We start from the raw sequence: 228,641 nt of genomic DNA, 5'->3' as shown, positions 1-228,641 counted from the left end.
TCTCGTTGAGTTGGCGCAGGGCATTGTTGCGGATGTCCATCGCCTGGTTGATCTGGTGCGCATCGGAGGCCAGTCGCGCCTTGTCGCTGCCGCCACGGAACAGGTTGTAGTTCATCACTACGCCGACCCGCCATTCGTTGTCGTGGCCTTCGTCACCCTGCACGTTGTTGTTGGCGCCGACGGCGGCTTCGGCATCGAAGCGTGGGTAGAACGGCGACTTGGCGACTTCGTACTGACTCTCGGCCGATTGCACGTCGGCCTGGGCAGATTTCAGGTACGGGTTGTTCTCGACCATGCTCTGCTGGGCTTCAGGCAAGGTGGCGGGCAATTCGCCGCGGGTAGAGGCCGGGGTTTCCAGCTCATCGGGCATACGCCCGACCACGCTGTAGAAGTTCGATTCGGCATCCGCCAGATCGACTTCGGCGGTGTCGAGGTTGTTCTGCGCCAGCGCCTTACGGGCGACCGATTGATCGGAGTCGGCGGTGCTGCCCACGCCACGCTCGGTGCGCAGGCCGATCTGATCGTTGACGCGCAAGTGCGCCTGCAGGTTGTTCTTGGCCAGGGTCACCAGTTCACGGCGCTTGAGCACTTCGAGGTAGACCTCGATGGCGCGCAGGGCCAAATCCTGGGCGGTGCCTTGCGCGTAATAGGCGCGCGAGTTGGAAACGCCCTTGGTGCGTTCGACTTCGTTGGCGGTGTTGAAACCGTCGAACAGCATCTGCCGCAGCCGCAGCTCGGACTGGGTGTAGTTGAGGATTTCGGTGTGGTGGTTACCGAAGGCCCGGGTGTTGGTGTTGTCGCTGTAGCCGCGCCCGTAAGCAGCGTTCAGATCCACCGACGGATAGAAGCCGCCCTTGGCGACCTTCACCTGTTCATCAGCTGACAGGCGCGCGTCCACGCGCGAGGCCAGTTCCGGGTGGGTGGCGATGGTGCTCTGGATCGCTTCGGTGAGGTTCATGGCCTGGGCTTGAGAAGTGCAAGCCATGGCCAGCAAAACCGCGCTGCAGAGGGGGGTTAGTACGCGCATGGGTGCATCTCCCTGAGTCCTGATGGTGTTTCGCTGTCGCCAATTTATTGACGATATTTTTAGTAAAAAGCGTTTCATGCCTGTAACAACAGAGCTAAGAACATCCTGAAGCGTAGCTAAGAAAAAATTTTCATAAGGGTTATGCCAAAAAAAACTTATGCGGTTCGCCAAATCCAGCACATTGTTCCACTCGAAAGCCTTTGTTTTATGCGCTTTAGGGAGTGCAGAAAGGCTTGAGGAAAGTTCCACTCACTTTGCGACATACGGCGAAGTACTGCTAAAGGGGAGGGACGCGTAGCGGCTGATGAGCGACAGTTTTTTGTCACTCGGGTGATTCACCACCGTTACGTAGCGCTAGTGGGCGTGCTGCATCGAACAGAGATTCCAAGTGCCTGATGGCGCTGGCGTTTCTGGATTTGCGCAACCTGCGAAACGAACTGTCGAGGTGCGAGCGTCGCCCCGACAACCCGCTTGAGCCATGGGCTGCTTCGCGAACCAGCGCCGACGGTGGTCGGCAGCGGAGGAATGCACATGGCAACGCTCATCGGGATCGTCACTAAAGTCATTGGTCAGGTTTTCGCTCAGTCGGCGGACGGCACTCGTCGCGCACTGGTCGAAGGCGATCGGCTGTTTGCAGGGGATCAATTGATCACCGGGGCGGAGGGGGCGGTTGCCGTTCATCTGCAAAATGGCCAGGAACTGACCCTCGGCCGCGACAGCAGCCTGACCATGACCGGCCAGTTGCTCGCCGATCAGGCGGCTCACGTCAATGCACCGGAAGCGGTGACCCCGAGCGAGTCGCAACTGACCGACGTCGAACAGATCCAGAAAGCCATTGCCGCCGGCGATGACCCGACCCAATCCGCCGAAGCGACCGCGGCCGGCCCCGGAGCCACCGGTGGCGCGCCGGGCGCACTGGGTGGCGGTCACAGTTTCGTGTTGTTGACTGAAGTGGCGGGCCGGGTCGATCCGGTCATCGGTTTCCCCACCGCCGGTTTCAATGGCATTCCCGAGTTTCCCGAAGAACGCCACAACGCGGTGATCGACAACGGTGACGACACCGCGCCGACCGCTCCACCACCACCGCCAGTCAACAATCCGGTAACACTCACCGGGCTGTCTGTTGCCGGTGGTGAATTGAATCTCAACGAAGCCAATCTGCCCGACGGTTCCGCCGCCAACCCTGGCGCGCTGACCCAGACCGGCAGCTTCACGGTGTCGGCACCGGACGGCCTGAGCAGCCTGAGCATCGGCGGCATCAACGTGATTGTCGGCGGCGTGCCGATCGGTTTCCCGCAATCGATCACCACACAACTGGGCAATACCCTGACCATCACCGGCTACAACCCGGCCACCGGTACGGTCAGCTACAGCTACACCCTCAACGGCAACGAAACCCACGCGGCGGGCGACGGTGCCAATAACCTCAGCGAACAATTCACCGTGATCGCCGGCGACAGCAATGGCGACACCGCCACCGGCACGCTGGACGTCAACATCACCGACGACGTGCCGAAAGCGTTCGATGACAACAACGGTACGGCGACGGAGACTCAACTGACGCTGACCGGCAACGTGCTGACCAACGATGTGCAGGGCGCCGACCGCGTACCCGTCGGCGAAAATGCCGGCCCGATCACCCCCGGTACATTCGTCGGGACTTACGGCACCTTGGTGCTGAATGCCAACGGCACCTACACCTACACGCTGAATACCAGTGATGCGGACTTCAAAAATCTGCATGGCGGTGGCAATGGCACCGAGACTTTCACTTACACCCTGACCGATGCCGACGGCGACACCAGCACCGCCAACCTCGTGCTGCAGATCCACAACAACGACGATCCAGTGATCATCAACGGGTTGAACGTCGAGGGCGGTGAACTCACCGTTTACGAGAAAAACCTCGGCGACGGTAGCGCCCCGGATTCTGGAGCACTGACCCAGAGCGGCACCTTCACCATCACCGCGCTGGACGGCGTTACCACGCTGACCATCGGCGGCATTGCCGTGGTCACCAACGGCGTGGCAGCAGGCTTCCCGCAATCCACCGTCACCCCATTGGGCAGCACGCTGACCATTACCGGCTTCAACGCTGCAACCGGCGTCGTCAGCTACAGCTACTCCCTGGTCGACAACGAGGCGCACCCGACTGCCAATGGCGCCAACGTGCTCAACGAGCAATTCGCCGTGACCGTGGTCGACGACAACGGCACCACCGCCAACGCCACGCTGGACGTGAACATCGTCGACGACCTGCCGAAAGGCGTGGACGACAGCAACGCCGGGACTGCCTCGGAAACCAATCTCACCTTGAGTGGCAACGTCCTGACCAACGACGTGCAAGGCGCCGACCGCGTACCGACCGGCCCGAATGCCGGCCCGATCACGGCGGGCACTTTCACCGGGACTTACGGGACTCTGGTGCTGAACGCCAACGGCACGTACACCTACACGCTGAACACCAGCGACGCCGATTTCAAAGCACTGCACGGCGGCGGCAACGGCACCGAGACCTTCACCTACACCATCACCGATGCCGACGGCGACTCCAGCACCGCAAACCTCGTGCTGCAGATCCACAACAACGACGACCCGGTAATCATCAACGGCCTCGACGTGAATGGCGGAGAACTCACCGTCTACGAGAAAAACCTCGGCGACGGCAGCAGCCCCGATGCGCCAGCCCTGACCCAAAGCGGCACCTTCACCATCACCGCGCTGGACGGCGTCACCACACTGACCATCGGCGGCATCGCTGTAGTCACCAATGGCGTGGCAGCAGGTTTCCCGCAATCTACCGTCACTCCCTTGGGCAGCACACTGACTATCACCGGTTTCAACGCTGCAACCGGCGTCGTCAGCTACAGCTACACCCTGGTCGACAACGAAGCGCACCCGACTGCCAATGGTGCCAACGTGCTCAACGAGCAATTCGCCGTGACCGTGGTCGACGACAACGGCACCACCGCCAACGCCACGCTGGACGTGAACATCGTCGACGACCTGCCAAAAGGCGTGGACGACAGCAACGCCGGCACTGCTTCGGAAACCAACCTCACATTGAGCGGCAACGTCCTGACCAACGACGTGCAAGGCGCTGACCGTGTACCAACCGGGCCGAATGCCGGCCCGATCACGGCGGGCACGTTCACCGGGACTTACGGCACCCTGGTGCTGAACGCCAACGGCACGTACACCTACACGCTGAACACCAGCGACGCCGATTTCAAAGCGCTGCACGGCGGCGGCAACGGCACCGAGACCTTCACCTACACCATCACCGATGCCGACGGCGATACCAGCACCGCGAACCTCGTGCTGCAGATCCACAACAACGACGACCCGGTAATCATCAACGGCCTCGACGTGAATGGCGGAGAACTCACCGTCTACGAGAAAAACCTCGGCGACGGCAGCAGCCCCGATGCGCCAGCCCTGACCCAAAGCGGCACCTTCACCATCACCGCGCTGGACGGCGTCACCACGCTGACCATCGGCGGCATCGCCGTGGTCACCAACGGTGTGGCGGCAGGCTTCCCGCAATCGGTGACCACGCCACTGGGCAGCACGCTGACCATCACTGGTTTCAACGCGGCGACTGGCGTTGTCAGCTACAGCTACACCCTGGTCGACAACGAAGCGCATCCGAACGCCAACGGCGCCAACGTGCTCAATGAGCAGTTCGCCGTGACCGTGGTCGACGACAACGGCACCACCGCCAACGCCACTCTGGACGTGAACATCGTCGACGACCTGCCAAAAGGTGTGGATGACAGCAACGCCGGCACTGCTTCGGAATCCAGCCTCACCTTGAGCGGCAACGTCCTCACCAACGACGTACAGGGTGCCGACCGCGTGCCAACCGGCCAGAATGCCGGCCCGATCACCGCAGGCACTTTCACCGGGACTTACGGCACCTTGGTGCTGAATGCCAACGGCACTTACACCTACACGCTGAACACCAACGATGCAGACTTCAAAAACCTGTACGGCGGCGGAAACGGCACTGAAACCTTCACCTACACCATCACTGATGCCGACGGCGACACCAGCACCGCCAACCTGGTGCTGAACATCCACAACAACGACGATCAGGTGTACCTCAACGGCCTCGACGTCAACGGTGGCGAACTCACCGTCTACGAGAAAAACCTCAGCGACGGCACCAGCCCCAACACCCCGGCACTGACCCAGAGCGGCACCTTCACCGTCACTGCCCTCGACGGTCTGCAAACCCTGACCGTGGGCGGCATCGCCGTGATCACCAACGGTGTCGCGGCAGGCTTCCCGCAATCGGCGGTCACCCCGCTGGGCAGCACGCTGACCATCACCGGATACGATCCGGCCACTGGCGTTGTCAGTTACAGCTACACCCTGGTGGATAACGAAACCCATCCGACCGCCAACGGCGCCAACAGCATCACCGAGAACTTCAACGTGGTGGCGACCGACACCGATGGCAGCTCCGCCACCGGGCAGATCAACGTCAACATCATCGACGACCTGCCGACCGCCAAACCCGACGCGACGTCGGTGCAGGAGGGCGGCACCGTCAGCGGCAACGTGCTGGACAACGATATCGGCGGCGCCGACGGCCCGGCTGCCAGTGGCGCGGTAGTGGGCGTGCGCGCCGGTTCCGACACCTCGACCTCGGCCATCGGCGGCCTCAACAGCAACATCAACGGCACCTACGGCTACCTGACCCTCGACGCCAACGGCAACGCGGTCTATCACAGCAACCCGAATGCCGTGAGTGGCCCGGGTGCGGTGGATGTGTTCGTGTACACCGTGCGCGATTCCGACGGCGATGAAAGCACCACCACCATCACCATCGACGTCTACAACAGCAAACTGTGCGCGGTCAGCGACACCGATGTCACCGTCTACGAAAAAGCCCTCGATCTGACCAAGGACGGCCAGGATCTGGCTCCTGGCACGGTCACCGGCAGCGATCCGACCAGCACCGGGGAAACCGCGTCCGGCACGCTGGTCGGCTCGGTCACCGGCGCGGTCGGTGCGATCAGCTACGCGCTGGTCGGCAGTGCCACCGGCAACTACGGGCAGATCGTGCTCAACCCCAACGGCACGTACACCTACACCCTGACCTCACCGGCCAGTACCACCCCGCACGCCGACGACGGCGCCAACACCCTGACCGAAACCTTCACCTACCAGGCCACCGATTCGCTGGGCAACGTCGTCACCAGCACCCTCGTGGTCAGCATCGTCGATGACGTGCCGAAGGCGATCAACGACAGCAACGCCGGCACCGCGTCGGAAACCCAGTTGACCCTCAACGGCAACGTGCTGACCAACGACGTGCAAGGCGCCGACGTGGTGGCGACCGGGCCGAATGCCGGCCCGATCACTCCCGGCACCTTCACCGGCACTTACGGCACCCTGGTGCTGAACGCCAACGGCACGTACACCTACACGCTGAACACCAACGATGCAGACTTCAAAAACCTGCACGGCGGTGGCAACGGCACCGAGACCTTCACCTACACCCTGACCGATGCCGACGGCGACACCAGCACCGCCAACCTGGTGCTGAACATCCACAACAACGACGATCCGGTGATTCTCAACGGCCTCGACGTGAATGGCGGCGAACTCACCGTCTACGAGAAAAACCTCAGCGATGGCACCAGTCCCAACACCCCGGCACTGACCCAGAGCGGCACCTTCACGGTGACAGCCCTCGACGGTCTGCAAACCCTGACCGTGGGCGGCATCGCCGTGATGACCAACGGCGTGGCCGCAGGCTTCCCGCAATCGACCGTCACCCCGCTGGGCAGCACGCTGACCATCACCGGTTACAACCCGGCAACCGGCGTGGTGAGTTACAGCTACACCCTGGTCGATAACGAAACCCACCCGAACGCCAACGGCGCCAACAGCATCACCGAGAACTTCAACGTGGTGGCGACGGACACCGATGGCAGCACTGCGACCGGGCAGATCAACGTCAACATCATCGATGACCTGCCGACCGCCAAGGCCGACACCGGCTCGGTGGCGGAGGGCGGCACAGTCAACATCAGCGTGCTGGGCAATGACGTCAGTGGCGCGGATGGCGCGGCAATCGTGGTCGGCGTGCGCGCCGGCAGCAACACCGCGACCTCGGCCATCGGCGGCCTCAACAGCAACATCAACGGCAACTACGGTTACCTGACCCTCGATGCGGCCGGCAACGCGGTCTATCACAGCAACCCGAACTCGGTGAGCCCGCCGGGCGCTACCGATACTTTCACCTACACCATCCGCGACAGTGACGGCGACGAAAGCACCACCACCATCACCGTCAACGTCGCCGACAGCAAACTCGTGGCCTCGACCGATCAGGACGTGACCGTCTACGAAAAAGCCCTCGACCTGACCAAGGACGGACAAGACCTGGCCCCCGGCACAGTCATCGGCAGCGACCCGGGCAGCACCGGCGAAACCTCGACCGGCACGCTGGTCGGTTCGGTCAGCGGCGGCAGCGGGGCGATCACCTACACCCTGGTCGGCAGCGCCACCGGGACTTACGGGCAGATCCAGCTCAACGCCGACGGCACCTACACCTACACCCTGACCTCGGCGCCGAAAACCACGCCGAATGCCAACGACGGGCCGAACACCCTGAGCGAAAGCTTCACCTACAAAGCCACCGATGCGCTGGGCAACAGCACCACCAGCACTATTGTGGTCAACATCGTCGACGACGTGCCAAAAGCGGTGGCGTCAGATCGTTCGGTGGCGGCGGTGGAGATCGACTCCAACATCCTCATCGTCCTCGACATCTCTGGCAGCATGGCTGACGCCTCCGGCGTACCGGGTCTGTCGCGGCTGGAACTGGCGAAGCAGGCGATCAGCGCCTTGCTCGACAAGTACGATGATCTGGGCGATGTGAAAGTGCAGCTCGTCACCTTCAGCAGCAACGCTACCGACCGCACTTCGGTGTGGGTCGATGTCGCCACGGCCAAGACCCTTCTGGCCGGCCTCAGCGCGGGCGGCGGCACCAACTACGATGCGGCCGTGGCGACCATGTACAACGCGTTCAATACCTCGGGCAAACTCACCGGTGCGCAGAACGTCGGCTACTTCTTCTCCGACGGCAAACCTAACGAGGGCGACATCGGCACCGCCGACGAAGCGACGCTCAAGGCGTTTCTCGATGCCAACAACATCAAGAACTACGCGATCGGCCTGGGCAGCGGCGTGAGCAACGCCAACCTCGATCCGCTGGCGTACGACGGCATCACCCACACCAACACCAACGCGGTGGTGGTCACCGACCTCAACCAGCTCAACTCGGTGCTGTCCGGCACCGTCGAAGGAGCGCCGGTCACCGGTTCGTTGATCGGCGAGGGCGGCACGTTCGGCGCCGATGGCGGGTTCATCAAATCCATCGTGGTCGACGGCACCACCTACACCTATGACCCGAAAGCCAACGGCGGTCAGGGTTCGCTGGTCGCCAGCGGCGGCGCCAGCCACGGCACGTTCAACACGGTGAACAACACCCTGAGCATCGCCACCAATAACAGCGGCACCCTGGTGGTCAACCTCGACACCGGCGACTACAGCTACACCTCGCAGAAAACCACCGCCGTAGTGATCACTGAAAATATCGGCTTCACCCTCAGCGACAACGATGGTGACCTCGCCAGCTCGACCCTGACCGTGAAAGTGATCCCCAACGCGCCTCCGGTGGCGGCGGACGACCACATCATCACCAACGTGCTGTCGGGCAACATCGTGGTGCCGGGCGAACTGCTGCTGGCCAACGACACCGACCCGAACGGCGACACCCTCAACGCCACGCCAACCTCGTTCAACACCGGCTGGATCTCCAAATCGGCAGACTTCACCGGCACCGGCGCGATCAGCTTCACCGGCACCAACGCCAACACCGCCGCCAACCAGAACCTGGCCAACGTGCGTAACTCGTTCAGCGCCAACGCTGCGACCATGACCGCCGTGCTGGTGGTCAGCGGCTACCTCGGCGCGGTGACCAACACAAACGCCAACGATGAAGACCGCATCACCGTCAACCTGCGCCAGGGCGAAACCCTCAACCTGGACCACAACCTGGCGGCCGGTCACATCACCATGGAGTACTCGATCAACGGCGGCGCCTGGATCGCCCTCGCGGACGGCCAGACCCTGACCGCATCGTCCGACGGCGTCTACCAGATTCACATCACCAACATCAGCAACACCACGGGCAACAACGTCAACGCGGCGGAAAACTACCAGCTGACCATGACCCTCAACTACGCTGGGGCCCACGACATCACCCCGGATTACCACGGCACCTACACCGCCAACGACAACCACGGCGGCAGTGACACGGCGAAAGTGACCATCAGCTATCAAGATGGCCACACCCTCACTGGCACCTCGGGCGATGACGTACTGGTGGCCGGCACCGGCGACAACATTATCAACGCCGGCGACGGCAACGATGTGTTGACCGCAGGCTCCGGCAACAACGAACTGCACGGCGGCGCCGGCAACGACTTGCTCTACAGCGGCCCGGGCAACGACCTGCTCGACGGTGGCACTGGCATCGACACCGCCAGCTATGCCCACGCGACTGCCGGGGTGACGGTCAACCTCGGCCTGCTCGGTGCGCAAAACACCATTGGCGCCGGGACAGACACCCTGACCGGTATCGAAAACCTCGTCGGCTCGAACTTCAACGACACCCTCACCGGCGACAACAATAACAACGTGATCAACGGCGGCCTGGGCAACGACATCCTCAACGGCGGCGGGGGCGATGACCTGCTGATCGGCGGGATGGGCAACAACACCCTGACCGGTGGGCCGGGTGCCGACACCTTTCAGTGGCTCAAGGGCAACAGCGGTCACGACCTCGTCACCGACTTCACTCCAGGCACCGACAAGCTCGACCTGTCGCAACTGCTGCAAGGTGAAAACGGCACGTCGGCGTCACTGGATGACTACCTGCACTTCACCGTCACCGGCAGCGGCGCCTCGGTCATGACCAGCATCGACGTCAGCGCCATGGCCGGCGCCACGCCGAACCAGACCATCGACCTGGCCGGCGTCAACCTGGCCAGCCACTACGGTGTGACGCCGGGGGCGGGTGGTTTGATTGCCAGTGGGCACGACACGGCGACCATCATCAACGGTATGTTGAATGATCATTCGTTGAAGGTGGATACGGTGTAAGCCGGAGCTGAAACGACAAAACCCGCCGCCCCGAGTAATCGGGACGGCGGGTTTTGTCTTGAATTGATCGTTCCCACGCTCCGCGTGGGAATGCCTCAATGGACGCTCTGCGTCCGCTCTTTGGGACGCGGAGCGTCCCGGGCTGCATTCCCACGCAGAGCGTGGGAACGATCAGGTGAGCAGTCGATCAGTCGATCAAGCTACAGCGGACGCCTCAGCCTTCAACTCCAGATTATCCAGTACCCGATTCACCGCCAGCTCACCCAGCATGATCAACTGCGCAATCCCCAACAACACATGCCGATGCGACCCATCCACCAACCCGGCAAAGTCATTGGCCATGACCTTAGCCGAAGTCAGGGTTTCGCAGGCGTCGGCCAGCAGCTCTTCGCTGTCGATGCCGGGGGCGATGAGGTAGCGGGTATTGGGTTTGAGTAGCGGTTTTCGGGAGAGGAGGGGATTGAGATAGTGATCGAGGGCGCGCTCGGCGGCTTCGTGGAATTTCTTGGAATCGAGGGTTTCGTAGGGGGAAGTCGGGTCGGCTTCAGGAGGGTTTGGCGTTGGTTTGATCATGGCGAATCTCCGTGATTGGATTTAGCCGCCACGACTCATCGCTAAACAAGTAAAGGTGGCGGCTGTACGCAGGTTAGCGATCCGGGTCACAGAAACCCCGGGTAGACCCGAAGGTCTCCCACGCACAGCCACCATTACGCCAAGTGCAGAGAAGAGACTGCAATCGGGATTGGGTGTTGTTGCGTCTGTCTGGAGCCGGATCGCTAAACCCGATCGCTGTTTTTCAGCGACCGCCAAACAATAGAACCCGCCCCCAAGGCGCACAAGCCGGCGGATTCTGGCGGATGCGTAGGCAAAGGCGCAAGGTGGCGTGGCTTTGCGGACATAACCTTAAACACTCTTCAACAAGGTTTTGCTAAGGCGCGAAGACGACAAACCCTCGCTCCCGGATTACCGGAAGCGCGGGCTTGGAGGGAACTATGCACTCCCTTTTCTCTTTTCCTCGCTCAATACCGTCTCAGACACCATGGCCAATAACGAGCATTCACGTCAGTGGTACATACATGTCCGCCACCTCCATGTACATAATATCCGACGGTGCCTGCGGGGCACGCCGTGGTATGGCACATCCACGTAACCCATCCTGCTGACAGTGGCCAGTTATACCCATAAACCACGTAGAAGGAGGGCCAGGTAAGTGTCAAGGGAATCGAACCTGGAACACTATTCATCCAGTTCACGGCTTCATAATGCGTCATAGGTGCAGCATAAATATCCAATCTGTAAATATTGATTGAGTCCACATAGATCGCATGGGTGGTGAATTTGTCCTGAACATAAATGTAGGCAGCCCCGCAGCGAAGGCCGATTACAACGCCATTGGCGTCAACGGAAACAACAGAGGGATTGCTTGAACTGAAGGTACGCTGGCCCACACCATATTGCGGGATTAGTTGTAGCCAGTTACGCGGCCATCTGGCACCAGTTTCCGGCCAACCGGTATAGACCCGATATCCGTCTAGAAGTCGGCGCGTCGTATCGATTTGCAGAGGTCGGCGAAGGATAACGTTGCGTGTCGGGGAGGAAAGGTTGTTGCCATATTTCGCTCGGGCAACAATCGGGTTGTAGGCGTCATAGTTGCTCACCGTCACTGAAGCACTGGGAGCGTTGCCAGCGCTATCGGTAGTGACGACTTTCTGCGGTGAACCGTTGACCAGGATTTCAATTTGCTCATTGACGCTACCACGACAGTGAATGGTCAGGGCCGTGGATATCGTTTCGGTGTTCTGAGGAACTTCCCCTTGAGGGGCTTGTACTGCTGTGATGACCGGTTGCAGTTCGACCAGCGATTCGACCTTGTACCTTTGCATCGGAAACAGCAGGGGCTTTTGACCCAGACCGAGAATGACCGAGAAAAAAATGTCCAGGTCGGTTTCGTCTTTCAGATCACGAAACCAGGCGAGTATCAATGCCGTTATCGAGCCCTGTTCGGTTCCCGTCACCTCTCCGTTGAGCGCTTGATAGCTCACTTTCGTGCCGTTTTTATGGGTGCCTTCAAACCTTAGAAACCTGGCTTGTCCCGGTGCCTGTCCCGGCCAAGGTGCCACTCGCAGCAAGTTGGCTGCCGTCAGTTTCTTCACCTCTACAATCCCTTGTACTCCGTCGATCGTCGGAGTGGGAAAGTCTTTGCTGTAGTTCGGGATGGGGGCCACCGAGATTTCCGTGGTTTGCGATGAAGCGACCCGTTCCCCTTTGAACCGTAGGTTCCAGTGCATCTCGAATGTCGTGCCGTGGTTTCTGATCAGGAAGTTACGATCCAGTTTCCAGGTGGCACGTTTGTCTTTGTCGAAGGGCTTGATTCCGAGATCTGGCGAGTTTGCTGGTGCATCTGTTTGTACCAGTCTCGCCCGATGTTCTGCCGTTGCGCCGGGGAATTCGGCTTCCACAGTAGCCTCGGCTCCGAGTGGATTCAGCGGCTGGGATTCCAACAGTTTTGGCGGCGTGAGAGCGGCGTCTTTGTAAAGACCAATTTTCAATTCACTCAGATCGGAAACAACCGTCGGCTTGCCCGGGTTGGTAATTGAGCATTGCAGTAACAGTTTGGAGTCGGGGAACTGGGCAAAGTATTTTGGCGCTACGTCAAAGACGATCTCACGTGTCGGATATTTGATCTTTTGCCGGAATACAAACAGTGTCGGGACACCTCCCTTATCCTCGGTCTGCCAGCTGAGCTCGGCTCCTGCGCCTTCTACAAGAGGCCAATAATCGGCACAGCGTACTTTCACCAAAGCAGCGTCCACGGGAATGACGCCTTCTTTCTGCGGTGTCGCGGTCGGTTCACCCAAAGGCTGGGCGACGCCAGAAACAGTGGCAAAGGCTGGCTTCGAATGTTGGGTGACGCCCCCCTTTATCAATTCGTAGCCGGCCTCGAAGTTGCCACCGATCAAGTTCTTAACTCGGTAGTTTTCCATCTCGAAAACTTCGGTCCTGCTGGCACGTTCGACTTTCCGACTATAGGTATGGCTGACGGCTTCGCCTGTCTTTGTAAAACCCTTGATTGATAAATTGATGATGTTACCGATTGCAAATATCCCGGTGACAAGAATCGTCAGGAAACTACCGTTCAGTTGATCGTGATGGACTACGTCTTTTTCATCGGCCAATTCAATGATTGGAGCCGGCACCAGTTTCTCTAAAGGCTTGAAGATAATGCTGAGCGCACCCGACCACCCGCTGAAGTTGTGAACCCGGTCGCGCACCATCCAGCGTGCGTGTAGCTTGTCGGTCGCAGGGATGGTTGCGAGTTCTTCAGGGGTTACGTCAATGTCGGTAGTGCCACCGGGTGTGGTGATGACAATCTCCCAGCGCAAGGGACCGAGCGTGACGGTCACAAGGTCACCTTTGTTTGAGTTGTAATACTTGGGCGCGGTCAGCGTCAGCCCTTCTTCAACCACCGTCTTGTCGATTATTGTTTCTGAACATTCAACCAGCCCCAGGCCCTGATTGTGTGGTTCGGCGTGGTCCGTGTCCTGTTCGCCCGGTTCGGGGTTCAGAAAACAGAGATCGGCTTTGGGCGACTCCTCTTCATTGCCACTCAGTCTGAAAATGTGAAACCAGCATTTTTCGTTCTTGGGTTCGAGAGGGGGGAAGTTGGAATACATATTATCAATCGGGATGTAGAACGCGATGGGTTTCGCGTTTCCTTTGTCATCGAAATGCTCGTCTTTGACATCGATAGTTGTGACAATTTCATTCCCAAGATGAACATTACTCCTGTCGCCACTGGCCATGTTCAGATAGGGCAGCAGGTAAGCCAACAGGCCTCTGTAATCACTTTTCACCATGCTTATATTGATACCTTGTGCGCCATCATTCTGAAGCTTGTGGCCGATGACCAAGGGGGGGATCTATTGCATTAACACGTATGCCGCCGGTATCAGGTGGAAATACAACCTCCTGCACGGGGGAATCAGGATCGGGCGTATTGACGGGACTGTTCATGAGTGGGCACCTTCGCAAGGGGGTGCCCGAATGTTTGAATGCCGGCACCGTTGACGAAGGATTAGAGCGCTGACACGTTTAACTGCCTACTGTCAGATCTGACAGGGGAATGAGGGTTTTCGACGAGCGGTTGCAGGGCAGGGTGGATCAGGACTTGCGCAACGTCTTCTGCCGCAAGATATAAACCGTCACCAACACCGCACTGGTCAGCATGAACCCCCGCGCCCACACCAGCGGCACCAGGTAGCACGAGAACAGAATGCTCGCCCACATCAGCCCGATCGCGTAGACCTTGCCCTTGAGCGGTATGCCGTTGCCATCGAGGTAGTCGCGGATCCATGGCCCGAGCCGGGGATGCTCGACCAGCCATTGATAGAAACGCGGAGAGCTGCGGGCGAAGCAGGCGGCTGCCAGCAGCAGGAAGGGGGTAGTGGGGAGAACAGGCAGGAAAATCCCGATCACCCCCAGTGCCACGCTGAGCCAGCCGATGGCCAGCAGGATGTAGCGCAACATCAGGGGGCGGTTGCCTATGGGGTTGTCCATAGGCCGGATCTTAGTGGTGACGTGGCTTGAGGATCGCCGGTTTTTCGTCGGGCGCCTGGCACAGCAGGTACAGCGCGGTCAGGGCTTCCGGGATCTGCACGATCATGTCGTCCATCAGGTTGGCGTCCTTGGCGATGTCTTCGAACTCTGGCTGTTCGTCGAACAGGCCCGAACCGACCATGATCGGCAGGAGCATTTCGCTGACTTCTTCTTCGGCGGTTTCGAACCAGGCCGCTTCACGCAGGAACACGCCTTCCATGAAGCCGATGCACCAGCCGCGCAGTTCGGAATCGTCCGGGTCGTCGCCCAGGTCCAGTTCGCATGGCAGCTCGAATTCTTCATCGGAGGCCAGTTGGCGGGCGATGTGGGCTTTCAGGCCGATCAGCGTGGCTTCGATCTCTTCGCGCTGGGCTTCGCTGCTGTAATGCGGCTCTTCGGCGAACAGGGCGTCGATCCACTCACGATCCGGCACCACGTCGGCGCAGATCGACAGCGCCGTCAGGTAACCGTGAGCGGCCACGTAGTCCAGCGCCTCTTCATGCAGCTCGTCGGCGTCGAGGAAGACTTGCAGGCGGGTTAGTTGCTCGGCGAAGGACATTAAAGGGCTACCTTGGGGGAATAAACAATGCGGGAATTCTAGGCCTTCTTGAGCCCTCAAGCCAGCCGCACGGCAGATTTGCCTGCACAAGCTTCTTATCGGCGGTGCCCTTTGCCGGGGAGGGCTCGGGTATACTGCCGCGCTTTGCGATCCCTGCCGGTGTCGCGGCTGATTTTGTGGGCGCGATGCAATGCGCGCTTACGTTTTGTTTAAAGCAGCCTCGGCTGTCTTGAACCAGCCTGTGCAGGGATGTTTCGGTGGATTTTTGGAGTTTCTATGCTCGAACAGGCTCAACGCGTCCTCAAGGACATCTTCGGCTACGACAGTTTCCGTGGCCGTCAGGGTGCAATCATTGAGCGCGTGGCCAGTGGCGGTGATGCCCTTGTCCTGATGCCGACCGGCGGCGGCAAGTCCCTGTGCTTCCAGGTGCCGGCGCTGCTGCGCGATGGCCTGGCGGTGGTGGTGTCGCCGCTGATCGCGCTGATGGACGATCAGGTCGCCACCCTCGAAGAGCTGGGCGTGGCAGCCGCCGCGTTGAACTCCACACTGAGCGCCGAACAGCAGCGCGACCTCGCCAACCGGATCAAGCGCGGTGAAGTGAAAATGCTGTATCTGGCGCCGGAGCGCCTGGTGCAGCCGCGCATGCTGTCGTTCCTGCAAGGTTTGAACATCGCGCTATTCGCCATCGACGAAGCGCACTGCGTGTCGCAGTGGGGCCATGACTTCCGCCCCGAATACCTGCAACTGGGGCAGTTGGCGGAAATGTTCCCCGACGTGCCGCGCATCGCCCTGACCGCCACCGCCGACAAGCGCACCCGCGAAGAAATCGTCACTCGCCTGCATTTGCAGAATGCCGAGCGTTTCCTGTCGAGCTTCGACCGGCCGAACATCTTCTACCGCATCGTGCCCAAGGAGCAGCCGCGTAAGCAGTTGCTGGCGTTCCTCGCCGAGCGGCGCAGCGATGCCGGCATCGTTTACTGCCTGTCGCGCAAGAAGGTGGAAGAGGTGGCCGCGTTTCTCACCGAGCAGGGCTTCCCGGCGCTGCCGTATCACGCCGGTCTGCCCAACGATCTGCGCGCCTATCACCAGAAGCGCTTCCTCAACGAGGAAGGCCTGATCATGGTCGCCACCGTGGCGTTTGGCATGGGCATCGACAAACCCAACGTGCGCTTTGTCGCTCATCTCGACCTGCCGAAATCCCTTGAAGCCTATTACCAGGAAACCGGACGCGGCGGCCGCGACGGTCTGCCGGCGGACGCGTGGATGGCCTACGGTCTGCAAGACGTGGTGATGCTCAAGCAGATGCTGCAGAACTCCGAGGGCGACGAGCGCCACAAGCGTCTGGAGCAGCACAAGCTCGACGCGATGCTCTCGCTCTGCGAAGAAACCCGCTGCCGCCGTCAGGCGCTGCTGGCGTACTTCGACGAAGACATGCCCGAGCCTTGCGGGCACTGCGACAACTGCACCGACGGCGTGCAGACCTGGGACGCCACCGAGCCTGCGCGCCAGGCGCTGTCGGCGATCTATCGCACCGGCCAGCGTTATGGCGTCGGCCATCTGGTGGACGTGCTGCTGGGCAAGGATAACGAAAAGGTCCGCAGCTTCGGCCATCAGCACCTGTCGGTGTACGGCGTCGGCAAGGCGCTGAGCGAGAGCGAATGGCGCTCGCTGTTCCGTCAACTGGTTGCTCGCGGCCTGGCCGATGTCGATCACGAAGGTTATGGCGGGCTGCGCCTGAGCGACACCTGCCGGCCGCTGCTCAAGGGTGAAGTGAGTCTGGAGCTGCGCCGCGACCTCAAGCCGCAAGTCAGCGCCAAGAGCGGCAGCAAGAGCCCGGCCAGTCAACTGGTGCGCGGCGAAGAGCGCGAACAGTGGGAAGCATTGCGTGCCCTGCGGCGCAAACTGGCGGAAGAACACGGCGTGCCGCCGTATGTCATCTTCCCCGACTCGACCCTGCTGGAAATGCTCCGCAGCCAGCCGACCTCGCTGGCGGACATGGCCCGGGTCAGCGGCGTCGGCGCGCGCAAGCTGGAGCGCTACGGCGAGGCCTTCCTCGAAGTGCTCGGCGGCGAGGCCGAGGCGCCGAAAGTGGTGGCCGACGTGCGCCACGAACTGATCACCCTGGCCCGCGCCGGTATGACGCCGTTGCAGATCTCCGGCCAATTGCAGTGCTCGGAAAAGAACGTCTACACCATGCTCGCCGAAGCCATCGGCAAGCAGCAGCTGTCGCTGGAACAGGCGCTGGATTTGCCGGAAGACCTGATGGGGGAAGTCCAGGATGCGTTCCTCGACGGCGAAGGCGAGTTGCCGTCTGTCGCCGAAGTGGCCGAGCTGTTTGCCGGTCGCGTACCGGAAGGCGTGCTTTATTGCGTGCGGGCTGCGCTGCAATCTGAATTCGAGATGTAACTCGACCCTTTCCCCTCACCCCAGCCCTCTCCCCCAGGAGAGGGGGCCGACCGAGTTGTCTTGCGCTATACGTCGACCTGAAATACCGGGTCGATTGTGGATTCAACATAGAGCATTCAGGTCGGCGTATTTCCTGAATATTCCCCAATCGGTTCCCTCTCCCTCCGGGAGAGGGTTAGGGTGAGGGCTTTTCAGATGTAACGATTCAGTACAAGTCCCCTCTTGCCTATAGGCAAATGTCATGCTTAGCTGACTAATAATTAGTTTTTCTCTATTTGTTCAGTCTAATCATGAGTGTTTTATGCCGTTAACCGATCAACACCGTTTTGGCATGCAATTGGCCCAGATGTCTCGTGGCTGGCGTGCCGAACTGGATCGCCGGCTGGCCGGTCTGGGCTTGTCCCAGGCACGCTGGCTGGTGCTGCTGCATCTGGCGCGTTTCGAAGAGGCGCCGACCCAGCGGGAGCTGGCGCAAAGCGTCGGCGTCGAAGGGCCGACCCTGGCCCGTCTGCTCGACAGCCTGGAAAGCCAGGGCCTGGTGCAACGCCAGTCCGTGATGGAAGACCGCCGGGCGAAAAAAATCGTGCTGTGCTCACCGGCGCTGCCGCTGATCGAACAGATCGAAACCATCGCTACACAACTGCGCAAGGAATTGTTTGAAGGCGTCGACGAGGCGGATCTGAAGGTGTGCATGCGGGTTCACGGGCACATTCTGGCCAACCTGGAAAAGTCTTGAGGCATAACCGCGTGCCGTTTTTTTGAGAGATCGCGCTGGGCGGACTATAAGAACTACTGGGCAATATCGTGTTCGTACCGGATGTGCGAACGCATAGAAGTCGGTTTTGCTTATTTAAGGGATGCTCATGCTCGGAAGTCGGCACGTGGTACTGCGTTGCGCCAACTCGCTGTTGGTGGCCGGTGTTCTCACCTGGTCCACCGCGTCATTGGCGCTGGGGCTCGGTGACATCACCGTGCATTCAGCCCTCAATCAGCCGCTCAAGGCTGACATCGCCCTGGTGGATGTCGGGGGCGTCAGCGAAAACGAACTGACGGTTCGTCTGGCCTCGGCGGACGAGTTTGGCCGCGCCGGCATCGAGCGCGTGTTCTTTCTCAATGACCTCAAGTTCACCCCGATCCTGCGTGGCAATCGCAACATGATCCGGGTGACGTCCAGCAAACCGGTCAACGAACCCTTTCTGAATTTCCTGGTGCAGCTCGATCAGCCCAATGGCCACCTGCTGCGCGAATACACCGTGCTGATCGACCCGCCGGGCTCACCGGGAATTGTCCCGGCCACCGATGAGCCAACTGCGCGTGCGCAATCGTCGGAATTCCCGACCCCCGAGACTCCGTCTGCAACCACGCCGGCCAAACCTGCTGCGCCTGTTCAGCCACCGACACCGGTCGCCGACGCGCAGGCCGAGCAACTGGCGGCGAGCCTTGTGCAGAATCAGCAACTGCAAAAAACCATCGATGAATTGAACGTGAAGCTTCAGGCCCAGGAAGTGCTGATCGCTGACGGCAAGAAACAGCTCGGTGATTTGCAGGCCCGTCTGATTGAAGTGCAACAGGCGCCGCCGGCACCTGTCCCACCCGTTGCACCTGCGCCTGCGCCGGTCATTGCCCCGGTCGAGTCTCAGGAGGATTCACTCAACTGGCCGCTGCTCGGCGGACTGCTACTGGTACTGGGATTGCTGGTGGCAGGGCTGTATGTGCGTCGGCACCGCCAGCAAGCGCAAGGGGCTGAGGCGCCGACACCGTTCCTGCCGGTACGAAACGACCCCCCGGTCGACGACGCCGAACCGATGCAGCCGAGTTCCGTTCACAGTGCGGTCGAACATCGTGAGGAACACGCCAATGGCGATGTGCTGGAAGCGGTCGGCATTTATCTGGCCTACGGACGCATGGGCGAGGCTGCCGGTTTGTTGCGTGATGCGTTGCAGCGGGAACCGGAGCGCATCGACCTTGGCGTGCAGTTGCTTGAAGTGCTGGGGCGGCAGGGTGACACGCCGGCCTATGACGAGCAGGAAAGCCGTCTGCGCCAGCTCGGGGTCGAGGATCAGCGCTTGCAGGAGATTCGCGCCCGCTACCCGAAACTGGTCAGCGCGGCACCTCTGGTTGCGGCGGCCCCGGTGATCGCCGCGCTGCCGATCGAACCCACCACGCCTGTGGAACCGGTGGCCGAAGACAATTTCGAACTGAACCTGGATCAGCTCTCGATGGCTTCCAGTTGGGATCTTGAGGAAACTCGCCCGACTGCTGCCGCACCTGAACAGGCGCCATCAACGCTCGGCTCCGATCTGCAGGTACTGCCACAGGATTTCGAGTTGCCGGAAACCCTGCCCGACGACGCCGAAACTGCCGAGCTGGAATGGATCGTCGAACCGGAAGCACAGCCGCTGGACGAGGATTTTCTCAACGAGTTTGGTGATCCCGGCACATCGCTCTCACTGGAGCCACTGGAACTGCAAGCTCTGGAACCCGAACCCTCGGACGCCGCCAACGCCGGCAAACTCGAACAGGCCCAGACCTGCATCGACGACGGCGATATCGACAGCGCCATTGCCTTGCTCAACGAACTGCTCAAGGAAGCCGACGAACCCCTCAGGCAAACGGCGCGCACGCTGTTGGCGGGGATTCGCTGACCGTTGTCAGAAGGTCTGGCCGAGGTTCAGGTACACCGCCTGTTCATCCGCATCGTTCAGTCCATAGCTGAAGTTCAGCGGCCCCAGCGGCGTATCGAAGCCGATGAACACACTGGCGGCGTTGATATAGCCGCTGTCAAATACATTGTCGTTGTTCCAGGCCCGGCCGCGTTCCAGCGAGGCGCCGGCGTACAGCGGGAAGTCCAGCGGCAGGTACGAACGCGGGGTGAGGCGGCGGTAATACACCGCACGCATCAGACTGACGTTCTGCCCGGAGATCGCGTCTTCGCGGAAACCGGACAATTGCCGGGCGCCGCCGAGCTGGAAACTGGAGGTCACCACGTTGGCATCGTCCAGCGTGCGACCATAACGACCGCCGAGAATCAGCGTATTCGGGCCACTGCTCATGGCCTTGTCCAGTTTGAACTCCCACTGCCGGTAGCGCGTGTCGGAGCCCAGGCTCGGTTCGAACTGCACCAGCGTCAGGCCGATGTCTTCGCCTTCGTGGGGGTAGTAGACGTTGTCCAGCGAGTCGAAGGAATACTTCAACGCATAGAACCCTTCGTTGAAGTTTTCGCTTGGCAGGTCCTGATCGCCGATCCGCACATCAGCCTTGCCCCAGGCCTCGCCAACCCCGAAGCGCACTTCGCCGCTGTTGCCGATCTGCCGGCCAACATTGAGGCCGAAGCCGTAGCGCTCGACGCGATACTGGGCGATCGGATCGTTGTCCAGAACCGAGTCGACGTTCTGTGCGGCAAACGAAGCATAAGGCGCCAGGAAGTAGCGAGAGCCGACGTCCAGCGGCTGATAGAACTCGCTGTACAGCTCTTGTTTATCGCCGATCTGCGCCCTGGTCAGCCATTCCGCACCCAGTCGGTTGATGCCGTTCACGCGGTAACTGGCACCGAGGTTGAAGGCGCTGTCGCCGCGCATGTCGTCCGACAGGCTGAGGCCGACCCGCAGGTAATCGGTGCCGGTGCGTTTGCCGCGCGCGCTGATTACCAGCGTGTGATCCGTGCCCTTGTGCACCACGCGGTATTGCACCTGCTCGAAGTAATCGAGGCCGTACAGGGTGCCCATGTCGGTTTGCAGACGACCCAGGTCCAGCGGTTCGCCGATGTGCTGGCGGATGTAGTAGCGGATCACGTCATCGCCGACTTTCGAGTCGTTCTCGACCTTGATCGCGGTGATGATCGGCGTGCGCTGGCCCGGCGCGCGGGCGGCGTTGAGTTCGGCGTCTTGCGACTGCAGGGGTTTGAGGCGTGCGAGGCGCACGTTCAGGGCCTGGGTCGCGCGGTAGCCGGCGTCGATCATTTCCTGGCCGCGACCGAAGTCGGTGGCGCCGAAACTGGCCAGCGGCGGCTGGATCAGCACGTCATCGGGATGCAGGGTCGCCAGTTGCTCTTCGGAGTTGCGCCGGGTCATCAGGGTGATCGACTGGTTCAGCACATCGACCACGGTCAGCAGTTGCTTGCGGTTGCGCAGCGGGGTGCCGATGTCGACCACGATGGCCACGTCGACGCCCATTTCACGGGCCACATCGAGTGGAATGTTGTCGGTCATGCCGCCATCCACCAGCAATCGGCCGTCGAGTTCGACCGGAGCGAACACTGCCGGGATCGACATGCTGGCGCGGATCACCTGGGGCAGGTGGCCCTTGCGGAACACCACTTTTTCGCCGTTGGCGATGTCGGTGGTCACGGCGCGGAACGGGATCGGCAGCTTGTCGAAATCCCGGGTGTCGCTGGTGTGGGCCAGCAGGCTTTCCAGCAGCAGCGCAAGGTTCTGGCCCTGAATCACGCCCAGTGGCAGGCCGAGGCTGCCGTCATCGCGAAAGCTCAGCTTCTGTTTCACCAGAAAGTCGCGGTCGTCCTGTTTCCGCCGGAACGGTACGTCTTCGCGGGGCGGGGCGTCGGACAGCGCCTGCTGCCAGTCGATGGTCAGGGCGAGTTTTTCCAGCTCGTCGATCTTGTAGCCCGAGGCGTACAGCCCGCCGACCACCGCGCCCATGCTGGTGCCGGCAATCGCATCGATCTTGATGCCTTGTTCTTCCAGAGCCTTGAGCACACCGATGTGCGCCAGCCCTCGGGCCGCACCGCCGGACAAAACAAGGCCGACTTTGGGGCGCGTTGCCTCACTGGCATGAACGAACAGCGGTAGGAAACCAAGCAACAGGCAGATCAGAAGACGACGCATCGTGAGTCTCGGGGCGAGCGATAAAGCCGGCTATTATAGCGGCGCCCTCTGGCTCAGGAGTTTCAGCGATCATGACCGTCACAAAACCGGAAATCGTCATTACCTATTGCACGCAATGCCAGTGGATGTTGCGCGCCGCATGGCTGGCGCAAGAGCTGCTCAGCACCTTCGGCGACGATTTAGGCAAAGTGTCACTGGTGCCGGGCACCGGCGGGATATTCCACATCACCTGCAACGACGTGCAGATCTGGGAACGCAAGGCCGACGGCGGTTTCCCGGAGGCCAAGGTGCTCAAGCAGCGGGTGCGCGACCAGATCGACCCTGACCGCGACCTCGGCCACAACGACCGTACTCAGTGAGAGGCTGCCTCGGCCGCGACGGTTTTCTTGTCGTTGCTGCCTGACATCCGGCTCGACACCACGATCGCAACAATGATCAGCGCGCCGCCGATCAACATGCGCAGGGTCGGATCTTCATCGAACAGCAGCCAGGCCACGGTAATCCCGTACACCGGCTCCATGGCGAACACCACCGCGGCGGTGCGCGCCTTGATTACCGCGAGGCTGGCGACGAACAGGCTGTGGGCGACGCCGGTGCAGAACACCCCGAGCAGACCGATCCACAACCAGTCGATGGCACGCACTTCGCTCAGCTGCGGCGCCGCCACCGGCAGCAGACACAACGCCACCACCACGTTCTGACACAGCGCCGCCTGCACCGCCGGGATGCGCCCGGAGCTGGCGCGGTTGGTCAGGGACAACAGGGAAAACAGCAGGCCGGACAGAATCGCCCAGAGCAGGCCGGTGGTCGCGCCGCTGGCCAGATCGAAGGCGGGGGTCACCAGCACCAGTCCGACACTGACCAGCGCCACGAGGACGATTTCATTGATGCGGATGCGTTCGCGGAAGATCAGCCCTTCGAGGATCACCGTGAAGGCCGGGAAACTGGCGAAACCCAAGGTCGCAATGGCGACGCCCGCGACCTTGACCGCAATGAAGAAACTCACCCAGTGTCCGGCCAGCAGCACGCCGCTCAGGGCCAGTCGCCGCCAGTCCACGGCCTGCAGTTTCTGCCAACCGCCCTGTTGGGCGAAGCGGGCGAAAAACGCCAGGGCCAGCACGGCAAACGCGGCGCGTCCGAACACGATGACGGCAGGCGTTGCGGCCGCGAGTTTGCCGAAAACGCCGGTCAGGCCGAACATCAGTGCGCCGATATGCAGGGCGCCGAGGGCGGTACGGGGAGTCATTGCAGTCCTTTTTCCAAACACCATTACAGACACACATTGAAGCGTGTCACGACGCAAAAGTCTGTCGGCAGGCTATCGACTTTTGTCGTCAGCCTCGCGTCGCAATTGTGTAGGAGAGGTGCCGAACTCACGCAGGACGGCGGCCGAAAATGCGCTTTGCGAGTTGTAGCCGACACGGCTGGCCACTTCACCGATGGGCAGCGTGGTGTTGCGCAACAGCGTGACGGCTTTGTGCAGCCGGCGACTGCGAATGTAGTCCATCGGTGTCTGCCCGCATTCGGTGACGAACCGCGCATGCAACCGGGCGCTGGACAATCCGGCGACGCGCGCCAGATCCGCGACTTGCAGCGGATAGGCCGCGTACTGCTCGATGTGCGCGTCGAGTGCCGCGTAGGGCAGGCGGCGCGCGACGATTTCGGCGGGTGGCACGTGGTTCAGGCTCGCCAGCAGCAACACCGCGCCCTGTTGCGCAATCAGCGGATCGTCAACCGGACTGTTCGCCAGCCAGCTGACCAATTGACCTTGCCCGGCATCCAGCGACAACCGCGCGGCGTTATCCAGCAGACGGCGGCTGGCATCGGCGTGATTACCCAACGAGCGCGTCAGCCATTGCTCGTCGGGCACATCCAGCACCAGACAGCGGCTGCCCTTGGGACTGCCGCACGCGTGATGCGCGCCGGCGGGGATCACCACGAAGCTCTGCTGCAATACCTGGCTGCCACGCCCTTCGACTTCGAAATCCAGCGCGCCGGACAGGCCGAACACCAGTTGCGCGTGGTCGTGGCTGTGGGCGATCAGGTCGTGGCTGTAATGGCGCAGGGTCAGGATCGGTTGCATGGCGGTCTCCGGGCGAGCCGCCAGTCTACACCGGCGCAGGGGCGACGCGTTTGTCACACGACTGACGCATACCTGTCATGGTCGATTAACCGGGCGCGCGCAGAGTGGCGAAAACATCGCAGAGGGTTGCCCATGACCAGCGCCGAGCTCGCCAGACCCAGCCGTAAACAACGGGTTCGCACCCTGTGGATCTCCGACGTGCACCTGGGCACGCGGGATTGCCAGGCCGAGCATCTGTCGCAATTTCTCAAGGGCTATCACGCCGACAAGATCTACCTGGTCGGCGACATCATCGACGGCTGGAAACTGCGCGGCGGCATGTACTGGCCGCAGGCGCACACCAACGTGATCCGCCGTTTGCTGACCATGAGCAAGCGCGGCACCGAGGTGATCTACGTCACCGGTAACCATGACGAATTCCTGCGCCGCTATTCAAAACTGATTCTGGGCAATATCCAGCTGGTCGACGAGGCGGTGCACGTCACCGCCGATGGCCGGCATCTGCTGGTGATTCACGGTGACCAGTTCGACGTGATCACCCGCTATCACCGCTGGCTCGCGTTCCTTGGCGATTCAGCCTACGAGTTCACCCTGACCCTCAACCGCTGGCTCAATCACTGGCGGGCGAAATACGGTTATGGCTACTGGTCGCTGTCGGCCTATCTCAAGCACAAGGTGAAGACGGCGGTCAGCTTCATCAGCGACTTCGAAGAAGCCATCGCCCATGAATGCGTGAAGCGCGAGTTGCACGGTGTGGTCTGCGGGCACATCCACCACGCCGAGATCCGCAAGGTCGGCGAGGTGGATTACCTCAACTGCGGCGACTGGGTGGAGTCATGCACGGCGCTGATCGAGCACTGGGACGGCACGATCGAGCTGTATCGCCTGGCCGATGCGCAGGCGCGGGAAGCGGAATTGAAAGCGGCGAAGGTGGCCGAGCTGGCCTGAGTTTTCAAGTCAACTCAGGCCGGGCTGTGCTCTTCCATCGCCGCTTTGTAGATCGAGTTCTTCGGCTGGGCGAACAGCCTTTCCATCATCGGCTCGAAGAAGCTCAGCGGCAGGGTGTCGTACTCGGGGTCGAACGCTGCCGCGTCATATTTGGCGCAGAACTCCGCGGTCGCCAGAAACTGCGGGTGGTCGCTGAATTGCTCGCGCAGGTGCCGATCCATGCCCAGGTGATGGAAGAAGTAGTAGCCCTGGAAGATCCCGTGCTTTTCCACCATCCACAGGTTCTCGGCGCTGACGAACGGCTTGAGGATGGCGGCGGCGATGTCCGGGTGATTGTAGGAACCGAGGGTGTCGCCGATGTCGTGGAGCAGGGCGCAGACCACGTATTCCTCGTCGCGGCCGTCGCGAAAGGCGCGGGTGGCGGTTTGCAGCGAGTGGGTCAGGCGATCCACCGGGAAACCGCCGAAATCGCCTTCGAGCAGTTTCAGGTGGGCCATGATCCGGCCCGGCAACTGACGGGCGTAGGCGCTGAAATCCGCCGCAATGATCGCCCAGTCGTCCTGTGTGCCGTCCTTCATGTGGGTGAAACGGGCAGTGGCATTCATCGGCAGTCCTCTTGTCGGAATTTCTAGAACGGCACGCGGCCCAGGATCATGTCGCGGTACATGACGAAGTCGCCGAGCAGGCTGTAGAACGGGTGCTGGAAGGTGGCCGGGCGGTTTTTCTCGAAAAAGAAATGACCGACCCAGGCAAAGCTGTAGCCCGCCAGCGGCAACGCAAGTAAAAGCAGCCAGGCGCCCTTGGCGATGGTCAGGGCGAGAATGAAGATCACCAGCGTCGTGCCGATGAAATGCAGGCGACGGCAGGTGCTGTTGCCGTGCTCGCTGAGGTAATACGGATAGAACTCGGCGAAGCTGTTGAAATGCTTGATGGTTTCCACGACTGCGATCTCTGTGGTTATTGTTCTGATTGCAAGTTGTTCGGCGGGTAGCTTATTTGAGTCTAGAGTGATCAATGGCGTCGGCCAGTGACAATCGGCGCCACTTTACTATCCTTGGGAAATCGGCCGTAGTATGCGGCTCACCATGTCATCCAAGAAAAAACGCCATGAGCGAACGAACGACTTCTGCAAGCTGGGCGATGGGGATTGTCAAAGCACTGGAAATGGACGGCCTGGATTGCCGGGTTTTGTTCAGACAGCTGGGGCTCGACTACGCGGCGCTGGAGGACCCGGACGCACGCTTCCCGCAGGATTCCATGACCCGACTCTGGCAACGGGCGGTCGAGCTGTCCGGCAATCCGGCGATCGGCCTGAATATGGGCAAGGTGGTGCGGCCGGCTTCGTTTCATGTAGCGGGCTATGCGCTGATGTCAAGCAATACGCTGGCGGAAGGTTTTCAGCGACTGGTGCGTTATCAGCGGATCATCGCCGAAAGTGCCGACCTGAGTTTTCGCCTGCTCGACGAAGGTTATGCGCTGATTCTGACGGTACACGGCGATCATCTGCCGCCGACCCGGCAAAGTGCCGAAGCCTCGCTGGCCTGCGCGCTCGCGTTGTGCGGCTGGCTGACCGGACGCACGCTGCACCCGCGCAAAGTGCTGGTGCAGGGCGACCAGCCGGATGATCTTGAACCCTATAAACGAGCCTTTCATGCACCGCTGGTGTTCAACGCGCCGTATGACGCGCTGATCTTCGAGCGGGCCGACATGGAAGCGCCACTGCCCACCGCCAACGAGGCGATGGCGCTGCTGCATGACCGGTTTGCCGGGGAATATCTGGCGCGGTTTTCCGAAAGCCGCGTGACCCACAAGGCGCGTCAGGTGTTGTGCCGCCTGCTGCCGCAGGGCGAACCCAAACGCGATACGGTGGCGCAGACCCTGCACCTGTCCCAGCGCACCTTGCAACGACGCTTGCAGGAGGAGGGCACCAGTTTTCAGCAGTTGCTCGACGACACCCGCCGCGAACTCGCCGAGCAATATCTGGCGCAGCCGAGCATGACCTTGCTGGAGATTGCCTATCTGCTGGGCTTTGCCGACCCGAGCAATTTCTTCCGCGCCTTCCGCCGCTGGTTCGACACCACGCCCGGCGATTACCGGGCGCGGTTGCTCGAGGCGCCGAAGGCGATCAGTGACGCCAGAACGCCGGAATACACAGTACAAACACCGTAATGATCTCCAGTCGGCCGAGCAGCATGCCGAACGACAGAATCCACTTGGCCGCATCCGGCAGGCTGGCGAAGTTGCCGGCCGGGCCGATGGTCTCGCCCAGGCCCGGGCCGACGCCGGAGACGGTGCTGGCGGCACCGGTCAACGCCGTCATCCAGTCCACGCCCAACAGCGACAGCAGCAGGGCGATCACGCAAATGGTGATCGCGAAGAAGAACGAGAACGTCAGAATCGACCGGACGATCTCTTCGTCGAGGCGATGACCGTTGTACTTCTGCTTGATCACCGCGCGAGGGTGAATCAGCTGGTTAAGGTTGGCCTTGAGCAGGATGTAGGCGACCTGGAAACGGAAGATCTTGATCCCGCCCGCCGTCGAGCCGGAGCAGCCGCCGACGAAGCCCAGATAGAAGAATAGCATCAGCGAGAAGTTGCCCCAAAGGCTGTAGTCCCCCAGTGCAAATCCCGTCGTCGTTACTACTGATGTCACGTTCAGCGCCACATGACGCAACGCGTCCAGCCAATGCAGGTTGGTGGTCCACCAGTACCAGGTGCCGAGCACCAGCCAGGTCACCAGCAACATGCCGAGCAAACCCTGAACCTGTTGATCCTTGATCAGCGCCCGGCGGTTGCCGCGCAGTGTCGCCACGTACAGGGTGAACGGCAGGCTGCCGAGAATCATCACCACCACCGCGACCCAGTGCACCGCCGGTTGCGTCCACTTGGCCAGGGACTGGTCGGAGGTCGAGAACCCGCCGGTGGAAATCGCCGACATCGCGTGGTTGATCGCATCGAACGGGCTCATCCCGGCCCACCAGAACGCCAGGCTGCCGAGAATCGTGATGCCGACGTACGCCGCCACGATCAGCCGCGCCACCATGTGCGAGCGGGGCATGACCTTTTCCGAGCGGTCCGAGGATTCCGTCTGGAACAGCCGCATGCCACCGATGCGCAGCAGCGGCAGGATCGCCACCGCCATGCCGATGAAGCCGATGCCGCCGATCCAGTGCAGCAGCGAGCGCCACATCAGGATGCCGGGGGACATGTCGTCCAGATGGTTGAGCACGGTCGAGCCGGTGGCTGTGATGCCGGACATGCTTTCGAAGAACGAGTCGGTGTAACTGATGTGCTGGGTCAGCAAAAACGGCAGTGCGGCGAAAATGCACACCACCAGCCAGCTGCTGACGGTCAGCAGGTACATGTCCCGGGGGCGCAGGTGGATGTGCTCCGGACGACCGGGAATCACCAGCGCGAGGCCGGCGACGAAGGTGATCATGCTCGCCCAGAGGAACGACGGCAGATCGCCGGTGCGCTCGAAAATCACCAGGGTGGCCATGGGCACGACCATGGCGATGGCCAGGGTGATCAGGAAGATGCCGATGATGAAACCAATGATCCGTAAGGTCGGCAACGCCATGAAGTCCGCTCGGGCTGATGTGGGAAGGGCGCCATTCTACCTGCGGTGCAAGGCATGTAAACCGACGCGTCTGGATCACTTGCAGCTAGAATAGCCGGACATTTTTTTCAGGAGGTGGCCGATGCAGGCTCTCGACGCTTTGCTCAACCGTGTTTCCGTTCCACGACTGATCGATCCGGCCCCCACCGCCGAACAGCGCGAAGTGCTGTTCGCCGCCGCGACCCGCGCACCGGATCACGGCCATTTGCAGCCGTATCGCTTCCTGACCGTCGAAGGCACGGCGCGTGAGCAGATGGGCGAGTTGCTGGCCGAAGCTGCAAAAATGCAGGAAGGCGAAGTCACCGAAGCGATGATCGACAAGGCCCGCAACGGCCCGCTGCGGGCGCCGCTGGTGGTCGTGGTCATCGCCAAATTGCAGGAACACGTCAAATACCCGAAGGCCGAGCAGTTGCTGGCGGCGGGCTGTGCGGCTCACGGCATTCTGCTGGCGGCTTACGCGCAGGGGATTGGCGCGGTGTGGCGCACGGGTGATCTGGCTTATTCGAAACATGTCGCCAAGGGTTTGGGCCTGACGGATGACGAAGAGGTGATTGCCTTCCTTTACCTCGGCACGCCGCAGAAAGAACCGCGGGTGGCCGAGAAGGTTGATCTGGCGGAGTTTGTCAGTGCCTGGCCGGGTAAGGCTTAAAGGGCCTTAAAAGCTTAAAAAGCGCCCTCACCCTAACCCTCTCCCGGGGGGAGAGGGGACTGATTGGGGGATGCTTCAGAGGTTCACCGACCTGGAAGAGCTTTGCCGAATCCGGAATTGACTCGGTTCACGTGCTTCGGCCGAATCCGGAATTGACTCGGTTCACGTGCTTGGCAGATCCATAATCGACTCGATTTTTCAGGTTGATGTATGACGCAAGACACCTCGGTCGGCTCCCTCTCCCTCCGGGAGAGGGCTGGGCGGGCGGCGTTCCGATGAGGGGGCTTTTCAGGGTTGCACCACAATCCCAGGCACCAGCGGCAACTCAAGACTGGCCACAAACCCGCCCTGCGGGTGATTGGCCAGCACCAGTGTCCCGCCATGCCGCTCCGCTGCCCGCCGGGCAATCGCCAGCCCCAGGCCATGACCCGCAGCGGTCTGCCCCGGCGCCCGATAAAACGGTTCGCCCAACTGGCTCAGATGCTCGGCCAGCACCCCCGGCCCATGGTCACGCACGCTGACCACGATCCGCTCGCCCTGACGTGACGCCTGCATTTCAATCGACTGCCCCACCGGGTTGAAGCGCTGGGCATTGCGCAGCAGGTTGTCCACGGCGCGCTCGATCATGGTCGGCCAGCCTGTCAGATTGAGTGCCGGCTCGGCCTCCAGACGCACGGTCTGCTCTGGCGAGCCAAGTTGCGCGTCCTTTTGCAGGGTGGCGAGCAAGGCATTCAGATCCACGTCTTCGGCGCTGGCGTTGTCGGCATCGACCCGCGCCAGCACCAGAATTTCACTGATCAGCGCTTCCAGCCGATCACACTCGCGGGTCAGGCGCGGCCAGAGTTTTTCCCGTTCTTCCGGGCTGGCCCGTTCGGCCAGTGCCAGGGCGATGCGCAGGCGTGCCAGCGGCGAGCGCAATTCGTGGGAGACATCACGCAGCAACTGACGCTGACTGCCGATCAGGCTTTGCAGACGGGCACCCATGCGGTTGAAGTCATTGGCCAGCACACCGAATTCATCCCGACGGTTGGCCAGTTGCGCCAGGCTGTTCTGTTGATAGGTGGTCTGGCCGAGGTCATGCACTGCACCGCGCAGGCGACTGAGCGGGCGAGTGATGGAAAACGTCACCAGCAGGCTGAACAGGGTCAGCACCACCAACGCAATGCCCAGCGCACTCAATGGCCAGAGCAGGCTTTCGCGGTGCCAGGCGTCGAGTTCGGGGTGCGGGATGCGGTAGATGAAGAGGTAGGTGTCGCCGCTTTTGTCGCTGGTGAATTCGTCGGTCAGACGGCGCCATGGCAGGCGACGGTCATCGTTGTTCTGCCGCGCCTCGAAGGCGGCCGCGCGCCGGGGGAAGGTGCCGCGCACCACCGGGTCGCCGGTTTCGTTCAGCACTTGCACGTCGATGTGGTACTGGCGCTTGCGCTGTTCGAGGATGTCCTGGGCGGCGTTTTCGCCCTGGGCTTCGTAAGTCTGCGTCCATTCGGCGGCCAGAGTGTTGAGGCCCGGATGGCGGCTGAGGATCCACGCGTCCTGGTTGAGCATGTGCCCCAGCAGAATGGAAAGCCCTGCAACCAGAGCGATGGCCAGCCAGAAGCTGGCGAGAATACGCCAGAACAATGAACGCACAGAAAATCCTCAAACAAAGAAAACCCAACGGCGGTGAGCCGTTGGGTCGGGGCGTGACGCTAGAACATTATTGCGCCTTTTGCGGCTGTTGCGCTTTCCAGGCTTTGAACTCGGCCCATTCGGCGCGACGCTCGGCCTGTTTCTTCTGGATCTCGTCGAATTTCTTCTGTTGATCCGGTTTCAACACGGCGCGGACATCGGACTCGGCTTTCTTGTGGTTGGCCGCCATCTCGTCCTTCATGGCTTTCTGGTCGGCTGGCGAGAGTTTCTCCAGGTATTTTTCGACCGTCTGCTTACGCTCGTGCATCTGCTCGCCCATGATCTTGCGGATCTGCTCGCGCTGTTCGCGGGACAGGTCCAGCTGGCTGTACGGGCCTTTGCCGTGCATGCCGTGCATCTGACCGCCATGGCGCGGGCCGTCCAGCGGGCCACCTATCGGGCCGCCATCCTGCGGCATGGCCATGGCGACGGTCGGCAGGGCAGCGGCAAACATCAGAGCGATAAGAGTCTTGCGCATGGTGAATCTCCTTTGTCTCGTTCCCGGTACGTTCCGGATGAGTACAGATTACGGAGATCAAGGTCAGCGGCGGTCAGCGCTGTGTAAAGCTTGGGTAAACACGTTTTCGCGCCGACCTGACAAAACTTACAGACGGTTAGAGGCTGTAGTAGTAGCCACGGCTGCGCAGGGCGACGATGCGCGGGCGGCCGTCGGGGTGCGGGCCGATCTTTTTGCGCAGGTTGCTGACGTGCATGTCGAGGCTGCGGTCGTACAGGGTCAGCTTGCGACCGAGGGCGATCTGCGCCAGTTCCTGTTTGTCCAGCGGCTCGCCCGGTTGCTTGAGCAGGGCTTCGAGCAGGCGACTTTCGGACACGGTGAGGGTGAATTCCTTTTCGTCGATACTGACCACGCCGCGCACCGGGCTGAAGCTCAGGTCGCCCAGTTCGAGCTGGGTCGACACGGCGGCCGGATGACTGCGGCGCAGCACGGCGCGCAGGCGGGCGGTCAGTTCGCGCGGATCGCAGGGTTTGGCCAGGTAATCGTCGGCGCCCAGTTCCAGGCCGAGGATCCGGTCCAGCGGCTCGCCCCGGGCCGAGAGCATCAGCACCGGCAGGTCGGCGTGATCGCTGCGAAGTTGCTTGAGCAGTTCCAGACCGCTGCCGTCGGGCAGCATCACGTCCAGCACCACGGCCGCCGGCGCGGTTTCGGCCAGCGCCTTGCGGGCGCTCTGACCATCGTGGCAGGCCCGGACCTGAAAGCCTTCCTGGCTCAGCCAGCTACTCAGGAGTTCGCACAACTCCTGGTCATCATCAATCAGTAACAGCTCGCTCATGACTCACTCAATTTAGCCATTGCCGACGTTTTCGGCTTGCTCCACTGGCAAAGATACCGCAGAGCAGCGCCAATAGCGCTACCCCGGCCCCGGTGACGAACCATTGCTGCTGTTCGGTCAGCAGGCGCGGCAGCGGGCTGGCCTGGGCTTCCTTGAGTTGCAGCTTCAGACGCTGGTTCTCCTGGCGCAACCGGGCAAGCTGGGCGCTTTCGCGGGTGTTGTCGGCATTTTGCAGTTGTTTGCTCAGTTCTTCCCGTTGCTGCTCGCTGGCCTTCAGGCGCTGCTGCAACTCGGTGATCTGGCTGCCGGCGCTCAACGAAAGCGGTGTGGAGCTGCCGCCTTCGGTGCTTTCTTCACCATGGGCGGGCGCCACGATCGACAACGTGACCAACATCAGACACAACGGACCCTTGCGCATCGCGACTCCTGTTTCCAAATGGATATTGGGCAGGTTGTCGGCCGGCAAACGAGAATAATGAGCGATTGAGAACGCGATGAACCGACAAGGTTCATCGCGTGGGGGGATCAGCGGGGGAGGTTACGGCAGGACTTGCTTGAACGGCTTGACGATCACGTTGGCGTAAACGCCGGCGGCGATGTACGGGTCGGCATCGGCCCAGGCTTGCGCCGCGCTCAGGGAATCGAATTCGGCAACGATCAGGCTGCCGCTGAAACCTGCTGCGCCCGGATCATTGCTGTCGACCGCCGGGTGCGGGCCGGCCAGCACGATGCGGCCTTCGCCCTTGAGCACTTGCAGGCGTTCAAGGTGTGCCGGGCGCGCAGCGAGGCGGGCTTCCAGGGAGTTGGCGACGTCGGTGGCAATGATGGCGTAGAGCATGTCAGTCCTCGGTTTTTGGCGTTGTGGTATCGGCGTCGTGCAGGTGACGGGACAGGTAGATGCCTTGAGCGACCAGGAACAGCACGGTCAAGCCCAGGCTGCCGAACACCTTGAAGTCCACCCAGTAGTCCTGGAAGGTGAAGGCGACGAACAGGTTGGCGGCACCGCAGAACAGGAAGAAACCGATCCAGGCGATGTTCAAACGGGTCCAGACCGGATCCGGCAGGGTCAACGCGTGGCCCATGATGCGCTTGATCAGCAGGCGGTCACCGATGAAATGGCTGCCGATGAAGGCCAGGGCGAACAGCCAGTTGACCACCGGGGCTTTCCATTTCAGGAAGGTTTCGCTGTGAAAGGCCAGGGTCAGGCTGCCGAACACGAGGCAGGCGACCAGCGTCAGCCACTGGCTCTTCTCCAGCTTGCGCTGCTTGATGAAGATCGCGCCGTACACCACCAGGGAGCTGATGATAAGCACGGCGGTTGCACTGTAAATGCCGCCTACCGTCAGTTCATGGCCGGCAACGTCGACGGTGCGTGGATCGAGTTTGTAGACGATGAAGAACAGCAGAAGCGGGATGAAATCGATGAATTGTTTCACAGTGAGAGCCAGAAGCTGGATGTGGCGGCATAATAACAAACATATGGGCGCGCGATAGCGCCAGCTGATTTGAGGTTACACATCCCCGTGAATGTTGATTTGCACTGCCACAGCACGGCCTCCGACGGCGCCCTGGCGCCTGCGGCACTGGTTGCGCGTGCGTTCGAGAACGGCGTGCGAGTCCTGGCCCTGACCGATCACGACACCCTAGAAGGCCTCGCCGAAGCGCGCACGGCCGCCGAGGCGCTGGGCATGCAACTGGTCAACGGCGTCGAGTTGTCCTGCACCTGGGGCGGGGCGACCATTCACGTACTCGGCTACGGTTTCGACGTCAACGCCGCGCCGCTGGTCGAGGCGATTGCCCAGTTGCACGACGGCCGCTGGCTGCGGTCTGAGGAAATAAGCCGCAAGCTCGCCCTCAAGGGCATGCCGAATGCGCTCGACGGCGCGCGGCAGATCCAGCAGGAACTGGGCGACAGCGGTAACGCGCCGGCCCGCCCGCATTTCGCCGACTGGATGGTGCGTGAAGGTTTTGTAAAGGATCGCGCCGAGGCGTTTCGCAAATGGCTCGGCGCCGGCAAGCTTGGGGACGTCAAGCAGCATTGGCCGACCCTCGAAGACACCGTCGGCACGCTGCGAGCCGCCGGCGCCTGGGTCAGCCTGGCGCATCCGTGGCACTACGATTTCACCCGCAGCAAGCGCCGAAAGCTGATTGCCGACTATATTCAAGCAGGCGGGCATGCGATCGAAGTGGTCAACGGTCATCAGCCTGCGGAACAGGTGGGCAGCCTGGCAATCCTTGCCCGTGAGTTCGGTCTGCTGGTCAGCGCCGGCAGTGATTTCCATGGCCCTGGTGGCTGGTCCGAGATCGGCCAGTACCGGCCGGTGCCGGAGGACCTTCCACCCCTGTGGTGTCGGTTCAAACATGACACAGTTATTGCCGCCGTCTGAACAGGTAGAGAATGTGAGTCAATTTTTCCAGATTCATCCGGAAAACCCGCAAGCGCGCCTGATCAAACAGGCGGTCGAGATCATCCGCAAGGGCGGAGTGGTGGTCTATCCCACGGACTCCTCCTACGCAATCGGCTGCCAGATCGGCGACAAGAACGGCATCGAGCGCGTTCGACGCCTGCGTCAGCTTGACGAAAAGCACAACTTCGCACTGATCTGCAGCGACCTTTCGCAACTGGGCAATTACGCCAAGATCGACACCGGGACGTTTCGAATCCTCAAAGCCCACTTGCCAGGGCCGTACACCTTCATCCTCAACGCCACCCGCGAAGTGCCGCGCCTGCTGCTGCATCCGAAGAAACGCACCATCGGTCTGCGGGTGCCGAGCCATCCGATCGCGCTGGCGCTGCTGGCCGAACTGGGAGAGCCGTTGATGAGCGTGACCCTGATCATGCCGGGCGATGAAGACCCGTTGAGCGATCCGTACGAAATGCGCCAGTTGCTCGAGCATCAGGTCGACCTGATCATCGACGGCGGTTCCGGCGGTATCAAGGCCTCCACCGTGATCGACCTCACGGGCGATGATCCGGAAGTGATCCGCGTCGGTTGCGGCGATCCTGCCCCATTCATGGTCGAGGCCTGAATGTCCGCAGTGGAAACCGTTGATCCCCAGGCCGGTGCCCAGCAGGAACTGCCGTTTGCCATGGTCTATGGCCAGGCCGTCACGGAAATGCCGCTGGACCTGTACATCCCGCCCGACGCGCTGGAAGTCTTCCTCGAAGCCTTCGAAGGCCCGCTCGATCTGCTGCTGTACCTGATCCGCAAACAGAATATCAACATCCTCGACATCCCGGTGGCGGAAATCACCCGCCAGTACATGGGTTATGTCGAGCTTATGCAGTCGGTGCGTCTGGAACTGGCCGCCGAATACCTGGTGATGGCCGCGATGCTGGCCGAGATCAAGTCGCGGATGCTGTTGCCCCGGGCCGAAACCGTCGAGGACGAAGAGGACGACCCGCGCGCCGAGCTGATTCGTCGCCTGCAGGAGTACGAACGGTTCAAGGCTGCCGCCGAAGGCATCGATGGCCTGAGCCGGGTCGGTCGCGACGTGATCGTGCCCAAGCTCGACGCCCCGGAAGCCCGCGCGCGCAAACTCTTGCCCGACGTGGCGCTGGAAGAAATCCTGATGTCCATGGCCGAGGTGCTGCGCCGGGGCGACATGTTCGAAAGCCATCAGGTCAGCCGCGAGGCGCTGTCCACCCGCGAGCGCATGAGCGATGTGCTGGAGCGGCTCAAGGGCGGTGGGTTTGTGCCGTTCGTCGAGCTGTTCACCGCCGAGGAGGGCAAGCTCGGCGTGGTGGTGACCTTCATGGCGATCCTTGAACTGGTCAAGGAATCCCTGATCGAGCTGGTGCAGAATGAGCCGTTCGCCGCGATCCACGTGCGAGCCCGAGTCGAATAACGAGTCCCGATATGAACCTGACTGAACCCCGCGAGCTGGCGTCCCTGCTTGAAGCCTTTCTGTTGGCCTCGGGAAAGCCGCAATCCCTCGAGCGCCTATATGAACTGTTCGAAGAAGGCGAGCGCCCGGAACCGCCGGTCTTCAAGAAAGCCCTGACCCTGCTCGGCAAATCCTGCGAAGGCCGGGCGTTCGAGCTCAAGGAAGTCGCGTCGGGCTATCGCCTGCAAATCCGCGAGAAGTTCGCGCCGTGGGTCGGCCGGTTGTGGGAAGAACGTCCGCAACGTTATTCCCGAGCATTGCTGGAAACCATGGCGCTGATCGCCTATCGCCAGCCGATCACCCGGGGCGAAATCGAGGACGTGCGGGGCGTGGCGGTCAACACCAACATCGTCAAGACGCTGATCGAGCGCGAGTGGATTCGCATCGTCGGTTACCGCGACGTGCCGGGCAAACCGGCGATGTTCGCCACCACCAAGGCGTTTCTCGATCACTTCAACCTGAAGAACCTTGACGACCTGCCGCCGCTGGCCGAGTTGCGCGAAATCGAGGCGGATCCGGTGCTCGACTTCGACGACGCTCCCGTGCCACCGGGCTTGCAGGAGCAGGCCGACGCCAGTGCCGAGCCGGAAGAGCCGAAGGAAGAAACCAGTTTCCACACCCTTCTGCTGGAACTGGACAGCATGGAGGAGGGGATCAAGACCGACTTTGACGACTTGCTGCGTGACGGGGCGGGCGGTGAATCGATGCCGACCGGGGTTGAGTTCGATCCGGTCGAGCCGCCGGTTGAGGATGAGTTCGAAACTGAATTTGAGCATGAGCCTGAATTCGAGCCCGAGCCTGAGCAGGAAGACGATGTGCTCGGCGTGGCCGAAGCCCGGGAAAAGCTGCTGGCCGCCGTCGCCCGGCTTGAACAGCCCAAACCGGAACCCGCCGCCGAGGAAGAGTTGAGCGAAGAAGAAGCCGAGGCCCGCGCCCTGGCCGAAGCCATCGAAGCCGAACGTCGCGAGTTCGAGGATTGAGCATGAGCTCGACCAAAGACCCGTGCATCAGCGTCTGCAAGTTCAGCGACGACATCTGTCTGGGCTGCGGCCGCAGCAAGCGCGAGATACGGGCCTGGAAGAAACTCGACAAGGACGACAAGCGCACTGTGCTGGCCGAAGCCGCGCTGCGTCTGATCAAGCTCGGGGCCACCGGTCGGCGGAAAAAGAAATAACCTTGCCCTGATCGACTAGTCTCTGATGCGCGCGCGGCCACATCCGCGTATGATTCGCGACCCTTCGGCGATCCCTTCGCCCGAAAACCCAGATTTCAACGCTTCAGCGGCTCATTCAGCGCCGCTGAACAGACCACACCGGGAGGTGCCCAGATGAGTGACATCAATCAGAAAGACGACCAGGAAATCGGCCCAGCAGGCGAAAAGCTGCAGAAAGTCCTCGCCCGTATCGGCGTCGGCTCGCGCCGTGATGTCGAATCCTGGATCGCTGCCGGCCGCATCAAGGTCAATGGCAAAGACGCCACCTTGGGCCTGCGTGTCGACATGCACGACGCCATCACCATTGATGGCAAAGTCATCAAGCGCGAAGAAGCCGCCGAGTCGGTGCGCCGCGTGATCATGTACAACAAACCCGATGGCGAGATCTGCACCCGTGACGACCCGGAAGGCCGTCCGACCGTGTTCGACAAGCTGCCGCGTCCGAAAGAAGGCCGCTGGATCAACATCGGTCGTCTCGACATCAACACCACCGGTCTGCTGATGTTCACCACCGACGGTGAGTTGGCCAACCGCCTGATGCACCCGTCCTACGAGATGGACCGTGAGTACGCGGTGCGTGTGCGTGGCGAAGTCGATGACGAGATGATCGAGCGCCTGAAGGCCGGCGTTGTGCTGGAAGACGGCCCGGCGCGTTTCACCGACATTCAACAGGCACCGGGCGGCGAAGGCTTCAACCACTGGTATCACTGCGTGGTGATGGAAGGTCGTAACCGTGAAGTGCGTCGCCTGTGGGAATCCCAGGGCCTGGTGGTCAGCCGCCTGAAGCGCGTGCGTTTCGGCCCGGTTTTCCTCAACTCCGACCTGCCGATGGGCCGCTGGCGTGAAATGAGCCAGTACGAAGTCGACGTGCTGAGCGCCGAAGTCGGCCTGACCCCGGTGGCCATGCCGCAACTGAATGCCAAGAGCAAAGACAAGCTCGACCGGATGCAGCGCAAATCGTCGCGTCCGATGGCCCGTACCGAACGCGTGCGCACCCTGCGTCCGGCCAACGGTGCACCGATTGGCGCCGGTCCACGTCCGGTCCGCGAGCCGCAGATCGAAGGCGAGCGTCCAGGCCGCAAGCCGGCAGCGCGTCCGGATGGCGAGCGCGGTCCACGCACTCCGCGTCCGGCCAATGGCCGTACCGAGCGGGGCGAAGGTCGCGGTACGCCGGTGGCGGATCGTCCAGCCGACACCAAGCGTCCGGCCAAGCCGGCGCCGAAGCGTCCAGGCATCAAGCTGGCTGACGATGACAAGCCGTCGGGCAAGCGCCGTGGCGCACCGGCCGGTTCCGGCCAGCGTCCGGGTTTCGGTCGCAAGAAACCGGAATAAAGCAGTTATAAGCTTCGAGCGGCAAGCCTCAAGCTGAAAACAGAAACGCCAACCTTAGGGTTGGCGTTTTTTTTTTGGACTTTTTATTTCTATTTTTCGGGCGTGTTTTTCTTGTTTTAAAACAAAAAACTTAACGCCTTTCAAATAGTTAGTCAGCTAGCGTCAATCGCTGTTCCGGGCTTTGATGGGTCTGGAGTGGAAACTTTACGTTACGCACTGTCAGTGAATATTTACGAAAAGGCCGTCGCAGACCCGTAAATCGGGTGTCTTTATCAGACTGTAAGGAAAATCTGCCGGAGCCAGTCCCGCCGGGCCTTGCGCGGCGCTCTGGCGCGCTTGTTTCAGCGTCGTTTGGAAGGTGAGATGCGCTGCATGCCTGTCGTGCAGGTGCATAACAAGAAGGAGGCGCAATGAACGCCGATATCCATTTTCACTTCTCCACGTGGGGCGGATTTTCCATCGTCCACGCCGATGGCCTGCAAAGGCCTGACTCAATTTTTGCAGCCGCCCGGGCCTCCCGGGGTGGACACATGCAATCCCGGCAACCGACACGCTGATCCGGCGAGGTCTGGCAGCAGGGGGTTAGCGGTGTACAATGCGCCGCGTTTTAACTGTGACCCTCTGCGTAATCGCGCAAACCTCAAGGTTTATCCGCCTTGTTCACTCCGCCGCGTCACAAGCGTGTCGGGTTCGATTTCGTCACAGATAAAAACAAACAGGTGACGCATGACCGTTGTAAAAAAGCTGAATTCCTGGTGCCTGCGCTGGGGTTTGATCAAGGTTGGCTGAAATCGCAACCTTGCAGCAACGTCTACTGAACATCATCAAACCTTGCGTGAGACCTTTTTCATGAGTGGACAAAACTCGCAATCAGGCGAGCTGAAACGCGGCCTGAAAAATCGCCATATTCAACTGATCGCCCTTGGTGGCGCGATCGGTACCGGATTGTTCCTCGGCTCGGCCGGGGTGCTGAAATCCGCCGGCCCGTCGATGATCCTCGGCTATGCCATCTGCGGCTTCATCGCCTTCATGATCATGCGCCAGCTCGGCGAAATGATCGTCGAAGAGCCGGTGGCCGGCTCTTTCAGCCACTTTGCGCACAAATACTGGGGCGGTTTTGCCGGTTTCCTGTCGGGCTGGAACTGCTGGATCCTGTACATCCTGGTGGGCATGTCGGAGCTGACCGCGGTCGGCAAATACATCCACTACTGGGCGCCGGAGATCCCGAGCTGGGTCACCGCTGCCGCGTTCTTCGTGCTGATCAATGCGATCAACCTGGCCAACGTCAAAGTCTTCGGTGAAGCCGAATTCTGGTTCGCGATCATCAAGGTCGTGGCGATCGTCGGCATGATCGCCCTGGGCAGTTATCTGCTGGTCAGCGGCCATGGCGGCCCGCAGGCTTCGGTCAGCAATCTGTGGTCCCACGGTGGCTTCTTCCCGAACGGCGTCAGCGGTCTGGTAATGGCCATGGCGATCATCATGTTCTCCTTCGGCGGTCTGGAGATGCTCGGTTTCACCGCAGCCGAAGCCGACAAGCCGAAAACCGTGATCCCGAAAGCGATCAACCAGGTGATTTACCGGATCCTGATTTTCTACATCGGCGCACTGGTGATCCTGCTGTCGCTGACCCCGTGGGACAGCCTGCTGGAAACCCTCAACGCTTCGGGCGATTCCTACAGCGGCAGCCCGTTCGTGCAGGTGTTCTCGATGCTTGGCAGCAACACCGCTGCGCACATCCTCAACTTCGTGGTACTGACCGCGGCATTGTCGGTGTACAACAGCGGCACCTACTGCAACAGCCGCATGCTGCTGGGCATGGCCGAGCAGGGCGATGCGCCGAAAGCGCTGGCGAAGATCGACAAGCGCGGCGTGCCGGTGCGTTCGATCCTGGCGTCGGCGGCCGTGACCCTGGTGGCGGTGCTGCTCAACTACCTGATCCCGCAACACGCGCTGGAACTGCTGATGTCGCTGGTGGTTGCAACGCTGGTGATCAACTGGGCGATGATCAGCTTCTCGCACTTCAAGTTCCGCCAACACATGAACAAGACCAATCAGAAGCCGCTGTTCAAGGCGCTGTGGTACCCGTACGGCAACTACATCTGCCTGGCGTTCGTCCTGTTCATCCTCGGCGTGATGCTGCTGATCCCGGGCATTCAGATCTCGGTGTACGCGATCCCGGTGTGGGTGGTGTTCATGTGGGTCTGCTACGTGATCAAGAACAAGCGCAGCGATCAACGCGCGGTGCTTGGGGCCGCGGCCAAGTAGGCAACGGACGACAACAAAATAGCCGGCTTCCGCCGGCTTTTTTGTGCCCGGTCCTACGCGAAGTGACGATAGACTGCCGGCGCCAATTGAATCGCGAAGGAGTCGGGCATGGATCAGGTGCAAACGCACTACGAGGTCGAAGGAGACGCGCTGACGCGTGATGATGTGCAGGCGTTGATCGCGTCCCAGCGCTTGCCGCTGCGGTTTATCGGGGTGGATTTCACCGATGTCGATCTGTCGCGACTGACGCTGGATCGCGCCGATTTCCAGCGCTGCATTCTGCTGCGCACGCAATTTCTCGGTGCTCGCCTCGAAGCGACTCAATGGAAGGGCTGTCGGGGTGCCCACGCAGTGTTCGAAGCGGCCCAATTGCTGGAGGCCTCGTTCAGCAATTGCGATTTGAACAACACACGCTGGCAGCGGGCGAAACTGGCGCAGGTCGCTTTCACCGGCTGCAAGCTGACCGGTGCCAACTTCAGTCACACCTCCAGCCTGGGTCTGTCGTTCAGTGAGACCCGACTCAACAGCGCATTTCTGGGCGGCATGTCGTTCGCCCGCACGACGTTGAACGGTCTGGATTTCTCCGATGCGGACTTGAGCGATGCCGACTTTCGCAAGGCCGAGTTCGTCGAGTGCAGTCTGGCGCATGCACGCATCAATGGCGCAAGGTTCACCGATGCCGACCTGCGCGGTGCCGATTTGAGCGGCTTTCGGCTCAACGATGCCAAACTGTTCAAAGGGGCGGTGATTTCCCGGGCCCAGGCATCGATGCTGTTGTCCGAACTGGGGTTGTCTGTCGCTTAGCGACTTGAAGGTAGAGTTTCCATGCTGGTGATTTCCAACAATGTGCATCTGCCGGATGCCGAGATAGAGCTGACGTACATCCGCGCCCAGGGCGCCGGAGGGCAGAACGTCAACAAGGTCTCCAGCGCCGTGCACCTGCGCTTCGACATTCCGGCCTCGTCCTTGCCCGAGTTCTACAAGGAACGGCTGCTGGCGCTGCGCGACAGTCGCATCACCGGCGACGGTGTGCTGATCATCAAGGCCCAGCAATATCGCACGCAGGAACAGAATCGCGCCGATGCGCTGGAGCGTCTGACCGAGCTGATTCTCAGCGCCACCAAGGTCGAGAAGAAGCGCCGGCCAACCAAGCCGACGCTGGGTTCAAAGAAGCGTCGGCTCGAATCGAAAACCAAGCGCGGCAGCATCAAGGCCGGGCGCGGCAAGGTGGATTTCTAGTCTTCGCGGTACTTAGCCGTGTAGCGGTACAGATAGACGCTCAATGCCAGACCGCTCAGCGCGGCGAGGGCGGCGAACAGGAAGATCGAGGCAAAACCGAAGCCCGCTGCAATCGCACCCGCCAGCGGCCCGGTGATCCCCAGCGACAAGTCGATGAACAACGAATAGGCCCCGACTGCCGCGCCTCGGCTGGAGGCCGGCACCAGGTTCACGGCTTCCACGCCCAGCGCCGGGAACACCAGCGAGAAACCGAAACCGCTCAATGCCGCACCGGCCAATGCCCAATGCGCGTCCGGCGCCAGCCACAACAACAGCAGACCCAGGGTTTCCACCGACAGGCAGGCAATCGCCACGCGAAAGCCGCCGAGGCGGTTGATCAGGTTGCCGAACAGCAGCCGCGCACCAATGAAGCTGGCGCCGAACAGGCTCAGGCACAGCACCGCGTTATCCCAGTGCTGCGTGGCGTAATACAGGGTGATGAAGGTGGCGATGGTGCCGAAACCGATCGAGCCCAGCGCCAGTCCGCAGCCGTGCGGGAAGACGCGACCGAGAACGTGCATGAATGGCAGACGCTCGCCGGCCACGATCGGCGCGGCGGTTTTCGGCCAGGCCAGCAGCAATCCCAGGCTGGCGAGCAGCAGAATGCTTACGCCCATGCTCCACAGACCGAAACGGCTGACCAGCCATACCCCGAGCGGCGCACCGACCGCCAGCGCACCGTAACTGGCGATGCCGTTCCACGAGATGACTTTGGCGGTGTTGGCGGCACCGACGCGGCCGATGCCCCAACCGATCGAGCCTGAGCCGACCAGGCTTTCAGCGCTGCCCAGCACCAGACGGCCGACGAACAGGCTGATCAGGCTCAGCAGCGGCAGGTGGGGCGTCCACGCCGAAATCAGCATGAACACACCGCTCAAGCCACACCCGGCCAGACCAATCATCACCGCACGTTTACTGCCCTGGTTGTCGATGATCTTGCCGGCATACGGGCGACTGAGCAGCGTGGCGAGGTATTGCACGCTGATCACCAGCCCGGCGATGACCGCGCCGAAGCCCAGGTCGCTGTGCACGTAGCCCGGCAGCACCGCCAGCGGAATGCCGATATTCAGATAACCGATGAAGGTGAACAGGACGATGGAAACGACTTGCAGCGTGACCGCCAAGGGGCGCTGGGGTTCTGGCATAGAGGACGACATGAATTACGATCCACGGGAAGAGCAGAATAGATAGGCTGCTCATGATACCGATGCGGACGCGTCTGGGGCGGGGAAAAGTAAAACTATTTGGCCGGGGCGACCAATTGCGTGGTGACCAGTGCGGCCAGCGCGTTTTCCTCGCTGCCGAAACGGGCGAGCAGGGCGGCCTGTTTCTCGGGCGAGAGACGGCTCCAGATCTCGATCATCTTCTCGGTGGCACCGATCAGGATCTCGGCCTGTTGTTCATCGAATTCTTTGGACATGGCGGCTCAGGTTTCAGGCAGTGTGGAAAGCGCATGTTAGCGCTTTCCACACGGTCTGTACGGCGGGTGTTGCTTACTCTTCGCTGTCGGCCGGACGGCTGTCGGCGGCTTCTTTCGGCTCGGGCTGTTGGGCACCGGCTTGTTGCGTGGTCGTCTGCTCAGTTTCGTGCAGGCTTGGGAAGGGGAGATTCGGAATCTCGTGCATGGTTGCGCTCCTCGCTAAGTCTGTTGATAGATCTGGTAGATCCGCGCTTTCAGAAAGCCTGCGAAGGATACAGCAGGAAAAGTGACAAACAGATTTTTAAATCCATTTGTTTCGACGGGCGGGATTGTCTAGACAAGTGCGACAGGGTGACGCAGGGCAAATGTGGGAGCGAGCCTGCTCGCGATGAGTGCGCCAGATCGTTCCCACGCGGAGCGTGGGAACGATCAAGACAAGGGGGAGTTATTTGCAGACGTTGGCGATCGCTTCTGCCAGCAAGTCGAGACGCGTCGCATCAATCCCGGCAACGTTGGCCCGGCCCGAGCTGACCATGTACACGCTGTGATGCTCGCGCAGGTTTTTCACCTGTTCCGGCGACAGACCGGTGTAGGAAAACATCCCGCGTTGCACGCCAATGTGTGCAAAACGCTCGCGCAGGCCGTGCGGTTCCAGCGCTTCCACCAGACCGCTGCGCAATTGGGCGATGCGCAGGCGCATGGCTTCCACTTCGTCGGCCCAGCGGCGTTTCAGCTCCGGGTCGGCGAGGATCGTGGCGACGACAGCCGCGCCGTGATCCGGTGGCGTCGACCACAGGTTGCGGGCGATGTGCGCCAGCTGGCTGCGGATGTCGATCAGCTTGTCAGCGGTTTTCGCGCTCACAATCAACGCACCGGTGCGGTCGCGATATAAACCGAAGTTCTTCGAGCAGGAGCTGGTGATCAGTAGCTCGGGCAACTCGGCGGCGAACAGTCGGGTCGACCACGCATCCTGCTCCAGACCGTCGCCGAAGCCCTGGTAGGCAAAGTCGATCAGCGGCAGCAGATCGCGGCGACGGACCACCTCCAGCACCCGCTGCCAGTCGTCGTGGCTCAGGTCGAAACCGGTCGGGTTGTGGCAGCACGCGTGCAGCAGCACCACATCGCCTTTCGGCACTTCATTGAGCACGGCGAGCATCGCATCGACGTCGAGGCGGTTGTCGCTGCCGACGTACGGGTAATGGCTGATCTTGACCCCGGCGGCCGCGAAAATCGTTTCGTGGATCGGCCAGGTCGGGTTGCTCAGCCACACGCCTTTGCCCGGCAGGCATTGCGCGATGAAGTCTGCCGCCAGACGCAGGGCGCCCGTGCCACCCGGGGTCTGGGTGGCGCCGGCGCGTTGCTCGGCGATCAGTGCCGAATCGGCACCGAGCACCAGCTCGTTGATGACCTTGCCGAACAGCGGATTGCCGTGGCCACCGATGTAGGTCTTGGTGTCCTGGCTCTCGACCAGACGCGCCTCGGCGATTTTCACCGCCTCGGGGATTGGCGTCAGGCCCTGGGCATCCTTGTAGACGCCCACGCCGAGGTCGAACTTGCGCGGGTTGGAGTCCTGCGCGTAGGCCTCCATCAGGCCGAGGATCGGGTCGCCGGGCACCCGGCCGATGGCGTCGAAGTGCATTACTTGCGTCCTTCTGCGGTCTTGGCCACTTCGTCAGTGCGCGCGGCCATGATGAAGTCGTTGCGGTGCAGGCCTTTGATCGAGTGGCTCCACCAGGTCACGGTGACTTTGCCCCACTCGGTCAGCAGGCCCGGGTGGTGACCTTCGGCCTCGGAGATCTCGCCGACGGCGTTGGTGAAGGCCAGCGCGTGCTTGAAATTCTTGAACAGGAAGACTTTTTCCAGCTGCATGATGCTGTCGCGTACTTCGATGTTCCAGTCAGGGATCTGCTTGATCAGGATCGGCAGCTCTTCATCGCTGACTTGTGGGGCATCTGCACGGCAGGCTTCGCAATGGGCTTGGTTCAAAGTGGACATGGTGGACTTCCTGAAATCTGAAGGTGTTTTTTTATATTGGCGGTCAGTGTCGCCACGCTAAACCAAAGTGGCGACGACGGACAGACTCACTTGTAAGCAAAAGTCGCGGGTCACGCGGCTTTTGGTTTTGGCGGAAACTTCGGTGCGTGCAGACCCAGCTGCATGCCTTGCTTGACCATGGCCATGATGTCTTCGTGAGCCAGGTCGAACAGGCGCTTGAGGTTCGGCAGGACAAAATACAGCGGTTGCAGGATGTCGATGCGATACGGCGTGCGCATCGCTTCCAGCGGATCGAAGGTCTGATGCTCGGGCTCGTCCGACAGCGAGTAAACAGTTTCTTTCGGCGAAGACAGGATGCCGCCACCGTAGATGCGTTTGCCTTGCGGGGTGTCGACCAGGCCGAACTCGATGGTCATCCAGTACAGGCGCGCCAGATAAACGCGTTCTTCCTTGGTCGCCTGCAGGCCGAGCTTGCCGTAGGTGTGGGTGAATTCGGCGAACCACGGGTTGGTCAGCAGCGGGCAGTGGCCAAAGATCTCGTGGAAAATGTCGGGTTCTTGCAGGTAGTCCAGTTCTTCACGGGTGCGGATGAACGTAGCCACCGGAAACTGCTTGCTGGCGAGCAATTCGAAAAAGGTCTGGAAAGGGATCAGCGCGGGAACTCGGGCAACCTGCCAACCGGTGGTCTCGCCGAGCACCTTGTTGATCTCGCCCAGTTGCGGAATGCGGTCGTGGGGCAGACCGAGTTTTTCGATACCGTCCAGGTATTCCTGGCACGCGCGACCCTCGATCACTTTCAACTGGCGGGTGATCAGCGTGTTCCACACCGCGTGTTCTTCGGCGGGGTAGTCGATAAAACCTTGCGCATCGGGCTCGCGGGCCACGTATTGCGTCTGCTTCATACTGCTCTCCTGCGAGGGGAATTTCGTTCTTGTTATGTCCTGCGATGAACTGAGAAATACCCCGGAACGTTCGTTGTTGCAGCAGGTTGAAGACTGGTGGAGTAGGAAAAGTCTCTTTAATTCGTAAAATTTTCGTTACGCTTCGTGCGATAAGTCGTGTTTGCGGTGACTGTCGGGTTTGAAAAGGCCGATGGCTGTCACATAATCTTGACGACTATCTTGCGCGCTGCGCAGAAAATTCCGGCGCCAGACCGCCTCTTCACCTGTTTCGGGCCTTTATATGCGTATCAAAGTCCACTGCCAGAACCGCATCGGCATCCTGCGCGACATTCTCAATCTGCTGGTGGAGTACGGGATCAACGTCGCCCGTGGCGAGGTGGGCGGTGAGCATGGCAACGCGATCTATCTGCATTGCCCGAACCTGATCAACATTCAATTCCAGGCATTGCGACCCAAGTTCGAGGCGATTGCCGGGGTGTTCGGCGTCAAGCGGGTAGGGCTGATGCCCAGCGAGCGGCGGCACATGGAGTTGAATGCGCTGCTCGGTGCGCTGGAGTTTCCGGTGCTGTCGATCGACATGGGCGGCTCCATCGTGGCGGCCAACCGTGCGGCGGCGCAGTTGCTCGGGGTGCGGGTGGACGAGGTACCGGGTATTCCATTGTCGCGTTACGCCGAGGATTTCGACCTGCCGGAACTGGTGCGCGCCAACAAATCGCGAATCAACGGCATGCGGGTCAAGGTCAAGGGCGACATCTTTCTTGCCGACATCGCGCCGCTGCAATCGGAACACGACGACAGCGAGGCCATGGCCGGTGCCGTGCTGACCTTGCACCGCGCGGACCGCGTCGGCGAGCGCATCTATAACGTGCGCAAACAAGAGTTGCGTGGCTTCGACAGCATCTTCCAGAGCTCGAAAGTGATGACGGCGGTGGTGCGTGAAGCACGGCGCATGGCACCGCTGGATGCACCGCTATTGATTGAAGGCGAAACCGGCACCGGCAAAGAATTGCTGGCGCGGGCCTGCCATTTGGCGAGTCCGCGCGGACAGTCGCCGTTGATGGCGCTCAACTGCGCGGGGCTGCCGGAGTCGATGGCCGAGACCGAACTGTTCGGCTACGGCCCCGGTGCCTTTGAAGGCGCGCGTGCCGAAGGCAAGCTCGGGCTGTTGGAATTGACGGCGGGCGGCACGCTGTTCCTTGATGGTGTCGGCGAAATGAGCCCGCGCTTGCAGGTGAAATTGCTGCGCTTCCTGCAGGACGGCTGCTTCCGGCGGGTGGGCAGTGATGAAGAGGTCTACCTGGATGTGCGGGTGATCTGCGCAACCCAGGTCGACTTGTCGGAGTTGTGCGCGCGCGGCGAGTTTCGCCAGGATCTGTATCACCGCTTGAACGTGCTGTCGCTGCACATCCCGCCACTGCGCGAATGCCTTGACGGTTTGACGCCGCTGGTGGAGCACTTCCTCGATCAGGCCAGTCGGCAGATCGGTTGCCCGCTGCCGAAACTGGCACCGGCGGCGATGGACCGGCTCAGTCACTACCATTGGCCGGGCAACGTGCGGCAGCTCGAGAACGTGCTGTTCCAGGCGGTTTCGCTGTGCGACGGCGGCACAGTCAAGGCCGAGCACATTCGCCTGCCGGATTACGGCGTGCGTCAGCCGCTTGGCGATTTCTCCCTCGAAGGCGGGCTGGACGAGATTGTCGGGCGCTTCGAGAAGGCGGTACTGGAGCGACTGTATTCAGAGCATCCGAGCAGCCGGCAACTGGGCAAGCGGCTCGGGGTTTCGCACACCACGATTGCCAACAAGCTGCGTGAGTATGAAGTCGGCAAGGACGCGTCCGAGTGATCACGGCCGGATCGGGTGTTTGCCGCCAAGCGGCATGACACCGCCGGTTTTTCGACTTCGATACATTTCCCTCATCCTCGCAAAATCCCTCAAGTCCTTTGTTTACCGGGCCCTCAGCCGCCAGAAAAAAGTTGGTCTGCAAATTGCTTATGGCTCAGCAGTACAGCGGTGGGCGGCAAACGTCCGGCATGCAGAGGAAAGAGTGTGGACAAGTACCTTTATGTGGCAATGACCGGCGCCAGCCAGAACGCACTGGCGCAAAAGGCTCATGCCAACAACCTGGCGAACATCTCCACCAATGGTTTTCAGCGCGACCTGGAGCAGGCGCGTTCGATGCCGGTGTTCGGTGACAGCTTTCCGGCGCGTGCGTTTGCCATGAGCGAACGGCCCGCCACCGACTTCACGCCGGGCTCGCTGGTGCAAACCGGCCGTGACCTCGACGTCGCCGTGTCGGGCAACGGCTGGATCGCCGTGCAGAACCCTAATGGCGGTGAAAGCTACGTGCGCACCGGCAGCCTCAACATCGATGCCCTCGGCGTGTTGCGTGCCGGCAACGGCATGCCGGTCATGGGCAATGGCGGGCCGATCGCCGTGCCGCCGGAGCAGCAGGTGGAAGTCGGTGAAGACGGCACCATCAGCATCCGTGCGATGGGCGAGGGGCCGCGCGTCATGGCCGAAGTCGACCGGATCAAGCTGGTCAACCCGGACATCAAGAACATGAACAAGGGCCTGGACGGTTCGATTTACACCAAGGACGGCCAGCCTGCGCCGGCCGATGCCAACGTCAAACTGGTGTCGGGTTTCCTGGAGTCGAGCAACGTCAATGCCGTTGAAGAGATGACGTCGGTGCTGGCCCTGGCCAAGCAGTTCGAACTGCACGTCAAGATGATGAATACCGCCAAAGACGACGACCAGGCCATGGCTCGGGTCTTGCAGATCAGCTAATTATCAGAACGTCGCGCCGTAAAACAGGCGCACGAGGAGAATCGAATGCTTCCGGCTCTATGGGTTGCCAAAACCGGTCTGTCCGCCCAGGACACCAACCTGACCACCATTTCCAACAACCTGGCGAACGTGTCGACCACGGGTTTCAAACGTGACCGCGCCGAGTTCCAGGACCTGCTGTACCAGATCAAGCGTCAGCCAGGCGCCCAGTCGACCCAGGACAGCGAACTGCCGTCAGGTCTGCAAGTGGGTACCGGTGTGCGCATTGTCGGCACCCAGAAAAACTTCACCGCCGGCAGCCTGCAAACCACCGAGCAGCCGCTGGACATGGCCATCGACGGTCGCGGTTTCTTCCAGATCCTGCAGCCGGACGGCACCACGTCCTACACCCGTGACGGTACTTTCCACCTCGACTCCAACGGCCAGATCGTCAACGCCAGCGGTTTCGCCCTGGAGCCGGCGATTGTCATTCCGAACAACGCCCAGACCTTCACCGTAGGTCGTGACGGCACCGTGTCGATCACCGTTGCCGGCAACGCCGCGTCGCAAGTGATCGGCAACCTGCAAACCGCCGACTTCATCAACCCGGCCGGTCTGCAAGCGGTGGGCAACAACCTGTTCCTGGAAACCGCCGCTTCCGGTGCACCGCAAGTCGGTACTCCGGGCCTGAACGGTTTCGGCACCACCCTGCAGAACACCCTGGAAACCTCCAACGTCAGCACCGTGGAAGAGATGGTCAACATGATCACCACCCAGCGCGCGTACGAGATGAACTCCAAGGTGATCTCCACCGCCGACCAGATGCTCTCGTTCGTAACGCAGAATCTGTAATCAAGTCTATGAGGCGGCCATGAGGTCGCCTGCAACACCGTGAGGTAAGGGTCATGAAGCGCTTTGTATCTGTTGTGGCATTGAGTGGGGTCGTCTCGCTCGCGGGCTGCGTCGCTCCGACGCCCAAGCCCAATGATCCTTACTACGCCCCGGTGTTGCCGCGCACACCGTTGCCGTCGGCCGCCAACAACGGCTCGATCTATCAGGCCGGTTTCGAACAGAACCTGTACAGCGACCGCAAGGCGTTCCGGGTCGGTGACATCATCACCATCACCCTGAACGAGAGGACCCAGGCCAGCAAGAACGCCAACTCGCAGGTGGCCAAGAACAGCAAGACCGGCATCGGTCTGACGTCGCTGTTCGGCAGCAGTGCGACCACCAACAACCCGATCGGCAGCAATGACCTGAGCCTGAGCGCCAGCTACGAAGGCGACCGCGCGACCAAAGGTGACAGCAAGGCCGCCCAGGGCAACACCCTGACCGGCTCGATCACCGTGACCGTTGCCGACGTGCTGCCCAACGGCATCATCGCCGTGCGTGGCGAGAAGTGGATGACCCTCAACACCGGCGACGAGCTGGTGCGGATCGCCGGTCTCGTGCGGGCCGATGACATCGCCACCGATAACACCGTGTCCTCGACCCGGGTCGCCGATGCGCGCATCACCTACTCGGGCACCGGTTCGTTCGCCGATGCGAGTCAGCCAGGCTGGTTCGACCGTTTCTTCCTCAGCCCGCTGTTCCCTTTCTAGGTGGCTACGTTGAATTTCAGAAGTCTCATGGTGGCCGCGTTCCTGTTGTCGGCGGCCTTCAATGCACAAGCCGAACGGTTGAAGGACATCGCCAGCATTTCCGGCGTGCGTTCCAACCAGTTGATCGGCTATGGCCTGGTGGTCGGTCTTAACGGCACTGGCGACCAGACCACGCAGACCCCGTTCACCCTGCAGACCTTCAACAACATGCTCTCGCAGTTCGGCATCAAGGTGCCGCCGGGATCGGGCAACGTGCAGCTGAAAAACGTTGCGGCGGTATCGGTGAGTGCCGATCTGCCGGCGTTCGCCAAGCCGGGTCAGCAGGTCGATATCACCGTGTCGTCCATCGGTAACTCCAAGAGCCTGCGCGGCGGCACTCTGTTGCTGACCCCGCTCAAGGGTATCGACGGCAACGTCTACGCCATCGCTCAGGGCAACCTGGTGGTTGGCGGTTTCGACGCTGAAGGCCGTGACGGTTCGAAGATCACCGTCAACGTTCCGTCGGCCGGTCGCATCCCTGGCGGTGCGTCGGTCGAGCGTTCGGTGCCGAGCGGTTTCAACCAGGGCAACAGCCTGACGCTGAACCTCAACCGTTCCGACTTCACCACCGCCAAGCGCATCGTCGACAAGATCAACGACATGCTCGGCCCTGGCGTGGCCCAGGCCATCGACGGCGGTTCGATCCGTGTGACCGCACCGCTCGATCCGAGCCAGCGCGTCGACTACCTGTCGATCCTGGAAAACCTCGAAGTCGATCCGGGTCAGGCGGTGGCGAAGGTCATCATCAACTCGCGTACCGGCACCATCGTCATTGGCCAGAACGTGAAGGTGTCGCCGGCCGCCGTGACTCACGGCAGCCTGACTGTGACCATCACCGAAGACCCGATCGTCAGCCAGCCGGGCCCGCTGTCCAACGGCCAGACCGCCGTGGTACCGCGCTCGCGGGTGAATGCCGAACAGGAAGCCAAGCCGATGTTCAAGTTCGGCCCGGGCACCACTCTCGACGAGATCGTCCGGGCGGTGAACCAGGTCGGCGCAGCGCCGGGTGACCTGATGGCCATCCTCGAAGCACTGAAGCAGGCCGGCGCGTTGCAAGCCGACCTGATCGTGATCTGAGGACGGCGACCATGGATATGCGCAAAAGCGGTCTGGTCAGCAGCAGCGATTCGGGTTCGTACTCCGACCTCAATCGTCTGAACCAGCTGAAGGTCGGCGACAAGAACAGCGACGGCAACATGCGCAAGGTTGCGCAGGAATTCGAATCGCTGTTCCTCGGTGAAATGCTCAAGTCGATGCGTTCGGCCACCGAAGCGCTGGGCCAGGACAACCCGCTCAACACGCCGGCCGCCAAGCAGTATCAGGAAATGTACGACCAGCAACTGGCGGTTTCCATGTCCCGCGAGGGCGGTGGTATCGGTCTGGCCGACGTGCTGATCAAGCAGATGTCGAAGAACAAACCGATGGCGCCGGGCGAGGCTGCGGCCGCATCCGCCGCCAAGCAGGAAGAAGCCAAAGCCAAGGCCGCTGCCGTAGCCACGCCGATTGCCGCCGGCACCGTGGCCACCAATGGCCCGTTGTCGCGACTCAACGGCGAGCGTCCACTGTGGGCGTCGCGTTCGGTGCATGCGCCGAACACCGAACTGACCCATCGCAATGACATGGAAATGATCAACCAGCGTCGTCTGGCGTTGCCGCCGAAACTGGCGGATCGCTTGCTCGCAGGTCTGGTGCCGTCGGCCACGCCGGCAGCGGCCACTCAACTGCCGCAACGCGCCACGACCGCCGCTGTCACCGGTTCCGGCCCGCTGTACAACGGCGACTGGCTGGACCGTGCCGAGGCAGACAAGGCTTCCGGCGGGCAGATGCAGATTTACGGCCGAGCCATGGCGCAGATCCCGCTGGCACCCGCCAAGCGCGCGTTCAGCAATGCCGACCAGTTCGTCAACACCATGCTGCCGATGGCCCAGGAAGCCGCCGCCCGCATTGGCGTCGATCCGCGTTATCTGGTGGCTCAGGCTGCACTGGAAACCGGCTGGGGCAAATCGGTCATGCGCGCCCAGGACGGCAGCAGCAGTCACAACCTGTTCGGTATCAAGGCGAGCAGCAACTGGAAGGGCGATTCGGCCCGGGCGATCACCAGCGAGTTCCGCAACGGGCAGATGGTCAAGGAGACGGCCGAGTTCCGTTCCTACGCCTCGTACAAGGACAGCTTCCACGATCTGGTGACTTTGCTGCAGAGCAATAATCGCTATCAAGATGTGCTGAAGTCGGCCGATAACCCAGAACAGTTTGTACGCGAATTGCAGAAGGCCGGTTACGCGACCGACCCGAACTACGCGACGAAGATTTCGCAGATTGCCAGGCAGATGACGGTCAATCAGAACTACGCTGCGGCCGGCGTTCCAACAACGCCCTTATAAACACAAGGTAAGGTTTGAATCATGAGTTTGCTCAATATCGGGATGTCGGGGTTGAACGCGAGTTCTTCCTCTCTGGCTGTGACAGGTAACAACATTGCCAACGTCGACACCGCCGGTTATTCACGCCAGCAAACCGTGCAGGGCACCAAGTCCTCGATTCAGTACGGTAACGTGTTCATCGGTACCGGTACGACCCTCGCCGACGTGCGTCGGGTGTACAACTCCTACCTCGAATCGCAGCTGCACACCGCCACCTCGCTGAGCAGCGAAGCGGCCGCCTATGGCGCGCAGGCGACAGCGCTGGACGGTTCGCTGTCCGACACCAACACCGGCCTGACCGGCGTGTTGCAGAAGTTCTTCACCTCGATGCAAGGCGTATCGACCTCTGCCACCGACGACACTTCCCGTCAGTCGGTGCTGACCGGCGCGCAAGCCCTGACCAGCCGCTTCAACGCACTGGCCAAGCAGCTCAACGACCAGAACACCACGCTCAACGGCAACCTTGGCGACATGGCGGCCCAGGTCAACAAACTGGCCACCTCGATTGCCAATCTCAACCAGAAAATCGGCGAGATTTCCACCAGCGGCGGCCAGCCGAACGATCTGCTCGACACCCGTAACGAAGCCGTGCGCCAGCTCTCCCAGCTGGTCGGCGCGCAGGTCGTCGAGCGCGGCACCAGCTTCGACGTCTACGTCGGCAGCGGGCAGCCGCTGGTTGTCGGTAACACCACCAATACCCTGAGCACCGTGCCGAGCAAGGATGACCCGTCGCGCATGGGCATCCAGATGGATCGCGGTTCGAGCACCATCGACATCACTTCGGTGATCAGCGGTGGCGAAATCGGCGGTCTGCTGAGCTATCGCAAGGAAGTGCTCGACCCGTCGCTCAACGAGCTGGGTCGTGTGGCGCTGGTGATCGCCGATCAGGTCAACCGCCAGCAAGCCCAGGGCATCGACAAGAACGGTGACTTCGGCGCAGCGATTTTCAACAACATCAACAGTGCCGCGCTGATCAGTCAGCGCAGCATTGCCCAGGCGGGCAACAGCGCGGGTTCGGGCAACCTTGACGTGACCATCAAGGACACCGGCAAGCTGACCACCAACGATTACCAGGTCACTTTCACCAGCGCGACCAACTACACGGTTAAGCGCTCGGACGGCACCGACATGGGTTCGTTCAGCACCACGACCACGCCGCCTCCGGTGATCGACGGTTTCACCCTGGCCCTCAATGGCGGTGCTCTGAGCGCAGGTGACACCTTCAAGGTGACTCCGACCCGTGGCGCGGCCTCGAGCATCCAGACCGTGCTCACCGACCCGAAGAAAATCGCGGCGGCGGCACCGTTGACCGGCGTGGCCAGCACCAATAATTCCGGCACCTACACCCAGCCGACGCTGACCGACACCATCGATATCTACAACCCGATTTCCCAGGCCGAGTTGCAGAACGCGCTCAAGTATTCGACTCCGGTCAAACTGGTGTTCGGTGCGGTCGCCAGCGGCAGCCAGTCGTACAACATGGTCGACGCCAAGGGCAACACCATCGGCTCCGGGACCATCGTGCCGGGGCAGGCCAACACCCTGAACCTGAAGATCGGCATGGTCGACTCCACCGGCGCACCGGTGATGGATACCAGCGTCACGCCGAACGTGCAGAAAACCTTCACCGTGCAGACCACCGTGGGCGCGACGCCGAAAGCCGGCGAAACCTTCACCATGAGCCTGACCGGCGCGGCGTCTTCGGACAACCGCAACGCCCAGGCACTGGTTGGTCTGCAGACCAAGCAGACCGTGGACACCGGCTCGGGCAGCAAGGGCATCAGCCTGACCGACGCCTACAACAAGCTGGTGACCAACGTCGGTACCAAGGCCGCTCAAGGCAAGTCCGACATCGAGGCCACCACCGCCATTCTGGATCAGGCGCAGGGCGCGCGTGATTCGCTGTCTCAGGTCAACCTGGACGAAGAGACCGGCAACCTGGTCAAGTACCAGCAGTACTACACAGCGTCTTCGCAGATCATCAAGGCTGCGCAGGAAACCTTCGCCACGCTGATCAACAGTCTTTAAGGAGTCGTAATTCATGCGCATTTCCACCGCTCAGTATTACGCGACGCAAGCTGCTCAATATCAGCGCAACTACAGCAAGGCTGTCGCGACCGCGAACGAAGCCAGCAGCCTGCAGCGCATCAACACCGCCGCCGACGATCCGATCGGCGCCGGTCGCTTGCTCAAGCTCGGTCAGCAGGCCGCGATGCTTGATCAGTACAAAGGCAACATCGACACCACCAAGAGCGCGCTGACCGTTCAGGAATCCACACTGAACTCCATCACCACTGCTTTGCAGCGCGCGAAGGAAATCGGTCTGGCCGCCAACAACGGCATCGCCACCGATAAGGACCGCCAGGCTTACGCCGCCGAACTGAGCCAGATCCAGCAACAAGTGCTGGGCCTGATGAACTCCAAGGATGCCAACGGCAATTACCTGTTCTCCGGTTCGAAGACCGACACCGCGCCGTACTCGCAGAACGCCGATGGCACTTACACCTACAACGGTGACCAGACCCAGATCAACCTGGGCATTGGTGACGGCCTGTCGGTAGCCACCAACACCACCGGTTGGGATGCGTTCCAGCAGACCATCAACACCAGCCGCACCCAGACCACAATGACGGCTCCGGCCGTCGATGACGGTCGCGTGGTGCTGACCAACGGTACGGTCGGCACCGCCGCCACCTACAACGCCAAGTTTACGGCCGGTCAGCCTTACACCGTGGACTTCATCAGCAGCACTCAGCTCAAGATCACCGATGCCCTGGGCAACGACGTGACTTCCGAGGCCAGCCAGAACGGTCTGATCAGCAACAGCAACGGCGCCAACCAGACGGTCAGCTTCCGTGGCGTCGACATGAAGTTGAACATCAACCTCAAGGCTGGCGATACCAACCCGGACGCGGTCATTGCCGGTCATAGCTTCCAGCTGTCGGCTTCGCCGGACTCGTTCACCGCTTCGCGCAGCCCGGGCAACCCGTCGACCGCGGTCATCACCGGTTCCAGCGTGACCAACCAGGCAGCCTACGACGCGGCTTTCCCGTCGGGTGGCGGCGCAGTCCTGAAGTTCACCAGCGCCACCGCGTTCGACCTGTACGCGGCGCCTGTCACTGCCGACAGCAAGCCGATCTCGTCGGGTACCGTGGCTGGTGGCAATGCCACGGCAGCGGGTGTGACCTTCGCCCTCGGTGGCACACCAGCGGCCGGTGACCAGTTCTCGATCCAGTCCAACAACCACCAGACCCAGAACGTGCTCGACACCCTGGGCCAGATGGTCACGGCGCTGAACACTCCGATCGACGGTGATCCGGTGGCCAAGCAGAAATTCCAGGGGGCAATGGAGTCGGCGCTCGGCAACATCGACAGCGCCGCCAACCAGATCGGCAGTGCGGTGACGTCCATCGGTGCCCGCGGGCAGTCACTGGACGACCAGAGCACCACCAACCAGAGTCTGCAGCTGGCAAACGCCACCACCCAGGGCACGATCCGTGATTCGGATCCGGCCGAAGTGATGACCCGCCTGACCTTGCAGCAGACCATGCTGCAGGCCTCGCAACTGGCGTTCAGCAAAATCTCCCAGCTGGGCCTGTTCAACAAGATCTGAAGCCTGAGCGGGCGCGCAAGCGCCCGCTTGCTCTGATCGCTCTGTATCATTTGTCTTTTTCTGCGGTTTCAAAGGGCTCGCTGTTCCGGGCGGGTTCCCGCCGCTTGCGAGTCCGCCGTGAATTCACTTCCTCTTGTCAGCCTCGTCATTCCTGCCTTCAATCCGCGCTTCTTCGAGCGGACATTGAACAGTGCTGTCAGCCAGACTTACAGCCCTCTGGAAATCATCGTCTGCGATGACAGTCGGGGTTGCGAGATCGAACGCATCGTCGCGTCGGTCATCGAGCAGTCCGGCGTCGAGGTGCGCTACGTGCGCAATCCGCGCACCCTGGGAATGATCGGCAACCTCAAGGCGTGCCTGAGTCAGGCGCAGGGCGAGTTCATCAAGTTCCTGTGCGACGACGATCACTTGTATGCCGACTGCATCCGGCAGCAGGCCCAGGAGATGATGCGTGAAGAGGTCAGGCTGGTACTGGCCCAGCGACTGTTCTGGGATGCGCAGGACATCATCCTGCCCGCGCGCCTGGAAAACACATCGTTGTCGCCGCACAGCGGTCTGTTCAAGGGCGACGATCTGCTGGGCATCTTCGAGAAGTTCCCGGTCAACGTCCTCGGTGGATTCACCAACGCACTGTTCCGGCGTGCCGACGTTGAAGAGCTGTTGCCGGCGCTGACTCAGGAAGGTCACTGCTTCGTCGCGTCGCTGGACTTTGCCCTGTACGTCTGCCTGCTGCGGCGCGGCAATCTGGCGGTGTCCAACAACGTGCTCAGCGCCGAGCGGCTGTACCCGGAACGCCTGAGTGCGCAACAGCCGATGAAAGACGCGCTCGAGGTCGAGCGTGAGTGGATGCTGCAGATGCTCAAATCGCGCAGCGGCGAAGCGGCGCCGGCGCCGGGATGGGTTCGCTATGTCCCGCTGAGCAAGGCCGATGAGTCTCCGCGGGTCTGGGAAGAGCTGCCGCTGAGTCGCACCTTGGGCTCCAAACAGAGCCGCCAGGAATGGAGTGTCGGCATCGACAGCTGGAGTTTTGCCGAGCTCTACGCGCAGTGGCTCAACTGCCGGGTACTGACCGAAGGTCAGCGCACGTTGCTGCCGGAAACCCTGGCCGGCTGGTCGCATCAACCCCGGATCGTGCCGATCGTCATCGACGGGCAGGGCAGTCGTGACAGTGTCGAACGCACGCTGGCATCGCTTGCCGCTCAGGATTATCCGCCGGAGCTGATCCTTGTCCTGTCCGCCTCGTGTACCGAAACCGAGCTGGACGGGCGGGTGTTCCGCATGCCTTTGCAAGAGGACGGCATGGAGCAGATCAATGCGCTGCTGCCGCAACTGGCGGGAGCCGACTGGTTCTACCTGCTGCAGGCGGGTGATCGGCTGGTGGCGCCGGCGTTGCTGGTCATGGCCGAGCGCATCGTGCATTCCCCGTCACTGAAATGTCTTTACAGCGACGAGGGCAGCTTGCGTAACGGGGAGTCGGCAGAACCTGCGTTCAAGCCGGATTTCAACCTCGACCTGATGCGCAGCTACCCTTATGTCGGCCGGGCACTGGCGTTCGAGCGTGAACGTTTTCTGGCGCTCGGTGGTTTTGCACCTGACTTCGCTCAGCTCGCGCCGCACGATGTGTTGTGGCGTCTGGTGGAGAACGATGGCACACAGGTTGTCGGTCACATTGCCGAGGTCATGCTGGAGTCGCCTTTCGACCTGTCCAAGTGGCTCGTGGCCCCGGGCGTCCTCGAACAGAATCCGCGCGTGCTCGAAGCGCATCTGCAGCGTCTTGGCCTGGCCCACGACATTCGCCGTGGCAGCTGCGAGCTGCTCAATCGCGTCGACTACCATCACGCCTGGCGTCCGCTAGTGTCGGTCATCATTGTGACCCGGGACCAGACCGCCGCCTTGCAGCGTTGCGTCGAGACGCTGCTGGAAAAAACCGCCTACACCGAGTACGAGCTGCTGCTGGTCGATAACGGCAGTACCAGTGCCGAAGCGCTGGCTTGGCTGGACGGCATGGCGCAACTGGGCAGCGACCGGGTTCGCGTGCTGAGCTTTGCGCAACAGGGCAATGCAGCCGCCACGCACAACTTTGCGGTAGGGCAGGCCCGCGGCGAATACGTGCTGATGCTCAATACCTTTGCGGTGATCACCCAGTCCGACTGGCTGGACGAACTGCTCAATCATGCGCAGCGCCCGGAAGTCGGGGTCGTCGGCGCCAAGTTGTACAATCCGGACGGTTGCGTGCTGCATGCCGGACTGATTCTGGGCATGCAGGGCGCCGTGGGGTTGCCTTTCTATGGTCAGTCGTTGCAGGCGGACGGGTACATGTTCCGCTTGCAGGCGGTGCATGACCTGAGTGCGGTCGGCGGTGATTGCCTGATGGTTCGCAAGGCTGTCTACGAAGCTGTCGACGGGCTCGACGAGCAGGATCTGGCGCAGGCCCTCAATGTGGCGGATCTTTGTCTGCGCGTCGGCCGGGAAGGTTATCTGGTGGTCTGGACACCTTATGCCATGCTGGCCCTGGGGACGCGGCCGACGACCGAGGCCACGGCAGAAGAAGAGCAACTGCAGATTCAGGAGCACGAAACGTTCTACAAGCGCTGGCTGCCACTGATTGCGCGCGATCCTGCGTTCAACGTCAATCTGGCGGTGCAGGGTGTCGGTGCGACCAGCTTCAGTCTGGAACCAGGCTTGCGTACCGGCTGGAGTCCGTTTTCGCGCAAGCAGCTGCCGAATGTGCTGGCGGTGCCTATCAACGCTTCCGCCATCGGTCACTATCGCATCAGCCAGCCGATGATCGAGCTGGAGGCGGCCAATCGTGCCGAAGGGCGGATTTGCTACGGTTTGCCTTCGATCATCGACATCGAGCGCCAGGCCCCCGATGTGATCGTATTGCAGGGGCGCTATTCGGAAAGTGCCATCGATGAAATTCCACCGCTGAAAAACTTTTTCAACGCCCGGCGGATCTACGAGCTCGATGACTATGTCATCGATGTCCCTCATCGCAACGCGCACATTCGCAACATGCCGAACAAGCAGGAAATGGAGCGGCTGGTGCGGCGGGCGATCGGTCTGTGCGACCGGGTGGTCGTTTCTACTCAGCCGCTGGCCAATGTCCTGTCGGACATGCATCACGACATCCGGGTCGTACCGAACATGTTGTCGCGACACTTGTGGACCGACTTGCGCAGCCAGCGTCGCACCTCGAAAAAGCCACGGGTCGGCTGGGGCGGCGGCACCAGCCACCACGGTGATCTGGCGGTGATTGCCGATGTGGTCCGTGAACTGGCAAACGAGGTCGACTGGGTGTTTTTCGGCATGTGCCCGGATGACTTGCGTCCGTACATGCATGAATTCCACGGCGTGATCCCGCTGGATGTGTATCCGGCGAAACTGGCCAGCCTCAACCTTGACCTGGCCCTGGCACCGCTGGAGTTCCACATCTTCAACGACTGCAAGAGCAACTTGCGCCTGCTGGAGTACGGCGCGTGCGGCTACCCGGTGGTCTGCACCGATACCGAGGCCTATCAGGGTTACCTGCCGTGCACCCGGGTCAAGACCAACTCCACCGAGGAGTGGCTGCAAGCGATCCGCATGCACCTGGCTGATCCGGATGCCAGTTACCGCATGGGTGATCAGCTGCGTGAAGTCGTACTGCGCGATTACGTGCTGCGTGGCGACAACCTGCGGTACTGGGAAAACGGCTGGCTGGCGGACTGACCGGCACTGCTGAAAAAAAGGCGACTTTCGAGTCGCCTTTTTTGCGTCTTCAACATTCCGTTTGTATCAGTATCGATACTTTTTTCACCGCAGAGCCTCAAGAATCGGGATTTTCCTGTCGATACTTCTCTATTCGCTGACCTCGGACGGTTGCTGCTGGCGTGATCGGCTTGTGCCCGGGAGGCAGGTTTCCCGATTCAACAACAACGCAAGGAAGACGCAAATGTCAGTAGTGAATGGAACGAGTGATGCGGATGGCCTGTGGGGCACCGATGGCAATGACGAACTCTATGGACTGGAGTCGGATGATCTGCTGTTCGCCACTGCGGGATCAGACGTGCTGGACGGCGGTGAAGGTTTTGATACGGCGAACTATTTCGCCATGGGGTCGGGAATCAGCGTCGAGTTTGGCGTCGACGCGACAACGGTCACCGGGCCTGATGGCAAAGTCGATACGTTGCTGTCGGTGGAAAAGGTATTCGGTACTTATCACAACGACACGTTTTCCGCTTCCGTGGCAGGCGTGACGCTGGAAGGCAGTGGTGGTGACGATGTGTACATCGTCGACGCCGAAGGTGTGACCATCATCGAAGAAAGCGGCCTCGGCTACGACGAACTGCGCACCAGCCTCAACACCATCAAGATGGATCCGTTCCTCGAGAAGCTGACGTTCACCGGCACCGGCGATTTCAAGGCTTACGGCAATGCCAGTGACAACGAAATCATCGGTGGCGCCGACAACGACTGGCTGTGGGGTGGCGCCGGTGCCGACCACTTCGTGGGTGGCGACGGCTTCGATACCGTGAGTTACAGCGACAGTCTGGAAGGTGTGAACGTTTCTGACTGGTCCAGCGATGGGATGACCATTGCCTTGGGAGATACCTTCACCAACATCGAGGCGATCCAGGGTTCGGCCTTCGATGACACGGTGTATCTGCTCGATAACACCATGATCGTGGATGGCGGCGATGGCTACGACACTGTGAACTATCGCCAGTCCTGGGATGGCGTCAGCATCGACATCGGCCCGCGTGCCGGTGCGGCGGGTGTCACGCTGCTGAATGTCGAGCACGTCATCGGGTCATTCTTCGGCGATCATCTCACTGCCAACGTCAGTGGCGTGACGCTGCAAGGCGAGTGGGGAAATGATGTGTACACCATCAACGGTACCGGTGTGTCCATCAAAGAGGTCGAGGGTTACCAGGGTGGTACCGATCAGGTGAATACCAGCCTGTCGACGATGCGCCTGGCCTCTTTCGTTGAAAACCTGACCTATACCGGCAGTGCAGACTTCATCGGTTACGGTAACGACGAGGCCAACACCATCATCTCGGGGGCCGGCAATGACGTGCTGTACGGTGGCGCCGGTGGCGACCGCTTTGAAGGCGGGGCCGGGATAGACATCGTCAGTTACGACGACAGTCCTGAAGGCGTGAATGTTTCCCTTGAGTGGGGTTCGCCGAGTGGTATCGCGGCCTCTGACACCTTTTTCGATATCGAGGGGCTGCACGGCAGCCGCTTCAACGATGCCCTGTATGGAGACTCGGGCGACAACATCCTGGTGGGTGGTGCCGGTAACGACAATATCTATGGGGGGGAGGGTAACGACCACATTTACGGTGGGTTGGTATCCGGTCAGGATGAAAACGGCTTTAACACCGACAGTCTGTACGGCGGGGCTGGCGATGATGTCATCGTCAGTGACGCCAACGATGCGTTCAGTTATGCCAGGGGCGATGAGGGCAACGATACCATCACCATGGTTGGCGGCGATGCCTACGGCGGCGAGGGTAACGATATCCTGACGGCTACCGGGAGCAACTTCAGATTGTATGGTGATGAGGGTAATGACCGATTGATCCTCAACCTCGCCGGCCAGTCGCATTCCGGTGGCAGCGCCTTCGGTGAGCAGGGGGATGATACCTATGTGGTCAATACCAGCGGCCTGGTCACCATCAAGGATGAAGGGCTGGATCTCAACGACACCCTGATCCTCAATACCATCGCCAACGCCAGTCAGTTGAGCGTCACCCGCATTGGCAATGATGCCTACCTGCACAGCGCCAACGATAGCCGTACCGGTGTGCCGGACAACGGTGTGAAACTGGCGGACTGGTACGCTGGCTTCAACACCATCGAGCATATCCAGACCGCCGATGGTCAGGTCTACGATCTGCCGGCGACTGTCGACGGATTTGCGATGTTTGGCTGATCCGCCCGATTCACTGAAGTAGCTTGATGAGAGGGATGAGTCCGGCAACGGATTCATCCCTTTTTTCATGTCCGTATTTCCCCGCCGACACAGGGCTGGCGGAGCTGGCGCGTTTCCTGCAAGTCCCCCTCAAATCGCCATAAAACGAGCGCTCGCGGTCATTCACCTGCGCCCGGACTGGCAAAGGTTCAGCCGCAAAGGCCTGCAACAGCGAGGCCAAGCCCTGTGACGTAGAAGAGGGGAGACGATGAAGGCAGTTATTTTGGCGGGTGGCCTCGGCACGCGCATCAGTGAAGAGTCGCACCTCAAGCCCAAGCCAATGATCGAGATCGGCGGCAAGCCAATTCTCTGGCACATCATGAAGCAGTATTCCGCCCACGGAATCCACGACTTCGTGATCTGCCTCGGCTATAAGGGCTACGCGATCAAGGACTTCTTCGCCAACTACTTCCTGCACACCTCCGACGTCACGTTCGACATGCGCAACAACCGCATGGACGTGCACCAGAACTACAGCGAGCCGTGGAGCGTCACCCTGATCGACACCGGCGAGGAAACCATGACCGGCGGCCGTCTGCTGCGTGCCGGCCGTTACCTCAAGGATGAAGAGGCGTTCTGCTTCACCTACGGCGACGGCGTCTCCGACATCAACATTGCGCAGCTGGTCGACTACCACAAGGGCCACGGCCGTCTGGCGACCGTCACCGCCGTGCAGCCGCCGGGCCGCTACGGCGCCCTCGAGCGCCATGGCGATCAGGTCCTCGGCTTCACCGAAAAACCGCGCGGCGACGGCGGCTGGATCAATGGCGGCTTTTTCGTGCTGTCGCCAAAAGTGCTGTCTTACATCGCTGGTGACGAGACCACCTGGGAAGCCGAGCCTCTGGCGAAGCTGGCCGAGGCCGAACAGTTGAAAGCCTTCGAACATGAAGGCTTCTGGCATCCGATGGACACCCTGCGCGACAAGAACCACCTCGAAGCGCTGTGGCAGAGCGGGGAGGCCCCATGGAAGCAATGGGCCTGAGTCCTGAGTTCTGGCGCGGCAAGCGGGTTCTGGTCACCGGCCACACCGGTTTCAAGGGCAGCTGGCTGACCCTGTGGCTGCAAAGCCTCGGCGCGCAAGTCAGCGGTTTTTCCCTCGACCCGTCGACCGAGCCGAGCCTGTTTGAACTGGCGCGCGTGAGCGAAGGCATCAACGATCAGCGCGGCGACCTGCGTGATCTGGGCGCCTTGCTCGAGATCATCGCCGACACCGAGCCGGAGATCGTCCTGCATCTGGCGGCCCAGCCGCTGGTGCGTGAGGGTTATCGTGATCCGCTCGGCACTTATTCGAGCAACGTCATGGGCACCCTCAACCTGCTCGAAGCGATTCGCCAGGTCGGTTGCGTGCGGGCCTGCGTGCTGGTGACCACCGACAAGGTCTACGCTAACAAGGAATGGCTGTGGCCGTACCGCGAGGACGAAGCCCTCGGTGGCCACGATCCTTACAGCAGCAGCAAGGCCTGCTGCGAGTTGCTGGCGCAGTCTTACGCGGCATCGTTCTTCCCGGCCGACAAGTACGCCGAGCACGGTCTGGCCCTGGCCACCGCGCGCGCCGGCAACGTGTTGGGCGGCGGTGATTTCGCCCCTGAACGGCTGATACCCGATGTACTGAAAGCCTGGTCGGCCGACGAGCCGGTGACCCTGCGTTACCCGCAAGCCGTGCGCCCGTGGCAGCACGCGCTGGAGCCGCTGGCCGGCTACCTGCAATTGGCCGCCGGCCTCTATGAAGACGGCCCGGAATATGCTGGCGCGTGGAACTTCGGCCCGGGTGAGGCGGACATGTGCAGCGTCGGCGAAGTGGTCGAACTGCTCGCCAACCGCTGGCCTCAGGCCCGTGGCCTGCGCCTCGAAAAGAGTGACCTGCACGAAGCCGGTCTGCTGCGCCTGGACAGCAGCCGCGCCCGTCAGGTGCTGGGCTGGCAACCGCGCTGGACGTTGCAGCAATGCCTGACCCAGACCCTCGACTGGCATCTGGCGTGGCAGAACGGCGACGACATGCGCACCGTGACCCTCGGCCAACTGAATCTTTACCGGGGCGCGCTGTGAGCGAGTTTTCCTTGAAACCGTTGCCGCTGGCCGGGTTGTTCAGCGTCCAGCACAAACGCTTCGAAGATCAGCGCGGGCACTTCGCGCGGTTGTTCTGCGAGGGCAGTTTGAAGGCGTTCGGCAGTGAATTTCACATCCGCCAGATCAACCATTCCTGCACACGCGAGAAGGGCAGCGTGCGCGGTCTGCATTACCAGAACGCCAATGCGCCGGAAGCCAAGCTGATCACCTGCCTGCGCGGTGAAGTGTGGGACGTGGCGGTGGACCTGCGCCCGGACTCGGAAACCTTCCTGCACTGGCACGCCGAGCACCTGAAGGCCGGTGACGGACGCAGCCTGCTGATTCCGGCCGGTTTCGCTCACGGTTTCCAGACCCTCACCGAAGACGCCGAACTGCTTTACCTGCACAGCGCCGATTACGCGCCGGAGCACGAGGGCGGCCTGTCGGTGAACGATCCACGGCTGGCGATTGCCTGGCCGTTGCCTGTCAATAATTTGTCAGCGCGTGATTCCAGCCATCCCGCGCTCGATCAACACTTTGCTGGAGTGCGTCTATGAACTGCCGTGGGTGCGCTGCACCGCTGAGCCTGCCGCTGATCGACCTCGGCACCTCGCCACCGTCCAACGCCTACGTGCATGCCGATCGGCTGGAGCAGGCCGAACAATGGGTGCCGCTGAAGGTCGCCGTGTGCCAGCAATGCTGGCTGGTGCAGACCGAGGATTACACCTCTGCCGACAGCCTGTTCGATGCCGAGTACGCCTACTTCAGTTCGTTCTCTAGCACCTGGCTGGCCCATGCCGAGCGTTATGTCGCCGAGATGGTCGAGCGCTTCGGCCTGACCGCCGACAGTCGCGTGGTGGAAGTCGCGGCCAACGACGGCTACCTGCTGCAATACGTGGCTGGTCGCGGCATCCAGTGCCTGGGCGTGGAGCCGACCCGCAGCACCGCGCAGGCGGCACGGGAAAAAGGCCTGGAGATTCGTGAACTGTTCTTCGGTCGCGACACCGCCGCACAGCTGAAAAGCGAAGGCTGGGCCGCCGACCTGATGGCCGCCAACAACGTGCTCGCTCACGTGCCGGACATCAATGATTTCCTCGGCGGTTTCGCCACGCTGCTCAAGCCGACCGGCGTCGCCACCTTCGAATTCCCGCAACTGCTGACGCTGATGGCCGGCGCGCAGTTCGACACGCTCTATCACGAACACTATTCCTACCTGTCCCTGAGTGCCGTGCAGACGCTGTGTGAACGCAACGGTCTGGAAGTGTTCGACGTCAGCCAGTTGACCACCCATGGCGGATCGCTGCGGGTGTTCGTCCAGCGCAAGGACGGCGAACGCCGCGCCGTGCAGCCAGCGGTGCAACAGCAGTTGCAGGCCGAACTCGACGCCGGGGTGAAAACCACCGGGTACTACGCGACGCTGGCGCCGGCTGCCGAACGTATCAAGCATGATCTGCTGCGTTTTCTGTTGCAGGCCAAGGCCGACGGCAAGCGTGTGGTCGGTTACGGCGCTGCTGCCAAGGGCAACACCTTGCTCAACTACGCCGGGGTCAAACCGGATCTGCTGGCCTGGGTCGCCGATGCCAACCCGCACAAGCAGGGCAAGTTTCTGCCGGGTAGCCGCATCCCGATTGTCGCGCCGGCGCAGATCGATATCGAGAAGCCGGATTACGTGCTGGTGCTGCCGTGGAACCTGCTGCACGAAGTCAGTCAGCAACTGGCCCAGGTGCGTCAGTGGGACGGTCGCTTCGTGATCGCCGTGCCTGAGTTGAGCGTGCTGTGAAGGTTCTGGTCACCGGAGCCACGGGCTTCGTCGGTCGTCATCTGGTCGCAGCGTTGCTGGCCCGTGGCTGCACGGTGCGGGCGGTTGCGCGCGACGCGCAGAAAACCGCGGACATGCCGTGGATCAATGACGTCGAGTTCGTGAGCGCGGATATTCACGCGACGGATCTGGATGTCGCGGCGCTGACCGAGGGCGTCGATGCACTCGTGCACCTGGCCTGGCCGGGGTTGCCGAACTATCGGGCGCTGTTTCATTTCGAGCACAACCTGATGGCCGACTATCGCTTCATCAAAGGCGCGGTAGAGGCGGGCGCGAAGCAGGTGCTGGTGACCGGCACCTGCTTCGAATACGGCATGCAGAGCGGCCCGTTGAGCGAACAGAACGACGCGCAGCCGGCCAATCCTTACGGTCTGGCCAAACACACGCTGCACCTGTTTTTGCAACGTCTGCAGCAGGAGCATCCGTTCACCCTGCAATGGGCACGGCTGTTCTACCTGCACGGCGCCGGACAGAACCCCAACAGTCTGTTGGCGGCGCTGGACCGGGCAATCGATGCCGGCGATGCGACGTTCAACATGTCGGCCGGTGAACAGCTGCGCGATTTTCTGGCAATTGAAACCGCTGCCGCTCATCTCGCCGCGATCCTGCACCAACGCGATTTCGACGGCACGATCAACTGCGCCAGCGGCCAGCCGGTTTCGGTGCGGGCGCTGGTCGAGCAACGCGTGAGTGAACGCGGCGCAACCATCGGCCTGAACCTCGGCCATTACCCGTATCCGACCCACGAACCGCTGGCGTTCTGGGCGGTGACCGAGCGCTTGCAACAGTTATTGGGAGAGCCGCAATGAGGCACGAGTTGTATCGGGTCACCGACCTGCCGGTGCTGCAGAACCGCACCTTTGCCGATCCCGAATCGGCGAAGGCATCGGCCCGCGCCGACATGTTGCTGGTGCAGGATGAGCGCAGCGGTCTGATCTTCAATGCGGCGTTCGACGCCGACAAGCTCATCTACGACGCCGACTACCAGAACGAGCAGGCGCATTCCGGCCAGTTCCAGAAGCACCTGAGCGATGTCGAAGGCATCATTGCCCGGCACTTCAAGGGTCAGGAACTGATCGAAGTCGGCTGCGGCAAAGGCTATTTCCTGGAGCTACTCAAGGGCCTGGGTTATCGCATCACCGGCATCGATCCGGCCTACGAGGGCGAGAACGCCGACGTGATCAAGGCCCCGTTCACCCGAGGCCTGGGCCTGGAGGCGGACGCCATCGTGCTGCGTCATGTGCTGGAGCACATTCAAGATCCGCTGGGTTTTCTGGCGGTGATCGCCGAAGCCAATCAGGGTGGCGGGCAGATCTACATCGAAGTGCCGTGCTTCGACTGGATCCTCGAACACCGCGCCTGGTTCGATCTGTTCTACGAGCACGTCAATTACTTCCGTCTCGATGACCTGCGCCGGATGTTCGGCACCGTGCACGAGGCCGGTCACCTGTTCGGTGGCCAATACCTGTACATCGTCGCTGACCTTGCCACGTTGCGCCTGACCCCGGAACAACCGGTGCCACGCCTGGCGTTGCCGGACGATTTCACCGCCAGCCTCGAGCGCGCGGTGCAGATCATCCAGGGTGCACCCGAGCAGGGTTCGGCGATCTGGGGCGCCTCGTCCAAAGGCGTGATCTATTCGCTGTTCCTGCAACGCGCCGGCGTGGCGGTGGATCGCGTGGTGGATATCAACCCGGCCAAGCAGGGGCGTTACCTGCCCCTGAGCGGCGCCCGGGTGTCCTCGCCGCAAGAGGCGATGGACGCCTTGCCCGAGGGCGCCAACCTGTTTGTGATGAATTCCAATTACCTCGAAGAGATCAAGCGGATGACCGGTGGACGTTACGTCTATCACGCCGTCGACAGCGCTTCGTTTCAGTGACCCTTGAGATTTTGAAAATGACCGACAACAGCATCAACAAAGCTTTCGAAGCCGAATGCCGCGAGCAGATCGCCCAACAGGGTGACGACCAGAAACTCACCGGCCTGGCCCGTGATTTCTTCAACGAATCGGCCAAGCATAAGTACAGCTACCACTTCTCGTGGATGGGCCGTCCGATCATCCAGCTGCCGCAAGACATGATGGCCATGCAGGAAATCATCTGGCAGGTGAAGCCGGATCTGGTCATCGAGTGCGGCATCGCCCACGGTGGTTCGATCATCTACTACGCCTCCCTGCTGGAACTGCAAGGTCACGGTGAAGTGCTGGGCATCGATCTGGACATTCGTCCGCACAACCGCGAAGCCATCGAAAGCCACCCGATGAGCAAACGCATCAAGATGATCGAAGGTTCGAGCATCGACCCGGCCATCGCTGCCCAGGTGCGCGCGGCGGCTGAAGGCAAGAAAGTCATTCTGGTGCTCGATTCCAACCACACCCACGACCACGTGCTCGAAGAGCTGCGCCTCTACGCGCCACTGGTTTCGGTCGACAGCTACTGCGTGGTGATGGACACCGTGGTTGAAGACATGCCGGCCGATTTCTTCCCGGATCGTCCATGGGGCCCGGGCGACAACCCGAAGACCGCCGTGTGGAAATACCTGGAAGAGAACAAGGATTTCGAGATCGATGTTCAGTTGCAGAACAAGCTGCTGATCACCGTGGCGCCGGACGGTTATCTGCGTCGCGTTCGTTAATTCGCAACATCACCAAAGCGTTGTCTCGGCGAGTCGCCGGTTGTGGAGAGAAGTTATGCAAGGCAAGTACAGTTCTGAACTGACGCTACCGCTCAACGAGCTGTTGACCGTAGTGCTGATTACGCACAATCGTCCGGCGTTCCTGCGTCGGGCGGTGAAGTATTACAGCAGCCTGCCCTGCAGAATCATGGTGCTGGACTCCACGGCCGAGCGGCCGGAAGGCGACTTCTCCGCAGTCGATTACCACCACGTGCCGCAGTTCGCCTACTGGGGCATGCAGGCCAAGCTGGCCTATGGCGTTGAGCAACTGACCACGCCGTACATGGTGCTGGCAGCCGACGACGACTTCATCCTGCACGATTCGCTGGCCGAGTCGGTGGGCTTCCTGCATGCGAATCCGGATTACGGCATGTGCCACGGTTACTGCATGATGTACCTGACGCTGGGCGGTGGTGTGAGCTACTACCGCCGCGACAAGAAAGTGCAGGAAGACTATGCGTCCGAACGGGCGCAGGACCGCGTCGTCGACTACATGAGTCAGTACATCCCGCCGTTCTACGCGGTCACCCGTACCGACCTGATGAAAACCTGGCACTCGGCATTGCCGCCGGGCACCAGTTTCCAGTGGCAGGAAATCGGCCATGTGTATTTCCTGCTGGCGAGTGCCAAGGCGCGAATCCTGCCGATCCCGTATGTGGTACGCGAGATCAACTATGGCAACTCCGAGCACAGCACAGAGGTCTACCACTCGCTGACCTATATCGATGCGAAATCCGTGGCCGAACGCGAAGCCTTTGCCGTGTTCCTGGCGGGTCTGCCGACCGGCATCAAGGACTTGAATGCAGAGCAGGGCAAGGCGTTTGCCCTGCAAAGTTTCGAGGCGATGGTCGACAGTCTGCAAAGCGGCCGCGCCCTGACGGCGGAGCTGATTATCCAGTCGACCTGGAACCAGGAACTCAAGCGGCCGGACCGCCGCTTCGGTCCCCTGCAGTACGTCGAAATGCCGTTCTACAACCAGGCATTCTTCGATCGTCTGGAGCAGTTCGAATTCATGCTGCACGCGATGCCGGCCGGGCGCATTCAACTGGAAAAACTCGAGGGTGTGTGGACGCGTCAAGCGCATCTGATCCAGCCGCGCAACAACGATACCCCGGCCAGCGTGCTCGACCGTCTGTGGCAGGCCCATGACCTCAATGCGTTCAACCGCACCGTTGCCAAGCGCCTGGCCGAGCAACTGGAGCTGTCTGGCGAAGGCGAGGAAGCGCTGAAGATGCGTGACTGGATCGCACGTCTGGAAACGCTGACCGTCGCCGATCACCATCAGGTGTTCGACCAGATGCAGTCCGGTCGTCTGCTCAAGTGGCTGGAGTCGCGTCAAGCCGATGCGGGGCAGATCGAGTCGATTGCCGAACATCTGGCCGTGAACGGTGGTGGCCCGCAGTTCGGCATCTTCCTGCTGGATATGGATGACGATATCGACAAGTTGCAGGTCAGCCTCGACAGCCTGCTCGAAGGTCAATGCAAGGCGTTTCGCATTGTCGTGTTCACCACCGGTGAAGCACCGGCGGCGACCACTGCGCAGAACACCCTGCACTTTGTCCGCGTGACGCCCGACAATCTGGTCGACAAGCTCAACCAGAGTGCTCGTCAGTCGCCTTGCGACTGGTTGCTTTTGGCTGAGGCGGGCGATGAGTTCACTGCCGGCGGCCTGTTGCGCGCCAGCCTGGAGTTGATGAACGCCGGCGGTATCAGCGCCGTTTCCACGGACGAGATTCAGCGCCGGGAAAGCGGTGCGCTGATGGATGTGTTCCGTCCGGGCTTCAATCTCGACCTGTTGTTGAGCCTGCCGGGCCTGATGGCACGGCACTGGCTGATCCGGCGTGAAGTGTTGCTGGAAGTTGACGGCTACCGCGCCGATTTCAGCAAGGCGCTGGAGTTCGATCTGCTGCTGCGCATCATTGAACAGGGTGGCCTGAACAGCCTGGCGCACCTCGATGAGCCGCTGCTGATCACTCAGGCGCCGGAGCTGGAAGAGAATCCGCATGAGCGTCTGGCATTGCTGCGTCATCTGGGCAATCGCGGTTACAAGGCCAAGGTCACGTCGGCGGTGCCGGGGCTCTACCAGGTCGATTATCACCATAGCGATCGCCCTCTGGTTTCGATCGTTATCCCGGCCGGGGACGATCTGTCTGCTCTGCAACGCTGCCTGGAAGGCGTACTGTTGCGCACCCGCTATCACAAGTACGAAATCCTGATTGCAACCACGGCTTCGCAATCGGCCGAGGTCAATGACTGGCTCGGGACTTATCAGCATCCGAAAGTCAGCGTGCTGCGCGCCGATCAATCGCTCAGCACGGCCGCGCTGTGCAACGCGGCCAGCCAGCAGGCTCAAGGCGAGTTTCTGGTGCTGTTGGCGGCGGACGCGGAAGTGGTCAATCCGAACTGGCTCGACTCACTGCTCAACCATGCGCTGCGTCCGGAAATCGGAGTGGTCGGTCCCAAACTGGTCAACCGCGACGGCAAGGTCAGCCAGGCCGGCCTGATCCTGGGCATGAACGGTGGTGTCGGCTCGGCATTCGTCGGCGAGAAACACGACGCCGAAGGCTATCTGTACCGGTTGTCCGTGGACCAGAACTACTCGGCGGTTTCCAGCGTTTGCCTGATGGTGCGCAAAGAATTGTTCGAGGCTCTGGGCGGTCTGGACGACAGCACGTTCGCTGCCGGCTTCAGCGATGTCGACCTGTGCCTGAAGGCCGGTCAGGCCGGCTACCTGACTGTCTGGACGCCATCGGTGCAAGTCATCCATCAGGGCGATATCGCCCAGGCTGATCAGGCACTGGCTGCATTGCAGGAAAAATGGGCGGCGGCGTTCGCTCAGGATCAGGCGTACAACGCCAACCTGAGCCTGACTGGCAAAGGCTTTGTGCTGAACGACAGCGCTTCGCTGAACTGGGCGCAATTGATCGCCTAGGTCTGGCGCACAAGGAACGGAACTCAAGACATGTTCAACGGTAAGTCGATTTTCATCTCCGGCGGCACCGGCTCGTTCGGGCGCAAGTTCATCGCGCGCCTGCTCGAGCAATACCAGCCCAAGCGCGTGGTGGTGTTCTCCCGGGATGAGCTCAAGCAATACGAAATGCAGCAGACGTTCAACGCGCCGTGCATGCGTTACTTCCTCGGTGACGTGCGCGACGCCGATCGTCTGCGCCAGGCCATGCGCGGCATCGATTACGTGGTGCATGCCGCGGCGTTGAAGCAGGTGCCGGCGGCGGAATACAACCCGACCGAATGCATCCGCACCAACGTCAACGGCGCGGAAAACATCATCGCCGCCGCCATCGACAACGGCGTGAAGAAAGTTGTCGCGCTGTCCACCGACAAGGCCGCGAGCCCGATCAACCTGTACGGCGCCACCAAGTTGCTGTCGGACAAGTTGTTCGTCGCGGCCAACAACATCGCCGGTGAACAGCAGACGCGTTTCGCCGTGGTGCGCTACGGCAACGTGGCTGGTTCGCGCGGGTCAGTGGTGCCGTTCTTCAGCAAGCTCATCGCCGACGGCGCGACAGAGCTGCCGATCACCGATGAGCGCATGACCCGGTTCTGGATCACCCTCGATCACGGCGTGCAATTCGTGCTCGACAGCTTTGCGCGGATGCACGGCGGTGAAGTGTTCGTGCCGAAGATCCCGTCGATTCGCGTGGTCGATCTCGCGCGTGGCATGGCCGAGCATCTGCCGCACAAGAACGTCGGCATCCGTCCGGGCGAGAAACTGCACGAGCTGATGGTGCCGCTGGACGATGCGCGGATGACCCTGGAGTTCGCCGATCACTACACCATCCAGCCGTCGATTCGCTTCACCAGCGTCGATGTGGATTTTGCCGAGGACAAACTCGGTGAGCGTGGCGTACCGGTTGGCGAAGACTTCGAGTACCGCTCCGACACCAACCCGCACTTCCTCTCGGTAGGACAGATCGCCGACCTGCACGCGAAGCTGTCGGTATGATCCCCTACGGTCGGCAAAGCCTCGACCAGGCGGACATCGACGCGGTCGTCGAGGTGTTGCAGTCCGACTGGTTGACCCAGGGCCCGACTATCGAGCGCTTCGAGCAGGCGATGGCCGAGCGTTGTCAGGCCGACTTCGCCGTGGCGGTGTGCAACGCCACGGCGGCGCTGCACATTGCCTGTCTCGCGGCGGGGCTCGGCGCGGGCGACCGCTTGTGGACCACGCCGAACACCTTTCTCGCGTCGGCCAATTGCGGCCGTTACTGCGGCGCCGACGTTGATTTCGTGGACATCGATCCGCTGACCTGGAACCTCGATGCTGAAGTTCTGGCGAGCAAACTCGATGCTGCCGAACGGGACGGCACGCTGCCCAAAGTGCTGGTGGCGGTGGCGTTCTCCGGGCAGAGCTGCGACATGCGGCGAATTGCCGAACTGGCCGAGCGCTACAACTTCACGGTGATCGAAGACGCCTCTCACGCGGTCGGTGCGTCCTATGCGGGACGCCCTGTGGGTTGCGGTGAATTTGCCGCGATGACCGTGTTCAGTTTTCATCCGGTGAAGATCATCACCAGCGGCGAAGGCGGCATGGTGCTGACCAATCGCCCGGAGCTGGCCGAGCGGCTGCAACGCCTGCGCAGCCACGGCATGACCCGCGATCCGCAGCAGATGACCGAGCCCAGCCACGGCCCGTGGTACTACCAGCAGGTCGAGCTGGGGTTCAATTACCGGATTACCGATCTGCAAGCCGCGCTGGGCCTGTCGCAGTTGGGCAAACTGGACGAGTTCATCGCCCGTCGCCGGGAGCTGGCCGCGCGTTACGACCGTCTGCTGGCGTACTTGCCAGTCACCGTGCCGAGCCTCCAGCCGGAGGCTGAATCGGCCTGGCATCTTTACGTGGTGCGTTTGCAGACCGAGCGCATCAGCCTCAGTCACCGTCAGGTGTTCGAAGGCTTGCGCGCCGACGGCATCGGCGTGAACCTGCACTACATTCCGCTGCATTTGCAGCCGTACTATCGTGATCTGGGTTTTGCCGAGGGAGACTTTCCCGAAGCCGAGCGTTATTACGCCGAAGCGATCAGCCTGCCGCTGTTCCCGTTGCTGAGCGATCAGCAGCAGGACTACGTGGTCGAGCAATTGCGTCGGTTGACTGAATGATTGCCGCCGTGGCGGTGGATGGAAAACGGTAATGCGTGATCTGAGCGAGCAGGAACAATTCTGGCAGGGCGAATTCGGTAACCAGTACGTTGACCGCAACGTCGGCCAGCCACTGGTGGCGGCCAATCTGGCGTTGTTCGCCAAGGCGCTGACCCGGGCCGGGCGGATCGACAGCCTGCTGGAACTGGGCACCAACGCCGGCAACAACTTGCAGGCGCTGCGTCAGCTGCTGCCGCGTTGCGAGCTGTTCGGGGTCGAAATCAATGCCAGTGCCTGTGCCCAGGCGCGTGCGCTGGAAATTGCGAATATCTGGCACGGTTCGCTGTTCGATTTTCCCCGTGAACGCCAATACGACCTGACCCTGAGCAAAGGCGTGCTGATCCATCTGGCGCCGGAGCTGTTGGCGACGGCGTATGCGCAGTTGTATGCGCTGAGTTCGCGCTACATCCTGATCGCCGAGTACTACAATCCCTCGCCGGTGGAGGTGTCCTATCGCGGCAACAGCGGCAAGCTGTTCAAGCGCGACTTCGCCGGGGAAATGCTTGATCGGTACCCTGATCTGCAACTGCTGGACTACGGCTTCGGTTATCACCGCGATCCGCAATTTCCGGTGGACGACATCACCTGGTTCCTGCTGGAAAAACGGCCTTGAACAACGTCGCAATCATCCCGGCCCGCGGGGGCAGCAAACGCATCCCGCGCAAGAACCTCAAGCCGTTCGACGGTGTGCCGATGATTGTCCGTTCGATTCGCACGGCCCTCGACTCTGGGTTGTTCGAGCAAGTGGTGGTCAGCACCGACGACGCAGAGATCGCCGACGTGGTGCGGGCCAACGGTGCTCACGTGCCGTTCATGCGTCCGGCGGAACTGGCCGATGATTTCACCGGCACTGCGGCAGTGATCGTGCATGCCTTGCAGCAACTGCCGGCCTTCGAATACGCCTGCTGTGTGTATGCCACGGCGCCGCTGTTGCAGGCGCGGTTTCTGCGTCAGGGCCTGGAGTTGCTGGCGCAGCATCCGGACAAGTCCTTTGCTTTTTCAGTCACTGATTTCGGCTTTCCGGTGCAGCGCGCCCTGACCCTGGACGGGCAGGGCGCACTGACGGCGTTGTACCCCGAGTTTCGCAATACCCGTTCGCAGGATCTGCCGGCTGCCTTTCAGGATGCCGGCCAGTTCTATTGGGGCCGCAGCGAGGCGTGGCTGGCTGGCGAAGTGCTGTATTCGCCGGCCAGTCTGCCGGTGATCCTGCCCCGGCATCTGGTGCAGGACATCGATACCGTCGAAGACTGGAAGCGTGCCGAATACCTTTACGCCGCCCTCAAGGCTGGCGGAGAGTTGCAATGAGAGTGCTGATCCGCGCCGACGCCTCGCCGACCATTGGCAGCGGCCACATCGCCCGGTGCCTGACGCTGGCGCGAGTGCTGCGCACCCAAGGCAGTCATGTCGCGTTTGCCTGCCGTCGTTTGCCGGGGCATCGGCTTGATGCGTTGCGGAGCGAAGGCTTCGAGACCTTCGCGTTGCCGGAGCGCTACGCCGGTGAAGACCCGGAGCAGGCCATCGAATCGATGCTGCCGTGGCAGGCGGATATCGATGCACTGGCGGCGCAGCTGGAAGGGCAGCCCGGGTTTGACTGGGTCATCGCCGACCATTACGGCCTCGACCATCACTGGCAGACCGCGGCCCGTCGCTTCGCACCACGGATCGCCGCCGTCGACGATCTGGCGACCCGGCGCTACAGCGTGGATCTGCTGCTCAATCAGAACCTCTCGGGGCTCAGCGAAAACTATCAGCCGCTGCTGCCGACCGGTTGTCGAACGCTGCTCGGTCCACGCTTCGCCATGCTGCGCGAAGAATTCAGTGGCCCAGCCATCGAGATCAAACCGGTGGCGCGCCGGGTGCTGGTGAATTTCGGCGGCTTCGATGCGGCGCGCCAGACCCATCACGCGATGCTGGCGCTGACGGATTTTTCGGCGCTTGAAGTGGATTTCGTCGCCGGTGCCGACAACCCGGCCTGGGCAGAGATGCAGGCGTTGGCCGAAACGCGGCCGCACTGGCGGCTGCACAGTTTTGTCAGCGATTTTCATCGGCGCATGACCGAGGCCGACCTGTTTATCGGTGCCGGCGGCGGCACCAGTTGGGAACGCGCGGCCCTGGGCCTGCCGACGATTTGCATTGCGGTGTCGAACAACCAGCAGGCCAACGGCGAGGTGATGGCGGCGGCCGGCGCGCATGTGTTCATGGGCGCGCGGGAGCAGGTCGGCGTCGAGCAACTGCGCGATGCGATTGGCTTTGTCGTGGGCAATTTTTATCTGCGCCAGAGCCTGTCCGAGCGTTCGCGGCATCTGGTCGACGGGCGCGGCGCGTTGCGGGTCGCAGCGGCACTGGCCGGTGCGGTGCTCAAGTTGCGTCTGGCGACGCCGGATGACGCGCAGTTGCTGTTCGAGGGGCGCAATGCAGAGGCGGTGCGCCGCTGGTCACTGGACAGCGGGGCGATTGACTGGACGCAACATGTGAACTGGCTGGGCGCGAGCCTGCGCAATCCTCAGCGGTTGCTGCTGGTGGCCGAGGCGGATGACGGCCCGGTCGGTGTCCTGCGCTACGATCTGCGCGGCTTTGAGGCAGAGGTCTCGCTGTATCTGTTCGAAGGGCGTCTGGGGCTCGGCTGGGGCAGGGCGCTGCTGGCGCAGGGGGAGACTTTTGTGGCTGCGCACTGGCCGCAGATGACCGCCATCACCGCCCAGGTATTGCCGGCCAATCAGCCCTCGATGAATGTTTTTCGTGACGCCGGGTTTACCCAGAGTGCCTGCGCGTTCAGCAAGGTTTTGAAGGAATCCCGTCAATGAGCAGTTTCAAGATCGGCAACCGCCGGATCGGTGCCGATGCGCCGCCGTTCATCATCGCTGAAATGAGCGGCAACCATAACCAGTCGCTGGACGTCGCCTTGCAGATTGTCGAAGCGGCGGCAAAGGCCGGTGCCCATGCCTTGAAGCTGCAAACCTACACCGCCGAAACCATGACCCTGGATCTGGCGGAGGGCGAGTTCTTCATCAAGGATCCGAACAGTCTGTGGGCCGGTACTTCGCTCTACGACCTGTATGAAAAGGCCCACACACCCTGGGAATGGCATGCGCCGATCTTCGCCCGGGCCAAAGAGCTGGGCATGCTCGCGTTTTCGACGCCGTTCGATGACAGCGCCGTGGACTTTCTCGAAAGCCTTGATGTGCCGGCCTACAAGATCGCCAGTTTCGAAAACACCGATCTGCCGTTGATTCGCCGTGTCGCAGCGACTGGCAAACCGCTGATCATTTCCACCGGCATGGCCAGCATCGCCGAACTCGACGAAACCGTGCGCGCCGCCCGTGAGGCCGGCTGCAAGGATCTGGTGCTGCTCAAGTGCACCAGCACCTACCCGGCGACGCCGATCAACAGCAATGTGCGCACCATCCCGCATCTGCGTGAGTTGTTTGGCTGCGAGGTCGGGCTGTCCGATCATTCGATGGGCGTTGGTGTGTCGGTGGCAGCGGTGGCGCTGGGCGCGACGGTAGTGGAAAAACACTTTACCCTCGACCGTGCGGCCGTTGGGGTGGACGCCAGTTTCTCGCTGGAACCGGCGGAACTGGCCAGTCTGGTGGTCGAGACCGAGCGTGCCTGGCAGGCCATGGGCCAGGTGCATTACGGCGTAACCGAGGCCGAGAAAAAGTCGCTGGTCTACCGCCGGTCGCTGTACGTCACGGCCGATATGGCGGCCGGTGAACCCTTCACGGCGGCCAATGTGCGCGCGATTCGTCCCGGTCTCGGTCTGCCGCCCAAGCACACCGATGCCGTCCTCGGGCGCCGTGCGCGCCAGCCGATCAAACGCGGTACGCCGCTGGGCTGGTCATTGGTCGAATGACCCGATCTGTCACCGATTCGGCAAAATAGCGTGACCTGCGAGTCATAACGCGCATCTTCACTGTATTGTAATGACCGGGGAGATGGCGCCTGGCCCGTTTTCGGTTCCAGTGATAGCCCTTTGCGCTCCCCGAGGCTGCCCGTTGTGGCGGCCGTTTTCTGTTTGTCGGCGCCCCTCGAATCCTTGCGAGCGGTGGTATTGGGCTGTTTATTATTGGGAAGCCGTAATGATTGGCATAAAAAGCATTGCGAGCTACGTTCCTGTAGCCGGCGTGGACAATTACGCACAAGGTGCAAAATTCGAGAAGGATGAAGAATTCATCCTCGGCAAGATCGGTTCGGCCTTCCTCCCACGCAAAGACGCGGAACAGGAAACCTCCGATCTGTGCGTTGAAGCGGCCAATGCGCTGTTTGCCAACAACCCTGAATTGAAACGTGAATCCATCGATGCGCTGATCGTCGTCACCCAGAACGGTGACGAAGAAGGCCTGCCGCACACCGCGGCCATCGTCCAGGACAAACTCGGCCTGCCGACCAATGTCGCGGCGTTCGATATTTCCTTGGGCTGCTCCGGTTACGTCTACGGCATCTACGCGATCAAAGGCTTCATGGAAGCTGCCGGTCTGAAGAACGGCCTGCTGATCACCGCTGACCCGTATTCGAAGATCGTTGATCCGGAAGATCGCAACACCACCATGTTGTTCGGCGACGCCGCCACCGCCACCTGGATGGGCGAAGACCCGGTCTGGGCGCTGGGCAAGGCCAAGTTCGGTACTGACGGTTCCGGCGCACCGCACCTGAAAGTCACCGATGGCGTGTTTTTCATGAACGGCCGCCAAGTGTTCAACTTCGCGCTGCTCAAGGTGCCGGCGCACTTGCACGAACTGCTCGACGATTCCGGTCTGAAAGCCGATGACATCGATGCCTTCTGCATTCACCAGGGCAGTGCGGCGATTGTCGATGCCGTGGCGCGACGCTTCGAAGGCGAGCCGGAGAAGTTCATCAAGGACATGGTCGAGACCGGCAACACCGTGTCGTCAAGTGTGCCGCTGCTGCTGGAAAAACACGTGATGGATTCCGACTGGAACCGCATCGCGATCAGTGGTTTCGGTGTCGGTCTGTCGTGGGGTTCGGCGATTATTTATCGTCCTTGAATCCGCTAAGAACGACGGATACAAAAATAGCGTTCAAGGGTTAACCTTGAACGCTATTTTTTTGCCTGAAGGGAGCGCGAGGCGCCATGAGTGAGTTTTTCCAGGCCAATGCCGACGTCATCGCGCGACGCTGGCCGGCACTGTTCGCCCGACTGATGAATGAAGACACTACGGTGATCGGGGCCGAGCTGACGAAGGGGCTCGCATCGACGCTGAGCATCGGCGGGATTCAGCTCACCAGTCGCCATGACCGCCTTCACGAAGCCCGGATCCAGGCGGCCAGTCTGCCGGCCGACAAGCCGCAGTTGCACGTGTATGGCACCGGCCTCGGTGATCTGCCAACCGTGTTGCTGGAGCGCACCGGGCTCGAACGTCTCTATGTGCACATTCTCAATGGCGCGCTGTTTGTCCTGGTCCTGCAACTGCTCGATCAGCGGCAATGGCTGGAAGATCCGCGAATTGAGCTCCTGTATGCCGGTGATCTGCCGGATATCTGCACGCCGTTCTTTGCGTTGCCTGCCGAGATGCTGCTGGCCGATGACTTCAACGCAAAAATTCGTGATCGGCTCGTCAGTGAGGTGCATCTGAGCTTCAACAACCGTGAATTCGATCCGCAGTCGCCTTTCATCCGGCAACGTCTCCATGACTGCCTGCCCGTGTTGCTCGCTGACGATGATGTGGCGACGCTGTTCGGCACTTGTGCCGGTCGGGAGATCTATGTGATCGGCACCGGGCCGACGCTGGAACAGCATTTCGAACGTCTGGCCGCGATCCGCGAGCGGGCCGGGCGTCCGTTGTTCATTTGTGTCGATACCGCCTACCGGCCGCTGCGCGAGCACGGCATCGTGCCCGACTATGTGGTGAGCATCGATCAGCGCATCAGCTTCCGGCATTTGCCCTTCGAAGAGTCCGACGGTATCCCGCTGGTGTATCTGCCCATGAGTGACCCTGAGGTGCTGAGGGCTTGGAAGGGCAAGCGTTATGGCGGTTACTCGGCCAGTCCGGTCTATGCGGCATTGCGTGAGCAGCACCCCAGGGCGCTGCTGCATGTGGGCGGCAGCGTGATTCACCCGGCCGTGGACCTGGCGGTGAAGATGGGCGCTGCGCGCATTACGCTGTTCGGCGCCGATTTTGCTTTCCCGATGAACAAGACCCATGCCGGCTGGAGTGATGGTGACCTGGGGCCGTCGGTGAATCAGGCGCGGCACTGGGTGCGTGACGGGTATGGCGAGCGCGTCAGTACTCAGCTCAATTTTCGCGGTTATTTGTGTGTGCTGGAGCGATACATCGCCAGTCAGCCGCAGGTGGCGTTTTTCAACAGCAGCCGCGCGGGGGCGCAGATTGCCGGAACAGCGTTCAACCAGGAGTTCGTGCAATGACTGCACTGCAAAGCTGGGTAGACGAATGCCATCAGTGCGCCGGGTTGTTCCGCCTGGGACGTGATGTCGAGGCGGCGTTGACCATGGTCGATGTGTTCGAGGGCGCGCAGCAGTCATTGCTGTCGGCCGGTGCACAGAAGCAACTGGCCTGGGCGCAGTTGCTCACACAAATGCTCGAGTGTCAGGAGCGTCAGGACTGGCTGGGCCTTGCCGATTTCATGGAGTACGAGTTGATTCAATTGCTGGAAGATCCGTCCGCCTGACGAGGGGCGAAGGCGCTGGCCCGCAGCTTTGCGCCACGGACGGTTTTATGACGTCATTTTTTCGAAGGTAAAGTGCTGCTAAGTCTTTGTTTTCTAGGGGGTGGCAGGGTGATGGCAAAATTTTTAAAAAAAGCCCTCAAGCAACCTGCAAACCCGACGATAACTATTACGAAGGTTCTCTAGGCCATACCCGGCGGTTGCCAGGGCCGGAAGCCGCAGTACCCAACCAACGAGGAATTCGTCATGGCTTTAACAGTAAACACCAACACCACGTCGTTGAACGTTCAGAAAAACCTGAACCGCGCTTCCGACGCTCTGTCGACTTCGATGCAGCGCCTGTCTTCCGGCCTGAAAATCAACAGCGCTAAAGACGACGCCGCTGGCCTGCAGATCTCCAACCGTATGTCTTCCCAGATCCGCGGTAACACCCAGGCAATCCAGAACGCCAACGACGGTATCTCCGTTGCCCAGACCGCTGAAGGCGCTCTGCAAGCTTCGACCGACATTCTGCAGCGTATGCGTGAACTGGCTGTTAAAGCACGTAACGGTACCAACGGCACTGCTGACCAGACCGCTACCAACGCTGAATTCGCTCAGATGTCCGACGAGATCACCCGTATCTCGGCTGCTACCAACCTGAACGGCAAAAACCTGCTGGACGGTTCGGCTGGTACTGTGACCCTGCAAGTGGGCGCAAACACCGGTTCGGCTAACCACATCGACCTGGTACTGAGCTCCAAGTTCGACGCCGTCAGCCTGTCCGTAGGTAGCGGTACTGTAGTTCTGACCGGTACTACCGGTACTGGCGCTGGTTCTGCTTCGCAGAACATCGACAACGCGATCACTGCAATCGACGCCGCTATCGCTGCAATCGGTGCAACTCGTGCCAGCCTGGGTGCTTCGCAAAACCGTCTGACCAGCACCATCCAGAACTTGCAGAACATCACCGAGAACACCACTGCTGCACAAGGTCGCGTACAAGATACCGACTTCGCCGCAGAGACTGCTAACCTGACCAAGCAGCAAACCCTGCAACAGGCTTCGACCTCTGTTCTGGCTCAAGCCAACCAACTGCCTTCCGCTGTACTGAAGCTGCTTCAGTAATTTCGGAATGAGTTTTAGCGGGGGAGTGCGCTTGCGTGCTCTCTCGCTTTTTACGTTATGAGGTGATGAGCATGGACATGAGCGTCAAGCTTAACGTGTCTTATCCGGCTCCCAAGCCAGTCAATACCGTTGCCGACAAGCCGTCGGAAACCAAGCCTCAGGCCGTTGATGCTGTTCCTGCCTCGAAAAAGAGTCAGGAGTCAGATGAGACCAAGCTGAAGCTGGCGGTGCAGGAGATCGAGAAGTTCGTTCAGTCGATCAAGCGCAATCTGGAGTTCTCGATCGACGAGCATTCCGGCAAGGTCATCGTCAAGGTGATCGCAAGCGAGACGGGCGAGGTCGTACGACAGATCCCTTCCGCAGAAGCCCTCAAGCTGGCAGACAGCCTCGCCAATGCAAGTCACGTGTTGTTCGACGCCAAAGTCTGATAGCTGGCATGAATAGTGTTTGAAGTTCTTTAGGCGCAGGTATTGGTCAAAAGACTGGCAACAACCCAAGGGAGATGCACATGGCAAGTCCAATTTTACCGGGTTCTGGCCTGGGTTCCGGCCTGGACATCGGTGCGATCGTTACTGCGCTGGTCAACGCCGACAAGTCGCCGAAGCAGACGCAGATCGACAATGCGACGAAAACCAACACGCTGAAGATTTCCGGTGTAGGTACGCTGAAGAGTGCGCTGACGGCATTCCAGACCGCGATGACCAATCTGGGCAGCAAGACCAACCCAGCGTTTGCCGGTTACACGGCGACCTCCAGTACTCCGACTGTTCTGGGCGCTACTTCGGATAACACCGCGGTCTCGGGTACTTACAGTGTTGTTGTGAATAATCTGGCCACCGGCTCGAAAGTAGCCAGTGCATCCTTTGCCGGCGGTGCTGCCAGTGCCATTCCGAGTGGTACCCTGAAAATCAGTCAGAATGGCACTGATTACAATGTCACGATCCCGGCCAATGCGACCCTGCAGAGCACTCGTGATGCCATTAACACGGCTCAGGGTGTCAATGGTATCTCTGCCAACATCGTGACGGACAGCACCGGTGCCTCGCGCCTGGTGATCAGTTCGAGCAAGACTGGCGCAGGCTCTGACTTGAGCGTGAGCGGCATTGCCGGTCTGGAAATCGATGGCACCAAAACAATGGGTGCCACTCCGGCGGCGGGTGATTCCGGAGCGGTCAACGGGCTCGCCAAAGATGCATCGCTGACCATCGATGGGCTGACAGTGACCAGCAAGAGCAACACGGTGACCGGCGCCATCAGTGGTTTGTCGTTGAACCTGCTGACTGTCCCGAATCCGCAAGGCACGCCTGTTGTGGTGAGCGTCGACACGAACACCAAAGGTCTGCAGACGTCTGTCCAGGCTTTCGTCGATGCCTACAACACGTTGAAGACCACCATCGACACCCTGTCCAAGGCGACGCCGGATGAAGATGGCAAGCTGACTGTTCAGGCGGCTTTTACCGGTGACTCCCTGCCGCGTTCGCTGATTGCCGATATCCGTAGCCAGTTGACCATGCCGAGCGGGACCAGCACCGGTCCGATGGCCTACCTGTCGCAATTGGGCGTGATGACCGACAAGCTCACCGGTAACCTGACATTCGACACCGTTGCATTCAACAAGACCATGTCCACGCCGGGCATGACCGGTCAGGTTCAGCAGATGTTTACGGGTACCAACGACACCAACGGTCTGTTGGCGCGCATGAGCAAGGCTGTGGACCCGTATCTGAAGCCGCCTGCCGGTAGTCTCCCTACCGCTACAGGTTTGCTTGATCAGCGCATGGCCATCCTGAACAACAACACCAAGAGCCTGACCAGTCAGCAACTGGCGCTCGATCTGCGTGTTGCCAACCTGACCAAGACGTTGACTGCAAAATACAACGCCATGGACTTGCTGGTAGGTCAGATGAAGTCTACGGCGAGCAACATCACGTCGTTCTTCGCCTCGCTCAACGCTCAGCAATCCGCGAAGTAGCATGCAAGAGCGACAAAAACCCGGCTACGCTTTCGAGCGTGCGCCGGGTTTTTGTCTTGTGGTCTAAAGTTTTTCGACTCGCTGGCGATACACTGTTCATACGAGTCATTGTGGCAAATGAGGTAGAACATGAATCCGATGTTAGCCCTTCGGCAATACCAGAAAGTTGGCGCCCACGCTCAGACGTCCGAAGCGAGCCCTCACCGTCTGGTGCAAATGCTGATGGAAGGTGGTCTGGCACGTATTGCCCAGGCCAAGGGTGCGATCGAGCGCAAGGACATTCCTGCCAAGTGCACAGCAATCAGCAAGGCCATTGGCATCGTCAGTGGGTTGCGCGAAGGCCTGGATCTGGAGAATTCCGCCGATACGCTGGCTGATCTGGACGGGCTGTACATCTACATGATGAAGCGTCTTGCCGAGGCCAACATCAACAGCGATCCGCGCATTCTGGATGAAGTCGCCGGCTTGCTGAGCACGGTAAAAGAAGGCTGGGACGCCATCGCGCCTGTGCCTGCTCCTCAGTTTTAAGGAGATCATCATGAGTCTTGTATTGCAGCGAATCGAAGAAACCCGAGTAGCGTTGGTCGGCGCCCTGGCCGAGCGCAACTGGGAGGCGATCGGTCAACTGGACCTTGATTGCCGTTCCTGCATGGAAGATGTCTTGAGTGAAGCTTCGGTGGACGAGGTCGCGTTGCGCGATAACCTTGAGGAGTTGCTGCATGTCTACAAGCAGCTGCTTGAAGTTGCCATGGGTGAGCGTCAGGCGATAGTCGACGAGATGTCGCAGATCACCCAAGCGCAGAACGCGGCAAAGGTTTACCATCTGTTTGGTTAATTAACCCCCAGTTAATCCAGACATGTGCGCCATAAATTTGACTGTGCACGGTTTTTTGACTTAACTAGTGGCTGTTTTCAGATTTCAGGCGTCTACAGGCACAAGGTGTCCTGCAAGCGTCTCGCTTGCCCCTCATTTTGGGCATTGAGTTGACTAGGGAAGTTGCTATTGCATGTGGCGTGAAACCAAAATTCTGCTGATCGATGACGATAGCGTCCGCCGCCGCGACCTGGCGGTGATCTTAAATTTTCTTGGCGAAGAAAATTTACCCTGCGGAAGCCATGACTGGCAGCAGGCAGTCGGCTCTTTGTCGTCTAGTCGTGAGGTCATTTGCGTACTGATCGGGACGGTCAATGCTCCTGGTGCGCTTTTGGGCTTGCTAAAGACACTCTCAACCTGGGATGAGTTCCTTCCGGTTTTGCTGATGGGCGATAATTCTTCGGTGGATCTGCCCGAAGACCAACGCCGCCGGGTACTTTCGACCCTCGAAATGCCGCCGAGCTACAGCAAGCTGCTGGACTCCCTGCACCGTGCCCAGGTCTATCGCGAGATGTACGACCAGGCCCGCGAGCGCGGCCGTCATCGCGAACCCAACCTGTTCCGCAGTCTCGTCGGCACCAGCCGCGCGATCCAGCACGTGCGTCAGATGATGCAGCAAGTGGCCGACACCGACGCCAGCGTGTTGATCCTCGGCGAGTCCGGGACCGGCAAGGAAGTGGTTGCGCGCAACCTGCATTACCATTCCAAGCGTCGTGACGCGCCATTCGTACCGGTCAACTGCGGGGCGATCCCGGCCGAGTTGCTGGAAAGCGAACTGTTCGGCCACGAGAAGGGCGCCTTCACCGGCGCGATCACCAGCCGTGCCGGCCGCTTCGAGCTGGCCAACGGCGGTACGCTGTTCCTCGACGAAATCGGCGACATGCCGCTGCCGATGCAGGTCAAGCTGCTGCGCGTGCTGCAGGAACGTACCTTCGAGCGCGTGGGCAGCAACAAGACCCAAAGCGTCGACGTGCGCATCATCGCCGCGACTCACAAGAATCTCGAAAGCATGATCGAGATCGGCACCTTCCGCGAAGACCTCTACTATCGCCTGAACGTGTTCCCGATCGAGATGGCGCCGCTGCGTGAGCGCGTCGAAGACATTCCGTTGCTGATGAACGAGCTGATCTCGCGCATGGAGCACGAGAAGCGCGGTTCGATCCGCTTCAACTCCGCCGCCATCATGTCCCTTTGCCGCCACGGCTGGCCGGGCAACGTCCGCGAGCTGGCCAACCTGGTGGAGCGCATGGCGATCATGCATCCGTACGGGGTGATCGGCGTGGTCGAGTTGCCGAAGAAATTCCGCTACGTCGACGACGAAGACGAGCAAATGGTCGACAGCCTGCGCAGCGACCTGGAAGAGCGCGTGGCGATCAACGGCCACACGCCGGACTTCACCGCCAACGCCATGCTGCCGCCGGAAGGTCTCGACCTGAAGGACTACCTCGGTGGTCTGGAGCAGGGCCTGATCCAGCAGGCGCTGGACGACGCCAACGGCATTGTGGCTCGCGCCGCCGAGCGCCTGCGCATTCGCCGTACCACGCTGGTGGAGAAGATGCGCAAGTACGGCATGAGCCGTCGTGAAGGAGATGAACAGGCGGATGATTGACGCCTGTTTTTCAACTGCTTCATTTATAAGCGGTTTTTTTTAGGCACGGGTATTGCTACGTCCCTCGCAACGTTCCGTTTAACTGACGGTCAGCCAAGCGAGTGAGCACAATGCCCCAAGCCTCCCAGATGTCTTCTGTTCCCGAGTCCTCGGGGCAACTGCCGTCCGTAGAGCAGGCGAGCCGCCAGGGTCTTGAGCAGGCATTCGCCCTGTTCAACCAGATGTCGAGCCAGTTGACCGACTCCTACAGCATGCTCGAAGCCCGGGTCACCGAGCTCAAGGGCGAACTGGCCGTAGTCAGCGCCCAACGCATGCAGGAACTGGCGGAAAAAGAACGCCTGGCCAACCGTCTGCAAAACCTCCTCGATCTGTTGCCCGGTGGCGTCATCGTCATCGACGGTCACGGCATCGTGTGCGAGGCCAATCCGGCCGCCATCGATCTGCTGGGCCTGCCTCTGGAAGGCGAGCTGTGGCGCCATGTCATCGCCCGTTGCTTCGCGCCTCGTGAAGATGACGGCCACGAAATTTCCTTGAAGAACGGTCGACGCCTGTCGATTGCCACCCGCTCGCTGGATGCCGAGCCGGGGCAGTTGGTGCTGCTCAACGACCTGACTGAAACCCGTCACTTGCAGGATCAGCTTGCGCGCCACGAGCGACTGTCTTCCCTGGGTCGGATGGTCGCTTCGCTGGCTCATCAAATTCGTACGCCGTTGTCCGCCGCCTTGCTGTACGCCAGTCATTTGACCGAGCAGGAACTGCCGGTCGCCACCCAGCAGCGTTTCGCCGGTCGCCTCAAGGAGCGCCTGCACGAACTCGAGCATCAGGTGCGCGACATGCTGGTGTTCGCTCGCGGAGAATTGCCGCTGACTGATCGCATCACGCCCAATACCTTGATGCAGTCGTTGCAGGCCGCAGCGCTGACTCATGTACAGGATCTGCCGATCCGCTGGCAGTGCGACAGCCATGCCGGTGAGTTGCTGTGCAATCGCGACACGCTGGTCGGCGCTTTGCTCAATCTGATTGAAAACGCCATTCAGGCGAGTGCCGGCGAGGTACGTCTGAAGGTGCATTGCTATACCCGCGACAACACCCTGCGTTTGTGTGTCAGTGACAGCGGCAGCGGTATTGATGCGGCGGTGCTGGTGCGGCTGGGCGAGCCGTTTTTCACCACCAAGGTTACCGGGACCGGCCTGGGCCTGACCGTGGTCAAGGCCGTGGCGCGTGCGCATCAGGGAGAATTGCAGCTGCGTTCGCGGGTCGGGCGCGGTACGTGCGCGCAGGTCATCCTGCCGTTGTTTTCTGCTGTACAGGGAGCTGAGTGAAGGTCATGGGCATCAAGGTTCTGCTGGTCGAGGATGACCGCTCGTTGCGCGAAGCGCTGGCCGATACGCTGTTGCTGGCCGGTCACGACTATCACGCGGTGGGTTCGGCCGAAGAGGCGCTGAACGCCGTCGAGCGCGAAGCGTTCAGTCTGGTGGTCAGCGACGTCAACATGCCGGGCATGGACGGCCATCAATTGCTCGGCCTGCTGCGCGCGCGGCAACCGCAATTGCCGGTGCTGCTGATGACCGCCCATGGCGCGGTCGAGCGCGCGGTCGATGCGATGCGTCAAGGCGCGGCGGATTATCTGGTCAAGCCGTTCGAGCCCAAGGCTCTGCTGGATCTGGTGGCGCGCCACGCCTTGGGCAGCCTTGGCGCCAGTGACGCCGAAGGGCCGGTCGCGGTCGAGCCGGCCAGTGCTCAATTGCTGGATCTGGCGGCGCGGGTTGCGCGCAGCGATTCCACCGTGCTGATTTCCGGCGAGTCCGGCACCGGCAAGGAAGTGCTGGCGCGCTACATCCACCAGCAATCCCATCGCGCCAGTCAGCCGTTCATTGCGATCAACTGTGCGGCGATCCCGGACAACATGCTCGAAGCCACCCTGTTCGGTCACGAAAAAGGCTCGTTCACCGGCGCCATCGCGGCCCAGGCCGGCAAGTTCGAACAGGCAGACGGCGGCACCATTCTGCTCGATGAAATTTCCGAAATGCCTCTGGGCCTGCAAGCCAAGCTGCTGCGGGTGTTGCAGGAGCGGGAAGTGGAACGGGTCGGCGCACGCAAGCCGATCACTCTCGATATTCGCGTGGTGGCCACCACCAACCGCGACCTGGCCGGTGAAGTGGCGGCGGGGCGATTCCGTGAAGACCTCTATTATCGTCTGTCGGTATTTCCGCTGGCCTGGCGTCCGTTGCGCGAGCGCACCGCCGATATCCTGCCGCTGGCCGAGCGTCTGTTGGCCAAACACGTCAATAAAATGAAGCACGCGATGGCGAAGTTCTCGCCCGAGGCGCAAGCGTGCCTGATCGGTTATCCGTGGCCGGGCAACGTGCGCGAGCTGGATAACGCGGTCCAGCGGGCCTTGATTCTGCAGCAGGGCGGGTTGATCCAGCCGCAGGATTTCTGTCTCTCCGGGCCTGCGCTGTTCGCCCCGTTGCCGTCGGTTGTGCCGGTTGCGCCGGTCATTCGTGAAGTCGAAATCGAGGCGGATTCGGCCGGTGCGCTGGGCGATGACCTGCGTCGCCGCGAGTTCCAGATGATCATCGACACCCTGCGTACCGAACGCGGTCGACGCAAGGAAGCCGCCGAAAAACTCGGCATCAGCCCGCGCACCCTGCGTTACAAACTGGCGCAAATGCGCGATGCGGGCATGGATGTCGAAGGCTACCTGTTCGCCACCTGACGGGTGGCGCAAACGTTTGAAACGGCTTTTCTGAAAGCGGTGCCCATGAGCTGGCACCGTTGTTGCTAACACCTGAGTACCCGCCGAGTGAGTGTCAAAAAATTGCGGGCCGCCCAAGAGAGTAGACCATGAGCCAAGGTATTGAATTTAATCGGTTGATGATGGACATGAAGGCCATGCAAATGGACGCCATGTCGAAGCCGAAATCGATTGCCGCTGCCCCTGAAGTGGCAGGCAGCAGCTTTTCCGACATGCTCGGTCAGGCCATCAACAAAGTCAGTGATACCCAGCAGGCGTCGACTCAGTTGGCCAACGCATTTGAAATCGGCAAGAGCGGCGTCGATCTGACGGACGTGATGATTGCCTCGCAAAAAGCCAGCGTGTCGTTCCAGGCTTTGACCCAGGTGCGCAACAAGCTGGTTCAGGCTTATCAAGACATCATGCAGATGCCGGTTTAAGGACGAGATTGAGTCATGGCAGAAGCAGTCGCCGATAACGTTCCGGCCAAGGCCACCCCGATAGACGGCAAACCGCCGTTGTTCGGCCTGTCCTTCCTGGAAAACCTCTCCGAGATGACCGTGCTGCGTCAGGTGGGCCTGTTGGTCGGCCTGGCCGCGAGCGTGGCGATTGGCTTTGCCGTGGTGCTGTGGTCGCAGCAACCGGACTACCGGCCTCTGTACGGCAGCCTTGCCGGCATGGACGCCAAGCAGGTCATGGACACCCTGGCCTCCGCCGACATTCCCTACACCGTCGAACCGAATTCCGGCGCCTTGCTGGTCAAGGCCGATGACCTGTCCCGTGCGCGGCTCAAGCTCGCGGCCGCTGGTGTCACTCCCAGCGACGGCAACATCGGTTTTGAAATCCTCGACAAGGAACAGGGTCTGGGCACCAGCCAGTTCATGGAAGCGACCCGTTATCGTCGCGGCCTCGAAGGCGAACTGGCCCGCACCATTTCCAGCCTGAACAACGTCAAGGGCGCGCGCGTTCACCTGGCGATCCCGAAAAGTTCGGTGTTCGTGCGTGACGAACGCAAGCCAAGCGCTTCGGTACTGGTCGAGCTGTACTCCGGTCGTTCGCTGGAGCCAGGCCAGGTCGTTGCCATCATCAATCTGGTGGCAACCTCCGTTCCCGAGCTGAGCAAATCGCAGATCACCGTCGTCGACCAGAAGGGCAACCTGCTGTCGGATCAGGCGGAAAACTCCGAAATGACCATGGCCGGCAAGCAGTTCGACTACAGCCGCCGCATGGAAAGCATGCTCACCCAGCGTGTGCACAACATTCTGCAACCGGTACTGGGCAACGATCGCTACAAGGCTGAGGTCTCGGCAGACGTTGATTTCAGTGCTGTCGAATCGACCGCCGAGCAGTTCAACCCGGATCAACCGGCTCTGCGCAGCGAGCAGTCGGTCAACGAACAACGCACCGCCAGCAATGGCCCGCAGGGTGTGCCGGGTGCCCTGAGCAACCAGCCACCGTCGCCGGCTTCGGCGCCGCAAACCACCGGTGGCGCAGCCGCCCCGGCGAGCATGGTGCAACCAGGCCAGCCACTGGTTGATGCCAACGGTCAGCAGATCATGGACCCGGCCACCGGCCAGCCGATGCTCGCGCCGTACCCGGCGGACAAGCGTCAACAATCCACCAAGAACTTCGAACTCGACCGCTCCATCAGCCACACCAAACAGCAGCAAGGTCGCCTGAATCGCCTGTCGGTGTCGGTGGTGGTGGACGATCAGGTCAAGATCAACCCGGCCAACGGTGAAACCACCCGCGCGCCGTGGAGCGCCGACGAATTGGCGCGCTTCACCCGTCTGGTACAGGACGCCGTGGGCTTCGACGCCAGCCGTGGCGACAGCGTCAGCGTGATCAACATGCCGTTCTCCGCCGAGCGCGGCGAAGTGATCGCCGACATTCCGTTCTACTCCCAGCCATGGTTCTGGGACATCGTCAAACAAGTGCTGGGTGTGTTGTTCATCCTGGTGCTGGTGTTCGGCGTGCTGCGTCCGGTGCTCAACAACATCACCGGTGGCGGCAAAAGCAAGGAGCTGGCGGGTCTGGGCGGCGACATGGAACTCGGTGGCATGGGCGGTCTGGATGGTGAACTGTCCAACGATCGCGTCAGCCTCGGCGGTCCGACCAGCATTCTGCTGCCGAGCCCGAGCGAGGGTTATGACGCTCAGTTGAACGCAATCAAGAGTCTGGTGGCAGAAGACCCGGGTCGTGTGGCCCAGGTCGTGAAAGAGTGGATTAACGCAGATGAGTGATAACCGAGCCGCCGTCGCCAAACTGTCCCGGGTCGATAAAGCCGCGATTCTGCTGCTGTCCCTGGGTTCGACCGATGCCGCACAAGTGCTGCGCCACATGGGCCCCAAAGAGGTCCAGCGAGTCGGCGTGGCCATGGCCCAGATGGGCAACGTCCACCGTGAGCAGGTCGAGCAGGTCATGAGCGAGTTCGTCGACATCGTCGGCGATCAGACCAGCCTGGGCGTCGGCTCCGACGACTACGTGCGCAAAATGCTCACCCAGGCCCTGGGTGAAGACAAGGCCAACGGCCTGATCGACCGCATTCTGCTGGGTGGCAACACCAGTGGCCTCGACAGCCTGAAATGGATGGAGCCGCGCGCCGTTGCCGACGTGATCCGTTACGAGCACCCGCAGATCCAGGCGATCGTGGTCGCGTACCTCGATCCGGATCAGGCCGGTGAAGTGCTGGGCAACTTCGACCACAAGGTGCGTCTGGACATCATCCTGCGCGTCTCGTCGTTGAACACCGTGCAGCCGGCCGCGCTGAAAGAATTGAACCAGATTCTCGAGAAGCAGTTCTCCGGCAACTCGAACGCCTCGCGCACCACCCTGGGTGGCATCAAGCGGGCGGCGGACATCATGAACTTCCTCGACAGCTCGATCGAAGGCCAGCTCATGGACTCGATCCGCGAAGTCGACGAAGACCTGTCCGGTCAGATCGAAGACCTCATGTTCGTGTTCAACAACCTGGCCGATGTCGACGACCGCGGGATCCAGGCGCTGTTGCGCGAAGTCTCTTCCGACGTACTGGTACTGGCCCTCAAGGGTTCGGACGAAGGCGTCAAGGAGAAGATCTTCAAGAACATGTCCAAGCGTGCCGCCGAACTGCTGCGCGACGACCTCGAGGCCAAGGGCCCGGTGCGCGTCAGCGATGTGGAGACCGCGCAGAAGGAAATCCTCACCATCGCCCGCCGTATGGCCGAAGCCGGAGAAATCGTGCTTGGTGGCAAGGGCGGCGAGGAAATGATCTAAGCCCATGGACAAGCATGACGACGATGTGACGGACCTGATCCGTGCCCGGGACGTCCGTGGTTTCGAATCTTGGGCGTTGCCCAGCTTCGACCCGCCGAAACCTGAGCCCGAGCCGGAACCGGAGCCTGAACCGCCGGAAATGGAAGAGGTGCCGCTGGAAGAGGTCCAGCCACTGACTCTGGAAGAACTCGAAAGCATCCGTCAGGAGGCCTACAACGAGGGCTTCGCCATCGGCGAAAAGGAAGGCTTTCACAGCGCCACCCTCAAGGTGCGCCAGGAAGCCGAAGTGGTCCTGACGGCCAAGGTCAACAGCCTTGAGCAGCTGATGGGCCACCTGTTCGAGCCCATCGCCGAGCAAGACACCCAGATCGAAAAGTCACTGGTCGACCTCGTGCAGCACATCGCCAAGCAGGTGATTCAGCGCGAACTGGCCATCGACTCGACGCAGATCGAACACGTCATGCGCGACGCCCTCAAGCTGCTGCCGCTGGGCGTGGGCAATGTGCGGCTGTACGTCAATCCACAGGATTTCGAACAGGTCAAAGCCCTGCGCGAACGTCATGAAGAAACCTGGCGCATCGTCGAAGACGAATCCCTGCTGCCGGGCGGTTGCCGGGTCGAGACCGACCACAGCCGGATCGACGCCAGCATTGAAACCCGCGTCAGCCAGGTCATGGCCAAGCTGTTCGACCAGTTGCACGAACAGGCCTTGCACCCGGCCGCGCCGGACCTGAGCCTGGACCTGCCGGAGGCGCCGAAACCGGCACCGGTCGCAGAAGAGCCGCTCGCGGACGCCCCCGATGCGCCTTGAACGCACCAGTTTCGCCAAGCGCCTGAGCACCTACGCCGAGGCCACCGAAATCGCCGGTGCGCCGATTCTCGAAGGGCGCCTGCTGCGCATGGTCGGCCTGACGCTTGAAGCCGAAGGCCTGCGCGCCGCCATGGGCACCCGCTGCATGGTGATCAACGACGACACCTATCACCCGTCCCAGGTCGAGGCCGAAGTCATGGGCTTCTCCGGCAGCAAGGTGTTCCTGATGCCGGTCGGCAGTGTGGCTGGCATTGCCCCGGGCGCCCGCGTGGTGCCGCTGGCCGACACCGGTCGCCTGCCGATGGGCATGAGCATGCTCGGTCGCGTGCTCGACGGCGCCGGACGTGCGCTGGACGGCAAGGGCGGCATGAAGGCCGAAGACTGGGTGCCGATGGACGGCCCGACGATCAACCCGCTCAACCGTGACCCGATCAGCGTGCCGCTGGACGTCGGCATCCGTTGCATCAACGGTTTGTTGACGGTCGGTCGCGGCCAGCGTCTGGGTCTGTTCGCCGGTACCGGTGTCGGTAAATCGGTGCTGCTGGGCATGATGACCCGCTTCACCGAGGCCGACATCATTGTCGTCGGCCTGATCGGTGAGCGGGGTCGAGAAGTTAAGGAATTCATCGAACACATCCTCGGTGAAGAAGGCCTCAAGCGTTCCGTGGTGGTGGCGTCGCCGGCGGACGATGCGCCGCTGATGCGTCTGCGCGCGGCGATGTACTGCACGCGGATCGCCGAGTATTTCCGCGACAAGGGCAAGAACGTCCTGTTGCTGATGGATTCCCTGACCCGTTTCGCCCAGGCCCAGCGGGAAATCGCCCTGGCCATCGGCGAGCCGCCGGCGACCAAGGGGTATCCGCCGTCGGTTTTTGCCAAATTGCCGAAACTGGTGGAGCGCGCCGGTAATGCGGAGAAGGGCGGGGGTTCGATCACCGCGTTCTACACCGTATTGTCCGAAGGAGATGACCAGCAGGACCCGATCGCCGACTCGGCGCGTGGTGTGCTCGACGGCCACATCGTGCTGTCGCGACGCCTGGCCGAAGAGGGTCATTACCCGGCCATCGATATCGAAGCCTCGATCAGCCGGGTGATGCCGGCGGTGGTGTCGCCGGAGCACATGCAGCGTGCGCAATACTTCAAGCAGCTGTGGTCGCGCTATCAACAGAGTCGCGATCTGATCAGCGTCGGCGCCTATGTCGCGGGCGGTGACCGCGAGACTGACCTTGCCATCAATCTGCAGCCGCAACTGGTCAGATACCTGCGTCAGGGTCTCAACGACAACATCAGCCTGGGTGAAAGCGAAGCGTATCTCGGCACGATTTTCGCCCCGGCGGCCGGCGGGTAACCGGTCATGGCCCTGAGTCGAGCCGCGCGTCTGGCGCCGGTGGTGGACATGGCCGAGAAGGCCGAGAAAACCGCCGTGCAGCGCCTGGGTTACTTTCAGGGGCAGGTGAAGGTGGCCGAGAGCAAGCTCGCCGACTTGCATGCCTTTCGTCTGGATTACTCCGAGCAGTGGATCGTACGCGGCAGCACGGGCGTGTCCGGGCAGTGGCTGCTGGGTTTTCAGGGCTTTCTGGCGCAGCTCGACACCGCCGTCGATCAGCAGCGTCAAAGCCTGCAATGGCACCAGAACAATCTGGACAAGGCCCGCGATGCCTGGCAGCAGGCATTCGCCCGGGTCGAAGGTCTGCGCAAGCTTGTACAACGTTATCTGGATGAAGCGCAGCGCGCCGAAGACAAGCGCGAACAGAAGCTGCTGGACGAGTTGTCCCAGCGTTTGCCGCGCCACGAGGCGTTTTGACGGGCAGATCTCGCACAGATCCCGACGCCATCGCGCCTTGCCCATGGCCCCTTCAGGTGCTAAACCTTGTACAGGTTCGTCAAATGACAAGGAAGCCAGTACATGTCAGTCGTTACAGAAGTGTCTGCGGACAAGAAAAAACTGACGATTTCGGTCAAGGGGCGATTCGATTTCGCCAAGCATCAGGAATTTCGCCAATCCTACGAAAAAGAGCAGCCCGAATCGGTGATTGTCGACCTCAAAGAGGCGACCTATCTCGACAGTTCGGCGCTCGGCATGCTGCTTCTGCTGCGTGATCATGTCGGCGGTGACGACTCGGAAATCCGCGTGGTCAACAGCAGTTCCGACGTGAAGAAAATCCTCGCCATCTCCAACTTCGACAAACTGTTCGACATCAGTTGACGGCCATGCAGCCGCAAGAGCCGCTGACGATCCTGATTGCCGAAGACAGCGCCGCTGACCGGCTGTTGTTGTCGACCATCGTCCGTCGTCAGGGGCATGAAGTGCTGACGGCCACCCACGGTGCGGAGGCGGTCGAGGCATTTATCCGACAAAAGCCGCATCTGGTGCTGATGGACGCCATGATGCCGGTGATGGACGGGTTCGAAGCCGCACGCCAGATCAAGAACCTGGCGGGTGAGAATCTGGTGCCGATCATCTTCCTCACGTCGCTGACGGAAAGTGAAGCGCTGGCCCGCTGCCTTGAGGCTGGCGGTGACGACTTTCTGGCGAAGCCCTACAACCAGGTGATTCTCGCCGCCAAAATCAAGGCGATGGATCGCTTGCGGCGTTTGCAGGCCACGGTTCTTCAGCAACGCGACCTGATCGCCAAGCATCACGACTATCTGCTCAACGAGCAGCGGGTCGCCAAGGCTGTATTCGACAAGGTCGCGCATTCCGGTTGCCTGAGCGCGCCAAACATCCGTTACCTGCAATCACCCTATGCGCTGTTCAATGGCGACCTGCTGTTGGCAGCGTACACCCCGGCCGGCGACATGCATGTGTTGCTCGGTGACTTCACCGGTCACGGCTTGCCGGCGGCGGTCGGCGCCATGCCGCTGGCCGAGGTGTTCTATGGCATGACTGCCAAGGGTTACGGCCTGGCCGAGACCCTTCGGGAAATGAACGCCAAGCTCAAGCGCATCCTGCCGGTGGACATGTTCTGCTGTGCGACGTTGTTGTGCCTGAGCTTTCAGCGGCGCTCGGTGGAAGTCTGGAACGGCGGCATGCCCGACGGTTATCTGCATTGCCTGGCTACCGGGGAGCGCAAGCCGCTGGCGGCTCGGCATCTGCCGCTGGGTGTGCTCAGCCCGCAGACCTTCGATGACCGCACCGAGGTTCACTCGATGGCGGTGGGTGATCGGGTGTTTCTGCTCTCCGACGGGGTCATCGACACCTGCGATGCCAACGATCAGTTGTTTGGTGTCGAGCGCTTGCACCAGGTGTTCGCCGCCAATCGCCAGCCGGATCGGCTGTTCGAGGACATCGAGCAGGCGTTGCAGGACTTTCGCGGTGAGGCCCGGGACGATGTGAGCATGGTCGAGGTCAGCCTGCTGGAGATGGCGCAGGTTAATCCGTCGGCGCCGGTGTATTCCGACAGTGGCCAGTCCTGTCCGCTGGACTGGTCGGTGAGCTTCGAATTTCGCGGCGCCACGCTCAAGCGCTTCAATCCGTTGCCTTATCTGTTGCAGTTGCTACTGGAAGTGCATGGCTTGCGGGCGCAGAGTGGCGCACTGTACAGCGTGCTGGCCGAGCTTTATTCCAACGCGCTGGAGCATGGCGTGCTGGGCCTGGATTCGAGCCTCAAGCGCGATGCATCGGGTTTCGCCCGTTATTATGAGCAGCGCAATGCGCGCCTCGAGGCCTTGCAGGACGGTTACGTGCGCGTGCATTTGCAGGTGCGGCCGGAAGGTGAGGGCGGTTGTCTGGTGGTGCGGGTCGAAGACAGCGGCCAGGGATTCGATGTCTCGCGCGTGATGGAGCGGCCGCTCGACGGTGTCCGTCTGTCGGGGCGCGGAGTCAGTCTGATCCGGCAATTGGCGCGTAATGCCAGCTGGTCAGACGATGGTCGCAGTGCTCGCGTGGAGTTTTTCTGGGAGGCTCTGGCATAATCCGCGCATTCTTGATCAAGGAGTGAACAAGTGGCTGATACACATGTGGACCACGAGGCGCTAAGCGTGCTGCGGGAAGTGATGGAAGACAGCTATCCGGAACTGCTGGATACCTTCCTCGCCGATTCCGAAAATCGCCTGCGCGAGTTGCAGCAGACTGCCGATGCCGACGCATTGTCTTCCGTTGCGCACAGCTTCAAGGGCAGCAGCAGCAACATGGGTGCAACCCGTCTTGCGGTGCTGTGCCAGGAGCTGGAACAGCATGCCAGAGACAAAAGCCCTTCTGAAATCATCAAACTGGTCGCCGACATCCATAGCGAATTCGCCGATGTGCGGCCCGTTTATGTCGCCGAGCGGCAGCGTTCGCTGACGCACTGATTCTGCCGTCGGGCGGTTTTGTCAGATTGCTGACGAAACTGGCCCGGCACTTGCAGTCATCTATCCCAACTGTACCTACGATCCCAGTGCAGCGGAGACCGTGCCATGCCTGCAAGCCCCAACATTCTTCTTCAGACCGCCGCCCAGGCCAAGGCGCAAGCTGCCTCCGCCAAATCATCGGCAGTGGCCGCAGAGCCCGGGGACAAGGCCTCCAGCTTCGCTCAGGTGTTCGCCGATCAAGGCCCGAACAAGCCCTCGGTGAGCGTCGACAACTCGGCAAAGCCTGCCCGTGACAAGGTCGCCGACAACAGCGGCAAGAAAGACCTCGGCAAGGATCAGTCTGCCGCCCCGGAGCCGGCGGTTGCCGATAGCGGCAAAGCCTTGCCCGCCGACAAACCGGCGACGGCGGCAACGGACGACAAGACTGCTACTGATGATGAGACTGCCGATACCGCACCGTCTCCTGTTGTTGACACGGCACCGGTGGATCCGGCGCTGCTGGCAGCGGTAGAGCCCGTCGTTACCGCACCGGTAGCCGCCACCCCTGTCGTCGATACCGTCGCAAAACCGGAAACCGACAAACCTGCCGTGGCGGCATTGCCGGGTATGGTCAAGGATCCGGCGCCGGCCACTGACCCGGCTTTCGACCCCGAGGCGGATCCGCTCGATTCACTGCCCGCCGTGCGCATGGCCATGGAGCAGAGTGGTCACATTTCTGCTTCCAGCCAGTCCCAGCCCAAGGCCACCCCGGCCCAGGCTCAGGCTGACGGCGAATTGACCTCGGCGCAGAACTTCGCTGCCGGCATGGCCAGCATGCTCGATGTGCAGGCTGACAAGGACAGCACCAGCCAGGGCGGTGAAAAGGCGTTCAGCGGTTTGATCGATGACGGCCTGAAGGACCTGAAGACCGCCACCAGCGACACCCGCGTGGATGATTTCGCCAACCGTCTGGCGGCGCTGACCCAGGCTGCCACGCCGAAAACCGCCAACGCGGTGCCGGTGAACCAACCGATTGCCATGCACCAGAACGGCTGGACCGAAGAAGTGGTCAACCGGGTCATGTACCTGTCGAGCAACAACCTGAAGGCGGCTGACATCCAGTTGCAACCGGCCGAGCTCGGACGTCTGGATATCCGGGTGAACATGGTCCCGGACCAGCAGACCCAAGTAACCTTCATGAGCGCGCATCCGAGCGTGCGTGAAGCCCTCGACGGTCAGATGCACCGCCTGCGCGACATGTTCAACCAGCAAGGCATGGGGCAGGTCGACGTCAACGTGTCCGACCAGAATCGTGGTTGGCAGGGTCAAGGCCAGGAACAGGCGCAGCAGGGGCAGAGCGGTCGCACCAGCGCTGCCGGCGGTCGCCTGGATTCGGCTGAAGAAGAGTTGACGCCGGCAGCCGTGGCTGAAGCGGCGGCTACGGCCACTCACGTGATCGGCTCCAGCGCCGTCGACTACTACGCCTGATCAAATCAAAAGCCCCTCACCCTAGCCCTCTCCCAGAGGGAGAGGGAACTGATTGGGGGATGCCCGGATGCTCGCTAACCTGATTGTTTTGAGCTGAATCCAAATCGACTCGATGCTTCAGGTCGACATATCACGAAAAGACAACTCGATCGGCCCCCTCTCCCTCCGGGAGAGGGCTGGGGTGAGGGTTGCTTTTGACTTTAGTGTTGTCACCACGACTCCCGACACTTCTGGCATAACACTTGCTCTTGCCTTGCCGTGCGACTGTGAAAACCCGATTAGTGACGGATTATTGGCATGGCGAAGAGCGAAGCTGCAGCAGTAAAAGACCCCGCAACCAAAGGCAAACTCAAGCTGATCATCATGATCGTGCTGGGTCTGTTGCTGGCCATCGGTACGTCCGTGGGGGCGACCTGGTTCTTCATGCACAGCGCCCAGAGCAAGCCCGAGGCGGCCGCCGAAGCGGCCCCGGTCGGAAAGCAACCGGCGATTTTCGAACCGATGGCGCCGGCCTTCGTGGCCAACTACAACCAGAACGGCCGTCAGCGCTACATGCAGGTGAGCATCACCATGCTGGCGCGCAATCAGGCCGATCTGGAAGCGCTCAAAGTGCACATGCCGGTGATCCGCAACAACCTGGTGATGCTCTTCTCCGGTCAGGATTTCGCCACGCTGGCGACCCCGGTCGGTCAGGAGATGTTGCGCCAGAAGGCCACAGCCAGCGTCCAGGAAGTGGCGCAGAAAGAGCTGGGCAAAGTGGTGATCGAACAGTTGCTTTTCACTAATTTCGTACTGCAGTAGGAACACGACATGGCCGTGCAGGATCTGCTGTCCCAGGATGAAATCGACGCGCTGTTGCATGGCGTCGACGATGGTCTGGTACAGACCGATAACGCTGCCGAACCCGGCAGTGTCAAAAGCTACGACCTGACCAGCCAGGATCGCATCGTCCGTGGACGCATGCCGACTCTGGAAATGATCAACGAGCGTTTTGCCCGCTACACCCGCATCAGCATGTTCAACATGCTGCGCCGCTCGGCGGACGTTGCCGTCGGTGGCGTACAGGTGATGAAGTTCGGCGAATACGTGCACTCGCTGTACGTGCCGACCAGCCTCAACCTGGTCAAGATCAAACCCCTGCGCGGCACCGCGCTGTTCATCCTCGACGCCAAACTGGTGTTCAAACTGGTGGACAACTTCTTCGGCGGCGATGGCCGTCACGCCAAGATCGAAGGGCGTGAATTCACCCCGACCGAACTGCGCGTGGTGCGCATGGTGCTGGAGCAGGCGTTCGTCGACTTGAAAGAAGCCTGGCAGGCGATCATGGAAGTCAACTTCGAGTACATCAACTCGGAAGTGAACCCGGCCATGGCCAACATCGTCGGCCCGAGCGAAGCGATCGTGGTCTCCACTTTCCACATCGAACTCGACGGCGGTGGCGGCGACCTGCACGTGACCATGCCGTACTCGATGATCGAGCCGGTGCGCGAAATGCTCGACGCCGGTTTCCAGTCGGACCTCGACGACCAGGACGAGCGCTGGGTCAACGCCCTGCGCCAGGACGTGCTCGACGTCGACGTGCCGATCGGTGCCACCGTGGCTCGCCGCCAGTTGAAACTGCGCGACATCCTGCACATGCAGCCGGGTGACGTGATTCCGGTCGAGATGCCGGAAGACATGATCATGCGCGCCAACGGCGTGCCGGCCTTCAAGGTCAAGATGGGCTCGCACAAAGGCAACCTTGCGTTGCAGGTTATCGAGCCGATCGAGCGCCGCTGAAGCGGCGCCCTCACTCCCTGATTCTTTTACCGGTTTTTTGCCCGCCGAGGACAAATGATGAACGACGATATGAACACCCAGGACGATCAGGCACTGGCCGATGAATGGGCTGCCGCCCTGGAAGAAACCGGTGAAGCCGGGCAGGCCGACATCGACGCGCTGCTGGCCGCCGATGCAGGGGCTTCGAGCTCCAACCGTCTGCCGATGGAAGAGTTCGGCAGCGTGCCGAAGAACAACGACCCGGTGACCCTCGACGGTCCGAACCTGGACGTGATTCTCGACATTCCGGTGTCGATCTCGATGGAAGTGGGCAGCACCGACATCAACATCCGCAACCTGCTGCAACTCAACCAGGGTTCGGTGATCGAGCTCGATCGTCTGGCCGGCGAGCCGCTGGACGTACTGGTCAATGGCACCCTGATCGCTCACGGTGAAGTGGTTGTGGTCAACGAAAAGTTCGGCATCCGTCTGACTGACGTGATCAGCCCGAGCGAACGCATCAAGAAGCTGCGCTGAGTGAAAAAGGTTCTGGGGGCTTTGTTCGGTCTGGCGCTGGCCTTGCCGTTCAGCGTGCTGGCGGCCGAGCCGGTGGCGGCAACTGCGGCCACTGCTGCGCCGGCCGTCAACAGCGGCGTGGCCGGACAGCTGACGCAACTGGTGCTGGGTTTGTTGCTGGTGCTGGGGTTGATCTTCTTCCTCGCCTGGCTGTTGCGCCGGGTGCAGCAGGCAGGTCCCGCCGGCAAGGGCCAGGTGATCGAGCTGATCGGTTCTCGCGCGCTCGGGCCGCGTGACCGTCTGATGCTGGTGCAGGTCGGCAACGAGCAGATTCTGCTCGGTCTCAGCCCCGGAACCATCACTGCGTTGCACGTGCTCAAAGAGCCGGTCGAGGTGCCGAGCACCGCCGACAAAGCGACTCCGGAATTTGCCCAGCATCTGTTGAAGATCCTCGGCAAGGATCAGAAGGATAAGAAGTAATGGGTGCGTTGCGCATCGTCTTGACCCTGGCCTTGATGTTGGCCGCGCCGCTGGTATTCGCCGCCGATCCGTTGTCGATCCCGGCGATCACCCTGGGCACCAACGCCGAGGGCGCGCAGGAGTACTCGGTCAGCCTGCAGATCCTGCTGATCATGACGGCGCTGAGCTTCATTCCGGCCGCCGTCATCCTGATGACCAGTTTCACCCGGATCATCATCGTCTTCTCGATCCTGCGTCAGGCCCTGGGCTTGCAGCAGACGCCGTCGAACCAGATCCTCACCGGCATGGCGCTGTTCCTGACGCTGTTCATCATGGCGCCGGTATTCGACCGCGTGAACAGCGATGCCTTGCAGCCGTACCTCGCGGAAAAGCTGACGGCCCAGCAGGCGGTGGAAAAGGCTCAAGTGCCGATCAAGGACTTCATGCTCGCCCAGACCCGCTCCAGCGATCTTGAGCTGTTCATGCGCCTGTCCAAACGCACCGACATCGCGACGCCGGATCAGGCGCCGCTGACGATTCTGGTGCCGGCCTTCGTGACGTCTGAACTGAAGACCGCGTTCCAGATCGGCTTCATGATCTTCATCCCGTTCCTGATCATCGACCTGGTGGTGGCGAGCGTGCTGATGGCGATGGGTATGATGATGCTCTCGCCGCTGATCATTTCCCTGCCGTTCAAAATCATGCTGTTCGTGCTGGTGGATGGCTGGGCGCTGATCATCGGCACCCTGGCCAGCAGTTTCGGAGGTGTATCGCCATGACGCCAGAAGTAGCGGTCGACATCTTTCGCGAGGCCCTGTGGCTGACCACCATGATGGTGGCGATTCTGGTGGTGCCGAGTCTGTTGGTGGGCCTGCTGGTGTCGATGTTCCAGGCCGCGACCCAGATCAATGAACAGACCCTGAGCTTCCTGCCGCGTCTGCTGGTGATGCTGGTCACGCTGATCGTCGCCGGCCCGTGGCTGGTGCAGACGTTCATGGAATACATCACTCAGCTGTACAAAAACATTCCGATGGTCATCGGCTAAGCCATGCAATCGCTGCTTCAGTTGACCGATACCCAGATCAGTACCTGGGTGGCGTCGTTCATGCTGCCGATGTTTCGAGTCGCCTCGATGTTGATGGTGATGCCCGTCTTCGGAACCACGCTGGTGCCCCGGCGGATCCGTCTGTACTTCGCCTTTGCGATCACCGTGGTGATTACGCCCAACCTGCCGGCGATGCCGGCGGTCAGCCCGCTGGACCTCAGCGGTCTGCTGCTGATCGCCGAGCAGATCCTCGTCGGTGCGGTGCTGGGCTTCTCCTTGCAGTTGTTCTTTCAGGCCTTCGTGGTGGCGGGGCAGATCGTCGCGATCCAGATGGGCATGGGCTTCGCTTCTATGATCGACCCTACCAACGGCGTGTCGGTGGCGGTGATCGGGCAGTTCTTCACGATGCTGGTGACCTTGCTGTTCCTGTCGATGAACGGGCACCTGGTGGTCTTCGAAGTGCTCACCGAGAGCTTCACCACGCTGCCGGTCGGCGGCGGGTTGATGACCACGCATTACTGGGAACTGGCCGGCAAACTCGGCTGGGTGCTGGGCGCCGCGTTGTTGCTGGTGCTGCCGGCAGTCACCGCGCTGCTGGTGGTCAACATCGCGTTTGGTGTGATGACCCGCGCCGCGCCACAGCTCAACATTTTCTCCATCGGCTTTCCGCTGACCCTGGTGCTCGGCCTGTTCATTGTCTGGGTCGGGTTGGCGGACATTCTCAATCAGTATCAACCGCTGGCTACTGAGGCCCTGCAGTTTTTACGCGAACTGGCAAAGGCGCGCTGAGTCATGGCTGAGAGCGAAAGCGGTCAGGACAAAACAGAAGACCCCACGGAGAAGCGCAAAAAGGACTCCCGGGAAAAGGGTGAAATTGCGCGCTCCAAGGAGCTCAACACCCTGGCGATCATGCTCGCCGGCTCTGCCGCGCTGCTGATTTTTGGCGGGATGCTGGCGCAGGAATTGATGGACCTGATGCGCCAGAACTTCACGCTGTCGCGGGAAGTGATCATGGACGAGCGCTCGATGGCGACGTTCCTGATGAGCTCCGGATTGCAGGCGTTGCTGGCGATCCAGCCGATCATGATCACCCTGTTGCTGGCGGCTTTCCTCGGACCGATTGCGCTGGGCGGCTGGCTGTTCGCCGCCGGTTCGCTGGCACCCAAGTTCAGCCGGATGAACCCGGCGGCGGGCCTCAAGCGGATGTTCTCGATGAAGGCTGTGGTCGAGCTGCTCAAGGCGCTGGCCAAGTTTCTCATCACGCTGGGTGTGGCGCTGGTGGTGCTCAATGCGGACATCGACGATCTGCTGCGCATCGCCCACGAGCCGCTGGACCGGGCGATCATTCACAGCTTGCAACTGGTGGGCTGGAGCTCTCTGTGGCTGGCCTGCGGGTTGATCATCATCGCCGCCGTCGACGTGCCCGTGCAGATCTGGGAGAGCATCAAGAAGCTCAAGATGACCAAGCAGGAAGTGCGCGACGAGCACAAGGACCAGGAAGGTCGGCCAGAGGTCAAGCAGCGCATTCGCCAGGTTCAGCGCGAGATGTCGCAACGGCGGATGATGGCGGCGATTCCGGATGCCGACGTGGTCATCACCAACCCGACCCACTACGCCGTGGCGCTCAAGTACGACGCCGAGAAGGGCGGGGCGCCGATGCTGCTGGCCAAGGGCAGCGACTTCCTGGCGCTGAAGATCCGCGAAGTCGCCGTGGCCAACAACGTCATGCTCCTCGAATCGCCGGCGCTGGCGCGTTCGATCTACTACTCCACGGAGCTGGAAGAAGAAATCCCCGGCGGCCTGTACCTGGCGGTCGCCCAGGTGCTGGCGTACGTCTACCAGATCCGCCAGCACCGCGCGGGCAAGGGCAAGTTCCCGGAACCGCTCAAGGACGATCTGCCGATCCCGCCGGATTTGCGGCGCGATTCCTGATCGTGATGAAGCAAAAAAAACCGCCATCCGGTTGAATCCGGTGGCGGTTTTTTTATGCCTGATGACCTGTGTTGCCTGCTCGCGAAGGCGTCAGCCGCCACGACACATCTCTCAAGCCTTTACGCGGAAGTCTGCGTCGACGGTATTTCCAGATTATCCAGCACCCGATTCACTGCCAGTTCCCCGAGCATGATCAGTTGCGCAATACCCACCAATGTCCTGCGCTGGGAGGCGGGCATGAGGTGGGTGAAGTCATTGACGATGGTTCTGGCCGAGGCGAGGGTTTCGCAGGCATCGGCCAGCAGCTCTTCGTTTTTGAAGTCCGCGGTGACGGCGTACATTCTGCGGTTCTTGCGCGGTGGTGGCGTGGAGCCGGGCGGGCAGAGGTAGTGATCGAGGGCGCGGTCGGCGGCTTCGTGAAGCTTTCTGGAATCTGCGGATTCGTAGGGCGAGGCAGGGTCGGTTTCGGGTGGGTTGGGTGTGGGTTTGATCATGGTGAAGCTCCTTTGGGTGGAGCCGCCAAATCCAGTCGCTAAACAGGAAGGGTGGCGGCTGTACGCAGGTTAGCGAACCGGTCAAAGGCACCCGGCAGACCGCAAGGGTCTCCCGCATACAGCCACCATAACGAAATTGCAGACATACAGATCCGCAACGAAGCCTGGAACGCTGGCGCACCTTTAATTCGAACCGAGTCGCTAAACCCGATCGCTGATTCGTCAGCGACAGATCCACAATAGAACCCGACCCCACAGCGCACAAGCCGGCGGATTCTGGCGTAGCCGTAGGCAACGGCGCAAGGATTCGTAGCCTGTAAGGCGTGTCTGAAGGTGTCTTTTAAACACCCGAGTTTAAAAGACACTTTTTGCTGACTTCTTGCGAAAGCGGCATCCCGCCCAGCAGAAAAACCACGCCCGAACCCCTCTGTTTCAATCATCGGCAAAAGTTGGAAGGCTTCTTGCAGTAGCCGCCGTGCGCCTGCTTCGGGCGTCAAAAGTTTGCTTTAAAGGAACGGGGAAAACCGGTGGATCGCTCTCAGTTATTCAACACTGCTCGCTCGAATGTTGCCGACCTCAGTCGAGGCAATCTGGGTGTGCCGCTGTTGCTGCTGGTCATGCTGGCGATGATGATGTTGCCGGTGCCGCCGTTCCTGCTCGACGTGTTCTTCACCTTCAACATTGCCCTGTCGATCGTCGTGCTGCTGGTCTGCGTATACGCCTTGCGGCCGCTGGATTTCGCGGTGTTCCCGACGATCCTGCTGGTAGCGACGCTGTTGCGACTGGCGCTGAACGTGGCGTCGACGCGGGTGGTGATGCTCCACGGTCAGGATGGCCACGCCGCTGCCGGTAAGGTGATCCAGGCCTTCGGTGAGGTGGTGATCGGCGGTAACTACGTGGTCGGTATCGTGGTTTTCGCGATCTTGATGATCATCAACTTCGTCGTGGTGACCAAGGGTGCCGGCCGGATCTCCGAGGTGAGCGCGCGCTTCACCCTCGATGCGATGCCCGGCAAGCAAATGGCGATCGACGCCGACCTCAACGCCGGTCTGATCGACCAGGCGCAGGCCAAGGCCCGTCGTCAGGAAGTGGCCCAAGAGGCCGAGTTCTACGGTTCGATGGACGGTGCCAGCAAGTTCGTGCGCGGTGACGCCATCGCCGGCCTGCTGATTCTGTTCATCAACCTGATCGGCGGTATGGCCGTCGGTATCTTCCAGCACAACATGACGTTCGCCGACGCCGGCAAGGTTTACGCCTTGCTGACCATCGGTGACGGTTTAGTGGCGCAATTGCCATCACTGTTGTTATCTACAGCTGCAGCGATCATGGTGACCCGTGCTTCCGGTTCGGAAGACATGGGCAAGCAAATCAATCGCCAGATGTTCGCCTCGCCCAAAGCGCTGGCGGTGGCTGCCGGTCTGATGGCGGTCATGGGCCTGGTGCCGGGCATGCCGCACTTCTCGTTCCTGACCATGGCTGCACTGGCTGCCGGTGGCGCTTACCTGTTCTGGAAGAAGCAGAACGTGGCCAAGGTCGTCGCGCTGGAAGAGGTCAAACGTCAACAGGAACTGCTGCCGTCGCCGGCCCGCGCCATGGAAACCAAGGAGCTGGGCTGGGACGACGTGACCCCGATCGACATGATCGGCCTGGAAGTCGGCTACCGCCTGATTCCGTTGGTGGATCGCAACCAGGGCGGACAATTGCTGGCGCGGATCAAGGGCGTGCGCAAGAAGCTCTCGCAGGATCTGGGCTTCCTGATGCCGACCGTGCACATCCGCGACAACCTCGATCTGGCGCCGAGCGCCTATCGCCTGACTCTGATGGGCGTGATCCTGGCCGAGGCCGAGATCTACCCGGATCGCGAACTGGCGATCAACCCGGGACAGGTCTACGGCTCGCTCAACGGCATTACCGCCAAAGATCCGGCTTTCGGCCTGGAGGCGGTGTGGATCGAGGTCAGCCAGCGTGCCCAGGCGCAATCGCTCGGTTACACCGTGGTCGATGCCAGCACCGTGGTTGCGACCCACTTGAACCAGATTCTGTACAAGCACTCCAGCGAGCTGATCGGCCACGAAGAAGTGCAGCAATTGATGCAATTGCTGGCCAAGAGCTCGCCGAAACTGGCCGAAGAGCTGGTGCCGGGCGTGGTCACGCTGTCGCAGTTGCTCAAAGTATTGCAGGCGTTGCTGGCCGAACACGTGCCGGTGCGCGATATCCGCAGCATTGCCGAGGCCATCGCCAACAATGCCGCCAAGAGTCAAGATACCGCCGCTTTGGTGGCTGCTGTGCGGGTCGGCGTATCCCGTGCCATCGTCCAAAGCATTGTAGGGACTGAGTCGGAGCTGCCAGTTATCACGCTGGAGCCAAGGTTGGAACAAATATTGCTCAATAGTCTGCAGAAGGCAGGACAAGGCTCGGAAGAGGGCGTTCTGCTGGAGCCGAGCATGGCCGAGAAGCTGCAGCGTTCACTGATCGAAGCGGCGCAGCGCCAGGAAATGCAAGGTCAGCCGGTGATCCTGTTGGTAGCAGGCCCGGTTCGCGCGATGCTCTCGCGCTTTGGTCGCCTGGCAGTTCCCGGACTGCATGTGCTGGCCTACCAGGAAATTCCGGACAACAAGCAAGTGACCATCGTTGCGACAGTAGGGCCCAACGGCTGAGGTAGTGGTTTATGCAAGTTAAGCGTTTTTTCGCCGCCGATATGCGTCAGGCCATGAAGCTGGTTCGTGATGAGCTGGGCGCTGATGCCGCCATCATTGGCAACCGCCGCATCGCCGGCGGCGTCGAGCTGACGGCGGCGCTCGATTACAAACTGTCGGCGCTGGCCCCGCGTGTTCCGAACATGGAACTCGAGGATGAGCTGCGCAAGACCCAGTCGCGCATCGTTACCGCCCAGGCCGAACTGAGCCTGCGTGGCGAAGCCGACGGCAACACCAATCGCCAGTTGTTCGCCGGGCTGCCGTTGACGGCCGGCCTGCCGCTGACCGCTGCCGAGCCGCTGACCGAACCGACCTACGAAGCTCCGGCCCGTCCGGCACCGGCGCCTGCAGCGGTTTCCGCTGGCGTTGATCCGCGTGCGCTGGATTCGATGCGTTTCGAACTCAACAGCCTTCGCGAACTGATGGAAGTGCAACTCGGCACCCTGGCCTGGAACCAGCTGCAAGGCAGCCGTCCGGCCCAGGCCAATCTGTACCGTCGTCTGCAACGCATCGGTTTGTCCGGCCCGCTGTCCCGTGATCTGCTGTCGATGATCACCGAGATTGACGAACCTCGTCAGGCCTGGCGCATGCTGCTGGCGCACCTGGCACGAATGATTGCCGTACCGGAAGTCGAGCCGCTGGAAGAGGGTGGGGTGATTGCCATGGTCGGTCCTGCCGGCATGGGCAAGACCACCACGCTGGCCAAACTGGCCGCCCGCTACGTGCTCAAGTACGGCGCGCAGAACATCGCGCTGGTGAGCATGGACAGTTTCCGTATCGGCGCGCAGGAGCAGCTCAAGACTCTGGGTCGCATCCTCAACGTGTCGGTGACCCACGTCGATCCGGGCCAGTCCCTGGTGCAGGCGCTGGATCCACTGCTGCGCAAACGCGTGGTGCTGATCGACACCGCCGGCCTGCAAGCCAGCGATCCGGCCCTGCGCATGCAGCTGGAAAGTCTGGCTGGTCGTGGCATTCGCTCAAAAAATTATCTGGTCCTGGCAACCACCAGCCAGAAACAGGTTCTAACCGCCGCTTATCACAGTTACAAGCGTTGCGGGCTGGCCGGCTGCATCCTGACTAAACTGGATGAGACGGCCAGCCTTGGCGAAGTGCTGAGCCTGGCGATCAGTCACGAACTGCCGGTCGCCTACCTGACCGATGGGCCGCGTATTCCGGATGATCTGCATCTGCCGCGCCGTCATCAACTGGTCAGCCGCGCCGTCAGTGTGCAAATGCAGGAAGAACCCAGCGAAGAAGCCATGGCTGACATGTTCGCTGATATCTACCACAGTCCGACCAAGCAGGTTGGCTGAGGTAATGAACCGTTTTTGTACCTACATCGATGGTCTGCCATGCATTGTTCCGGTTGTGAACGCGCAGCCAGTAATGTGGCCTCCGTCTATGCAAGACAAGGTAAAGAAATAACATGGGCAGCATGCATCCCGTACAGGTGATCGCGGTGACCGGCGGCAAAGGTGGCGTCGGCAAGACTAATGTGTCAGTGAACTTGTCCCTGGCGCTGGCAGAGCTTGGCCGTCGGGTCATGCTGCTGGACGCCGACCTGGGGCTGGCGAACGTCGACGTTCTGCTGGGCCTCACACCCAAACGCACCCTGGCCGACGTGATCGAAGGCCGCTGCGAGCTGCGCGACGTGCTGTTGCAAGGCCCCGGCGGGATCCGCATCGTGCCGGCCGCTTCCGGCACCCAGAGCATGGTTCACCTGAGCCCGGCCCAGCATGCCGGCCTGATTCAGGCGTTCAGCGACATCGGCGACAATCTCGACGTACTGGTGATCGACACCGCTGCGGGTATTGGTGACTCGGTAGTCAGTTTCGTTCGCGCAGCCCAGGAAGTGTTGCTGGTGGTCTGTGACGAGCCGACCTCGATCACCGACGCCTACGCGCTGATCAAACTGCTGAACCGCGATTACGGCATGAATCGCTTCCGCGTCCTGGCCAACATGGCCCAGAGCCCGCAGGAAGGTCGCAATCTGTTCGCCAAGTTGACCAAGGTCACGGATCGCTTCCTCGACGTCGCCCTACAATACGTCGGCGCGGTGCCCTACGACGAAAGCGTGCGCAAGGCGGTGCAGAAGCAGCGTGCGGTCTATGAAGCCTTCCCGCGTTCCAAGTGCGCACTGGCGTTCAAGGCGATCGCACAGAAGGTCGACACCTGGCCGCTGCCCGCCAACCCGCGCGGCCACCTCGAATTTTTCGTCGAGCGCCTCGTGCAGCAAACGGCAGGACCTGTGCTATGACCGCCAGCGGTATGAATTTCTACAAGAAGTCGGCGCGTGACGCGCAGTACGAGCTGATCGAGCGTTACGCGCCACTGGTCAAACGCATCGCCTACCACTTGCTGGCGCGATTGCCGGCCAGTGTGCAGGTCGAAGACCTGATCCAGGCCGGGATGATCGGCCTGCTCGAAGTCTCGACCAAATACGACGCCAGCAAGGGCGCCAGTTTTGAAACGTACGCGGGCATCCGGATCCGCGGTGCGATGCTCGATGAAGTCCGTAAGGGGGACTGGGCGCCACGCTCGGTTCACCGCAATACCCGTATGGTCAGCGACGCAATTCGCTCGATTGAAGCTAAAACCGGCCGTGACGCTAAAGATCACGAAGTTGCGGCCGAACTCCAATTGAGTCTCGACGATTACTACGGGATTTTGAACGACACCCTGGGCAGCCGGCTGTTCAGTTTCGACGACCTGTTGCAGGACGGCGAACACGAAGGGCTGCACGAGGATGGCGCCAGTGCTCATCTGGAGCCGTCGCGCGATCTGGAAGACGAACGTTTCCAGGCCGCGCTGGCGGACGCGATTGCCAATTTGCCGGAGCGTGAGCGACTGGTGTTGGCGCTGTACTACGACGAAGAGCTGAACCTCAAGGAGATCGGTGAAGTCCTTGGCGTCAGTGAATCGCGGGTCAGCCAGTTACACAGCCAGTGCGCGGCCCGCTTGCGGGGGCGTTTGGGGGAGTGGCGAGCGCGCTGAAGGCAGTGTGGGGACACTGCGAACGAGGCTGGTGCGGTGGTGAACGGCACCGGTCTCGATCTGTTGTGCTCCAGACAGTCATCGAGTGTTTTGCCGGATTGATTGAAATGGCGCGTCCAGGTGCTGGGCGCGTTTAAGACTGCTTGGAGGTCGAATTGAACAAAGACATGAAAATCCTCATCGTTGATGACTTCTCAACGATGCGGCGGATCATCAAGAACCTGTTGCGTGATCTGGGGTTCACCAACACCGTTGAAGCCGACGATGGCACCACTGCCATTCCGGTACTCAACAGCGGCAGCATCGACTTTCTGGTGACCGACTGGAACATGCCCGGCATGACCGGTATCGACCTGCTGCGCCACGTGCGTGCCGATGAAAAGCTCAAGCACCTGCCAGTGCTGATGGTGACCGCTGAAGCCAAGCGCGAGCAGATCATCGAAGCGGCCCAGGCCGGCGTTAACGGCTACGTGGTCAAACCTTTCACGGCCCAGGCGTTGAAAGAAAAAATCGAGAAGATTTTCGAACGCATCGGCTGATGAACGCGCGGGGGAGCTATGGAGCATAACGAATCTTCACAGGGCGATTTTGAGTCGACCCTGAAAAAACACGCGGTCGAACTGGTCGAGAGCCTTGAAAAAGGCAAGTTCGGCGACGCTGTGCAACTGATCCATGAGCTCAATCAGACCCGTGACCGTGGCCTGTACCAGGAAGTGGGCAAGCTCACGCGTGAACTGCACAGTGCGATCGTCAATTTCCAGATCGATCCGCACATGCCGCAGGCTGAGGAAGTGTCGCAAATCACCGACGCTACCGAGCGCCTGAGCTACGTGGTCAAACTGACCGAAGCTGCCGCCAACCGCACCATGGATCTGGTGGAAAGCGCGACCCCTGTGGTCAATGGCCTGGCTGACGAAGCCCAGGCCTTGAGCGCCGATTGGGGCCGCTTCATGCGCCGTGAGGTCGGGGCTGAAGAGTTCCGTGAACTGGCGCGCCGGGTCGACGGTTTTCTGGCACGCAGCAGCGCGGACAACCGCGCGGTGTCGAGCAATCTGAACGACATTCTGCTCGCCCAGGATTACCAGGACCTCACCGGCCAGGTGATCAAGCGCGTGACCCAATTGGTCACCGAAGTCGAAAGCAACCTGCTCAAGCTCGTGCTCATGGCCAGCCAGGTGGACCGCTTTGCGGGCATCGAACATGACCGTGCGGCGATGCTTGCTGAAAAAGATCCACAAAAACATCTCTCGCAGGGTGAAGGTCCGCAGATTCATGCCGATAAACGAGAAGACGTTGTGTCCGGTCAGGACGATGTGGACGATTTGCTATCCAGCCTTGGATTTTGAGTTTTTTTGGGTTTTTAGACCTGTAGGAGCACCCCATTAATGAGCTTCGGCGCCGATGAAGAGATCCTTCAGGATTTCCTGGTTGAGGCCGGCGAGATTCTTGAGCAACTGTCCGAACAACTGGTCGAGCTGGAAAGCCGCCCGGATGACGCAGATCTGCTCAACGCAATTTTTCGCGGTTTCCACACTGTAAAAGGGGGCGCCGGCTTCCTTCAGCTCAACGAGCTGGTGGAGTGCTGTCACATCGCCGAAAACGTGTTCGACATCCTGCGCAAGGGTGAACGACGCGTCGATGCAGAACTGATGGACGTGGTGCTCGAAGCGCTGGACGCGGTGAACAGCATGTTCAGCGAAGTCCGCGATCGCAGCCCGATCACCGCCGCCACCCCGGAACTGCTGGCCGCCCTGGCGCGTCTGGCCGAACCGCAATCGGCGGATGAAGCCCCGGCTTCGCCGGTTGCCGAGATGATCGAAGAACTGGTCGTCGAAGGTGATTCGGGTGACATCACCGATAACGAATTTGAACAGTTGCTGGACTCGCTGAACGCCGTCAAGGCCGAAGCCGAAGCCCCGGCGGCTGCCGCTGCACCTGCTTCCACCGAAGCGGCCAGCGATGAAATCACCGACGCCGAGTTCGAGTCGCTGCTCGACCAGTTGCATGGCAAAGGCCAGTTCGCGGCCGACGCCGTGGCACCGGCGGCCGCTGCACCTGCTGCTCCGGCGGCGGGCGACAGCTCGGACATCACCGACGACGAATTCGAGGCCTTGCTCGATCAGTTGCACGGCAAGGGCAACTTTGCCGTTGATGCGCTGGAGTCGGCGATTGCTTCGGTTCCTGCAACGGCTGCTCCGGCAGCGGCTGCGGCCGGTAGCGATCTGATCAGCGATCACGAGTTCGAATCGCTGCTCGACGATCTGCATGGCAAAGGCAAGTTCACTGACGTCGCCACCGGTGCGGTCGTGACTGCCGGCAATGCTTCGGCTGTCGCGGCGCCTGCTGCGAAGGCCCCGGCCGCTGCGGCAAAACCTGCTGCGAAAGCGCCTGAGCCGAAAGCCGAACCGGCCAAACCGGCTGCCGCTGCGGCACCGGCTCCGGCCCGTGCACCGGCGACGCCGCCACCGGAAAAACCGGCGAGCGAAGCCGAGACCACCGTGCGTGTGGACACTGCACGTCTCGACGAAATCATGAACATGGTCGGCGAGCTGGTACTGGTGCGTAACCGTCTGGTGCGCCTGGGCTTGAACAGCGGCGACGAGTCGATGCAGAAGGCCGTGTCGAACCTCGACGTGGTCACCGCCGACTTGCAGACCGCGGTCATGAAGACCCGGATGCAGCCGATCAAGAAAGTCTTCGGCCGCTTCCCGCGTCTGGTTCGCGACCTGGCACGCCAGCTCAAGAAAGAGATCAACCTGGAACTGGTGGGCGAAGAGACCGACCTCGACAAGAACCTCGTCGAGGCACTGGCCGACCCGCTGGTCCACTTGGTGCGCAACGCGGTTGACCACGGCATCGAGTCGCCGGAAGAACGTGAAGCTTCGGGCAAGGCCCGTGGCGGCAAGGTGATTCTGGCGGCCGAGCAGGAAGGCGACCACATCCTGCTGTCGATCTCCGACGATGGCAAGGGCATGGACCCGAACGTCCTGCGCGCCATCGCCGTGAAACGCGGTGTGATGGACAAAGATGCCGCCGATCGCCTGAGCGACACCGAGTGCTACAACCTGATTTTCGCCCCGGGTTTCTCGACCAAGACCGAGATCTCCGACGTGTCCGGCCGCGGTGTCGGCATGGACGTGGTGAAGACCAAGATTTCCCAGCTCAACGGTTCGATCAACATCTACTCGACCAAGGGCCAGGGCTCGAAGATCGTCATCAAGGTGCCGCTGACGCTGGCGATCATGCCGACCCTGATGGTGATGCTCGGCAACCAGGCGTTCGCGTTCCCGCTGGTGAACGTCAACGAAATCTTCCACCTCGACCTGTCGACCACCAACGTGGTGGACGGCCAGGAAGTGGTGATCGTGCGGGACAAGGCGCTGCCATTGTTCTACCTCAAGCGCTGGCTGGTCAGCTCTGCCGCTCACGAAGAGCAGCGCGAAGGCCATGTGGTGATCCTTTCGGTGGGCACCCAGCGGATCGGCTTCGTCGTCGATCAACTGGTCGGCCAGGAAGAAGTGGTCATCAAGCCATTGGGCAAGATGCTCCAGGGAACTCCGGGCATGTCCGGCGCCACCATCACCGGTGACGGCCGCATTGCACTGATTCTCGATGTTCCGAGCATGCTCAAGCGTTACGCCGCACGGCGTATTTGAATCCGGGGCGGCGGGGCGACAACGTCCCGCCGCACCTAATGGAGTGTTTATGGCAGTCAAAGTCCTGGTGGTGGACGATTCGGGTTTTTTCCGCCGCCGCGTCTCGGAAATTCTTTCAGCGGATCCGAGCATCCAGGTTGTCGGCACGGCAACCAACGGTAAAGAGGCGATCGATCAGGCCCTGGCCCTCAAGCCGGACGTGATCACCATGGACTACGAGATGCCGATGATGGATGGCATCACGGCCGTGCGGCACATCATGCAGCGCTGCCCGACCCCGGTGTTGATGTTCTCCTCGCTGACGCACGAAGGCGCCCGGGTCACCCTGGATGCGCTGGATGCCGGCGCGGTGGATTTCCTGCCGAAGAATTTCGAAGACATCTCCCGCAATCCGGAGAAGGTCAAGCAACTGCTGTGCGAGAAGGTTCACAGCATCTCGCGCAGTAACCGTCGTTTCAGTGCCTACAGTGCGCCGGCGCCTGCCGCTACACCTGCACCTGCGCCGACTCCGGCAGCAGCGCCGTCGAGCTTTGGCAGCCACAGTGCTCCGGCCCGTCCGGCACCTGCGCCTGCACCGACTCGCGCGCCAGCGGCCAGCGCTTCGTCGCCGGCCCCGAAACGCAAAAACTACAAGCTTGTGGCGATTGGTACATCGACCGGCGGCCCGGTAGCGCTGCAACGGGTTCTGACCCAGTTGCCGGCCAACTTCCCGGCACCGATCGTGCTGATCCAGCACATGCCGGCAGCCTTCACCAAGGCCTTCGCCGAACGTCTGGACAAGCTGTGCCGCATCAGCGTCAAGGAAGCCGAGGATGGCGACATCCTGCGTCCGGGCCTGGCGCTGCTGGCGCCGGGTGGCAAGCAGATGATGATCGATGGCCGTGGCGCGGTGAAAATCCTGCCGGGCGACGAGCGTCTGAACTACAAGCCGTGCGTGGACATCACCTTCGGTTCTGCAGCCAAGTCCTACAGTGACAAAGTTCTGGCGGTGGTACTGACCGGCATGGGCGCCGATGGCCGCGAGGGTGCACGCCTGCTCAAGCAGGGCGGCAGCACGGTCTGGGCTCAGGACGAAGCCAGTTGCGTGATCTACGGCATGCCGATGGCCATCGTCAAAGCTGACCTCGCCGACGCGGTGTACAGCCTGGACGATATCGGCAAGCACATCGTCGAGGCATGCGTCTGATGGATGTTCTAAGCCTTATCGGGATCATCATGGCGTTCGTCGCCATCATCGGCGGCAACTACCTGGAAGGTGGTCACCTCGGCGCGCTGGCCAACGGCCCGGCGGCGCTGATCGTGCTCGGTGGCACCGTCGGTGCCGCGCTGCTGCAATCGCCGATGAGCGCGTTCAAGCGCGCCATGCAGATTCTGGCCTGGATCTTTTTCCCGCCGCGTGTGGATCTGGCCGGCGGTATCGACCGCGTGGTCAACTGGAGCCTCACCGCGCGCAAGGAAGGCCTGCTGGGCCTGGAAGGCGTGGCGGATGCCGAGCCCGACGCCTACTCGCGCAAAGGCCTGCAACTGCTGGTCGACGGCGCCGAGCCGGAAGCGATCCGCAGCATCCTCGAAGTGGATTTCTACACTCAGGAAGCCCGCGATGTCGAAGCGGCCAAAGTGTTTGAAAGCATGGGCGGCTACGCGCCGACCATCGGCATCATCGGTGCGGTGATGGGCCTGATCCACGTGATGGGCAACCTGGCCGATCCGTCGCAACTGGGCAACGGTATTGCGGTCGCGTTCGTCGCTACCATCTACGGTGTAGCCAGTGCCAACCTGATCCTGTTGCCGGTGGCCGCCAAGCTCAAGTCAATCGCGTTGCGACAGTCGCGTTATCGCGAAATGTTGTTGGAAGGGATCTTGTCGATCGCTGAAGGTGAAAACCCACGCTCCATCGAGTTGAAGCTTCAGGGCTTCATGGATTAAGGGACTAACCTCATGGCACGTCGTCGCCAGCATGAAGAGCACGTAAACCATGAACGTTGGCTGGTTTCCTACGCCGACTTCATCACCTTGCTCTTTGCCTTTTTCGTGGTGATGTACTCCATCTCGTCGATCAACGAAGGCAAGTACAAGATCATCTCCGAAGCGCTGATCGGGGTCTTCACCGACTCCGACCGCGCGCTCAAGCCGATCCCGATCGGTGAAGAACGACCGAAGACCGTGACCCCGGCCAAGCCGCTGGTCAAGGACGCCGAACAGGTTGACGCCGGCATCGCCGGGGCCAGCGATCCGCTGAAAAGCATCGCCGATGACATCAGCGCCGCGTTCGGTGACCTGATCTCCTCGAACCAGATGACCGTGCGCGGCAACGAGCTGTGGGTCGAGATCGAACTGAACTCCAGCCTGTTGTTCGGCAGCGGTGATGCGATGCCCAGCGATATCGCGTTCAACATCATCGACAAGGTCGCAGCGATTCTCAAACCGTTCGACAACCCGATCCACGTCGAAGGCTTCACCGACGATCAACCGATCCGCACGGCGCAGTACCCGACCAACTGGGAACTGTCCTCGGCGCGTTCGGCGAGCATCGTGCGCATGCTGGCGATGCAGGGTGTCAACCCTGGCCGCATGGCGTCGGTGGGCTACGGCGAATTCCAGCCGGTGGCCAACAACGCCACCGCCGAAGGCCGGGCGAAGAACCGTCGTGTGGTGCTGGTGGTGTCGCGCAATCTTGATGTGCGCCGCAGCCTGACCGGCACCGGAACCGCCCATGCGCAACCGGATGCCGCGTTGAAGCGTGCTGGCACACAAACTGCACCGACCCCGGTCAAGACGCCGGGACGCGAGAGTGCCGTCAATTCTCCGTCGCCCGCATTAATACGCTGAACCATGTCTCGGCCGAGTATCCCGGCCGGGAGGAACGATCTGAATGAGAGTCTGGGCAGTCGCCAATCAAAAGGGTGGTGTTGGTAAAACCACTTCTTCCATCGCTTTAGCCGGTTTGCTGGCAGAGGCGGGCAAGCGCGTGGTCGTGGTCGATCTGGACCCGCACGGCTCGATGACCAGCTATTTCGGTTACGACCCCGACAGCCTGGAACACAGCAACTACGACCTGTTTCTGCACAAGGGCAGCGTGCCGCAAGGCCTGCCGGGCCAGCTGCTGCTGTCGACCAGCGATGAACGCATTTCCCTGTTGCCGTCGAGCACCGCGCTGGCCACCCTCGAGCGCCAGTCGCCGGGGCAGAGTGGCCTGGGTCTGGTGATCGCCAAGAGTCTGGCGCAGCTGTGGCAGGACTTCGATTACGCGATCATCGACAGCCCGCCGTTGCTCGGCGTGTTGATGGTCAACGCCCTGGCCGCGAGCCAGCAACTGGTGATCCCGGTGCAGACCGAGCACCTGGCCGTCAAAGGCCTGGAGCGTATGGTCAATACCCTGGCGATGATCAACCGCTCGCGCAAACAGGCGCTGCCGTTCAGCATCGTGCCGACCCTGTTCGACCGCCGCACTCAGGCGTCGATGGGCACCTTGCGCGTGCTGCGTGACAAATTCCCCGACGAGATATGGCAGGGTTACATCCCGGTCGATACCCGTCTGCGCGACGCCAGTCGTGCCGGTGTCACCCCTTCGCAGTTCGACGGCAAGAGCCGTGGCGTGCTGGCTTACCGCGCGCTGCTCAAGCATCTGCTGGCGCAGCAACTCGTTCCGCAGGTGGCTTGAGCATGAATCGGCCGATCAAGCTGACGTCGAAGCCGCAACTGGCGCTGCAGTCCTATCTGGACGGCTTGCTGCAGGAAGTGCCGGACGAGGTCGAGCAGCAAATCGCAGCCCCGGTCGAGGTGGTCGAGACCGCCGCGGCGCTCGATGAATTCCAGGCCGCCGTGCTTGAAGAGCAGGCCCGGGATGCGCAAAAAGCCGCCCGGCCGATCGCCCCGGTTGCAGCGCCTGCCGCTGTAGTAGCGAAGGCGCCTGCGACGTTGATCAAAGAGCCTGAGCCGGTGCGCGTGGTATCGACCCTGGCGCCGCTGCTGCAAACCCAGCTTCTGCAAACGCCTCCGGCTCCCGTAGTCCCAGAGCCAGAATCTGAAGCACCTGCGCCAGCCCCGGTCGAACCAACCCTGGTTGCGCCGCTGGTGGAAGTGCATCTGCCGCCCAGCAACACGCCGTCACCGGTAGAAACCGACGGTCGTCCAGCCTGGGCTTCGGAAGCGTTCGAATGCCTGCTGTTCGACGTCGCCGGGTTGACCCTGGCCGTGCCGCTGGTGTGCCTGGGCTCGATCTATTCGCTGGCCGGCCATGAGCTGACGCCGCTGTTCGGTCAGCCGGAATGGTTCCTCGGGATTCTGCCGAGCCAGGCCGGCAACCTGAAGGTGCTGGACACCGCACGCTGGGTCATGCCGGATCGCTACCGCGATGATTTCCGTCAGGGCCTGCAATACGTGATTTCGGTGCAGGGTTACGAGTGGGGCCTGGCGGTGCATCAGGTCAGTCGCTCGTTGCGTCTGGACCCGAATGAAATCAAATGGAGAAGTCACCGGGGTCAGCGGCCATGGCTCGCCGGGACGGTGATTGAACACATGTGCGCCTTGCTCGATGTTTCCGCACTGGCCGAGTTGATCGCCAGCGGTGGGGCAAAGCACATGTCCGGCAGTAAGCCGAACCACAAACCGACATAAAGACAGTACCGGCATTCAAATGCCGGCGAACGAAACACACACCGCCAGGCGCGGTTTTTCGAGGGGCTAGGGTATGAACGACAAGGCTACGGCGGCAAAGGGTTCCGAAGATCCGATCCTGCAATGGGTGACCTTCAAGCTGGACAACGAAACCTACGGCATCAACGTGATGCGCGTTCAGGAAGTCCTGCGCTACACCGAGATCGCTCCGGTTCCGGGTGCGCCAAGCTACGTGCTGGGCATCATCAACCTGCGCGGCAACGTGGTGACCGTGATCGATACCCGTCAGCGCTTCGGCCTGATGAGCGGTGAGATCAGCGACAACACCCGTATCGTCATCATCGAAGCCGACAAGCAAGTGGTTGGCATCATGGTCGACAGCGTGGCCGAAGTGGTTTACCTGCGTCAGTCGGAAATCGAAACCGCACCGAACGTCGGTAACGAAGAGTCGGCCAAGTTCATCCAGGGCGTGTGCAACAAGAACAACGAGTTGCTGATCCTGGTCGAGCTGGACAAGATGATGAGCGAAGAAGAATGGTCGGAACTGGAGAACATCTGATTGATTCTCGAGGTAGCGGTCATTGTCCTGTTCCTGTTCTGGGCAGGCACGCTGGCGATGTTTCTGGCGTACATCAAGGCGCAGCGGGTCATCGCTGCGCAACAGGCCCAGGGCGATGCGCTGCGTGATCAGCGTATCAAGGACCTGGCCAAGCGTGTCGACGATTACCAGAACGGCAACGTGCGCATGGGCGAAGCCCTGCACGAACTGCGCTCGGTTGTCGGTCCGATCCCGGACAAACTCGCCCAGCTCGAGCAGCGTGATCCATCCAGCCTGTCATTCGCCCAGGCGGCGAAACTGGTGGGGATGGGCGCGAGTGTCGATGAGCTGACCCAGTCCTGCGGGTTGACCCAGGCTGAGGCGGAGTTGATGCGCAAGCTGCACAGAAGCAGCTAAAAGCCTCAGGTGGGAACGAAAAAACGCAGTCATCGATGACTGCGTTTTTTTTGCCTTCAGTAATCGTCGCCGCGTTCGGTGACGTCTTTCTCGACCATCGGTGCATCCGGGTTGTGTCCCGCCGGGAACTTGCCCTTGAGGTTCCAGGCGAACGCGATGATCTCGGCGATCGTGCGGTACAGCTCTTCGGGGATGCTGTCGCCCAGTTCCATCCGCGCCAGCAACTTCACCAGTTCGGCGTTTTCGTAGATCGGCACTTCACAGTCGCGGGCGATCCGCAGGATTTCTTCGGCCAGTTCTTCGTCGCCCTTGGCGGTGAGGGTCGGGGCGTGGCTGCCGTCGTATTTGAGGGCGATGGCCTGGCGTGGAGCGGTGGTGTCATTCATGCGGTTTCGTCGACCCAGCGGTGTTCGAGGCGGGTTTGGATGCCTTGCGGCGGGGTGCCGAGGTGGCAGTCGATGTCGCCGACGTTCAGCCCGGAATCCAGCAGGCGCTGGCGCAGTGCAGTCAGATTGCTTTCGATCAGGCTCGCGGTGTACGGCCGCTCGGCCCATAGCTGACTGGACAGGCTGCCGCTGATCAATTGCGCCTGAATCTGCATCGGCCCCAGCGGTTCCATGTCGAACGCCAGATCGACGCGCCACAGTTGTTGTTTCGGCTCGCGCTCATCGCGGCGCTGCTCGTTCGCTTCCTGTTTCTCCGGTGCTTCTTCGCGCTGGAACTTGACCTGCAACGGCACGATGTCCTGCAGGTTGCGCATCGGGATTTCCAGTTGCCAGGTGCTCAGCAGGCGGCCGTCGTCGGTGACGCCGGTCTGTTCCAGACTCGACAGCTGATGGCTTTGCAAGCGCGACACGGCGGCTGCGGCGAGGCGCAGCAAATGTTCCAGATCGCCTTCACCTTCCAGACTTTGCAGCAGCCGGTCGGGCAGCGGAAAACTGCTCGGCACCGGCTTCGCACTGACCTGACCGAGCATGCCCAGGGCGTTGCGCACAAAGCTCGGCAGCGCCTGGGCCAGCGTGTTGGCGGCGATGATCGCATTCAGGTTGGTATTGCCGGGCAGGCCGGGGGTTATCTGGGCGATCAGCTTGAGCAGATCGGCTTTCATGTCCGGGGCCAGTGTCGGGTTCTGTCCGGTCAGCAGTTTGGTTTCGAGGAACACGCCGCTGTTGGCCAGCGCCTGGGCCAGACCTTTTGGGGTGCTCAGTTGCTGCACGTCCGGCAGGTTGGCGAGCAGTTTGTCCACGGCGGCACGCAAATCCTGGGAGGTCTGATCGGTGGCGGGGGGCAGGCTCTGGAGCATTTTCAGCAAGCCGTCGAGCGAGCCCTGACGGCTTTGCTGACTGACCAGTTGCTGGCTGACCGCCAGTTGTTCCTGGCGATTGCTCAGCGGCAGGAACTTCAGGGTTTGCGAGTCCTGCACCAGCGCCGACAGCAAGGTGCCGATACGCAACGGTTGCGGGCTGTCGATGCTCAGGGTGGTGCCGCTCAACGCGGTGTTGAGCAGGCTGACCATCGAGCGATACACCGTCGGTTGCCCCGGCACCTGCGGCAAGACCTGAGCCGTCAGCACCTTGCCTTGTAGCAGCGTGCCGACCGGCAGTTGCGCGGTGTCGATGCGGGTGAGGGTGGCGACGCTGCTGGCGATGGCCTGTTGCACGGTGATCGCCAGATTGCCCGCCGACGGCTGGGTGATCGCCAGGCTGGTGCCCTGAGGCAGCGGCAGATTGCTGGTCGCCTGCACGGTGGTCTGACGGCCGCTGTCCAGCGTCACCTTGAGCAGCAACTGAAAGGTCTGATCCGCCTGCTTGAGCGACAACACCTCGGCCTTGGCGCTCTGGCCGGCGGCAATCAGCCCGTCGACCGGCGTCAGCAACTTCAGCAACTCACCCACCTGCGGGCGAACGGTCGCCGGGGTGGTGGGCGGGAGCGGGAGGATGTTCATTTCGCCTGTCATACGCGGACACAACCTGAGGAAAATGCACTCTGGAGAGAGGATGGCGACATGTATAATGCCGCCCGTCGTTCCAGGAGTGGCGAAAACATTTCAATTGTTTGACGCAGCTCTCTAGATCGAGCCGTCAATGCATCTATGCTGCAACTCTTTAACGGCCGCGCCAGAGCCGACTTGAACCGTATAAGGCCCGTGAACCCTTGACCAGTCCTGTCCTGCAAACCGTTGCCCTCGCGTGTGAACGTGATCTCAGACTGCTCTTCGACAATCTCGAATTGAGACTGGCCAGTGGCGATATGGTGCAGATCAGCGGCCCCAACGGCAGCGGCAAGACCAGCCTGCTGCGTTTGCTGGCCGGTTTGATGCAGCCGACCGACGGTCAGGTACTGCTCAACGGCAAGCCGCTGGGCGAGCAACGCAGCGAGCTGGCGCGCAACCTGCTGTGGATCGGCCATGCCGCCGGGATCAAGGATCTGCTCACGCCGGAAGAAAACCTCGCCTGGCTCTGCGCCCTGCATCAACCCGCCGAACGCGACGCGATCTGGCAGGCCCTGGCGGCGGTTGGATTGCGCGGTTTCGAGGATGTTCCCTGCCACAGTCTGTCCGCCGGCCAGCAGCGCCGCGTGGCATTGGCGCGTTTGTATCTGGACAGCCCGCCGTTGTGGATTCTCGACGAACCGTTCACCGCCCTCGACAAACAGGGCGTGGCACAGCTTGAAGAACACCTGGCCGGGCACTGCCAACGGGGAGGGCTGGTGGTGCTCACCACGCACCATACGCTGAGCCGGATGCCGGCCGGTTATCGCGACATCGATCTGGGGAATTGGGCGGTATGAGTGTGTTCGGCCTGCTGGTTGCCCGTGAATCCCGACTGCTGTTCCGTCGCCCGGCGGAGCTGGCCAATCCGCTGATTTTCTTCGCCATCGTCATCGCGCTGTTCCCGCTGGCCGTCGGACCGGAAACTCAAGTATTGCAAAACTTGTCCCCGGGGTTAGTCTGGGTGGCGGCACTTTTGTCGGTCCTGCTCTCGCTGGACGGGCTTTTCCGCAGTGATTTCGAAGATGGCTCCCTTGAACAGTGGGTCCTTTCGCCGCACCCCCTGCCACTTCTGGTATTGGCCAAGGTGCTGGCACACTGGCTTTTTTCCGGGCTGGCACTGGTTTTGCTCTCGCCGTTACTGGCGTTGATGCTCGGGTTGCCGGCTGCGTGTCTGCCGGTTTTGCTGCTTTCGTTGCTGCTGGGAACACCGGTGCTGAGCTTGCTCGGCGCGGTGGGCGCGGCGCTGACGGTCGGTCTGAAACGCGGTGGCCTGTTGCTGGCGCTGCTGATTCTGCCGTTGTACATCCCGGTGTTGATCCTCGGCAGTGGCGCCTTGCAGGCGGCATTGCAGGGCATGCCGGCGCTTGGTTATCTGTTGTGGCTTGGCAGCCTGACCGCCCTGGCGATAACCCTGACACCTTTTGCAATAGCGGCTGGCCTGAAGATCAGCGTCGGCGAATAATGAGGTCTGGTTAAAATTTAACCAGCAAAGACCCTGAGACTGCTCACACCGATGAGCGGCACCCGTGATGGAAACAGTATGAACTGGACCTGGTTTCACAAGCTCGGCTCGCCCAAGTGGTTCTACGGCATCAGCAGCAAGTTGCTGCCGTGGTTGAGCCTCGCCGCGTTGTTGCTGATCTGCGTTGGCGTCATCTGGGGCCTGGCCTTCGCGCCGCCGGACTATCAGCAAGGCAACAGCTTTCGCATCATCTATATCCACGTGCCCGCCGCGATGCTCGCTCAGTCGATCTACGTGATGCTGGCGGTGTGCGGTGTGGTCGGGCTGGTGTGGAAGATGAAACTGGCCGATGTCGCCCTGCAGTGCGCCGCACCGATCGGTGCGTGGATGACCGCCGTAGCGCTGGTCACCGGGGCGATCTGGGGCAAGCCGACCTGGGGTTCGTGGTGGGTCTGGGACGCGCGTCTGACCTCGATGCTGATTCTGCTGTTCCTGTATTTCGGCGTGATCGCGCTGGGCAACGCCATCAGCAACCGCGACAGCGCCGCCAAGGCCTGCGCGGTGCTGGCCATCGTCGGCGTGATCAACATTCCGATCATCAAATACTCGGTGGAGTGGTGGAACACCCTGCACCAGGGCGCGACCTTCACCCTCACCGAAAAACCGGCGATGCCCGCAGAGATGTGGCTGCCGCTGTTGCTGACGGTGCTGGGGTTCTACTGTTTCTTCGGCGCCGTGCTGTTGCTGCGCATGCGCCTTGAAGTGCTCAAGCGCGAAGCCCGCGCCAGTTGGGTGAAAGAAGAAGTGCAGAACAGCCTGGAGGCCGCTCGATGAGTTTTGCGTCATTCGGCGACTTCCTCGCCATGGGCCATCACGGCCTGTATGTCTGGTCGGCCTACGGCATCTGTCTGGCGGTACTGATCCTCAACGTGGCGGCGCCGATCGCGGCCCGCAAGCGTTATCTGCAACAAGAGGCGCGTCGTCTGCGCCGGGAGAACGGCAAGTGAATCCGCTGCGTAAAAAGCGACTGATCATCATCCTGGCAATTCTGGTCGGGGTCGGCGCTGCCGTCGGCCTGGCCCTGAGCGCCCTGCAGCAGAACATCAACCTGTTTTACACCCCGACCCAGATCGCCAACGGCGAAGCGCCGCAGGACACCCGCATCCGCGCCGGCGGCATGGTCGAGAAGGGCTCGCTGCAACGTTCCACGGATTCGCTGGACGTCAAATTCGTGGTTACCGACTTCAACAAATCCGTGACCATCACCTATCGCGGCATCCTGCCGGATCTGTTCCGTGAAGGGCAGGGCATCGTCGCACTGGGCAAGCTCAACGCCGATGGCGTGGTAGTCGCCGATGAAGTACTGGCCAAGCACGACGAGAAATACATGCCGCCGGAAGTGACCAAAGCCCTGAAGGACAGCGGCCAATCCGCGCCAACCCCTGCGAAGGAGGGTTGATCGATGACATCCAGCATTTTCATTCCTGAGTTGGGCCATCTGGCCATGATCCTCGCGCTGTGTTTTGCGCTGGTGCAGGCCGTGGTGCCGTTGCTCGGTGCCTGGCGCGGCGACCGTCTGTGGATGGGGCTCGCCCAACCGGCGGCGTGGGGGCAGTTCGCATTTCTGCTGTTCGCCTTCGGTTGCCTGACCTACGCCTTCATGACCGACGATTTCTCCGTGGCTTACGTCGCGATGAACTCCAACAGCGCGCTGCCGTGGTACTACAAGTTCAGCGCCGTGTGGGGCGCCCACGAGGGCTCGTTGCTGCTGTGGGCGTTGATTCTCGGCGGCTGGACCTTCGCCGTGTCGGTGTTCTCCCGGCAACTGCCGCAAGTGATGCTCGCTCGCGTGCTGGCGGTGATGGGCATGATCAGCACCGGTTTTCTGCTGTTCCTGATCCTCACCTCGAACCCGTTTTCGCGGATCCTGCCGCAGATCCCGGCCGACGGTCGTGACCTCAATCCATTGCTGCAGGACATCGGTCTGATCGTGCATCCGCCGATGCTCTACATGGGCTACGTCGGTTTCTCGGTGGCGTTCGCCTTCGCCATCGCCGCGTTGCTCGGCGGTCGTCTCGATGCCGCGTGGGCACGCTGGTCGCGTCCGTGGACCATCGTCGCCTGGGCCTTCCTCGGCATCGGCATCACCCTCGGTTCGTGGTGGGCTTACTACGAACTCGGCTGGGGTGGCTGGTGGTTCTGGGACCCGGTGGAGAACGCCTCGTTCATGCCATGGCTGGTGGGCACGGCGCTGATTCACTCGCTGGCGGTCACCGAGAAACGTGGCGTGTTCAAGAGCTGGACGGTGTTGCTGGCGATTGCCGCGTTCTCCCTGAGCCTGCTCGGCACTTTCCTCGTGCGTTCCGGCGTGCTGACCTCGGTGCACGCGTTTGCCTCCGATCCTGAGCGCGGCGTGTTTATCCTGATCTTCCTGCTGTTCGTGGTCGGTGGTTCGCTGACCCTGTTTGCGCTGCGCGCGCCGGTGGTCAAGAGCCAGGTCGGCTTCAACCTGTGGTCGCGAGAAACCCTGCTGCTGGGCAATAACCTGGTGCTGGTGGTGGCAGCGTCGATGATCCTGCTCGGCACCCTGTATCCGCTGATTCTCGACGCGATCAGCGGCGCCAAGCTGTCGGTCGGCCCGCCGTACTTCAACGCGTTGTTCATTCCGTTGATGGCGCTGTTGATGTTGGTGATGGCGGTCGGCGTGATCGTGCGCTGGAAAGACACTCCGGTGAAATGGCTGGTCAGCATGCTGACCCCGGTGCTGCTGGGCAGCGTTGCGCTGGCGGTGGTAGCCGGCGTCGCCTACGGCGATTTCAACTGGGCCGTCATCGCGACGTTCCTGCTCGCGGCCTGGGTGTTGCTAGCCGGCGTGCGCGACATCTTCGACAAGACCCGCCACAAAGGTCTGATCAAAGGCCTGCCGACCCTGACCCGCAGTTACTGGGGCATGCAGATCGCCCACCTCGGTATCGCCGTCTGTGCGCTGGGCGTGGTGTTGTCGAGCCAGAACAGTGCCGAGCGCGACCTGCGTCTGGCACCGGGCGAGTCGATGGATCTGGCCGGTTATCAGTTCGTGTTCGAAGGCGCCAAGCATTTCGAAGGCCCGAACTTCACTTCCGACAAGGGCACCGTTCGGGTGATCCGCAACGGTCAGGAAGTCAGCGTGCTGCACCCGGAAAAACGTCTGTACACCGTGCAGAACTCGGTGATGACCGAGGCCGGGATCGACGCCGGTTTCACCCGCGACCTCTACGTCGCCCTGGGCGAACCGCTGGGCGATGGCGCCTGGGCGGTGCGGGTGCATGTGAAACCGTTTGTGCGCTGGATCTGGTTCGGCGGTCTGCTGACCGGTTTCGGTGGTTTGCTGGCGGCGCTGGATCGGCGTTACCGGGTCAAGGTCAAAGCCCGCGTGCGTGAAGCGCTGGGCATGGAAGGAGCCGCTGCATGAGACGTTGGTTGATGCTGGTGCCATTGGCGATTTTCCTGCTGGTGGCCGTATTCCTTTATCGCGGTCTGTATCTGGATCCGGCGGAGCTGCCGTCGGCGATGATCAACAAGCCGTTCCCGGAGTTTTCGCTGCCGGCGGTGCAGGGCGACAAGACCCTGACCAAGGCCGACATTCTCGGGAAACCGGCACTGGTCAACGTCTGGGGCACCTGGTGTATTTCCTGCCGGGTCGAGCACCCGGTGCTGAACAAACTCGCCGAGCGCGGCGTGGTGATCTACGGGATCAACTACAAGGACACCAACGCCGATGCGTTGAAGTGGCTGGCCGAATTCCACAATCCGTATCAACTGGACATCCGCGACGACGAAGGCTCGCTGGGCCTGAACCTGGGTGTCTATGGCGCGCCGGAAACCTTCTTCATCGACGCCAAGGGCGTCATCCGCGACAAGTACGTCGGCGTAATCGACGAGCAGGTCTGGCGCGAAAAACTGGCGGCCAAGTATCAGGCGCTGGTCGATGAGGCCAAGCCATGAAGCGCTTTTTAGCCGCCATGGTGCTGGGCTTGAGCCTGGCCGGCGTGGCCCACGCCGCCATCGACACCTACGAGTTCGCCAAAGAAGGCGATCGCGAGCGTTTCCGCGAGCTGACCAAGGAACTGCGCTGCCCCAAGTGCCAGAACCAGGACATTGCCGACTCCAACGCGCCGATTGCCGCCGACCTGCGCAAAGAGATTTTCCGCATGCTCGGCGAGGGCAAGGACAATCAGCAGATTATCGACTTCATGGTCGACCGCTACGGTGATTTCGTCCGCTACAAACCGGCGCTCAATGCCAAGACCGCTTTGCTATGGTTCGGCCCGGCCGGCCTGTTGCTGGGTGGCTTCGTGGTGATCGCGGTGATCGTCCGCCGCCGTCGCGGGCAGCGCGCCGAGACGCCGCAAACGCTGTCTCCTGAAGAACGTCAGCGCCTCGACCAACTGTTGGATAAAAACCAAGAATGATTGATTTCTGGCTTGCTGCAGGGCTGTTGCTTCTGGTCGCCCTGAGTTTTCTGCTGATCCCCGTCCTGCGTGAGCGTCGCGCCCAGCGTGAAGAGGATCGAACCGCTCTCAACGTCGCGCTGTATCAGGAACGCGTCGCCGAACTGCAATCGCAGCAGGCCGAAGGCGTGCTCGACGCTGCGCAAATGGACAGCGGCCGTGCCGAAGCAGCCCGTGAGTTGCTTGCCGACACTGAAGGTGTGGCGCCGGCGCGGGTTTCGCGTTTGGGCAAGCCGTTGCCGCTGCTGGCAGCCGTGCTGGTGCCGGTGTTGGGACTCGGTCTGTATCTGCACTTTGGCGCGAGCGACAAGGTTGAACTGACCCGGGAATTCGCCCAGGCGCCACAGTCGATGGAAGAAATGACTCAGCGTCTGGAGCGCGCCGTGGCTGCGCAACCGGATTCGGCTGAAGGCGTGTATTTCCTCGGTCGTACCTACATGGCTCAGGATCGCCCGGCGGACGCGGCGAAGATGTTCGAACGTGCCGTCAATCTCGCCGGTCGCCAGCCGGAACTGCTCGGCCAGTGGGCGCAGGCCCAGTACTTCGCCGACAACAAAAAATGGTCGGACAAGGTTCAGGCCCTGACCGACGAAGCGCTGAAAGCCGATCCGAAGGAAGTCACCAGCCTCGGCCTGTTGGGCATCGCCGCGTTCGAAGGCGAGCGTTATCAGGAAGCCATCGACTACTGGAACCGTCTGCTGGCGCAACTGCCGCCACAGGACAAATCCCGCGAGGCCCTGCAGGGCGGCATCACCCGTGCCACCGAAAAGCTGCAAGCCAGCGGCGGCAAGGTTGCTCAGGCACCGGCGACTAAAGCGGCGGCGCTGTTGAAAGTGCGTGTGGATCTGGCGAGCGAGCTCAAAGCCAAGGTGCAACCGGGTGACAGCGTGTTCATTTTTGCCCGCGCCACCTCGGGCCCGCCGGCACCGCTGGCAGCCAAGCGCCTGACCGTCGCCGATCTGCCGGTGACTGTCGAACTGGGCGATGCCGACGCGATGATGCCGCAATTGAAACTGTCGAACTTCCCCGAAGTCCAACTGGTTGCGCGCATCTCCCGTGCCGGTCAACCGACCGCCGGTGAGTGGGTCGGTCGCAGCGGGCCTCTGGCCAGCAGCACCACCACGCCGCAGACACTGACCATCGACAGCCCGGACAAATAGCCGGAACCAACAGGAAAGCACCGCCATGAACGCCATCGCCCGAATCACAGTCCTCACACTGGCCCTGGGCTTGAGCGCATGTGCGGTGCAACGACCGGAGCCGACCACACGGCTGCCGCCGATTCCGCCGTCACAACCCGGCCCGACCCCGTCGACCACCCCGACGCCGAGCAAGCCGGGCATCCCGGCCAAACCCGCCAAACCTGTCCCGCGCACCTCCGCCAGCTTCGCCCCGCCACCGGGCGGCAACAGCCACTGGGACCAGAAACTGGGCGTGTACGTGCTCGACGACCAGACCAACACCTTCTACCGCCAGCGCACCTACTACCGCTGGAACAACGGCTGGAGCCGCTCGATCAGCCCCAACGGCCCGTGGGAAGAAACCAACATCCACGGCGTACCGGCGGGACTGGGCAAGCAGTTTGGGGAGTAATGAAAAACGGCGATCTCAGGATCGCCGTTTTGCTGTCTGGGGGTGATGAGTTTTTAAAGGATCGCGTGATAACTGCTGAGTGCCCGGACCGATTTAATCAGGCCTTGTCGTTGCAGTAGATCCGTACAAAGCAGTAAAAGAGGAATGCCTCACTCGTATCCTGTCCTTAACGCCTGAGCTTGCTCTGCGAGAAGCGCCATTGCCTGCTCGCTGGCGGTGGTGCGCCGGTTCTTATAGTCCATCAGATCGGCAAAGCGCACACGTCGGTGCTTGCCTGTTTTGTGGTAGGACAACTCGCCGCTTTCCAGCAGTTTTATGAGGTGTGGACGTGAGACGTTGAGCAGGTCCGCGGCTTCCTGGGTCGTCAATTCGGCATGCACCGGTACGACCTGTACCGCGTTGCCGGCTGCCAGCTCCGCCAGAATGTCGATCAGCAAGCGCAGGGCCGAGGTGGGCAGTTCGACGCGATGAGCTTCGTTCTGCTCGTCGAAAATCTGGATGTGCTGAGTCTCGAAATGGGTCGCGAGGTATGCCGCCAGGGCACGCTGCCCTTCAATGGCGGCTTTTACTTCGCGTTCTACGGGGAGGCTGATGGAGGGATGAATAACGGTCGACATGGCGAGTCCGGCTTTGGAAATGAGGAATGCCGGAACGTTATTCGAAATAAGCGAAAATCGCAATAAACGAAACAAGTGTGGGTTTTATGGTTTTTTCGTCAATAACCCCTGCACATATTCAACGAACGCCCGCGCCTTGACACTTGCCAGCCTGCCCGTCGGAAACACCGCCGAGAGGTAGTCAAAACATCCTGCAAAACAACCAACGTTGTGTCACTTCCGCAGGCTACTAAAGGTATCTCTAGAGTTACTTTAATGGGCGAGGCAATTTCACAATGCAATACCCAATCTGCATCGAGTGGGGTGACGAGAACACCGCCATCGGGATTCAGATCCCCGATATTCCCGGCGCGATTACTGCCGGAGATACGTTTGAGGATGCCTACAACGCGGCCGTCGAGATTGCCCACATCATGCTGCAGGAGATCGCGACGGATGGTGATTCGATCCCGATGCCGACTTCGGCGGCGACCCATCGCAACAACCCGGAGTTCGCGGACATGGGTTGGGGCATGCTCGAGCTGGACATCTCGCCGTACATGGGCAAGACCGAAAAGGTCAACGTGACGTTGCCGGGCTATGTCATCCAGCGAATCGACCGCTACGTGCGTGAGCACAACGTCAAAAGCCGCTCTTCCTTTCTGGCGGATGCCGCCATGGAAAAACTGGTCCGGCATTGAGCATCAAGCACTGTCGGATCAGCGATCCGGCAGTGCTTTTCAGAGTCTAGGCCGTTGCCAGAACAGGCTTCTGCGAAGCACTCAAAAACCGCACAAGCGCCAGCAGCGGGAACGCGCTGCCAACAATCACGATCCACAACCAGCCGCCATGCTCGTACACCGCACTCGCCACTGACGAGCCGAAGGCGCCGCCGACGAAGATGCTGGTCATGTACAGCGCGTTGAGGCGGCCGCGGCTTTTGGCGTCGAGGGAGTAGACCGCGCGCTGGCCGAGCACCATGTTCATCTGTACGCAGAAATCGAGCACAACGCCGGTCACGGCCAGGCCGATCACGCTGTAGGCCGGGTGGATGAAGGCGGGCAGGAAACTCAGACTGGCGAACAGCATGGCCAGCAGCGAGGCTATGCGGGTGTGGCCGGCGTCGGCCAGGCGTCCGCTGATCGGCGCGGCGATGGCACCGATGGCGCCGACCAGGGCGAAGATCGCGATTTCACTCTGGGACAAGCCATGGTTGCGCGCCAGTTCCAGCGGCACGGCGGTCCAGAACAGGCTGAAGGTGGCGAACATGCAGGCCTGATAAAACGCTCGCTGACGCAGCACCGGTTGTTTGCGCAGCAGCGTCCACAACGATCCGAGTAACTGGCCGTAGGAGGCGCTGTGATCCGGCTGGCGCTTGGGCACAGTCAGCGCCAATACCACGCTGATCGCTGCCATCAAGGCTGCTGCGATCATGAACATCGCCCGCCAGCCGAGATGGTCGGCGACCACGCTCGACACCGGCCGCGCCAGCAGAATCCCCAGCAGCAAACCGCCCATGATCCCGCCGACCACCCGGCCACGGGATTCTTCCGGCGCCAGATGAGCCGCCAATGGAATCAACACCTGCACCGACACCGAGCTGAACCCCACCAGCAACGAAATCAGCAGGAACACATTCGGTTGATCGGTAAACGCCGCGCCGAGCAGGCTGGCAATCGCCACCACGGTGGTGATGATCATCAGACGACGGTTTTCCAGCAGGTCCGCCAGCGGCACCAGAAAGAACAGGCCCAGCGCATAGCCGATCTGGGTCAGCGACACGATGAAACTGGCCATGGTGTCGCTCAGGCCGATGTCTGGCGCGATCAGGCCGATGATCGGCTGGGCGTAGTAGATGTTGGCAACGATGGCGCCGCAGCAGAAAGCGAACAGCAGCACCATGCCTCGGGTCATTGTGTGAGTTGTGGCGGTCATAGGGTTTCTCGATCCAGCGAAAAGGAATGCGGTGAGGCTAAGGGACGGGCCGAGCCGGCAGTAGAGGCTTCTGATCGATATCAGTTATTCCGTTGCGGAACAGGTGGCGCCGAACAATCCATTGTTCATCGGCGAACCTTGCGTCCGACCGTTGAGCGTCGATGATACATTCACTTACATCTTGTTCGATAGCGTGCTTATGTTGTGACCGGGTTTCAGCGTTCATCAACGGAGGATTGCGATGTTTCGTCAGTTGCTTCGCCACACCACAACGATTGCCCTGATCAGTCTGCTCGGCGCCACTGCCGCACAGGCCGCCGAAGCGCCCGGCATGCGCATGGGCGTGCGCGGGGAAATTACCGGGGTCAGTTCCGACTCGCTCAAGGTTCACGTCAACAGCGGTGAAAACGTGGTGGTCCAGTTGACCCCGGACACCAAGTTCCGCGCGGTCACCCTGGCCAACATTGAAGACATCAAGCCCGGCAGCTACATCGGTTCGGCGGCCATTCCCCAGGAGGATGGCACGCTCAAGGCGCTGGAGGTTCACGTGTTCCCGCCAGAGCTGGCCGGCAGCGGCGATGGCCATCGGCCGTTCGACCTGGCCAAGGGCAGCAGCATGACCAACGGCAGCGTCGGCGATCTGGTGGTGAGCAACGGCCGGGTGCTGACCGTCAACTACAAGGGCGGCCAGCAGAAGATCCTGGTGCCGGAGGACGTGCCGATCGTCAACCTGACGCCGGGTGATCGCAGCCTGCTCAAGGTCGGGGTGAAGATCTTCACCTTCGTGACCCAGAGCGCGGATGGCACGCTGACTGCGCAATCGATCTCGGCGGGCAAGGATGGCGTCAAGCCGCCGATGTAGCCGGCCACAAAAAAGGCGACCTCTGCAGGTCGCCTTTTTCATGTCAGCTCAAGCCTTACTGGCCGCTGTAGATCTGGTCGAAGATCCCGCCATCGTTGAAGTGGGTCTTCTGCACGGTGCGCCAGTCGCCGAAGGTCTTCTCGACCGACAGGAAGTCGACTTTCGGGAAACGGTCGGTGTACTTGGCCAGCACCGCCGGGTCACGTGGACGCAGGTAGTTGGCGGCCGCGATTTCCTGACCTTCCGGCGACCACAGGAACTTCAGGTATTCCTCGGCAGCGGCGCGGGAGCCTTTCTTCTCGACCACTTTGTCGACCACCGACACTGGCGGCTCGGCTTCGGCGGAGACGCTCGGGTAGATGACTTCGAACTGGTCGCGGCCGAACTCGCGGGCGATCATTTCGGCTTCGTTTTCGAAGGTCACCAGCACGTCGCCGATCTGGTTGGTCATGAACGTGGTGGTCGCGGCGCGGCCACCGGTATCCAGCACCGGTGCCTGTTTGAACAGCTTGCCGACGAAGTCCTTGGCCTTGTTCTCGTCACCGCCGTTTTTCAGCACGTAGCCCCAGGCCGACAGGTAGGTGTAGCGGCCGTTGCCCGAGGTTTTCGGGTTCGGCACGATAACCTGCACGCCGTCCTTGAGCAGGTCCGGCCAGTCTTTCAGGGCTTTCGGGTTGCCTTTGCGCACGATGAATACGGTCGCGGAGGTGAATGGCGCACTGTTGTTCGGCAGACGGGTGACCCAGTCCTTCGGCACCAGTTGGCCGTTGTCGGCCAGGGCGTTGATGTCGGTGGCCATGTTCATGGTGATGACGTCAGCCGGCAGGCCGTCGATGACCGAACGGGCTTGCTTGCTCGAACCACCGAAAGACATCTGCACCGTGATGTTTTCGTTGTGTTCGGCCTGCCAGTGTTTCTGGAACGCAGTGTTGTAGTCCTTGTAGAAATCGCGCATCACGTCGTAGGACACGTTGAGCAGGGTCGGTGCAGCCTGAGCCACGCTGCCGAAGGCAAGACCAGCGGCGAGAAGTGAGGCGCCAAAGAGTTTTTTCACTGCGCATTCCTTGTTCTGTAGGGGGTGTTTTTTACAAAGATGAGGCCATTTGCAAGCGACTATAGCGGGGCACGCATAGTCGCTTAAAGATTAAAAAGAACTTTGCTTATTCCATCTTCTTGAATAGCGGATTGCCGCATCGCGAACAGAAGGCGGCGCCGCTTTCATGGCTCTTTTTCTGGCAAACCGGGCAGTCGTGCTGCAACTGTTCACCACGCATCGCATTGGCCAGTTCGGCGGTGAAGATTCCGGTGGGTACCGCGATGATCGAGTAACCAGTGATCATCACCAGCGACGAAATCACCTGACCCAATGGAGTCTTCGGCACGATGTCGCCGAAGCCGACGGTGGTCAGAGTCACGATAGCCCAATAGATACCCTTGGGAATGCTGGTGAAGCCGTGTTCCGGGCCTTCGATCACGTACATCAACGTACCGAACACCGTTACCAGTGTGCAGACGCTCACCAGAAACACCACGATCTTCTGCTTGCTGCCGCGCAGCGCCGACATCAGGTAGTTGGCTTGTTTGAGGTAGGGACTGAGTTTGAGGACGCGGAAAATTCGCAGCATCCGGATGATCCGGATAATCAACAGGTACTGCGCATCGCTGTAGTACAGCGCGAGGATGCCCGGCACGATCGCCAGCAGATCCACCAATCCGTAAAAACTGAAGGCGTAGCGCAGCGGTTTGGGCGAGCAGTACAGACGCAGGATGTACTCGCCGGCAAAGATGATGGTGAACCCCCACTCGATATACGCCAGCACATCGGCGTAATTGCGGTGAACGCTGTCGATGCTGTCGAGCATCACGATCACCAGGCTGGCCAGAATGATCAGCAGCAGAATGCCGTCGAAACGTCGCCCGGCGGGGGTGTCGCTCTGGAAAATCATGACGTAAAGCTGTTCACGCCAGTGCTGGTTACTGTCCATGGATCACGCCTGAATCAAAGATCAGCGCAGCCTAGGTTGATTCTCCCCGTGAGCGCAAGGCGCGCCGTTGATCTGCGGTTGCTGCATCAGGCGAATGCCGGTGCGCAGCAGCCAGCAGGCGAGAATGAACGGTGCCGTGAGGGTTGCCAGAACCAGGGCACTGAACAGCGGCGTCAGCAGCAGCGCCAGGCCGATACCGAACAATGGCAGCCAAGGTTGCTGGCGCTGGGCGCTGAAGGCGAGGGCGGCGAGCACCGCGTTGTAGCCACCCAACCCCAGCAACGCGACCTGGCTGTCGTGGTGCAACAGACTGGAACCCAGACCGATTACCGAAGCCAGCAGCGCCCAGGCAAAGGCCCGGCGATCGGCGATCAGCAAACCGGCGGCGATCAATCCACCGGCCAACGGATGGTCGAGGAACATCACCTGACCGAAGCCTTTCAGGGCGGCACCGAGCAGGTTCACGGTGTTCAGCTCAAGTGCCGGAGCCGGCGTCGAAGGCTCGGCGAAACACAGGAACACCCAGCTCAACAATACGAACGGTGCAGTGTAGGCGGGCAGGTACTCGGTGAGGCGTGCGCGCTTGAGCCATTGCTGCGTGATCATCGCGCTCAGACCGCCGGCCGCCAGAATCAGCGGCGGCAGCATCGGCGACCAGGGGAAATACAGGCTCAGCAACAGACCGACCAGCACGCCGTTGTAGCTGAACAGTCCGGCCTGGCGATCCGCCTTGGCGTAGTTGCGCCGTTGCGCGGTGAGCAAACCGGCGACCGCGCCCAGCAGCGCGCCGGCGAACAGCACCGGCGCGGTAAATAAAATGGCCAGAAGGCACAGAAGTCCACACAGCGGATGGCGCTGGAGGAAGATTTGACTGAAGCCGTTGAGCAAGGCCTCGGCCCAGTCAGGGCAGTGGGTGTTGAAATGATTGGCAGGCATGTCTGGAGAATCTGGGCAGTGGGAAAATCAAAAGGTCTTGCTTGAAGCGGTGGCGAGGAGCTCGTGCCCGGTGAATGCGGTGTCTCTTGTGGAAACCGTCATGCCGGGCGGCGGGAGCACGCTCCCTCGCCACACAGGTGTTGCTTAAATCAATGTTTCGATCCGCAGCGAATTGGTCGACCCCGGCTGCCCGAACGGCACACCCGCGGTGATCAGCAACGTATCGCCACGCTCGGCCATTCCTTGAGCCTGAGCGATTTCCAGCGCGGTCGAGCACACCTCATCCACCTGACGCAGGCGATCATTGACCACCGAATGAATGCCCCACGCCACGCTCAACCGGCGGGCGGTCTGCAGGTTCGGCGTCAGGTTGAGGATCGGCGCTTTCGGCCGCTCCCGCGCTGCACGCAGACTCGATGCGCCGGACTCGCTGTAATTGACCAGCACCGCCACCGGCAGCACGTTGCTGATCCGGCGGATCGCGCAGCTGATTGCATCGGACACGGTCGCTTCGGCTTTCGGCCGGCTGACGTCGAGTTGGGTCTGGTAGTCCGGACCGTTTTCCACCTGGCGGATGATCTTGCTCATCATCTGCACGGCTTCCAGCGGATACTCGCCGGATGCGGTTTCGGCCGACAGCATCACCGCATCGGCGCCTTCGGCTACGGCGTTGGCGACGTCGGTGACTTCAGCGCGGGTCGGCGCCGGCGAGAAGCGCATCGACTCGAGCATCTGCGTCGCCACCACCACCGGTTTGCCGAGCTGGCGGCACGTGGTGATGATGTTTTTCTGGATCTGCGGCACGCTCTCGGCCGGCACTTCCACGCCCAGGTCGCCGCGAGCCACCATGATCGCGTCGCTCAGTTCGGCGATCTCGCGCAGTTGCTCGACGGCCGACGGCTTCTCGATTTTCGCCATCAGGAACGCCTTGTCGCCGATCAGTTCGCGGGCCTCGATGATGTCTTGCGGGCGCTGCACGAACGACAGCGCGACCCAGTCCACACCCAGCTCCAGACCGAAGCTCAGGTCGCGACGATCCTTGGTGGTCAACGGGCTCAGGTCGAGCACCGCTTGCGGCACGTTCACGCCTTTGCGGTCCGACAGTTCGCCGCCGTTGAGCACGGTGGTGTCGATCGCGTCGGAGTATTTGGTGACGACGCGCAGACGCAGTTTGCCGTCATCGAGCAGCAGATCCATCCCGGCTTCCAGCGCGGCGATGATCTCCGGATGCGGCAGGTTAACCCGGCGTTCGTCGCCCGGTGTTGCGTCCAGATCGAGGCGGAAGGCCTGACCGCGATGCAACTGAACCTTGCCGTCAGCGAACTTGCCGACCCGCAGTTTCGGCCCTTGCAGGTCCATCAGGATCCCGAGCGGGTAGTTGAGCTGGCGCTCGACTTCGCGGATCCACTGATAGCGCTTGGCGTGGTCGGCGTGATCGCCGTGGCTGAAGTTGAGGCGGAAGATATTGACCCCGGCCTCGACCAGCTCGCGGATGTCTTCGATGCCGTCGACGGCAGGCCCGAGGGTGGCGAGGATTTTGACCTTTTTATCAGGCGTCATGATTTAGAGCTCTCGAGGATCAGGATGGCGCGGAAGTCGTTGACGTTGGTGCGGGTCGGCTCGGTGACGATCAGCGCATCGAGCGCCTCGAAGTAGCCGTAGCCGTTGTTGTTATCCAGCTCGTCGCTGGCGCTCAGGCCCAGGGCGGCGGCGCGGGCGTAGCTGTCCGGGGTCATGATCGCGCCGGCGTTGTCTTCCGAGCCGTCGATGCCGTCGGTGTCACCGGCCAGCGCATAAACGCCGGGCTGGCCCTTGAGGCTGTCGGTGAGGCTGAGGAGGAATTCGGCGTTGCGGCCGCCACGGCCATTGCCGCGCACGGTCACCGTGGTTTCACCGCCGGAGAGAATCACGCACGGCGCTGCCAGCGGCTGGCCGTGATGAATGATCTGGCGCGCGATGCCGGCGTGGACTTTCGCCACTTCGCGGGATTCGCCTTCCAGGTCGCCGAGGATCAGCGTGCTGAAACCGGCCTGACGGCATTTCACTGCCGCGGCATCCAGCGATTGCTGAGGGCGGGCGATCAACTGGAAGTGACTGCGGGCCAGGCTCGGATCACCGGGTTTGACGGTTTCCGATTCCGGGCTCTGCAGCCAGGTGCGCACGGAGGCCGGAATCTCGATGCCGTAGCGCTTGATGATCGCCAGCGCTTCGGCACTGGTGCTCGGGTCGGCCACGGTCGGACCGGAGGCGATGACTGTGGCGAGGTCGCCCGGTACATCGGAAATCGCGTAGGTATAAACAGTCGCCGGCCAGCAGGCCTTGCCCAGACGTCCGCCCTTGATCGCCGAGAGGTGTTTGCGCACGCAGTTCATCTCGCCGATGGTCGCGCCGGATTTGAGCAGGGCTTTGTTGATCGATTGTTTGTCGGCCAGGGTGATGCCTTCGGCCGGCAACGCCAGCAGGGCAGAGCCGCCGCCGGACAACAGGAAGATCACGCGGTCGGCTTCGGTCAGGTTGCTGACCAGTTCCAGCACGCGTTTGGCCACGGCCAGACCGGCAGCGTCCGGTACCGGGTGCGCGGCTTCGACCACTTCGATTTTTTCGCACGGGGCGCCGTGACCGTAGCGGGTCACCACAAGGCCCGAGACTTCACCTTCCCAGCAGCGCTCGACCACTTGCGCCATGGCAGCGGCAGCCTTGCCGGCGCCGATGACGATCACGCGACCTGTGCGATCGGCCGGCAGATGCGCTTCGAGGACCTGGTTCGGATGGGCCGCGTCGATGGCTGTGGCAAACAGCTCGCGCAGCAGTTGTTGCGGATCGACCGACATGGCGGGCTCCCGGAATTCTTGTTATTCGAAAGGGCAACTCGGAACCCTGTGGGAGCTAGCCTGCTAGCGATTCAGGCGCTGAGGTCTGGCAGACACTCCGCGTCGATTTCATCGCCAGCAGGCTGGCTCCCACAGGTTTGATGCAGGTTGGGGCAGGGCTTACTTCTTGTCGCGAATCGAGAAGTTGGCCATGTGTTCCAGGCCCTTGATCAGCGCCGAGTGGTCCCAGTTGCTGCCACCGATGGCCGCGCAGGTGCTGAACACTTGCTGGGCGTTGGCGGTGTTCGGCAGGTTGATGTTCAGCTCCTTGGCGCCTTGCAGGGCCAGGTTCAGGTCCTTCTGGTGCAGGCTGATGCGGAAGCCCGGATCGAAGGTGCCCTTGATCATGCGCTCGCCGTGCACTTCGAGGATCTTCGAGGAGGCGAAACCGCCCATCAGCGCTTCACGCACCTTGGCCGGATCGGCACCGTTTTTCGAAGCGAACAGCAGGGCTTCGGCGACAGCCTGAATGTTCAGGGCAACGATGATCTGGTTCGCCACCTTGGCGGTCTGACCGTCGCCATTGCCACCGACCAGGGTGATGTTCTTGCCCATGGCCTGGAACAGCGGCAGTGCGCGTTCGAAGGCATCGGCATCGCCACCGACCATGATGCTCAGGGTCGCGGCTTTGGCACCGACTTCACCACCGGACACCGGGGCGTCGAGGTATTGCGCGCCTTTCTCGTTGATCTTCGCAGCGAAAGCCTTGGTGGCGGTCGGCGAGATCGAGCTCATGTCGATCACGACCTTGCCTTTGCCGATGCCGGCCGCGACGCCGTCGGCGCGGAACAGCACGTCTTCGACCTGCGGGGTATCCGGCACCATGACGATGATGAATTCGGCTTCTTGAGCCACGTCACGCGGGTTGGCCAGAGCGACGGCGCCAGCGGCGACCAGGTCGGCAGGGGCGGCGTCGTGGTGCGCCGACAGGAACAGGCTGTGACCGGCTTTCTGCAGGTTCGCCGCCATTGGGTGGCCCATGATGCCGGTGCCGATGAATCCGATTTTAGCCATGAGAAAATCCTCTTGTTTTTGTCTTGCTCAAGCAAATAGGGGTCAGATCGCGTTGTGGCTCTTCAGCCAGCCGAGGCCCGCTTCAGTGGTGGTCAGCGGTTTGTACTCGCAGCCGACCCAGCCCTGATAACCGATGCGATCGAGGTGTTCGAACAGGAAGCGGTAGTTGATCTCGCCGGTGCCCGGCTCGTTGCGGCCCGGGTTGTCGGCCAGCTGCACATGGTTGATCTCGGCCAGGTGCGATTGCAGGGTGCGGGCCAGATCGCCTTCCATGATTTGCATGTGATAGATGTCGTATTGCAGGAACAGGTTGGCGCTGCCGACCTGCTCGCGAATCGACAGGGCCTGCGCCGTGTTGTTCAGGTAGAAGCCCGGGATGTCGCGGGTGTTGATCGCTTCCATCACCAGTTTGATGCCGACGGCTTGCAGCTTGTCGGCGGCGTACTTGAGGTTGGCGACGAAGGTCTTTTCAACAGTGGCATCGTCCACGCCCTGCGGACGGATACCGGCCAGGCAGTTGACCTGGGTGTTGCCCAGAACCTGTGCGTAAGCGATGGCCAGATCGACCCCGGCGCGGAACTCTTCGACCCGGTCCGGCAGGCACGCGATACCGCGCTCGCCCTTGGCCCAGTCACCGGCCGGCAGGTTGAACAGCACTTGGGTCAGACCGTTGGCGTCGAGTTTGGCCTTTATTTCGGCAGAGCTGAAATCGTACGGGAACAGGTACTCGACACCGCTGAAGCCAGCCTTGGCGGCGGCGTCGAAACGGGCAAGGAAATCCTGTTCGGTGAACAGCATGGACAGGTTGGCTGCGAAACGCGGCATGGTGGTCTCCTAAAACAGTTTTGACACGGTTGGTCAGACTGAACGCGATCAAGTCCCCTCTCCCGGAGGGAGAGGGAGCCGGTTACGTTCAGTCGAGCAACGAAATCGCCGTAGGCGCATCGTTGCCGACCAGCGCCAGGTCTTCGAATTCGTTGACGGCGTTGATCTCGGTCCCCATGGAGATGTTGGTCACACGCTCCAGAATGATCTCGACGATCACCGGCACCTTGAACTCTTCGATCAGCTCTTCGGCCTTGCGCAGGGCAGGGGCGATGTCAGCCGGTTCGAACACACGCAGCGCTTTACAGCCCAGGCCTTCGGCGACTGCGACGTGGTCGACACCATAACCGTTGAGTTCCGGCGCGTTCAGGTTATCGAAGGACAGCTGCACGCAGTAGTCCATATCGAACCCTCTCTGGGCCTGACGGATCAGCCCCAGGTACGAGTTGTTCACCACGACGTGGATGTACGGCAGTTTGAACTGAGCGCCGACCGCCAGCTCTTCGATCATGAACTGGAAGTCATAGTCCCCCGACAGGGCCACGACTTTACGGTTCGGATCGGCCTTCACCACGCCCAGCGCTGCCGGAATGGTCCAGCCCAACGGGCCGGCCTGGCCGCAGTTGATCCAGTGACGCGGCTTGTAGACGTGCAGGAACTGCGCGCCGGCAATCTGCGACAGACCGATGGTGCTGACGTAGCAAGTGTCCTTGCCGAACACTTGGTTCATTTCTTCGTAAACGCGCTGCGGCTTGACCGGCACGTTGTCGAAATGGGTCTTGCGGTGCAGGCTGGCTTTGCGCTGCTGGCAATCCTGCAGCCAGGCAGAGCGGTTCTTCAGTTTGCCGGCGGCTTGCCATTCACGGGCGACTTCGATGAACACGGTCAGCGCGGCAGCGGCGTCGGAAACGATGCCCAGGTCCGGGGTGAACACGCGGCCGATCTGGGTCGGTTCAATGTCGACGTGAATGAACTTGCGGCCTTCGGTGTAAACGTCGACCGAACCGGTGTGACGGTTGGCCCAGCGGTTGCCGACGCCCAGTACCACGTCGGATTTCAGCATCGTGGCGTTGCCGTAGCGGTGCGAAGTCTGCAGACCGACCATGCCGACCATCAGCGGGTGATCGTCAGGAATGGTGCCCCAGCCCATCAGGGTCGGGATTACTGGAATGCCGGTCAGCTCGGCGAACTCGACCAGCAGTTCGCTGGCGTCGGCGTTGATGATGCCGCCGCCGGCGACCAGCAATGGACGTTCGGCCTGGTCCAGCATCGCCAGGGCTTTTTCGACTTGCACGCGTGTGGCGCTCGGCTTGGCCAGCGGCAGTGGCTGGTAGGCGTCGATGTCGAATTCGATTTCAGCCATCTGCACATCGAACGGCAGGTCGATCAGCACCGGGCCTGGACGGCCGGAGCGCATTTCGTAGAAGGCTTTCTGGAAGGCGTAAGGCACCTGGCCCGGCTCCAGAACGGTGGTCGCCCACTTGGTCACCGGCTTGACGATGCTGGTGATGTCGACGGCCTGGAAGTCTTCCTTGTGCATACGGGCGCGGGGGGCTTGCCCGGTGATGCAGAGGATCGGGATCGAGTCCGCGGAGGCGCTGTACAGACCGGTGACCATGTCGGTACCGGCCGGGCCGGAAGTACCGATGCACACGCCGATGTTGCCGGCCTTGGTGCGGGTGTAGCCCTCGGCCATGTGCGAGGCGCCTTCAACGTGGCGAGCGAGGACGTGATCGATGCCACCGACTTTCTGCAGGGCGGAGTACAGCGGATTGATTGCAGCGCCTGGAATGCCAAAAGCGGTATCAACCCCTTCACGGCGCATCACCAGAACGGCGGCTTCGATTGCTCTCATTTTGCTCATGGTTTTGTGCCTCTTTACGTTTTGTAATTGTATACAAGTGGCTTTGCGCAGAGTGTATTCACGGCGGACGGCGCAGGTCAATCCATTTTCTCAAGCGCCTGTTTCATTCGTCGGAAGCCCGTTCTGCTGTGGCTTTTCGTCGCATGAGGCGCTTTTCGAGAATTATTGTATACAAAAAAATAATTCATTGTGTTCTATTTGTTGCATCGGGCTGCGGCAGAAAAGCGCAGCCCAACGACTTTCCCAATAACAAAATGAGGACGGCACCATGAGCGCTTTAACCTTGAAAGTCGCAGTCAAGCTGGTCAACGAAGCCATCAATGCAGGGCGGGCCATCTCCGCCGCGCCGCTGACCATCGCGGTACTGGATACCGGCGGCCATCTGGTCACCTTGCAACGCGAAGACGGCGCCAGCCTGCTGCGCCCGAACATCGCCATCGGCAAAGCCTGGGGCGCCATCGCCTTGGGCAAGGGCTCACGCCTGCTGGCGCTGGACGCGCAACAACGCCCGGCGTTCATCGCCGCACTTAACAGCATGGGGCAGGGCAGCGTCGTGCCGGCACCGGGTGGTGTGCTGATTCGTGATCAGGCGGGGAACGTGCTGGGTGCGATCGGCATCAGCGGCGATCTGTCGGATATTGATGAGCAGGTGGCAATCAAGGCCGTGGAGGCCCTGGACCTGCGGGCGGATGCGGGGGTGGCTGCGTGATTTGCGGCGTTTGATCGAAAGTCATCGCTGGCAAGCCAGCTCCCACACATTGTGCGTTGCATTCAAACTCTGCGAACGGCACCAAACCCTGTGGGAGCTGGCTTGCCAGCGATGGCGGCCTGACTGACACATCAAGAAAAAAGACTTACCCAGTCAAACAGCACACTGAGGTCTAGCCTTCTGATGAACTCATCATGAAGGGGCAACGGATTGCCTGATCTTCCTGCTTCGCATCGGCTGCGAACCGGTCGCTATGCCGAGCCGAATCAAATCTATTTACTGACTTCAAACACTCTTGATCGAGAACCGATCTTTGCCGATTTCGCGTTGGGCAGACTGGTTGTTCATCAACTTCGTCGCGCACAGGACCACGGAATGGCGAAATCGTTGGCGTGGGTTGTGATGCCCGATCATTTTCACTGGCTGGTCGAGCTGGAAAATTGCTCTCTCCGCAAACTGATGCGCGAGACCAAATCCCTGATTGCGCGAGAGGTGAATCTGCACAGTGGCAGACATGGGCCGTTATGGCAGCAGGGTTACCATGACCGGGCGTTGAGGCGGGAAGATGACTTGGTGAAAATGGCACGGTATGTAGTGGCCAACCCTTTGCGCGCTGGGCTGGTGGGTAAAATCGGCGACTATCCGCTGTGGGATGCAGTTTGGCTTTAGCAACTTTGAACCGAGTTGCCTTCATCGCTGGCAAGCCAGCTCCCACAGGGGATTTGTGTTGTTTGCTAAATCTGAATTCAGCACAGAAACCTGTGGGGGCCCCGGTGCGACGATTCGACTTGCTCGAGATAGTCGCACCGCGAATTTTCAGTCCGGCTCGCAGCCCTTGAGCACCAACCGGATGATGGTTTGTGCTGCCGCTTCATAGTCGGCTTCGTCGAGCTTGTCCTTGCCGGTGACGGCGGAGATCTGCCAGTCGAAGTCGGCGTAGGTCTGGGTTGCGGCCCAGATGCTGAACATCAGGTGGTTGGGGTCGATCGGGGCGATCTGGCCGCGGTCGATCCAGGTCTGGATGCAGTCGATGTTGTGCTTGGCCTGGCCGTTGAGCTGCTCGACCAGGTCGGCGCTCAGGTGCGGGGCGCCGTGCATGATTTCGCTGGCGAAGACCTTGGAGGCGAAGGGCAGGTCGCGGGAGATGCGGATCTTCGAGCGGATGTAGCCGCTCAGCACTTCGCTCGGTACGCCGTCCGGGTTGAACGGGGTCGAGGCCTGCAGGATCGGCACGATGATACTTTCCAGCACCTCGCGGTAGAGGTTTTCCTTGGACTTGAAGTAGTAATAGACGTTGGGCTTGGGCAGTCCTGCCTTGGCGGCGATGTCGCTGGTTTTGGTGGCAGCGAAGCCCTTGTCGGCAAACTCTTCACTGGCTGCACGCAGGATCAGTTCTTTGTTGCGCTCGCGGATTGTGCTCATAAACCCGGTGGTTCCTTGCCTGTTCTGGCGGTTGCGCATGGTAGCACCGGCCTCGCGCGGCGCTCAACAATGCCCCGTGTGGCCCACAGTCGCGGTATGCTGCGCGGCATTATTCACATAAGGAAACATGATTCATGGCAGGAAGCAGTTTGCTGGTGCTGATCGACGACATCGCCACCGTTCTGGACGACGTTGCGTTGATGACCAAAATGGCTGCCAAGAAGACCGCCGGCGTGCTCGGCGACGACTTGGCGCTCAACGCCCAGCAGGTCTCCGGCGTACGCGCGGAGCGGGAAATTCCCGTCGTTTGGGCGGTGGCCAAGGGCTCGTTCGTCAACAAACTGATTCTGGTGCCGTCGGCGCTGGCGATCAGTGCGTTCGTGCCGTGGCTGGTGACGCCGCTGCTGATGGTCGGTGGCGCCTACCTGTGTTTCGAGGGTTTCGAAAAGCTCGCGCACAAGTTCCTGCACAGCAAGGCCGAAGACGAGGCCGAGCATGCGCAACTGGTCGAGGCCGTGGCTGATCCGGCAACCGATCTGGTGGCGTACGAGAAGGACAAGATCAAAGGCGCGATCCGCACCGACTTCATCCTCTCGGCGGAAATCATCGCCATCACCCTCGGCACCGTGGCCGATGCTTCGCTGACCCAGCAAGTGATTGTGATGTCGGGCATCGCCATTGTCATGACCGTGGGCGTTTACGGCCTGGTGGCCGGTATCGTCAAACTCGATGACCTCGGTCTGTGGCTGACTCAGAAGCCCGGCCAGATGGCCAAAAGTATCGGCAACGGCATCCTGCGCGCCGCGCCCTACATGATGAAAAGCCTGTCGGTAATCGGCACCGCAGCGATGTTCCTGGTCGGTGGCGGCATCCTGACCCACGGCGTGCCGGTGGTGCATCACTGGATCGAAAGCGTCGGCGCAGCGGCCGGTGGCGCCGGGTTTGTGGTGCCGATGCTGTTGAACGGCGTGGCGGGGATCATCGCGGGTGCGGTGGTGCTGGCGGGCGTGTCCGTGATCGGCAAAGTCTGGAAAGCGCTGAAGGGTTGAATCCTGAGGCAAACAAAAAGGCCATTCGACTCGCATCGAATGGCCTTTTTTGTGGCCGGCGTTTTTACTCGGCGATCTGCAACTTACGCGACTCGGTGTAGACGTAGCGCACCTTCTCGTACTCGAACGGTGAGTTCAGCTGACCGTAGCGGAAACTGGTCTGGTAACGCTTGTCGACGCCACGCAGTACCCACACTTCCGGATGGTTGGAGCTGACTTCCGAGACGTTGAGGAAGTTGATCGCGGACTCGGCGGTGTAGTCCACGGCCAGACCTGCAGTATCACGCAGATTCGACGGGCCGAGGATCGGCAGCACGAAGTAGGCGCCGCCCGGTACGCCGTAGAAGCCCAGGGTCTGGCCGAAGTCTTCGTTTTGACGCGGCAGGCCCATGGCGGTGGCCGGATCCCAGAGCCCGGCGATGCCGATGGTGGTGTTGAGCAGCAGGCGCGCGGTGGTTTCCATCGAGCGCTTGCCCTTGAACTGCAACAGGCTGTTGACCAGGTTCGGCACGTCGCCAATGTTGTTGAAGAAGTTGCTCACGCCGGTGCGCACGAAGCTCGGAGTGATGTAGCGATAGCCATCGACCACCGGCAGGAACACCCATTGGTCAAAGCGGTAGTTGAAGTGGTAGACGCGGCGGTTCCACTCTTCCAGCGGGTCGTAGACGTTCAGCGCGTTGAGGGTCGAGCGCTCGAACTCGCGCTGATCCAGCCCCGGGTTGAACTTGAGTTTGGACAGCGGCTCCTTGAAGCCGTCGCTGTCGATGACCACCGGTGCATTGGCTTTGCTGTTGTCGGCCTGGGCCATACCTGCACTGAGGAGCGCTGCAATCAGCAGAAGATATTTAGCCACGGAAGAACTCCAGCATGGCGTCGCTGTTGACGCGGTAGTTAAGGTTGCCGCAATGGCCGCCCAGCGGGTAAACGGTCAGGCGATCGCCGAAGGTCTTGCGCAGGAAACCGAGGTCGCCCGGGCCGAGGATCACGTCATCGGCGTTGTGCATGACGGCGATTTTCGGGCTGTCGTGCAGGTAATCTTTCAGTGCATACAGGCTGACCTGGTCGATCAGTTGCAGCAGGCTGCCGCCGTCGGTGCGGGCGCGCCACATCGGGATCACCTGTTCGGTGAGGTAGCAGTCGAAGTCGCATTGCAGCGCACGCTTGAGGAACGGCGTGAGGCTGGTGCCTTCGGTGATCGGGAATTTCGGCGGGGTGATCAGGCCGCGACGGTTGATCAGGTCCGAAGTGAACGCGATATCGGCCGCCGAGAAGCGGAACGAAGTGCCGATCAGCATCGCCATCTGCTCGTTGCTCAGGTGCTGCTTGGACTGCTGGAAGTCGTAGAGCAGCGCATCGTTGAGGTCGATGTAACCCTTCTGCTGGAAGTAACGGGTCAGTTTGCTCAGCACCAGTTCATAGAAGGTGGTGCTGTTGTTGATGCCCTTGACCTCGGTCTGCACCAGCTTGTCGAGGTTGGTGATCGAGGTGTAGAGGTTGACCGGCGGATTGAGCAGCAGGACTTTCTTGAAGTTGAAGCTGCGGCGGGTTTCATCCAGATGGGCAACGAACGCCGCGTCCAGCGCGCCGAGGCTGTAGCCGCTGAGGTAATAGTCGGTGACCGGCAGTTTCGGGTTCTGCGCCCGCACGGCCTGCATCACCCGGTACATGTCTTCGGCGTCTTCCTTGGTCACGCCGGGGGTGGCGAAACGCGAGGCGGCGCTCATGAAGTCGAAGCTGGTCGGCGATGACAGCTGCACCACGTGGTAGCCGGCCTTGTAATAAAGCTTCTTCAGGTATTCGTTGAGCGTGCTGTCGTAGCGCGCGCCGGTGCCGGCGATCAGGAAGATCAGCGGCGCGGCCTTGTCCTGGGTGGCGATGCGGTAGGTGAGTTTTTTCACCGGCCAGAAATTGTCCGGCAGGATGAATTCGCGCTCGGGGCGCAGGGTGACGCTGCGATCGGCCTGATCGATGTCGTCATCCAGTGGCAGTTCAGGGCGCAAGTCCGGCGGCGTGGTGGCGATGGTCGCCTCGAACGGATTGGTCAGGGGATAGCCATAGCTGGCGGCGTCGATATCCACCGCCAGCGCGGACGCACTCAAAATAAGGCCGCCAAACAGGGCGGCGAAGCGCAAGGAACGGAGCATGACTAGATCCCTTAGAGGAAGGTGCCGAATGAGGTTCGCAGGCTATGACCACCGGGTTTGCGCCAAAGTGCCATGCCACGGCACCAAACTGACGGAATTCGGAGTAATAGTAGCCGGACGATACACTTTGCAAGGAAGGAATGACCAGTTAAGAGTTGTTAGTCCTTGCGTATGCGCGGCGGCAGATTAAGCTGGCCGCCGATTTCATCGATTGGAGTGTTCCATGTCCCGCCGCTTGCCCGTGATTCTGCTGCTCGTTCTGTTGCCGTTGTGGCTGGCCGCCAGTTATGGCGCGCGTTATGGCTTCATGGAAGATGCGCAGTGGGTGGGCATCTGCGTGGATGAGGCGAGCCGCTGGGAATGCTCGGTGCGCTCGAACCTGGGCCTGATGATTCATTTCCAGATGCTGGGCTGGGCGGCGGTCGCGGCTGCGGTGATCGGTTTTGTCGTGCCGGGATGGGCAGGGTGGTGGCTGGCGGTGCTGGCGCTGGTGTTCGGGTTGCCGGCGCTGGCGCTGTACAACACGACGCTGGCGGTGTTTGCGGTGGTGATTGCCGGGTTGCGACTGGTGCGGGAATCGCGCGACGCCAAGTAGTCATGCATCGCGGGCTCGCCCGCGATGCAATGCTTTCAGATGCTGAAGGTCAGCCCTTGCGAGCCCGCAGGCAGCGCCAAAGTGCAGCCACCATCAACACGCTGACCAGCGCCCAGCCCCACGCCTGCTGATTCTGCAGTCCTTCACGGAACAACTGCGGCGCAATGCCGGCGCCGATTATGAATGTCAGCAGGGCGATCTCCCGACGGGCCACGGGCACCGGGCGGCACAGGTAAACCAGCGCCGGCAGAATGAACGCCACGCTCGGAAAGCTGCGATAGCGCGGATCGAACACCAGCTCCAGCATCATCACGGCAGCGGCGAAACCGGCTGCCGCCACCAGCCAGCCGGCCCGTCGCTCGAAAGCGTTGAACGCCTGTTCACGCCAGCCACTGCGGGCGCTCAAGGTCAGCGCGGCATGGGCCAGCACCAACAGATTCAGAGCCGTCAGCAACCCGACCCACAGCCATTCGCTGGCAAATCGCGTGGTCACCCGGGCCAGATCACCCCAGGCACCAATCGAGCAGGCGGCGAGGGCGCCGAGCAGCGGCAGGATCAGCGCCGAACGCGTCGTACGAACCCGACCGCCCAGCAGCAGTGTTCCGAGGAAAATCAGCCCGCCGATGGTCAGCCACTGCGACCAGTACGGCACGTTCGACACCGGGCCGGCCAACACGCCCTTGTCCTGGCGATCCGCATCGAACAGCCCCCAATAACCGCCGACCGCGCCTTCGCTGCCGCGCTTCCACGGCTGGTCGAACGCTTCGATCAGGTTGTAACGCCAGCCTTCCTGTTCGGCGAGGGTGACAAAACCACGAATGAACTTGGCCTCGTTGACCCGGCTCGGCAGCGCGGTCTCACGCTGGCGGCCTTCGCTCGGCCAGCCGGTTTCGCCAATCATCACGTCTTTTGGGGCGAACTTGTTGCCGAACACCTGACGCACTTCGGCCACATGATGCAGGGCCGCGTCGATGTTCGATGGATCGTCTTCCCAGTACGGCAGCAAGTGAATGGTCAGGAAATCCACCGCCGGCGCGACTTCCGGGTGCTTGAGCCAGAATTCCCAGACATCGGCGTAGGTCACCGGCTGCTTGATGTGGCTTTTGACCTTGTTGATCAGCTTCACCAGTTGGGTGGCGGTCACTTCCTTGCGCAGCAAGGCTTCGTTGCCGACGATCACGGCGCTGACCACATCCGGGTTGGCGTTGGCCGAGGCAATCAGCAGATCGACTTCCTTCTCGGTGTCCACCGGATTGCTGTTGACCCACGCGCCGATCATCAACTTCAAACCGTGCTTGCGCGCCAGATCCGGCAGCGCTTCGAGGCCCGTCATTGAGTAGGTGCGGATGCATTCGAAACGGGTGGCGAGCAGGGCGAGGTCGGCGTCCATGCGCTCCGGGCGCAGCTTGAACGGCACGTCGAACGGCGACTGGTCCTTGTCGAACGGGGTGTAGGAGGCGCATTGCAGCTTGTGGCTCGGGGTGGCGACGTCCGGCAGGATCACCGGTTTGCCGAGGCCGTACCAGAAACCGCACAGGGCAAACAGCCCGAGCAGGCAGGCGAACACATAAGGAAGAAAGGGGAAGCGGGAAGTCGCGGACATGGTCAGGCCGAGTGGCTGCAAAGCGACGCATGTTACCTGCATTTATAAGCAGGTTGGTGGCCCGCACGATTTTGACATGCAAAGTTCGGGCGGATTGTCTGGCGCCAAATATCCTGACGCAGTTAATGGCTTTCTGATGTCGTTTCTCGTTGCTTCGAGGTCGCTGGCAGAGCAGGTCTTAACGGGCGTCAGGTTGATGATCGGACTCATCAGTACTCCGCTGATGATCTAACGAGTTTGCGGTCAGGCGTGATGGGGGCGCTGTGCACCATAACAATACGTTGACGATGCCCGGCATTCGTCGGGCGCAGCATTTCGGGGAAGTAACGATGAAGATGCGACGACTTTTAGGCGCAGGTGCCGCTTTGGTGCTTGCGATGAGCTCCACTTTCGCCAGCGCTGAAAAACAGACCCTGAACATCGGTTACGTTGACGGCTGGTCCGACAGCGTCGCGACCACCCACGTGGCGGCCGAAGTGATCAAGCAGAAACTCGGCTACGACGTGAAACTGCAAGCCGTCGCTACCGGCATCATGTGGCAGGGCGTTGCCACCGGCAAACTCGACGCCATGCTCTCGGCCTGGCTGCCGGTGACCCACGGCGAATACTGGACCAAGAACAAGGATCAGGTCGTCGATTACGGTCCGAACTTCAAGGACGCGAAAATCGGTCTGATCGTGCCGGAGTACGTCAAGGCCAAGACCATCGAAGACCTGAAAACCGACGACTCCTTCAAGAAACGCATCGTCGGCATCGACGCCGGTTCAGGCGTGATGCTCAAGACCGATCAGGCGATCAAGGATTACGACCTGACCGGCTATCAACTCAAGGCCAGTTCCGGCGCCGGCATGATTGCCGAGCTGACCCGTGCCGAGAAGAAAAACGAATCCATCGCCGTCACCGGCTGGGTGCCGCACTGGATGTTCGCCAAGTGGAAACTGCGCTTCCTCGACGACCCGAAAGGCGTGTACGGCGCGGCTGAAACCGTGAACAGCATCGGCAGCAAGGAACTGGCGACCAAGGCGCCGGAAGTGGCCAAGTTCCTGAAGAACTTCCAGTGGGCTTCGAAAGACGAAATCGGCGAAGTCATGCTGGCGATTCAGGACGGTGCAAAACCTGACGCAGCGGCCAAGGATTGGGTTGCCAAACACCCGGAACGTGTTGCCGACTGGACCAAGTGATTTAAGCCGAAGCGTCTAATCTGCGCTTCCCAGGGCCGCCCGACATGACAGTCGGGCGGCCTTTTTTGTTTGCCTACTATTAATAAGCAGCGTTGGCCGTTTTCTGCTTGTCTGGAAATTGGCAAAAACGTCATGGCGTTCTACTACTAAGGTCGTCTGGAACCCGGCTCGCAGCCGCATACAGTGGATATGTTCCAAAAATAAAAATCTGTGCTGCGAGGATAAAAACAATGAACGACAGCATTTACCTCTCGATTCAGAACAGCCCGCGCTTCAAGGAGCTGGTCAAGAAAAGAGAAAGGTTCGCCTGGATACTCTCGGCGATCATGCTCGGGCTCTACTCCGGCTTCATCCTTCTGATCGCGTACGGGCCGCAAGTGCTCGGCACGAAAATCAGTCCTGAATCGTCCATCACCTGGGGCATCCCGATCGGTGTCGGACTGATTATCTCGGCCTTTATCCTGACCGGCATTTACGTGCGCCGCGCCAATGGCGAGTTCGACGACCTGAACAACGCGATTCTCAAGGAGGCTCAGCAATGATCCGGCGTCTACTGGCTCTTTTGAGCATCGCAGCGTTCGCTCCAGCCGTCTGGGCCGCTGACGCCCTGACCGGCGAAGTCCACAAACAACCGCTCAACGTTTCCGCGATCGTCATGTTCGTCGCGTTCGTTGGCGCGACCCTGTGCATCACTTACTGGGCGTCCAAGCGCAACAACTCGGCGGCCGATTACTATGCGGCGGGCGGCAAGATCACCGGTTTCCAGAACGGTCTGGCGATTGCCGGTGACTACATGTCGGCGGCGTCCTTCCTGGGTATTTCCGCGCTGGTGTTCACCTCCGGCTACGACGGCCTGATCTACTCGATCGGCTTCCTGGTGGGCTGGCCGATCATTCTGTTCCTGATCGCCGAGCGTCTGCGTAACCTGGGCAAATACACCTTTGCCGACGTGGCGTCCTACCGCCTCGGGCAAACCCAGATTCGCACCCTGTCTGCCTGCGGTTCGCTGGTGGTGGTGGCGTTCTACCTGATCGCGCAAATGGTCGGTGCCGGCAAGCTGATCCAGCTGCTGTTCGGTCTCGACTACCACGTTGCGGTGATTCTGGTCGGTATCCTGATGTGCATGTACGTGCTGTTCGGCGGCATGCTGGCGACCACCTGGGTGCAGATCATCAAGGCGGTGCTGTTGCTGTCCGGTGCCTCGTTCATGGCGCTGATGGTGATGAAGCACGTCAACTTCGACTTCAACACCCTGTTCTCCGAAGCCATCAAGGTTCACGCCAAGGGCGAAGCGATCATGAGCCCGGGCGGTCTGGTCAAAGATCCGATCTCGGCGTTCTCCCTGGGTCTGGCGCTGATGTTCGGTACCGCCGGCCTGCCGCACATCCTGATGCGCTTCTTCACCGTTAGCGACGCGAAAGAAGCCCGTAAGAGCGTGCTGTACGCGACCGGTTTCATTGGCTACTTCTACATCCTGACCTTCATCATCGGCTTCGGCGCGATCCTGCTGGTCAGCACCAACCCGGCCTTCAAAGATGCGGCGGGCGCTCTGCTCGGCGGCAACAACATGGCGGCGGTGCACTTGGCCAACGCCGTGGGCGGCAGCGTGTTCCTCGGCTTCATCTCGGCGGTGGCGTTCGCGACCATTCTGGCAGTAGTGGCCGGTCTGACTCTGGCCGGTGCTTCGGCGGTGTCTCACGACCTGTACGCCAGCGTGATCAAGAAGGGCAAGGCCAACGAGAAGGATGAGATCCGCGTTTCGAAGATCACCACCATCGCACTGGGCGTTCTGGCCATCGGCCTGGGCATCCTGTTCGAAAGCCAGAACATTGCGTTCATGGTGGGTCTGGCGTTCTCCATCGCGGCGAGCTGCAACTTCCCGGTGCTGCTGCTTTCGATGTACTGGAAGAAGTTGACCACCCGTGGCGCCATGATTGGCGGCTGGCTGGGTCTGGTGAGTGCGGTGGGTCTGATGATCCTTGGCCCGACCATCTGGGTGCAGATTCTGCATCATGAGAAGGCGATTTTCCCTTATGAGTATCCTGCGTTGTTCTCGATGATCATTGCGTTTATCGGGATCTGGTTCTTCTCGATTACTGACAAGTCGGCGGCGGCTGAGAACGAGCGTGCGGCGTTCTTCCCGCAGTTTGTGCGTTCGCAGACTGGGTTGGGGGCTAGTGGGGCGGTTTCGCACTGAGGCTTTTGGTTTGAATATGTAGTTTGAGTTGGATGGAAATGCCCTGGTCGAGAGATTGGGGCATTTTTTTGTGGGCGGTTATCGGACTTTCTTGGGGGTGGTTTTGGTTTGTGTGTTTATCCGTTGCTGCGGTAACGGCTTCTTAGGGTTTCGCCCTTACGGCGAGTCACCTTTTCCAAACGCCGAAAAGGTAACCCAAAAGGCTTTACCCTGACGTACGGCCCTCGCTGTGGCTCGGGTTCCTTCGCTCCGGGATTGATCCGGGGGCATCGCCTACGGTTTGCTTCGCTGCACCTCCTCTCGATGTGTTTGGCTTCGCCAAACGGTCGCTGCGCTCCCACCCCCGGATCAATCCCTCCACTCAGCCTGCCGACGGGCCCTGCGATCAAAAGCGGTACTCGAGCTAACGCTCATCGTGGTGAGTGGGGAGGGGCGTGGGGTGTTCGGCTTTGGTTTTGTGGTGGGTTTACCCCTCACCCCAGCCCTCTCCCCGAGGAGAGGGAGCCGATTTGTGGGCTTTTCAAAACTTGAGTTCGACTCGGTATTGCACGTCGGCGTATCTCTGCCATACACCTCGATCAGTTCCCTCTCCCTCCGGGCGGTCCGACGTTTCGGGAGGGCTAGGGTGAGGGGGGCTCTTGATCTGGCTTTTGCTCTGGCTCTGGCTCTGGCTCTGGCTCTGGCTTTTGATTTTTTGCCCCTTCGGCAGGCCGAGCGGAGGTGTCCATCAGGGGGTAGGCGCGCAGCGCCGTGCGGCGAAGCCGCATACATCGAGAGGAGGTGCAGCGAAGCAAACCGTAGGCGATGCCCCCTGATGGACACCGTAGCGAGGGAACACTGAGCCTAAGCGAAGTGCCGTACGCCGGGGCAAAAGCCTTTTGGTTCCTTTTTGGCGTTTGAAAAAGGGACTCGCTGTAAGAGCGAAACCGCCAGCGGCAGCTCCCGAAGCAACGGATATACACCCAATCCAAAGATCGCAAAAAAACCGCAAAAACAAAAAACGGCCCCCATTCTCATGGAGGCCGTTCCCGGTACAACGCTAAGAGGCTATCGCAAGACAGCTCTTATTTGCGGTCTTCCAGCTTGGTGATATCCCGCGACTCGTAGCCAGTGTAAAGCTGACGCGGACGGCCAATCTTGTACGGGCTGGAGAGCATTTCCTTCCAGTGCGAAATCCAGCCGACAGTACGTGCCAGGGCGAAGATCACAGTGAACATGCTGGTCGGAATGCCGATCGCCTTGAGGATGATCCCCGAGTAGAAGTCGACGTTCGGGTACAGCGAGCGCTCGATGAAGTACGGATCGGTCAGAGCGATCTCTTCCAGACGCATGGCCAGTTCGAGTTGCGGATCGTTCTGGATGCCCAGTTCCTTCAACACTTCGTCGCAGGTCTGCTTCATTACAGTCGCGCGAGGGTCGCGGTTCTTGTAGACGCGGTGACCGAAGCCCATCAGCTTGAACGGATCGTTCTTGTCCTTGGCCTTGGCGATGAACTTGTCGATGTTCGAAACATCGCCGATTTCATCGAGCATGGTCAGCACGGCTTCGTTCGCACCGCCGTGGGCAGGGCCCCACAGTGCGGCGATGCCGGCGGCGATACAGGCGAACGGGTTGGCACCCGAAGAGCCCGCCAGACGCACGGTGGAGGTCGAAGCGTTCTGCTCGTGGTCGGCGTGGAGGATGAAGATCCGGTCCATGGCCTTGGCGAGTACCGGGCTGATCGGTTTGATCTCGCACGGGGTGTTGAACATCATGTGCAGGAAGTTTTCCGCGTACGACAGATCGTTGCGCGGGTACATCATGGGTTGGCCCATGGAGTACTTGTAAACCATCGCGGCCAGGGTCGGCATCTTGGCAACCAGGCGGATCGCGGAGATTTCGCGATGCTGCGGGTTATTGATGTCGAGGGAGTCGTGGTAGAAGGCCGAGAGGGCGCCGACTACACCACACATGACGGCCATCGGGTGGGCGTCACGGCGGAAGCCGTTGAAAAAGGTTTTCAGCTGCTCGTGAACCATGGTGTGGTTCTTCACGGTGCCGACGAACTGGGCCTTTTGCTCTGCAGTCGGCAGTTCGCCGTTCAGCAGCAGGTAGCAGGTTTCCAGGTAGTCCGACTTTTCAGCCAGCTGTTCGATCGGGTAGCCGCGGTGCAGCAGGATGCCGTTGTCGCCGTCGATATAGGTGATCTTCGATTCGCAGGAAGCGGTCGACATGAAACCGGGGTCGAAAGTGAAGCGGCCCGTGGCCGTCAGGCCCCGAACATCGATAACATCGGGACCAACGGTGCCGGTTAAAATGGGCAGCTCGACGGGGGCTGCGCCCTCGATGATCAACTGCGCTTTTTTGTCAGCCATGTGGCCTCCTATTTATGCTTGAAATCATCAGACAGACCCCCCACGCAGGGCCCGCACCACTATAGTGAGATAAATTCGAATGTCAATTTGCCTAAAGTCTTGCTCCAGAAGGCTTTAACCGTACTTTTTCCTCGAAATTGCCTGCCATTTACGCCTTTTATACGACTTGTGCAATCCGCTATTGGGGGTAGGCGATTGCGTTGTCATTAGTAGCCTAACTGTCTATACTCGGCGACCGACCGCCAAGGGCTTTTGGGCTTGCTTTCATTGGGGGTCGCATCCCTGGGTGGTGGTTACCTGACCAGTGCACTCCCCAACAACTTTGCCCTGATTGTTAGGGGCTCTTCAGTGTGAAAAAAAAGCCGTGAAAAGCCAACGACCTGTAAACCTAGACCTAAGGACCATCAAACTCCCCATCACCGGCGTTACGTCGTTTCTTCACCGTGTTTCCGGCATCATCCTCTTCCTGGGCCTTGGCATCATGCTTTATGCATTGGGCAAATCCCTGGGTTCCGAGGAAGGTTATGTCGAGGTGAAGGCATGCTTGACCAGCCCGCTGGCCAAGTTCGTAGCATGGGGCCTCCTGTCCGCTCTTCTGTATCACCTGGTTGCCGGTGTGCGCCACTTGATCATGGACATGGGCATCGGTGAGACGCTGGAAGGCGGCCGCCTGGGCTCGAAACTGATCATCGCCGTTTCCGTGGTGCTGATCGTTCTGGCAGGAGTTTGGATATGGTAACCAGCGTTACAAACCTTTCGCGTTCGGGCCTCTATGACTGGATGGCACAGCGTGTGTCTGCGGTCGTTCTCGCGGCTTATTTCATATTCCTGATCGGCTACCTCGCCGCGAACCCGGGCATTGGCTACGACCAATGGCACGGCCTGTTCGCCCACAACGGAATGCGTATCTTCAGTCTGCTGGCACTGGTTGCCCTGGGCGCTCACGCCTGGGTCGGCATGTGGACCATCGCGACCGACTACCTGACGCCAATGGCGCTGGGCAAGTCCGCGACTGCAGTACGTTTCCTTTTCCAGGCAGTATGCGGCGTCGCGATGTTCGCTTACTTCGTCTGGGGTGTGCAGATTCTCTGGGGTATCTGATTCATGGCTAACATTCCAACGATTTCTTTCGACGCCATCATTATTGGTGGCGGCGGTGCCGGCATGCGCGCGGCGCTGCAACTGGCACAGGGCGGTCACAAGACTGCCGTGATCACCAAGGTTTTCCCGACCCGTTCGCACACCGTATCCGCCCAGGGCGGCATCACCTGTGCAATCGCGTCCGCCGACCCGAACGATGACTGGCGCTGGCACATGTACGATACCGTCAAGGGTTCCGACTACATCGGTGACCAGGACGCTATCGAATACATGTGTCAGGAAGGCCCGGCTGCCGTTTTCGAGCTGGACCACATGGGTCTGCCGTTCTCGCGTACCGAGCAAGGCCGTATCTACCAGCGTCCGTTCGGCGGTCAGTCGAAGGATTACGGTAAAGGCGGGCAGGCTGCCCGTACGTGCGCCGCTTCCGACCGTACCGGTCACGCGCTGCTGCACACCCTTTATCAGGGCAACCTGAAAGCCGGTACCACGTTCCTGAACGAGTACTACGCTGTCGACCTGGTGAAAAACCAGGAAGGCGAATTCGTCGGTGTGATCGCGATCTGCATCGAAACCGGTGAAACCACCTACATCCGCGCCAAAGCCACCGTACTGGCTACCGGCGGTGCAGGTCGTATCTATGCATCCACCACCAACGCCCTGATCAACACCGGTGACGGCGTCGGCATGGCTCTGCGTGCTGGCGTGCCGGTACAAGACATCGAAATGTGGCAGTTCCACCCGACCGGCATCGCCGGCGCCGGTGTACTGGTTACCGAAGGTTGCCGTGGTGAAGGTGGTTACCTGATCAACAAGCACGGCGAGCGTTTCATGGAGCGTTATGCTCCGAACGCCAAAGACCTTGCCGGTCGTGACGTTGTTGCCCGTTCGATGGTTAAGGAAATCATCGCCGGCAACGGTTGCGGTCCGAATGGCGACCACGTGATGCTCAAACTCGACCACCTGGGCGAGGAAGTGCTGCACAGCCGTCTGCCAGGCATCTGCGAACTGTCGAAGACTTTCGCCCACGTTGACCCGGTTGTTGCGCCGGTTCCGGTTGTTCCGACTTGCCACTACATGATGGGCGGCGTTGCCACCAACATTCACGGCCAGGCGATCACCCAGGACGCCGAAGGCGTGGATCAGATCATTCCTGGTCTGTTCGCGGTAGGTGAAGTGGCTTGCGTATCGGTTCACGGTGCCAACCGTCTGGGCGGCAACTCGCTGCTCGACCTGGTGGTATTCGGCCGCGCTGCCGGTCTGCACCTGGAGAAGGCGCTGACCGACGGCATCGAATACGACGACGCTACCGAAGCCGACATCGACGCTGCCCTGGCGCGTCTGAACGCCCTGAACAACCGTACCGACGGCGAAGACGTCGCTACCCTGCGTCGCGAGCTGCAAAGCTGCATGCAGAACTACTTCGGTGTATTCCGTACCGGCGAATACATGCAGAAGGGTATTGCCCAGCTGGCTGATCTGCGCAAGCGCATCGCCAATGTGAAGATCAACGACAAGTCGCAGGCGTTCAACACTGCACGTATCGAAGCGCTGGAACTGCAAAACCTGCTGGAAGTGGCTGAAGCTACCGCCATCGCTGCCGAAGTACGTAAAGAGTCCCGCGGCGCTCACGCCCGTGAAGACTTCGAAGACCGTGACGACGAAAACTGGCTGTGCCACACCCTGTACTTCCCGGGTGAGAAACGCGTCGCCAAGCGTGCCGTGAACTTCTCGCCGAAGACTGTTCCGACTTTCGAACCTAAAGTCCGGACTTATTAAGGGTGACCGCCATGTTGCAAGTCAGTGTTTATCGTTACAACCCTGATCAGGACGCTGCGCCGTTCATGCAGGAATTCCAGGTCGATACCGGTGGTAAAGACCTGATGGTGCTGGACGTGCTCGCCCTGATCAAAGAGCAGGACGAAGGTTTCTCCTATCGTCGCTCCTGCCGTGAAGGCGTCTGTGGCTCCGACGGCATGAACATCAACGGCAAGAACGGCCTGGCGTGCATCACGCCGTTGTCCGCTGTCGTCAAAGGTAACAAGCTGATCGTTCGTCCGCTGCCAGGTTTGCCGGTTATCCGTGACCTGGTTGTCGATATGAGCATCTTCTACAAGCAATACGAGAAGGTTAAGCCATTCCTGCAGAACGACACGCCGGCTCCGGCCATCGAGCGTCTGCAGTCCCCTGAAGAGCGTGAAAAGCTCGACGGTCTGTACGAGTGCATCCTGTGCGCCTGCTGCTCGACCTCTTGCCCGTCCTTCTGGTGGAACCCGGACAAGTTCCTGGGTCCAGCTGCACTGCTGCAAGCGTACCGCTTCCTGGCAGACAGCCGTGATACCAAGACGTCCGAGCGTCTGGCGTCCCTCGATGACCCGTTCAGCGTCTTCCGCTGCCGGGGCATCATGAACTGCGTCAACGTATGTCCGAAAGGCCTGAACCCGACTAAGGCCATCGGTCACATCCGTAACATGCTGCTTTCGAGCGGCGTGTGATTCAGCTGCTGTAACCGCTGTACCCGCAGAGGGCTTAGGCGCGGGCTTCAACCCGCGCCATGGCTATAACCAGAGCAGCAGCCATAAGCTGCGGCTCTTATTTTGAAGAAATGAGACAAGCAGGGGCATCCGGGCTGGTACCCGGACTATCAGTGTGATCCTAAGTGGCTTGTTTTGGTCGCTGCATTCGGACTTCTGCAAGCTTGCTCGGTGTCGGCACCGATGGTGTTCCCCTAACCGAGGGTGACCAAGCATGCAAGAAAGCGTGATGCAGCGCATGTGGAACAGCGCCTACCTTTCAGGTGGAAACGCTGCCTATGTGGAAGAGCTCTACGAGCTCTACCTGCACGACCCTAACGCTGTGCCAGAAGAGTGGCGCACCTACTTTCAGAAGCTGCCTGCCGACGGCAGCTCTGCCACCGATGTTTCGCACTCCACAATTCGCGATCATTTCGTGCTGCTGGCAAAGAACCAGCGCCGCGCCCAACCGGTTTCCGCCGGCAGCGTGAGCAGTGAGCACGAGAAGAAGCAAGTTGAAGTGCTGCGATTGATCCAGGCCTACCGTATGCGTGGCCACCAGGCAGCCCAGCTTGACCCGCTGGGGCTGTGGCAGCGTCCTGCACCTGCAGACCTGTCGATCAATCACTACGGCTTGACCAATGCCGATCTTGATACGACCTTCCGTGCCGGCGACCTGTTCATCGGCAAAGAGGAAGCGAGCCTACGCGAAATTCACGAAGCGTTGCAGCAGACATATTGCCGCACCATCGGCGCTGAATTTACGCACATCACCGATTCCGAGCAGCGCCAGTGGTTCCAGCAGCGTCTGGAAAGCGTGCGTGGCCGTCCGGAATATTCCGCGGACATCAAGAGCCACCTGCTCGAGCGCGTGACGGCCGGTGAAGGCCTGGAAAAATACCTGGGCACCAAATACCCGGGCACCAAGCGTTTCGGTCTGGAAGGCGGCGAAAGCCTGATTCCGATGCTCGACGAACTGATCCAGCGTTCCGGTTCCTACGGCACCAAGGAAGTCGTCATCGGCATGGCCCACCGTGGCCGTCTGAACGTACTGGTCAACACCTTCGGCAAGAACCCGCGCGAGCTGTTCGACGAGTTCGAAGGCAAGAAGAAGGTCGAGCTGGGTTCCGGTGACGTTAAATACCACCAGGGCTTCTCGTCCAACGTAATGACCACCGGCGGTGAAGTTCACCTGGCCATGGCGTTCAACCCGTCCCACCTGGAAATCGTTTCCCCGGTGGTCGAGGGTTCGGTTCGCGCCCGTCAGGATCGTCGCAACGACCCTACCGGTGAGAAGGTTCTGCCGATCTCCATCCACGGTGACGCGGCATTCGCCGGTCAGGGCGTGGTGATGGAAACCTTCCAGATGTCGCAGACCCGCGGTTTCAAGACCGGCGGTACCGTGCACATCGTGATCAACAACCAGGTTGGTTTCACCATCAGCAACCCGCTGGACTCGCGTTCCACCGAGTACGCGACCGACGTTGCGAAAATGATCCAGGCGCCGATCCTCCATGTGAATGGTGATGATCCGGAAGCCGTATTGTTCGTGACCCAGCTGGCCATCGACTACCGCATGCAGTTCAAGCGTGACGTGGTGATCGACCTGGTCTGCTACCGTCGTCGCGGCCACAACGAGGCCGACGAGCCAAGCGGCACCCAGCCTCTGATGTATCAGCAGATCACCAAGCAGCGCACCACCCGTGAGCTGTACGCTGATCGTCTGACCCAGGCCGGTGTGCTGGACGCAGAGCGTGTTCAGGCGAAAGTCGACGAATACCGCAACGCGCTGGACAACGGTCTGCACGTAGTGAAATCGCTGGTCAAAGAGCCGAACAAAGAGCTGTTCGTGGACTGGCGTCCGTATCTGGGCCACGCCTGGACTGCGCGTCACGACACTCGTTTCGACCTCAAGACCCTGCAGGAACTGTCCGCCAAGCTGCTGGAAATTCCGGAAGGCTTCGTGGTTCAGCGCCAGGTCGCGAAGATCTACGAAGACCGTCAGAAGATGCAAGCCGGCGGCCTGCCGATCAACTGGGGTTACGCCGAAACCATGGCGTACGCGACCCTGGCGTTCGAAGGTCACCCGATCCGCATGACCGGTCAGGACATCGGCCGCGGTACGTTCTCGCACCGTCACGCTGTGCTGCACAACCAGAAAGATGCCGGTACCTACATTCCGCTCAAGCATCTGTATGAAGGTCAGCCACGCTTCGACCTGTACGACTCGTTCCTGTCGGAAGAAGCCGTACTGGCGTTCGAATACGGTTACTCGACCACCACGCCGAACGCGCTGGTGATCTGGGAAGCCCAGTTCGGCGACTTCGCCAACGGTGCACAGGTCGTTATCGACCAGTTCATCACCAGCGGCGAGCACAAGTGGGGCCGTCTCTGCGGTCTGACCATGCTGCTGCCACACGGCTACGAAGGCCAGGGCCCTGAGCACAGCTCGGCACGTCTTGAGCGTTACCTGCAGCTGTGCGCCGAGCACAACATTCAGGTGTGCATGCCGACCACTCCGGCCCAGATCTACCACTTGCTGCGCCGTCAGGTGATTCGCCCGCTGCGCAAGCCATTGGTCGTTCTGACTCCAAAGTCGCTGCTGCGCCACAAACTGGCCATCTCGACCCTGGAAGATCTGGCCGAAGGTTCGTTCCAGACCGTTATCCCGGAAATCGATGCCCTGGACCCGAAAAAGGTCGAGCGCGTTGTTCTGTGCAGCGGCAAGGTTTACTACGACCTGCTGGAAAAACGTCGTGCCGAAGGCCGCGAAGATATCGCCATCGTGCGTATCGAGCAGCTGTACCCGTTCCCTGAGGACGACTTGAAAGAAGTCCTGGCTCCTTACACCAACGCCAAAGCGGCCGTGTGGTGTCAGGAAGAGCCGATGAACCAGGGCGCCTGGTACTGCAGCCAGCACCACCTGCGTCGCAGCATCAGCAACCTCAACAAATCTCTCGTACTCGAGTACGCGGGCCGTGAGGCTTCTGCTGCCCCAGCATGTGGTTACGCATCGATGCACGCCGAGCAGCAGGAACAACTGCTGCAAGACGCGTTTACCGTTTAACGCCTTCGCGCACCTGAAACCGAATTTAAGGAACCACAGATAATGGCTATCGAGATCAAAGCCCCCACTTTCCCGGAATCGGTTGCCGATGGCACCGTTGCCACCTGGCACAAACAACCGGGCGACGCCGTCAAGCGTGACGAACTGATCGTCGACATCGAAACCGACAAAGTCGTACTGGAAGTGCTGGCTACCGCCGACGGCGTGCTGGGCGCAATCGTCAAGGGCGAGGGCGAAACCGTCCTGTCCGACGAAGTGCTGGGCTCCATCGTTGAAGGCGGCGCTGCTGCTGCCGCCCCGGCTGCCGCTGCTGCTCCGGCCGCAGCCGCCGCTGCACCTGCTGCCGCTGATGGCGAAGACGACCCGATCGCTGCTCCTGCCGCGCGCAAGCTGGCTGAAGAGAACGGCATCAACATCGCTTCCGTTGCCGGCACCGGCAAAGGCGGTCGCGTGACCAAGGAAGACGTGGTTGCAGCCGTTGCTGCCAAGAAAGCCGCTCCGGCTGCCGCGCCTGCCAAGGCTGCTGCTCCGGCCGCCGCCGCTCCTGTGTTCGCCGCTGGCGACCGCATCGAGAAGCGCGTTCCGATGACCCGCGTTCGTGCCACCGTTGCCAAGCGTCTGGTTGAAGCTCAATCGAACATGGCGATGCTGACCACTTTCAACGAAGTCGACATGACCGAAGTCATGGCCCTGCGTTCGAAGTACAAGGACCTGTTCGAGAAGTCCCACAACGGCGTACGCCTGGGCTTCATGTCGTTCTTCGTGAAGGCTGCCACCGAAGCGCTGAAACGCTTCCCGGCGGTCAACGCTTCGATCGACGGCAACGACATCGTTTACCACGGTTATGCCGACATCGGCGTCGCTGTTTCCAGCGACCGTGGCCTGGTGGTTCCGGTTCTGCGTAACGCCGAACACATGAGCCTGGCTGAAATCGAAGGCGGCATCGCCACCTTCGGCAAGAAAGCCCGTGACGGCAAACTGTCGATGGACGAAATGACCGGCGGCACCTTCACCATCACCAACGGTGGTACCTTCGGTTCGATGATGTCGACCCCGATCGTCAACCCGCCGCAGGCAGCGATTCTGGGCATGCACAACATCATCCAGCGTCCGATGGCCATCAACGGTCAGGTCGTGATCCGTCCGATGATGTACCTGGCACTGTCCTACGATCACCGTCTGATCGATGGCAAAGAAGCTGTAACCTTCCTGGTGACCATCAAGAACCTGCTGGAAGATCCGGCTCGTCTGTTGCTGGATATCTGATAGAAGCAGTCACGCGCTGCAAGCTTCAAGCTGCGGGGAAAACGCAGCCTGGCTTGCAGCGCGCGGCTTGAAGCTTTTCGCTAAAGAGGATTTTTTGAATGTCGCAGAAATTTGACGTAGTAGTGATCGGTGCGGGCCCTGGCGGCTACGTGGCTGCCATCAAGGCCGCGCAACTCGGCCTGAGCACTGCCTGCATCGAGAAGTACACCGATGCTGAAGGCAAGCAAGCCCTGGGCGGCACCTGCCTGAACGTAGGCTGCATTCCTTCCAAGGCGCTGCTGGACAGCTCCTGGAAATACAAGGAAGCGAAAGAAAGCTTCAATGTCCACGGTATCTCGACCGGCGAAGTCAAAATGGACGTCGCTGCGATGGTTGGCCGCAAGGCTGGCATCGTCAAGAACCTGACCGGTGGTGTTGCCACTCTGTTCAAGGCCAACGGCGTTACTTCGATCCAGGGCCACGGCAAACTGCTGGCCGGCAAGAAAGTCGAAGTCACCAAGCCGGACGGCTCGGTTGAAGTCATCGAAGCCGAAAACGTCATCCTGGCTCCAGGCTCGCGTCCGATCGACATTCCACCGGCTCCGGTCGATCAGAAAGTCATCGTCGATTCGACTGGCGCACTGGAATTCCAGACCGTACCCAAGCGTCTGGGCGTGATCGGTGCTGGCGTGATCGGTCTGGAACTGGGTTCGGTCTGGTCGCGTCTGGGTGCAGAAGTAACTGTCCTGGAAGCACTGGACACCTTCCTGATGGCAGCGGACACCGCTGTTTCCAAGGAAGCGCTAAAAACCCTGACCAAACAGGGTCTGGACATCAAACTGGGCGCTCGCGTAACCGGCTCGAAAGTGAACGGCGACGAAGTCGTTGTGAACTACACCGACGCCAACGGCGAACAGACCATCACTTTCGACAAGCTGATCGTAGCCGTTGGTCGCCGTCCGGTGACCACTGATCTGCTGGCTGCCGACAGCGGCGTGACCCTGGACGAGCGCGGTTTCGTGCACGTTGACGATCACTGCGCCACCACCGTACCGGGCGTTTACGCTATCGGTGACGTGGTTCGCGGCATGATGCTGGCTCACAAGGCCTCGGAAGAGGGCATCATGGTTGTAGAGCGCATCAAAGGCCACAAGGCCCAGATGAACTATGACCTGATCCCTTCGGTTATTTATACTCACCCGGAAATCGCATGGGTCGGTAAAACCGAGCAGGCCTTGAAAGCTGAAGGCGTTGAAGTTAACGTCGGCACCTTCCCGTTCGCAGCATCCGGCCGTGCCATGGCCGCCAACGATACCGGTGGTTTCGTCAAGGTCATCGCCGATGCCAAGACTGACCGCGTATTGGGCGTGCACGTGATTGGCCCGAGCGCCGCAGAACTGGTTCAGCAGGGCGCGATCGGTATGGAATTCGGCACCAGCGCTGAAGACCTGGGCATGATGGTTTTCTCCCATCCGACCCTGTCTGAAGCCTTGCACGAAGCAGCTTTGGCAGTGAATGGCGGCGCCATCCACATTGCCAACCGCAAGAAGCGTTAAGACACAATAAGAAACCACGGCGGTACGGCCCGTCGTGAGCCTTGCGTGCAAGACTCACCGCGGAATGTCCGCTGGACGCAGCCTTGCGTAGCTGCACCGGGTATCCGGAAAGGCTACGCAAGCAGCAGTCACAGGTGGCGCGGCACTCATAAAGAGCGCAGCGCCGAATGCGCAGTACCTAACGAAGACGGTAAAAAGCATGAATCTTCACGAGTATCAGGGTAAGCAGCTGTTCGCTGAATACGGCCTGCCAGTTTCCACTGGTTTCGCAGTAGACACCCCGGAAGCAGCAGCAGAAGCTTGCGACAAAATCGGCGGCAACGAGTGGGTTGTCAAAGCCCAGGTTCACGCCGGTGGTCGCGGTAAAGCGGGCGGCGTCAAGCTGGTTCGCAGCAAAGAAGACGCCAAAGCCTTCGCACAGCAGTGGCTGGGCAAGCGTCTGGTGACTTACCAGACTGACGCCAACGGCCAGCCAGTCACCAAGATCCTGGTTGAATCGTGCACTGATATCGCTAAAGAGCTGTACCTGGGCGCTGTCGTTGACCGTTCGAGCCGTCGCATCGTGTTCATGGCCTCCACCGAAGGTGGCGTGGACATCGAGAAAATCGCTCACGACACTCCAGAAAAAATTCTGAAAGCCACTATCGATCCACTGGTTGGCGCTCAGCCATTCCAGGGTCGCGAGCTGGCATTCCAGCTGGGTCTGGAAGGCAAGCAGGTTGCTCAGTTCGCCAAGATCTTCGTAGGTCTGGCCAAGCTGTTCAAGGATCACGACCTGGCTCTGCTGGAAGTGAACCCGCTGGTGATCAAGGCTGATGGCGATCTGCACTGCCTGGATGCCAAGATCAACATCGACGCCAACGCAATGTACCGTCAGCCCAAGCTGAAGACTTTCCACGATCCGTCGCAGGACGATCCGCGCGAAGCGCACGCTGCCAAGTTCGAACTGAACTACGTAGCGCTGGAAGGCAACATCGGCTGCATGGTGAACGGTGCCGGCCTGGCCATGGGTACCATGGACATCGTCAACCTGCACGGCGGCAAGCCAGCCAACTTCCTCGACGTAGGCGGTGGTGCTACCAAAGAACGCGTAACCGAAGCTTTCAAAATCATTCTGTCCGACAGCAATGTCGCTGCAGTACTGGTTAACATCTTCGGCGGCATCGTTCGTTGCGACATGATTGCCGAAGGCATCATCGGTGCAGTGAAAGAAGTCGGCGTGAAAATCCCGGTTGTTGTTCGTCTTGAAGGCAACAACGCTGAACTGGGCGCTAAAGTACTGGCAGAAAGCGGTTTGAACATCATCGCTGCTACCAGCCTGACCGACGCTGCTCAACAAGTCGTTAAAGCTGCGGAGGGCAAGTAATGAGCGTCCTGATCAATAAAGACACCAAAGTAATCTGCCAGGGCTTCACCGGTGCGCAGGGTACTTTCCACTCCGAACAAGCCATTGCCTACGGCACCAAAATGGTTGGCGGCGTGACTCCAGGCAAAGGTGGCACCACCCACCTGAACCTGCCAGTGTTCAACACCGTGAAAGAAGCTGTAGAAGCCACTGGCGCCACCGCCAGCGTGATCTACGTTCCGGCTCCTTTCTGCAAGGACTCGATCCTGGAAGCAGCTTTCGGCGGCATCAAGCTGATCGTCTGCATCACCGAAGGCATTCCTACCCTGGACATGCTGGACGCCAAAGTTAAGTGCGACGAGCTGGGTGTTACCCTGATCGGCCCTAACTGCCCAGGCGTGATCACCCCAGGCGAATGCAAGATCGGCATCATGCCAGGTCACATTCACTTGCCAGGCAAGGTCGGTATCGTTTCCCGTTCCGGCACCCTGACCTACGAAGCTGTCAAGCAGACTACTGACGCCGGTTTCGGTCAGTCGACTTGCGTCGGCATCGGTGGTGACCCGATCCCGGGTTCGAATTTCATCGACATCCTGAAGCTGTTCCAGGAAGACCCGAAGACCGAAGCGATCGTCATGATCGGCGAGATCGGCGGTTCGGCTGAAGAAGAAGCGGCTGCCTACATCAAGGCAAACGTGACCAAGCCGGTTGTTTCCTACATCGCTGGTGTGACTGCTCCTCCGGGCAAGCGCATGGGCCATGCCGGCGCAATCATCTCCGGCGGCAAAGGCACTGCAGACGAGAAATTCGCTGCTCTGCAAGACGCAGGCGTGAAAACCGTGCGTTCGCTGGCAGACATCGGCAAGGCCCTGGCCGAGCTGACTGGCTGGGAAGTGAAGAAGTAAGCTTCGGCTGACTTCTCTGCTCCAGCAACAAAGGCCACCTTAGGGTGGCCTTTGTCGTTTCTGGCGTTCGGGTGGACGATGGCAATTTATAAGCACTCACCCAATAACATGCAAAAACGCGACACAGAAACGTCGCGTATCGGATAGTTCGCCCTCTAACAGTGCGTTTGTCGGGCAAATTCGTTAGGCTAGCCGCCATTTTGCGTCTGCCGCCCACAAGGCATGCAACGCGCTAAACGGGTCAGTCTTATACGGATTGACAGCATTTCCCTAACCCCACAGGGAAATCCCCCTCTAAATTCCGATTCAGTAGTGTGGTATTTCCTTAATGAAAGTTTTGAAAGGTCAGGACATCCTGGCACTTGGCTTTATGACATTCGCCCTGTTCGTCGGGGCCGGCAACATCATCTTCCCGCCTATCGTCGGTTTGCAGTCCGGGCCAAACGTCTGGATGGCGGCGCTGGGTTTCCTGATCACGGCGGTCGGTTTGCCGGTGGTCACCGTGGTCGCACTGGCCAAGGTCGGTGGCGCAATGGACGCCCTGAGCAGCCCGATCGGCAAGATCGCTGGTGGTGTACTGGCTGCAGCGTGCTATCTCGCGGTCGGCCCGTTGTTCGCAACGCCGCGTACCGCGACCGTTTCCTTTGAAGTGGGTTTGGCGCCGCTGACCGGCGAAAGCCCGCTGGCACTATTCCTCTACAGTTCGGTGTACTTCCTGCTGGTGTTCTTCATTTCGCTCTACCCTGGGCGTCTGCTGGACACCGTCGGTCGCTTCCTCGCGCCGCTGAAGATCATCGCCCTGGCTGTGCTCGGCATCGCTGCGTTCGCACTGCCGGCCGGTGATATCGGTGTGGCTACCCCGGAATATGTCGCAGCACCGTTCTCCCAAGGGTTCATCAATGGTTACCTGACCATGGATACCCTGGGCGCACTGGTATTCGGTATCGTCATCGTCAACGCGATCCGCTCCCGTGGCGTCGAGTCGCCGGCGCTGATCACCCGTTACGCGATCATCGCCGGGCTGATTGCCGGTGTCGGTCTGGCGCTGGTGTATGTCAGCCTGTTCCGTCTGGGTTCCGGCAGCCATGAAGTGGCGGCGGGCGCGACCAACGGCGCGGCGGTGCTGCACGCTTACGTGCAACACACCTTCGGTTCGCTGGGCAGTGGCTTCCTTGCCGTGCTGATCTCCCTGGCGTGCCTGGTGACCGCTGTCGGCCTGACCTGCGCCTGTGCCGAATACTTCAGCCGCGTACTGCCGCTGTCGTACAAGACCCTGGTGATCATCCTGGCGGCGTTCTCGCTGCTGGTGTCCAACCTGGGCCTGACCAAGCTGATCGCGTTCTCGATCCCGGTGCTGACCGCAATCTACCCGCCGTGCATCGTGCTGGTGGCGCTGAGCTTCTGTGCAGCGTTCTGGCATGAGCAGAGCCGCATCATGGGCCCGGTGATGCTGGTGTCGTTCGTGTTCGGCACCATCGATGCGTTGAAAGGCGCCGGTCTGGCGGACTGGATGCCATCGCAATTGGCCCACCTGCCGCTGAGCGAGCAAGGTCTGGCGTGGCTGGTGCCGTGCGTGATGACCCTGGTGGTTGCCGTGGTTTGCGACCGCCTGCTGGGCAAGCGCGCCGAAGCACTCGCCTAAGATTGCCGGGCCGCCACGAGCGGCTGCCGAGCGATTAAACAGAAATGCCCCGTATCAATCGATACGGGGCATTTTTTATGGGCTTCAGGCAGTGTCTTTTTCCCTCGACTAACGTCGAAGGGGAGCCGAAATCTTCATCACAGGGAATTGCATGTCGTTCATCCAAGCCAACCTGATCCACCTGCTGGCCGCGCTCTGGTTTGTCATCTGCTGGGGCGGTTACACCCGTTATGCCACCTGGAAGGCCCGTGACACCGCGTGCCTGGCCAGCGTGCTGCATCTGTACCGCGAAGACTGGATGCGCCGCATGCTGCTGCGTGACAACCGTATTGCCGACGCCAGCGTGATCGGCAACCTGGAGCGCAACGCCTCGTTCTTCGCCTCCAGCACGCTGATTATCCTGGCGGGCATCCTGACCGTGCTCGGCGCGTCCGAGCGCGCGGTGTCGCTGCTGGCGGACATTCCGATGGTGCAACAGGCCTCGCAGGGCATGTCGGAGATCAAGTTGCTGTGCCTGGCGCTGGTGTTTGTCTATGCCTTCTTCACTTTCAGCTGGTGCATGCGCCAGTACAACTTCGCCGCCATTCTGGTCGGCTCGGCCCCGATGATCGGTGAGCGGCAAGTGTCGGAGCAGGAGCGCAAGGCGTTCGCCTCGCGGGCGGCTCGAGTGATTTCGATGGCGGCCAACCAGTTCAACTTCGGTCTGCGTTCCTATTACTTCGGCATGAGCATGCTGGCGTGGTTCGTCAGCCCGTGGCTGTTCATGTTGATGAGCGCCGGTGTGGTGCTGGTGTTGTATCGCCGGGAGTTTCATTCCGACGTGCTCGATGTAATGGTCTATACCCCTACAGAGGCGCCATTGCCCGAAGCGAACAAAGAGGCCGCTTGATGAGTATTCCGTTCTGGTGTGTGTTTATCAGTGCATTGTTGATCTACGTGGCGCGGATGCCGGTCGGCAAGGCCATGAAAGAGCAGGGCGGTTACAACAACCATCTGCCGCGTCAGCAACAGGCGCAGCTTACCGGTTACGGCGCCCGTGCGCTGGCGGCGCATCAGAACAGCATCGAAGCGTTCATCCTGTTTGCGGTTGGCGTGCTGATGGCGCATACCACGCAGACGGCGGGATGGCTGATCGATACATTGGCGATCATCTTCGTGATCTCACGGATTTTCTATTTGTGGTTTTATCTGGCGGATATTCCAAAATTGCGCAGTCTGGTCTGGCTGGTCGGCTTAGTGTGTTCATTGTTGCTGATGATTAGTCCGACTTTTAGAACAGTCTTGCTCTAAGACGGCACTGGCAAAAAATGACAGGCAAAAGAAAACCCGCACTTGGCGGGTTTTCTTTTTTGCCAGCCAGAAGCGGCTTATTGCTTCTTGGCAGCTTCTTCTTGCGCTGCAGCGTTCGATTCGGCCTGAGCTTTGGCAGCTTCGGCGTTTTCTTTCGCTGCGTCGTTCACTTTATCCTGAGCTTTGTTCATGTCTTGCTGAGCTTGTTCAGCATGTTGGTTGGCATCTTGAGCTTTGTCCTCGGATTTTTTATCGCAGGCAGCGAGACCGAGGGAAGCGGTCAACATCAAGGCAATAGCTAAAGTCTTACGCATGGGGTGTTTCTCCTTATGGAAAATAACTACTGGCCTTAAGAGCTCAGGCCCAAGGCTTAAGTTCCTCATTTCTTTCAGATATATAAGTTTGTTTTGCAATGGAACTTTTGCTGTTCTTTCCACTACTGGGAATGACGACTAACAAGAGTAATTATCAAATGGCCGAAAACCCCGTTTTTGAGCGTGCGACACGGTTTCTCTCGGCCTTGCGCCACTGTCAGGTGCTGGGATTGAAGGTGCACAGCGCAAGTAGCGAAGGCCTGACGGTGGTGCTGCCGTACAGTGAGCAAATCGTCGGCAACCCGCTGACTGGCGTCATCCACGGCGGGGCGATCACGTCGCTGATGGACACCGCGTGCGGCATGTCGACCCTGTGCGTCCTGCCGGAATTCGAAGTCTGCCCGACCCTCGATCTGCGCATCGACTACATGCACGCCGCCGAGCCGCATAAAGACGTCTATGGCTTCGCCCAATGTTATCGAGTCACCACCGATGTGATCTTCGCTCGCGGCTTCGCCTATCAGGATGATCCCGAGCAACCGATTGCCCACGTCGTCGGCACCTTCATGCGCATGGGCAAGGGCCTTAAAGGCACCAAAGGCTTCGGTGGCGCGATCAAGGGAGAAAACCCATGAGCGATGATTTCAAGCAGCAATTGCAAGAAGCCCACGAGAAGGGTGACTACGCGCCGCTGCTGAAACTGATCCCCTACGCCGGGCTTATCGGCGTCGAGTGTTCGCGGGTCGGTGATGACTTGCTGTTCAAGCTGCCGGCCAACAAGGACAACATTGGTAACCCTTTATTGCCGGCGATCCACGGCGGGGTGATTGCCGGGTTCATGGAGCTGTCCGCCGCCCTGCACCTGCTGATTTTCACCGGCGCGCCGGGTGTGCCGAAGATTATCGATTTCTCCCTCGATTACCTGCGGGCCGGGCAGTTTCGCGACACCTGGGCCCGGTGTCAGGTCTGCCGTCAGGGCCGGCGGGTGGCCAACGTCGCGGTCACGGCGTGGCAAAGCACCGAAAGCGAACCGATTGCCACTGCCCGCGCGCACTTCAAAATCGATGAGCCCTTGAAATCCTGAAGCACGCCCCCAACTCACAGAACAACCCGCCGCCGACCAGCAAGGTCGCGGCCAATGCCATCTGATTGGAGTTTGATGACCATGAGTGTGGAAACTCAAAAGGAAACCCTGGGCTTCCAGACCGAGGTGAAGCAACTGCTGCACCTCATGATCCATTCGCTGTATTCCAACAAGGAAATCTTCCTTCGCGAATTGATCTCGAACGCCTCTGACGCCGTCGACAAATTGCGCTTCGAAGCCCTGGCCAAGCCTGAGTTGCTCGAAGGTGGCGATGAACTGAAAATCCGTGTGAGCTTCGACAAGGACGCCAAGACCGTCACCCTCGAAGACAACGGCATCGGCATGAACCGTGACGATGTGATCACCCACCTGGGTACCATCGCCAAATCCGGCACCGCCGATTTCATGAAAAACCTGTCCGGCGATCAGAAGAAGGATTCGCACCTGATCGGTCAGTTCGGTGTGGGCTTCTACTCGGCCTTCATCGTCGCTGACAAAGTTGACGTGTACAGCCGTCGCGCCGGCACCGCCGCCAGCGAAGGCGTGCACTGGTCGTCGAAAGGCGAGGGCGAATTCGAAGTCGCCACCATCGACAAGCCGGAGCGCGGCACCCGCATCGTTCTGCACCTGAAATCCGGTGAAGACGAGTTCGCCGATGGCTGGCGTCTGCGCAACATCATCAAGAAGTACTCCGACCACATCGCGCTGCCGATCGAGCTGCCGAAAGAAGTGGCCGCTGCCGAAGGCGAAGAGAAGCCTGAAGTTGAATGGGAAACCGTCAACCGCGCCAGCGCTCTGTGGACCCGTCCTCGCACCGAAGTGAAGGACGAGGAATACCAGGAGTTCTACAAACACATCGCCCACGACTTCGAAAATCCGCTGTCGTGGAGCCACAACAAGGTCGAAGGCAAGCTCGAGTACAGCTCGCTGCTGTACGTGCCGGCCCGCGCACCGTTCGATCTGTACCAGCGTGAAGCGCCAAAAGGCCTGAAGCTGTACGTGCAGCGCGTGTTCGTGATGGATCAGGCCGAGTCGTTCCTGCCGCTGTACCTGCGCTTCATCAAAGGCGTGGTCGATTCCAACGACCTGTCGCTGAACGTGTCGCGGGAAATCCTGCAGAAAGACCCGATCATCGACTCGATGAAATCGGCGCTGACCAAGCGCGTGCTGGACATGCTGGAAAAACTGGCGAAGAACGAGCCTGAGCAATACAAGGGCTTCTGGAAAAACTTCGGTCAGGTCATGAAAGAAGGCCCGGCAGAAGATTTCGCCAACAAGGAAAAAATTGCCGGTCTGCTGCGTTTCGCATCGACCAACGGCACCGATGGCGAGCAGATCGTCGGTCTGGCCGAGTACCTGGCGCGCGCCAAGGAAGGTCAGGACAAGATCTACTACCTCACCGGCGAAACCTACGCGCAGGTCAAGAACAGCCCGCACCTGGAAGTCTTCCGCAAGAAAGGCATCGAAGTGCTGCTGCTGACCGACCGTATCGACGAGTGGCTGATGAGCTACCTCAGCGAATTCGACGGCAAGACGTTTGTCGACGTCGCGCGCGGTGACCTGGACCTGGGCAACCTGGACTCGGAAGAGGACAAGAAGGCCGCAGAAGAAGTCGCCAAGTCGAAAGAAGGTCTGGTCGAGCGTCTGAAAACCGCACTGGGCGATTCCGTTGCCGAAGTCCGGGTTTCCCATCGCCTGACCGATTCGCCGGCCATCCTGGCGATTGGCGAGCAGGACCTGGGTCTGCAAATGCGTCAGATCCTCGAAGCCAGCGGGCAAAAGGTGCCGGATTCGAAGCCGATCTTCGAATTCAACCCGAGCCACCCGCTGATCGAGAAGCTCGACAACGAGGCCAGCGAAGATCGCTTCAGCGACCTGTCGCACATCCTCTTCGACCAGGCCGCCCTGGCGGCGGGCGACAGCTTGAAAGACCCGGCCGCTTACGTGAAGCGTCTGAACAAGCTGCTGGTTGAACTGTCGGTTTAACCAAGCTGCAGAAAAACCCGCTTCGGCGGGTTTTTTCATTCTGGTGTTCAACCAATCAGGAGTCAGAAATGAGCCAAGTCACTGTACGTTCCGTGGTCTATCAGATTGACGGCCAGCCTTATGAAGGTCGCCTGGCGTTCGACGCCGAGCACAAAGGCGCGCGTCCGGGTCTGTTGATGGCGCCGAACTGGATGGGTGTCAGCGCTGGCGCTGAAGAGATCGCCAAATCGGTGGCGGCCAAGGGTTATGTGGTGCTGATCGCTGACGTGTACGGCCAGGCGGTGCGTCCGCAGAATGCCGATCAGGCCGGTGCGGCGATGATGCCGCTGAAGGACGACCGCGCGCTGCTGCGCAAGCGTATGCAGGCCGCGTTCGAACAATTGCAGAAGCAGGGCGAGGCGGCGGTCGATACCTCGAAACTGGCGGTGTTCGGCTTCTGCTTCGGCGGTTGCTGTGCGCTGGATCTGGCCCGCACCGGTGCGCCGGTGAAAGCGGCGGTGTCGTTCCACGGCACGCTGGATTCGCCGAACCCGGCGGACGCGAAGAACATCAAGGGCTCGGTGCTGGTGCTGCACGGTGCTTCCGATCCGCTGGTGCCGAAAGAGCAGTTGCCGGCATTCGAAGACGAGATGAACGCTGCTGGTGTGGACTGGCAGTTGCTGAGCTACGGCGGCGCGGTGCACTCGTTCACCGATCCGCACGCCAATGTGCCGGGCAAGATGATGTACGACGCGAAGACCGCAGCGCGTGCGTTCAAGTCGATGCATGACTTGCTGGAAGAAGTGTTCAAGGGCTGAAGCCTAAGAGCAAAAGCCCCTCACCCTAACCCTCTCCCAGAGGGAGAGGGGACTGACCGTAAGTTTCTCGAGAGTTGCATCGACCTGAAAGTGAATCACCGAATCCATAATCGACTCGGTGTTTCAGGTCGATGTATGACATAAGACACCTCGGTCGGCTCCCTCTCCTCCTGGGAGAGGGCTGGGGTGAGGGCAGGCGGTTTAACGCGGTAATTCAATCCGCTCGACTTCCCCCGGCACGGTCGGCCAATCCCCGGCCGCCCACTTGCGCCGCGCTTCATCGATCGCCGCCGGATCGCTCGCGACAAAATTCCAGTTGATCCTCCGTGGCCCGTCCAGTGGCGCACCGCCGAACAACACCGCGTGGCTGTCGCTCTCGGCAAACAGGCTCATCTCTTCCCCGGTCGGCAACACCACCAGTGCATGGGGTTCGACCGCTTCGCCATTCAGCTGCACATCACCACTCAACACGTACAGCGCCCGCTCTTCATGCTCGGTCGGGATCAGCAGTGTGGTCGCGGTCTGCATCTTCAGTTCGGCATAAAGCGTAGGAGAAAGCACTGGCACCGGTGATTCCAGGCAAAAGCCTGACCCGGCGATCATGCGGATCTGCACGCCGAGGTTATCGCTGACCGGCAACGTGGAGGCCGGGTGGTGGCTGTAATGCCCCGGGCCTTGTTCGTGATCTTTAGGCGAGGCGAGCCAGATTTGCAGGCCGTGCATCTTGAAGCTTTGTTCCCACAGCGGTTCGGGCGTGCGCTCGACGTGAGCGATCGCGGTGCCGGCGGTCATCCAGCTGACATCGCCGGCGCTGACCACCTGATCCGAACCCAGGCTGTCCTTGTGCTGGATCTGCCCGTCGAACAAATACGTAAGGGTCGACAGACCGATGTGCGGATGCTGTCGGATGTTCATGCCTTTGCCCGCCGGATAAACCGTTTCGAGCATGTGGTCGAAAAACACGAAAGGCCCGACGCTGCGGCATTTGGCTGACGGCAGCGGGCGCAAGATCGGCTGGCCCTCGACGTCTTCGGCGCGCGGGCGGATGATCAGGGGTTGGGTGTCCATGGTCCATTCCAGGCTGGGCGGGTGATGCGTGGAGCATAACCCGCCGGTGTCGTCGTGGTGATTACTGACTGTCGAAGCCGACTGGCGCGTGGGTTTCGATGGTGACTTCGCTGGTGGTCATCAGCTTGTGGATCGGGCAGCGATCGGCGACGCGCAGCAGTTCTTCGCGCTGGGCATCGGTGAGCACGCCTTTGAGGGTGAGGGTCACGTGCAGCGCGTACTTGCCTTTCTGTTCCTGGCTGTTGTCGCGTTTGACCTCAACGCCGACGCCGGTCAGCGGGATGTCCTTTTTCTTCGCGTACAGCTTCAGGGTCAGAGCCTTGCAGGCGCCGAGGGCGGCGTCGAAGTAATCGTGCGGCTCCGGAGCCGAGCCTTCGCCGCCGGCGGTCGTCGGGACGTCTGTAAACAGCTCATGCTCATCGATCTGTACGGTGTGGCGAAAACCTTCGGCGGACACGGTATTGACGGTAACGGTCATGTGAACCTCGCAAGCTGTAGGAAAAGGGATTCGATCAAAAAAGACCTTGCAGGTATAGAGCATTTCCCACACAGGCACGTTCCACTTTCTTGCCGGGTGAACCCTCATTGCCCGGCGAGGGTCTAGGCTATGCCTGTCTGCCGGAGAATGCTTGTGTCCGTGTTTCGTTTGAGCCTTGCCTGCCTGATGGCTTTCACCGGCGCCGCCAGTGCCCGGGAATACACCTACAGTGACGCGCACCTGCATTACGTGGATTTTTTCCAGGAAACCGCCGGCATGCCGAAATTGCTGACGGCCATGAAGGAAAACTCCATCGAGCACGTGATGATTTCCGGCATTCCCGTGGCGAAGAAATGGCACGAAGACGAGCCGAAGCGCCCGCGTTATTACGCTGGCGATGATGCCGATGCCTATTGGTACAGCGCGACTGACGTGATCGTCGCCGACGCGGTGCAGAAGCTGACACCTGAGCAACGCCAGTACTTTCACCCGTTTCTTTCAGGCTTCAACCCCAACGACAAGAACTCTGCCGCACACATCCAGCGCATGCTCGATCTGTATCCCGGCTTGTGGCAGGGCATCGGCGAGGTCTTCACCCGTCACGACGACCTCACCGCACTGACCTCCGGCGATACGCCGCGTGCCAATAACGAAGCCATGACCCGCATCTATCACCTGGCCGCCGAGCACGATCTGCCGGTGATGCTGCATTCCAACATCACCTCCAAGCGTGAGAAGAATCCGCTGTACCTGAAGGAAATCGAAGAGCCGCTGCGTAATCATCCGCACACCCGGTTTATCTGGGCGCATGCCGGCACCAGTGCTGAAATCCATCGTCATCAGACGCAGCTGGATTTTCTGCTGCCGACCCTTACCCGAATGCTGGAGGCGTATCCGAACCTGTTCATCGATCTGTCGTGGAGCCTGCTGACGCCTTATCTGCTGGACGAAAAGAGCCAGCCGCGAGCCGAGTGGGTGCAATTGGTGGAGCGCTATCCGGATCGCTTCATGATCGGTTCGGACGTGGTCGGGCGATTCAACAAACTCGGCAAGGAAATCCATGGTTTCAAGCCGTTTCTCGACGCCTTGCCTGAGGCGGTCGCGAAAAAAGTCGCACGGGACAACTTCTTGGGGATATTGCCGCGAACAGCGCTCAAGTCCGGCAAAACCGCGCTGAATCGTTAATGCTCCAGGTTCGAAGTATTAAGGCCTTTTGATATCACGTTTTGGTCTTACGCAATTTTCCAAAGGGCCGATACCTTCTAGAGCAACCAGCTGCAGTGTTGATGCAGCGCTTTTGGAAGGAACCAGAGCAATGAGTATCCGTAGTCTCAATATTGCGCCCCGAGCCGGGCTGGGTTTTGGCGTACTGGCGCTGATGGTGTTTGCCCTTGGCGCGTTTGCCCTGCTGCAGATGTCGAACATGCGCGCGCAATCCGACGAGGTCGACAATAACTGGCTGCCCAGCGTGATGGCGGTGGGCGAGATGAGTCAGGACATGCTGCGCCTGCGTGCGCTGACCATGCGCCTGTTGCTCAATCGCGATCCGCAGGCGCTGGATCAGAATGTGGCCAAGCTCAATGATTTGCGCGGTGTGCTGAGCGAAGCCCAGCAGCGTTACGACATCCTGATCGTATTGCCCGAAGAGCGCGCGCTGTTCGACCGCTTCAAGGTTGCCGAACACAAGTACCTGGAGTTTCAGGCGCAGGTGATGACGTTATCTGCTCAGGGGCGAGTGGAGGAGGCGGCCGCCATTCTCAACGGGCAGATGAGTCCGCTGGCGGATGAGATTGCAGTGACCCTGCGTGAATTGGTCGAACTGAACAAGCACAACGCCAACCTCGCCACAGAGGCCGCACGGCTGGTGTTCACCAGCTCGCGGGTGTGGGTCGGGGTGATGATCGGCATCACTGCGCTGATTACCATCGCGCTGGCGTTATTGCTGACCCGCAGCATCGTGCTGCCGCTGTCGCAATCGCTCAATGTGGCGGAAGTGGTGGCCGGCGGCGATCTGACCGGGGATATCAGCATTTCCGGCAAGGACGAGCCGGCGCGGCTGCTGCACGCGCTCAAGAGCATGCAGCACAACCTGCGTGACACCATCCGCCGGATCTCGGAGTCCTCCAGTCAACTGGCCTCGGCTTCGGAAGAATTGAGCTGTGTTACCGAAGACGCGACGCGGGGGCTGCACCAGCAGAGTCTGGAAATTGAACAGGCGGCCACGGCGGTCAATCAGATGACCGCTGCCGTGGAAGAGGTGGCGAGCAATGCCGTCGCGACTTCCGAGGCCTCCCGTGAATCAGATCGAATTGCCCAGCATGGTCGCGAGCAGGTCCAGCAGACCGTGTCGTCCATCGAGCTGCTGGCGGACGATGTCACCGCCAATGCCGCGCAGGTGGAGGATCTGGCGCAGAAGGTCTACAGCATCAGCAAAGTACTGGATGTGATTCGCTCGATTGCCGAGCAGACCAATCTGCTGGCGTTGAACGCGGCGATCGAGGCTGCGCGGGCGGGGGATGCCGGACGGGGTTTTGCGGTGGTGGCGGACGAAGTGCGGGCGCTGGCCCATCGCACTCAGCAGTCGACGCAGGAAATCGAACAGATGATCGGCGGCATCCAGCAGGGCACCGATTCGGCGGTCAGCTCGATGCAACAGAGCAATGTCCGGGCGCGCTCGACCCTGGAGTTGGCGAAGGCGGCTGGCGTGGCGCTGGAGGAAATTGCTTCGGCGTTCACCTTGATCAACGAGCGCAATCTGGTGATCGCCAGTGCGTCGGAAGAGCAGGCGGCCGTGGCGCGGGAAGTCGATCGCAATCTGATGAACATTCGTGACCTGGCGATGCAGACCTCGGCCGGGGCCAATCAGACCAGCGCTGCGAGTCAGGAGTTGTCGCGGCTGGCGGTGGATCTGAACAGCATGGTCGCCAAGTTCTCGGTTTGATCAGCGTTCGGCAGGCGAAAAAAAGCCCCGCGTTTGCGGGGCTTTTCGTTGAATCAGCTGCCTTTGACCGTCTTGCCATTGACCGTGCCGTCGAGGAGCATGATGTTGTACTCCTTGCCGTCGGTTTCGACCTGTTGCAGGCGAACCAGCAGGTAATCCCAGTCCTTGGCGAACCACAGGACGGTGATGCGCTTGCTTTGTGTCGGATCGCGAACGCGCTCGACCTTGATCGCATCGATCTGGCCGGCCTTGGTTTCGACTTTTTCCGAACCCAGCACGCGGAAGTCGTAGGTATCGACTTCACCATCATCGACCACCTGATAGCTCATGCTTTTCTTGCCGGCGGCCACGTCATGCTGCAGCGCCAGTTGATAGGTGGATTTGTCGACCATGCCGCGGTTGAGCGGGATTTTCACCGCGTCGCCGCGGTCGGTGCCGGTCACCAGCTTGTTGGCCCAGTCGAAGTCCAGGTCAGCCTTTTTCGCCTTGCCCAGACCACCGCGTTCGAAGTGGTAGGACTGTGGCAGCAGGGTGTCCTTGTCCAGGGTCAGGGTGCTTTCCTCGGACAGGCTGGCAATCATCATCGAGGCCTTGAAGCTGAGCTTCCAGACGCCGTTGGCTTCCTTGGTCAGACTGCGTTCGGCAGTGCCGCTCATGGGCAACTGCTTCCAGTCGGCGGTGTAGCTGGCGGAGAACGGTTGAAGGTCTGCCGCCTGGGCAAAAGGCAGGGCGAGCAGAGCGCAAGCGAAGAGCAGGGCGCGACGCATAAAATCTCCTAGTTTCGAATCAAGTGACCGCTGGCCCCGAGTAGCTGGCCATCCAGTAAAGCACCTTGCTCGCCGAGGCTCAGCCGTCCTTCGGCGAACCAGCGTACGGCCATCGGGTAGATCAGGTGTTCCTGAACGTGAACCCGTTGCGCCAGACTTTGCGGCGAATCGTGCAACTCTACCGGTATTACTGCCTGTACGACCAGTGGTCCGCCATCGAGTTCCTCGGTGACGAAGTGCACGGAGCAGCCGTGTTCGGCGTCGCCGGCTTCCAGCGCGCGCTGATGCGTGTGTAACCCTTTGTATTTGGGTAGCAGCGACGGGTGGATATTGAGCAGGCGACCCTGGTAGTGACGGACGAAGTCAGCGCTGAGAATGCGCATGAAGCCGGCCAGTACCACGAGTTTGGGGTTGAATTCGTCGATCAGTTCGATCAGCGCGGTATCGAAGGCCTCGCGGCCCTCGAATCCCTTGTGATCCAGCGAGCGGGTGGCGATACCCGCGTCACTGGCGCGTTGCAGGCCGTAGGCGTCGGCGCGGTTGGAAATCACCGCAGCGATGCGGACCGGGCTGTCGCCGGTCCGCGTGCTGTCGATCAGGGCCTGCAAGTTACTGCCGGTGCCGGACAACAGCACCACGACATCACAGGTCTGGGACATCAGTGAGCCTTGAGGTTCTTCAGTTCGACCTGAGCCGCGCCTTCGGCAGCGACAGCGATCTGACCGATGACCCAAGGCTGCTCGCCGGCGTCACGCAGGGTGTTCAGGGCCACTTCAACGTGTTCCTGAGCTACGCAGATCACCATGCCCACGCCGCAGTTCAGCACGCGGTGCATTTCGGTTTCGTCGACGTTGCCTTTCTCTTGCAGCCAGTCGAAGACGGCCGGGCGGTTCCAGCTGGCCACGTCAACCACGGCTTGAGCGCCTTTTGGCAGAACGCGCGGGATGTTGTCCAGCAGGCCGCCACCGGTGATGTGGGCCATGGCCTTGACGGCGCCGGTGTCCTTGATCAGCTTGAGCAGCGGCTTCACGTAGATGCGGGTCGGGGCCATCAGCAGTTCGGTCAGTGGCTTGCCGTCGAGCTGAACGGTTTCGATGTCGGCACCGGACACTTCGATGATCTTGCGGATCAGCGAGTAGCCGTTGGAGTGCGGACCGGACGATGGCAGGGCGATCAGGGCGTCACCGGTGGCGACTTTCGAGCCGTCGATGATTTCGGCTTTTTCCACGACACCGACGCAGAAACCGGCCAGGTCGTAGTCTTCGCCTTCGTACATGCCAGGCATTTCAGCGGTTTCGCCGCCGACCAGCGAGCAGCCAGCCAGTTCGCAGCCTGCACCGATACCGGTGACCACAGTGGCGGCCACGTCGACGTTCAGCTTGCCGGTGGCGTAGTAGTCGAGGAAGAACAGCGGCTCGGCGCCGCACACCACCAGATCGTTGACGCACATGGCGACCAGGTCCTGGCCGATGCTGTCGTGCTTGTTCAGGTTAAGCGCCAGGCGCAGCTTGGTGCCCACGCCGTCAGTACCGGAAACCAGCACCGGCTGTTTGTAACCGGCCGGGATCTCGCAGAGGGCGCCGAAACCGCCCAGGCCGCCCATGACTTCCGGGCGCGCAGTGCGCTTGGCGACGCTCTTGATGCGTTCGACCAATGCTTCACCGGCGTCGATGTCTACACCGGCGTCCTTGTAGCTCAGGGAGGGTTGCTTGCTCATGATCCAGGCCTTTAGGGGAGGGGATTCAGGGGTAACGACCGAGTTCAGCGGGAACGCCGAATCCGACAGGGGCGATTGCCTCACGCGAAGTTCGGGGTGCCCGGCTGTTGCCGGTCTGCGAAGGCGCGCGATTTTATCAGGCTTGAGGGGCAGCGGCCATCCTCACGCCGACGGGCAGGGGCATATCGGTGGAAAAATTTTGCAATTGACGCTGTGGGCGACATCACGGGTGCCTGTATAAGGAACCGTCTATCGTTAGGACTGTGCAAAAACTTACCGACCGCGTGTGAATGTTTTGCGACGGCCTGTGGTCACAGGCTTGCCACAACGGTGCACGCGGCCTGTTCCAGCCGCTCTTGTCGACGGGAATTCTCCATGCGTTTTTGTAAATGGCTGTTAGTAGGTGGCTTGTCTCTGATCAGCCTGGCGAGCCAGGCCGAAAATCTCAAAGGTCTTTATCAGGTGCGCGAACCGGTCACGGGTCAGTCGCCGGAGGAGCGTGATCGCGCGACCCAGGCTGCGCTGGATACGCTGGTGCTGCGGCTGACCGGCGACCCGAAAGCCCCGCAGAACCCGGGGCTGGCGCCGGTTCGCAAGGATCCGCAGCAGATCATCAGTCAGTTCGGTTTCGATGCTGGGCCGCCGGAAGTGCTGAAAGTCGATTTCGATCCGGGAACCACCGAGCAGGCGTTGCGCCGCGCCGGGCTGGCGCTGTGGGGTGCCAACCGGCCCTCGATCCTGAGCTGGTGGCTGAACGATTCGACCGAGGGTTCGAGTCTGGTGGGTGACGGTCAGGCCAGTGCCGCACCGTTGCGCCGCGCGGCCCAGCACCGTGGTTTGCCGTTGCGCCTGCCGCTGGCGGACTTGAGCGAGCAATTGGTCGCCACGGCGCCAGCGCTCGAGGGAGCCGACCCGGCGCCGCTGCGCAACGCTTCCGAGCGCTACAACGCTGACGCCTTGCTCGCCGTGCATGCTCGCGAAGAAAGCGGGCAGTGGCAGGCCAAATGGCAATTGTGGCTGGGCGACAAAAAAGAGGGGGGCAACGTGCAGGGCGCGGATCAGGCCGCGGTGGCCGATGCGGTGATGCTGGCGGTCACTGAACGTCTGGCGCCACGCTTTGTGGCCAAGCCGGGCGCGTCCGGCCAGCAGACCCTGGAAGTGCAGGGCATGAATCTGGAGCACTACGCAGCGCTGCTGCGGTTACTCGAACCGTTCGGCGTGCGTCTGCAGAGTGTCGATGCCGATCGCATCCTCTATCGGGTCAACGGCAGTGCCGATCAATTGCGAGCGCAATTGTCGCTGGCGAAGTTGCAGGAACTTCCGGCCGAGGCGCCGGCTCCGGTCGCTGCGCCTCAGCCTGCGGTCGCCGGGGCGCCGCCAGTTGCTGCGCCGACGCCGACACCGGCGGCGCCGTCCTTGCGGTTCCGCTGGTAGGTTTTCTTTCTTATATATAAGCAATGGAGTGTTACATGGCCGATACGCGGCGTTGGTTCTGGCTCGGTGGGGTGCTCCTGCTTTGCGCGTTTGTCTGGTTGCTGCATCCGATCCTCACGCCGTTTCTGGTGGCGCTGTTGCTCGCGTATCTGTTCGATCCGCTCGTTGATCGTCTGGAGCGCCTGGGGTTGTCCCGCACCTGGGGTGTGATCACGGTGTTCGCCTTGTTCACCCTGATCGTCACCGCGCTGTTGCTGGTGCTGGTGCCGATGCTCGCCAAGCAATTGCTGCGGCTGTATGAGCTGGCGCCGCAAATGCTCGACTGGTTGCAACACACCGCCGTGCCGTGGGCGCAATCGAAGCTGGGGCTGTCGGACGGCTTCTGGAAGTTCGACAAGGTCAAGGCCGCGATCAGCGAACACATGGGCCAGACCACCGACATCGTCGGTGTAGTGCTGAGTCAGGCGACGGCTTCGAGCCTGGCGCTGATCGGCTGGCTGGCGAATCTGGTGCTGATCCCGGTGGTGAGCTTTTACCTGCTGCGCGACTGGGACGTGATGATGGCCAAGATCCGCGGCCTGTTGCCCCGTGATCGCGAAGAGCGCGTGGTGGCGCTGGCGGGTGAATGCCATGAGGTGCTGGGCGCGTTCGTGCGCGGGCAGTTGCTGGTGATGCTGGCCTTGGGTGTGATCTATGCGGCCGGCCTGATGATTGTCGGGTTGGAACTGGGTCTGTTGATCGGTCTGATAGCAGGGCTGGCGGCGATCGTTCCGTACATGGGGTTCGTGATCGGTATTGGCGCCGCGCTGATTGCCGGGTTGTTCCAGTTCGGTGGCGATCTGTATCCGATGATCGGAATCGTCGCGGTGTTCATGGTCGGTCAGGCGCTGGAAGGCATGGTGCTGACGCCGTTGCTGGTGGGGGACCGGATCGGTCTGCATCCGGTGGCGGTGATCTTCGCGATTCTGGCCGGTGGCGAGCTGTTCGGCTTCACCGGTGTGCTGCTGGCATTGCCGGTGGCGGCGGTGATCATGGTGCTGGTGCGACACGTTCACGATCTGTACAAGGATTCCGACATCTATAGCGGGGTGGATGAGCCGGAGTTGTAATCGTGGCGCGCGGGCTGCCTGGTGGATTGCCGGGTTGGCCCGTCTCATGCAGGCCATGGCGCCAAAGAAACTGTCATAAAACCAGCACGTTAACGCAAACCTTTGATTTTGCTTGGGGTCTGTCGCATTGTGCGCTCCGCTTCACGGGTATAAACTTCGCTCACTTTACACAGAGGCCACTAACGGTTCCTTGGGAACTGTTCAGTCAGCATGAAACCGATTCAGCTGCCCCTAGGTGTGCGTCTGCGTGACGACGCCACCTTCATCAACTACTACCCAGGCGCCAATGCCGCTGCACTCGGCTATGTCGAGCGTCTATGCGAAGCCGACGCCGGCTGGACCGAAAGCCTGATCTATCTGTGGGGCAAGCACGGGGTAGGGCGTACGCATCTGTTGCAGGCCGCGTGCCTGCGCTTCGAGCAGATGGGGGAACCTGCGGTGTACCTGCCGCTGGCCGAGTTGATGGATCGCGGCATCGAAATTCTCGACAACCTCGAACAGTACGAACTGGTCTGCCTGGATGACTTGCAGGTGATTGCCGGCAAGGCGGACTGGGAAGAGGCGATGTTTCATCTGTTCAACCGTCTGCGTGACAGCGGTCGGCGTCTGCTGATTGCGGCGTCCACTTCGCCGCGTGAACTGCCTATCAAACTCGCCGACCTGAAATCGCGCCTGACCCTGGCGCTGATCTTCCAGATGCGTCCTCTCTCCGATGAAGACAAATTACGTGCCCTGCAATTGCGCGCATCCCGTCGCGGTCTGCACCTGACCGACGAAGTCGGGCATTTTATTTTGACTCGCGGTACCCGCAGCATGAGCGCGCTTTTCGATCTGCTGGAGCAGCTCGATCAGGCCTCTTTGCAGGCTCAGCGCAAGCTGACCATTCCCTTCCTGAAAGAAACCCTGGGCTGGTAAAACCGGGGCTTTCAGCCGGTTTCGGCATATTTCAGGCGCCAGAAAACCCGCTTTCCTGTGGGTTGCACAGGCCGCGTCTCGATTCAAATAGGCTTAAGCGCTTAGATGTTAACGAGAAACCGGGAAGTCACAAAAAGATCGATTGAATTTGCAAATGAGGCTGATAGCGGGCATAGTCTCGGCTTCTTTACAACTATCAGCCACGGTCGTGCCCATGCTAAAGCGCTTCGCACCCCTCGTGCCTCTCGCACTCGTCACCCTGTTGTTCGGTTGCGCTGCTCATTCACCTGTTAATCAAGAGCAGCAGCAACAGGCTAAAAATTCTGCCACCGCCCAGTCTTCCGTTATTTACCAGGAAGAGCTGGACACCGAAAAAGAACTCGCCGACTTCAACGGCAAGAAGCCTTACCAGCTTCCGGTTCTGGCCGACAGCATCCTCGAACGCGGCATGTCCCTGATCGGCACCCGTTATCGTTTCGGCGGTACCTCTGAAGCCGGTTTCGATTGCAGCGGTTTCATCGGCTACCTGTTCCGCGAAGAAGCCGGCATGAATCTGCCGCGCTCCACCCGCGAAATGATCAACGTTGACGCGCCGCTGGTTTCGCGCAGCAACCTCGAGCCGGGCGACCTTCTGTTCTTCGCCACCAATGGTCGTCGCGGTCGTGTAAGCCACGCCGGGATCTACCTGGGCGACAACCAGTTCATCCATTCCAGCTCTCGTCGCAGCGGCGGTGTTCGCATCGACAGCCTGGGCGACAGCTACTGGAGCAAGACCTTTATCGAAGCCAAACGCGCTTTGGCGAACGCTCCAACCGTGGTTACCGCTCGCAAGTAATCACTCGATCGTCGCCACGCTCGTGGCGACAAAGCGGCCCTTCCGAGGCAATAGACTTAAACTTTACAAGGTGAAGTTAAAGTCTTACTTGAAGTTTGCCGCGTAGCCGCTAGAATCCTGTTCTATATTGATGGCAAACCGCCTGCGTCCCAACGCAGGCGGTTTTGTTTTCTGTCGAATCGGCAGTCAAAGCCTCAGCCAGATCAGGATGTTCTGCATATGACGATGTCGGCCCGCTTTGCCTTGATGTTCTTCGCAGCGCTGCTCAGCGGCTGCGCCAGCCGCACTCCGCCACCTGCGCCGGTGGTTCGTGCTCCGATCGTGTTCGGATCCTCTCAGACCTTTTCACCCGCTGCCGAAGACGTGCTGTTCCGCGCGCTCGGGCTGGTGGGTACGCCTTATCGCTGGGGCGGCAATACCCCGGACTCCGGATTTGATTGCAGTGGCCTGATCGGCTTTGTCTACCGCGATGCCGCCGGCATCAGCCTGCCGCGTTCGACCCGCGAGATGATCGTCATGCAGGCGCCGAATGTCGGCAAGGAAGGGCTGCAGACCGGCGACCTGATTTTCTTCGCCACCAATGGCGGCTCACAGGTCAGCCATGCGGGGATCTACGTCGGGGAAGGGCGCTTCGTTCATGCGCCGGCCACCGGCGGCACGGTGAAGCTGGACAGCCTGTCGAAAGCGTATTGGCAGAAAGCCTATCTGAGCGCCAAGCGCGTTCTGCAGCCGGAGCATCTGGCGCACAACCCGTAGTCCAGATACCTAAAAACCCGTGGGAGCTGAATGGCTCCCACGGGTTTTTTAATGCCCGCAATACATTAGCGGGCCGCTGACACCCGCCACACTTTGTTCCCCACGTCATCGGCTACCAGCAATCCACCTTGCTGGTCGATCACTACGCCAACTGGGCGACCCAGCGCGTTCTCGTCCTTGTCGAGGAAACCTGTCAGCACGTCCACTGGCGTTCCGCTCGGCTTGCCGGCGGCAAACGGCACAAAGATCACCTTGTAACCGCTATGCGGCTTGCGGTTCCACGAGCCGTGCTGGCCGATGAATGCGCCTTCCTTGAACTGAGCCGGCAAGCGATTGCCTTCGGCGAAGGTCAGGCCCAGTGATGCAGTGTGCGGGCCAACGGCGTAGTCGGGAGCGATGGCCTTGGCCACCATGTCCGGCCGCTGGGGTTCCACGCGCACATCAACGTGCTGGCCGTAGTAGCTGAACGGCCAGCCATAGAAACCACCGTCCTTGACCGATGTGATGTAGTCCGGCACCAGATCGCTGCCAATCTCATCGCGTTCGTTGACGGCAGTCCACAGCGCACCGCTTTGCGGCTCCCAGGCCAGGCCGTTGGGGTTGCGGATGCCCGAAGCGAAAATCCGGTGGTTGCCGGTGGCGCGATCCACTTCCCAGATCGCCGCGCGGCCTTCTTCCTGATCGAGGCCGTTTTCGCCGACGTTGCTGTTCGAGCCGACGGTGACGTACAGCTTGCTGCCGTCTTTGCTGGCGATGACGTTTTTGGTCCAGTGATGGTTGAGCGTCCCGCCCGGCAGGTCGACGACCTTGATTGGCTGGCTCTTGATTTCGGTCGCGCCGGGCTCGTAGTTGAAGCGCAGCAGGCGATCGGTATCTGCCACGTACAGATCGTTGCCGACCAGGGTCATGCCGAACGGCGAGTTGAGGTTCTGCAGGAACACCGTGCGGGTCTCGGCCACGCCGTCATGATCGGCATCGCGCAGCAGGGTGATGCGGTTCGGGCTGGGAACGCCAGCACCGGCACGCCCCATGACCTTTTTCATCACCCAGCCACGAATGCCCTTGCTGTCGTCCGGTTTTGGCGGAGCGTTGGTTTCCGCCACCAGCACGTCGCCGTTGGGCAGCACGTACAGCCAGCGCGGGTGATCGAGATTCTCGGCAAAGGCTGCCACCTGCGTACCTGTCGCTGCCGTCGGTTTGGCGCCGGCCGGCCAGCCGATGGCCGGGGCGATGTTCACCGTCGGGATCAGGGTCTTGTTCGGTTCGGGCAGTTTCGGTGACGGGCCGGTGCCGTCAGAGACTTGCAAGCTGGAGGATTCACCACAGGCGGCGAGCCCTCCGGCGATCATGATGACGAAAACGAGCTGGGGCTTGCGCATTGCTGATCTTCCCTATGAATGCATTCCTAAACATAGAGAAGCGCACAAGCCCGATGGTTCAACCCTCAGCCGCGGGCTTCCTTGAACAGCACGGCAATGCCGGGGTGATAGTTGCCGGCTTCGCTGCGCAATTTGCGGTAGGCGTAAGGGAAGTACCAGGCGACGGCGCAGGAGTGTTCCTTTTGCAGGTCGTCGACCATGTCCTGCAGTTCTTCCGGGCTGGCGCTGTGCTGGGCCTTTTGCGGGGCCACGAACAGGCAGCCGAGTTTCAGGTCGCTGGCGTAGCTGATGCGCTTGGCGTCGCTGGTGATATCCGCCAGGGCCTGCGTCAGATTCAGGCTGGTGACGCGTGGCCAGCGTTGGGTGGCCTGAATGAAGGCGCGATCCTCGGCGCCAGCGATAAACAGGTCGGCGCGGGCATTGCGCTCGCCTTCTTCGTTTTGTTTGCGGGTTGCGGTGTCGCGCAGGGTGACCAGTTCGGCCATCCACGCAGCGGCCGACAGCAGGCCGAGGTTGGCTTTTTCGTCATGCCAGTAGGGCGTGTCGTTGTCGCCGCGCACGGCGTTGTAGCGGTCGATACAGTCAAACCAGCGTTCCAGCACCGGGCGCAGGAATTCCAGCCGCGGATTGCTGATGATCATGCCTTGCATGGTGCTCTCCCTTATTATTGTGATGTGCTCTCTGCAGTCAAAAAGCATGGCTCTTTGATATCACTGCTGGCAGTGTGGCACAAGATTGGCGTCAGTTAATTGATCGGCGGCAGTTATTCGCCGCACAAGCCCCTCTTCAATTGACGCTCCACCCCCAACCCTCTAACCTTCGCGGCTTGTTTCAGGTGCTCTGTGGCGCATGTCGACAGAGTGAAACAGGGAAGCCGGTGAGGCGGGTCTTCAAGCGATGAACCCTCACGATCCCGGCGCTGCCCCCGCAACGGTAAATGAGTAAAAGCTGCGTCTGATGCCACTGCGTAAAAGCGGGAAGGCACGCAGCCAGGCCAACGCCGCTCATGAGCCCGGAGACCGGCCTGATCCATCCAGCGGCATCACGGTGGGCGATGCCAGGCTTGTTGCCGTCTATTCTTGTGCCTGCCCGCCGTTATCCAGCCTCAACGGAGAGCTCCCCCATGACTGATTCCCCCGAACGCGACGAGCGCCACCTGGCGCGCATGCAGCGCAAAAAAGCCGTGATCGACGAGCGCATCGCCAATTCGCCAGACGAATGCGGTCTGGTGCTGGTGCTGACCGGCAACGGCAAAGGCAAAAGCAGCTCGGCGTTCGGTATGCTCGCCCGCGCCATGGGCCACGGCATGCAGTGCGGCGTGGTGCAGTTCATCAAGGGGCGCAACAGCACCGGTGAAGAGCTGTTCTTCCGCCGCTTCCCCGAGCAAGTGCGTTTTCATGTGATGGGCGAGGGCTTCACCTGGGAAACCCAGGACCGCCAGCGCGACATCGCCGCCGCCGAGGCAGCGTGGGAAGTCTCCCGCGAACTGCTGCGCGATCCGTCGATCGGTCTGGTGGTGCTCGATGAGCTGAACATCGCGCTCAAGCACGGTTACCTCGATCTGGATCAGGTGCTCAGCGATCTGCAGGCGCGTCCGCCGATGCAGCACGTGATCGTCACCGGTCGCGCCGCCAAGCCGGAAATGATCGAGATGGGCGACACCGTCACCGAAATGGGCATGATCAAGCACGCCTTCCAGGCCGGCATCAAAGCGCAGAAAGGCGTCGAACTTTGAATCAACCACGTCACTGCCCGGCGGTACTGATCGCCGCACCGGCCTCCGGCCAGGGCAAGACCACCGTCACCGCCGCGCTGGCCCGTCTGCATCGCAATCAGGGGCGCAAGGTTCGCGTATTCAAATGCGGCCCGGACTTTCTCGACCCGATGATCCTTGAGCGCGCCAGCGGTGCGCCGGTCTATCAACTGGACATGTGGATGGTCGGCGAGCAGGAAAGTCGTCGCCTGTTGTGGGAAGCCGCCGCTGAAGCCGATCTGATTCTGATCGAAGGCGTGATGGGCCTGTTCGACGGCACGCCGTCGAGCGCCGATCTGGCGCGGCATTTCGGCGTTCCGGTACTTGGCGTGATTGACGGCACGGCCATGGCCCAGACCTTCGGCGCACTGGCGCTAGGCCTGGCGCGCTATCAGCCGGATCTGCCGTTCGCCGGCGTGCTGGCCAATCGTGTCGGCACGGTGCGCCATGCGCAGTTGCTGGAAGGCAGCCTCACCGAAGGCCTGCGCTGGTACGGCGCATTGTCCCGGGAAACCGGGATCGAACTGCCGAGCCGTCATCTGGGGCTGGTGCAGGCCAGCGAACTCAATGACCTCGACCTGCGCCTCGACGCCGCCGCCGAAGCATTGGCCGGCACTTGCGAGGTAGCGCTGCCACCCGCCGTGGAGTTCGCCGCGCCAGCAATCGTTGAGACAGAAAAACTACTAGAAGGCGTACGAATTGCCGTCGCCCGCGACGAAGCCTTTGCCTTCACCTACGGCGCCAGTCTCGATCTGTTGCGGGCGATGGGCGCCGAGTTAAGTTTCTTCTCGCCGATCCGCGATACGCAATTGCCCGACGCCGACAGTCTGTACCTGCCAGGCGGTTATCCGGAATTGCACCACGTTGCCTTGTCGCAGAACGCCGACATGCTCAAAGCGATCCGCGCGCATCATGCGGCCGGCAAACCGCTGCTCGCCGAATGTGGAGGCATGCTGTACCTGCTCGACTCGCTGACCGATGTCGAAGGCACCCGCGCTGATTTGGTCGGCTTGTTGAGTGGCGACGCCGTGATGCAAAAGCGCCTCGCCGCACTGGCGCTGCAAGAGGTCGACCTGCCGGAAGGTCTGCTGCGCGGCCACACCTATCACCATTCCCTGACCACCACCGAACTGACGCCGATTGCCCGTGGCCACAGCCCCAACGGCGGGCGCGGTGCCGAAGCGGTGTATCGGCAAGGACGGATGACCGCCTCGTACGTGCATTTTTACTTCCCGTCGAATCCGTCGGCGATTGCCGCACTGTTGGTGCCATGACCGACAACGCCTTCACTGACGCCGAGCGCGAAGCGGTCTACCGCGCCATCGCCGAACGCCGCGACATGCGCCACTTCAGCGGCGGTACGGTCGAGCGTGACGTGTTGCGACGATTGCTTGAAGCCGCACACCAGGCACCGAGCGTCGGCCTGATGCAGCCGTGGCGCTTCATCCGTATCAGCGACCGCGCGCTACGTGGCCAGATCCAGAACCTTGTTGAAGAAGAACGTGTGCGTACCGCCGAAGCCCTCGGCGAGCGCAGCGACGAATTCATGAAACTCAAGGTCGAGGGCATCAACGACTGCGCCGAAGTGTTGGTCGCCGCGTTGATGGATGATCGCGAGCGGCATATTTTCGGTCGTCGCACGCTGCCGGAAATGGACATGGCGTCGTTGTCCTGCGCAATCCAGAATCTCTGGCTCGCCGCGCGTGCCGAAGGCCTGGGCATGGGCTGGGTGTCGCTGTTCGAGCCACAGGCGCTGGCCGATCTGCTGAAACTGCCGGCCGGGGCCAAGCCGCTGGCGGTGCTTTGCCTGGGGCCGGTCAAGGAATTCTATCCGGCGCCGATGCTGGTACTCGAAGGGTGGGCGCAGGCGCGTCCGCTCAATGAGCTGCTGTATGAAAATTATTGGGGAGTGAGTCAATGAGTGTGGCGTTGTTGAGTGTCGCCGCGGTTGCGCTGGACGCGCTGCTGGGTGAACCGAAACGCTGGCATCCGCTGGTGGCGTTCGGCAATTTCGCCGGGCGCATCGAGCAACGTTTCAATAGCGCTGGTCGTGGCTGGCGCAGCCATGGTGTCACCGCGTGGGTGATCGCGGTGCTGCCGCTGACCCTGCTGGTCACGGCGTTTTCCTGGGCGCCGTATGTGGGCTGGGTCGTCGAGATTCTTGCGCTGTATTGCGCCCTCGGCATGCGCAGCCTGGGTGAGCACGTCGAGCCGGTGGCCAAGGCTTTGCGCGCCGATGATCTGGAGGAGGCGCGCAAGCGTGTGGGTTATCTGGTCAGCCGTCAGACCGATGAGCTGGACAGCACCGCCGTCGCCCGCGCCGCCACTGAATCGGTGCTGGAGAACGGCAGCGATGCGGTGTTCGCCGCGCTGTTCTGGTTTGCCGTGGCCGGTGCGCCGGGCGTGGTGCTCTATCGTCTGAGCAATACGCTCGACGCGATGTGGGGCTATCGCAACGAGCGCTTCGAGCGTTTCGGCTGGGCAGCGGCAAAAATCGACGACGTCCTCAACTACATTCCTGCACGGCTGGTGGCGTTGACCTACGCGCTGCTCGGCAAAACCCGACTGGCGCTGAAATGCTGGCGGACTCAGGCGCCGAAATGGGACAGCCCGAACGCCGGCCCGGTGATGGCCGCCGGCGCGGGTGCCTTGGGCGTCGAGCTGGGTGGTCCGGCGATTTACCACGGCGAGCTGCACGAGCGTCCGCAACTGGGCGAGGGCGTGCCGGCGGATGCCGATTCCATTGATCGCGGCTGGCAATTGGTCCAGCGCGGGGTATGGTTATGGCTGCTGATTCTCTGCGTGGGGGCTGAATTCTATGCTTGAGCACGGTGGCCGGTTGCGCAGGGCGGCGCTCGAATACGGCATCGCGGAAGAAGACTGGCTCGACCTGTCCACGGGTCTGGCGCCATGGCCGTTTCCGGTCCCGGATATTCCGCTTCGGGCGTGGGCGCGCTTGCCGGAAAACGATGACGGTCTGGAGCAGGCCGCCTGCGATTATTACGGTGCCAGCCAGGTGCTGCCGGTGGCCGGTTCGCAGATAGCCATTCAACTGCTGCCGCGATTGCGTCGCGCCGGTAAGGTCGGCGTGCTCTCACCGTGTTATGCCGAGCATGCCGAAGCCTGGCGGCGCAGCGGCTATATCGTGCGCGAGGTGCTGGAGCAGGAAGTCGACTTCTTTCTCGACAGCCTCGACGTGTTGGTGGTGGTCAATCCGAACAATCCAACAGGTCTGAATCTGACCCCGGCACGTCTGCTCGACTGGCACGCACGGCTGGCCCAGCGCGGCGGCTGGCTGGTGGTCGACGAAGCGTTCATGGACAACACGCCGCAGCTGAGTCTCGCCCCGCATGCGCATCAGGTTGGGTTGATCGTGCTGCGCTCGTTCGGCAAGTTTTTCGGTCTGGCCGGTGTGCGGCTGGGCTTCGTGCTGGCCGAGCGCAAGTTGCTCAGGTTGCTGGCCGAACAGGTCGGCCCTTGGGCGGTCAGCGGACCGACGCGGGTGCTGGGTCAGGCCTGTTTGCGCGACACCGAAGGCCACACGCGTCAGCGGATTCGCAGCGACGAGGCCAGCGAACGGCTGGCTGCGTTGCTTGAGCGCCACGGCTTCAAACCGCAGGGCGGCTGCGCACTGTTTCAGTGGCTGATCACCGAACAGGCCGCCGCGTTGCACGAATTCATGGCCCGCCGCGGCATTCTTCTGCGCCTGTTCGCGCACAACAGCAGCCTGCGTTTCGGGCTGCCCGCCGATGCCGCCGACGAGGCGCGCCTTGAGCAAGCCCTGCAAGCATTCGCCAAGCATTGCTCCATGGAAAAACCAGCATGACCACATTAATGGTGCAGGGCACCACCTCCGACGCCGGCAAAAGCACGCTGGTGACGGCGCTCTGCCGCTGGGCCACCCGCCAGGGCGTTGCCGTGGTGCCGTTCAAGCCGCAGAACATGGCGCTCAACAGCGCGGTGACTGCCGACGGCGGCGAGATCGGTCGCGCGCAAGCGGTGCAGGCCCAGGCGGCGTTTCTCGAACCGCACACCGACATGAATCCGGTGCTGCTCAAACCCAACAGCGACACCGGCGCCCAGGTCATCATCCACGGCCGCGCGGTCACCAGCATGAACGCCGTCGCCTATCACGACTACAAAGCCATCGCCATGCAGGCCGTGCTCGCTTCCCACGAGCGCTTGAGCGCCGCGTATCCGCTGGTGATGGTCGAAGGTGCGGGCTCGCCAGCCGAGATCAATCTGCGTGCCGGCGACATCGCCAACATGGGCTTCGCCGAAGCGGTGGATTGTCCGGTGCTGCTGATCGCCGATATCAATCGTGGCGGGGTGTTTGCCCATCTGGTGGGCACGCTGGAACTGCTGTCGCCGAGCGAGCAGGCGCGGGTCAAAGGCTTCATCATCAACCGTTTTCGCGGCGACATCGCCTTGCTGCAACCGGGCCTCGACTGGCTGGAACAGCGCACCGGCAAACCGGTGGTGGGCGTGCTGCCGTACGTGATGGACCTGCATCTGGAAGCCGAGGACGGCATCGACCAGCGCCAGACCGATAAGGCCGAGCAAGTCCTGAAAGTGGTGGTGCCGGTGCTGCCGCGCATCAGCAACCACACCGATTTCGATCCGCTGCGTCTGCATCCACAGGTGGATCTGCAATTCGTAGGGCCCGGACAAAAAATTCCACCCGCCGACCTGATCATCCTGCCGGGCTCGAAAAGCGTGCGCAGTGACCTGGCGTATCTGCGCGCCAATGGTTGGGAATCGGCCATCCGCCGTCACCTTCGTTACGGCGGCAAGCTGTTGGGGATCTGCGGCGGTCTGCAAATGCTCGGCGAGCAGGTGCACGATCCGCTGGGCCTTGAAGGCGCGCCAGGTTCCAGCGCCGGTCTGGGGCTGCTGGCGTTTGAAACGCAGCTCGAAGCCGAGAAGCAATTGCGCAATGTGCGCGGGCGTCTGGCGCTGGAAGATGCCGAGGTCAGCGGTTATGAAATTCATGCCGGCGTGACGACAGGAACTGCGTTGGAAAATGCTGCTGTGCATCTGGACGACGGTCGTTGCGACGGCGCGCAAAGTCTCGACGGGCAGATTTTCGGCACCTACCTGCATGGCCTGTTCGAATCGCCGGCGGCCAGTGCGGCGCTGTTGCGCTGGGTCGGCCTGAACGATGTACAGGAAGTGGATTACCACGGCCTGCGCGAACGCGATATCGAGCGGCTGGCGGATCTGGTGGAGAAGCACCTAGATACCGGGCTGTTACGTGAACTCTGTGGAATCTCCCCATGCTCCAGTTGATCCTCGGCGGCGCCCGCTCCGGCAAAAGTCGCCTCGCCGAAAAACTCGCCACTGACAGCGCGCTGGCCGTGACATACATCGCTACCAGCCAGCCGCTGGATGGCGAGATGAATGAGCGTGTCGCTCATCATCGCGCCCGCCGTCCCGCTGAATGGGGGCTGATCGAAGAACCGCTGGAACTGGCCCGTGTCCTGCGCGAAACCGCCAGTGCCGAGCGTTGCCTGCTGGTGGATTGCCTGACGCTGTGGCTGACCAATCTGCTGATGCTCGACGACGCCGAACGCCTCGCCGCCGAACGCGAAGCCCTGCTCGAATGCCTGGCGTCGCTGCCGGGTGAAATCATTTTTGTCAGCAACGAGACCGGAATGGGTGTCGTGCCGCTGGGCGAATTGACTCGCCGCTACGTCGATGAAGCCGGTTGGCTGCATCAAGCTCTGGCCGAGCGTTGTCAGCGAGTCGTCCTGACGGTCGCCGGCCTGCCTCTGACTCTGAAAGGACCTGCGTTATGACCCAAGCCTGGTGGCTGAACCCGTGCAAACCGGTGGATACGGACGCCGTTGAAAACGCGGCGGCGCGTCAGCAGCAATTGACCAAACCCGCCGGCTCGCTCGGTCAGCTTGAATCGGTGGCGGTGCAACTGGCCGGATTGCAGGGCCAGGTCAAACCGACACTCGATCAGGTCTGGATTTCGATTTTTGCCGGTGACCACGGTGTTGTCGCCGAAGGGGTTTCCGCATTTCCGCAGGAGGTCACCGGGCAGATGCTGCTGAATTTCGTCAGCGGCGGCGCGGCGATCAGCGTGCTGGCGCGGCAACTTGGCGCGCAGCTGGAAGTGGTGGATCTGGGCACAGTGACCCCGTCGCTGAATCTTCCGGGCGTGCGTCACCTGAACATCGGCCCGGGCACGGCGAATTTCGCCAAGGGCGCGGCGATGACTCGGGCCCAGGGTGAACTCGCCTTGCAGGGCGGCCGTGACAGCGTGCTGCGCGCGAAGGCTGCTGGTGCGCAATTGTTCATCGGCGGTGAAATGGGCATCGGCAACACCACGGCCGCCAGTGCGCTGGCGTGTGCCTTGCTCGATTGCCCGGTGGCACACCTGACCGGCCCCGGCACGGGGTTGAATGCCGAAGGCGTCAGCCACAAGGCGCAGGTGATCGAGCGCGCGCTGGCGCTGCATGCGGCACGGCGCGGTGATGCACTGCAGACTCTGTTCAATCTCGGCGGCTTCGAGATTGCGGCTTTGGTCGGCGCGTATCTGGCCTGTGCGCAGGAAGGTGTGGCGGTTTTGGTGGACGGTTTTATCTGCACGGTCGCCGCGCTGGTGGCGGTGCGTCTGAATCCGGCTTGCCGTGAGTGGCTGCTGTTCGGTCACCGCGGTGCCGAGCCGGGCCATCGCCATGTGCTGGAAACCCTTGGCGCTGAACCGCTGCTCGAACTGGGTCTGCGTCTGGGCGAGGGCAGTGGTGCGGCGCTGGCGGTGCCGTTGCTGCGTCTGGCCTGCGACCTGCACGGTCAGATGGCGACCTTCGCCGAAGCTGCGGTGGCGGATCGTCCGGCATGACCTTGCGTCTGGATCTGCTGCGCCACGGTGAAACCGAACTCGGCGGCGGCCTGCGCGGCAGCCTCGACGACGCGCTGACCGAAAAAGGCTGGACGCAGATGCGCGAGGCGGTGAGCGGGCAGGGGCCGTGGGATCGGCTGGTCAGTTCGCCGTTGCAGCGTTGCGCGCGGTTTGCTGAAGAGTTGAGCGCGCAACGTGATCTGCCGGTGTCACTGGACAAGAATCTGCAAGAACTGCATTTCGGTGCCTGGGAAGGGCAGAGCGCGGCGGCGTTGATGGAAACCGATGCCGAGGGCCTGGGCTTGTTCTGGGCAGATCCCTATGCGTTTACCCCGCCGCAGGGTGAGCCGGTCAGCGACTTTTCGGCGCGGGTGCTGGCGGCGGTGATGCGACTGCACGCGGCGCACGCGGGTGAGCGGGTGTTGCTGGTCAGTCATGGCGGCGTCATGCGTCTGTTGCTGGCGCAGGCCCGTGGCTTGCCCCGTGAACAACTGCTGAATGTCGAAGTCGCTCACGGCGCGCTGTTTTCGCTGATCGTCGAGGCCGACGGTTCGCTCAGGGAAGTGCTCTGACATGTTGCCCCTGTGGATCGCCCTGCAATTTCTCAGCAGCCTGCCGATTCGTCTGCCGGGCATGCCGGCGCCTGAACAGCTCGGGCGCTCGTTGCTGTTTTATCCGCTGGTGGGCTTGCTGTTCGGCGTGATTCTCTGGGCGCTGAATATCGCATTGGCCGGCGCGCCATTGTTGCTGCACGCGGCGCTGTTGCTGACGGTGTGGGTGCTGCTCAGTGGCGCGCTGCACCTCGATGGGCTGGCGGACAGCGCTGACGCGTGGCTCGGCGGTTTCGGTGATCGCGAGCGCACGCTGACGATCATGAAGGATCCGCGCAGCGGGCCGATCGCGGTGGTGACGCTGGTGCTGGTGTTGCTGCTCAAGTTCGCCGCGTTGCTGGCCTTGATCGAACAACAGCAGGGCATGGCGTTGATCATCGTGCCGCTGATCGGGCGTGCGGCGCTGCTCGGACTGTTCCTCACCACGACTTATGTGCGGGCCGGTGGATTGGGGCAGGCGCTGGCCGATCATCTGCCACGCAAGAAGGGTTGGCAGGTGCTGGCGGTGAGTGCGGCAGCGTGCGTGGTGATCGCCGGTTTCAATGCTGTCGTGGCGTTGCTGCTGGCGGTTGTCGTGTTCGTCTGGCTGCGGCATTTGATGGTGCGAAGACTGGGCGGAACCACCGGTGATACAGCCGGCGCGTTGCTGGAATTGCTGGAGATGTCAGTGCTGGTCGGGCTGGCTTTGTTTTGATAAGTAACTTTGATCTGTAACTTGATTTAACACAGTCGCGGGTATATACATGCATCATGCTTCCATCTCAGTGTTTGTGCACCAACCTGCGACGCGCCGCGCGTGGCGTCAGCAGGCATTACGACGGCGCTCTCGACGGCTTCGGGATCAACGTTGCCCAGTATTCTTTGCTGTGCAACCTGCAGCGGCTGGATCAGCCGAGCATTTCCGAACTGGCCGAAGCGATGGGCCTGGATCGCAGCACCCTCGGGCGCAATTTGCGGGTGCTGGAAGGCGAGGGCCTGGTGGCGCTGGCCGAGGGCGAGGACATGCGCAACCGCATCGTCCGGCTCACCGAAACCGGTGCGCAACGCCTGGCAGCAGCCCTGCCGGCCTGGGAAGCGGCGCAACAGCGGTTGATCGACCGACTGGGTGCCGAGAAGCGTGAAACCTTGCTGCGGCTATTGGATGAACTGGCCTGAGGGCCGGTTTTTTCCGAATCTAAGCGGGTATATACCCGCGACTGGAGAATAACAATGAGTTCGATGTGGCGTACGTGCGGTTGGGTGTTGCTGGGGAGTGCGCTGATTCTGGCGTTGTCGTTGGGCGTGCGGCACGGTTTCGGGCTGTTTCTGTCGCCGATGAGTGCCCAGTTCGGCTGGGGCCGTGAAGTGTTCGCCTTTGCCATCGCCTTGCAGAATCTGATCTGGGGCCTGGCGCAACCGTTCACCGGCGCACTGGCCGACCGCTTCGGCGCGGCAAAAGTGGTGCTGATCGGCGGTGTGCTCTACGCCTTGGGCCTGGTGTTTATGGGGCTGTCGGAAACGGCGTTGGGTCTGTCCCTGAGCGCCGGTTTGCTGATCGGCATCGGTCTGTCCGGCACCTCGTTCTCGGTCATCCTCGGCGTGGTCGGCCGCGCTGTGCCGCCGGAAAAACGCAGCATGGGCATGGGTATTGCCAGTGCTGCCGGTTCTTTCGGCCAGTTCGCCATGCTGCCGGGCACCCTCGGGCTGATTGGCTGGCTCGGCTGGTCGGCGGCGTTGCTGGTGCTGGGCTTGCTGGTGGCGCTGATCGTGCCGCTGGTGAGCATGCTCAAGGACAAGCCGCTGCCGGTGCTCGGCCATGAACAAACCCTGTCCGAAGCCTTGCGCGAGGCGTGTTCGCACTCCGGGTTCTGGCTGCTTGCGTTCGGCTTCTTCGTCTGCGGATTTCAAGTTGTGTTCATTGGCGTGCACTTGCCAGCGTATCTGGTCGATCAGCACCTGCCGGCCAGCGTCGGCACCACGGTGCTGGCATTGATCGGTCTGTTCAACATCTTCGGCACTTACACCGCCGGTTGGTTCGGTGGGCGGATGTCCAAACCGCGTCTGCTGACCGGGTTGTACCTGTTGCGCGCCGTGGTAATCGTGCTGTTCCTGTGGTTGCCGGTGACGACGACCTCGGCCTATCTGTTCGGCATGGCCATGGGCTTCCTGTGGCTGTCGACGGTGCCGTTGACCAACGGTACGGTGGCAACCTTGTTTGGCGTGCGAAACCTGTCCATGCTCGGCGGTATCGTGTTCCTGTTCCATCAGTTGGGGTCGTTCCTCGGTGGCTGGCTGGGCGGGGTGGTGTATGACCGGACCGGGAGTTATGACTTGATCTGGCAAGTGGCGATTCTTTTGAGCCTGTTGGCGGCAGCGCTGAACTGGCCGGTGCGTGAGCGTCCGGTCGAGCGACTGCAACCGCGTGCGAGCGCCGCATGAACCGTTTCTGGCCGCAGATCGTCGTCACCGCACTCGGCGCCGCATTGCTCGCGCTGGTGTGGTGGGGCTGGCATCAGGGCGGGCTGGCGCTGATGCAGTTGGGCATGGGTGCTTGCTAGACCGGCGGGAGGGCGAGTAACGTCGAGGTCTGACGATTGCTCAAGGATGCCCGACATGCTCAAGCGCTGGTGTGCTGTTCCCGCGTTGCTGATGGCGTTGACCGGACTGGCCCAGGCCGCGGACTGTCCGGATCTGTTGCGAGGTTCGTTGCCTAAGTTGCGGGCCAAGGAATCCATCGACCTGTGTCAGCGCTACGCCGACAAACCGCTGGTGGTGATCAATACGGCCAGCTTCTGTGGTTTCGCGCCGCAGTTCGAGGGCCTGGAAGCGCTCAATCAGCGCTACAAGGCCCAAGGCCTGGAAATGCTCGGCGTGCCCTCCAATGACTTCAAGCAGGAGTCCAAGGACAGCGCCGAGACCGCCAAGGTCTGCTACGCCAACTACGGCGTGACGTTTACCATGACCGAGCCACAGAAGGTCCGGGGTGACGATGCGACTCACCTGTTCCAGGTGCTGGCTAAACAGAGCAGCGCACCGAAGTGGAATTTCTACAAATACGTCATCGACCGCCAGGGCAAGGTGATCGCCAATTTCTCCAGCCTGACCAAACCGGATGATCCGGAATTTCTCGCAGCCATCGAGAAAGCCATTGCCTCCCAGCCGCTGAAACCCTGATCGACGCCCATCAAAAAGCCCCGCCTCTGTGAAGAGAGCGGGGCTTTTTTATGGCGAGGGGTTAGCCCCGCCGTGCAGCATCAGAAGCGGTAGGTTGCGCCGACACCGAAGCCATTTGCCGAGTTTTCATACTGGGAGTTGTAGGTCTGGCCGCGATCGTTTTCGTTGCGGATGTTGACCTTCTCTTCCTTCAGGTACGAGTAGGCAACGTCGATGGTCAGGTCTTCGGTCGGGCTCCAGCCGGCACCGATGCTGAAGATGGTCCGGTCGCCGGTCGGGATGCGTGGCGAACGGTCGACGTTGTTGGTCGGCGACTGGTCGAAGGTCAGACCGGTACGCAGTACCCATTCCTTGTTCAGCTGGTAGGACGTACCGATGGCGTAAGCCCAGGTGTCATGCCAGTTTTGTTCTTCGGTGATCTCGCCGAACTGGCCAGCCAGCAGCGGCTGAACGCCGGAGTTCTTGACGGTGATCTTTTCCAGCTGGCTCCAGCGGGTCCAGGTGGTACCGGCGTAGACGTTCCAACGATCGTTGATTGCCTGAGTGACCGAGAGGTCCACGGATTCAGGTGTGGTGATCTTCAGCGAAGCGTCGTACTTCTGGTTGGCACCCAGACCGACTGCCGCCAGTGCGCCGTAGTTGACCTTGGTGTTGCCTTCGAGCTTGTAGTCGACTTTCGAGTGGTAAGTCAGACCCAGGCGAGTGGTATCGGTAGCTTGTACCAGCACGCCGATGTTGTAGCCCAGCGCGGTGTCGTCACCCTTGATCTTGACCTTGCCGTCCGGCAGTGCCTGGGTAATCGACAGGTTGGATTCCAGCGACCCGTCGATGCGGTTGATGGTCGGGCCGAAACCGATCGACACGACATCGTTGAACTTGTAGCTGATCGTTGGCTGGAAGGTGATGATCTTGACTTCTGACTTGCTGCCGAAGTAACGGCCGGCGAAGCCGTTTTCATAGTCGGTGATCAGGCCGAAGGGTACGTACACACCCAGACCGAATGCCCAATGCTCGTCGATCGGCTTGACGTAGTAGCCCATAGGTACGGAGGTGAAGGGCACCATGTCGCCTTTGTTGCTGCCGCCGTTCGGGCTGGAGCTGGCGTCGCTGATATCGGTTTTTGCGTCGAGGAATGCAACACCGCCAGTGACTTGTTCGCGCGTGATGCGCGACATGCCGGCAGGGTTGCCGTAAACAGTGCTTGCGTCGTCGGCAGAAGAAGATCGCCCGGCGTACCCAGTCCCCATCCCGCTGATGCTGTGTTCGTTGATGGCAAAGCCAGCTGCGAAGATCTGGGTGGATGCCACGGTTACGGCAAGGCTAAGGGTGGTTTTGAGCATGACTTTTTTCATTATTAGAACTCCTGGTGATCACCGGGGCGAAAATTACCAACATTTTCGTCCCAGCGCTATAGTCCGTATGCCTTGAGTTAGAGCGGTTTTGTAGGACAATCCGACCAGATTCGCTACTCGTTGGACGATGTTGCGAAACCGGCGGGTCAGCAAGCGACCTGATTCAGCGGTGAAACACAGGTTTGCCAGGCGCAGGTGAAATCGCGCAGACGACCTTGAGGCTGGAAGGTCTGACGCCAGATGCGCGCCATGCCCAGCAGATCGTCCGGCTCGGGGAGGATGGGGTTTTGTTCTTCCACCAGAAGCCATGCAATGGCCGTGGCGTAACGCAGGTTGACCGTCAGTTCGAGGTGCGGCCCGCTGAGAAATGCATGTTGGCTGGCGAGGCCGCGAACCAGGCTGGCGCGTTCCGGGTCCAGCGCCAGGTAATGATCCCAGAGGGCCTGGTGACGGTGTTCGGCAATCCGGTACAGGCCGTGGCCACGGCGGTCATGCAGGGCGGAACCGAGGGCGGACTGGCTGGCGGCAATGCCCAGCAGAAGGGATTCGGCAGTTGCGCAGTGGCGTCCCAGGTAGATCAGCGTAGGACGGATCACATAACGGCACAGTTCGCTGGCAGCGATACCCATAAAACCCTCGGATCTTGTTATCGGGCGGCGAGACCTGAAGGGGAGCTTGGCAGCTGTGGATCGACTCAGGCTCGCCGGAAGCGGATCACGCCGCTTGAGTTGAAGTGTAGTGTCATATTCGCGACGTAAAGGCCTGTTTTTAAAATATTTCCGGCGAGGCGTTATAACCGTTATATCGGTTAGTGATTAGGCAGAAAGTGACAGAAGTGAAACATCGGGCAATAAAAAGCCCCGCATTCTCAGCGGGGCTTTTGCTTTTGCAGCCATTTCGGCCTCTCAGGCGATCAATGCCTGACGGGTGCGATCAATCACGGCCTGCAGCGGTTCGGCGCTGGAGTATTGATCGGGGTACAGACGCTCGCTGTGGCGGGCGATCCCGTGTTCATTGACCACGGTGAAGCTGAAGCAGCCTTTGCGAGCGGCCATGATCAGGCAGTTCATTGGGGCAAAAGCGTTGGTTAGGGTGCGAATGGCATCCTGAGTCTGGATTTGAGTCGACATAGTTATTAGGTGTTCCTACAAATGACACGGATAAGAACCGTGCAACGTTAAAACGTTCCAGTAACGTCAACCACCATTGGTCGAACGAAGAACCCGACTGGAACAAGGCAGCCAGTTCGAGCGCTATAAAAGTTGGCGCGCTTGGGCTGGCAGGTAGGTACTTAGGAGGACAGGCAACACATCGAGGGCAGAGGTTCTGGGCCCTTGGTGAAGATCCTGATCAATTTGCAGGTTGGTTCGGTCAGAGTAAGTGGTCTTCGCAACACTCTTTGCATTCGATTCAAAGACTGTGTCGTCGCAAGATTTACCTGGAAACCATCGAGGGGTCGATCCCGCTTTTTTCAGTGAAGGTCTATGTAAGAGAAACTTGACTGTGGGGGTTTGTTCGACCGGAATTGACTTTCAGCTTGGTACTAACGCCGCGGATACTAACGGAACGGTCTGAAGAAGGCAAACCCGGTCATCAAAAAAATTCCCGGGCGCGGTGCCCGGACTCCGCGCCTGCCCCGATCTGGCTTTGCTAAACGACCGTCGGTCGCCACTACCCGACAGATGCGAACGCTCGGCGCAGGGGCTTATCCCCAGTCCGAATGCCAAAACGACCCGAAAAGGCGCATCGATATAACCGCGTAACAGGTACTTGTGCACATTAGTTGCGCGGACTGTAACGGCGCTGTCACAACGATCCTGACCCTGATGGCTGCCTGCATCGAAAGTTTAAGTCAATGAAAAACATCGCTTTTTTTAACTGGTGAAAAAATCGTCAGTTTGACTGCGAGCCCCATTCCACAAGGCTTTGCGGCGACTGGAGGGCGGTTGTCCACTGAGTTATCCACAGCTTCTGTGGATTGTCCCGAGCGCTTGCTCTAGCACGGGCGTGCCGGGTTTTTTTCGACTTTACCTGTGCGAAAAAAAGAGTAGAGTGGCGCGCCTTCCGATCTGTCCCACAGTGCTTTATGAAGTTTCGTTCAGCTCCAGAATCTGTTACCTCCCAACTCCCTCGTGTTACCGCTCCCAAGCGATTTTCCGTGCGCGTGGCCGAATGGCTGCTCGACAGCCCGCGTCTTGGCGACAGCCAGAATGCCAAGCACCTCGCCGGCCGCCTGCTCAAGCAACCGGCCCGGGAAGGGGTGGTCGCCGCGCAAAGTCGCCTCGGCCAGTTGATGTGCCGCGAGTGCGGCAATGCCCGGGATCGCCGGATCGGCCAGGACCTGTTGCGTCAGGCCGCCCGCGCCGGTGACCGCCGCGCGCAACAGGAACTCGGCCTGATCGAAGACTGAGCTGTCCAAGACCAGACGCCTTGGTTAACCTTCAGGCTTTATCGGATCGGCGGGAATCACTATGGCGATGGACTTGACCAGCATCCTGCTGGGGCTGGCAGGCGCGGCCGTGCCGCTGCTGGCGCTGGCCTGGCAACTGCAACGCCGGGCCAGTCAGAACCAGTCTGAAGTCGCCTTGCTCGAAGAGCGGCTGGCCATGGCACAAATGGCCCAAGACGGCCTCACTGCTCAACTTGAAGCCTGCCGCGATGAAATCGCCGATCTCGGCCAGGCCAACGCCTCCAAACAAGCTGATCTCGCGGCCGTGCGCCGGGAAGTCGAGCTGTTGCAGATCGAGCGCGATGATGCCCGTGACGCTGCCCATGCCTGGAACCTCGAACGCGCCAACAAAGAAGCCGAGTTACGGCGCCTGGACGCCCAAGCGGCTTCGCTGAATGCCGAATTGCGCGAGCAACAGGAAAGCCATCAACAACGCCTGGATGACCTGCAAGGTTCCCGTGACGAGCTGCGCGCACAGTTCGCCGAACTGGCCGGCAAGATCTTCGATGAGCGCGAACAACGCTTCGCCGAAACCAGCCAGCAGCGCCTCGGCCAATTGCTTGATCCTTTGAAGGAACGCATCCAGTCGTTCGAAAAACGCGTCGAGGAAAGCTATCAGGCCGAAGCCCGCGAGCGTTTTTCGCTGGCCAAGGAGCTGGAGCGTTTGCAGCAACTGAACCTGCGCCTCAGCGACGAAGCGACCAACCTGACCCGCGCCCTGAAGGGCCAGAAGACTCAGGGCAACTGGGGCGAGCTGATTCTCGAGCGTGTGCTTGAGCATGCCGGGCTGGAGAAGGGCCGCGAGTACCAGACCCAGGTCAATCTCAAGGGCCCGGACGGCGAGCGTTTCCAGCCGGACGTGATCATTTATCTGCCGGGCGACAAGCAGGTGGTGGTCGACTCCAAGGTGAGCCTCACCGCGTATCAGCAATACGTCGCGGCGGACGACGATGCCATCGGCCAGATCGCCATGAAGCAGCACGTGCTGTCCTTGCGCAGCCACGTCAAAGGCCTGGCCGGCAAGGATTACAAACGTCTGGAAGGTTTGCACAGTCTCGATTTCGTCTTGCTGTTCGTGCCCATCGAAGCGGCGTTTTCCGCCGCGTTGCAGGCCGAGCCGACGCTGTTTCAGGAGGCCTTCGACCGCAACATCGTGATCGTCAGCCCGACCACGCTGCTGGCCACTTTGCGAGTCATCGACAGCCTGTGGAAGCAGGAGCGCCAGAGCCAGAACGCCCGGGAAATCGCCGAGCGCGCCGGTTGGCTTTACGACAAGTTCGTGCTGTTCATTCAGGATCTGGACGAAGTCGGCAATCGCTTGCAGCAACTGGACAAGGCCTACAGCGCGGCGCGCAACAAGCTGACGGAAGGGCGGGGCAACCTGGTCAGCCGCAGCGAACAGCTCAAGCTGCTCGGCGCGCGGGCCAGCAAAAGCCTGCCCGCAGACCTGCTGGAGCGCGCAATGACCGATGCCGACGGCCTGGTCGAACTGCCTGAATAAGCCGCTCTGCTAGAGCGGCAAATAGCGACTCAACAACGCCCGCAACGCCGCCGGTTTCACCGGTTTGGCCAGGTAATCCAGCCCCGCTGCGTGAACCTGGGCCACGGTTTCCGGATGCCCGTCGGCGCTGATCACCACGCCGGGCACCGGTTCGCCCAGCCTTGTGCGCAACCAGGCCATCAGATCGGTGCCGGTTTCGCCGTGATCAAGGTGATAGTCCACCAATGCCAATTGTGGCCGCACGCCGTCGTCGAGCAGTGCCGCACATTCTTCGCGGTTGCGTGCGGTCCAGACCTGGCAGCCCCAGCGCGTGAGCAGGCTGTTCATGCCGATCAGAATGCTGTCTTCGTTGTCGATGCACAGCACCTGCGCGCCGCTGTGCAATTTGCCATTGATTTCCACCGCCGCCGCCGGCTGTACCGTCTGCGCTTTGGCCAACGGTACGCGGACACTGAACACGCTGCCGCGCCCCGGCCATGAGCGCACGCGCAAGGTATGGCCGAGCACGCGGCAGAGACCATCGGCGATCGCCAGACCCAGGCCCAGACCTTTTTCGGCGCGGGTCTGGTGGCTGTCGAGGCGTTTGAATTCCTCGAAGATCACTTGCTGTTTGTCCTCCGGAATCCCCGGCCCGCGATCCCACACTTCCAGACAGATTTCGCCTTTGCGTCGACGCACGCCCAGCAGTACCGGGCCTTTTGCGTAGCGGAATGCGTTGGTGAGGAAGTTCTGCAGAATGCGCCGCAGCAGTTTGATGTCGCTGTCGATGCGTAACTGACTTCCGCGTACCCGGAAGCTCAAGCCCTGTTCCTGGGCGAGCGCCTTGAACTCCGCGCCGAGAATATCGAACAGCTCATTGACCGCGAACGGCTTGCGATCCGGGTTGATCTTGCCGTTTTCCAGACGGGAAATGTCCAGCAGATCGCTGATCAGGTCTTCGGCCGAACGCAGCGAGCTGTCCAGATGCTGCACCAGTTTCTGCGCTTCGCCGCTCAGGCCGTCTTCCTGATGGGAGAGGGCGGCAGAGAACAGCCGTGCGGCGTTCAGAGGCTGCATCAGATCGTGGCTGACGGCGGCGAGGAAACGGGTCTTGGACTGGTTGGCCGCCTCGGCATTGCCCTTGGCTTCGGTCAGCGCGACGTTGAGTTGCGACAGTTCCTGCGTCCGTTCGCTGACCCGTTGCTCCAGCCCTTCGTTGGCCTCGGTCAAAGCCTGCTCGGCTTCGCGGAACGCGGTGATGTCGGTGAAACTCATGACGAAACCGCCGCCGGGCATCGGGTTGCCGATCAGCTCGATCACCCGGCCGTTGGGGAACAGCCGCTCAGACGTGTGGGCGCGGCCCTGACGCATCCAGTGCAGGCGCCGGGCGACATGAACTTCTGCTTCACCGGGGCCGCACAAACCACGCTCGGCGTTGTGGCGAATGATGTCGGCAATCGGTCGGCCAACGCTGATCAAACCGTCCGGATAGTTGAACAGTTCCAGATAGCGCCGGTTCCAGGCCACCAGTTTCAGCGACTGGTCGACCACGCTGATGCCTTGGGTAATGTTTTCGATGGCGCCTTGCAGCAGCGCACGGTTGAACTGCAGCACTTCCGAGGCTTCGTCGGCGATCCGGACGACGTCCTCCAACTGCATTTCCCGACCTTCGATGGCGGCTTTTACTACAGCTCGCGTCGAAGAGGCGCCAAGGACACCGGCCAGTAATCGCTCGGTGTGGGCGATCCATTCGCCGTCAGCGTTCTGATTCGGGTTGAAGCCTTTGCCCTGGCGATAGGCAAAGCGGATGAAGCTCTGCCGCGCGCGTTCTTCACCGACAAACCGCGCGGCCAGTTGCAGCAAGTCATCAATCTGCACCGCCAGCATCGAGCGGGCGCTCGGCCGTGCGCTGATCTCCTGACCGATAAAACGTCCGGCCTGCCAGTGCTCCGACACCCGGGTGCGCGACAGCACAGATACCCAGGCAAACAACGTGAAGTTGCCCGCCAGCGACAGCACCACGCCTTGGGTCAGCGGGGTGATCGGCAGGTTCAGCGGGTTGCTGTGCAGCCAGGCGAGCCCGGGGAAACTGTCCAGCGACCAGCCGAGGCTGCGCGCAGCGATCGGCAGGATCAGGGTGTAGAACCACAGGAACGTGCCGGCGGCGAGGCCGGCGAACACGCCGCGGCGGTTGGCCTGTTTCCAGTACAGCGCGCCGAGCATCGCCGGGGCCAGTTGAGTGACCGCCGCGAAAGCGATCTGGCCGATGGTTGCCAGGCTCGCGGTCGATCCGAGCAAGCGGTAGCTGACGTAAGCCAGCAACAGAATCACCACGATGCTGACCCGGCGCACCGAGAGCATCCACTGGCGGAACACTTCGAACGGGCGCTCGGCGTTGTTGCGGCGCAGCAGCCATGGCAACAGCATGTCGTTGGAGACCATGGTCGACAGCGCCACACTCGCCACGATCACCATGCCGGTGGCGGCCGATGCACCGCCGATAAACGCCAGCATCGCCAGCGCCGGGTGAGCCTGGGCCAATGGCAGGCTGATAACGAAAGAGTCGGGGATGACCGAGCTGGGCAGCATCATCTGACCGGCCAGGGCGATCGGGACGACAAACAACGCGGCCAGTGCGAGGTAGGCGGGGAACACCCATTTGGCCAGACGCAGATCCTGCGGGTCGATGTTCTCCACCACTGTTACGTGGAACTGCCGGGGCAGGCAGATGATCGCCATCATCGCCACGCCGGTCTGCACCACCATCGACGGCCAGTTGATGGTTTCTTTCCAGTATTCCTCAAGGCGCGGGGCGAGCATCGCCTGATTGAACAGGTCGTCGAAGCCGTCATACAGCCCGTAGGTGACGAAGGCGCCGACGGCGAGAAAGGCGAACAGTTTGACCAGCGACTCGAAAGCAATCGCCAGCACCATGCCCCGGTGGTGCTCGGTGGCATCGAGGTTGCGCGTACCGAAAACGATGGTGAACAGCGCCAGCACCAGCGACACGATCAGCGCCGTGTCCTGGGCGCGGGTGCCCATGGCGTCGGCGCCGGCACCGATCAGCAGGTTTACGCCGAGGACAATGCCTTTGAGTTGCAAGGCTATATAAGGGAGAACGCCGACCAGACAGATCAGCGCGACGACCACCGCCAACGACTGGGATTTACCGTACCGGGCGGCGATGAAGTCGGCGATGGAGGTGATGTTCTCCTGTTTGCTGATCATCACCATCTTCTGCAGCACCCACGGCGCACCGAGTAGCAGCAGGATCGGCCCCAGGTAGATCGGCAGGAACGACCACAGCTGTTCGGCCGCCTGACCGACCGCGCCGAAAAACGTCCAGCTGGTGCAGTAGACCGCCAGCGACAGGCTGTACACCCAGGCGCGCACCCGTGGCGGCAGCGGTGCGCTGCGACGGTCGCCGTAGAAAGCGATGGCGAACATGATGGCCATATAGGCCAGGGCGACGGCGGCGATCAGCCCGGTGGACAACGACATGGAACACTCCCGACAGAAAACGACCGGACTTGCGCCCGGTCAGACAGTCTCGCACGGGCGCGACGGTTAGTCAGTGTCGACCAAGGTCGTGGCGCGGCGGGGTGTCGCAGGAACAGAACCGGGCAGTTCTGGGGTCAGTCCGGTTTGAGCGCGATGTCGATCAAGCGGTGCAGTTCTTCGACTTCCAGCGGCGCAGCCGAAAACAGAATGCGGAACACCACCGGGGACACCACCAGATTGATCAGACGATCCACGCTCGGCGCCGTTTCCTTGGGGTGGCGCTCGATGATGGTCTGCAGTTGCGCGCCGATGATCGTTACGCAATAGCCCGGCGTCGCGCTCGCCTGCACGTCGCGCATCATGTTGCGTCCGGGCTCCGAACTCATTTCGTCGAGATACTGTTCGGCCCATGCGCGGATGTCGCTACGCAGGCTGCCGGTTTTAGCCGGCTCACTATCAGGGCGCATGCGGGCGAGGGCGACATCAGCCAGCAACGCCGCCAGATCTCCCCAGCGCCGGTAAATCGTCGACGGCGTCACCCCGGCGCGCGCCGCGATTTGCGGGACGGTCACCGTCGAGCGCTCCTGTTCTTGCAGAAGCGCGCGGACTGCCGAGTGAATCGACTCCTGCACCCGGGCACTGCGACCGCCAGGGCGTAAACCTTCTTTAATAGCCATGCGGCAGACCTTAACACAAAGAATTTGCTTTAAGCGCAAGCCGAGAGCACACTCCGCAAAAGCAAAAAATTAGCTTTTGCGGAGTGTGCCCATGACCAGCCTTGCTTCCCATCGTTCCAGCCTGTGGTTTCTGGCGATCACCTTACTGAGTTTTCTCGCCGCTTCCACTGCGCCGACGCCGTTGTATCACCTGTATCAGGATCAGCTGCATTTTTCGGCAGCGGTATTGACCCTGATTTTCGGCGTCTACGCCCTCAGTCTGCTGGCCGCGTTGCTGACGGTCGGTTCGCTGTCGGATCACCTGGGACGCAAACCGGTGATCTTCACCGCCGTGACGCTCAATGCGCTGGCGATGCTGCTGTTTATCTACGCGGACAGCGTGGGCTGGCTGATCGGCGCGCGAGTGCTGCAAGGTTTCGCCACCGGCATGGCCACCGCTGTGTTGAGCGCGACGCTGCTGGACACTGATCGCCAGCAAGGGCCGTTGATCAACAGCGTTGCGCCGTTGCTCGGCATGGCATTGGGCGGCATGGGCTGCGGCTTGCTGGCCGAGTTCGCCCCGGCGCCGTTGCAGTTGACATATTGGTTGCTGCTCGCGCTGTTTGTGTTGCAGGGCATCTATGTTTGGCGCCTGCCGGAAAGCGTCTCGCCGCAGGCCGGGGCATGGGCCTCGTTGCGGCCGACCCTGCATGTGCCGGTTCAGGCGCGTTCGACGCTGTGGCGAGTCTTGCCGCTAAACACCGCGACCTGGGCGCTCGGCGGTTTTTATGCCTCGCTGGCACCGTCGCTGGTGCGCACGGCCACCGGTTCCACCTCCAACCTGATCGGCGGCGCGACCGTGGCGGCGCTGACCGTGACCGGTGCATTGATGATCTTCACCTTGCGCAATCGTCCTGCCTCCCGCGCGCTACAACTTGGGGCGAGTCTGCTGCCGGCCGGTATCGTGCTGATTCTGTTGGGCGTGCATAGCGCCAGTCTGTCGCTGTTCTTCTTCGGCACGCTGGTGGCCGGTTGTGGCTTTGGCTCGGGTTTCCTCGGAACGGTACGCAGTCTGGTGCCGCTGGCATTGCCCCATGAGCGTGCCGGATTGATGTCGGCGTTTTATGTGCTGAGTTACCTGGCGTTCTGCCTGCCGGCGTTGCTGGCCGGACATTTCACCCACAGCGTGGGCCTGCTGACCACCACCGATGTGTATGGCGCGGTGCTGATTGTGCTGGCGGTCGGTGCGCTGCTGATGAGTTTCCGGGCGCAAGCGGCCAAGACTTGCAGCGCTCCATAAGCCCGTCAGATTCGGTTAGCCTTGGCCAGCCCATTCTTCTCACGGATCGACGCATGAAGATTATCCGCAGCAAGACCTTCACCGCCGAGCGCGCCTGGGGCGCGCTCGACATCGCCAACATGAACGGCATCACCACGCGCCTGCACTGGACCGATCAGCCCTACAAATGGCACGTCAATGACGGTGAAGAAGTGTTCGTGGTGCTCGATGGTCAGGTGCTCATGCACTATCGCGAAGAAGGTGAGGAGAAGCAGGCCTTGCTTGATGTTGGCGACATCTTCTTCGCGTCCATCGGCACAGAACACGTCGCTCATCCGCAGGGCGCGGCGCGGATTCTGGTGATCGAAACCGAAGGCAGTGTCTGACTGCATATCTACAAAACAGATAACAGTTAGAGATATTACCCGTTATATAGATATTCGATTCGGTTCTACCATGATCTCAACCTCACCTGAGGACAGGAGTTCATGATGATTTGCCCCAACAGCGTCAAACCCGGTATCAAGCCATTCAGCCAGCTTCAGCACCCGCTTGAAGTGATCCGCCAATTCACCCCGAACTGGTTCGCCGCCACTATGGGCACCGGTGTGCTGGCGTTGGCGCTGGCGCAATTGCCGGTGTCCATTCCCGGCCTGCACGCCGTGGCCGAAGGGCTGTGGTTGTTCAACATTCTCTTGTTCGTGCTGTTTACCGTTGCCTACGCCGCCCGCTGGATTCTGTTCTTCGACGAGGCGCAGCGGATCTTCGGCCATTCCACGGTTTCGATGTTCTTCGGCACCATTCCGATGGGGCTGGCGACCATCATCAACGGTTTTCTGCTGTTCGGTCTGCCGCGCTGGGGTGAGGGCGTCATTCATCTCGTCGAAGTACTGTGGTGGCTGGACGTGGCGATGTCGCTGGCCTGCGGTGTGCTGATCCCCTACATGATGTTTACCCGTCAGGAACACAGCATCGATCAGATGACCGCCGTCTGGCTGCTGCCGGTGGTGGCGGCAGAAGTGGCGGCGGCCAGTGGTGGACTGCTGGCGCCGCATCTCGCCGATGCGCACTCGCAACTGGTGGTGCTGGTGACCAGTTACGTGCTCTGGGCCTTTTCTCTGCCGGTGGCGTTCAGCATTCTGACCATCCTCTTGCTGCGCATGGCCTTGCACAAACTGCCCCACGAAAACATGGCGGCGTCGAGCTGGCTGGCTCTCGGCCCGATCGGCACCGGAGCCTTGGGCATGTTGCTGCTGGGCGGCGATGCCCCGGCGATCTTCGCGGCCAACGGTCTGCCAGGCATCGGCGAAATGGCTTCGGGCCTGGGCCTTGTCGCCGGGATCACGCTGTGGGGCTTCGGTCTGTGGTGGATGTTGATGGCGCTGTTGATCACCGTGCGTTATCTGCGTGACGGCATCCCGTTCAACCTTGGCTGGTGGGGCTTCACCTTCCCGTTGGGCGTCTATTCGCTGGCAACCCTGAAACTGGGCAGCACCTTGCACCTGACGTTCTTCAGTGTGGTCGGTTGTGTGCTGGTGACGTTGCTGGCGGTGATGTGGCTGATCGTCGGTAAACGTACGCTGCAAGGTGCATGGCGCGGCGAGCTGTTTGTTTCACCGTGCATTGCAGGTTTGAAGAAATAACCTGCAAAGATTAGGTAATGTGTGGCCTGGATCGCGGTTCGAGATTCTTATAAGCGTAGCCAGGCCACTCGCTACCTTCTCTTTCCAAAAACAACAGGGTCACACGGAAGATGAGTCACCCCTCACAGTTCAACCTGCTGCGCACCCGGCGCTTCCTGCCGTTCTTCATTACCCAGTCGCTGGGCGCGTTCAACGATAACGTGTTCAAGCAGTCGCTGATCCTCGCCATTCTCTATCGGCTGACCATCGAAGGTGACCGCTCCATCTGGGTCAACCTGTGCGCGCTGCTGTTTATTCTGCCGTTCTTCCTGTTTTCGGCGCTGGCCGGACAGTTTGGGGAAAAATTCGCCAAGGACGCGTTGATCCGTCTGATCAAGCTCGCAGAAATCGCCATCATGGCCGTGGGATCCGTCGGCTTCCTGTTCGATCACCTGTCGCTGATGCTGGTGGCGCTGTTCGCCATGGGCACGCACTCGGCGCTGTTCGGGCCGGTGAAGTATTCGATCCTGCCGCAGGCTTTGCGCGACGATGAACTGGTCGGCGGCAACGGGCTGGTGGAGATGGGCACGTTTCTGGCGATCCTGGCCGGGACCATCGGTGCCGGGGTGATGATGTCGTCGGCCAATTACGCGCCGGTGGTGTCCGCCGCGATTGTCGGCATCGCCGTGCTGGGTTATCTGGCCAGTCGCAGCATTCCCCGCGCCGCGGCGGCGACCCCGGAAATGCGCCTTAACTGGAACATCTTCAGTCAGTCCTGGGCGACCCTGAAACTCGGCCTGGGGCAGACACCTGCTGTGTCGCGCTCGATCGTTGGCAACTCGTGGTTCTGGTTCGTCGGGGCGATTTATCTGACGCAGATCCCGGCCTACGCCAAGGAATGGATGCACGGCGACGAAACCGTGGTCACCCTGATCCTTACCGTGTTTTCGGTCGGCATCGCACTGGGTTCGATGCTGTGCGAGAAGCTATCCGGACGCAAAGTCGAGATCGGCCTGGTGCCGTTTGGCTCGTTCGGCCTGACGGTTTTCGGGCTGTTGCTGTGGTGGCATTCCGGTGGAATTCCAGAAAGCGCTGTTGGCCATAGCTGGACCGAAGTGCTGAGTTTCGGCCATGCCTGGGCGGTGTTGATCGATGTGCTGGGCCTCGGGATCTTCGGCGGTTTCTATATTGTGCCGCTGTACGCGTTGATCCAGTCGCGCACTGCCGAGAACGAGCGGGCGCGGGTAATTGCGGCCAACAACATTCTCAACGCGCTGTTCATGGTGATCTCGGCGATTGTCACCATCGTGTTGTTGAGCGTGGTCAAGCTGTCGATTCCGCAGCTGTTTCTGGTGGTGTCGCTGCTCAACATCGGCGTCAACGCCTACATCTTCAAGATCGTCCCCGAGTTCAGCATGCGTTTCATGATCTGGTTGCTCAGCCATTCGATGTACCGCGTCGAGCATCGCAACCTTGAGGCGATTCCCGATGAGGGCGCTGCGTTGCTGGTGTGCAACCACGTGTCGTTCGTCGATGCCTTGCTGATTGGCGGCGCGGTGCGTCGGCCGATTCGTTTTGTCATGTACTACAAGATCTACAACCTGCCGGTGCTGAACTTTATCTTCCGCACGGCGGGGACGATTCCTATCGCCGGACGTCAGGAAGACATCCAGATCTACGAAAAAGCCTTCACCCGGATTGCCCAGTATCTGAAGGACGGTGAGCTGGTGTGCATCTTCCCGGAAGGCAAGTTGACCGCTGATGGCGAGATCAACGAGTTCAAGGGCGGGCTGACGCGGATTCTCGAAGAGACACCGGTGCCGGTGATTCCGCTGGCGTTGCAGGGGTTGTGGGGAAGTTTCTTCAGCCGCGATCCGAACAAGGGAGTGTTCCGGCGCTTGTGGTCGCGGGTGACGCTGGTGGCGGGTTCGCCGGTTGCTGTTGAAGCAGCGCAGCCAGCGGAGTTGCAGGCGTTGGTCGGGGAATTGCGCGGGACAGTCAGGTAGCTGTTGATTGTGCGGGCCTTATCGCGAGCGGGCTCGCTCCCACATTGGAACTGTAAATGCAGAACTACTGTGGGAGCGAGCCTGCTCGCGATAGCGGCAGTGAATCAGGCGCTGACCTTGAGCCCGATCAACCCGGTGACGATCAACGCCACGCTGGCCAGGCGAATCAACGCCATCGATTCGCCAAACAGAATGATCCCGGCAATCACCGTGCCCACGGCACCGACGCCAGTCCAGATCGCATAGGCCGTGCCCAGTGGCAATTCCTTCATTGCCAGACCCAGCAGGCCAAGGCTGACTGCCATGGCGGCAACGGTGAGAACGGTCGGAAGCGGACGGGTGAAACCGTCGGTGTATTTCAGGCCGACGGCCCAGCCGACTTCGAACAGGCCGGCGAAAAACAGAATGATCCAGGACATGAAAAACCTCCATCGATTGACGGGGCCGTCCCCAGATTGAAAACTCGATTGAGCCGCAGGGTCGTCCCCGCGTGGCGCACATACTACCGAAAATTGTGCGCCGCGCCTTGATCCGGGATCAGTCGGCCGCCTGTTGCGCCAGAGTCTCACGGTCTTGTTTTTCGCTCATCCGTCGGAAGTACGTCGAAAGCAGCGCCCCGGAAATGTTGTGCCACACACTGAACAGCGCGCTCGGCACCGCCGCCAGCGGCGAGAAGTGTGCACTGGCCAGCGCAGCCCCCAACCCCGAGTTCTGCATGCCGACTTCCAGCGCCAGGGACTTGCGCTGCGGCAGCGGCAGGCCGAACAGGCGCCCGGTGAAATAACCCAGCAGATAACCGAAACTGTTGTGCAGCATCACCACGGCCATGATCAGCAGGCCGGATTCGGCGATCTTCGCCTGACTGGCAGCAACCACGGCGGCAACGATGATCACGATGCTGACCACCGACACCAGCGGCAGCACTTCCACCGCGTGGCGGACCTTGTCACCGAGCACGCGTTGCGCGACCACGCCGAGGACAATTGGTAGCAGCACCACTTGCAGGATCGACCAGAACAACTCCATGAACGAAACCGGCAACCAGGCCGAGGCCAGCAGCCAGATCAGCGCCGGGGTCAGCAGCGGGGCGAGGAGGGTGGTGACGGCGGCGATGGCCACCGACAGCGCAAGGTCGCCACGGGCCAGCCAGGTCATGACGTTCGATGAGGTGCCGCTTGGGCAGCAACCGACCAGAATCACGCCGACGGCGATTTCCGGCGGCAGATGAAAGATCTGGCACAGCAGCCATGCCATCCCCGGCATGATCACGAAATGCGCGACCACGCCCAGCGCCACACGCCACGGATGGCGGGCGACGGCGGCGAAGTCGTCGAGTTTGAGGGTCAGGCCCATGCCGAACATCACCAGCCCGAGCAACGGCACGATCGCGCCTTTGAGGCCGAGGAACCAGGCCGGTTGCAGGAACGCGATCATCGCGAAAATCAGAACCCAGTAAGCGAAGGTGTTGCCGACAAAACGACTCAGTGCAGCCAGTGCGCGCATGGCCTGTTCCTTATTATGTGAAAACGCCACCGAAGCGGTGGCGTTTGAAGATAACCCAAAGACTGCGCAGAGGCTTAGATCCCCTGCGGAGTCTCTTCGCCGCCCAGTGCTTCAACCAGCGCCGGCAGGAAGTCGCCGAACGTCAGCATCATCAGGGTGAAGCTGGCGTCCAGTTGGCCGAGGGCTTCGTCGCCGCCGTCCTGTTCCGCCTGATCCTGCAACAAATCTTCGAACTTCAGGCGCTTGACGGTCATCTTGTCGTCGAGCATGAACGACAGTTTGTCCTGCCAGGCCAACGACAGTTGAGTCACCACCTTGCCGGTGCTCAGGTGCAGCTGGATTTCTTCGCTGGTCAGGTCCTGACGCTTGCAACGCACGATGCCGCCGTCTTCGTGGGGGTCGCGCAGTTCGCACTCGTCCAGCACGAAGAAGTCCGGGGCGGCTTGCTGGGTGGTGACCCATTCGGTCATCACGGCGGTCGGCGCGGTTTTCACGGTCAGCGGGCGAACCGGCAGGGTGCCGATCACTTCACGCAGGGTGGAGAGCAGGTCTTCGGCGCGTTTCGGGCTGGCCGAGTTGACCAGGATCAGACCCTGTTTCGGCGCGATGGCGGCGAAGGTCGACGAGCGGCGGATAAAGGCGCGCGGCAGGAAGGCCTGGATGATTTCATCCTTGATCTGATCGCGCTCCTTCTTATAGACCTTGCGCATCTGCTCGGCTTCGATCTCTTCGACCTTTTCCTTGACCGCGTCACGCACGACGCTGCCGGGCAGGATGCGTTCTTCTTTACGGGCGGAGATCAGCAGGAAGTCACCGCTGACGTGCACCAGTGGAGCATCTTCGCCCTTGCCGAACGGCGCGACGAAACCGTAGGTGGTCAACTCCTGGCTTGCACATGGACGCGCCAGTTTGGTGGCCAGTGCAGTTTCCAGCGCCTCGGCATCGACAGGCAGGTCTTGGGTCAGGCGATAGATAAGCAGGTTTTTGAACCACATGGGGTGAGTCTCTCCTTTATACAAAGGGGGGCATTATTGTCTTCGCCGGGTCATAGGCCAACCCTTCTCTAAGCCTTTGGAAGGGCTGAGAAAATTATTTAAAAAAGTGCTTGCCAGAGGTTGGGTCGCTCCGTAGAATGCGCGCCACACCGAAGCGAAGGGTGATTAGCTCAGCTGGGAGAGCGTCTGCCTTACAAGCAGAATGTCGGCGGTTCGATCCCGTCATCACCCACCATTCGTTTCAAGTGTTTAGCGCAGCGGTAGTTCAGTCGGTTAGAATACCGGCCTGTCACGCCGGGGGTCGCGGGTTCGAGTCCCGTCCGCTGCGCCATATTCGGTAACCTGGAACACTGAACGCCAGGTCACCACGGAAAAACCCGCCAAGGCGGGTTTTTTTCTGCCTCGAGTTGTACATGCGGGATGTGTCGTTTCACGGTTTTCGGATTTATTTGAAAAAAACTTCAATTAAATCAACACATTACGAAAATCTGTGGCATAATGCGCCCCGTAACGAAGCGAAGGGTGATTAGCTCAGCTGGGAGAGCGTCTGCCTTACAAGCAGAATGTCGGCGGTTCGATCCCGTCATCACCCACCATTCGTTTCAAGCGTTTCGCGCAGCGGTAGTTCAGTCGGTTAGAATACCGGCCTGTCACGCCGGGGGTCGCGGGTTCGAGTCCCGTCCGCTGCGCCATATTCGGTAATCTGGAACACTGAACGCCAGATCACCACAGAAAGCCCGCCTAGCGCGGGCTTTTTGCTGTCCGGGATTTGGCTTTTGCCGGCCTGAACATGAGAAAGCGACCTTTGAAGGTCGCTTTTTTCGTTTCTGGCGCTGCTATTGCGCCGAGTTGCGGCTGTGGCGGTAATCGCTGACCGCTTCATACACCGCCTTGCGCAGGCGGTTGATCCCGCCAATCGGGCGATGAGCGTCGATGCCGAACCAAGGGTTGAAGGAAAGGTTGTCGCATTGCAGGTTCAGCGCCGGGGTGTCGAAGTCCTGCGGGGGCAGGGTGATCCGCGCCACTGTCTGGAATGGGCTGTCCTGCTCGCGCCATTCGATGCTGGTGTCTTCGATCGGCATGTACTTGTTCGCGTCCTGCCGCTGAATTTGCAACACGAAACACGCCGGAATCCGGTCGGTGGACAGTTGTTGATTCAGCGCATTGCGCAGGAAGTTCGGCAGATCCTGGTTCTGTTTCGGCAAGGTATAAGCGGGGCAGCGCTCCGGATCCGGCATCACCCGGAACTTGGCATTGGCCTCGCCGAACTTGTAGGGCGATACCGAGAAATAGGTCGTGCGGGTCGGGCTTTCCGGCGGTGGCGATAGGGTTGCCAATGCAATGAACAAATGCCGGATCTGCCAGCTGCGCGGATCCCACCCCGGAAAAAACGCCATGACCTTCTTGCCGTCAGCCTGCGCCGCCACATTCTGACGATACTCGGCGACATCGCTGACAAAGAAGTTCGGGTGACTGAACATCACGAAATCCTGCTCGTGCAGCCCCTGACGGTCCCCCAGCAACTGCTTGCCCGGCACATCGAGCAATTTGAGCGCCATGCCCCGGGCATCGCGGATGCTGTCGAATTGCGGATAGGCGTTGCCGTTGGACAGGCGCATCGTCGCTTTCCACAGCTTGCCCGGTTCGCTGAAAACGCCTTGGCGCAATTCCTGAGCCAGATCCGGCAACACCTGCACATCGGCCTTCACGCAGCCATGAGCCTTGGCATGTGCATCGCGCAGGTAGCGGGTGCTTTCGCGGTGCTGATCGACGATGCGCACGGCGGTCTGAATCACGTCCTGGGTCATGGCGGCTTCGCCATCTGGAATCTGCTCCAGCGCCGACACCGGGCCACGGTGCTGCCAGGCGAACCACGCGCTGGTCAGGGCCCAGCCGATCAGGCCGATCACCAGCAGGATCAACAGGGTTTTACCCAGTAACCGTCCCAGCCAGAGCCAGAAACGCGCCAGTATCGAAGGTCTTGTGAAGGAATTGAAGATCATGGCAGTTGCGCCTCCAGCGGGCCGCCCAGCACTTTCAGGTATTCCAGCAGCGCCCAGCGCTCTTCTGGCTGCAGCAGTCGGCCGATGACGCCGTTGCCGCGCTCGCCGGCGCGGAATTCGTGGCCGCTGTTGTGGTTGCCGGTGATGCGGGTGTCGAACAGGAAACCGTTGGTGAAGGCTTCGGTGCGGTAGCCCAGATGGCGCGGGTCGTATTCGAAGGTGCCTTTATAGAAGGTGGTGGCGCGCTCGTCCTGAGGCGACAGCAACTGATAAAGGCTCGGCACCGAGCCGTTGTGCAGGAACGGGGCCGTGGCCCATACGCCGGCAAGCGGACGCGCCTTGTAGGCAACTTTTTCGCGAACGCCGATCGGCAGACCGAAGCCGTCGAGCTGTGGTTTCTCGGCGGCGGTGACGCCTGCTTCACGGTACGCACGGTTTTCCACGAAGGCGGTGACGTAAGCCAGTCCCTTGGCCACTGACAGCTGGCTGAGGTCCAGCGGTTCCTTGGGTTTGGGGTGCAACTTCACGTCCATTTGTTCGAGTTCCGCCGGGTTCCATTGCAGGGCGGTCAGGTCGAAACGGTGATTGGCAATGTTGTTGGCGGAGTTCGGGTCGGTGCCGATGACGTCCACCGGGAGCATGCGCAGATGTTGCACCCAGCGCTCGCCGTCCTGGGTCTGGCGCGGTACGTGGCACCCGGCGCAATTCTCGGCGAACAGGGCTCGCCCCTTGGCTGCCAAGGGTTTGTCGACGAGCCCAAGTACCTCTTCAGGCCAGGCTGGCGGTCGCAGTTTTTGCAGGGTTTCTTCGATCGTGTGCAGATCACGCACACGCACGCTGGAGGCATAGCGGTCATCGCCCTGCAGCGGCTGGCCGTTGGCGTCGAAGAAATTCAGGGTGGCGCCGACGCCCAAAGCCTCGCCGATATTGCGCGCCATCGGTTGTTGCGCCGAACCGTTCCACTGCACCCAGTCGAACGTCCACATGTCCCACAGTTGCGGGTAATCCACCGGGGCGTTGGCCACGCGGTAGTTGTCCGGGGAAATCGCGTCGCCGAAGGTCGCGTTGGCGATACGCCCGAACGCGTCGGTGCGGCCCGGGCCTTCTTCGGTGGGGTAGAGGCCGCGATGGGTGTCGTTCCAGGCCACTTTGATGAAGGTGTTCAGTGAGTGTTTGAAGTCTTTGCGCAGTTGTTCGTGGCGGGCGTCGTAGTCGTTGCCCAGCACGTGGCGAGCGAAGCGTTCGAATTTCCACGGGTTGTAGTAAGTCGAGGTAAGACTGGCGACCAATGCCTGTCCGAAACTGCCGCCGCGCAATGTAGGAACGCTGGAGGGCAACACATGCTGGGCCGAGCCGCCGTCAATACGGATTGCCTGGCCATTGAAGTGCAGTTCACCGGTGTGGCAGGCCGCACACGTGATGTCGAGATATTGCTCGGCGCTGCCGGGATTCTGGTGCCGGGCGAAACCTACCGGCAGATTCCCCGGGTTGTCCGGCGTGGCTTTCTGCTGCGGATCGATCAGAAAGCCGAAGCGCGCGAGGTATTCCGGGGAGGCAAAACGTTGCTGCGAGAATGGCAGCTCCAGCGCCTGAAACCATTCGTAACGAAGGCCTTTGACCTGCGTTCCCTGCGGAGTGAAGTAGTAGGTCTGGCGCTCTTGCTCAGTCCACTGGTTCAGGTAATGCACCTGTTTTGCGGGCGCAGGGAAGGGCAATCTCGGATTGGCGACATAGTAAAGAACCACCGCCAGGACCAGTCCCAGCAGCACCACGATCAGCGTCAGCACACGGTATAAGAGGCGCAAGATGAACATCCTTGTCGAGTTGTTGCGCTGTTATGCCTGAGCCGAGTCATGTGCGGCAAGTGGCCATTACGCCAAGTGTTGTGGGAAGCGGCATCAATTGCTGTCGGCGAAAGATGACAGAAGCTTCATCGTGCCTTTCGCCAAATGCTTTTTAATCCCTGAACTTATCGGAAGATTCCTGCTCTCATGCCGGTAGCCATTGGTCGTGGCGGCCTGATAAGCTCGCGGCTTTACTCGATTGCCCTTTCGGCGCATGAACAAGGAAATAGCATGAAACAGCATCGGTTGGCGGCGGCGGTTGCCCTGGTTAGCCTGGTACTCGCGGGTTGTGATTCGCAGACCAGCGTAGAGCTGAAAACCCCGGCGCAAAAAGCTTCCTACGGTATCGGCCTGAACATGGGCAAGAGCCTTGCTCAGGAAGGCATGGATGATCTGGACTCCAAAGCGGTAGCCCAGGGCATCGAAGATGCCGTCGGCAAGAAAGAACAGAAGCTGAAAGATGAAGAACTGGTCGAAGCTTTCGCCGCGCTGCAAAAGCGTGCCGAAGAGCGCATGGCCAAGATGAGCGAAGAGTCGGCAGCCGCCGGCAAGAAATTCCTCGAAGAAAACGGCAAGAAAGCCGGCGTGACCACCACCGCTTCCGGTCTGCAGTACGAAGTGGTCAAGAAAGCCGACGGCCCACAGCCTAAGCCGACCGACGTCGTGACCGTTCACTACACCGGCAAGCTGACCAACGGCACCGTTTTCGACAGCTCCGTCGAGCGCGGCAGCCCGATCGATCTGCCGGTCAGCGGTGTGATCCCGGGTTGGGTAGAAGGCCTGCAACTGATGCACGTTGGCGAGAAGTACAAGCTGTACATCCCTAGCGATCTGGCTTACGGCGCACAATCGCCGAGCCCGGCAATCCCGGCCAACTCGGTTCTGGTTTTCGACCTGGAACTGCTGGCCATCAAGGATCCAGCCAAAGAAGACGCCGCCGCCAAGTAATCTGCGCCGGTTTCAACAACAACGCCTCGCTTATGCGGGGCGTTGTTGCATCTGGACGATGGTCGGCGTAAACAGACCGAACCGATGCCGGTCATGGCAGTCCTAGACTTTAAGGTTGCCCGCGCTAGACGCCCGGGGCTGCCAAGTCAATGAAATATTGGGATTTTTTATGTGAGTAAAAAACGCCCGATCTGAGCGCAGCCCTTATGAAACGGGGCTCTCAGCGCTGAAATGCAGCTCTGTTCACAAGGTTATCCACAATTTGTGTGGATAACATTTCAACGGGAGAAATAAATGAAAGCGCCGTGGAATTTCGCCCGATTCCTGCCTTTGGCCGGACGCCTGCTGGCTCGAGGTCGCTTGCCGACCTTGTTGTTCGCCGTGGCCAGCAAAGGCGCCGCTCAGGGCAATCGTCTCGGCAAGCTGAAGGACGATCTGCGTCTGTTGCAGGCGTTGTGTCTGGCGTACTGGCGCGGCGAGTACCGTGCGATCAGCGCCAAGGCCATCGTTTCGGTGGTGGCGGGTCTGATGTACTTCCTCAGTCCGGTGGACGCCATCCCGGATTTCATTCCCATGTTCGGCATGCTCGATGACATCGCCGTCCTCGCCTGGCTGATGAAAACCCTCGACGATGAACTGAATGCCTTCCGCCTGTGGCGCCAGCGCCAGGCTCCGGAAAAGCTCAGAGTGGTCGAGCGTCTGCCCGATACACCCGAGCAACTTCAGCTTCAGGGGCCGAAAAAGTCCTGAATCGCGACAGCCTCGTACACAGATAGATACCCCCCACGACCTTGGCCGCTGTTAGGATTACACTTCTAGGGAAAAGTGCCGACTCGCTAAGTGTTGTTGTCCTACGGGGTAGTCATGGATATTCAGATAATTGCACGCGATGGCGAGCCCGAATATGCGGTTCTGCCATGGGCTCAGTATCAGGCTCTACTGAAAGCAGCAGGCATCAACGAAGCACCGTCGCAACTGGCTCCAGCGCCGCTTGCGGCAACCCCGGACCCGATTCTTCCAGGTCTGGATCAGTTACGCAGTTTGCGCGAAGGGAAGGGCATCGCCATCGAGGCGCTGGCCCGCACGGTAGGCATCAGCCCGTCCTACCTGGCCATGATCGAAAGTGGCGAGCGTCTGCCCGACGCCGCGATTCGCCGCAGCCTGGCCTGGGAGTTGACGGTGCCAGGGTGGAGGGAACAATCGTGAGCGTACGCATCAGTCGTCAACATTGGGACGGATTGCTGGGGGAGCTGGATCAGGCGCGCAGGCAGCGCCATCTTTTGACTTATCGAGCCTTGCTTGAACGCCTGCAACTGCCCACGCCGGCCATGCAGACATTGACCGCGGCACTGGAGCATCTCGCGGCACTGGACGCGAAAGCCGAACAACCGTTGCGCAGCTCGCTGGTGATCAGCCAGGGTGCCAGCCGCCTGCCACGCACCGGTTTCTTTGAGTGTGTCGAGCGTCTGGGGCGTTTTTCCGGGCCGTCCGACGGTGTTGCCGCCGCCTCCTGGCATGCCTCGGAAGTGGTGCGGGTGTTTGAGTACGAATACCCGGAATCGGCGGAGGCCTGAGTGTTTTTACGACTCAGGGCGCGGGCAAGTTACTGGCTGGCCCGTAGGCTGTTTCACTGGTCGTGGTTTGTCCGTCAGCCCCGCGGCTGGCGCTGGCTCGAAGGACAGTTTGCGCGCATGGCCAACCTGGGCGATGTCGGCGCGCAAAGTTTTTACGGGCACATCCTGACGTTTCGCGGGGTTGGCCTGGGCGCACGTGAAGAAGGTGTGCGGTTGTTGCGACTGGCTGCGCTGGCCGGGGATGGCAAGGCGGCGTATCAAGTCGGTGTCATCAGTCTTGCAGGTACGCCGAGCAAAGCGCCAGATCCTTCGGAGGCCGCTCGCTGGTGGACCATGGCCGCGAAGGCCGGGCATCCGTTGGCGGAGCTCAAGTTGAAAGAGCTGGCCGGCCGAGACGCTTCTCGATAAGCAAATCATCTGTTCCGTGAACGGGGCGTGAGGGAAACCTCCCGCCCCGTTTTTGCGTCTGCAGTTCGATAAAGATCAGTTACAGACTTCTCCTACATCCTCCGCCTACTCGCCTGACTTCTTTTCTGTTTGATCCCCCGCAAAGTCCCTCGCCTGATTTTTGCGCGAGGGAACGCACATGTTTGACCCGGTTTTTCGTTTCGCCATGCGCATGGGAATGCGCTGATGGATGCCGTCACCCGCATCGAGCAAGAACTCGACAGCTTTCCCCGCACCCTCGATCTCTATCGCGAACAGCTGAAGCACTGGCTCAGCCGCTCGGCAGACACTGTCAGTCATACGGCCGATCTGCCGTCGCTGATGGGGATGGAGCGGATCATCCGTTTCGGCGAGCGCAGCACGGCGGTTGCGATAGACGACGGCCGTTTTTCTTCTGCGGTCGTGCAATGCCCGGAAAGCGGGCCGATGGAGATCGAGAGCAAGTTCGAGTCGGCGTACGACATTCCGTTGGGCGACATCGTTGTCGATGTGGTGGCGGTGGAGGGCGGTGCAGTCGAGTCGGTCACCCTCAATGCTCAGGGCAAAGGGGAGTTCACCGGTGAGGCGGGCAAGTTCTACCGGGTGGTGGTGCACGGCGAGGCCAGCGAGAAGCAGGTTGATGCGCTGTTCGAATCCTACGCTGGCCTGACCCGGCAGCTGGATGGTTGGCTGCGCAGCGAATGGCAGGGTTTCAAGCCGCAGTGGTCGCAGTCGGTGGCCACTGCGGCAGGGAACGGCATGCTGGCCGGGAGCTGGGCGGCGATCGAGGGGGTGTGGGACAGCATCGGGTTGCTGTCGGAGATTCTCCAGGATCCCGGAAAGTTTGCCGAGCGGTTGGGCAGTGGCGCCGCACAGCTGATCGCGTTGGCAGAAACAGCGCCTGAAATGATGGAGAAGCTTCAGTTACTGGTCAGTGACGAGGCGGCGCTGTGTTTGTTGCTGCGTACTGCCAGCCTCTGGCTGGAAATGCTGCCTCCCAATGTGATTGCCGGGAAAACCGCCGAGGCGGTATCGATGGTGGTGGTTCAACTGCTGATCGATGTGTTGATCGGCGTTGTGCTGACCTTTGTCGGTGCTGGGGCGGGGATTGCGTATCTGACCTTGCGTCTGGCGGATCGTGGCGCTCAGTTGCTGTCGGCGGTGGCGCGCCTGGTGAAGGCGATGTTCGGCATCGTCAGCACCTTCATCGGCTACGTGAACCAGTACAAAACCGTCGCCGCACGAGGCATCGCCGCCGGGGTGAAAAAGGGCCGCATGCAATTGCGCTGGGATGCCCGGCGTAATGCTTCCCTGAAAAAAGACGAGCCCCATGACGACACGCCGGATCAGGCGAAGAACCCCAACGGTGACAGCGCTGATTATGCGCCGCTGACCTGCACCAATGGGTGTCCGGTGTCGATGGTCACCGGTGAGGAATTGCTGACGCTGACTGACGGCGTACTCGACGGGCTGCTGCCGTTCGAGTTCAGCCGCTTGTACCGCAGCAGCGCGGCCGAGATTGATTTCGGGCTAGGGTTTGGCTGGAGTCACTCGCTGGCGCATCGGCTGGAGGTCGAGGGCGCTTCGGTGGTCTGGGTGGATCACGAGAACCGGCGCACGCGGTTTCCGTTGCCGAGCGTCGAGCGGCCGGCGATTCACAACAGCTTGTCGCGAGCGGCGATCTTTCTCGGGGATGAGCCTGAGGAGCTGATTGTTGCGCTGGCGGGGGACTCGGCGCGGTTTTATCACTTTCGGGCTGGGCGTCTGACTGCTGTCAGCGATGCCTACGGTAACCGGTTGCGTATTACGCGGGATCGTCTGGATCGCGTTGAGCGCCTCGACAACGGCGCTGGCCGCTCCTTGTTGCTGCGCTATGAGCGGGCGCATCTGATCGCGGTCGATTATCAGGTTTTTCGGGAGTCTGCCTGGCGTACCGAGCAGACGCTGGCCAGTTACCGCTTTGATGCCCGTCATCGATTGATCGAGGCGGCGAACGCGGTCGGCGAAAGCGAGCGTTACGACTACGACGACCAGCACGTCATCCTGCAACGGCAACTGGCCGGCGGCGCGAGCTTCTTCTGGGCGTGGGAACGCGCCGGCAAGGCCGCGCGCTGCGTGCGGCACTGGGCGTCGTTTTCGCAGATGGACACGCGTTACGTCTGGGATGACGCCGGCCGTGTCACGGTGCATTACGTCGATGGCACTGAGGAAACTTACGTCCACGACGACACCGCGCGGCTGGTGCGTCAGGTCGCCGCCGATGGTGGTGAGCAGCTCAAGGCCTATGACGCGCAGGGTCGGTTGGTCGCCGAGCAGGATGCGCTGGGCGCGGTCACCGAGTACCGCTATGACGACGCCGGGCGGTTGATCGCGCTGATTCCGCCGGACGATGCGCCGACGTCCTACGAGTACCGCAACGGTTTCCTGCACAGCCGCTCATGTGGCGATGCGGTGTGGACGTACCGGCGCAATGCCCAAGGGGACATCACCGAAGCGGTCGATCCCGATGGCCATGTCACCCATTACCACTACGACCCGCAGGGGCGGTTGCTGTCGGTCCGTTATCCGGATTCTGGCCGGCACGTGTTCGTGTGGAACGACCTGGGTCAGTTGGTCGAGGAAAGTCTGCCGGACGGTGGGGTTCGGAAGTTTTCCTACGACCTTCAGGGGCGGCGGATTACTGCGCAGGACGAAAACGGCGCGATCACTCGCCACGCGTGGGACGCCGTTGGCCGGCTGATCCAGACCACCTCGCCGAATGGCGCCACCCGCGCTTGGTCCTACAGCGCCTACGGCCAGATCACCGCCGAGCGCGATGAACTGGGGCGTATCACCCGCTACGAGTATGACGACGACCTGCATTTGGTCAGCCAGCGGATCAACCCCGACGGCACGCGCCTGCAATACCGCTACGACCATGCGCAGCTGCTGCTGACGGAAATCGAGAACGAGTCCGGCGAAAAGTATCGGCTGGACTACACGCCCACCGGACTGATCCGACAGGAAACCGGCTTCGATGGCCGACGTACCGCGTACGCCTACGACCGCAATGGCCACCTGCTGGAAAAGACCGAGTTCGGCGATGACGGCACCACGCTGGTCACCGCTTACCAACGTGATGCTGCTGGGCGTCTGCTGCTCAAGACCCTGCCGGACGGGGTCGAGGTCAGCTACCGCTATGACCGTCTCGGTCGGCTGGTCGGCGTGGATGACGGCCAGGATCACCCGCTGGCCTTCGAATACGACCGGCAGGACCGGCTGGTGCGCGAGCATCAGGGCTGGGGCACCCTGCGCTACACCTACGATGCCTGCGGCCAGCTCACTCGCATGCGTCTGCCGGACAACAGCAAGCTCGACTACCACTACGCCAAGGGCGGCGCGCTGACCGCGATCGACCTCAACGGCGCCTTGCTCACCCGCCACGTCTACCAGCACGGCCGCGAACAGCAGCGCCAGCAAGGCCTGCTGCTCAGCGAATACACCTACGACGAACAGGGCCGCTTGAAGTCCCACGCCGTAGGCCATCAACGCAGCGCGCTGTACCGCCGCGACTTTGCCTA

210 protein-coding genes, 4 tRNA genes, 2 pseudogenes and 1 riboswitch (1 of these 217 running past the window's edge) are annotated in these 228,641 nt (G+C 61.0%); of the genes and pseudogenes, 156 read left to right on the top strand and 60 right to left on the bottom strand.

Annotation, left to right across the window (positions count from 1 at the left end; genetic code table 11):
* Positions 1-1,027, bottom strand: the 5' portion of a protein-coding gene (locus L6D82_RS12915) for a TolC family outer membrane protein (protein WP_236189371.1). It extends 332 nt beyond the left edge of the window; the window shows 1,027 of its 1,359 coding nt (coding positions 1-1,027); the start codon lies at positions 1,025-1,027; its stop codon lies beyond the left edge, outside the window.
* A gap of 531 nt (positions 1,028-1,558) precedes the next feature.
* On the opposite strand from L6D82_RS12915, the gene L6D82_RS12910 reads away from it, so the two are divergent.
* Positions 1,559-10,213, top strand: coding sequence for a retention module-containing protein (locus L6D82_RS12910; protein ID WP_236189369.1), 8,655 nt, complete (start codon positions 1,559-1,561; stop codon positions 10,211-10,213).
* Positions 10,214-10,408: 195 nt separating this feature from the next.
* Here the strand turns inward: L6D82_RS12910 and L6D82_RS12905 are convergent, their stop codons facing one another.
* From L6D82_RS12905 to L6D82_RS12890, 4 genes are all read right to left on the bottom strand, one after another.
* Positions 10,409-10,786: a DUF6124 family protein gene (locus L6D82_RS12905; protein WP_236189358.1), complete on the bottom strand. Its 378-nt coding sequence runs from the start codon at positions 10,784-10,786 to the stop codon at positions 10,409-10,411.
* 446 nt (positions 10,787-11,232) lie between these two features.
* Positions 11,233-14,124: a hypothetical protein gene (locus L6D82_RS12900; protein ID WP_236189356.1), complete on the bottom strand. Its 2,892-nt coding sequence runs from the start codon at positions 14,122-14,124 to the stop codon at positions 11,233-11,235.
* A gap of 250 nt (positions 14,125-14,374) precedes the next feature.
* Positions 14,375-14,770 carry a YbaN family protein gene (locus tag L6D82_RS12895; RefSeq protein ID WP_064594260.1) on the bottom strand — a complete coding sequence of 132 codons (396 nt, stop codon included), beginning with the start codon at positions 14,768-14,770 and terminating at the stop codon, positions 14,375-14,377.
* Positions 14,771-14,780: 10 nt separating this feature from the next.
* Positions 14,781-15,368, bottom strand: coding sequence for a UPF0149 family protein (locus tag L6D82_RS12890; RefSeq protein WP_007958400.1), 588 nt, complete (start codon positions 15,366-15,368; stop codon positions 14,781-14,783).
* A 276-nt stretch (positions 15,369-15,644) separates the two neighbouring features.
* Here L6D82_RS12890 and recQ point away from each other — a divergent pair, with 276 nt between their 5' ends.
* The 3 genes from recQ to L6D82_RS12875 all read left to right on the top strand — a co-directional run bounded on the left by recQ (position 15,645) and on the right by L6D82_RS12875 (position 20,419).
* Positions 15,645-17,774, top strand: coding sequence for a DNA helicase RecQ (gene recQ, locus L6D82_RS12885; protein WP_007958398.1), 2,130 nt, complete (start codon positions 15,645-15,647; stop codon positions 17,772-17,774).
* A 301-nt stretch (positions 17,775-18,075) separates the two neighbouring features.
* Entirely contained in the window at positions 18,076-18,510 is a 435-nt protein-coding gene (locus tag L6D82_RS12880) for a MarR family transcriptional regulator (protein ID WP_007958397.1), read from the top strand.
* A gap of 127 nt (positions 18,511-18,637) precedes the next feature.
* Positions 18,638-20,419 (top strand): motility hub landmark protein FimV, encoded by a 1,782-nt coding sequence (locus L6D82_RS12875; protein WP_236189354.1) that lies wholly within the window; start codon positions 18,638-18,640, stop codon positions 20,417-20,419.
* Between the two features lie 6 nt (positions 20,420-20,425).
* On the opposite strand, the gene L6D82_RS12870 is transcribed toward L6D82_RS12875, so the two are convergent.
* A complete protein-coding gene (locus L6D82_RS12870; protein ID WP_236189352.1) occupies positions 20,426-22,615 on the bottom strand; it encodes a patatin-like phospholipase family protein in 2,190 nt (729 codons plus the stop codon).
* A gap of 71 nt (positions 22,616-22,686) precedes the next feature.
* Between L6D82_RS12870 and L6D82_RS12865 the strand changes: the two genes are divergently transcribed.
* On the top strand, positions 22,687-22,974 hold the full coding sequence (locus tag L6D82_RS12865) for an Rdx family protein (RefSeq protein WP_085747156.1): 288 nt from the start codon (positions 22,687-22,689) through the stop codon (positions 22,972-22,974).
* Here L6D82_RS12865 and L6D82_RS12860 read toward each other — a convergent pair.
* Both L6D82_RS12860 and L6D82_RS12855 read right to left on the bottom strand, forming a co-directional pair.
* Positions 22,968-23,861, bottom strand: a complete 894-nt coding sequence (locus L6D82_RS12860) for a DMT family transporter (protein WP_236189333.1) — start codon at positions 23,859-23,861, stop codon at positions 22,968-22,970. The genes L6D82_RS12865 and L6D82_RS12860 overlap by 7 nt on opposite strands.
* Before the next feature lie 72 nt (positions 23,862-23,933).
* Positions 23,934-24,698 carry an AraC family transcriptional regulator gene (locus tag L6D82_RS12855; protein ID WP_236189331.1) on the bottom strand — a complete coding sequence of 255 codons (765 nt, stop codon included), beginning with the start codon at positions 24,696-24,698 and terminating at the stop codon, positions 23,934-23,936.
* A gap of 132 nt (positions 24,699-24,830) precedes the next feature.
* Between L6D82_RS12855 and L6D82_RS12850 the strand changes: the two genes are divergently transcribed.
* Positions 24,831-25,646 (top strand): UDP-2,3-diacylglucosamine diphosphatase, encoded by an 816-nt coding sequence (locus L6D82_RS12850; protein WP_007958385.1) that lies wholly within the window; start codon positions 24,831-24,833, stop codon positions 25,644-25,646.
* Between the two features lie 14 nt (positions 25,647-25,660).
* On the opposite strand, the gene L6D82_RS12845 is transcribed toward L6D82_RS12850, so the two are convergent.
* Both L6D82_RS12845 and L6D82_RS12840 read right to left on the bottom strand, forming a co-directional pair.
* Positions 25,661-26,251, bottom strand: a complete 591-nt coding sequence (locus L6D82_RS12845) for an HD domain-containing protein (protein WP_085605701.1) — start codon at positions 26,249-26,251, stop codon at positions 25,661-25,663.
* Positions 26,252-26,274: 23 nt separating this feature from the next.
* Entirely contained in the window at positions 26,275-26,586 is a 312-nt protein-coding gene (locus L6D82_RS12840) for an Mpo1-like protein (RefSeq protein ID WP_085747153.1), read from the bottom strand.
* A gap of 167 nt (positions 26,587-26,753) precedes the next feature.
* Between L6D82_RS12840 and L6D82_RS12835 the strand changes: the two genes are divergently transcribed.
* Positions 26,754-27,815: an AraC family transcriptional regulator gene (locus L6D82_RS12835; protein WP_207252641.1), complete on the top strand. Its 1,062-nt coding sequence runs from the start codon at positions 26,754-26,756 to the stop codon at positions 27,813-27,815.
* On the opposite strand, the gene L6D82_RS12830 is transcribed toward L6D82_RS12835, so the two are convergent.
* Positions 27,772-29,226: a TrkH family potassium uptake protein gene (locus L6D82_RS12830; RefSeq protein ID WP_085699555.1), complete on the bottom strand. Its 1,455-nt coding sequence runs from the start codon at positions 29,224-29,226 to the stop codon at positions 27,772-27,774. The two genes, L6D82_RS12835 and L6D82_RS12830, sit on opposite strands and share 44 nt — an antisense overlap.
* A 121-nt stretch (positions 29,227-29,347) precedes the next feature.
* On the opposite strand from L6D82_RS12830, the gene L6D82_RS12825 reads away from it, so the two are divergent.
* Entirely contained in the window at positions 29,348-29,914 is a 567-nt protein-coding gene (locus tag L6D82_RS12825; RefSeq protein WP_236189319.1) for a nitroreductase family protein, read from the top strand.
* A gap of 288 nt (positions 29,915-30,202) precedes the next feature.
* Here the strand turns inward: L6D82_RS12825 and L6D82_RS12820 are convergent, their stop codons facing one another.
* From L6D82_RS12820 to L6D82_RS12795, 6 genes are all read right to left on the bottom strand, one after another.
* Complete coding sequence (locus L6D82_RS12820; protein ID WP_236189309.1) at positions 30,203-31,543, bottom strand: sensor histidine kinase; 1,341 nt, start codon at positions 31,541-31,543, stop codon at positions 30,203-30,205.
* A 67-nt stretch (positions 31,544-31,610) separates the two neighbouring features.
* Positions 31,611-32,060 carry a Spy/CpxP family protein refolding chaperone gene (locus tag L6D82_RS12815; protein ID WP_236189299.1) on the bottom strand — a complete coding sequence of 150 codons (450 nt, stop codon included), beginning with the start codon at positions 32,058-32,060 and terminating at the stop codon, positions 31,611-31,613.
* A gap of 136 nt (positions 32,061-32,196) precedes the next feature.
* Positions 32,197-32,874, bottom strand: coding sequence for a response regulator transcription factor (locus tag L6D82_RS12810; protein ID WP_007958370.1), 678 nt, complete (start codon positions 32,872-32,874; stop codon positions 32,197-32,199).
* 7 nt (positions 32,875-32,881) lie between these two features.
* Positions 32,882-33,292 (bottom strand): SH3 domain-containing protein, encoded by a 411-nt coding sequence (locus tag L6D82_RS12805; protein WP_085747147.1) that lies wholly within the window; start codon positions 33,290-33,292, stop codon positions 32,882-32,884.
* A 120-nt stretch (positions 33,293-33,412) separates the two neighbouring features.
* Positions 33,413-33,712: a YciI family protein gene (locus L6D82_RS12800; protein WP_011333002.1), complete on the bottom strand. Its 300-nt coding sequence runs from the start codon at positions 33,710-33,712 to the stop codon at positions 33,413-33,415.
* A gap of 1 nt (position 33,713) precedes the next feature.
* Positions 33,714-34,310, bottom strand: a complete 597-nt coding sequence (locus L6D82_RS12795) for a septation protein A (RefSeq protein WP_007958367.1) — start codon at positions 34,308-34,310, stop codon at positions 33,714-33,716.
* Positions 34,311-34,397: 87 nt separating this feature from the next.
* Between L6D82_RS12795 and L6D82_RS12790 the strand changes: the two genes are divergently transcribed.
* The 9 genes from L6D82_RS12790 (at position 34,398) to arfB (ending at position 42,811) form a co-directional block, all read left to right on the top strand.
* Positions 34,398-35,261 carry a PHP domain-containing protein gene (locus L6D82_RS12790; protein WP_085747145.1) on the top strand — a complete coding sequence of 288 codons (864 nt, stop codon included), beginning with the start codon at positions 34,398-34,400 and terminating at the stop codon, positions 35,259-35,261.
* 13 nt (positions 35,262-35,274) lie between these two features.
* Entirely contained in the window at positions 35,275-35,904 is a 630-nt protein-coding gene (locus L6D82_RS12785) for an L-threonylcarbamoyladenylate synthase (protein WP_102686021.1), read from the top strand.
* Between the two features lie 120 nt (positions 35,905-36,024).
* Positions 36,025-36,723: a segregation and condensation protein A gene (locus tag L6D82_RS12780; protein WP_236189510.1), complete on the top strand. Its 699-nt coding sequence runs from the start codon at positions 36,025-36,027 to the stop codon at positions 36,721-36,723.
* A gap of 11 nt (positions 36,724-36,734) precedes the next feature.
* Positions 36,735-37,742: an SMC-Scp complex subunit ScpB gene (scpB, locus tag L6D82_RS12775; RefSeq protein WP_236189297.1), complete on the top strand. Its 1,008-nt coding sequence runs from the start codon at positions 36,735-36,737 to the stop codon at positions 37,740-37,742.
* A 2-nt stretch (positions 37,743-37,744) separates the two neighbouring features.
* Positions 37,745-37,936 (top strand): DUF1289 domain-containing protein, encoded by a 192-nt coding sequence (locus L6D82_RS12770; RefSeq protein ID WP_007958358.1) that lies wholly within the window; start codon positions 37,745-37,747, stop codon positions 37,934-37,936.
* A gap of 153 nt (positions 37,937-38,089) precedes the next feature.
* On the top strand, positions 38,090-39,307 hold the full coding sequence (gene rluB / locus L6D82_RS12765) for a 23S rRNA pseudouridine(2605) synthase RluB (RefSeq protein ID WP_085747142.1): 1,218 nt from the start codon (positions 38,090-38,092) through the stop codon (positions 39,305-39,307).
* An 849-nt stretch (positions 39,308-40,156) separates the two neighbouring features.
* Positions 40,157-41,572 carry an amino acid permease gene (locus L6D82_RS12760; protein ID WP_085747141.1) on the top strand — a complete coding sequence of 472 codons (1,416 nt, stop codon included), beginning with the start codon at positions 40,157-40,159 and terminating at the stop codon, positions 41,570-41,572.
* Between the two features lie 108 nt (positions 41,573-41,680).
* The gene (locus L6D82_RS12755; protein WP_236189295.1) at positions 41,681-42,376 is read left to right on the top strand and encodes a pentapeptide repeat-containing protein; all 696 of its coding nucleotides are present in this window, start codon (positions 41,681-41,683) and stop codon (positions 42,374-42,376) included.
* Between the two features lie 21 nt (positions 42,377-42,397).
* Positions 42,398-42,811 (top strand): alternative ribosome rescue aminoacyl-tRNA hydrolase ArfB, encoded by a 414-nt coding sequence (gene arfB, locus L6D82_RS12750; RefSeq protein WP_011333010.1) that lies wholly within the window; start codon positions 42,398-42,400, stop codon positions 42,809-42,811.
* Here the strand turns inward: arfB and L6D82_RS12745 are convergent.
* From L6D82_RS12745 to phhA, 6 genes are all read right to left on the bottom strand, one after another.
* Positions 42,808-44,007, bottom strand: coding sequence for an MFS transporter (locus tag L6D82_RS12745; RefSeq protein WP_102686026.1), 1,200 nt, complete (start codon positions 44,005-44,007; stop codon positions 42,808-42,810). The two genes, arfB and L6D82_RS12745, sit on opposite strands and share 4 nt — an antisense overlap.
* Positions 44,008-44,090: 83 nt before the next feature.
* Positions 44,091-44,270 carry a hypothetical protein gene (locus L6D82_RS12740; RefSeq protein WP_007958348.1) on the bottom strand — a complete coding sequence of 60 codons (180 nt, stop codon included), beginning with the start codon at positions 44,268-44,270 and terminating at the stop codon, positions 44,091-44,093.
* A 73-nt stretch (positions 44,271-44,343) separates the two neighbouring features.
* Positions 44,344-44,475: a hypothetical protein gene (locus tag L6D82_RS28555; RefSeq protein WP_256584349.1), complete on the bottom strand. Its 132-nt coding sequence runs from the start codon at positions 44,473-44,475 to the stop codon at positions 44,344-44,346.
* Positions 44,476-44,715: 240 nt separating this feature from the next.
* Positions 44,716-45,909 carry an amino acid aminotransferase gene (locus L6D82_RS12735; RefSeq protein ID WP_085683027.1) on the bottom strand — a complete coding sequence of 398 codons (1,194 nt, stop codon included), beginning with the start codon at positions 45,907-45,909 and terminating at the stop codon, positions 44,716-44,718.
* Positions 45,909-46,265 carry a 4a-hydroxytetrahydrobiopterin dehydratase gene (locus L6D82_RS12730; protein WP_003222798.1) on the bottom strand — a complete coding sequence of 119 codons (357 nt, stop codon included), beginning with the start codon at positions 46,263-46,265 and terminating at the stop codon, positions 45,909-45,911. Before L6D82_RS12730 ends, L6D82_RS12735 begins: the two co-directional genes overlap by 1 nt.
* Before the next feature lie 110 nt (positions 46,266-46,375).
* Positions 46,376-47,167 (bottom strand): phenylalanine 4-monooxygenase, encoded by a 792-nt coding sequence (gene phhA / locus L6D82_RS12725; RefSeq protein WP_236189293.1) that lies wholly within the window; start codon positions 47,165-47,167, stop codon positions 46,376-46,378.
* A gap of 280 nt (positions 47,168-47,447) precedes the next feature.
* Here phhA and L6D82_RS12720 point away from each other — a divergent pair, with 280 nt between their 5' ends.
* From L6D82_RS12720 to flhB, 53 genes are all read left to right on the top strand, one after another.
* Positions 47,448-49,010, top strand: a complete 1,563-nt coding sequence (locus L6D82_RS12720; RefSeq protein ID WP_236189291.1) for a sigma-54-dependent transcriptional regulator — start codon at positions 47,448-47,450, stop codon at positions 49,008-49,010.
* 204 nt (positions 49,011-49,214) lie between these two features.
* A complete protein-coding gene (locus tag L6D82_RS12715; protein WP_007958343.1) occupies positions 49,215-49,955 on the top strand; it encodes a flagellar basal body rod protein FlgF in 741 nt (246 codons plus the stop codon).
* A gap of 45 nt (positions 49,956-50,000) precedes the next feature.
* Positions 50,001-50,786 (top strand): flagellar basal-body rod protein FlgG, encoded by a 786-nt coding sequence (gene flgG / locus L6D82_RS12710; RefSeq protein ID WP_007958342.1) that lies wholly within the window; start codon positions 50,001-50,003, stop codon positions 50,784-50,786.
* A gap of 53 nt (positions 50,787-50,839) precedes the next feature.
* The gene (flgH, locus tag L6D82_RS12705; protein WP_085605729.1) at positions 50,840-51,535 is read left to right on the top strand and encodes a flagellar basal body L-ring protein FlgH; all 696 of its coding nucleotides are present in this window, start codon (positions 50,840-50,842) and stop codon (positions 51,533-51,535) included.
* 27 nt (positions 51,536-51,562) lie between these two features.
* Entirely contained in the window at positions 51,563-52,651 is a 1,089-nt protein-coding gene (locus tag L6D82_RS12700; RefSeq protein ID WP_039765528.1) for a flagellar basal body P-ring protein FlgI, read from the top strand.
* 11 nt (positions 52,652-52,662) lie between these two features.
* Positions 52,663-53,955: a flagellar assembly peptidoglycan hydrolase FlgJ gene (gene flgJ, locus L6D82_RS12695; RefSeq protein ID WP_134022238.1), complete on the top strand. Its 1,293-nt coding sequence runs from the start codon at positions 52,663-52,665 to the stop codon at positions 53,953-53,955.
* 21 nt (positions 53,956-53,976) lie between these two features.
* Complete coding sequence (gene flgK / locus L6D82_RS12690; protein ID WP_236189290.1) at positions 53,977-56,022, top strand: flagellar hook-associated protein FlgK; 2,046 nt, start codon at positions 53,977-53,979, stop codon at positions 56,020-56,022.
* Positions 56,023-56,035: 13 nt separating this feature from the next.
* On the top strand, positions 56,036-57,607 hold the full coding sequence (locus L6D82_RS12685) for a flagellar hook-associated protein 3 (protein WP_236189287.1): 1,572 nt from the start codon (positions 56,036-56,038) through the stop codon (positions 57,605-57,607).
* A 117-nt stretch (positions 57,608-57,724) separates the two neighbouring features.
* Positions 57,725-61,318, top strand: coding sequence for a glycosyltransferase (locus tag L6D82_RS12680; protein WP_236189285.1), 3,594 nt, complete (start codon positions 57,725-57,727; stop codon positions 61,316-61,318).
* A gap of 223 nt (positions 61,319-61,541) precedes the next feature.
* Complete coding sequence (locus L6D82_RS12675; RefSeq protein ID WP_236189283.1) at positions 61,542-63,530, top strand: calcium-binding protein; 1,989 nt, start codon at positions 61,542-61,544, stop codon at positions 63,528-63,530.
* Positions 63,531-63,777: 247 nt separating this feature from the next.
* Positions 63,778-64,551, top strand: a complete 774-nt coding sequence (gene rfbF, locus L6D82_RS12670; RefSeq protein WP_236189281.1) for a glucose-1-phosphate cytidylyltransferase — start codon at positions 63,778-63,780, stop codon at positions 64,549-64,551.
* Positions 64,533-65,615, top strand: coding sequence for a CDP-glucose 4,6-dehydratase (gene rfbG, locus L6D82_RS12665; RefSeq protein WP_236189280.1), 1,083 nt, complete (start codon positions 64,533-64,535; stop codon positions 65,613-65,615). Before rfbF ends, rfbG begins: the two co-directional genes overlap by 19 nt.
* Positions 65,612-66,172 (top strand): dTDP-4-dehydrorhamnose 3,5-epimerase, encoded by a 561-nt coding sequence (gene rfbC, locus L6D82_RS12660; RefSeq protein ID WP_007958330.1) that lies wholly within the window; start codon positions 65,612-65,614, stop codon positions 66,170-66,172. Before rfbG ends, rfbC begins: the two co-directional genes overlap by 4 nt.
* Positions 66,169-67,395, top strand: coding sequence for a class I SAM-dependent methyltransferase (locus L6D82_RS12655; RefSeq protein WP_236189278.1), 1,227 nt, complete (start codon positions 66,169-66,171; stop codon positions 67,393-67,395). Before rfbC ends, L6D82_RS12655 begins: the two co-directional genes overlap by 4 nt.
* Positions 67,392-68,243, top strand: a complete 852-nt coding sequence (locus L6D82_RS12650) for an NAD-dependent epimerase/dehydratase family protein (protein WP_085747126.1) — start codon at positions 67,392-67,394, stop codon at positions 68,241-68,243. The genes L6D82_RS12655 and L6D82_RS12650 overlap by 4 nt, the downstream gene beginning before the upstream one ends.
* The gene (locus L6D82_RS12645; RefSeq protein WP_236189276.1) at positions 68,240-69,313 is read left to right on the top strand and encodes a class I SAM-dependent methyltransferase; all 1,074 of its coding nucleotides are present in this window, start codon (positions 68,240-68,242) and stop codon (positions 69,311-69,313) included. Before L6D82_RS12650 ends, L6D82_RS12645 begins: the two co-directional genes overlap by 4 nt.
* Before the next feature lie 17 nt (positions 69,314-69,330).
* The gene (locus tag L6D82_RS12640) at positions 69,331-70,068 is read left to right on the top strand and encodes a cephalosporin hydroxylase family protein (protein WP_007958324.1); all 738 of its coding nucleotides are present in this window, start codon (positions 69,331-69,333) and stop codon (positions 70,066-70,068) included.
* 55 nt (positions 70,069-70,123) lie between these two features.
* Positions 70,124-73,039, top strand: a complete 2,916-nt coding sequence (locus L6D82_RS12635; RefSeq protein WP_236189274.1) for a TIGR00180 family glycosyltransferase — start codon at positions 70,124-70,126, stop codon at positions 73,037-73,039.
* Positions 73,040-73,069: 30 nt separating this feature from the next.
* Positions 73,070-74,071, top strand: a complete 1,002-nt coding sequence (gene pseB / locus L6D82_RS12630; protein ID WP_064594325.1) for a UDP-N-acetylglucosamine 4,6-dehydratase (inverting) — start codon at positions 73,070-73,072, stop codon at positions 74,069-74,071.
* Positions 74,068-75,225: a UDP-4-amino-4,6-dideoxy-N-acetyl-beta-L-altrosamine transaminase gene (gene pseC / locus L6D82_RS12625; RefSeq protein WP_236189272.1), complete on the top strand. Its 1,158-nt coding sequence runs from the start codon at positions 74,068-74,070 to the stop codon at positions 75,223-75,225. The genes pseB and pseC overlap by 4 nt, the downstream gene beginning before the upstream one ends.
* A 31-nt stretch (positions 75,226-75,256) precedes the next feature.
* Positions 75,257-75,877, top strand: coding sequence for a pseudaminic acid biosynthesis-associated methylase (locus tag L6D82_RS12620; RefSeq protein ID WP_011333034.1), 621 nt, complete (start codon positions 75,257-75,259; stop codon positions 75,875-75,877).
* Positions 75,874-76,569, top strand: a complete 696-nt coding sequence (gene pseF / locus L6D82_RS12615; RefSeq protein ID WP_236189263.1) for a pseudaminic acid cytidylyltransferase — start codon at positions 75,874-75,876, stop codon at positions 76,567-76,569. The genes L6D82_RS12620 and pseF overlap by 4 nt, the downstream gene beginning before the upstream one ends.
* Positions 76,566-78,068 carry a UDP-2,4-diacetamido-2,4,6-trideoxy-beta-L-altropyranose hydrolase gene (gene pseG / locus L6D82_RS12610; protein WP_236189257.1) on the top strand — a complete coding sequence of 501 codons (1,503 nt, stop codon included), beginning with the start codon at positions 76,566-76,568 and terminating at the stop codon, positions 78,066-78,068. The genes pseF and pseG overlap by 4 nt, the downstream gene beginning before the upstream one ends.
* A complete protein-coding gene (pseI, locus tag L6D82_RS12605) occupies positions 78,065-79,117 on the top strand; it encodes a pseudaminic acid synthase (RefSeq protein WP_236189246.1) in 1,053 nt (350 codons plus the stop codon). Before pseG ends, pseI begins: the two co-directional genes overlap by 4 nt.
* Positions 79,118-79,343: 226 nt before the next feature.
* Positions 79,344-80,270: a ketoacyl-ACP synthase III gene (locus tag L6D82_RS12600; protein ID WP_085611535.1), complete on the top strand. Its 927-nt coding sequence runs from the start codon at positions 79,344-79,346 to the stop codon at positions 80,268-80,270.
* A gap of 86 nt (positions 80,271-80,356) precedes the next feature.
* Positions 80,357-81,649: a motility associated factor glycosyltransferase family protein gene (locus L6D82_RS12595; protein WP_236189236.1), complete on the top strand. Its 1,293-nt coding sequence runs from the start codon at positions 80,357-80,359 to the stop codon at positions 81,647-81,649.
* Positions 81,646-81,912, top strand: a complete 267-nt coding sequence (locus L6D82_RS12590; RefSeq protein WP_236189234.1) for a hypothetical protein — start codon at positions 81,646-81,648, stop codon at positions 81,910-81,912. Before L6D82_RS12595 ends, L6D82_RS12590 begins: the two co-directional genes overlap by 4 nt.
* Positions 81,913-82,155: 243 nt before the next feature.
* Positions 82,156-83,016, top strand: a complete 861-nt coding sequence (locus L6D82_RS12585; RefSeq protein ID WP_007958307.1) for a flagellin domain-containing protein — start codon at positions 82,156-82,158, stop codon at positions 83,014-83,016.
* A 71-nt stretch (positions 83,017-83,087) separates the two neighbouring features.
* Positions 83,088-83,444 (top strand): flagellar protein FlaG, encoded by a 357-nt coding sequence (locus L6D82_RS12580; protein WP_236189232.1) that lies wholly within the window; start codon positions 83,088-83,090, stop codon positions 83,442-83,444.
* An 80-nt stretch (positions 83,445-83,524) separates the two neighbouring features.
* Entirely contained in the window at positions 83,525-84,988 is a 1,464-nt protein-coding gene (gene fliD / locus L6D82_RS12575; protein WP_039765580.1) for a flagellar filament capping protein FliD, read from the top strand.
* Between the two features lie 129 nt (positions 84,989-85,117).
* Positions 85,118-85,516 carry a flagellar export chaperone FliS gene (gene fliS, locus L6D82_RS12570; protein ID WP_085733752.1) on the top strand — a complete coding sequence of 133 codons (399 nt, stop codon included), beginning with the start codon at positions 85,118-85,120 and terminating at the stop codon, positions 85,514-85,516.
* Between the two features lie 10 nt (positions 85,517-85,526).
* A complete protein-coding gene (gene fliT / locus L6D82_RS12565; RefSeq protein ID WP_039765621.1) occupies positions 85,527-85,823 on the top strand; it encodes a flagellar protein FliT in 297 nt (98 codons plus the stop codon).
* Between the two features lie 172 nt (positions 85,824-85,995).
* Positions 85,996-87,471, top strand: a complete 1,476-nt coding sequence (locus L6D82_RS12560) for a sigma-54 dependent transcriptional regulator (RefSeq protein ID WP_003222863.1) — start codon at positions 85,996-85,998, stop codon at positions 87,469-87,471.
* Positions 87,472-87,581: 110 nt separating this feature from the next.
* A complete protein-coding gene (locus L6D82_RS12555) occupies positions 87,582-88,793 on the top strand; it encodes a sensor histidine kinase (RefSeq protein WP_373870905.1) in 1,212 nt (403 codons plus the stop codon).
* Between the two features lie 5 nt (positions 88,794-88,798).
* Positions 88,799-90,190, top strand: a complete 1,392-nt coding sequence (locus L6D82_RS12550) for a sigma-54-dependent transcriptional regulator (RefSeq protein ID WP_102717486.1) — start codon at positions 88,799-88,801, stop codon at positions 90,188-90,190.
* 128 nt (positions 90,191-90,318) lie between these two features.
* A complete protein-coding gene (fliE, locus tag L6D82_RS12545; protein ID WP_007958292.1) occupies positions 90,319-90,648 on the top strand; it encodes a flagellar hook-basal body complex protein FliE in 330 nt (109 codons plus the stop codon).
* A 15-nt stretch (positions 90,649-90,663) separates the two neighbouring features.
* The gene (gene fliF / locus L6D82_RS12540; protein ID WP_007958290.1) at positions 90,664-92,451 is read left to right on the top strand and encodes a flagellar basal-body MS-ring/collar protein FliF; all 1,788 of its coding nucleotides are present in this window, start codon (positions 90,664-90,666) and stop codon (positions 92,449-92,451) included.
* Positions 92,444-93,463 (top strand): flagellar motor switch protein FliG, encoded by a 1,020-nt coding sequence (fliG, locus tag L6D82_RS12535; RefSeq protein ID WP_007958288.1) that lies wholly within the window; start codon positions 92,444-92,446, stop codon positions 93,461-93,463. Before fliF ends, fliG begins: the two co-directional genes overlap by 8 nt.
* Positions 93,464-93,467: 4 nt before the next feature.
* On the top strand, positions 93,468-94,274 hold the full coding sequence (fliH, locus tag L6D82_RS12530) for a flagellar assembly protein FliH (protein ID WP_102686045.1): 807 nt from the start codon (positions 93,468-93,470) through the stop codon (positions 94,272-94,274).
* Complete coding sequence (gene fliI, locus L6D82_RS12525; RefSeq protein ID WP_085605786.1) at positions 94,264-95,622, top strand: flagellar protein export ATPase FliI; 1,359 nt, start codon at positions 94,264-94,266, stop codon at positions 95,620-95,622. Before fliH ends, fliI begins: the two co-directional genes overlap by 11 nt.
* A 6-nt stretch (positions 95,623-95,628) precedes the next feature.
* Positions 95,629-96,078, top strand: a complete 450-nt coding sequence (gene fliJ, locus L6D82_RS12520) for a flagellar export protein FliJ (protein WP_007951935.1) — start codon at positions 95,629-95,631, stop codon at positions 96,076-96,078.
* A gap of 102 nt (positions 96,079-96,180) precedes the next feature.
* The gene (locus tag L6D82_RS12515; protein ID WP_011333053.1) at positions 96,181-96,480 is read left to right on the top strand and encodes an STAS domain-containing protein; all 300 of its coding nucleotides are present in this window, start codon (positions 96,181-96,183) and stop codon (positions 96,478-96,480) included.
* A 5-nt stretch (positions 96,481-96,485) separates the two neighbouring features.
* Positions 96,486-98,189 (top strand): ATP-binding SpoIIE family protein phosphatase, encoded by a 1,704-nt coding sequence (locus tag L6D82_RS12510; RefSeq protein ID WP_102717469.1) that lies wholly within the window; start codon positions 96,486-96,488, stop codon positions 98,187-98,189.
* Between the two features lie 30 nt (positions 98,190-98,219).
* Entirely contained in the window at positions 98,220-98,567 is a 348-nt protein-coding gene (locus tag L6D82_RS12505) for an Hpt domain-containing protein (RefSeq protein WP_102686047.1), read from the top strand.
* 105 nt (positions 98,568-98,672) lie between these two features.
* Positions 98,673-100,034, top strand: coding sequence for a flagellar hook-length control protein FliK (locus tag L6D82_RS12500; protein ID WP_236189230.1), 1,362 nt, complete (start codon positions 98,673-98,675; stop codon positions 100,032-100,034).
* 297 nt (positions 100,035-100,331) lie between these two features.
* The gene (gene fliL / locus L6D82_RS12495; protein WP_085666707.1) at positions 100,332-100,835 is read left to right on the top strand and encodes a flagellar basal body-associated protein FliL; all 504 of its coding nucleotides are present in this window, start codon (positions 100,332-100,334) and stop codon (positions 100,833-100,835) included.
* 9 nt (positions 100,836-100,844) lie between these two features.
* Complete coding sequence (fliM, locus tag L6D82_RS12490) at positions 100,845-101,813, top strand: flagellar motor switch protein FliM (RefSeq protein WP_003222890.1); 969 nt, start codon at positions 100,845-100,847, stop codon at positions 101,811-101,813.
* 57 nt (positions 101,814-101,870) lie between these two features.
* On the top strand, positions 101,871-102,329 hold the full coding sequence (gene fliN, locus L6D82_RS12485; RefSeq protein ID WP_007951948.1) for a flagellar motor switch protein FliN: 459 nt from the start codon (positions 101,871-101,873) through the stop codon (positions 102,327-102,329).
* Entirely contained in the window at positions 102,330-102,788 is a 459-nt protein-coding gene (fliO, locus tag L6D82_RS12480; protein ID WP_085747106.1) for a flagellar biosynthetic protein FliO, read from the top strand. It begins immediately after the preceding gene.
* Positions 102,788-103,546, top strand: coding sequence for a flagellar type III secretion system pore protein FliP (gene fliP / locus L6D82_RS12475; protein WP_236189221.1), 759 nt, complete (start codon positions 102,788-102,790; stop codon positions 103,544-103,546). Before fliO ends, fliP begins: the two co-directional genes overlap by 1 nt.
* Positions 103,543-103,812, top strand: coding sequence for a flagellar biosynthesis protein FliQ (fliQ, locus tag L6D82_RS12470; RefSeq protein ID WP_007951951.1), 270 nt, complete (start codon positions 103,543-103,545; stop codon positions 103,810-103,812). Before fliP ends, fliQ begins: the two co-directional genes overlap by 4 nt.
* Before the next feature lie 3 nt (positions 103,813-103,815).
* Complete coding sequence (fliR, locus tag L6D82_RS12465; protein ID WP_007951952.1) at positions 103,816-104,601, top strand: flagellar biosynthetic protein FliR; 786 nt, start codon at positions 103,816-103,818, stop codon at positions 104,599-104,601.
* Between the two features lie 3 nt (positions 104,602-104,604).
* On the top strand, positions 104,605-105,744 hold the full coding sequence (flhB, locus tag L6D82_RS12460) for a flagellar biosynthesis protein FlhB (protein ID WP_236189211.1): 1,140 nt from the start codon (positions 104,605-104,607) through the stop codon (positions 105,742-105,744).
* A gap of 119 nt (positions 105,745-105,863) precedes the next feature.
* Here the strand turns inward: flhB and L6D82_RS12455 are convergent, their stop codons facing one another.
* Positions 105,864-106,238 carry a DUF6124 family protein gene (locus L6D82_RS12455; protein ID WP_102686051.1) on the bottom strand — a complete coding sequence of 125 codons (375 nt, stop codon included), beginning with the start codon at positions 106,236-106,238 and terminating at the stop codon, positions 105,864-105,866.
* A gap of 527 nt (positions 106,239-106,765) precedes the next feature.
* Between L6D82_RS12455 and flhA the strand changes: the two genes are divergently transcribed.
* The 14 genes from flhA to L6D82_RS12385 all read left to right on the top strand — a co-directional run bounded on the left by flhA (position 106,766) and on the right by L6D82_RS12385 (position 121,156).
* Positions 106,766-108,895: a flagellar biosynthesis protein FlhA gene (gene flhA, locus L6D82_RS12450; RefSeq protein ID WP_236189208.1), complete on the top strand. Its 2,130-nt coding sequence runs from the start codon at positions 106,766-106,768 to the stop codon at positions 108,893-108,895.
* An 11-nt stretch (positions 108,896-108,906) separates the two neighbouring features.
* Positions 108,907-110,247, top strand: coding sequence for a flagellar biosynthesis GTPase FlhF (flhF, locus tag L6D82_RS12445; protein WP_007951958.1), 1,341 nt, complete (start codon positions 108,907-108,909; stop codon positions 110,245-110,247).
* Between the two features lie 113 nt (positions 110,248-110,360).
* Entirely contained in the window at positions 110,361-111,191 is an 831-nt protein-coding gene (fleN, locus tag L6D82_RS12440; protein WP_003222917.1) for a flagellar synthesis regulator FleN, read from the top strand.
* Complete coding sequence (gene fliA / locus L6D82_RS12435) at positions 111,188-111,928, top strand: RNA polymerase sigma factor FliA (RefSeq protein WP_011333070.1); 741 nt, start codon at positions 111,188-111,190, stop codon at positions 111,926-111,928. The genes fleN and fliA overlap by 4 nt, the downstream gene beginning before the upstream one ends.
* Positions 111,929-112,095: 167 nt before the next feature.
* A complete protein-coding gene (locus L6D82_RS12430) occupies positions 112,096-112,467 on the top strand; it encodes a chemotaxis response regulator CheY (RefSeq protein ID WP_003183998.1) in 372 nt (123 codons plus the stop codon).
* Between the two features lie 18 nt (positions 112,468-112,485).
* On the top strand, positions 112,486-113,274 hold the full coding sequence (locus tag L6D82_RS12425; RefSeq protein WP_085747101.1) for a protein phosphatase CheZ: 789 nt from the start codon (positions 112,486-112,488) through the stop codon (positions 113,272-113,274).
* Between the two features lie 39 nt (positions 113,275-113,313).
* Positions 113,314-115,584 carry a chemotaxis protein CheA gene (locus L6D82_RS12420; RefSeq protein ID WP_085605806.1) on the top strand — a complete coding sequence of 757 codons (2,271 nt, stop codon included), beginning with the start codon at positions 113,314-113,316 and terminating at the stop codon, positions 115,582-115,584.
* A gap of 49 nt (positions 115,585-115,633) precedes the next feature.
* Positions 115,634-116,770 carry a protein-glutamate methylesterase/protein-glutamine glutaminase gene (locus L6D82_RS12415; protein WP_085747100.1) on the top strand — a complete coding sequence of 379 codons (1,137 nt, stop codon included), beginning with the start codon at positions 115,634-115,636 and terminating at the stop codon, positions 116,768-116,770.
* On the top strand, positions 116,770-117,510 hold the full coding sequence (locus L6D82_RS12410; protein ID WP_064600715.1) for a flagellar motor protein: 741 nt from the start codon (positions 116,770-116,772) through the stop codon (positions 117,508-117,510). The genes L6D82_RS12415 and L6D82_RS12410 overlap by 1 nt, the downstream gene beginning before the upstream one ends.
* A gap of 12 nt (positions 117,511-117,522) precedes the next feature.
* Entirely contained in the window at positions 117,523-118,413 is an 891-nt protein-coding gene (gene motD, locus L6D82_RS12405; RefSeq protein WP_007959218.1) for a flagellar motor protein MotD, read from the top strand.
* A 43-nt stretch (positions 118,414-118,456) separates the two neighbouring features.
* On the top strand, positions 118,457-119,245 hold the full coding sequence (locus L6D82_RS12400; RefSeq protein ID WP_007959220.1) for a ParA family protein: 789 nt from the start codon (positions 118,457-118,459) through the stop codon (positions 119,243-119,245).
* Between the two features lie 2 nt (positions 119,246-119,247).
* Positions 119,248-120,201: a CheW domain-containing protein gene (locus L6D82_RS12395; protein ID WP_236189206.1), complete on the top strand. Its 954-nt coding sequence runs from the start codon at positions 119,248-119,250 to the stop codon at positions 120,199-120,201.
* A gap of 73 nt (positions 120,202-120,274) precedes the next feature.
* Positions 120,275-120,760: a chemotaxis protein CheW gene (locus L6D82_RS12390; protein WP_007959223.1), complete on the top strand. Its 486-nt coding sequence runs from the start codon at positions 120,275-120,277 to the stop codon at positions 120,758-120,760.
* Positions 120,761-121,156: a DUF2802 domain-containing protein gene (locus L6D82_RS12385; protein WP_007959226.1), complete on the top strand. Its 396-nt coding sequence runs from the start codon at positions 120,761-120,763 to the stop codon at positions 121,154-121,156. It abuts the gene before it with no gap.
* Between the two features lie 56 nt (positions 121,157-121,212).
* On the opposite strand, the gene L6D82_RS12380 is transcribed toward L6D82_RS12385, so the two are convergent.
* Together L6D82_RS12380 and fliK are read right to left on the bottom strand one after the other, a co-directional pair.
* Positions 121,213-121,542 carry an EscU/YscU/HrcU family type III secretion system export apparatus switch protein gene (locus L6D82_RS12380; protein WP_007959228.1) on the bottom strand — a complete coding sequence of 110 codons (330 nt, stop codon included), beginning with the start codon at positions 121,540-121,542 and terminating at the stop codon, positions 121,213-121,215.
* On the bottom strand, positions 121,539-123,113 hold the full coding sequence (fliK, locus tag L6D82_RS12375) for a flagellar hook-length control protein FliK (protein WP_102717477.1): 1,575 nt from the start codon (positions 123,111-123,113) through the stop codon (positions 121,539-121,541). Before fliK ends, L6D82_RS12380 begins: the two co-directional genes overlap by 4 nt.
* A gap of 197 nt (positions 123,114-123,310) precedes the next feature.
* On the opposite strand from fliK, the gene ccmA reads away from it, so the two are divergent.
* From ccmA to L6D82_RS12325, 10 genes are all read left to right on the top strand, one after another.
* A complete protein-coding gene (gene ccmA / locus L6D82_RS12370) occupies positions 123,311-123,946 on the top strand; it encodes a cytochrome c biogenesis heme-transporting ATPase CcmA (protein WP_236189197.1) in 636 nt (211 codons plus the stop codon).
* Positions 123,943-124,611, top strand: a complete 669-nt coding sequence (gene ccmB / locus L6D82_RS12365; RefSeq protein WP_011333083.1) for a heme exporter protein CcmB — start codon at positions 123,943-123,945, stop codon at positions 124,609-124,611. The genes ccmA and ccmB overlap by 4 nt, the downstream gene beginning before the upstream one ends.
* Before the next feature lie 78 nt (positions 124,612-124,689).
* Positions 124,690-125,445 carry a heme ABC transporter permease gene (locus tag L6D82_RS12360; protein ID WP_236189196.1) on the top strand — a complete coding sequence of 252 codons (756 nt, stop codon included), beginning with the start codon at positions 124,690-124,692 and terminating at the stop codon, positions 125,443-125,445.
* Complete coding sequence (gene ccmD, locus L6D82_RS12355; protein WP_011333085.1) at positions 125,442-125,618, top strand: heme exporter protein CcmD; 177 nt, start codon at positions 125,442-125,444, stop codon at positions 125,616-125,618. Before L6D82_RS12360 ends, ccmD begins: the two co-directional genes overlap by 4 nt.
* Positions 125,615-126,070, top strand: coding sequence for a cytochrome c maturation protein CcmE (gene ccmE, locus L6D82_RS12350; protein WP_011333086.1), 456 nt, complete (start codon positions 125,615-125,617; stop codon positions 126,068-126,070). Before ccmD ends, ccmE begins: the two co-directional genes overlap by 4 nt.
* A 3-nt stretch (positions 126,071-126,073) precedes the next feature.
* Positions 126,074-128,062 carry a heme lyase CcmF/NrfE family subunit gene (locus L6D82_RS12345; protein ID WP_085611515.1) on the top strand — a complete coding sequence of 663 codons (1,989 nt, stop codon included), beginning with the start codon at positions 126,074-126,076 and terminating at the stop codon, positions 128,060-128,062.
* Complete coding sequence (locus L6D82_RS12340) at positions 128,059-128,595, top strand: DsbE family thiol:disulfide interchange protein (RefSeq protein ID WP_236189194.1); 537 nt, start codon at positions 128,059-128,061, stop codon at positions 128,593-128,595. The genes L6D82_RS12345 and L6D82_RS12340 overlap by 4 nt, the downstream gene beginning before the upstream one ends.
* Entirely contained in the window at positions 128,592-129,062 is a 471-nt protein-coding gene (locus L6D82_RS12335) for a cytochrome c-type biogenesis protein (RefSeq protein WP_221534220.1), read from the top strand. The genes L6D82_RS12340 and L6D82_RS12335 overlap by 4 nt, the downstream gene beginning before the upstream one ends.
* Positions 129,059-130,261 (top strand): c-type cytochrome biogenesis protein CcmI, encoded by a 1,203-nt coding sequence (gene ccmI, locus L6D82_RS12330; protein ID WP_236189192.1) that lies wholly within the window; start codon positions 129,059-129,061, stop codon positions 130,259-130,261. The genes L6D82_RS12335 and ccmI overlap by 4 nt, the downstream gene beginning before the upstream one ends.
* Positions 130,262-130,286: 25 nt before the next feature.
* Positions 130,287-130,694 carry a hypothetical protein gene (locus L6D82_RS12325; RefSeq protein ID WP_064378639.1) on the top strand — a complete coding sequence of 136 codons (408 nt, stop codon included), beginning with the start codon at positions 130,287-130,289 and terminating at the stop codon, positions 130,692-130,694.
* Between the two features lie 149 nt (positions 130,695-130,843).
* On the opposite strand, the gene L6D82_RS12320 is transcribed toward L6D82_RS12325, so the two are convergent.
* Positions 130,844-131,311 carry a helix-turn-helix domain-containing protein gene (locus L6D82_RS12320; RefSeq protein WP_108560308.1) on the bottom strand — a complete coding sequence of 156 codons (468 nt, stop codon included), beginning with the start codon at positions 131,309-131,311 and terminating at the stop codon, positions 130,844-130,846.
* Between the two features lie 84 nt (positions 131,312-131,395).
* Positions 131,396-131,488: pseudogene (locus L6D82_RS12315) on the bottom strand (LysR family transcriptional regulator); the annotation flags it as partial.
* Positions 131,489-131,586: 98 nt separating this feature from the next.
* Here L6D82_RS12315 and L6D82_RS12310 point away from each other — a divergent pair.
* Positions 131,587-131,991: a type II toxin-antitoxin system HicB family antitoxin gene (locus tag L6D82_RS12310; protein ID WP_236189183.1), complete on the top strand. Its 405-nt coding sequence runs from the start codon at positions 131,587-131,589 to the stop codon at positions 131,989-131,991.
* 46 nt (positions 131,992-132,037) lie between these two features.
* On the opposite strand, the gene L6D82_RS12305 is transcribed toward L6D82_RS12310, so the two are convergent.
* Positions 132,038-133,225, bottom strand: a complete 1,188-nt coding sequence (locus L6D82_RS12305; protein WP_163974325.1) for an MFS transporter — start codon at positions 133,223-133,225, stop codon at positions 132,038-132,040.
* A 241-nt stretch (positions 133,226-133,466) separates the two neighbouring features.
* On the opposite strand from L6D82_RS12305, the gene L6D82_RS12300 reads away from it, so the two are divergent.
* On the top strand, positions 133,467-134,087 hold the full coding sequence (locus L6D82_RS12300; RefSeq protein ID WP_236189181.1) for a DUF5666 domain-containing protein: 621 nt from the start codon (positions 133,467-133,469) through the stop codon (positions 134,085-134,087).
* A gap of 55 nt (positions 134,088-134,142) precedes the next feature.
* Here L6D82_RS12300 and L6D82_RS12295 read toward each other — a convergent pair whose 3' ends face one another.
* The 8 genes from L6D82_RS12295 to gcl form a co-directional block, all read right to left on the bottom strand.
* Complete coding sequence (locus L6D82_RS12295; RefSeq protein ID WP_085747093.1) at positions 134,143-135,141, bottom strand: sulfate ABC transporter substrate-binding protein; 999 nt, start codon at positions 135,139-135,141, stop codon at positions 134,143-134,145.
* Positions 135,142-135,247: 106 nt separating this feature from the next.
* Positions 135,248-136,072 (bottom strand): ion transporter, encoded by an 825-nt coding sequence (locus L6D82_RS12290; protein ID WP_039769763.1) that lies wholly within the window; start codon positions 136,070-136,072, stop codon positions 135,248-135,250.
* 21 nt (positions 136,073-136,093) lie between these two features.
* Positions 136,094-137,008, bottom strand: coding sequence for an urea transporter (locus L6D82_RS12285; protein ID WP_236189179.1), 915 nt, complete (start codon positions 137,006-137,008; stop codon positions 136,094-136,096).
* A 144-nt stretch (positions 137,009-137,152) separates the two neighbouring features.
* A complete protein-coding gene (gene pyk, locus L6D82_RS12280; RefSeq protein ID WP_085710519.1) occupies positions 137,153-138,568 on the bottom strand; it encodes a pyruvate kinase in 1,416 nt (471 codons plus the stop codon).
* The gene (locus L6D82_RS12275) at positions 138,565-139,839 is read right to left on the bottom strand and encodes a glycerate kinase type-2 family protein (protein ID WP_236189172.1); all 1,275 of its coding nucleotides are present in this window, start codon (positions 139,837-139,839) and stop codon (positions 138,565-138,567) included. Before L6D82_RS12275 ends, pyk begins: the two co-directional genes overlap by 4 nt.
* A gap of 159 nt (positions 139,840-139,998) precedes the next feature.
* Positions 139,999-140,892, bottom strand: coding sequence for a 2-hydroxy-3-oxopropionate reductase (locus L6D82_RS12270; RefSeq protein WP_085747089.1), 894 nt, complete (start codon positions 140,890-140,892; stop codon positions 139,999-140,001).
* Between the two features lie 42 nt (positions 140,893-140,934).
* Complete coding sequence (gene hyi, locus L6D82_RS12265; RefSeq protein ID WP_096822135.1) at positions 140,935-141,717, bottom strand: hydroxypyruvate isomerase; 783 nt, start codon at positions 141,715-141,717, stop codon at positions 140,935-140,937.
* Between the two features lie 88 nt (positions 141,718-141,805).
* On the bottom strand, positions 141,806-143,581 hold the full coding sequence (gene gcl, locus L6D82_RS12260; RefSeq protein WP_085747087.1) for a glyoxylate carboligase: 1,776 nt from the start codon (positions 143,579-143,581) through the stop codon (positions 141,806-141,808).
* 268 nt (positions 143,582-143,849) lie between these two features.
* Here gcl and L6D82_RS12255 point away from each other — a divergent pair, with 268 nt between their 5' ends.
* Entirely contained in the window at positions 143,850-144,290 is a 441-nt protein-coding gene (locus tag L6D82_RS12255) for a GlcG/HbpS family heme-binding protein (protein WP_011333104.1), read from the top strand.
* A gap of 210 nt (positions 144,291-144,500) precedes the next feature.
* On the top strand, positions 144,501-144,959 hold the full coding sequence (locus L6D82_RS12250; RefSeq protein ID WP_064384024.1) for an REP-associated tyrosine transposase: 459 nt from the start codon (positions 144,501-144,503) through the stop codon (positions 144,957-144,959).
* 147 nt (positions 144,960-145,106) lie between these two features.
* On the opposite strand, the gene L6D82_RS12245 is transcribed toward L6D82_RS12250, so the two are convergent.
* Complete coding sequence (locus L6D82_RS12245) at positions 145,107-145,712, bottom strand: TetR/AcrR family transcriptional regulator (RefSeq protein WP_007959290.1); 606 nt, start codon at positions 145,710-145,712, stop codon at positions 145,107-145,109.
* Between the two features lie 134 nt (positions 145,713-145,846).
* Between L6D82_RS12245 and L6D82_RS12240 the strand changes: the two genes are divergently transcribed.
* Positions 145,847-146,761: a DUF808 domain-containing protein gene (locus tag L6D82_RS12240; RefSeq protein ID WP_007959291.1), complete on the top strand. Its 915-nt coding sequence runs from the start codon at positions 145,847-145,849 to the stop codon at positions 146,759-146,761.
* A gap of 64 nt (positions 146,762-146,825) precedes the next feature.
* Here the strand turns inward: L6D82_RS12240 and L6D82_RS12235 are convergent, their stop codons facing one another.
* Entirely contained in the window at positions 146,826-147,614 is a 789-nt protein-coding gene (locus L6D82_RS12235) for an MlaA family lipoprotein (RefSeq protein WP_129973896.1), read from the bottom strand.
* Positions 147,607-148,905, bottom strand: a complete 1,299-nt coding sequence (locus tag L6D82_RS12230) for a serine/threonine protein kinase (protein WP_236189170.1) — start codon at positions 148,903-148,905, stop codon at positions 147,607-147,609. Before L6D82_RS12230 ends, L6D82_RS12235 begins: the two co-directional genes overlap by 8 nt.
* 223 nt (positions 148,906-149,128) lie before the next feature.
* On the opposite strand from L6D82_RS12230, the gene L6D82_RS12225 reads away from it, so the two are divergent.
* On the top strand, positions 149,129-149,500 hold the full coding sequence (locus L6D82_RS12225) for a hypothetical protein (protein ID WP_085747083.1): 372 nt from the start codon (positions 149,129-149,131) through the stop codon (positions 149,498-149,500).
* 49 nt (positions 149,501-149,549) lie between these two features.
* Here L6D82_RS12225 and L6D82_RS12220 read toward each other — a convergent pair whose 3' ends face one another.
* Positions 149,550-151,145, bottom strand: a complete 1,596-nt coding sequence (locus L6D82_RS12220) for a glycoside hydrolase family 17 protein (protein ID WP_236189168.1) — start codon at positions 151,143-151,145, stop codon at positions 149,550-149,552.
* A gap of 287 nt (positions 151,146-151,432) precedes the next feature.
* Between L6D82_RS12220 and L6D82_RS12215 the strand changes: the two genes are divergently transcribed.
* From L6D82_RS12215 to L6D82_RS12205, 3 genes are all read left to right on the top strand, one after another.
* Positions 151,433-152,284 carry a glycine betaine ABC transporter substrate-binding protein gene (locus tag L6D82_RS12215; RefSeq protein WP_102686063.1) on the top strand — a complete coding sequence of 284 codons (852 nt, stop codon included), beginning with the start codon at positions 151,433-151,435 and terminating at the stop codon, positions 152,282-152,284.
* A gap of 230 nt (positions 152,285-152,514) precedes the next feature.
* On the top strand, positions 152,515-152,826 hold the full coding sequence (locus L6D82_RS12210) for a DUF485 domain-containing protein (protein WP_007959307.1): 312 nt from the start codon (positions 152,515-152,517) through the stop codon (positions 152,824-152,826).
* A complete protein-coding gene (locus L6D82_RS12205) occupies positions 152,823-154,481 on the top strand; it encodes a cation acetate symporter (RefSeq protein ID WP_129973893.1) in 1,659 nt (552 codons plus the stop codon). The genes L6D82_RS12210 and L6D82_RS12205 overlap by 4 nt, the downstream gene beginning before the upstream one ends.
* Positions 154,482-155,545: 1,064 nt before the next feature.
* On the opposite strand, the gene gltA is transcribed toward L6D82_RS12205, so the two are convergent.
* Positions 155,546-156,835, bottom strand: coding sequence for a citrate synthase (gltA, locus tag L6D82_RS12200; protein WP_007959044.1), 1,290 nt, complete (start codon positions 156,833-156,835; stop codon positions 155,546-155,548).
* Between the two features lie 364 nt (positions 156,836-157,199).
* Between gltA and sdhC the strand changes: the two genes are divergently transcribed.
* From sdhC to L6D82_RS12140, 12 genes are all read left to right on the top strand, one after another.
* Positions 157,200-157,574, top strand: coding sequence for a succinate dehydrogenase, cytochrome b556 subunit (sdhC, locus tag L6D82_RS12195; RefSeq protein ID WP_011333113.1), 375 nt, complete (start codon positions 157,200-157,202; stop codon positions 157,572-157,574).
* Entirely contained in the window at positions 157,568-157,936 is a 369-nt protein-coding gene (gene sdhD / locus L6D82_RS12190; protein WP_007977503.1) for a succinate dehydrogenase, hydrophobic membrane anchor protein, read from the top strand. The genes sdhC and sdhD overlap by 7 nt, the downstream gene beginning before the upstream one ends.
* 3 nt (positions 157,937-157,939) lie before the next feature.
* Positions 157,940-159,712, top strand: a complete 1,773-nt coding sequence (sdhA, locus tag L6D82_RS12185; protein ID WP_085747080.1) for a succinate dehydrogenase flavoprotein subunit — start codon at positions 157,940-157,942, stop codon at positions 159,710-159,712.
* Between the two features lie 11 nt (positions 159,713-159,723).
* A complete protein-coding gene (locus L6D82_RS12180) occupies positions 159,724-160,428 on the top strand; it encodes a succinate dehydrogenase iron-sulfur subunit (protein ID WP_007959035.1) in 705 nt (234 codons plus the stop codon).
* A gap of 253 nt (positions 160,429-160,681) precedes the next feature.
* The gene (locus L6D82_RS12175) at positions 160,682-163,513 is read left to right on the top strand and encodes a 2-oxoglutarate dehydrogenase E1 component (RefSeq protein WP_011333115.1); all 2,832 of its coding nucleotides are present in this window, start codon (positions 160,682-160,684) and stop codon (positions 163,511-163,513) included.
* A gap of 42 nt (positions 163,514-163,555) precedes the next feature.
* Entirely contained in the window at positions 163,556-164,779 is a 1,224-nt protein-coding gene (gene odhB / locus L6D82_RS12170) for a 2-oxoglutarate dehydrogenase complex dihydrolipoyllysine-residue succinyltransferase (protein WP_085648494.1), read from the top strand.
* Positions 164,780-164,877: 98 nt separating this feature from the next.
* A complete protein-coding gene (gene lpdA / locus L6D82_RS12165) occupies positions 164,878-166,314 on the top strand; it encodes a dihydrolipoyl dehydrogenase (RefSeq protein ID WP_085682946.1) in 1,437 nt (478 codons plus the stop codon).
* 199 nt (positions 166,315-166,513) lie between these two features.
* Entirely contained in the window at positions 166,514-167,680 is a 1,167-nt protein-coding gene (sucC, locus tag L6D82_RS12160) for an ADP-forming succinate--CoA ligase subunit beta (protein ID WP_007959029.1), read from the top strand.
* A complete protein-coding gene (gene sucD, locus L6D82_RS12155) occupies positions 167,680-168,564 on the top strand; it encodes a succinate--CoA ligase subunit alpha (RefSeq protein WP_011333119.1) in 885 nt (294 codons plus the stop codon). Before sucC ends, sucD begins: the two co-directional genes overlap by 1 nt.
* A gap of 328 nt (positions 168,565-168,892) precedes the next feature.
* The gene (gene brnQ / locus L6D82_RS12150) at positions 168,893-170,206 is read left to right on the top strand and encodes a branched-chain amino acid transport system II carrier protein (RefSeq protein ID WP_007959023.1); all 1,314 of its coding nucleotides are present in this window, start codon (positions 168,893-168,895) and stop codon (positions 170,204-170,206) included.
* Between the two features lie 151 nt (positions 170,207-170,357).
* Positions 170,358-171,095 carry a DUF599 domain-containing protein gene (locus tag L6D82_RS12145; protein WP_085608854.1) on the top strand — a complete coding sequence of 246 codons (738 nt, stop codon included), beginning with the start codon at positions 170,358-170,360 and terminating at the stop codon, positions 171,093-171,095.
* On the top strand, positions 171,095-171,496 hold the full coding sequence (locus tag L6D82_RS12140) for an MAPEG family protein (protein ID WP_064594489.1): 402 nt from the start codon (positions 171,095-171,097) through the stop codon (positions 171,494-171,496). The genes L6D82_RS12145 and L6D82_RS12140 overlap by 1 nt, the downstream gene beginning before the upstream one ends.
* Positions 171,497-171,573: 77 nt before the next feature.
* Here L6D82_RS12140 and L6D82_RS12135 read toward each other — a convergent pair whose 3' ends face one another.
* Positions 171,574-171,810, bottom strand: a complete 237-nt coding sequence (locus tag L6D82_RS12135; RefSeq protein WP_007959016.1) for a hypothetical protein — start codon at positions 171,808-171,810, stop codon at positions 171,574-171,576.
* A 158-nt stretch (positions 171,811-171,968) separates the two neighbouring features.
* Between L6D82_RS12135 and L6D82_RS12130 the strand changes: the two genes are divergently transcribed.
* The 4 genes from L6D82_RS12130 (at position 171,969) to L6D82_RS12115 (ending at position 175,677) form a co-directional block, all read left to right on the top strand.
* Positions 171,969-172,445, top strand: coding sequence for a PaaI family thioesterase (locus L6D82_RS12130; RefSeq protein WP_085747077.1), 477 nt, complete (start codon positions 171,969-171,971; stop codon positions 172,443-172,445).
* Positions 172,442-172,894, top strand: coding sequence for a PaaI family thioesterase (locus tag L6D82_RS12125; protein WP_007959014.1), 453 nt, complete (start codon positions 172,442-172,444; stop codon positions 172,892-172,894). The genes L6D82_RS12130 and L6D82_RS12125 overlap by 4 nt, the downstream gene beginning before the upstream one ends.
* Before the next feature lie 81 nt (positions 172,895-172,975).
* Entirely contained in the window at positions 172,976-174,880 is a 1,905-nt protein-coding gene (htpG, locus tag L6D82_RS12120; protein ID WP_102718433.1) for a molecular chaperone HtpG, read from the top strand.
* Positions 174,881-174,948: 68 nt separating this feature from the next.
* On the top strand, positions 174,949-175,677 hold the full coding sequence (locus L6D82_RS12115) for a dienelactone hydrolase family protein (RefSeq protein WP_085747076.1): 729 nt from the start codon (positions 174,949-174,951) through the stop codon (positions 175,675-175,677).
* Between the two features lie 201 nt (positions 175,678-175,878).
* Here the strand turns inward: L6D82_RS12115 and L6D82_RS12110 are convergent, their stop codons facing one another.
* Positions 175,879-176,745, bottom strand: a complete 867-nt coding sequence (locus tag L6D82_RS12110; protein WP_085747075.1) for a pirin family protein — start codon at positions 176,743-176,745, stop codon at positions 175,879-175,881.
* Positions 176,746-176,806: 61 nt separating this feature from the next.
* The gene (locus L6D82_RS12105) at positions 176,807-177,223 is read right to left on the bottom strand and encodes an OsmC family protein (protein WP_039769799.1); all 417 of its coding nucleotides are present in this window, start codon (positions 177,221-177,223) and stop codon (positions 176,807-176,809) included.
* A 147-nt stretch (positions 177,224-177,370) separates the two neighbouring features.
* Here L6D82_RS12105 and L6D82_RS12100 point away from each other — a divergent pair, with 147 nt between their 5' ends.
* Positions 177,371-178,408, top strand: a complete 1,038-nt coding sequence (locus L6D82_RS12100; protein ID WP_373870904.1) for an amidohydrolase family protein — start codon at positions 177,371-177,373, stop codon at positions 178,406-178,408.
* A 130-nt stretch (positions 178,409-178,538) separates the two neighbouring features.
* Complete coding sequence (locus L6D82_RS12095) at positions 178,539-180,164, top strand: methyl-accepting chemotaxis protein (RefSeq protein WP_085747073.1); 1,626 nt, start codon at positions 178,539-178,541, stop codon at positions 180,162-180,164.
* A 53-nt stretch (positions 180,165-180,217) separates the two neighbouring features.
* Here L6D82_RS12095 and L6D82_RS12090 read toward each other — a convergent pair whose 3' ends face one another.
* The 3 genes from L6D82_RS12090 to purM are packed head-to-tail and all read right to left on the bottom strand — an operon-like array spanning position 180,218 to position 182,648.
* Positions 180,218-180,931 (bottom strand): DUF3108 domain-containing protein, encoded by a 714-nt coding sequence (locus tag L6D82_RS12090; protein ID WP_085747072.1) that lies wholly within the window; start codon positions 180,929-180,931, stop codon positions 180,218-180,220.
* An 8-nt stretch (positions 180,932-180,939) separates the two neighbouring features.
* The gene (gene purN / locus L6D82_RS12085) at positions 180,940-181,590 is read right to left on the bottom strand and encodes a phosphoribosylglycinamide formyltransferase (protein WP_085608847.1); all 651 of its coding nucleotides are present in this window, start codon (positions 181,588-181,590) and stop codon (positions 180,940-180,942) included.
* On the bottom strand, positions 181,590-182,648 hold the full coding sequence (gene purM / locus L6D82_RS12080; protein ID WP_007950393.1) for a phosphoribosylformylglycinamidine cyclo-ligase: 1,059 nt from the start codon (positions 182,646-182,648) through the stop codon (positions 181,590-181,592). The genes purN and purM overlap by 1 nt, the downstream gene beginning before the upstream one ends.
* 375 nt (positions 182,649-183,023) lie before the next feature.
* On the opposite strand from purM, the gene L6D82_RS12075 reads away from it, so the two are divergent.
* From L6D82_RS12075 to L6D82_RS12055, 5 genes are all read left to right on the top strand, one after another.
* A complete protein-coding gene (locus tag L6D82_RS12075; protein ID WP_102687976.1) occupies positions 183,024-184,082 on the top strand; it encodes a DUF2066 domain-containing protein in 1,059 nt (352 codons plus the stop codon).
* 35 nt (positions 184,083-184,117) lie between these two features.
* A complete protein-coding gene (locus L6D82_RS12070; protein WP_007950395.1) occupies positions 184,118-185,191 on the top strand; it encodes an AI-2E family transporter in 1,074 nt (357 codons plus the stop codon).
* A gap of 210 nt (positions 185,192-185,401) precedes the next feature.
* Positions 185,402-186,106 carry a DnaA regulatory inactivator Hda gene (gene hda, locus L6D82_RS12065; RefSeq protein ID WP_007950396.1) on the top strand — a complete coding sequence of 235 codons (705 nt, stop codon included), beginning with the start codon at positions 185,402-185,404 and terminating at the stop codon, positions 186,104-186,106.
* A 214-nt stretch (positions 186,107-186,320) separates the two neighbouring features.
* On the top strand, positions 186,321-186,941 hold the full coding sequence (locus tag L6D82_RS12060; protein ID WP_007950397.1) for a C40 family peptidase: 621 nt from the start codon (positions 186,321-186,323) through the stop codon (positions 186,939-186,941).
* Between the two features lie 219 nt (positions 186,942-187,160).
* Positions 187,161-187,697 (top strand): C40 family peptidase, encoded by a 537-nt coding sequence (locus tag L6D82_RS12055; RefSeq protein ID WP_102718423.1) that lies wholly within the window; start codon positions 187,161-187,163, stop codon positions 187,695-187,697.
* A gap of 65 nt (positions 187,698-187,762) precedes the next feature.
* Here L6D82_RS12055 and L6D82_RS12050 read toward each other — a convergent pair whose 3' ends face one another.
* Both L6D82_RS12050 and L6D82_RS12045 read right to left on the bottom strand, forming a co-directional pair.
* Complete coding sequence (locus L6D82_RS12050; protein WP_236189163.1) at positions 187,763-189,076, bottom strand: PQQ-dependent sugar dehydrogenase; 1,314 nt, start codon at positions 189,074-189,076, stop codon at positions 187,763-187,765.
* A gap of 65 nt (positions 189,077-189,141) precedes the next feature.
* Positions 189,142-189,726 carry a hypothetical protein gene (locus L6D82_RS12045; protein ID WP_085747068.1) on the bottom strand — a complete coding sequence of 195 codons (585 nt, stop codon included), beginning with the start codon at positions 189,724-189,726 and terminating at the stop codon, positions 189,142-189,144.
* Between the two features lie 166 nt (positions 189,727-189,892).
* A riboswitch (cobalamin riboswitch) is annotated at positions 189,893-190,118 on the top strand.
* An 81-nt stretch (positions 190,119-190,199) separates the two neighbouring features.
* Between L6D82_RS12045 and cobO the strand changes: the two genes are divergently transcribed.
* The 14 genes and pseudogenes from cobO (at position 190,200) to L6D82_RS11980 (ending at position 201,443) form a co-directional block, all read left to right on the top strand.
* Positions 190,200-190,811 (top strand): cob(I)yrinic acid a,c-diamide adenosyltransferase, encoded by a 612-nt coding sequence (cobO, locus tag L6D82_RS12040; RefSeq protein WP_007950401.1) that lies wholly within the window; start codon positions 190,200-190,202, stop codon positions 190,809-190,811.
* On the top strand, positions 190,808-192,103 hold the full coding sequence (locus tag L6D82_RS12035; RefSeq protein WP_102687978.1) for a cobyrinic acid a,c-diamide synthase CobB: 1,296 nt from the start codon (positions 190,808-190,810) through the stop codon (positions 192,101-192,103). Before cobO ends, L6D82_RS12035 begins: the two co-directional genes overlap by 4 nt.
* Positions 192,100-192,750 (top strand): 5,6-dimethylbenzimidazole synthase, encoded by a 651-nt coding sequence (gene bluB, locus L6D82_RS12030; protein ID WP_236189161.1) that lies wholly within the window; start codon positions 192,100-192,102, stop codon positions 192,748-192,750. The genes L6D82_RS12035 and bluB overlap by 4 nt, the downstream gene beginning before the upstream one ends.
* Positions 192,747-193,655 carry an adenosylcobinamide-phosphate synthase CbiB gene (gene cbiB, locus L6D82_RS12025; protein ID WP_102687980.1) on the top strand — a complete coding sequence of 303 codons (909 nt, stop codon included), beginning with the start codon at positions 192,747-192,749 and terminating at the stop codon, positions 193,653-193,655. The genes bluB and cbiB overlap by 4 nt, the downstream gene beginning before the upstream one ends.
* Positions 193,648-194,655 (top strand): threonine-phosphate decarboxylase CobD, encoded by a 1,008-nt coding sequence (gene cobD, locus L6D82_RS12020; protein ID WP_236189152.1) that lies wholly within the window; start codon positions 193,648-193,650, stop codon positions 194,653-194,655. The genes cbiB and cobD overlap by 8 nt, the downstream gene beginning before the upstream one ends.
* Positions 194,652-196,110, top strand: a pseudogene (locus tag L6D82_RS12015) (cobyric acid synthase); the annotation flags it as partial. The gene cobD and the pseudogene L6D82_RS12015, both read left to right, overlap by 4 nt.
* Positions 196,106-196,627, top strand: a complete 522-nt coding sequence (gene cobU, locus L6D82_RS12010; RefSeq protein ID WP_102687982.1) for a bifunctional adenosylcobinamide kinase/adenosylcobinamide-phosphate guanylyltransferase — start codon at positions 196,106-196,108, stop codon at positions 196,625-196,627. The pseudogene L6D82_RS12015 and the gene cobU, both read left to right, overlap by 5 nt.
* Complete coding sequence (gene cobT, locus L6D82_RS12005) at positions 196,624-197,679, top strand: nicotinate-nucleotide--dimethylbenzimidazole phosphoribosyltransferase (protein WP_236189134.1); 1,056 nt, start codon at positions 196,624-196,626, stop codon at positions 197,677-197,679. The genes cobU and cobT overlap by 4 nt, the downstream gene beginning before the upstream one ends.
* The gene (gene cobC / locus L6D82_RS12000) at positions 197,676-198,251 is read left to right on the top strand and encodes an alpha-ribazole phosphatase family protein (protein ID WP_236189132.1); all 576 of its coding nucleotides are present in this window, start codon (positions 197,676-197,678) and stop codon (positions 198,249-198,251) included. The genes cobT and cobC overlap by 4 nt, the downstream gene beginning before the upstream one ends.
* A 1-nt stretch (position 198,252) precedes the next feature.
* Entirely contained in the window at positions 198,253-198,984 is a 732-nt protein-coding gene (locus L6D82_RS11995) for an adenosylcobinamide-GDP ribazoletransferase (RefSeq protein WP_102687985.1), read from the top strand.
* Between the two features lie 56 nt (positions 198,985-199,040).
* Positions 199,041-199,445, top strand: coding sequence for a MarR family winged helix-turn-helix transcriptional regulator (locus L6D82_RS11990; RefSeq protein WP_007950413.1), 405 nt, complete (start codon positions 199,041-199,043; stop codon positions 199,443-199,445).
* 54 nt (positions 199,446-199,499) lie between these two features.
* Complete coding sequence (locus tag L6D82_RS11985; RefSeq protein ID WP_236189130.1) at positions 199,500-200,708, top strand: MFS transporter; 1,209 nt, start codon at positions 199,500-199,502, stop codon at positions 200,706-200,708.
* Positions 200,705-200,827 carry a hypothetical protein gene (locus L6D82_RS28550; RefSeq protein WP_007950415.1) on the top strand — a complete coding sequence of 41 codons (123 nt, stop codon included), beginning with the start codon at positions 200,705-200,707 and terminating at the stop codon, positions 200,825-200,827. The genes L6D82_RS11985 and L6D82_RS28550 overlap by 4 nt, the downstream gene beginning before the upstream one ends.
* Before the next feature lie 55 nt (positions 200,828-200,882).
* Complete coding sequence (locus L6D82_RS11980; protein ID WP_102687988.1) at positions 200,883-201,443, top strand: glutathione peroxidase; 561 nt, start codon at positions 200,883-200,885, stop codon at positions 201,441-201,443.
* A gap of 80 nt (positions 201,444-201,523) precedes the next feature.
* Here the strand turns inward: L6D82_RS11980 and L6D82_RS11975 are convergent, their stop codons facing one another.
* The 3 genes from L6D82_RS11975 to L6D82_RS11965 form a co-directional block, all read right to left on the bottom strand.
* On the bottom strand, positions 201,524-202,795 hold the full coding sequence (locus tag L6D82_RS11975; RefSeq protein ID WP_102687989.1) for an OmpP1/FadL family transporter: 1,272 nt from the start codon (positions 202,793-202,795) through the stop codon (positions 201,524-201,526).
* Between the two features lie 146 nt (positions 202,796-202,941).
* Entirely contained in the window at positions 202,942-203,424 is a 483-nt protein-coding gene (locus L6D82_RS11970) for a hypothetical protein (protein WP_011333151.1), read from the bottom strand.
* Positions 203,425-203,700: 276 nt separating this feature from the next.
* Entirely contained in the window at positions 203,701-203,925 is a 225-nt protein-coding gene (locus L6D82_RS11965) for a hypothetical protein (protein WP_007950419.1), read from the bottom strand.
* A 956-nt stretch (positions 203,926-204,881) separates the two neighbouring features.
* On the opposite strand from L6D82_RS11965, the gene L6D82_RS11960 reads away from it, so the two are divergent.
* Together L6D82_RS11960 and L6D82_RS11955 are read left to right on the top strand one after the other, a co-directional pair.
* A complete protein-coding gene (locus tag L6D82_RS11960; RefSeq protein ID WP_085611478.1) occupies positions 204,882-205,205 on the top strand; it encodes an SEL1-like repeat protein in 324 nt (107 codons plus the stop codon).
* 175 nt (positions 205,206-205,380) lie between these two features.
* On the top strand, positions 205,381-206,745 hold the full coding sequence (locus tag L6D82_RS11955) for a DNA recombination protein RmuC (RefSeq protein WP_165369556.1): 1,365 nt from the start codon (positions 205,381-205,383) through the stop codon (positions 206,743-206,745).
* Positions 206,746-206,754: 9 nt separating this feature from the next.
* Here the strand turns inward: L6D82_RS11955 and L6D82_RS11950 are convergent, their stop codons facing one another.
* Positions 206,755-210,225 carry a hybrid sensor histidine kinase/response regulator gene (locus L6D82_RS11950; protein WP_085747055.1) on the bottom strand — a complete coding sequence of 1,157 codons (3,471 nt, stop codon included), beginning with the start codon at positions 210,223-210,225 and terminating at the stop codon, positions 206,755-206,757.
* A 134-nt stretch (positions 210,226-210,359) separates the two neighbouring features.
* A complete protein-coding gene (locus tag L6D82_RS11945; protein WP_236189128.1) occupies positions 210,360-210,902 on the bottom strand; it encodes a TetR/AcrR family transcriptional regulator in 543 nt (180 codons plus the stop codon).
* 91 nt (positions 210,903-210,993) lie between these two features.
* On the opposite strand from L6D82_RS11945, the gene L6D82_RS11940 reads away from it, so the two are divergent.
* The 4 genes from L6D82_RS11940 to L6D82_RS11925 all read left to right on the top strand — a co-directional run bounded on the left by L6D82_RS11940 (position 210,994) and on the right by L6D82_RS11925 (position 215,788).
* Positions 210,994-212,181, top strand: coding sequence for an MFS transporter (locus tag L6D82_RS11940; protein ID WP_236189126.1), 1,188 nt, complete (start codon positions 210,994-210,996; stop codon positions 212,179-212,181).
* A 53-nt stretch (positions 212,182-212,234) separates the two neighbouring features.
* Positions 212,235-212,546: a cupin domain-containing protein gene (locus L6D82_RS11935; protein WP_102687995.1), complete on the top strand. Its 312-nt coding sequence runs from the start codon at positions 212,235-212,237 to the stop codon at positions 212,544-212,546.
* A gap of 105 nt (positions 212,547-212,651) precedes the next feature.
* Positions 212,652-213,803 (top strand): TDT family transporter, encoded by a 1,152-nt coding sequence (locus L6D82_RS11930; protein ID WP_236189125.1) that lies wholly within the window; start codon positions 212,652-212,654, stop codon positions 213,801-213,803.
* 110 nt (positions 213,804-213,913) lie between these two features.
* The gene (locus tag L6D82_RS11925) at positions 213,914-215,788 is read left to right on the top strand and encodes an MFS transporter (protein ID WP_085747051.1); all 1,875 of its coding nucleotides are present in this window, start codon (positions 213,914-213,916) and stop codon (positions 215,786-215,788) included.
* A gap of 104 nt (positions 215,789-215,892) precedes the next feature.
* Here L6D82_RS11925 and sugE read toward each other — a convergent pair whose 3' ends face one another.
* From sugE to rdgC, 3 genes are all read right to left on the bottom strand, one after another.
* On the bottom strand, positions 215,893-216,207 hold the full coding sequence (gene sugE / locus L6D82_RS11920; protein WP_039769847.1) for a quaternary ammonium compound efflux SMR transporter SugE: 315 nt from the start codon (positions 216,205-216,207) through the stop codon (positions 215,893-215,895).
* A 118-nt stretch (positions 216,208-216,325) separates the two neighbouring features.
* Positions 216,326-217,291, bottom strand: a complete 966-nt coding sequence (locus L6D82_RS11915) for a bile acid:sodium symporter family protein (RefSeq protein WP_085747050.1) — start codon at positions 217,289-217,291, stop codon at positions 216,326-216,328.
* A 74-nt stretch (positions 217,292-217,365) separates the two neighbouring features.
* Positions 217,366-218,286 (bottom strand): recombination-associated protein RdgC, encoded by a 921-nt coding sequence (gene rdgC, locus L6D82_RS11910; RefSeq protein WP_236189124.1) that lies wholly within the window; start codon positions 218,284-218,286, stop codon positions 217,366-217,368.
* Positions 218,287-218,445: 159 nt separating this feature from the next.
* Here rdgC and L6D82_RS11905 point away from each other — a divergent pair.
* From L6D82_RS11905 to L6D82_RS11890, 4 genes are all read left to right on the top strand, one after another.
* Positions 218,446-218,521: transfer RNA gene (locus L6D82_RS11905), tRNA-Val, on the top strand.
* Positions 218,522-218,540: 19 nt separating this feature from the next.
* Positions 218,541-218,617 (top strand) — tRNA-Asp (locus L6D82_RS11900).
* 189 nt (positions 218,618-218,806) lie between these two features.
* Positions 218,807-218,882, top strand: a tRNA-Val gene (locus tag L6D82_RS11895).
* Between the two features lie 19 nt (positions 218,883-218,901).
* Positions 218,902-218,978, top strand: a tRNA-Asp gene (locus L6D82_RS11890).
* A gap of 144 nt (positions 218,979-219,122) precedes the next feature.
* Here the strand turns inward: L6D82_RS11890 and L6D82_RS11885 are convergent.
* Positions 219,123-220,259 (bottom strand): catalase family protein, encoded by a 1,137-nt coding sequence (locus tag L6D82_RS11885; protein WP_173892796.1) that lies wholly within the window; start codon positions 220,257-220,259, stop codon positions 219,123-219,125.
* Between the two features lie 26 nt (positions 220,260-220,285).
* Positions 220,286-222,094 (bottom strand): di-heme-cytochrome C peroxidase, encoded by a 1,809-nt coding sequence (locus L6D82_RS11880; RefSeq protein WP_236189123.1) that lies wholly within the window; start codon positions 222,092-222,094, stop codon positions 220,286-220,288.
* 270 nt (positions 222,095-222,364) lie between these two features.
* Between L6D82_RS11880 and L6D82_RS11875 the strand changes: the two genes are divergently transcribed.
* The 6 genes from L6D82_RS11875 to L6D82_RS11850 all read left to right on the top strand — a co-directional run.
* Positions 222,365-223,081, top strand: coding sequence for a BamJ family beta-barrel-assembly machinery protein (locus L6D82_RS11875; protein WP_007950433.1), 717 nt, complete (start codon positions 222,365-222,367; stop codon positions 223,079-223,081).
* Between the two features lie 294 nt (positions 223,082-223,375).
* Positions 223,376-223,831 (top strand): YkvA family protein, encoded by a 456-nt coding sequence (locus L6D82_RS11870; protein ID WP_007950434.1) that lies wholly within the window; start codon positions 223,376-223,378, stop codon positions 223,829-223,831.
* Positions 223,832-223,945: 114 nt separating this feature from the next.
* Complete coding sequence (locus L6D82_RS11865) at positions 223,946-224,287, top strand: helix-turn-helix domain-containing protein (RefSeq protein ID WP_102688669.1); 342 nt, start codon at positions 223,946-223,948, stop codon at positions 224,285-224,287.
* Positions 224,284-224,655 (top strand): hypothetical protein, encoded by a 372-nt coding sequence (locus tag L6D82_RS11860; RefSeq protein WP_003223109.1) that lies wholly within the window; start codon positions 224,284-224,286, stop codon positions 224,653-224,655. Before L6D82_RS11865 ends, L6D82_RS11860 begins: the two co-directional genes overlap by 4 nt.
* The gene (locus L6D82_RS11855) at positions 224,656-225,063 is read left to right on the top strand and encodes an SEL1-like repeat protein (RefSeq protein WP_236189122.1); all 408 of its coding nucleotides are present in this window, start codon (positions 224,656-224,658) and stop codon (positions 225,061-225,063) included.
* Between the two features lie 225 nt (positions 225,064-225,288).
* Positions 225,289-228,641: DUF6531 domain-containing protein (locus L6D82_RS11850; RefSeq protein ID WP_236189121.1), on the top strand; the 3,353-nt coding region annotated here is incomplete at its 3' end.

This window comes from Pseudomonas paraglycinae (assembly GCF_021601625.1).
GTDB lineage: Bacteria > Pseudomonadota > Gammaproteobacteria > Pseudomonadales > Pseudomonadaceae > Aquipseudomonas > Aquipseudomonas paraglycinae.
The sequence above is the reverse complement of the archived record's forward strand: the minus strand, read 5'-3'. Positions and strand labels throughout refer to the sequence as shown.

What these genes read in the sequence shown, in the direction of transcription:
- L6D82_RS12720 (WP_236189291.1), top strand. Translation starts at nt 47,448, where the DNA reads ATGCGTATCAAAGTCCACTGCCAGAACCGCATCGGCATCCTGCGCGAC.
- L6D82_RS12245 (WP_007959290.1), bottom strand. Translation starts at nt 145,712, where the DNA reads ATGAGCACAATCCGCGAGCGCAACAAAGAACTGATCCTGCGTGCAGCC.
- L6D82_RS12220 (WP_236189168.1), bottom strand. Translation starts at nt 151,145, where the DNA reads ATGCAGGTAACATGCGTCGCTTTGCAGCCACTCGGCCTGACCATGTCC.
- L6D82_RS12425 (WP_085747101.1), top strand. Translation starts at nt 112,486, where the DNA reads ATGGAGCATAACGAATCTTCACAGGGCGATTTTGAGTCGACCCTGAAA.
- L6D82_RS12825 (WP_236189319.1), top strand. Translation starts at nt 29,348, where the DNA reads ATGCAGGCTCTCGACGCTTTGCTCAACCGTGTTTCCGTTCCACGACTG.
- L6D82_RS12580 (WP_236189232.1), top strand. Translation starts at nt 83,088, where the DNA reads ATGGACATGAGCGTCAAGCTTAACGTGTCTTATCCGGCTCCCAAGCCA.
- L6D82_RS12345 (WP_085611515.1), top strand. Translation starts at nt 126,074, where the DNA reads ATGACATCCAGCATTTTCATTCCTGAGTTGGGCCATCTGGCCATGATC.
- fliT (WP_039765621.1), top strand. Translation starts at nt 85,527, where the DNA reads ATGAGTCTTGTATTGCAGCGAATCGAAGAAACCCGAGTAGCGTTGGTC.
- L6D82_RS12360 (WP_236189196.1), top strand. Translation starts at nt 124,690, where the DNA reads ATGAACTGGACCTGGTTTCACAAGCTCGGCTCGCCCAAGTGGTTCTAC.
- L6D82_RS12055 (WP_102718423.1), top strand. Translation starts at nt 187,161, where the DNA reads ATGACGATGTCGGCCCGCTTTGCCTTGATGTTCTTCGCAGCGCTGCTC.
- L6D82_RS12335 (WP_221534220.1), top strand. Translation starts at nt 128,592, where the DNA reads ATGAAGCGCTTTTTAGCCGCCATGGTGCTGGGCTTGAGCCTGGCCGGC.
- L6D82_RS12845 (WP_085605701.1), bottom strand. Translation starts at nt 26,251, where the DNA reads ATGAATGCCACTGCCCGTTTCACCCACATGAAGGACGGCACACAGGAC.
- L6D82_RS11875 (WP_007950433.1), top strand. Translation starts at nt 222,365, where the DNA reads ATGAAACAGCATCGGTTGGCGGCGGCGGTTGCCCTGGTTAGCCTGGTA.
- fliA (WP_011333070.1), top strand. Translation starts at nt 111,188, where the DNA reads ATGACCGCCAGCGGTATGAATTTCTACAAGAAGTCGGCGCGTGACGCG.
- L6D82_RS12415 (WP_085747100.1), top strand. Translation starts at nt 115,634, where the DNA reads ATGGCAGTCAAAGTCCTGGTGGTGGACGATTCGGGTTTTTTCCGCCGC.
- L6D82_RS12255 (WP_011333104.1), top strand. Translation starts at nt 143,850, where the DNA reads ATGAGCGCTTTAACCTTGAAAGTCGCAGTCAAGCTGGTCAACGAAGCC.
- L6D82_RS12325 (WP_064378639.1), top strand. Translation starts at nt 130,287, where the DNA reads ATGAACGCCATCGCCCGAATCACAGTCCTCACACTGGCCCTGGGCTTG.
- L6D82_RS12320 (WP_108560308.1), bottom strand. Translation starts at nt 131,311, where the DNA reads ATGTCGACCGTTATTCATCCCTCCATCAGCCTCCCCGTAGAACGCGAA.
- L6D82_RS12305 (WP_163974325.1), bottom strand. Translation starts at nt 133,225, where the DNA reads ATGACCGCCACAACTCACACAATGACCCGAGGCATGGTGCTGCTGTTC.
- fliD (WP_039765580.1), top strand. Translation starts at nt 83,525, where the DNA reads ATGGCAAGTCCAATTTTACCGGGTTCTGGCCTGGGTTCCGGCCTGGAC.
- L6D82_RS12685 (WP_236189287.1), top strand. Translation starts at nt 56,036, where the DNA reads ATGCGCATTTCCACCGCTCAGTATTACGCGACGCAAGCTGCTCAATAT.
- pseB (WP_064594325.1), top strand. Translation starts at nt 73,070, where the DNA reads ATGTTCAACGGTAAGTCGATTTTCATCTCCGGCGGCACCGGCTCGTTC.
- L6D82_RS12895 (WP_064594260.1), bottom strand. Translation starts at nt 14,770, where the DNA reads ATGGACAACCCCATAGGCAACCGCCCCCTGATGTTGCGCTACATCCTG.
- L6D82_RS11990 (WP_007950413.1), top strand. Translation starts at nt 199,041, where the DNA reads ATGCTTCCATCTCAGTGTTTGTGCACCAACCTGCGACGCGCCGCGCGT.
- ccmB (WP_011333083.1), top strand. Translation starts at nt 123,943, where the DNA reads ATGAGTGTGTTCGGCCTGCTGGTTGCCCGTGAATCCCGACTGCTGTTC.
- phhA (WP_236189293.1), bottom strand. Translation starts at nt 47,167, where the DNA reads ATGAAGCAGACGCAATACGTGGCCCGCGAGCCCGATGCGCAAGGTTTT.
- L6D82_RS12805 (WP_085747147.1), bottom strand. Translation starts at nt 33,292, where the DNA reads ATGCGCAAGGGTCCGTTGTGTCTGATGTTGGTCACGTTGTCGATCGTG.
- L6D82_RS12555 (WP_373870905.1), top strand. Translation starts at nt 87,582, where the DNA reads ATGCCCCAAGCCTCCCAGATGTCTTCTGTTCCCGAGTCCTCGGGGCAA.
- L6D82_RS12640 (WP_007958324.1), top strand. Translation starts at nt 69,331, where the DNA reads ATGACCGACAACAGCATCAACAAAGCTTTCGAAGCCGAATGCCGCGAG.
- L6D82_RS12135 (WP_007959016.1), bottom strand. Translation starts at nt 171,810, where the DNA reads ATGCGTAAGACTTTAGCTATTGCCTTGATGTTGACCGCTTCCCTCGGT.
- L6D82_RS12595 (WP_236189236.1), top strand. Translation starts at nt 80,357, where the DNA reads ATGAGTGAGTTTTTCCAGGCCAATGCCGACGTCATCGCGCGACGCTGG.
- L6D82_RS11865 (WP_102688669.1), top strand. Translation starts at nt 223,946, where the DNA reads ATGGATATTCAGATAATTGCACGCGATGGCGAGCCCGAATATGCGGTT.
- L6D82_RS12560 (WP_003222863.1), top strand. Translation starts at nt 85,996, where the DNA reads ATGTGGCGTGAAACCAAAATTCTGCTGATCGATGACGATAGCGTCCGC.
- rdgC (WP_236189124.1), bottom strand. Translation starts at nt 218,286, where the DNA reads ATGTGGTTCAAAAACCTGCTTATCTATCGCCTGACCCAAGACCTGCCT.
- cobT (WP_236189134.1), top strand. Translation starts at nt 196,624, where the DNA reads ATGACCCAAGCCTGGTGGCTGAACCCGTGCAAACCGGTGGATACGGAC.
- cobC (WP_236189132.1), top strand. Translation starts at nt 197,676, where the DNA reads ATGACCTTGCGTCTGGATCTGCTGCGCCACGGTGAAACCGAACTCGGC.
- cobO (WP_007950401.1), top strand. Translation starts at nt 190,200, where the DNA reads ATGACTGATTCCCCCGAACGCGACGAGCGCCACCTGGCGCGCATGCAG.
- L6D82_RS12620 (WP_011333034.1), top strand. Translation starts at nt 75,257, where the DNA reads ATGCGTGATCTGAGCGAGCAGGAACAATTCTGGCAGGGCGAATTCGGT.
- L6D82_RS12395 (WP_236189206.1), top strand. Translation starts at nt 119,248, where the DNA reads ATGAATCGGCCGATCAAGCTGACGTCGAAGCCGCAACTGGCGCTGCAG.
- L6D82_RS12095 (WP_085747073.1), top strand. Translation starts at nt 178,539, where the DNA reads ATGAGTATCCGTAGTCTCAATATTGCGCCCCGAGCCGGGCTGGGTTTT.
- rluB (WP_085747142.1), top strand. Translation starts at nt 38,090, where the DNA reads ATGAGTGACATCAATCAGAAAGACGACCAGGAAATCGGCCCAGCAGGC.
- L6D82_RS11995 (WP_102687985.1), top strand. Translation starts at nt 198,253, where the DNA reads ATGTTGCCCCTGTGGATCGCCCTGCAATTTCTCAGCAGCCTGCCGATT.
- L6D82_RS12730 (WP_003222798.1), bottom strand. Translation starts at nt 46,265, where the DNA reads ATGTCCACTTTGAACCAAGCCCATTGCGAAGCCTGCCGTGCAGATGCC.
- L6D82_RS11980 (WP_102687988.1), top strand. Translation starts at nt 200,883, where the DNA reads ATGCTCAAGCGCTGGTGTGCTGTTCCCGCGTTGCTGATGGCGTTGACC.
- flgG (WP_007958342.1), top strand. Translation starts at nt 50,001, where the DNA reads ATGCTTCCGGCTCTATGGGTTGCCAAAACCGGTCTGTCCGCCCAGGAC.
- L6D82_RS12045 (WP_085747068.1), bottom strand. Translation starts at nt 189,726, where the DNA reads ATGCAAGGCATGATCATCAGCAATCCGCGGCTGGAATTCCTGCGCCCG.
- L6D82_RS11940 (WP_236189126.1), top strand. Translation starts at nt 210,994, where the DNA reads ATGACCAGCCTTGCTTCCCATCGTTCCAGCCTGTGGTTTCTGGCGATC.
- rfbG (WP_236189280.1), top strand. Translation starts at nt 64,533, where the DNA reads ATGGAAGCAATGGGCCTGAGTCCTGAGTTCTGGCGCGGCAAGCGGGTT.
- L6D82_RS11945 (WP_236189128.1), bottom strand. Translation starts at nt 210,902, where the DNA reads ATGGCTATTAAAGAAGGTTTACGCCCTGGCGGTCGCAGTGCCCGGGTG.
- ccmD (WP_011333085.1), top strand. Translation starts at nt 125,442, where the DNA reads ATGAGTTTTGCGTCATTCGGCGACTTCCTCGCCATGGGCCATCACGGC.
- L6D82_RS12240 (WP_007959291.1), top strand. Translation starts at nt 145,847, where the DNA reads ATGGCAGGAAGCAGTTTGCTGGTGCTGATCGACGACATCGCCACCGTT.
- L6D82_RS12270 (WP_085747089.1), bottom strand. Translation starts at nt 140,892, where the DNA reads ATGGCTAAAATCGGATTCATCGGCACCGGCATCATGGGCCACCCAATG.
- L6D82_RS12700 (WP_039765528.1), top strand. Translation starts at nt 51,563, where the DNA reads ATGGTGGCCGCGTTCCTGTTGTCGGCGGCCTTCAATGCACAAGCCGAA.
- cobD (WP_236189152.1), top strand. Translation starts at nt 193,648, where the DNA reads ATGCTTGAGCACGGTGGCCGGTTGCGCAGGGCGGCGCTCGAATACGGC.
- L6D82_RS12210 (WP_007959307.1), top strand. Translation starts at nt 152,515, where the DNA reads ATGAACGACAGCATTTACCTCTCGATTCAGAACAGCCCGCGCTTCAAG.
- flgH (WP_085605729.1), top strand. Translation starts at nt 50,840, where the DNA reads ATGAAGCGCTTTGTATCTGTTGTGGCATTGAGTGGGGTCGTCTCGCTC.
- L6D82_RS12075 (WP_102687976.1), top strand. Translation starts at nt 183,024, where the DNA reads ATGCGTTTTTGTAAATGGCTGTTAGTAGGTGGCTTGTCTCTGATCAGC.
- L6D82_RS12130 (WP_085747077.1), top strand. Translation starts at nt 171,969, where the DNA reads ATGGCCGAAAACCCCGTTTTTGAGCGTGCGACACGGTTTCTCTCGGCC.
- fliM (WP_003222890.1), top strand. Translation starts at nt 100,845, where the DNA reads ATGGCCGTGCAGGATCTGCTGTCCCAGGATGAAATCGACGCGCTGTTG.
- L6D82_RS12600 (WP_085611535.1), top strand. Translation starts at nt 79,344, where the DNA reads ATGATTGGCATAAAAAGCATTGCGAGCTACGTTCCTGTAGCCGGCGTG.
- L6D82_RS12140 (WP_064594489.1), top strand. Translation starts at nt 171,095, where the DNA reads ATGAGTATTCCGTTCTGGTGTGTGTTTATCAGTGCATTGTTGATCTAC.
- purM (WP_007950393.1), bottom strand. Translation starts at nt 182,648, where the DNA reads ATGAGCAAGCAACCCTCCCTGAGCTACAAGGACGCCGGTGTAGACATC.
- cbiB (WP_102687980.1), top strand. Translation starts at nt 192,747, where the DNA reads ATGAGTGTGGCGTTGTTGAGTGTCGCCGCGGTTGCGCTGGACGCGCTG.
- L6D82_RS12400 (WP_007959220.1), top strand. Translation starts at nt 118,457, where the DNA reads ATGAGAGTCTGGGCAGTCGCCAATCAAAAGGGTGGTGTTGGTAAAACC.
- L6D82_RS12645 (WP_236189276.1), top strand. Translation starts at nt 68,240, where the DNA reads ATGAGGCACGAGTTGTATCGGGTCACCGACCTGCCGGTGCTGCAGAAC.
- scpB (WP_236189297.1), top strand. Translation starts at nt 36,735, where the DNA reads ATGAACCTGACTGAACCCCGCGAGCTGGCGTCCCTGCTTGAAGCCTTT.
- lpdA (WP_085682946.1), top strand. Translation starts at nt 164,878, where the DNA reads ATGTCGCAGAAATTTGACGTAGTAGTGATCGGTGCGGGCCCTGGCGGC.
- fliK (WP_102717477.1), bottom strand. Translation starts at nt 123,113, where the DNA reads ATGACAGGCGAAATGAACATCCTCCCGCTCCCGCCCACCACCCCGGCG.
- L6D82_RS12880 (WP_007958397.1), top strand. Translation starts at nt 18,076, where the DNA reads ATGCCGTTAACCGATCAACACCGTTTTGGCATGCAATTGGCCCAGATG.
- fliL (WP_085666707.1), top strand. Translation starts at nt 100,332, where the DNA reads ATGGCGAAGAGCGAAGCTGCAGCAGTAAAAGACCCCGCAACCAAAGGC.
- L6D82_RS12230 (WP_236189170.1), bottom strand. Translation starts at nt 148,905, where the DNA reads ATGCTCCGTTCCTTGCGCTTCGCCGCCCTGTTTGGCGGCCTTATTTTG.
- sdhD (WP_007977503.1), top strand. Translation starts at nt 157,568, where the DNA reads ATGGTAACCAGCGTTACAAACCTTTCGCGTTCGGGCCTCTATGACTGG.
- cobU (WP_102687982.1), top strand. Translation starts at nt 196,106, where the DNA reads ATGCTCCAGTTGATCCTCGGCGGCGCCCGCTCCGGCAAAAGTCGCCTC.
- L6D82_RS12835 (WP_207252641.1), top strand. Translation starts at nt 26,754, where the DNA reads ATGAGCGAACGAACGACTTCTGCAAGCTGGGCGATGGGGATTGTCAAA.
- L6D82_RS12745 (WP_102686026.1), bottom strand. Translation starts at nt 44,007, where the DNA reads ATGTCGTCCTCTATGCCAGAACCCCAGCGCCCCTTGGCGGTCACGCTG.
- sucD (WP_011333119.1), top strand. Translation starts at nt 167,680, where the DNA reads ATGAGCGTCCTGATCAATAAAGACACCAAAGTAATCTGCCAGGGCTTC.
- L6D82_RS11985 (WP_236189130.1), top strand. Translation starts at nt 199,500, where the DNA reads ATGAGTTCGATGTGGCGTACGTGCGGTTGGGTGTTGCTGGGGAGTGCG.
- L6D82_RS12760 (WP_085747141.1), top strand. Translation starts at nt 40,157, where the DNA reads ATGAGTGGACAAAACTCGCAATCAGGCGAGCTGAAACGCGGCCTGAAA.
- fliQ (WP_007951951.1), top strand. Translation starts at nt 103,543, where the DNA reads ATGACGCCAGAAGTAGCGGTCGACATCTTTCGCGAGGCCCTGTGGCTG.
- hyi (WP_096822135.1), bottom strand. Translation starts at nt 141,717, where the DNA reads ATGCCGCGTTTCGCAGCCAACCTGTCCATGCTGTTCACCGAACAGGAT.
- fliE (WP_007958292.1), top strand. Translation starts at nt 90,319, where the DNA reads ATGAGCCAAGGTATTGAATTTAATCGGTTGATGATGGACATGAAGGCC.
- L6D82_RS12770 (WP_007958358.1), top strand. Translation starts at nt 37,745, where the DNA reads ATGAGCTCGACCAAAGACCCGTGCATCAGCGTCTGCAAGTTCAGCGAC.
- L6D82_RS12175 (WP_011333115.1), top strand. Translation starts at nt 160,682, where the DNA reads ATGCAAGAAAGCGTGATGCAGCGCATGTGGAACAGCGCCTACCTTTCA.
- L6D82_RS12090 (WP_085747072.1), bottom strand. Translation starts at nt 180,931, where the DNA reads ATGCGTCGCGCCCTGCTCTTCGCTTGCGCTCTGCTCGCCCTGCCTTTT.
- L6D82_RS12125 (WP_007959014.1), top strand. Translation starts at nt 172,442, where the DNA reads ATGAGCGATGATTTCAAGCAGCAATTGCAAGAAGCCCACGAGAAGGGT.
- L6D82_RS12675 (WP_236189283.1), top strand. Translation starts at nt 61,542, where the DNA reads ATGTCAGTAGTGAATGGAACGAGTGATGCGGATGGCCTGTGGGGCACC.
- L6D82_RS11950 (WP_085747055.1), bottom strand. Translation starts at nt 210,225, where the DNA reads ATGTCGTTGTCCACCGGGCTGATCGCCGCCGTCGCCCTGGCCTATATG.
- flhF (WP_007951958.1), top strand. Translation starts at nt 108,907, where the DNA reads ATGCAAGTTAAGCGTTTTTTCGCCGCCGATATGCGTCAGGCCATGAAG.
- L6D82_RS12310 (WP_236189183.1), top strand. Translation starts at nt 131,587, where the DNA reads ATGCAATACCCAATCTGCATCGAGTGGGGTGACGAGAACACCGCCATC.
- L6D82_RS12430 (WP_003183998.1), top strand. Translation starts at nt 112,096, where the DNA reads ATGAAAATCCTCATCGTTGATGACTTCTCAACGATGCGGCGGATCATC.
- L6D82_RS11975 (WP_102687989.1), bottom strand. Translation starts at nt 202,795, where the DNA reads ATGAAAAAAGTCATGCTCAAAACCACCCTTAGCCTTGCCGTAACCGTG.
- L6D82_RS12100 (WP_373870904.1), top strand. Translation starts at nt 177,371, where the DNA reads ATGCTTGTGTCCGTGTTTCGTTTGAGCCTTGCCTGCCTGATGGCTTTC.
- fliH (WP_102686045.1), top strand. Translation starts at nt 93,468, where the DNA reads ATGGACAAGCATGACGACGATGTGACGGACCTGATCCGTGCCCGGGAC.
- fliP (WP_236189221.1), top strand. Translation starts at nt 102,788, where the DNA reads ATGGGTGCGTTGCGCATCGTCTTGACCCTGGCCTTGATGTTGGCCGCG.
- rfbF (WP_236189281.1), top strand. Translation starts at nt 63,778, where the DNA reads ATGAAGGCAGTTATTTTGGCGGGTGGCCTCGGCACGCGCATCAGTGAA.
- L6D82_RS11935 (WP_102687995.1), top strand. Translation starts at nt 212,235, where the DNA reads ATGAAGATTATCCGCAGCAAGACCTTCACCGCCGAGCGCGCCTGGGGC.
- fliR (WP_007951952.1), top strand. Translation starts at nt 103,816, where the DNA reads ATGCAATCGCTGCTTCAGTTGACCGATACCCAGATCAGTACCTGGGTG.
- L6D82_RS12855 (WP_236189331.1), bottom strand. Translation starts at nt 24,698, where the DNA reads ATGCAACCGATCCTGACCCTGCGCCATTACAGCCACGACCTGATCGCC.
- L6D82_RS12815 (WP_236189299.1), bottom strand. Translation starts at nt 32,060, where the DNA reads ATGCGCAAGACTCTTATCGCTCTGATGTTTGCCGCTGCCCTGCCGACC.
- L6D82_RS28550 (WP_007950415.1), top strand. Translation starts at nt 200,705, where the DNA reads ATGAACCGTTTCTGGCCGCAGATCGTCGTCACCGCACTCGGCGCCGCA.
- fliF (WP_007958290.1), top strand. Translation starts at nt 90,664, where the DNA reads ATGGCAGAAGCAGTCGCCGATAACGTTCCGGCCAAGGCCACCCCGATA.
- L6D82_RS12850 (WP_007958385.1), top strand. Translation starts at nt 24,831, where the DNA reads ATGACCAGCGCCGAGCTCGCCAGACCCAGCCGTAAACAACGGGTTCGC.
- L6D82_RS12145 (WP_085608854.1), top strand. Translation starts at nt 170,358, where the DNA reads ATGTCGTTCATCCAAGCCAACCTGATCCACCTGCTGGCCGCGCTCTGG.
- L6D82_RS12340 (WP_236189194.1), top strand. Translation starts at nt 128,059, where the DNA reads ATGAGACGTTGGTTGATGCTGGTGCCATTGGCGATTTTCCTGCTGGTG.
- L6D82_RS12390 (WP_007959223.1), top strand. Translation starts at nt 120,275, where the DNA reads ATGAACGACAAGGCTACGGCGGCAAAGGGTTCCGAAGATCCGATCCTG.
- L6D82_RS12410 (WP_064600715.1), top strand. Translation starts at nt 116,770, where the DNA reads ATGGATGTTCTAAGCCTTATCGGGATCATCATGGCGTTCGTCGCCATC.
- fliS (WP_085733752.1), top strand. Translation starts at nt 85,118, where the DNA reads ATGAATCCGATGTTAGCCCTTCGGCAATACCAGAAAGTTGGCGCCCAC.
- flgJ (WP_134022238.1), top strand. Translation starts at nt 52,663, where the DNA reads ATGGATATGCGCAAAAGCGGTCTGGTCAGCAGCAGCGATTCGGGTTCG.
- L6D82_RS12180 (WP_007959035.1), top strand. Translation starts at nt 159,724, where the DNA reads ATGTTGCAAGTCAGTGTTTATCGTTACAACCCTGATCAGGACGCTGCG.
- fleN (WP_003222917.1), top strand. Translation starts at nt 110,361, where the DNA reads ATGGGCAGCATGCATCCCGTACAGGTGATCGCGGTGACCGGCGGCAAA.
- L6D82_RS12515 (WP_011333053.1), top strand. Translation starts at nt 96,181, where the DNA reads ATGTCAGTCGTTACAGAAGTGTCTGCGGACAAGAAAAAACTGACGATT.
- motD (WP_007959218.1), top strand. Translation starts at nt 117,523, where the DNA reads ATGGCACGTCGTCGCCAGCATGAAGAGCACGTAAACCATGAACGTTGG.
- sucC (WP_007959029.1), top strand. Translation starts at nt 166,514, where the DNA reads ATGAATCTTCACGAGTATCAGGGTAAGCAGCTGTTCGCTGAATACGGC.
- L6D82_RS12740 (WP_007958348.1), bottom strand. Translation starts at nt 44,270, where the DNA reads ATGTCCAAAGAATTCGATGAACAACAGGCCGAGATCCTGATCGGTGCC.
- bluB (WP_236189161.1), top strand. Translation starts at nt 192,100, where the DNA reads ATGACCGACAACGCCTTCACTGACGCCGAGCGCGAAGCGGTCTACCGC.
- L6D82_RS11930 (WP_236189125.1), top strand. Translation starts at nt 212,652, where the DNA reads ATGATTTGCCCCAACAGCGTCAAACCCGGTATCAAGCCATTCAGCCAG.
- L6D82_RS12275 (WP_236189172.1), bottom strand. Translation starts at nt 139,839, where the DNA reads ATGTCGGTCGATCCGCAACAACTGCTGCGCGAGCTGTTTGCCACAGCC.
- L6D82_RS12590 (WP_236189234.1), top strand. Translation starts at nt 81,646, where the DNA reads ATGACTGCACTGCAAAGCTGGGTAGACGAATGCCATCAGTGCGCCGGG.
- L6D82_RS12285 (WP_236189179.1), bottom strand. Translation starts at nt 137,008, where the DNA reads ATGCCTGCCAATCATTTCAACACCCACTGCCCTGACTGGGCCGAGGCC.
- L6D82_RS12830 (WP_085699555.1), bottom strand. Translation starts at nt 29,226, where the DNA reads ATGGCGTTGCCGACCTTACGGATCATTGGTTTCATCATCGGCATCTTC.
- pyk (WP_085710519.1), bottom strand. Translation starts at nt 138,568, where the DNA reads ATGACGCCTGATAAAAAGGTCAAAATCCTCGCCACCCTCGGGCCTGCC.
- sdhA (WP_085747080.1), top strand. Translation starts at nt 157,940, where the DNA reads ATGGCTAACATTCCAACGATTTCTTTCGACGCCATCATTATTGGTGGC.
- L6D82_RS12300 (WP_236189181.1), top strand. Translation starts at nt 133,467, where the DNA reads ATGTTTCGTCAGTTGCTTCGCCACACCACAACGATTGCCCTGATCAGT.
- L6D82_RS12225 (WP_085747083.1), top strand. Translation starts at nt 149,129, where the DNA reads ATGTCCCGCCGCTTGCCCGTGATTCTGCTGCTCGTTCTGTTGCCGTTG.
- L6D82_RS11915 (WP_085747050.1), bottom strand. Translation starts at nt 217,291, where the DNA reads ATGCGCGCACTGGCTGCACTGAGTCGTTTTGTCGGCAACACCTTCGCT.
- hda (WP_007950396.1), top strand. Translation starts at nt 185,402, where the DNA reads ATGAAACCGATTCAGCTGCCCCTAGGTGTGCGTCTGCGTGACGACGCC.
- fliG (WP_007958288.1), top strand. Translation starts at nt 92,444, where the DNA reads ATGAGTGATAACCGAGCCGCCGTCGCCAAACTGTCCCGGGTCGATAAA.
- L6D82_RS12810 (WP_007958370.1), bottom strand. Translation starts at nt 32,874, where the DNA reads ATGAGCGAGCTGTTACTGATTGATGATGACCAGGAGTTGTGCGAACTC.
- L6D82_RS12865 (WP_085747156.1), top strand. Translation starts at nt 22,687, where the DNA reads ATGACCGTCACAAAACCGGAAATCGTCATTACCTATTGCACGCAATGC.
- L6D82_RS12290 (WP_039769763.1), bottom strand. Translation starts at nt 136,072, where the DNA reads ATGGACAGTAACCAGCACTGGCGTGAACAGCTTTACGTCATGATTTTC.
- purN (WP_085608847.1), bottom strand. Translation starts at nt 181,590, where the DNA reads ATGTCCCAGACCTGTGATGTCGTGGTGCTGTTGTCCGGCACCGGCAGT.
- fliN (WP_007951948.1), top strand. Translation starts at nt 101,871, where the DNA reads ATGAACGACGATATGAACACCCAGGACGATCAGGCACTGGCCGATGAA.
- gcl (WP_085747087.1), bottom strand. Translation starts at nt 143,581, where the DNA reads ATGAGCAAAATGAGAGCAATCGAAGCCGCCGTTCTGGTGATGCGCCGT.
- L6D82_RS12755 (WP_236189295.1), top strand. Translation starts at nt 41,681, where the DNA reads ATGGATCAGGTGCAAACGCACTACGAGGTCGAAGGAGACGCGCTGACG.
- L6D82_RS12800 (WP_011333002.1), bottom strand. Translation starts at nt 33,712, where the DNA reads ATGCTCTACGCCATCATTGCCACCGACGTCGCCAACTCCCTGGAAGCC.
- pseI (WP_236189246.1), top strand. Translation starts at nt 78,065, where the DNA reads ATGAGCAGTTTCAAGATCGGCAACCGCCGGATCGGTGCCGATGCGCCG.
- fliI (WP_085605786.1), top strand. Translation starts at nt 94,264, where the DNA reads ATGCGCCTTGAACGCACCAGTTTCGCCAAGCGCCTGAGCACCTACGCC.
- recQ (WP_007958398.1), top strand. Translation starts at nt 15,645, where the DNA reads ATGCTCGAACAGGCTCAACGCGTCCTCAAGGACATCTTCGGCTACGAC.
- L6D82_RS12115 (WP_085747076.1), top strand. Translation starts at nt 174,949, where the DNA reads ATGAGCCAAGTCACTGTACGTTCCGTGGTCTATCAGATTGACGGCCAG.
- odhB (WP_085648494.1), top strand. Translation starts at nt 163,556, where the DNA reads ATGGCTATCGAGATCAAAGCCCCCACTTTCCCGGAATCGGTTGCCGAT.
- L6D82_RS11960 (WP_085611478.1), top strand. Translation starts at nt 204,882, where the DNA reads ATGAAGTTTCGTTCAGCTCCAGAATCTGTTACCTCCCAACTCCCTCGT.
- htpG (WP_102718433.1), top strand. Translation starts at nt 172,976, where the DNA reads ATGAGTGTGGAAACTCAAAAGGAAACCCTGGGCTTCCAGACCGAGGTG.
- L6D82_RS12060 (WP_007950397.1), top strand. Translation starts at nt 186,321, where the DNA reads ATGCTAAAGCGCTTCGCACCCCTCGTGCCTCTCGCACTCGTCACCCTG.
- flhB (WP_236189211.1), top strand. Translation starts at nt 104,605, where the DNA reads ATGGCTGAGAGCGAAAGCGGTCAGGACAAAACAGAAGACCCCACGGAG.
- sugE (WP_039769847.1), bottom strand. Translation starts at nt 216,207, where the DNA reads ATGTCCTGGATCATTCTGTTTTTCGCCGGCCTGTTCGAAGTCGGCTGG.
- arfB (WP_011333010.1), top strand. Translation starts at nt 42,398, where the DNA reads ATGCTGGTGATTTCCAACAATGTGCATCTGCCGGATGCCGAGATAGAG.
- L6D82_RS12910 (WP_236189369.1), top strand. Translation starts at nt 1,559, where the DNA reads ATGGCAACGCTCATCGGGATCGTCACTAAAGTCATTGGTCAGGTTTTC.
- L6D82_RS12735 (WP_085683027.1), bottom strand. Translation starts at nt 45,909, where the DNA reads ATGCACTTCGACGCCATCGGCCGGGTGCCCGGCGACCCGATCCTCGGC.
- flgK (WP_236189290.1), top strand. Translation starts at nt 53,977, where the DNA reads ATGAGTTTGCTCAATATCGGGATGTCGGGGTTGAACGCGAGTTCTTCC.
- L6D82_RS12635 (WP_236189274.1), top strand. Translation starts at nt 70,124, where the DNA reads ATGCAAGGCAAGTACAGTTCTGAACTGACGCTACCGCTCAACGAGCTG.
- L6D82_RS12510 (WP_102717469.1), top strand. Translation starts at nt 96,486, where the DNA reads ATGCAGCCGCAAGAGCCGCTGACGATCCTGATTGCCGAAGACAGCGCC.
- L6D82_RS12215 (WP_102686063.1), top strand. Translation starts at nt 151,433, where the DNA reads ATGAAGATGCGACGACTTTTAGGCGCAGGTGCCGCTTTGGTGCTTGCG.
- L6D82_RS12420 (WP_085605806.1), top strand. Translation starts at nt 113,314, where the DNA reads ATGAGCTTCGGCGCCGATGAAGAGATCCTTCAGGATTTCCTGGTTGAG.
- L6D82_RS28555 (WP_256584349.1), bottom strand. Translation starts at nt 44,475, where the DNA reads ATGCACGAGATTCCGAATCTCCCCTTCCCAAGCCTGCACGAAACTGAG.
- L6D82_RS12655 (WP_236189278.1), top strand. Translation starts at nt 66,169, where the DNA reads ATGAACTGCCGTGGGTGCGCTGCACCGCTGAGCCTGCCGCTGATCGAC.
- L6D82_RS11965 (WP_007950419.1), bottom strand. Translation starts at nt 203,925, where the DNA reads ATGTCGACTCAAATCCAGACTCAGGATGCCATTCGCACCCTAACCAAC.
- L6D82_RS12070 (WP_007950395.1), top strand. Translation starts at nt 184,118, where the DNA reads ATGGCCGATACGCGGCGTTGGTTCTGGCTCGGTGGGGTGCTCCTGCTT.
- L6D82_RS12860 (WP_236189333.1), bottom strand. Translation starts at nt 23,861, where the DNA reads ATGACTCCCCGTACCGCCCTCGGCGCCCTGCATATCGGCGCACTGATG.
- L6D82_RS12380 (WP_007959228.1), bottom strand. Translation starts at nt 121,542, where the DNA reads ATGAATGACACCACCGCTCCACGCCAGGCCATCGCCCTCAAATACGAC.
- L6D82_RS12585 (WP_007958307.1), top strand. Translation starts at nt 82,156, where the DNA reads ATGGCTTTAACAGTAAACACCAACACCACGTCGTTGAACGTTCAGAAA.
- pseG (WP_236189257.1), top strand. Translation starts at nt 76,566, where the DNA reads ATGAGAGTGCTGATCCGCGCCGACGCCTCGCCGACCATTGGCAGCGGC.
- L6D82_RS12890 (WP_007958400.1), bottom strand. Translation starts at nt 15,368, where the DNA reads ATGTCCTTCGCCGAGCAACTAACCCGCCTGCAAGTCTTCCTCGACGCC.
- gltA (WP_007959044.1), bottom strand. Translation starts at nt 156,835, where the DNA reads ATGGCTGACAAAAAAGCGCAGTTGATCATCGAGGGCGCAGCCCCCGTC.
- brnQ (WP_007959023.1), top strand. Translation starts at nt 168,893, where the DNA reads ATGAAAGTTTTGAAAGGTCAGGACATCCTGGCACTTGGCTTTATGACA.
- ccmI (WP_236189192.1), top strand. Translation starts at nt 129,059, where the DNA reads ATGATTGATTTCTGGCTTGCTGCAGGGCTGTTGCTTCTGGTCGCCCTG.
- L6D82_RS12875 (WP_236189354.1), top strand. Translation starts at nt 18,638, where the DNA reads ATGCTCGGAAGTCGGCACGTGGTACTGCGTTGCGCCAACTCGCTGTTG.
- L6D82_RS12050 (WP_236189163.1), bottom strand. Translation starts at nt 189,076, where the DNA reads ATGCGCAAGCCCCAGCTCGTTTTCGTCATCATGATCGCCGGAGGGCTC.
- L6D82_RS12455 (WP_102686051.1), bottom strand. Translation starts at nt 106,238, where the DNA reads ATGATCAAACCCACACCCAACCCACCCGAAACCGACCCTGCCTCGCCC.
- L6D82_RS11870 (WP_007950434.1), top strand. Translation starts at nt 223,376, where the DNA reads ATGAAAGCGCCGTGGAATTTCGCCCGATTCCTGCCTTTGGCCGGACGC.
- L6D82_RS12105 (WP_039769799.1), bottom strand. Translation starts at nt 177,223, where the DNA reads ATGACCGTTACCGTCAATACCGTGTCCGCCGAAGGTTTTCGCCACACC.
- L6D82_RS11970 (WP_011333151.1), bottom strand. Translation starts at nt 203,424, where the DNA reads ATGGGTATCGCTGCCAGCGAACTGTGCCGTTATGTGATCCGTCCTACG.
- pseC (WP_236189272.1), top strand. Translation starts at nt 74,068, where the DNA reads ATGATCCCCTACGGTCGGCAAAGCCTCGACCAGGCGGACATCGACGCG.
- L6D82_RS12500 (WP_236189230.1), top strand. Translation starts at nt 98,673, where the DNA reads ATGCCTGCAAGCCCCAACATTCTTCTTCAGACCGCCGCCCAGGCCAAG.
- fliJ (WP_007951935.1), top strand. Translation starts at nt 95,629, where the DNA reads ATGGCCCTGAGTCGAGCCGCGCGTCTGGCGCCGGTGGTGGACATGGCC.
- L6D82_RS12905 (WP_236189358.1), bottom strand. Translation starts at nt 10,786, where the DNA reads ATGATCAAACCAACGCCAAACCCTCCTGAAGCCGACCCGACTTCCCCC.
- L6D82_RS12205 (WP_129973893.1), top strand. Translation starts at nt 152,823, where the DNA reads ATGATCCGGCGTCTACTGGCTCTTTTGAGCATCGCAGCGTTCGCTCCA.
- L6D82_RS11925 (WP_085747051.1), top strand. Translation starts at nt 213,914, where the DNA reads ATGAGTCACCCCTCACAGTTCAACCTGCTGCGCACCCGGCGCTTCCTG.
- L6D82_RS12550 (WP_102717486.1), top strand. Translation starts at nt 88,799, where the DNA reads ATGGGCATCAAGGTTCTGCTGGTCGAGGATGACCGCTCGTTGCGCGAA.
- L6D82_RS12870 (WP_236189352.1), bottom strand. Translation starts at nt 22,615, where the DNA reads ATGCGTCGTCTTCTGATCTGCCTGTTGCTTGGTTTCCTACCGCTGTTC.
- L6D82_RS12110 (WP_085747075.1), bottom strand. Translation starts at nt 176,745, where the DNA reads ATGGACACCCAACCCCTGATCATCCGCCCGCGCGCCGAAGACGTCGAG.